The organism is Limimaricola hongkongensis DSM 17492, from assembly GCF_000600975.2.
In the GTDB taxonomy this organism is placed as follows: Bacteria; Pseudomonadota; Alphaproteobacteria; order Rhodobacterales; family Rhodobacteraceae; genus Limimaricola; species Limimaricola hongkongensis.
This window is the reverse complement of sequence record NZ_KK088652.1, coordinates 109,775-326,797: the sequence shown is the minus strand read 5'-3', so window position 1 is coordinate 326,797 and position 217,023 is coordinate 109,775. Positions and strand designations below refer to the sequence as shown.

The following is a 217,023-nucleotide window of genomic DNA, read 5'->3' as shown; positions in this document are numbered from 1 at the left end:
GGATCTCGGCCTCCGCGGCCAAAGCGCGGCGCTCCGTGTCAGAGTGCAGCGGCGGGGTCGCGGTCTGGATCAGCCCAAGCCAGCGTTCGCAGCGATCCCACGCGGACTCGGCGGCAAAGCTGTCGTGCGACTTGATCGCGGCGCGCAGGACATCGAAATCCGCGAGGGTGGTGGACAGCTTGGCGCGGCCATAGCGAAGGGGCTCGGTCATGCGGATTTGGCCCCCGTTTCGCCCCGGCTTCGCGGTTTCGAACCGGTGTGAGCCGTGCCGAAATGCTGAACGGACAGGGGATTTAGGGGGAACATACGCATTTGCGCTGCCCTCCGAAGGCAGAGGACGCGTTCTCGATTTGAGGAGCCAGACGTGGCTGGCCTCGCACCCTGTTCAGGACGCGCTCCACCCCCCAATTCGTGGGGTAGTCGGCACCGTAAGCGATTGATTCCTATATGGCGGTTTTTACCCCACGTTGATATAGGTTCGCCTTAAATGTCAGATATTTAGGCGTCGTTTTGGTAGGCCCGGAGGGATTCGAACCCCCAACCAAACCGTTATGAGCGGTCTGCTCTGACCGTTGAGCTACGGGCCCCTGTCACGTCTCCTAGCAGACCGGGGGGGCGGGTCAAGTTGACGCTGGCCCTTGGGCGGTGCCTGAGGTATCGCGGCGTCACTTCACAAACCGGCATTCGGGGGACGCGATGCAGAAGGACGGGCTCACTTACGCGCAGGCGGGGGTGGATATCGATGCGGGCAACGCGCTGGTGGAGCGGATCAAGCCCGCGGCCAAGCGCACCGACCGGCCCGGCACCATGTCGGGCCTCGGCGGCTTTGGCGCGCTGTTCGACCTCAAGGCCGCAGGATATTCCGACCCAGTGCTGGTCGCCGCGACCGACGGGGTGGGCACCAAGCTGCGCATCGCCATCGACACCGGCCACCTCGACGGCGTCGGCGTCGATCTCGTGGCGATGTGCGTCAACGACCTCGTCTGCCAGGGCGCCGAGCCGCTGTTCTTTCTCGACTACTTCGCCACCGGCAAGCTGTCGCTCGACCATGCGGCGCGGGTGATCGAGGGGATCGCGGCGGGCTGCGAGGCATCGGGCTGTGCGCTGATCGGCGGCGAGACGGCGGAGATGCCGGGCATGTACCCGGCGGGCGATTTCGACCTCGCGGGTTTTGCCGTGGGCGCGATGGAGCGCGGGACCGCGCTGCCCGACGGCGTGGCCGAGGGCGACGTGCTTCTGGGTCTTGCCTCCGACGGCGTGCATTCCAACGGCTACAGCCTCGTGCGCCGCGTCGTCGAGCGCGCGGGCCTTGGCTGGGATGACGCGTCGCCGTTTTCGGACGGCACGCTCGGCGCGGCGCTGCTGGCGCCGACGCGCCTTTACGTCAAGCCGGTCCTCGAGGCGATCCGCGCGGGTGGCGTGCACGGCCTTGCGCATATCACCGGCGGTGGTTTGACCGAGAACCTGCCGCGCGTGCTGCCCGAGGGGCTTGGTGCCGAGATCGATCTCGACGCGTGGTCGCTGCCGCCGGTGTTCGGCTGGCTGGGCCGCGAAGGCGGGATCGAGACGGCGGAGATGCTCAAGACCTTCAACGCCGGGATCGGCATGGTCGTCGTGGTCGACAAGGACCGCGCCGACGCGCTCGAGACGCTGCTCGGCGATGCGGGCGAACGGGTGCACAGGCTGGGTCACGTGGTGGCCGGGCAGGGGGTCGCCTACACGGGCAAGCTGGCGTGAGCGATCCCAAGCGCGTCGCGATCCTGATCTCGGGCGGCGGGTCGAACATGCTGGCGCTGGTGCGCGACATGGGGCCCGATCACCCGGCCCGCCCGGTGCTCGTGGCCGCGAACGATCCTGCAGCGGGCGGGCTCGCGCGCGCCGCCGGGCTGGGCATCGCCACGGCTGCGGTCGATCATCGCCCCTTCGGCAAGGACCGCGCGGCGTTCGAGGCGGCGCTGAGCGCGCGGCTGGAGGCGGCGCGCCCCGACATCATCTGCCTTGCCGGTTTCATGCGCATTCTGACGCCCGGCTTCATTTCCCGCTGGGAGGGGCGGATGCTCAACATCCATCCCTCCTTGCTGCCGAAATACCGCGGGCTGCACACCCATGCGCGGGCGATCGAGGCGGGCGATGCCGAGCATGGCTGCTCGGTGCACGAGGTGACGGCCGAGCTCGATGGCGGGCCGGTGCTGGGGCAGGCGCGGGTGCCGGTGCTGCCGGGCGATACGCCCGACGATCTCGCCGCGCGGGTTCTGGAAAAGGAGCACCTGTTGTACCCGGCGGTGCTGCGCCGTTTCGCCATGGGCGACCGAAGGCCCATCCAGCTCTGAGCCCGGCGCTTTCCATCCGCGCTCCCATCGCCTAAGAGAACGGGGACCGGCGCAGCCGCGCCGCCCCATTTTCGCAGGCCCGGGACGACATGCAGACCATCACCACCACCGAAGACCTCGCCGCCTTCTGCGAGAGGGCCGCGACGCATCCTTATGTCACGGTGGACACCGAGTTCCTGCGCGAACGGACCTATTACTCCAAGCTCTGCCTGATCCAGCTGGCGCATCCGGGCCCCGACGGCCCCGATGGCGGCGAGGGCAGCGCCGTGCTGGTCGATCCGCTGGTCGAGGGTCTCGACCTCGCGCCGCTCTACACGCTGTTCCGCGACCCCGGCGTCGTGAAGGTGTTCCACGCCGCACGGCAGGATCTGGAGATCTTCCAGGTCGAAGCCGGCCTCATCCCCGCGCCTCTGTTCGACACGCAGGTCGCGGCCATGGTCTGCGGTTTCGGCGAGCAGGCGGGCTACGAGACGCTGGTGCGCAAGATCGCAAGGTCCGAGATCGACAAGTCCTCGCGCTTCACCGACTGGTCGCGCCGCCCGCTGTCGGAGGCGCAAAAGACCTATGCGCTGGCCGACGTGACGCATCTGCGGGTGATCTACGAATGGCTTTCGGCGCAGCTCAGGAAATCGGGCCGGGCCCGCTGGGTCGCCGAGGAAATGGCCGTGCTCAACGATCCGGCCACCTACCGGGTCGATCCCGAACAGGCGTGGCAGCGGGTCAAGACCCGCTCCACCAGCCCCAAGTTCATCGCCGCGCTGCGCGAGCTTGCGCAGTTCCGCGAGGCCTATGCGCAAGAGCGCGACGTGCCGCGGTCGCGGGTGTTCAAGGATGACGCGCTGGTCGAGCTGGCCTCGACCCGCCCGGCGTCGGAAAAGGATCTCGGCCGCTCGCGGCTGCTGTTGCGCGACGCCCGCAAGGGCGACATCGCCGACGGCATCCTCGCCGCGATCGAGCGCGCCGCCAACCTGCCCGCCGACAGGATGCCCCGCGCCGAGAAACCGCGCGACCAGCTTCAGGTGAACCCCGCGCTGGCCGATCTTCTGCGCGTGCTGCTGAAGGCGCGCTCGGAGGCCGAGGGCGTGGCGCCCAAGCTGATCGCCTCCTCCGCCGATCTCGACGCGCTGGCGGCGGGCGAGCGCGAGGTGCATGCGCTTTATGGCTGGCGCCGCGAGGTGTTCGGCGAGCAGGCGCTGGCGCTGTGCGAGGGCCGTGTCGGTCTCGCGGCGCGGGGCGCGCAGGTGGTGACGGTCGATCTTTGATCCTTCACCATTCCGACAAATACGCCGGGGGGCCGCGATAGCGGCGGGGGCAGCGCCCCCTCCCACTGGCAAATCCGGGCAAAGCCCTTACCTGAGAGCCGTAGCCCAGAGCACAGGAGACGCAGATGGCCCGACCCGCCTTCGAGGAGATCGCCGAGACCTTCGAGTTTCTCGACGACTGGGAAGACCGCTACCGGCACGTGATCGAGCTGGGGAAGGCGATGGACCCGCTCGAGGAGGCGTTGAAGGTGCCGGCGACCAAGGTGCTCGGCTGTGCCAGCCAGGTCTGGCTCGTTCCCGCCCCCGAGGGCGGCACCTATCATTTTCGCGGCGACAGCGACGCGATGATCGTGCGCGGTCTGATCGCGGTGCTGCACGCGCTTTACGACGGCGTCCCGGTGGCCGAGGTGCCGAAGATCGACGCGGGCGGCGAGCTGGCCCGGCTCGGCCTCAACGATCATTTGTCGGCGCAGCGGTCGAATGGCCTGCGCGCCATGGTCGAGCGCATCCGCGAAACCGCCATGGCGGCGGCCGCCTAGGCGCGCGCCAGCGCGGTTTCGAGGTCGCCATAGCCGGTCTGCCGCCGCTCGAAGCCGAGCCCCAGCCGTCCGGCATGGCTGCGCGCCTTGTCGGTGAGCGCGGGATCGTCGGTCTGCGCCTGGTAGACCAGCGTGGTGTAATTGCCGAAATACATCTCGCGCAGTTCGGGATGCCGGTCGAGCCCGAGCGGCTCCCAGACGAAGGCGTCGAACTGGCGCACGAGAAAATCCGTGAGATAGAAACAGGTCACCTCACCAGCCGCGGCAAAGCTCTCGATGCCTTCGTAGAACGCGTAGCAATGCGGCCCCGCGACCATGCCGACGCCGAGCCGTTCGCAGGTCCGGGCGAGATCGCCCCCCGTGCCGCAATCGGCATAGACCACGAAGACACGGGCGTAATCCGCGCCGCGCGCCGCCACCGCCGCCTCGACCGCGGGGGCAATCTTTTCGGGCCGGTTGTGCAGGATCGCCGGCAGGCAGTGCAGGTCGAGATGATCCCAACCATTGCGCCCGATCAGCGCGAGGATTTCCCGCGCCAGCGCGCCACAGGCGATGAGCAGCACGCGGCCGCGCCCGGTGGGGCGCAGCCCGTCATGCGTCAGCGTGGCGTCGTCGGGGCGCATCGCCGGCCTCAGGCGCCCGCCTGCACCTGGTTGTGGCGGCGTGCCACCCAGTCCTTGGCGGTTTCGACCGCGACGGCGGCATCGCGGCAATAGGCGTCGGCGCCAATGGCGCGGCCAAACTCCTCGTTCAGCGGCGCGCCGCCCACCAGCACGATGTAATCGTCGCGGATGCCCTGCTCCTTCATCGTGTCGATGACGACCTTCATGTAAGGCATGGTGGTGGTCAGCAGCGCCGACATGCCCAGGATATCGGCCTTTTCGCGCGCCAGCGCCTCGAGGTAGTTCTCGACCGGGTTGTTGATGCCGAGATCGACGATCTCGAAGCCCGCGCCCTCCATCATCATCGCCACGAGGTTCTTGCCGATGTCGTGGATGTCGCCCTTGACGGTGCCGATCACCATCTTGCCCATGCGCGGCGCGTCGGTTTCGGCCAGAAGCGGCTTGAGAATCGACATGCCGCCCTTCATCGCGTTGGCCGCGAGCAGCACTTCGGGCACGAACAAAATGCCGTCCCGGAAATCATTGCCGACGATGGTCATGCCGCCGACCAGGGCGCGGGTCAGCACGTCATAGGGCGCCCAGCCGCGATCGAGCAGGATCTGTGTCGCTTCCATGATCTCGTCGCGCAGGCCGTCATAGAGATCGTCGAACATCTGGGCGACGAGTTCCTCGTCGTCGAGTTCCGACAGGATCAGGTCGTCGTCTTCATCAGCCATGTCGCGGGGCTCCTCGGAGGCGGGCAATGGGTCTTCGGACGGATCAACGCCCGGATCGCCGCGAAGGTCGCGGCCGTTTCCGACACTGCCTGCATCGCAACCGACGAGGATGCAAATGAAAAGCCTCCACGACGAATATGAGCTCCGCTCAACTGCCGGGTCTTGCGCCGGGGGCGGGCTTGCGGAACCGTGTCGGGCGGGAGGAAAAGCGGCATGAAGATGGACCGCGCGGCGCTGGCCGCGTTTCTGGAGCGCGACTTCGCGCAGGTGGCGGCACAATTCGCGGTGGAGAGCGTGGCGGACGGGCGGCTGGTGCTGCGGCTCAGGGTGGCACAGATGCATCTGCGGCCCGGCGGCACGGTGTCGGGGCCCGCGATGTTCGGGCTGGCCGACGTGGCGATCTATCTGGCGATCCTGTCGGAGATCGGCGCGGTGGCGCAGGCGGTGACGACCGGCGCCTCGATCGATTTTCTGCGCCGCCCCGAGGCCGGGGCGGATCTTCTGGCCGAGACCCGGCTTCTGAAGCTCGGTCGCCGTCTCGCGGTGGGCGAGGCGCTGTTGTTCAGCGAGGGGCAGGCGGCGCCGGTGGCGCGCGCCTCGATGACCTATTCGATCCCGCCGGGGGCGGCGCAGGGCGCGATGCCGGCGGAATGAAGCCAAGGCACGCCCGCGGCCAATGGCGCGCCATCATCGGGTGGCAAACCGGGCCCGCACGGTTTCGATGTCGAGCTTGTGCTCGGTCAGGTCATCGGGCTGCCATTCGCTGCGTTCGGCTTCGAAGAAATCCCCGCCATAGACATGCAGCGCGCCGGTGAGCTTCGGGATGGGGTTCGTCACGGAGTGGATGATGTCCGGGCCCATCGGGCAGACATCGCCGGTCGAAAGCGATCGCGCCCCGGCGGCCTCGATCAGCCCCTCGGGGTGATCGGCGATGCGGCGCCAGAAGATGTTGTCCTCGCGGCCACCGTAAATGCCGATCACCGCCCACATTTCATGGTTGTGGGGCGGGATGGTCATCGATGGTCGCCATGCGAGATCGATGATCGTCAGGGTGCTGGATTGGTAAAGCGGGCGTATCCCCGGTTCGGTCGGCTCGCCGAGCGCGGCGAGAACGCCTGCGGGGTCGGACATCGCGCGCCGCATGATTTCGGCCACCGACATGTGGGTCCTGTCGGTTTCGGTGGCCCGCACGCAATCTGCAATGAAATCGTCCACGGAAAACATCGCGTGATCCTCCTTGGGCCGCCGCGTCACGGGCCAAGGTTATCACGAATGGGCGACCGCGTCTGCCGGGGGTGAACCGGGCCCGCGCGGCCTGTCGTCATCCTCGACGAAAAAAGGGGCCGGATCGCTCCGGCCCCACAGGCATGGTCGGGCCGGGGATCAGCCCTTCCAGAACGGGCGCGCGGCTTCGGCCTGCGCGGCGGCGGCGTCGAGACCGAGATCGCGCAGCGCCGCGGCATCGAGATGCGACAGCGCGCGGCGGGTACGGGCGCGGCGCTCCCACAGCGCCACGCGGCGGGCCATGCCGATCAGCAGCGCGGACAGGGCGCCCTGATCGAGAGCGGCCTCGAAGGGGGTGGCGGTGCGGGCGAGCGTGGTCATGTCGGTCTCTCTTGTATTGATACAATGTACGTGTATTCTGTCCATAAATACGTACAATACCAAAAAACTGACGTCTACGGAAGTTTTGTCATGGATACAATCTGGTGGCCCAGCCTCGACAAGGGCGGGCCGGTCAAGCACCAGGCGCTGAAACGCTCGATCCAGGAGGCGATCGGGTCGGGCGCCATCGCGCCGGGCTACCGGTTGCCGCCGGTGCGCGAGGTGGCGTGGCGGCTCGGGGTGACGCCGGGCACGGTGGCGCGGGCCTACAAGGATCTCGTCGAGCAGGAGGTGCTGCGCGCCGTGGTCGGGCGCGGCACCTTCGTGGCCGAACCCGACCTGCCCGCACCGCTGCCGGCGCTGATCGATTCGAGCGGCACCGGGCAGGATGGGCGGATGCTGAACCTGCGCACCGCGCAGGTGGTCGATGTGGGGCAGGGGCAGATGCTGCACAATCTGCTGAAGACATTACCGGATCCGCCGCCGGGCGCCTATGTGAGCTATCCCGGCGCCGACCGCGATGCGGGGCTGCGTGCGCGGCTTGCCGACTGGTTCGCCGTGCCGGCGCATGGCCCGGTCGACCCAGGCGACATGGTGCTCACCTCCGGCGCGCAGCACGGCATGGTGGTGCTGTTGCAGGCGCTGCTGCACGGGCCGCGCCCGGTCGTTCTGACCGAAGAATTGGCCTATCCCGGCTTTCGCCACGCCGCGGCGCTGGTGCGCGCGGAAATCCGCGGCCTGCCCTTCGATGATGAGGGGCTGTTGCCGGAGACACTCGACCGGGCCTGCCGCGAAACCGGGGCGCAGCTGCTTTGTACCAGCGCAGAGGCACACAATCCGACGACCATCCGCACATCGCCGGAGCGCCGGGCGCAAATTGTATCGATAGCACGTCAGTACAATCTGCAGATCATCGATGATGACTGCTTTCGCTCCGACGCGGGCGAGGACGCCTCCTATCGCCGTCTCGCGCCGGAACGTTCCTGGGTCGTCACCACCCTGTCCAAGACGCTGAGCCCCGACCTGCGGCTTGGCGCGATCCTCGCGGCGCCGGGCCGGGCGGCACTGCCGCGCGTGGCCGCGCAGCAGCAGTTCTTCGGCCTGTCGCGACCGACCGTCTCCCTGGCCGAAGCCGCGCTGTCGAGCGGGCTCGCGGCACAGGTGCGCGACGCGGTGCTCGAGGTGCAGGGCCGACGGCTGGCCTATCTGCGCGACCGGCTGGCGCCATGGCAGCCGCGCAGCCGCGAGGGCGTGCCCTTCGCCTGGCTCGACCTGCCGCGCGGCTGGCGGCCGTCATCGCTGAGCCGCGCCGCCGAGGCCGAGGGCATCCGGATCAAGCCCGCCGACGAGTTCGCGCTGATCGACGGGCGGGCGCCATCGGCGGTGCGGCTCGCGCTCACCGGGCTGCGCGAGGACGCGGCCTTCGAGACGGCGATCGACCGGCTGGCGGCGCTGCTTGCGGCACCGCCGCATGTGATGGAGGCCTGAGCCGTCCGATTTTGTGGGGTATAATAATACCTTAATTTCAAGCTACTGTTTTTAAACGTTTAATTTGCCGTATGCGCGCTTGACTGTGCCACTGCTTCGTTTAGAACCCGCCCATCGAATTTGCGCGGGCGGCCCGTTCGGGGCGGTGCGCGTTGCAGATCAAGGGCAGAACCATGAAAACCTTCACCGCTACCCCGGCGGATATCGAGAAGAAATGGATCCTGATCGACGCCGAGGGTGTCGTTCTGGGCCGTCTCGCCTCGATCATCGCCATGCGCCTGCGCGGCAAGCACAAGGCCTCCTTCACCCCGCACATGGACATGGGTGACAACGTCATCGTGATCAACGCGGACAAGGTGCAGATGACCGGCAAGAAGCGCGACGAGCACTTCTACTGGCACACCGGCCACCCGGGCGGCATCAAGTCGCGCACCAAGCAGCAGATCCTCGATGGCGCCCACCCCGAGCGCGTCGTCATGCAGGCCGTCAAGCGCATGCTGCCGGGCAACCGCCTGTCGCGCACGCAGATGACCCATCTGCGCGTCTTCGCCGGTGCCGAGCACGGCATGGAGGCGCAGAAGCCCGAGGTTCTGGACGTCGCGTCCATGAACAAGAAGAACACGAGGACCGCATAATGGCCGATCAGATCAACTCGCTCGAAGAGCTGGGCGAAGCCGTCTCGACCGAAGGTCAGGTCAACACCGAGGCGCTCGCCCCCCGCGAGCCCGTCCGTGACGAGCTGGGCCGTTCCTACGCCACCGGCAAGCGCAAGGACGCGGTTGCACGCGTCTGGATCAAGCCGGGCTCCGGCAAGGTCACCGTCAACGGCAAGGAAATGAACACCTACTTCGCCCGTCCGGTGCTGCAGATGATCCTGCGCCAGCCGTTCCAGGTCGCCGGTGTCTCGGGCCAGTTCGACGTCTACGCCACCGTCGCCGGTGGCGGCCTGTCGGGCCAGGCCGGTGCCGTGAAGCACGGCATTTCCAAGGCGCTGCAGCTTTACGATCCCTCGCTGCGCGGTGCCCTGAAGGCCGCGGGCTTCCTGACCCGCGACAGCCGCGTCGTCGAGCGCAAGAAGTACGGCCGCCGCAAGGCCCGCCGCAGCTTCCAGTTCTCGAAGCGCTGATATCTTCCGCATCACGCGGCAGGAAAGGGCGGCCCCGCAGGGGCCGCCCTTTTCGCATGTGGCCAGCCGGGCATGCGTATTTGGGGAATGGTGAAACGGGGGCGCGATGCCCTCTTGCGCGGGCGCGCGATTGCGGCGAAAGCCGCATCCGAGGTTGATCTTTGACGCCGCTCGGTCAAGCATCCTCGCGGGGGATCACGGGGCGCCTATGCGGCTGGGGAATTTCACGAAATCCGAAGGTGGACGGGCGGCTTTGCTGCTGGCGCCGCCGTTTTTGTACGCGCTGGCGCTCTTGGCGCTGCCGATTCTCGCGGTCGTGCTGTTCAGCTTCTGGACGCAGGACTTCATGACCATCGACACCGGCTTCACGCTGGCCAATTACCGCGAGTTCTTCGACAAGCCGATCTATACCGTGCTCTTGGGCCGGTCGCTCATGGTGTCGGGGATCGTGACGCTGGTGACGGTGATCCTGGCCTACCCGGTGGCCTATTTCCTGTCGTTTCACGTCGCGCCCGCGCGCAAGTCGCTCTGGCTGTTTCTCATCACCATCCCGTTCTGGACCAGCTACCTGATCCGCGTGTTCCTGTGGAAGGTGATCCTAGGCTATAACGGCGTGATCAATTCCGGCCTCGTCGGCGCCGGGATCATCGACGAGCCGCTGAGCTTCATCCTCTACAACGTCAACGCGGTGATCATCACGCTGGCGCATGCCTTCGCGCCCTTCGCGATCCTGCCGATCTTCGTCGCGCTCGAAAAGATCGACCGCAGCCTGATCGAGGCCAGCCGCGATCTCGGCGAAACCCGGATCAGCACCTTCTTTCGTGTCACCTTGCCGTTGTCGATGCCAGGGCTCGTGGCCGCCGTTCTCATCGTCTTCATCCCGACCATCGGCGATTACGTCACGCCCGAGTTGATGGGCGGGGCGGGCGGCAAGCTCATCGCCAACATGATCCAGACCCAGTTCTTGCAGCTCAACAACGCGCCGATGGGCGCGGCCATCGCCATCGTCGCCATGACCTGCGTCACCGCCATCGCGCTGGTCTTCGTCGGTCTCAACCGCCGCTGGCTCAGGGGGCGGGGATGAAGGGCGCGCCGCTTCGGGTCTATGCGATCCTCTATTTGCTGTTTCTTTATGCGCCGATCGCGCTCCTGCCGCTTTTCGCCTTCAACGACGCGACGATCATCGCCTTTCCGCTCAAGGGGTTCACGACGCACTGGTTCACCGATCTGGCGGCCAACACGGCGCTGCGGCAGGCGGTGGGCAATTCGCTGTTCATCGCCGCCATGACGGCGGTCTTCGCGACTCTGCTGGGGCTGTGCGCGGCGCGCGCCGGGGCGATGGCGCGGTTTCCGGGCAAGGGCGGGATCATCGGCTTCGTCATGCTGCCGCTGGTGCTGCCCGAGATCATCGTCGCGGTGTCGCTCTTGATCGTGATGCGGCAGGTGCTGGGGCTCAACCTGTCGAACTGGACCGTGATCGCGGCGCATGTGCTGATCTGCGCGCCGTTCTCGATCGCGATCCTCAACGGCGCGTTCCAGAACCTCGACCCCTCGATCGAGGAGGCGGCGATGGATCTGGGCGAAAGCCGGTTTTCGGCGTTTCGCCTCGTGACGCTGCCGCTGGTCTGGCCGGGCATCGTGTCGTCGCTGCTGATCGCCTTCACGATCAGCCTCGACGAATTCATCATCGCCTTCTTCCTGACCGGCGCCAACCCGACCATGCCGGTCTATATCTGGGGGCTTTTGCGCTTTCCCGCGCAGCTGCCCGTGGTCATGGCGCTCGGCACGATTCTCGTGGCGTTGTCGGTCGTGCTTCTCGTCATCGCCGAACTGTTCCGCCGCCGCGGTCTCGCGCGCGCCGGGATCAAGGATACCGGAGGTTTCCTGTGACCGCTCTCATCGAACTCGAAGGCGTCAACAAGCATTACGGCGATTACCACGCGCTGCGCGATATCGATCTCGACATCCGCGCGGGCGAGTTCTTTTCGCTTCTGGGCCCGTCGGGCTGCGGCAAGACCACGCTGCTCCGCGCCATCGCCGGGCTCGAAGACGTCACCTCGGGCGCCTTGCGCATCGACGGGCGCGACATGAAGGGCGTGGCGCCGAACCACCGGCCCACCAACATGGTGTTTCAATCCTACGCCGTGTTTCCGCATCTGACCGTGGCCGAGAATGTGGGCTTCGGACTGCGCCGCGATCCGCGCTCCAGGACGGAAAAGGCCCGCGCGGTCGAAACGGCGCTCGAAATGGTCGGCCTCGGGGGGTACGGCAAGCGCCGGGCGCACGCTTTGTCGGGCGGGCAGAGGCAGCGCGTGGCATTGGCGCGCGCGCTCATTCTCGAGCCCAAGGTGCTTTTGCTCGACGAGCCGCTCTCCGCGCTCGACCGGCTGATGCGCGAACAGATGCAGCTCGAACTGATCCGGCTGCAGCGGCAGGTCGGCATCACCTTCATCCTCGTCACCCATGACCAGGAAGAGGCGCTGGTGATGTCGGACCGGATCGCGGTGATGTTCGAAGGCGAAATCGGGCAGGTGGCCGATCCCGAAACGCTCTATCGCAAGCCCGCGACCCGGCGCGTCGCGCAGTTCATCGGCAAGATGAACTTCCTCGACGGTCGTCTTTCGGCGGATGGGCGCGCGGTGGAGATCGCGGGGCTCGGACGGGCCGGGATCACGGAAGAGATCTCGCGCGGGGTCTCCTCCGGTCCGGTCGCCATCGGCATCCGCCCCGAAACACTCGCGATCCTGTTCGAAGGAGAGAGCGCGCCGCGCCGCGAGGCCGAAGGCGTGATCTCGGAGGTCGTCTATTACGGCGACATGACCTATTACGACGTCCGGGTCGACGGGATCGAAAAACCGCTCACCGTGTCGATGAAGAACTTGATCGGGCGGCCCGTGCTCGATGTCGGCGCGCCCGCGCGGCTGGGCTGGGACGAACGGGCGCTGGTGCTGCTGCCGAGGTGATCACAGCGGCATCGACACCCGCAGGCCAAAGGTTTCGAGACCGGGATTGGGGGCCGACAGCTCGGCGTTCGAGCGGTGGTCGAACTGCAGCGAGACCCGCGCCCCGTTGTCGAATTCATAGCCGACACCGGCAGAGGACCTGAACTCGATCATGTGGCCCAGATCCGGCCCGTCGGTCTGGGCGTAAAGGCCGGGCATCAGCGACAGCTGGACGAAGCTGTCATGCGGCAGCGCGCCGGTCCATTGCAGACCGGCCCCGACCCAAGCGTCGCCGCGTGCCGACACCGAAAGCCCGATCACCGGCTCCAGCCGGCCATGGCCCCCGCGCTCGTGCAGCAGGTAGAGCTCGCCGCCCATCCGCTCGCGCTGGAACAGCACCTCGCCATATTGCACGGCCGTGCGGGCATGCGGCGCGGCGGCGCGGCAGCCCGCATCGCCGCAACCGCCGAATGTCAGCTCGGCGGCGGTGACGAGACCGAAAAGAAGGGCGAGCGATCCATCCATGTCGGCTCCTTGGGGTTGCGCCTGTCAGGCAGAATGCGGATCGTGGCCCCGACCGCAAGCCGTGGGGGGGCCGCTTGCCCCGATGTCAGCGCGGTTTGCGCCCAGCCGTGTCGCCAACACCACCAGCTCGGCCTGCCGGCGGGTTCCCGTCTTGTCGAACAGGCTGCGCATCTGGTTGCGTACGGTGTTGATGCTCACCCCGCGCCGCGCCGCGATTTCGGGGATCGCGTGGCCTTCGCATAACAGGCGCAGCACCAGCGTTTCGGCCCGGGTGAGAGCATAGAGCCGGGTCAGCTCCGCGTCGAGCCTGTCGGACGCCCCCGCTTCGGGCACGATCAGCGCCGCGGCGGCGCGCCCACCGGCAAGCAGCGCCCTAAGCGGCGCGATCATCGTGTCATCGGGCAGGGCCATGAGGCGAACATGCCGGGGGCCGGGGCCAAGCGCAAAGCGCCCTGCGGGCCGGTCGCCCTGCGCAAGAGCGCGATCGAGCGCGGCATTCGCCTCCGGCTCCGAAAAGCGCAACCGCCCGCCGGGTGCAAGCCGCAGCAGCCCGCCTTGCTCCAAAAGCGCCGTCCCGCGGCTGTCGCTGACGATGAGATGGCCGCGCCGGTCGATCACGAAACAGGCCTGCCGCCCGTCAAGCCCGTCGAGCAGCCGCACGCCTTTGCGCAAGGCATCGTGCCGCGCGGCGCGCATCAGCCCGATGGCGCGGCGCAGATGCGGCGCGATCTGCAGCAGCAGCCGTGGCCCCGCGCGACCGACCGTTCCGGCCTGATCGGGCGCGTGGTTGCAGCTGAGCACGAGGCTGCCGGTATCGTCGCGCACAAGAAGCGTGCCGAAACAGCGATGGATGTCACCCTGCGGCTGCAGGAACCCGGTGTAGAACGCGCTCGCGAAGAATGCCTCGCCCCGTATCATCCGGTCGTCCTGCACGAGATGCAGCTCCGGCGCCCGCAGCAGCTGATCCAGCCACGGGTTCAGGGCCGCGAACCGGTCGGGGTAGAGCCTCGTCAAAGCCGGGTCGAAATTGCAGCCATGCAGCTCGGCCCGCCTCGGCAGGCCGGGACGCACCAGCTGCAGCGCCCAGGCGCCGCCACCGGCCATCGCGGCGATCCGTCCGGGCAGCGCGGCCCATGGGTCCGGCGTGAGCGCGCCTTGGTAGATATCGTCAAGCAACCCTGAAAAAGCGGGGTCGTGCGGCAATGAAAACATTCAGCCCCCCGAAACAATCATGACCTAGTTAGAACGGACCATGCGCGATCCGCTATCTCATGACATTGATTGCAACCGGTGGGTTCTGTCCAGTTTCGTCGTTCCCCTAGTTTCCCAAGTTGAGGTCAGGGCCCGCCACCCGTCCCGTCATCCGGCGCGACGAGCCCAAGACCGCGCAGATACACGCCGATTCCGCTTTCGAGCAGATCCTCGGGCGGAAACGGCGCACGCGTGCCGGGCGAGCCGCGCGCGAACAGCTCCACCACGCCATGGCTCATCGCCCAGACATGGGCTGCGAACATCTGCGGCGGCGGGCGGCGATGCGCGGGGATGCGTTCGGACAGCGCCTCGGCGGCGCGTTCGAGCACGCCGAGCGCACGGCGCGAGGCGGCCGCCAGCTCGGGGTTGCGCTGGACCCCGATGCCGCTTTCGAACATCGCGACGTAGTGGCCGGGATGCTTGCGCGCAAAGGCGAGATAGGCGCGGCCCGTCTTCTCGAAGGCGGCAAGCACGGAAGGCCTGCCTTCGTCATAGGCGTATTCGAGAAGATCGGCGAAGATCTCGTAACCCTGCCGCGCGGCCTCGGCGATCAAATCCTCGCGCCCGGCGAAATGGCGATAGACGGCGGCGGGGGTCACGCCCGCCTCGCGCGCGGCCTCCGACAGGGTAAAGCCGGTCGGGCCCTTGGCCTCGATCAGCTTCAGGCTGGCCTCGACCAGCGCCTGACGCAGGTTGCCGTGGTGATATCCCTGCTTGGCCACGTCAGTCGCGCGGCCAGATTTCGGACCCGCCCGCGATCTTCGGGTCGAGCGCGCCGATGGCCTGCGCGTCCTTGTCCGGGTAGTCGAGCCGCGACAGCACGCTGCGGATCGCGTTCACCCGCGCGCGGCGCTTGTCATCGCCACGGATCACCGTCCAGGGCGCGACGTCGAAATCGGTGCGCTCGAACATGGTGCCGATATGGCGGGTATAGGCGTCCCATTTGCGCAGCCCCTCGACATCGACCCATGACAGCTTCCATTGCTTGAGCGGATCGTTCTCGCGCTTGAGAAACCGCTCCAGCTGCGTCGCGCGGCCGACATTGATCCACAGCTTGAACAGCGCGATGCCGTCGTCGGTGAGCATCTTCTCGAACGGGGCGACCTGGTCGTAGAACCGCGCGACCTGATCGTCGCCGGCAAAACCGAAGACCGGCTCGACCACGGCGCGGTTGTACCACGAGCGGTCGAAGAAGACGATTTCGCCCTTGGTGGGCAGCTCGCGCACGTAGCGCTGGAAATACCACTGGCCCGCCTCGGCCTCGGTCGGTTTCGACAGTGCCACGACGCGGGCGCCGCGCGGGTTCAGGTTTTCGCGAAACCGCGCGATGGTGCCACCCTTGCCAGCGGCGTCGCGGCCCTCGAAGATCACCACGACGCGCTGTCCGGTCGCCTTGACCCAGGCCTGCATCTTGACCAGCTCGATCTGCAGATCCGCCATCGCGGCGGCGTATTCCTTGCGCTTCCACTTGGCCGGGTAGGGAAAGCGCGGGCTGGCGATGCCGTCCTTGCCCGCCTCGTGCAGCATGCGCCGGATCTCTTCCGGCGCCTCTTCGTCGCGAAAGCGGCTGATCGCCCCGTCGAACGGCTTGTCCATCTGCATCTCCTTGCCCCGGCCCATGTTGCGGATCGCGCGACGTCAGCGCAATCCTGCGCGCCGCGCGGCCCGGTCGACCGCCGCCACCACCTCGCGCGGGGTGGTGTGGTGGGGCATATGTCCAACGTTTTCCAGCACCGTCAGGTTCGCGCCGGGGATCAGCTCGGCCAGCCGGGCCGAATGCACCTCCAGCGGCACGATGGTGTCGGCGACGCCGTGCACGATCTCGACCGGCAGGTCGATCGACGCGTAGCGCGCGCGCATCTGCGTCACCTGCGGCAGCAGCCCGTTCACCTGCCGCGCGTTGATGCGCAGGCTGTCGCGCCGCACCGCGAGGGTCGCCCCGACGAAATCGGCATAGCCTTCGGGCACCGGGTTGGGCGCAAAGATCGCCTCGACCGTGTCCTCGACCTTTTCCTCGGGCGCGAAGGCGGTGATGAGCGGCACCACCGCCGCGCCGCCCAGGGCCGAGCCGTTGATCCTGTAAAGCGCGGCGAGCCCGCTGTCCCACGGCATCGTCGCCCCGGCGACGTCGACGAGGGCGGCGATGTTGTCGGGCCGCTCCAGCGCCCAGGCCATGGCGACCGCGCCGCCGAAGGAATGGCCCAGGACGATCGGGCGACCGGCCCCGAGCTCGGCGGCGGCGGCCTGCAACAGCCGCGCCTGCGCCGCGACGCTGTCGGCGCGGGTGGTGAAGGAATCATCGGCGCGCGGGTCGATCGGGTCCGAATACCCCAGCCCGGGCCGGTCGAAGGCGATGACGCGGTAATCGTCGTCGAGCCGGTCCATCAGCCCGAAGGCCATGTCGCGCAAATTGCCCGAGGCGCCGTGGATCAGCACCAGATCGGGGCCGCTGCCCGACACCATGGCGTGCACGCGCCGGCCTTCGACCTCGACGATCCGGCCCAGCGGCGGATGCGCGGCCTGCGCCCGTGCCTCGCGCCGGTCGGCGCGGAAATCCACGAAGGCGCAGCCCGCAAGCGCCGTGAGCGCGACCAGCGCGGCGAGCTTAACGGCCAATGTCGTTCAGGTCGTAAGGGGTGGTCTGGTAGATCTCGTTGATCCAGTTGCCGTAAAGAAGATGCGCATGGCTGCGCCAGCGGTTCGAGGGCGGCTTGGTCGGATCGTCGCCGGGGTAGTAGTTCACCGGCACCGCGATCTCGGCGCCGGAGGCGACATCGCGGTCGTATTCTTCCTTGAGCGTGTGGCTGTCATATTCGAAATGGTTGAACAGGTAGAGCGCGCGCCGCGCCGGATCCTCCACGAGGCAGGGCCCCACCTCGTCAGAGGCCAGCAGCGTCACCAGCTCGGGGCGCGCGTCGATCTCGTCCTGGCGGATCTCGGTCCAGCGGCTCACCGGCACAGTGCAATCGTCCGAAAAGCCGCGCAGATAGGGGCTGTCGGGCTTGAGATTGCGGTGCCGGAAACAGCCGAAGGCCTTGGCGTCGAGCATGTGCTTGGCGATGCCGTGCTGATGCGCGATCAGCGCCATGCCGCCCCAGCAGACGCCGAAGGTCGAATGCGCGTGGCTTCGGGTCCAGTCGAAGACGCGGCGCAGCTCGTCCCAGTAGGTCACTTCGTCGAAATCGAGATGCTCGACCGGCGCGCCGGTGACGAGAAAGCCGTCGAACTTCTGGCCCGAGGCCTCGATCTCGGAGAAGGGGTGATAGAACTCCTCCATGTGCTCGGGCGTGGTGTTGCGCGCCTCGTGATCCGACATGCGGATCAGCGTCAGCTCGATCTGCAGCGGCGTCGCCCCGATCAGCCGGGCGAACTGCGTCTCGGTCTGGATCTTCTTGGGCATCAGGTTCAAAAGCCCGATCTTCAGCGGGCGGATGTCCTGCCGCGCCGCCTGGTCCTCCGACATCACCATCACGCCCTCGCGCGTCAGCACGTCATAGGCGGGGAGAGCTTCGGGGATCTTGATGGGCATGGTCTGACCTTCTGGATGGAAGGGGTGATCTAGGCTTCGCGGCGGCTCTTGCCAAGCCGCGCGTCGAGCGCCTCGGCCACCACCGCGTCGAATTCATCGGCCGATGCGAGATCCGCGAGCGCCTCGGCGGGAATCGCGAGCCCCCAGCGTTCGGCCATCTTGGCATAGCGCGGCTGGCGATGCGCCAGCGCCCGGCCATAGGTCCAGCGGATGAAGGCGTCGGGATCGACGCGCGCCTCCCTGAGCCCGGTTTCGGAAAGATAGTCGCGCCATGCCCGCATCAGGAAGGCGGGGCTGTAGGCCATGGGCTTCGGCGCGCGGTCGAAGCGGCGGACCAGCTCGGCGGTGTGCGCGTCCGAGCCCTCGATCCAGATCATCAGCATCTGTTTCGACAGCAGCGCCATCAGCGGGTCGTCCGGGTCGTCGGGATCGACCCATTCGCAGATCGACCCACCGGTGTCACAGACGAAATGCGGATAGCCATACAGCGCCTCGGCCCGGTCGATGAACCACGGCGTGTCTTCGAGGGCGGCGATCTCGGCCCGGCGGAACTGCTCCTGCCGTTGGCGATAGGTGTCGAAGGGCAGGCCGCCCTTGTCGGGGTTGCCCGGCTTTCCGAGATAGGCCGAAACAGGGGCGAGATTGTCGAAGCTGATGTTCGAGCCGATATAGATGCTGTCCGACAGCAGAAGCTCGCGCAGGAACGGCACCTTCATCGCCTCGCGCTTGGCGTTGTCGGCGATCAGCTCGCCCATGTGGCGGGTGCCGATGCGGTAGTCGATCGAATAGTGGAACCAGTCGCCCGAGCGGCGCAGCAGGGTCGACACATGCGTCTTTCCCAGACCGGACATGCCGAAGAACAGGACGCGTTTGCGCGGGGCGGACAGCCAGTCGGAGGCGGAGAGATGGATCATGACCGCATGGGTAAAGCCGCAGCAGCGGGAGTTCCAGATCGAATTGCCGCCTCAGGGCCGGGGCGCGGGCACCGCGCGCGTGCCGCGCCGCAGCCGCCGCCAGATCCGCCCGTCGAGCACCGCAAGCCCGCAGGCCAGCAGCGCAAAGCCCGGATAGGCGCGCGCGGGCAGGGTTTCGTCCAGCACCACGACGCCCAGAAGGATCGCCACGGGCGCGACCATCAAAGTCACCAGAAGCACGTTGCCGCTGCCCGCCACGGCGATGACGCGGTAATAGAGGATATAGGCCAGCGCGGTGGAGCCGACCGACACATAGGCCAGCCCCGCGATCGTGGCCGGGGCGAGATCGAGACGCGGCGCGCCCTCGACGCTCCAGGCCAGCGGCACCATGATCAGCGCGGCACCGGTGACCATGCCCGCGCTGGCGGTGAGCGGCGGCAGCCCGCCCATCATCTTGCGCGCCCAGACGCCGGCCAGCGCGTAGGAGACCGTCGCGCCGATCGCCGCGACCTGACCCAGCGCGCCGGGATCGAAGCCCGACAGCGCCGAGGGGCCGATCACCCAGCACCACCCCGAAAACCCGAGCGCCACGCCCACCGCCTTGCGCGCGGTGAGCCGTTCATCGGCAAAGAAGATCGCCGCGAACAGCACGCCGAAGATCGCCGTGGCGGCGTTGAGAATCGCGATCAGCCCGGTTTCGACATGCTGCTGCCCCCAGGCCAGAAGCCCGAAGGGGATGGCGTTGTTGAGCGCGCCCATGACCGCCAGCACCGCCCAGAGCCGCCATGTGCGCGGCAAGGGCAGGCGGCGGATGAGCACGACCGGCCAGAGCACCGCGGCGGCCCAGACCGCGCGGTGGCTGACGATCCAAAGCGGCCCCACCTGGTCGAGCGCCACGCGCACCGACAAAAACGAGCCGCCCCAGATCAGGGCCAGAAGGCCGAGCTGCGCCCAGGCCGCGTTGGTCATGGTTTTCTGCGATGTCATGCCCGGCACTGTGCACGGCCCGGATGCCGGCGCAATCCGGAACATGCGCATTGCATGCAAACGCGAAAGGGGCCGGCGCGATGGCCGGCCCCTCTTTCAGGTTTTCGGTGCGGATCAGAAGCGGGTCGTGATGCTCATCCCGACCGCCAGCGCGTCGTTGTCCGTGAAGCGCGCCTGCGCCACATCCGGCGTGCCGGTTTCGGGCATCGAATCGCCCAGCAGGGTATAGCGCACGCCGCCCGACAGGGTGACCTGCTCGCTCGCCTTGTAGGCGCCGCCGAGGCTGATCCAGCGCTTGCCGTTGGTCGGGTCGAGCGGCGAGACGAGATCGTCCTTTTCCGGCTCGAAGCCGATCGCGGCCTGGGCCGAGAACATGTCGTTGAACCGGCGGCCGACGCCGATCTGCGCCGAGTAGTTGTCTTCGATGTTGGTCAGGCTGGCGCCGCCGGTCGCGAGGCTGAAGATCTGCGGCGAGACGATCGTATCGGCATACGCGGCATAGCGGATATTGGCGAAAACGAGCGTGTCCTGCGCCACGCCGGTCTGCAGGTCGAGATTCCAGCTTTCGGGCGTTTCCACGGTGGTCGTCCCGGCCGCCACGGCCGGAAAGCCGGGGCCAAGCGGCGGCGGCGTCTGCAGCAGCGCGGGGATGCTCTCCACCGCGTCGAAATCATGCTCGATCACCGAATTGTAGGTCAGCGCCACGCGCAGCGCGATCTCGGGACGCTCATAGGCGGCACCCAGCACGTAGCCATAGGCGGTGTTGTCCTCAAGCTCGACCTCGTAGCCGCTCAGTGCACGATAGGCGGCCCCGTTGAGACGGATCCGCCCTTCCAGTTTCTCGCCACGCAGGCCGCCATGGAAGCTGAAATTCTCGTTGACCTTGTAGCGACCCACCAGCGTCATCGCGAGGCTGTCGAGATCGGCGCTGGTGCCGCCGAGATTGCTGCCCGCGGTTTCGGGATACAGGATGTCCGCCCCGAACGGCTGGTCGACGATCAGCGCCATGGAGATGTCGGGGGTGATGTCGAATTTCAGGCTGCCGGAGACGTTGAGAAAATCCTCGCCGACCCCGTCATATTCCGCGACCGGGTCCAGAGTCGTCCGGTCTTCGAGGTCACGACCGCTGAGATCGGGAAACACCCGGCCATAGCTCAGTTCGAGGAGGTTGCCCTCCTCGAAGATCGCGGTGACGTCCTGGTTCGAACGGTCGAGCCCGACGGCGCCCGCCGTCGTGGCCATCAGCGCCGTCGCCAGCGCCAGCGCGCTCGTGGCGCCGTAATGCAGTTTCATGGTCTCTCCCTGTCGCAAGATGCGTCCTCTGCGACGAGCAGAGCGGGTTGACGTCTACGTCACAATCCATGACGCAACGGCAGGTTGACCGGCGCGCCGCAGCGTCACATGACTGCATCAGATCCCGGCATGAAAAAGGCCCCCGAAGGGGCCTTCGACATCCGTCATTCCCACTCGATGGTGCCCGGCGGCTTCGAGGTCACGTCATAGGTGACGCGGTTGATGCCGCGCACCTCGTTGATGATCCGCGTCGCCGTCTCGCCGAGGAAGTCGTGGCTGAACGGGTAGTAATCGGCGGTCATGCCGTCGACGCTCGTGACCGCGCGCATCGCGCAGGCGTAGTCATAGGTCCGCCCGTCGCCCATCACGCCGACCGTGCGCACCGGCAAGAGCGCCACGAAGGCCTGCCAGATCTCGTCGTAAAGGCCGTGCTTGCGGATCTGGTCGATATACACCGCGTCGGCGCGGCGCAGGATCGCCAGCTTTTCGCGGGTGATCTCGCCGGGGCAGCGAATCGCGAGACCCGGCCCGGGGAAGGGGTGGCGGCCGATGAAGCTGTCGGGCAGGCCGAGCTCGCGGCCCAGCGCGCGGACCTCGTCCTTGAACAGCTCGCGCAGCGGCTCCACGAGCTTCAGCCCCATCTTCTCGGGCAGGCCGCCGACATTGTGGTGGCTCTTGATCGTGACGCTCGGCCCGCCCGAGAAGCTGACGCTCTCGATCACGTCCGGGTAGAGCGTGCCCTGGGCGAGGAAGGTGGCGCCGCCGACCTCGGCCGCGTGCTTCTGGAACACGTCGATGAACAGCTTGCCGATGGTCTTGCGCTTGACCTCGGGGTCGGAAACCCCTTCGAGCGCGTCGAGGAACAGGTCCTCTTCCTGCGCGTGGATCAGCGGCATGTTGTAGTGGTCGCGGAACATGGTCACGACCTGCTCGGCCTCGCCCTCGCGCAGCAGGCCGTGATCGACGAAGACGCAGGTGAGCTGATCGCCGATCGCCTCGTGGATCAGCACCGCCGCGACCGAGCTGTCGACGCCGCCCGAGAGGCCGCAGATGACCTTCTGATCGCCGACCTGCTCGCGGATCAGGCGGATCGCCTCTTCGCGATAGGCGCCCATGGTCCAGTCGCCCGCGAAGCCCGCGATGTGCAGGAAGTTCTCGAGGAAGGTCTTGCCGTTCGGGGTGTGGTGCACCTCGGGGTGGAACTGCACGGCATAGAAGCGGCGGTCGAGATCGGCGGTGATCGCGTAGGGCGCACCGGGCGAGGTGCCGCAGACCGCAAAGCCCGGCGCCAGCTTGCTCACATGGTCGCCATGGCTCATCCAGACCTGCTCGCGCCCCTCGAGGAACCAGCCGCGCAAGAGATCGGTCGCTTCGCCTTCGGGTTCGACATAGGCGCGGCCGAACTCGGCGGTGCCGTCGCCGCGCAGCACTTCGCCGCCCAGCATCTGCATCATCACCTGCTGGCCGTAGCAGATCCCGAGGACCGGCACCTCCAGCTCGAAGATCCGCATCGGCGGGCGCGGGCTGCCTTCGTCCGGCACGCTGGCCGGGCCGCCCGACAGGATCACCGCCTGCGGCTCGAAGGCGTCGAGGAAGGCCTCGTCCACCGCGTTGAAGGGATGGATTTCGCAATAGACGTTCAATTCCCGCAGGCGACGCGCGATGAGCTGCGTCACCTGGGAGCCGAAATCCACGATGAGAAGGCGCTGGTGCTGTTGGCTGTGCTCGGTCATGGGCAAGCGAATAGGCCCGGCGGCAGCGTGGCGCAAGAGGGCGCAAGGGGCGGCGGGGCCGAAAAAGCGCGCGGCATCCGCGGCCCATGTCGCTTTCGCGCCTGAGGCGGCGCAATCCGGCCAAGCCCGGGTCGACAGGGCGGCTATCACGGAACGACAAGCGCATCACGGGAGCGGGCGATGACGGAAGCGGCACGGGCAGTGACCGGGGAACGGGCGGGACGACGGGGGCGGTCGGGCGGCGGCGCCGCGAGGCGGGCGGAACGCACCGCCGTCAGCGTCGAGACGGCGCGTTTCATCACCCGCAACATCCCCGATTTCGAGGTGCTCGACGAGGCCGCCATCGCGGTGATCGAGCACAATGCCGAAACCGTGCTCGAGGAAATCGGCGTGGTGTTCTCGGACAACCCCGAGGCGCTTGAACGCTGGCGGCAGGCCGGCGCCAACGTCACCGGCGACCGGGTGCGCATTCCCCGCGGCCTGGCGCGCCAGCTTTGCGCCACGGCGCCCGCAAGCTTCACCCAGCACGCGCGCAACCCCGAACGCTCGGTCGAGATCGGCGGGCGCAACCTCGTGCTGGCCCCGGTCTATGGCCCGCCCTTCGTGCGCGACGCCTCCGGCGGGCGGCGCTATGCCACGATCGAGGATTTCCGCAATTTCGTGAAGCTCGGCTACATGTCGAAATGGCTGCACCATTCGGGCGGCACCGTCTGCGAGCCGACGGACGTAGCGGTCAACAAGCGCCATCTCGACATGCTGCTGGCGCATATGACGCTGTCGGACAAGCCCTTCATGGGCTCGGTCACCGCGCCCGAGCGCGCGCAGGACAGCGTCGAGATGTGCGAGATCCTGTTCGGCCGCGATTTCGTCGCCGAGAACACGGTGATGACCTCGCTGATCAACATCAACTCGCCGCTGACCTTCGACGGCATCATGATGGGCGCGCTGGAGGTCTATGCCAAGGCCAACCAGGCCTGCATCATCTCGCCCTTCATCGTCGGCGGCGCGATGGCGCCGGTGTCGGTCGCAGGCACGCTGACGCAGGTGCTGGCCGAGGCGCTGGCCGGTGTCGCCTACAGCCAGATCATGCGCCCCGGCGCGCCGGTGATTGTCGGCACCTTCGTCACCTCGATCGACATGAATTCCGGAGCGCCGACCTTCGGCACGCCGGAGGCCTCTCTCATCACCTATGGCATGGGACAGCTGGCGCGCCGGCTCGGTCTGCCCTACCGCTCGGCGGGCGGGTTCTGCGGCTCCAAGCTGCCCGACGCGCAGGCCGGGTACGAAAGCGCCAACAGCCTGAACATGGGGCTGATGGCGGGCGTCAACTTCATGCTGCATGCCTGCGGCTGGCTCGAAGGCGGTCTCGTCGCCTCCTACGAGAAATTCGTGATGGATGCCGACCAGCTCGGCGCGTTGCACCAGGTGGCCAAGGGGGTCGATACCTCCGAGGACATGCAGGCGATGGACGCGATCCGCGAGGTCGGGCCGGGCGGGCATTACCTTGGCTGCGCGCATACGCAGGCCAATTTCAAGACCGCCTTCTGGCGCAGCGACCTGCTCGACTACAAGCCGTTCGAAACATGGGAGGAGGAAGGCGCGCGCGATACGCAGACGCTCGCCTCGGCGCGGGTGGCGCGGCTGCTCGACACCTATCGGCAACCGCCGCTCGACCCGGAGATCGCGCAGCGGCTGACGGCCTATGTCGAGGCCAAGAAGGCCGCGATCGCCGACAGCTTCAGCTGACGCCGCCCCGGCGCAGCAGCCGCGCCTCGCCCATCAGCGCGACCATGATCTCGACATGGCGGGCGGGGCGGTAATCGGCGGTCCCGGCGCGGCGGCGCGCCTCGATGTCGCCTTCGCGCTCCAGCAGCGCGACGGCGGCCTGCGCGGGACCGCGCGCGGCGGGGCCGATCAGACGCGGCAGCGCCGTGCTCCGGTCATAAAGATCGACCCCGAAGCGCGCGGCGTCGACCAGAAGCCGCGGCCGTCTCAGCGCCGCGATCCTGCTCAGCGGGTCCTGCATGGCCTGTTCTCCCTCATGTGGCGTGACGACATCCCGAACAGTCACACGCCCCGCGCCGCGTTGCGCGAAACCGCGCCGTAACGCGCGGTGGCTTCAGCCTTGTTTGGGAATTTTCAACCAAGCTGAACGGGTCCGGGGCGCATTAACGCTTCGGTAACCGTGGCAACTGAGAGTTGAGATCGTGATGCTTGGGGACGTCAGGGAGGACCGGGCGCGGACACCGGGTCCGGCAGCCGATACAGTGATGCGACGCCATGCGGGCGGGATGGAGGGTCTGCCCGACTGGGTGCCGCCACCGGTGCGGCACTATCTCGAACATGTCGAGGGCGGTGCCCCGATCCGGGTGCTTGCCCGCCGTTCCGAGGTGCATGCCTCGACGGTGCTGCGGCAGGTGCGCCAGATGGAAAGCCGGCGCGACGATCCGCTGGTCGACGCGGCCCTGCAACGGCTGTCGCGGCGCTATGGCCCCGCATCCCCCGAGGAGAGAGCGATGACCCATCACGATCCACAGGGGCCACGGCCCGACGGCGGCGACACCGGTGCCATGGCCGAAACGATGCGAGTGCTGCGCCGCATGGCCGAACCCGGCGCGGTGCTGGCGGTGGCATCCGGAATGCCCGTCGCCGCCGTGATGCGCGAAGGCCCGGCGGGCGAGACGCAGCGTTTGGCCCGACTCGATCGGTCGGTGGCCGAAACGCTGGCGCTGCGCGGCTGGATCGCGGCGCAGGAGGGGCCGGGAAAGGTGGCGCGCTACCGCATCACGTCGCGGGGGCGCGCGGCGCTGAAAGGCAATGACGCGCCGGGGCCGGACGGCTTCGCGGAGGCGGCCACCGGTTTCGCCGCCCCCGCGGCCACGGCGCGCATGGCGGCGCAGGACGGCCCGCTGATGCTTCTGGCGCGCAGGCGCGACCGCGACGGGCGACCGTTTCTCGGGCGCGATCTCGTCTCGGCCGGGGAGCGGCTGCGCGAGGATTTCGAACTGGCGCAGATAGGGCCGCGGGTGACGCAGGACTGGTCGCGTTTTCTCACCGCCGGATGCGCAAGCGGGCCGGGGCACAGGCCGTCGGGCGCGCGCGACCGGCTCGCCGCGGCGCTCGCCGATCTCGGGCCGGGCCTGGGCGACGTGGCGCTGCGCTGTTGCTGCTATCTCGAAGGGATGGAGAGCCTCGAGCGGCGCATGGGCTGGTCGGCGCGGTCGGGCAAGATCGTGCTGCGCATCGCGTTGCAGCGGCTCAGGCGGCATTACGACGCGGCGGGCGGCAGCGAGATGATCGGTTAGCGGATCCGGCACGAAAAAGGGCGGCGGCAGGTCGCCCCGCCGCCGCCCGAAAGGCCCTTCGTGACGGGCCGCCTACTCGGCCGCGTCGACCGCGGTGTCGTCGGTCACGGGCACGGCGTTCACATCCGATGCCATCCGCTCATTGGCCTCGCGCACGCCGCGGGCGTAATCGGGATGCACCCGCTCCAGCACCGCGTACCAGCGTTCCTTGACCGCGTCCGAGCACGGGCCCATCGCCGCGGCATAGTTGGCGAAGAGCCGCGCCTTCTGGTCGGCGTCGAACATCTCGAACAGCTTGCGCGGCTGCACGAAATCGACGTCGCTGACCTCCTGCGGATAGCGATACGCCTCCGGATCGATCCGAAGCGGCGGCTCCATCGCCGTCGGATCGGCCACCGGGCCGTCATACTGGTTCGGCTCGTAATAGGCGTCCGGGTTGTCGAAGTCGTTGGTGAAGAAGCGCATCGCGCCGTCTTTGTGGTAGTGGTTCACCTTCGCGGCATGCGGTGCGTTGGCGGGCAGCGCCTCGTAATGCGTGCCGAGCCGGTAGCGATGCGCGTCGGCATAGGACCAGACCCGCGCCTGCAGCATCCGGTCGGGCGAAAAGCCGATGCCGGGCACCACGTTCGACGGGCTGTAGGCCGCGTTCTCGACCATCTGGAAATAGTTCTCGACGTTGCGGTTCATCTCCAGCTCGCCGACCTCGATCAGCGGGTAGTCGCCATGCGGCCAGACCTTGGTGAGATCGAAGGGGTTGTAGTCCTGCTGGTCGGCCTCGGCCTCGGGCATGACCTGGATGTAGAGCGTCCATTTCGGGAAATCGCCCGCCTCGATCGCGTTGTAGAGATCCTCCTGGTAGGCCTCGCGCGTCTTGCCGATCAGCGCCTCGGCCTCGGCATTGGTGTAGTGCTCGTGGCCCTGCTGGGTCTTGAAGTGGAACTTCACCCAGTACCGCTCGCCGGCGTTGTTCCACAGCGAGAAGGTGTGGCTGCCATAGCCGTTCATGTGCATTGGGTTGGTCGGGATGCCGCGATCCGACATCAGGATCGTCACCTGGTGCACGCTTTCGGGCTGGGCGGCCCAGAAGTCGAACATCGCCTCGGGCGAGCGCAGGTTGGTCTTGGGGTGGCGTTTCTGGGTGCGGATGAAGTCGGGGAATTTATAGGCATCGCGCACGAAGAAGATGGGGGTGTTGTTGCCCACCATGTCCCAGTTGCCGTCCTCGGTATAGAATTTGAGGGAGAAGCCGCGCACGTCGCGCTCGGTGTCGGCGGCGCCGGATTCACCGGCCACGGTCGACCAGCGCGACAGCACCTGCGTCTGCTTGCCGATCTGCGAAAAGATCTTGGCGCAGGTATACTTGGTGATGTCGTGGGTCACGGTAAAGGTGCCCGCCGCGCCCCAGCCCTTGGCATGGACCACGCGCTCGGGGATGCGTTCGCGGTTCTGGTGGGCGAGCTTCTCGATCAGCTGGTAATCTTCGAGCAGGACGGGGCCGCGCGCCCCGGCGGTCTTGGTCGTGTCGTTCGACGCCACGGGCGCGCCGGCGCTCGTCGTCAGGCGGGGTTTGTCGGTCATGTCGTCCCTCCGGGTTGGTGCTTGGCATGAATATGGAGCGCGGGGGGCGAAAGGAAAAATCGGATCTTCTGGCCCCTGCCATCGGATTGGCTTATGGCAAATCCATGAACCTATCAGTCAAGCAGTTGCGCTACTTCGTGGCGCTGGCCGAAACGGGCGGCTTCGTGCGCGCCGCGGAACGGGTGAATGTAAGCCAGCCCGCGCTCAGCCAGCAGATCAAGGACATGGAGGCCGAGCTTGGCGTCCGGGTCGTCGACCGCCTGCCGCGCGGGGTGCGGCTGACCCGGTCGGGGCGCGAGGTGCTGGAGCGGGCGCGGCGGGTGCTGGCCGAGCTCGAGGATCTGGAGCGCGCGGCGCGGCTGGCGCGTGGATTGTCGGGGCGGCTCAGGCTCGGGGTGATCCCGACGGTCGCGCCCTATCTTCTGCCCGGCGCGCTGACGCGGCTTCGGGCGCGCGATCTCACGCTCGACATCCGGGTGCGCGAGGCCCAGACCGAGATCCTGCTCGACGATCTGGAAACGGGGCGGATCGACGCGGTGGTGGCGGCGTTGCCGCTGCCGGGTCCGGGGCTGGCGGCGGAGACGCTGATCGAGGATCGCTTCGTTCTGGCGGGCACGCAGGCGCGGCTGGCCCGCTGGGCCGAGGGGCGCGAAGCGCTGCGCCCGGCCATGGTGGCGCCCGATCAGCTGTTGCTGCTCGACGAGGGGCACTGCCTCGCCGATCAGGCGCTGGAGGTCTGCGGTCTCAGGGGGCGCGGGCGCGTCGATCTGGGCGCCTCGTCGCTGGCGACGCTGTCGGGGCTGGTGGCCGAAGGGTTCGGGCTGACGCTTTTGCCCGAGATCGCGCTCAGGGCGGAAACGGCTGCGGCACCGGGGCTGGCGCTGAGGCGCTTTGCCGCGCCCGAGCCCGCGCGCGCGCTGGCGCTGGTGCGGCGGGCGGGGGGTGATGACGGCTGGGCCCCGCCATTGGCCGCGCTGTTGCGCGATGCGGGGGCCGAGCTTCTGCGCTCGGCCCGCGCGGTCTGTCCTTAGGGGGGCGAGACCCGGATCAGGCGGCCTGTTCGCGCGCGTCCGCCTCGAGCCATTCGAGCACGGTCTCGGGCGAGGAGACGCCGTAGGGGTCCTCGGGGTGGTTGTCGCACAGGCCCGGCTCTTCGAACCATGCCTCGACGCGGCCGTCATTGATGACGGCGGCGTAACGCCAGCTGCGCAGGCCGAAACCGAGATTGTCCTTGCGCACCAGCATGCCGGCGCGGCGGGTGAATTCGCCGGAGCCGTCGGGGATCACCTCGACGTTCTCGAGGTTCTGCGCCTTGGCCCACTGGTTCATCACGAAGGCATCGTTGACCGACATGCAGTAGATCGCGTCGACGCCATGCGCCTTGAAGGTTTCGAAGTTCTTCTCGAAGCCGGGCAGCTGGTAGGTCGAGCAGGTCGGCGTGAACGCGCCGGGCAGCGAAAACAGCACCACGCGCTTGCCCGCGAAATAGGAGGCGGTGTCGCGCTCTTCCCAGCGGAAGGGGTTCGGGCCGTCGAGGCTTTCGTCGCGAACGCGGGTGCGGAAGGTCACGTCGGGGATACGGGCGCCGGGCTGCATGGGCATGCTCCTGTCTGTCTCGGATCTATGGGTTCGGGCGAGACTTAGGAAATCGAAGGCGACTTCGCAATGCTGCGTCGCGGCAAATTCCCGGACTGCGCCGGATGCATGGCGGGGTTGCGGCAGTCGCCCGGCGAGCGGTCCAAGCCGCGTTGCGCCCGTGCGTCGCGCGGCCTATGTATCGGCAAGGCCAAGAGGAAAGGCATGACCGTGCGCGACCTGAAGATCCCCGGCGACCGCCACCCCGAAAAGGCACGCCGCGCCGACAGTGCGCCGCAGCCCAAGAAACCCGACTGGATCCGCGTCAAGGCGCCGACCTCCGAGGGTTACAAGCAGACCCGCGACATCATGCGCGAGCACAAGCTCGTCACCGTCTGCGAGGAGGCGGGCTGCCCGAATGTGGGCGAATGCTGGAGCCAAGGCCACGCCACCATGATGATCATGGGCGAGATCTGCACCCGTGGCTGCACCTTCTGCAACGTGGCGACGGGGCGTCCCGACGCGCTCGACGTGTTCGAGCCGGGGCGGGTCGCCGACGCGGTGAAGAAGCTCGGCCTGAACCACGTGGTGATCACATCGGTCGACCGCGACGATGTCGATGATGGCGGCGCCGAGCATTTCGCCCAGACCATCCGCGCCGTGCGCCGCCAGTCGCCCGGCACCACGATCGAGATCCTGACACCGGATTTCCTGCGCTCCAAGCCCGGTTCGCTGGAGGTCGTGGTCGCGGCCAAGCCGGACGTGTTCAACCACAACCTCGAAACCGTCCCCGGCCTTTACCCCGAGGTGCGCCCCGGCGCGCGGTATTTCCATTCGCTGCGGCTGTTGCAGCGGGTGAAGGAGCTGGACCCGTCGATGTTCACCAAGTCGGGCATCATGGTGGGGCTCGGCGAGGACAAGCAGGCCGTGCACCAGGTGATGGACGACATGCGCGCCGCCGACATCGATTTCCTGACCATCGGCCAGTACCTGCAGCCGACCAACAAGCACCACGCCGTCGACCGCTTCGTGACGCCCGAGGAATTCGCAAGCTACGAAAAGGCCGCGCGGGGCAAGGGTTTCCTGATGGTGTCGGCGACGCCGCTGACGCGCTCGTCCTACCACGCGGGCGAGGATTTCGCGCAGCTGCGCGCGGCGCGGCTGGCCCGGCTGGGCGCCTGAGCCGACAGGGCGAGGCGTCTTTCACGAAGGCCCGGCGCCGCGCCCGTGGCAAGGCGGTCGCGGGCGTATTTGGAGAATGGTGAAAGCGGATCGCGCGCCTCCTTCGGCCGCGCGCAAACGGCGCAGGTCATCGCGCGGCAGATCGCCTTCACCATTCCCAAAATACGCAAATCCGCCGTCGGTCACTCGACCGGCGGCACGGATTTGAGATAGGCGGCGATCGCCGCGCGATCCTCGGCGGGCAGCTTGGCCAGTTCCGAGACCACCATGGCCATCTCGGCCCCGGCGGTGTCGAAATCGGGCGTGAAGCCGGTTTCGAGGTAATAGGCGATGTCGCTTTCCGACCAGTCGAGCCCGGCGGGCGTGATGTCGGGAATGCGCCCTTCGCCGGACGGGTTCGGTGCGCCGGACAGCCAGCGCGCGTGGTCGAGCCCGCCCAAGGCCCCGCGCGGCGTGTGGCATTCGCCGCAATGCGACAGCGCCTCGGCGATGTAGCGCCCGCGCGTCGCGGCCTTTGACAGATCGCCCGCGACCACCCAGCCCTCATCGAGATTGAGCCGTTTCCACAGCCCGATGCCGCGCCGGATCGAAAAGGGAAAGGGGACGTCATGCGGCAGGCTTCGGGCCGATGACGGCGGCAGGGTCCGCAGATGCGCCACGAGATCGCGCATGTCCTGCGGGTCGGCCTTGGCATAGGCGGCATAGGGCAGGGCGGGGTAGTAATGCGCGCCCGATGGCGACACGCCGCGCATCACCGCGCCCATGATCTCGGCATCCGACCAGTCGCCCACGCCCTGCGGCGAGGGCGAGATGTTGGGCGCAAGGAACGTGCCGAAGGGCGAGACGAAGGCGCGCCCGCCCGCCAGCACCGGTGCTTCGCCGATTTCGGCCTCCGGCGCGACATGGCACGACGCGCAGCCCGCGGCGGCAAAGACCAGCGCGCCGCGCCCGGGGTCGCCCGGCGGGCCCGCCGCCAACGCGTCGGGCAGCGGGTCGGGCGCGGTCAGTACCCAGCCCGCGCCCCCCGCCAGCAACAGCGCCGCCGCGGCGCCGAGCGCGCGGCCGATCATTCCTCGTCGGGTTTGCGGTAGGTTTCGTGGCAATCGCCGCAGCCCTTGCCCAATGCGCCCATCGCGCCCTGCAGTGCCGCGAGATCGGTGCCGGCGGCCTGCTTCATCGCCATGGCGGCTTTCGACAGCGCGTCTTCCTGGGCGTTGAAATCCTCCATCTTCTCCCAGATCACCGGAAGGGCGCGGCTGTCTTCCAGATCGGCGCTCGACGATCCTTCGACCCAGTAGAGATTGCCTGCCGTTGCGGCAAGAGCGGCCAGCGTGTCCGCGGCGGCGGCGGCGGTGTCGGCGTCATATTCCACCTCGCCCTTGGCCATGCCGCCGAGAATGCCGATATGCGCGCCCATGAGCTTCATGTGGCTGACGCGCACCTCGTGCGCCCTGGTCGGATCGAAGGCCTGCGCGGAGGCAAGACCGGCAATGGCCGCAAGGCCTGTCGCGGCGAGAGCGAGACGGATCGTTCGGGTCATGGCGGTATGTCCTGTCAAAAGGTCAATCGGCTCTACCCTAACGTCAATTCCGCATCGGTCCACCATGTTCGGTGCGCTATCGCAACAGCGCCCCGCGCCCGCCCGGCGTCACGCGGAGCGCGTCGGGCCAGCCCCAGAAATATTCGATCCCGACCAGCAGGAGACAGGCGATGATCACCCCGGCGATCATCGCCATGTGGCGCGGCGAGGGCGGGTGACGCGCCCAATGCGCAAGCCGCAACAACCAATGGATATTCATGGCGCTCTTTTCCTTCGGGCTTGTCGCTCCAGATCGGTGCGGTGATCGCATGTCGCAAGGCCGCCGGGGTTGAACTCTTCCCGCGCGGCGGCGAGATGAGAGCAGACACGAAGGAAACGCCGATGCCGACACATTCCGAGACCCGCACGCTGCCCTATACGGCCCAGCAGATGTACGACCTCGTGGCGGATGTCGGAAATTACCCGAAGTTCCTGCCATGGACCGCCGCGGCGCGGGTGCGCTCGGTCACGCCCGAGGGCGATCACGAGGTCATGCTCGCGGATATGGTGATCTCGTTCAAGGTGTTCCGCGAACGCTTCACCAGCCGCGTCACGCTCTGGCCCGAGCAAAAGAAGATCCACACCGAGTATATCGACGGCCCCTTCCACCACCTCGAAAGCAACTGGAGCTTTCGCGACGTGGAGGGCGGATCGGAGGTGCATTTCGACGTGGATTTCGAGTTTCGCAACCGGCTGTTGCAAGGCGCGGCGGGCCTGTTCTTCAACGAGGCGATGCAGCGCGTGGTGCGCGCCTTCGAGCGGCGCGCGCATGAGCTTTACGACGCGCCGGGACCAAAGGCGGGCTAACCCACGCCTTCGATCAGCAACGCGATCGCCCGGTCGCGCGCCAGCGCGCGCACCGTGTCGCGGCCCCGCGCGCCGAATTCGACCGTTTCCGTGGTGCAGCCAAGCGCCGTGGCGAGGCCAAAGCAGACGCGCCCTTCGGGCTTGTGCTCGGAGCCGCCGGGCCCGGCGATGCCGGTGATCGAAACGGCGATGTCGGCACCGGAGCGGGCGCGCGCGCCGCGGGCCATCTCGGCGGCCACTTCCTCGCTCACCGCGCCATGCGCGTCGAGCGTGGCGGCGGCGACGCCCAGAAGATCGCGCTTGGCAGCGTTGGCATAGGTCACGACGCCCCAGTCGAACACGTTCGACGCGCCCGGCGTTTCGGTGATTGCGGCGGCGACCATGCCGCCGGTGCAGCTTTCGGCGGTGGCGATGCGCAGGCCTGCCGCGCGCGCCGCGTTCACCAGCCTTGCCGTATCGCCCATCTCAGCCTCCGTAGATCATGACGCCATGCGCCAGCACCGCCAGCACAACGACGCCGATGGCGGCGAAGATCCCGGCCACCACGTCGTCGAGCATCAACCCGGTCACGTCGCCGCGCCGATCCATGCGGCCCACCAGGGACGGCTTCCAGATGTCGAACAGCCGGAACAGCACGAAGGCCGCGACCCAGCCGGGCCACAGATCGAGCACCGGCGCGCCGACATGGGCCGCGCCGAACAGCACCGGCCAGAGCGCGATCCACTGGCCCGCCACCTCGTCGATGACGACGTGGGAGGGGTCGTGATCACCCGCGCGCGCGGCCTCGGCCCTTGCTGCCGGAAAGCCCACAGCCAGCGCCAGCGCGATCATGGCGAGCATCAGCCACGGCCCGCCGATCCAATGGATCGGCAGCGCCGCCACGAGCGCGGCGAGAGAGCCCCAGGTGCCGGGGGCGGGGCGGATCAGCCCGGTGTAGAAGAAGGTGGCGATGAGCCGGCTCATGCCTTCACCAGAGTGGCCGTGGCCATCGCGGCGATGCCTTCCTCGCGACCCGCGAAGCCTAGCCGCTCGGAGGTGGTCGCCTTGACGCTGACCCGGCCCGGTTCGATCTGCATGATCCGCGCCAGCTCGGCGCGCATCGCCTCGGCATGCGGGCCGACCTTGGGGCGTTCACAGATCAGAGTGACATCGCAATGGGTTATGGCGAAACCTTCAACCCGCGCGAGATCGGCGGCATGGGCGAGGAAGATCTCGGAGCGCGCGCCTTTCCATTGCGGATCGGAGGGCGGGAAATGCTGGCCGATATCGCCATGCGCCATGGCGCCATAGATCGCGTCGGTGAGGGCGTGCATGCCGACATCGGCGTCCGAATGGCCCTTGAGCCCGCGCTCATGCGCGATCTCCACGCCGCAAAGCCAGAGGCTGTCGCCCGGCCCGAAGGCGTGCACGTCAAAGCCGTTGCCCGTTCTCACATCCATGTCGCACCCCAATATCCTCTCGGCGCGGATGAAATCCTGCGCGGCGGTGATCTTCAGATTGTCCTCGTGGCCCGGCACGACCGAGACCGCAAGCCCCGCCGCGCGCGCCACCGCGACGTCGTCGGCGGCGGGCGGGCCGTCATGCGCGCGATGCGCCGCGAGGATCGCGTCGAAGCGAAAGCCCTGCGGCGTCTGCGCCCGCACCAGCCCCGCGCGCGAGGGGGCCTCGGCGACCGTCTCATCCTCCACCCGCCACAGCGCGTCGGTGACCACGAGCCCGGGTGCTGCGGCAGGGCCGTGATCGAGCGCGTCGAGCACGGCCCGGATCGTCTCGTGCGGCACCAGCGGGCGCGCCGCGTCGTGGATCAACACCTTTTGCGGCGCCAGCGGCGCCAGCGCTTCGAGCCCCGCGCGCACCGAATGCGCCCGCTCGGCGCCGCCCGCCACCACCAGATCGGCCATCGCCTCGATGCCTGGGTAGCGGCCCATTGCCTCCGGGTGCAGCACAAGGCAGATCGGCCCGAGACCGGCAAAGGCCTCGATCGTGCGGGCCAGCACCATGCGGCCGCCAAGGTCGCGCCATTGCTTGGGCAGGCCGCCGCCCGCGCGCAGGCCCCGGCCCGCCGCGACGATCACGATGGCCGGTCCCGAAGCCGTGGAAATTTGATCAAGGGGGGGCACTCTGTCTCCTTCACGCGGCGATCGCGCTTGTGTAGGGGCTGGCACGGAACGGCGCAATTCCATCCTTTCCGGCACGTGGGTGCCCAATTTTTAGGCAAATGCGATAAGCTGCGGCAATCGCGTCCCGCGCAAAGATTGTGACCCGCCGCCACGCCGCTTAGATCAACCACAGACGCACAGGTTTCAGGCAGATGACACCCGCCACGCATTCTCCCATCGATCTCGGCTCGGGCGTGATCCTTTCGTCGCCGGTGGCGCTTGCGCCGCTCGCGGGGATCACCGACCTGCCGTTCCGCAGCCTCGTGGCCAGCTTCGGCGCGGGCTGGGTGGTGTCGGAGATGGTGGCGAGCCAGGAGATGGTGCAGGCCAAGCCCGGCGTGCGCGAGCGCGCCGAGCTGGGATATGAGCGCGCCGATACGGCGGTGCAGCTGGCGGGGCGCGATCCCTACTGGATCGCCGAGGCCGCGCGCATGGTCGAGGCCAACGGCGCGAAGATCATCGACATCAACATGGGCTGCCCGGCCAAGAAGGTGACAGGCGGGCTATCGGGATCGGCGCTGATGAAGACGCCCGATCACGCGCTGCGGCTGATCGAGGCGGTGGTCGGCGCGGTGTCGGTGCCGGTGACGCTCAAGACCCGGCTGGGCTGGGACGACGATCTTCTGAACGCGCCGGAGATCGCGCGGCGGGCCGAGGCGGCGGGCGTGCGGATGGTAACGATCCATGGCCGCACCCGCTGCCAGTTCTACAAGGGCGCCGCCGACTGGGCCGCGATCCGCGCGGTGCGCGACGCGGTGTCGATCCCGGTGATCGCCAATGGCGACATCACCGATGCAGACCGCGCGCGCACCGCGCTCGCGCGGTCGGGCGCGGCGGGGGTGATGATCGGGCGCGGCGCGCAGGGGCGCCCGTGGCAGCCCGCGCGCATTGCCGCGGCGCTCACCGGTGCGCGGGGCCCGGACATCCCGGTTGGAGGCGCATTTATCGACATGGTGTCAGCTCATTACGAGGCAATGCTCAGCTTTTATGGCGCCGCGCTCGGCGGCCGTGTCGCGCGCAAGCATCTGGGCTGGTACATGGATGAGGCGGGCACGCCGGAGGCGCTGCGCCGCGAGGTGCTGACCGCCGCGCCGCAGGATGTGCCCGGCTTGCTGCCTTTTGCGCTCGATGGCGAAAGATGCGCGGCATGATCCGCGATGCGGCCTTGTGGAATTCGCTGCCCGCGCCTGCGTTGCTGTTGGGGCCGGGCGATGTGATCATGGAGGCCAACGCCGCCGCCGAATTGTTCCTGAACCTGTCGCGGCGCAGCCTGATCGGCGCCCCGGTCTGGGACAAGGTGGCGATCGACGCGCCGCTCGAAGAGGCCTTTGCCCGCGCCCGCGCGCAGGACAGCTCGCTTTCGGTCAACGATGTCGATGTCGGGTCGGGCGAACGCCCGGCGATGCAATGCTCGATCCTGTTCTCGCCGCTGACCGGGGCGGAGGGGCAGATGCTGATGATGATCTCGCCGCGCGAGATGGCGCATCGGCTGACCCAGAGCCACGCCTCGGGCAAGGCCGCGAAATCGGCGATCGGCATGGCCGAAATGCTGGCCCACGAGATCAAGAACCCGCTGGCGGGCATCACTGGCGCCGCCCAGCTTTTGTCGATGGGGCTGTCCTCGGAGGACCGCGAGCTGACCGATCTCATCGTCGAGGAAAGCCGCCGCATCGTGAAGCTGCTGGAGCAGGTCGAGCAGTTCGGCAACCTGCGCCCGCCGGCGCGGCGCGCGGTGAATTTGCACGACACGCTGGACCGGGCGCGGCAATCGGCGGCGGTGGGGTTCGGCGCGCATATGCGGATCGTCGAGGATTACGACCCGTCGCTGCCGCGCGCGCTGGTCGATCCCGACCAATTGCTGCAGGTGCTTTTGAACCTGTTGAAAAACGCCAGCGAAGCGGGCCGCCCCGGCGGCACGATCCGGCTCAGGAGCTTTTACGAACCCTCGCTGCGCGTCCGCCAGCCCGATGGCGGGCAGGCGCGGCTGCCGCTGCAGATCGAGGTGCAGGATGACGGGCCCGGACTGCCGCCCGAGATCGCGGCGGAGGTGTTCGAACCCTTTGTCTCGGGCCGCGAGAACGGCACCGGGCTCGGGCTCGCGCTGGTGTCCAAGCTGGTGATCGAGAATGGCGGCTGGATCCATGTCGACAGCACGCCCGGGCGCACCGTGTTCCGGCTGTCGCTGCCGCGTGCGCCCAAGGATGACCCGAGCGGAGAAGACTGATGGACGGAACGATCCTGATCGCCGATGACGACCGCACCATCCGCACCGTGCTGACCCAGGCGCTGACGCGCGCGGGCTGCAAGGTGCATGCGACCTCGTCGCTGGTGACGCTGATGCGCTGGGTCGAGGAGGGCAAGGGCGACCTCGTGATCTCGGACGTGGTCATGCCCGACGGCAACGGCATCGAACAGCTGCCCCGCATCGCCGCGGCCCGGCCCGGCCTGCCGGTGATCGTGATCTCGGCGCAGAACACGATCATGACGGCGATCCAGGCCACCGAGGCCGAGGCCTATGACTACCTGCCCAAGCCGTTCGACCTGCCCGACCTGATGAAGCGCGCCGCCCGCGCGATCGAGACCCGCCACCGCGCGCCCGCGCCGCGCGACACCGCACCCGACACGGCGGCGGGCGGCGATCTGCCGCTGGTGGGCCGGACCCCGGCGATGCAGGCGCTCTACCGGCTGGTGGCGCGGGTGATGAACACCTCGCTCTCGGTGCTCGTCACCGGCGAAAGCGGCACGGGCAAGTCGTTGATCGCGCGGGCGATCCACGATTTCTCCGACCGCCGGGCGCGGCCCTTCGCCGTCGTGTCGGCCAATGACCTCGCCACGCCGGACGGGCCCAGCGCGGTGCTGGAGCGGGCGCGGGGCGGGTCGATCCTGTTCGACGAGGTGGGCGATCTGGACGATGCGGCTCAGGCGCGCATCGTGCGCATGCTCGACGCCATGGGCGAGGACGCGCCGCGGATCATCGCCACCTCTCAGGGCGACCCGGCGCAGCGGATCGGCGAGGGCGGGTTTCGCGAGGATCTCTATTACCGGCTGGCCGGGGTGACCATCGCGGTGCCGCCGCTGCGGACGCGGGTCGACGACATCCCGCACTTGGCCGAGCATTTCCTGCTGCGCGCGGAGCGCGACGGGCTCGGCCCGCGGGTGCTGTCGCCAAAGGCCACCGAGATGATCCGCGCCTATGCCTGGCCCGGCAATGTGCGTCAGCTCGAAAACGCGATGCGGCGGCTGGTGGTCACCGCCAGCGGCGAGGAAATCGGCCCCGCCGAGGTCGAGGCGGTGCTGGGCGGCCAGCCCGCCGCCGAGCCGCTGCGCGGCGGCGCCGAGGGCGAAAAGCTCTCGGCCAGCGTCGAGCGCCACCTGAAGCGGTATTTCGATCTGCATGGCGGCCAGCTTCCGCCAGCCGGGCTGTATCAGCGCATCCTGCGAGAGATCGAAACACCGCTGATCGAAATCGCTCTCGATGCGACGGGTGGCAACCAGGCGAAATGCGCCGACCTGCTGGGGATCAACCGGAATACGTTGCGAAAGAAGATCACCGATCTCGATATTCGCGTGACACGACGCCGCAAGTTGATGTAAAACCGCAACAGAACCGTGACCCTCCGGACGCAGCGCCGGGGCGAGATCGCGGCATTGAGGCGGCGGAACTTGTGTTCCAATCAACGAGGCAGGGCGTTTGAGGCGGCTATCCACCTCCCGATTCGCACGAGTGACGCGCTGGCGGCGCCAGCGGCGCGTTCAGAACGCCGCGACCCTGTCGCTGGTGATGCTTGGCCCGGTGCTGGCCTTTGCGACATTCTGGGTGCTGGGGCCGCTCGACCAGGGGGCGAGCTCGCCGCTGCTGCGGCTCGTGCTCTTGGGCGATCTCGTCTATGCGCTGGTCGTGGCGGCGCTGGTGTCGTTCCGCGTGGCGCGGATGATCTCGGCCCGGCGCGCGCGTTCGGCGGGGTCGCGGCTGCATTTGCGGCTGACCGGGGTGTTCGCGCTGATCGCGCTGATCCCGACCGTGCTGGTCGCCGTGTTCTCGGTGCTGACCATCAATGTCGGGCTGGAGGGGTGGTTTTCCGAACGCGTGCGCACGGTTCTGGGCGCCTCTCTTTCGGCCGCGCAGGCCTATGAGGAAGAACACCGGCAGGATCTGTCGCGCGACGGGCTGGAGCTGGCGGGGTTTCTCAACGCCGAGCGCAGCGCCCAGCCTTTTTTGTCGGATGGCGAGGTGCGCCAGGCGCTTGGCCGGGTGCAGGGGCAGATCGAGCGCGGCCTGACCGAGGCCTTCGTGATCGATGGCGCGGGCGAGATCCGCGCCCGCGGCGCGCGCAGCTACGAGTTCGATTACGAACGCCCCGAGACGAGCGCGTTCCGCCGGGCCGATGCGCAGGGCATCGCCATCTCCGAGGACTGGACCAATAACGAGTTTCGCGCGCTGATCCCGCTCGACGCCTTCACCGACCGCTATCTCTATGTCACCCGCGAGGTCGATGGCGGCATTCTCGCGCTTCTGGACGACACGCAGCAGACGGTGGAGCTGTATCAGCAGCTCGAGGCCGAGCGCGGACGGCTGCTGTTCGAGTTCGGCCTGCTCTATCTCGGCTTTGCGGTGATCCTGATCCTGGCCGCGATCTGGCTCGGGCTGTGGTTCGCCGAGCGTCTGTCGAAACCGGTCGGGCGTCTCGTCTCGGCCAGCCAGCGAGTCGGCGCGGGCGATCTCGACGTGCGGGTGATCGAGGAGGAGGGCGATGACGAGATCGCCCAGCTCGGCACCTATTTCAATCAGATGACCACCGAGCTGAAGGCGCAGCGCGACCGGCTGTTGGACAACACCCGCCAGATCGAGGCGCGGCGGCGGCTGTTCGACAGCGTGCTGGGGTCGGTCACCTCTGGCGTGATCGGGCTCGACGCCGAGGGCCATGTCGATTTCGCCAACCGCTCGGCGCTGCGGCTTCTGGGGATCGACGCGCAGCCTGATGCGACGACGCTGGCGATGCTGGTGCCCGAATTCGAGCCGCTCTTCGCCGCGCTGTGCCGCGAGGAGCGCGATACGGTGCAAGAACAGATCCGGCTGATCCGCGGCGGCAGCCAGGAGACGCTTCTGGTGCGCATGGCGCCGCGCCGCGCCGATGACGGCGCGCTCGAAGGCTATGTCGTGGCCTTCGACGATGTCAGCGATTTGGTGAGCGCGCAGCGCATGGCCGCATGGGGCGACGTGGCGCGGCGCATCGCGCATGAGATCAAGAACCCGCTGACGCCGATCCGGCTGTCGGCCGAGCGGATCCAGCGCAAGTTCGGGCGCAGGCTCGACGAAGAGGACGCAAGGACGCTGGGCCAGATGACCGAGGTGATCGTGCGCCAGACCGGCGATCTGCGGCGCATCGTCGACGAATTCTCGAAATTCGCGCGCATGCCCGAACCGGACCGCATCCGCAACGATCTCGTCGCGATCCTGCGCGATGCGGTGACGCTGCAGGAGGCGGGCCAGCCCGAGGTGCGCTTCGAGATCGATCTGCCGGGGCACCCCGTGCCTGCCGATCTTGACGCGACGATGATCACGCAGGCGTTCACCAACCTTATCAAGAACGCCGGGGAAGCCATTGAAAGCCATATTGAAAAAGGCGTTGAAGATGGGTTTTCACGGATCATCCGGCTGCGCATGGAGGCCCAGGGCCCCGAAGCCCGGATCACCATCGCCGACAATGGCATCGGCCTGCCCGAGGACCGGGCGCGGCTGTTCGAGCCATATGTGACGACACGCGACAAGGGCACCGGCCTTGGCCTGCCCATCGTCAAGAAGATCATCGAGGAACATGGCGGCAGCCTGTCCCTCGTCGACGCGCCGCCCTTCGAGGAGGGCGCCCATCCGGGCGCCATGGCGGTCATCACCCTTCCGGTGCTCCGGGCGGAGGATGACGAATCGGGGGACACCGAGAAGACCGGGCAACCGGCATTGCAGGCAACAGCATGAGGCACGAGATGGGCGACATCCTGATCACCGACGACGAACGCGACATCCGCGAACTGATCTCGGACATCCTGCGCGACGAGGGCTATTCCACCCGGCTCGCGGGCACCTCCGACGAATGCATGACCGCGATCGAGGACGAGGTCCCGGCGCTGATGATCCTCGACATCTGGCTCAAGGACAGCCGGATGGACGGGATCGACATCCTCAAGACCGTGAAGCGCGAGCATCCCGGCGTGCCGATCGTCATCATCTCGGGCCATGGCAACATCGAGATCGCGGTCGCCGCGATCAAGCAGGGCGCCTACGACTTCATCGAAAAGCCGTTCAACATCGATCAGCTTCTGGTGGTCATCAAGCGCGCGATGGAAACCTCGCGGCTGCGGCGCGAGAACAGCGAGCTCAAGCGCGGCGACGCGGCGCCCGCCGAGATGCTCGGCGACAGCGGCGCGTTCCGCAGCCTGCGCAGCCAGCTCGACAAGGTGACGCGCTCGAACGGGCGGGTGATGCTCACCGGGCATCCCGGATCGGGCAAGGAAGTGGCCGCGCGCTATATCCATGCCAATTCCAACCGCGCCGATGCGCCCTTCGTCACCGTCAACTCGATCACCATCGAACCAGAGCGCATGGAGGAGGTGCTGTTCGGCCGCGAGAGCCCGGAAAAGGGCATCGAGAAGGGCCTTCTGGAACAGGCCAATGGCGGCGTGATCTATTTCGACGAGGTGGCCGACATGCCGCTCGGCACGCAGTCGAAGATCCTGCGCGTGCTGGTCGACCAGTCGTTCCAGCGCGTCGGCGGCGCCGAGAAGGTGCAGGTCGACCTGCGCGTGATCTCCTCGACCAACCGCGACCTTCAGGCCGCGATCAAGGGCGGCTCGTTCCGCCAGGAGCTGTATCACCGGCTCAACGTCGTGCCGATCCACGTGCCGGGGCTGGAGGAGCGGCGCGAGGACATCCCGCTTCTGGCCGATCACTTCATCGGCGAGCTGAGCCGGACGCAGGGCCTGCCGCTGCGCCCGCTTGGCGAGGATGCGCGCGCGCTTTTGCAGACCATGCTTTGGCCCGGCAATATCCGCCAGCTGAAGAACGTGATCGAACGCGTTCTGATCCTTGGGGACTCTTCGGGGGAGATCACCGCGAAGGAGCTGCCGGGGCTGGATGATCCGGGCAGCGACGAGGGCCGCGTCGTGTTGTCGGGCGGGCTGGCCACGCTGCCGCTGCGCGAGGCGCGCGAATTGTTCGAGCGCGAATATCTTCTGACCCAGATCAACCGGTTCGGGGGCAACATCTCGCGCACCGCGGCCTTTGTCGGCATGGAACGCTCGGCGCTGCACCGCAAGCTCAAGAGCCTCGGCGTCGTCACCTCGTCGCGAACCGGTGCCCGGATCGCGCATGTCGAGGACTGAAGCGCCACAGTCGCGGGGCCGCGACCGGTCGGAACGCCGCTTCGGGCGGCGGATCGATTGACCGGCCTCGCGGCCTCTGGCACTCCGTGGCGGCATGAGCGCCGCCACGGGCGCGCCCCAAAGGACCGGGAACCGAGATGAAAGTCATCATCTGTGGCGCCGGGCAGGTCGGCTGGCAGATCGCCCGACACCTGTCGGGCGAACGCAACGACGTCACGGTCGTCGACAGCAACCCCGACCTGGTGCGCCGCGCCACCGACACGCTCGACGTTCAGGGCATCACCGGTTTCGCGAGCTACCCCGACGTGCTCGACCGCGCGGGCGCGCGCGACGCCGACATGATCATCGCCGCCACCCATAGCGACGAGGTCAACATGGTCACCTGCCAGGTGGCGCATTCGGTGTTCTCGATCCAGCGCAAGATCGCGCGGCTGCGCTCGCAAAGCTATCTCGACGCGATCTATTCCGACCTCTACCGACGCGATCACATGCCGATCGACGTGGTGATCAGCCCCGAAAAGGCGGTGGCCGAGGCGGCGTTGCAGCGGCTCGCCGCGCCGTCGGCCTTCGACGCGGAAAGCTTTCTCGACGGGCGCGCGCATCTGCTGGGCATTTCCATCGACGAGGATTGCCCGGTCATCAACACGCCCTTGCGCCAGCTCACCGACCTGTTCTCGACGCTGCGCGCCATCGTGGTCGGCATCCGCAGGCGGGGCCGCCTGTTCGCGCCGGCGCCCGAGGACCAGATCTTTCCCGGCGATTCCATCTATGTGTTCACCGACACCACCGACATGGTGCGGACGCTGGAAATCTTTGGCAAACGCCACGCCAAGCAGGAGCGGATCGTGGTGATCGGCGGCGGCAATGTCGGGCTTGGCGTCGCCCGCGCGCTCGAAGGGCGGCCCGAGCGGCTGCGGGTCAAGATGATCGAGCGCGACCGCGGCGCCGCCGAGCGCGCCGCCGATCAGCTCGACCGGACCATCGTGCTCAATGGCGACGGGCTCGATGCGGGCCTGCTCGAAGAGGCGCAGATCGGCACCGCCGACGCGGTGCTCGTCGTCACCGACGACGACAAGACCAACCTCCTGGCCTCGGTGCGGGCCAAGGCATTGGGCTGTCCGCTGGCGATCTGTCTCGTCAACGACCCGACGCTGGTGCCCTTGATGCAGGCGATGGACATCGACGCCTATATCAACCCGCGCTCGACCACGGTCAGCTCGATCCTGCGCCATATCCGGCATGGCCGGGTGCGCGGCGTCTATTCGATCGGCGACGCCGAGGCCGAGCTGATCGAGGCGCAGGTGCTGGGCACCTCGCCGATCGCGGGCCAGCGCATCCGCGACATCGCCTTTCCCGAAGGCGTGCTGGTCGGCGGCGTGGTCAAGGACGGGCGGATGACCAAGATCCACGGCGCGCTGAGGATCGAGGAGGGCGACATGGTCGCGCTGTTCGCCATGGCCTCGGACGTGCCGGAGGTCGAGCGGTTGCTGCAGGTCTCGATCGACTTCTTCTAGAGCCATGGCGCGCCGTCTCACCCGCATCCCGTTCTTCGTGCTGCTGATGGCGATCGGCTCGGCGGCGATGATGCTGCCGGCGGTCCACGCGCTGGTGCGCGAGGACTGGCTGACCTCGCGCACCTTCCTGTACGGCGCGATCCTCGGGCTGGTGCTGTCGCTGCTGGTCGGGCTGGCGACCGCGAACTACCGGCCCGCCAGCGTGCCGCGCAGCCAGCTGTCGGCGCTGGTCGCGGCCTTCACGGTGCTGCCGGTGATGTTCGCGATCCCGTTCCACGAGGTGATCGGCACGACCTCGTTTCTCAACGCGTGGTTCGAGATGGTGTCGAGCTTCACCACCACCGGCGCCACCGTCTATGACAACGTCTTCCGGCTCAACGAAAGCCTGCATCTGTGGCGCGCCACGGTGGGCTGGCTTGGCGGGTTGCTGATCTGGATCACCGCGGTGTCGATCCTCGCGCCGATGAATCTCGGCGGTTTCGAGGTGCGCAGCCCGTCGATCCTGGGCGAGGGCGGGGCACGGCTCAGCCAGATCACCCGCGTCGCCGACCCCTCCGAGCGGCTGGTGCGCTATGCCGCGCGGCTGCTGCCGATCTATACCGCGCTGACCGGGCTGCTGTGGCTCGGTCTCGTGGCGGCGGGCGACCGGCCCTTCGTTGCCTTCTGCCACGCGATGTCGACGCTCGCCACCAGCGGCATCAGCCCGGTGGGCGGGCTGCGCAACGACGAGTCCGGCCTGCTGGGCGAAATGCTGATCGTCATGTTTTCGGTCTTTGCGCTGTCACGGCTGACCTTCGGGCGCAACCTGTTCGGGGATCAGGGCGGCCGGCTGATGCGCGACCCCGAGCTGCGCATGGGTCTGGCACTGGTGCTGATCGTGCCGGGGCTGCTGTTCATGCGCCACTTCGTCGGCGCGGTCGAGGACCGGGCCGAGGCCGATCTGCCGGAGGCCTTCGCGGCGCTGTGGGGGGCGCTGTTCACCGTGTCGTCCTTTCTCACCACCACCGGCTTCGAGAGCCGCTACTGGCTCGGCGCGGCGGATTGGTCCGGTCTGGAGACGCCGGGGCTGATCCTCGTCGGGCTGGCGCTGATCGGCGGCGGCGTGGCGACGACGGCGGGGGGCGTGAAGCTGCTTCGCGTCTACGCGCTGTGGATGCATGGCAAGCGCGAGCTGGAGCGGCTTGTGCATCCGCATTCGGTCGGCGGCGACGGCATCGAGGCGCGGCGCATCCGGCGCGAGGGCGCGTTCATCTCGTGGATCTTCTTCATGCTGTTCGCGCTGTCGGTGACGGCGGTGATGCTGGCGCTGTCTCTCACCGGGGTGCAGTTCGAGGTGGCGATGACGCTCACGGTGGCGGCGCTGTCGACCACCGGGCCGCTGGCGGAAATCGGCGCACAATACCCGATTTCCTATGCCGGCATCCCCGATCCGGCCAAGGCGGTGCTCGCGGCGGCGATGGTGCTGGGCCGGTTGGAAACATTGGCAATCATCGCCTTGCTCAATCCGTCGAGCTGGCGCAGTTAGGCCACGCGTCCGGCCCGTGCGCGGATGCACCGATTTCCGGGCTGGAAACTCCACCGACGCCAAGACATACTTGTCCGCAACGAGGAATAAGGCCGGTTCGCGGCCGCAAGAACAAAGGGACCGTGATGGCCGGTGACAAGCAGAACCTTCAGGACGCCTTCCTGAACCACGTGCGCAAGATCAAGGTGCCGGTGACGATCTTCCTGATCAACGGCGTGAAGCTGCAGGGCGTGATCACCTGGTTCGACAATTTCTGCGTGCTGCTGCGTCGCGATGGCCAGAGCCAGCTCGTCTACAAGAGCGCGATCTCGACCATCATGCCGTCGCAGCCCGTGAACCTTTATGACGGTGAAGATTGACCGACTATTACATCCCCGAGGCCCCGGACACCCGCACCTGGGTGATCCACCCCGAGATCAAGAACGACCAGGACCGGCGTGAGCCCGTGGCCGCGCTGGCCGAGGCCGTGGCGCTGGCCGAGGCGCTGCCCGGGCTCGACATCGTCGGCTCCGAGGTCGTGCGCCTGCCCAAGCGTCATCCCGGCATGCTGTTCGGCACCGGCAAGATCGAGGAGCTCAAGCAGCGGCTCAAGTCCAACGAGACCGAGCTGGTGCTGATCGACGGCCATCTCAGCCCGGTGCAGCAGCGCAATCTCGAGAAGGAATGGAAGGTCAAGATCCTCGACCGGACCGGCCTGATCCTCGAGATCTTCGGCGACCGGGCCGCGACCCGCGAGGGCGTGCTGCAGGTCGAGATGGCGGCGCTGAACTACCAGCGCGGCCGGCTCGTGCGGGCCTGGACCCACCTCGAGCGCCAGCGCGGCGGGCTTGGCTTCGTCGGCGGCCCCGGCGAGACGCAGATCGAGGCGGACCGCCGGGCCATCGACGAACAGCTCGTGCGGCTCAGGCGCCAGCTCGACAAGGTGGTGAAGACCCGCGCGCTGCACCGCGCCAGCCGCGCCAAGGTGCCGTTCCCGATCGTGGCGCTGGTGGGCTACACCAATGCCGGGAAATCGACGCTGTTCAACCGGCTCACCGGGGCCGAGGTCATGGCCAAGGACATGCTCTTCGCCACGCTCGACCCGACCATGCGGCGGGTGGTGCTGCCGACCGGCGACGAGGTGATCCTCAGCGACACGGTGGGCTTCATCTCGGACCTTCCGACCGAGTTGGTCGCGGCGTTCCGCGCCACGCTCGAAGAGGTGCTCGACGCCGATCTGGTGCTGCATGTGCGCGACATCGGCCATCCGCAGACCGCCGAGCAGGCGCGCGAGGTCGAAAGCATCCTGTCGAGCCTCGGCCTGCCCGAGGACACGCCGCAGATCGAGGTCTGGAACAAGATCGACGCGCTGGAGCCGGAGGGGCGCGAGGCATCGCTCGAACGCGCCGCCCGGACCGAGAATGTCAGCGCCGTCTCGGCGATCACCGGCGAGGGGATGGACGCGCTGCTGACCGAGGTCAGCCGCGCGCTCGGCGGGGCCAAGCATGCCGAGGATCTGGTGGTGCCCTTCGCCGCCGGGCGCAAGCGGGCCTGGCTGTTCGAGCAGGGGCTCGTCGAGGCGGATGTGCCCACCGAGGACGGCCACCGGATGACGGTGCGTTGGTCGGCGACCCAGAAGGCGCGCTTCGACCGGCTCTGAGCGCCGATGGACAGCGTGGCCGCGCCCCGTCGGGGCGCGGCCACGGCGCCATGTTTGCCTATGTGTAAACCCGGTTTCCACCCGCGGGGCATGGCGGGCGGCGTGTCGTCGCGTCGCCATGCCCCGCGGGCGGATGACGACAGGACCCGATGACGCTATCCCTGTGTGGCACAAGACAGGGTGCCGCTCATGATCCTCCTCGAACTTCACCATATCCAGATCGCCATGCCCGAGGGGGGCGAGGATGCGGCGCGCGACTTTTATGGCCGCGTGCTCGGGTTGACCGAGGTGGCCAAGCCCGAGGCGCTCGCGGGGCGCGGCGGGGTCTGGTTCGAAGGCCGGAACCTGCGGCTGCATCTTGGCGTCGAGACGCCCTTCGCGCCCGCGCGCAAGGCGCATCCGGCGTTTCGCGTGGCCGATCTCGGGGCGGTCCGGTTTCATTTCGAGGGGGCGGGGATCGAGGCGCGCCCCGACATCGACCTGCCGGGGCTGCGCCGGCTTTACGTGTCGGACCCGTTCGGCAACCGCGTCGAGATCTGCGAAACGGTCTGACCGGTCATTTCAACGGATCGTGGCCCCAGTTCATCAGGCTATAGCGCCAGTCCGAATGCGCGACATCGTTATCGGGGCCGCCCTGCGCCTTGTGCCGCTTGATGTAGCCCACGACCTTGGCCATGTGGTCCCACTGGTCGTCGGTCAGGTCGTCCTTTTTGGTGCGCTTGATCTCGACGATCCGGCGGCCCGATTTGTGGCCGGTGCTTTCGCCGTTGCCACCGGTGTCGCCGACCGATTTGCTTTCCTCCGTGTCGAGGAAATCCTCGATCTCCTTGGGGGCCATGTTCACGAGGTCCCGGAACTCGTCCCAGACCTGTTCTCGCGATTTGCCGCTCATGCCGCTCTCCTTGCCGTGTGTCGCAGGGGCAACCGGCGCGGGACGCGCCGGTTCCGGCGTCAGGGCGCCGCAGGCAGAAGCTGGGTGATGCCCACCGCCGCGCCGCGCGCGAGCGACGGGTCGAGCGACATCGGGATGTATTCGCCGCGCCGCCACAGCTCGCCCAGATCGTCGTAATGGCGCGACAGCGGGTGGCCCGACTGGCCGGTCGAGATGATGAAGACCGAGCTGTCGGGATCGGCGAAATCATAGACGCCGCGATAGCCCGCCGCATGGACGTTGTGGAACGGGTTCGGCGCGCGCCCGTCGGTCAGCCCGCGCATCAGCGTGTTGTCGCCGCCCGAGGTGCTCTGGCGGATATTGACGAACCAGTTGAGCACCGGCGCCTGTCCCAGCACCGGATGATCCTGCCGCGCCTCGTGCGCATCGCCCCAGCGCAGCGCGTCGAGATCGCCGCCATGGGTCTCGGAAATCCAGATCAACGCGTCGTCGAGCGCCATCCGCGCGATGTCGGCGCAGCTCTCCTCGGCCGCCGACTGGCGGATGTCGCACCATGCGGCGGCGCCGTCGATGTCGCGGAACACCCGGTCGATGAACAGCGGCCTGACATGGGTATAGGCCCCGGCGAGCGGGCCCAGATCGTCGCGGATCAGCCGCTCCTGCAGCGCCCGCATCCAGGCCGCGTAGATCAGCGGCTCTGGCAGGTGTTCGTTCATTTCGCCGTTCCATTCGCCCAACAGCTCGAGCGCGCGCTGGCGGCGGCGCGCCGGGGTGCCTTCGGGGGCGGGCTCGCCGGTGAACCACAGATCGGCCCCGACGATCGGCAGCAGCGCGCGGGCGGTGGGGCTCACCGTGTCGAGCTGCGCCTCGATGAAGCTGTCGCGGGTGTGCACCTCGCGCGATTGCATCAGCCCGCGCCAGCGCGCGATGCGCTGCGTGTCGCCCCAGTGAAAGGAGACATGTTCGGGAAAGGGCCGGTCGACGGTCTTGTTGTTGGTGTTGCCCACGAGACCGCCCACGGGTTCGGTGGTCTGCGGCAGGTCGGCATAGGACAGCCGTCCCAGCCAGCGGTTCTCGGCCACGTGGCCGAGCGTCGGCAGGCGGCCCTGGCTTTGATGGGCCGCGTCGCGCAGCGGCACCGCGCCCACGGTCTTGAGCGCGATCCGGTTGCGGTCGGCGAGGATCAGGTTCTGGTTCGGTGCGACCTGCAGACGGCCCGCGCGGATGCCTTCCTCGATCGAGCGGGCCTGCATCAGCCGCAGCCCCGCCGTCATCGAGGTGTCGTCCTCCGACAGCCCCGACCAGGCGAGCGTCATGACATGGCCGCGCGGGCGGATCGTGTCGAGCGCGAATTGCTCGGGCGGCAGAACGGGGCCGTTGGCGGTGCGCTGCAGCCGCAGGGTGACGGCGGGCGCGTCCTTGATCTCGACGATGCTGTCGCGCGTCTCGAACCGGTCCCAACCCTCTGGCGTGCGGTACTCGGCGGCGTTGCGCGGGTTCACCTCCTCGGCATAGAGGTCGAGATCGTCGGCGAAGGCGGCGGTGATGCCCCAGCCGAGATCGGCACTGCGCCCGGCCAGCACCAGCGGGATGCCGGGAATGGTCGCGCCGATCACCCCGCCCGAACGCAGCTCCAGCCGCGCGAGATACCAGATCGACGGCGCGGTCAGCAGCCGGTGCGGGTCGTTGGCCAGCAACGTGGCGCCGGTGGCCGAGCGGGAGGGCCCGGCGGCCCAGGCGTTCGAGGCGCCCGACAGCGCAGCGGGCAGGCTGGCGGCCAGCGGGTCGAGCCGCGGCGCGGCGGCGGCGTGGCGGCGGGGGATGTCGGGCACCAGATCGGCGTATCGGGGCAGGGCGGTGAGACCGGGGCCGGGCACGTCGGGCAGGATGTCGCGCAGCCGGTCGTCATCGAGCAGCAAGGAGGTGCGGGCGCGCAGCACCTCGGCCTGAAGATGGTCCGATTGCTGCCATGCCACGAGCTTCAAAAGCGCGAGGCTGTCGGCGGGCTGCCACGGCGCGACCGGCTGGTTGAACAGCCACATCTCGGGCGCGCCGCGCCCGCGCGCCCCGGCATTGATCTCGCCGATCCAGGCGTTGACGCCGGCGGCATAGGCGTCGAGCGCGGCGCGCGTCTGGCCGTCCTGATCCTCGACCGAGCGGGTCGCGGCGCGGTAGAGATCGAGCCTGCGCATCAGCACGTCGCTTTCGGCGGTGCGGCGGCCGAACAGCTCGGACAGGCGGCCCTGCACGGTGCGGCGCAGCATCGTCATCTGCCACAGCCGGTCCTGCGCATGGGCGTAGCCGAGCGCGAAGAACGCGTCGCGGTCGGTGGAGCCGAAGACATGCGGCACGTTGGCGTGGTCGCGCACGATCTCGACCGGGGCGGTGATCCCGGCGACGCGGGTGCGTGCGTCGTAATCGGGCAGGGAGCGGGCGAAGAACCACCAGGTCAGCACGAAGGCCACGAGGCCGAGCAGGATCGCGCCGACGGTCAGGCGCAGAAGCCAGCGGAACAGTGTGGCCATCGATCCTCCGGGGGGCTTGGCGCCCGCGCTTGACGGGCCGGTTGGGCATGGTGAGTATCGCGCCTCGGGGGCGAGTGAAAGCCCCGAGGCAGGGAGGGCCACATGGCGAAGCTGACGTTTCTGGGACTGGGCGTGATGGGATACCCCATGGCGGGGCATCTGGCGCGGGCCGGGCACGAGGTCACGGTCTACAACCGCACCGCGGCCAAGGCGGAGAAATGGGCCGCCGCGCATGGCGGGCGGCATGCCGCGACCCCACGCGAGGCGGCCGAGGGCGCCGAGATCGTCTTTGCCTGCGTCGGCAATGACGACGATCTGCGCAGCGTGTGCCTGGGCGATGACGGCGCCTTCGCGGGCATGGAGGCGGGCGCGCTCTTCGTCGATCACACCACGGTCAGCGCCGCGGTGACGCGCGAACTGGCGGCGCAGGCGGATGCGCACGGCTTCGGCTTCGTCGACGCGCCGGTGTCGGGCGGGCAGGCGGGGGCCGAAAACGGCCAGCTGTCGGTGATGTGCGGCGGCGCGCAGGCGCATTACGACCGCGCCGAACCGGTGATCGACGCCTATGCCAAGATCTGCAAGCGGCTGGGAGAGAGCGGCGCGGGGCAGCTGGCGAAGATGGCCAACCAGATCGCGATCGCGGGTCTGGTGCAGGGGCTGTCGGAATCGCTGGCCTTCGCGGACAAGGCCGGGCTCGATGGCCGCGCGCTGGTGGAGGTGATCAGCCAGGGCGCCGCCGGAAGCTGGCAGATGGTCAACCGCCACTCCACGATGCTCGACGATCATTTCGAGCACGGCTTCGCCGTCGACTGGATGCGCAAGGATCTCGGCATCTGTCTCGATGCGGCGGACGAGCTGTCGGTCAGCCTGCCGGTGACGGCGCTTGTCGACCAGTTCTACAAGGAGGTGCAGCAGATGGGCGGCGGCCGATGGGACACCTCGTCATTGATCAAGCGGCTGCGCAAAAGCTGATCGCTCTTGCCTTTCCGGCGCGGTGGCGCTAAGGGCCAGCGCACGATCAATCCCGCAGGCGGGGGCGGGCTTTCGGGGGGAGACATCCCCCGGGGTCCACCGGTTGGGGCAGCCGCCCTGATCCCCCGCCGAGGCCAAACCGGAAAAAGGTTACAGACATGGCTCTTCCCGAGTTCTCCATGCGCCAGCTGCTCGAGGCCGGCGTTCACTTCGGCCACCAGACCGCCCGCTGGAACCCGCGGATGTCCGAGTACATCTACGGCGCCCGCAACGGCATCCACATCATGGACCTGACCCAGACCGTCCCGATGCTGGACAAGGCGCTGCAGGTCATCCGCGACACCGTCGCCAAGGGCGGCCGCGTGCTGTTCGTCGGCACCAAGCGCCAGGCCGCGCAGCCGATCGCCGACGCCGCCGAGAAGTCGGCCCAGTTCTACATGAACCACCGCTGGCTCGGTGGCACGCTGACCAACTGGCAGACTGTGTCGCAGTCGATCAACCGCCTGCGCGCCATCGACGAGGCGGCCGAGCAGGGCTTTGCCGGTCTCACCAAGAAAGAGCGTCTCGGCATGGAGCGCGAGCAGATCAAGCTTCAGGCTTCGCTCGGCGGCATCCGCGAGATGGGCGGCGTGCCGGACCTGCTGTTCGTGATCGACGTCAACAAGGAAGACCTGGCGATCTCCGAAGCCAAGAAGCTCGGCATCCCGGTCGTCGCCGTGGTCGACACCAACTGCTCGCCCGACGGCGTGGACTACGTGATCCCGGGCAACGACGACGCGGCCCGCGCGATCGCGCTCTACTGTGACCTCGCCGCCCGCGCGGCACTCGACGGCATGAGCGCGCAGCTCGGCGCCGCCGGTGTCGACATGGGTGCGATGGAGCAGTTCACCGAGGAGCAGCTCGCCGCCGACTCCGAGGCCGAGGCCGCCGCCCAGTAAGGCCGCCGGCCTTCCCAGACGATTGCCGGGCGCGGATCACCGCGCCCGGAGTCCATTCAAATTCTAGGAGAGACGCGATGGCGATCACCGCGAGCATGGTCAAGGAACTGCGCGAGAGCACCGGCGCAGGCATGATGGACGCCAAGAAGGCGCTGACCGAAACCGATGGCGACATGGAAGCGGCCACCGACTGGCTGCGCACCAAGGGCCTGGCCAAGGCCGCCAAGAAATCCGGCCGCACCGCCGCCGAGGGCCTCGTGGCCGTTGCGGTCGAGGGTGGCCGCGGCGTCGCGATCGAACTGAACTCGGAAACCGACTTCGTCGCCAAGAACGCCGACTTCCAGGCGCTGGTGGCCAAGATCGCCACGACCGGCCTCAAGACGTCGAGCCTCGAAGAGCTGAAGTCGACCGATCTCGACGGCAAGCCGGTCGAGACCCAGGTCACCGACGCAATCGCCAAGATCGGCGAGAACCTGACGCTGCGCCGCATGGCCGCGATCGAGGGCGAGAAGGTCGTGTCCTACGTCCACAACGCCGCCACCACCGACATGGGCACCATCGGCGTGCTCGTCGCCTTCTCGGGCGGTGACGAGGCCTTCGGCCGCCAGATCGCGATGCACATCGCCGCGGCCAACCCCGCAGCGCTCGGCGAGGCCGATCTCGACCCCGCGATCGTCGAGAAGGAAAAGCAGGTCCAGATGGACATCGCCCGCGAAAGCGGCAAGCCCGAAGCCGTGATCGAGAAGATGATCGTCGGCCGGATGAAGAAGTTCATGGCCGAGTCGACCCTTCTGGGCCAGGCCTTCGTCGTGAACCCCGACCTGACCGTCGAGCAGGCCGCCACCGAGGCCGGCGCGACGATCACCGGCTTCGTGCGCCTTGCCGTCGGCGAAGGCATCGAGAAGATCGAGGAAGACTTTGCCGCCGAGGTGGCCAAGGTCGCCAAGGGCTGATCGACGCCTTTCCGGTTCGATCTGGAACGCCGTCCGCGCAAGCGGGCGGCGTTTTTCGTGGGCGGGGGAAAAAGAGGCGCGAAAGACCGGATGCGGTCTTTGGGGCAGGGCGGTGATCTTCTGATGTCGTGGCGCATGAAAAGTGCCGCGCCCGGCGGCGGTGACGGGCGCGGCGATCTCATGCTGAATACCGACCTGCTGCTGTCGGTCGAACACATGCGTTCAAGCCAAGGCTCGTAACCGCCTGCATCCTTGGCCAAACTGGCCGTCACTCGTTAACACATTGACCATCTCACGCGGCGCGGTTTGTTGGAAGTCTGGTATTCCCGACCAAAGCAAGCTCAAAAGAGTCGCAATGCTCATATTTGGTTGTACAGGGACGCTTTAAGCACAGCTTGTGCGGTCGTTCGGACATCGAGCGTCTCGCGCGCGAGTCTGAGGTGCTTGTCGATGGTTGCCGGCGTCAAGCCGAGCCGCTCGGCCATGTCCTGAGTCGTGTGCCCGCGCGCGACTAGTTCCAGCACCTGACGCTGACGCTTCGTCAGCCGGTAGGGTCCGAAGGGCAGCGACAGGTACCGCAGGTGGAAATATTGCAGCTGCGCCTCGATCTCGTGGCCCATCTCGTGCCACAGGTCGTCGACCAGCCGCTGGTCCAGATCGGCCCGCGCGGTCAACGAGATCACGCCGCGCGTGCATGGCGATGTCGGCGGAAAGCTGACCACGGCACCGGCATGGATGTCATGGGCGCGGCGCAATTCCCTCAGGCGGAACTCGACGACCGGATCGCCGGGCGGGAGATCGTCGTAGCGGCTCCACAAAAAGGTGCCGCTATGGGCCAGGAGCCAGTCTGTGACACGAGCGCCGCGCAGCAGGCCGTCTTCGAACAGGCGTTGGAGATAGGTTGCGTCATGGGTGCCGGTCACCATCCAGCCATCGGGATCGAAGGGGCCGCATTCGCTCATCCGTGTGATGCCATAGAGCAGGCGATCGAAGCCATAGGCCGCCATCTGGCCGCACATCAGCTTCCACAGCATTTTCGTGTCACGGCTCTGGGCGGCGCGGGTGATGAAAGACGAACCTGAATCGGGTACGTGGCCGGTAAGGGGAAGCATATCCCAAGGTAACATCTGTTCGGATCGGTGCGAAGTCACCTTATATATTACATAATCTTCATTATGAGATATTCGTTATTTAAGCGTGGGGCAGCTTTTTTACTGCCCCGTCGCTTATCCCAACGCGTAGCCCGCGCCACGCACCGTGCGCAGCGGATCGGCGCCGCCATGGGCGCAGAGCGCCTTGCGCAGCCGGCCGATATGCACGTCGACGGTGCGGGTGTCGACATAGACGTCGCGGCCCCAGACCCGGTCGAGCAACTGCTCGCGGCTCCAGACCCGCCCCGGCTTTTCGAGAAAGGTCGCGAGCAGCCGGAACTCCGTCGGGCCGAGCTTGATGGGCGCCCCGGCCCTGTGCACCCGGTGCGTTTCGGCGTCGAGCGTGATGTCCTCGAAATCGAGTGTCTCGCCCATCCCCGCCGGCCGCGAGCGGCGCAGCCGCGCCTTTACCCGCGCCATCAGCTCGGTCACGGAATACGGCTTGACCACGTAATCATCGGCGCCGGTCTCCAGCCCGCGCACGCGGTCCACCTCCTCGGAGCGCGCCGACAGCATGATGATCGGCAGGTCGCGGGTTTCGGGCCGGGCCTTGATGCGGCGGCAGATCTCGATGCCCGACACGCCCGGCAGCATCCAGTCGAGCACCACCAGATCCGGCACCTCCTCGGCGATCATCAGCATCGCCGCGTCGCCGTCTTCGGCCTCGGAGATGCGGAAGCCTTCGGATTCCAGATTGTAGGACAGAACCGCGCGCTGCGACGGTTCGTCCTCGACCACGAGGACGTGGGGCTTTACCTGCCGCATCGTCTTTACTCCGGCTGGGCCACGTAGGAGGTGTTGTCGCCCTTGGGCCGGTCCTCGTCGGGCATGTGACCGGTGGTCAGGTAGATCACCTGCTCGGCCATGTTGGTGACCAGGTCGCCCATGCGCTCGATGTTCTTGGCGATGAAATGCAGGTGCATGCAGGCGGTGATCGCGCGCGGGTCTTCCATCATGTGGGTGAGGAATTCGCGGAACAGCGCGTTGTACATCTGGTCCACGTCCTGATCGCGCTGCAGCACCTCGCCGGCCAGCTCCGCGTCGCGGTTGACGAAGGCGTCGAGCGTGTCCTTGAGCATGTTCTGCACCTCGCGCGCCATGCGCTTGAGCGCGGCGTCCGAGCCTTCGATCGGGTTCAGCTCGGCGAGCACGGAGGTCCGCTTGGCCATGTTCTTGGCATAATCGCCGATCCGCTCGAGGCTGGCGGCCAGCCGCAGCACCGACAGGATCACCCGCAGGTCGCGGCTCACCGGGGCGCGGATGGCGATGACCCGCGCGGCTTCCTCGTTGAGCTGCTCTTCGAGCGCGTCGATGACCTTGTCGCCGCGGCGGACCTTTTCGGCGGCCTCGATGTCGCGGTCGGCAAGGCTTTGCGCGCCGTCGATGATCGCGGCCTCGACCAGGCCGCCCATCTTCAGGATCAGCCCCTGGATCGATTCGAGGTCGCGGTCGAAGGCCGAGGCGATGTGCTGCTTGTCCTGCATTGGTCCTTGCTCCCTTACCCGATCCGGCCCGAGATGTAGCTCTCGGTGCGGCTGTCTTCGGGGTTGGTGAAAATCTTGCCGGTTTCGCCGTATTCGACGAGGTTGCCCAAGTGGAAGAACGCCGTGCGCTGGCTGACGCGCGCGGCCTGCTGCATCGAGTGCGTCACGATCACCACCGAGAAGTTCTGTCGCAGCTCGTCGATCAGCTCCTCGACCTGCGCGGTGGCGATCGGGTCGAGCGCCGAGCACGGCTCGTCCATCAGCAGGATCTCGGGCTCGGTCGCCACGGCACGGGCGATGCAGAGCCGCTGCTGCTGGCCGCCCGAGAGGCCCGTGCCCGGCGCGTGCAGCCGGTCCTTGACCTCGTCCCAGATCGCGCCGCGGCGCAGCGCCTTCTCGACGATCTCGTCGAGCTCGGCCTTGTTCTTGGCCAGACCGTGGATTTTTGGCCCGTAGGCCACGTTGTCGTAGATCGATTTCGGGAACGGGTTGGGTTTCTGGAACACCATGCCGACCTTGGCGCGCAGCTGCACCGGGTCGACGCGCGGGTCGTAGATGTCGGCCTCGTCGATCTTGATCTCGCCGGTGACCAGCGCGCCGGGGATGGTGTCGTTCATCCGGTTGAGACAGCGCAGGAAGGTCGACTTGCCGCAGCCCGACGGCCCGATGAAGGCGGTGACGGTGCGGTCGGCGATGTCGACATCGACGCCCTTGATCGCGTGGGTCGTGCCGTAATGCACGTTCACGTCGCGGGCGGTGATCTTGGTCTCGTTGGTCACGGCGTTGTCCATGGTTCGCATGTCGTTCATGTCCGGGCCCCCTGCCCTTGCTCGGCTCACCAGCGCCGCTCGAAGCGGCGGCGCAGCAGCACCGCGATGAGGTTCATGGCCAAGAGGAACACCAGCAGCACGATGATGCCGCCCCAGGCGCGTTCGTAAAAGGCCGGATCGGCCCGCTTGGCCCATTCGTAGATCTGCGCCGGCATCGCCGAGTTCGGGCTGAGAAAGCCTTCGGCCACGCCGTCGGGATAGTTGGTCGCGATATAGCCCACCATGCCGATCAGCAGAAGCGGCGCGGTTTCGCCCAAGGCCTGCGCGAGGCCGAGGATGGTGCCCGTGAGGATGCCGGGCATCGCCAGCGGCAGCACGTGATGCGTCACCGCCTGCATCTTCGACGCGCCGACGCCGAGGGCGGCGTTGCGGATCGAGGGCGGCACGGATTTGAGCGCGGCGCGGGTCGAGATGATGATCGTCGGCAGCGTCATCAGCGTCAGCACCAGCCCGCCGACAAGCGGCGCGGATTGCGGCAGGTGCATGAACTGGATGAACACCGCGAGACCGAGGATGCCGAACACGATCGACGGCACCGCCGCGAGGTTGGAGATGTTCACCTCGATCAGGTCGGTCAGCCGGTTCTGCGGCGCGAATTCCTCAAGGTAGATCGAGGCCGCGACGCCGATCGGCAGCGACAGGATCAGCACCACCAGCATCATGAACAGCGAGCCGAGCATGGCGACGCCGATCCCGGCCTGTTCGGGCCGTGAATCCGACGCGTCGGCGCCGGTGATGAAGGCCCAGTTGAACCGCTTTTCGATTGCCCCGGCCTCGCGCAGCGCGTCGACCAGGTCGAGATGCGCGGCATCGAGGTTCTTGTCACGCGCGAGGCTTTCGCGGCTCACCCGGCCCTTGAGATAGCCGTCGACGCGGCTCGAGGCGAGCACTTCGAAGCTGACGGTCTGACCGATCAGATCGGGGGTCGCGAGCACGCGGTCGCGGATGTCGGCGGCGGCGGCATCCGACAGGATCTTGGTCAGCGCCTTGTCCTCGATGTCGGTGTCGAGCCCTTCGCGCGCCACCAGATCGACCAGCGCCGCCTCGATCAGCGGCTTGTAGCCGAAGGTGGAGACCTTGGCGATCTTGGCGGGGTCGCGGTCGCCGTCCTTGTCGAGCTTTTCCTCAAGCAGCGGCACGTCGAGCTGGACATAGGTCTGGGTGAAGGCCGTCAGGCCGTTCGACAGGATCGCCCAGAGCAGCGCCACGAGGAAGGCCACGCCGACGGCGAGCGCGGCGATGCCATAGGATTTGAAGCGCGTCTCGGCCCGGTTGCGCCGCTTGGTGCGGGCATCGGTGACGAGCAGCGAGCCGCCCTTGGGCGCGGGGCGCTCGGCGGGCGAGCCGGTGTCGGTGGGAATGTCGGTCATTCGTACTGCTCCCGGTAACGGCGCACGATCCACAGCGCCACGACGTTGAGCGCGAGGGTGATCACGAAAAGGGTCATGCCGAGGGCGAAGGCGACCAGCGCCTCGGGCGAGGAGAAATCGGCGTCACCGGTGAGCTGGCTCACGATCTTGGCGGTCACCGTGGTCATCGCGTCGAACGGGTTCATCGACAGCCGGGCCGCGGCCCCTGCCCCGAGCACCACGATCATCGTCTCGCCGATGGCGCGCGACGCCGCGAGCAATACCGCGCCGACGATGCCGGGCAGCGCCGCCGGAAGAACCACCTGCCGGATCGTTTCCGAACGGGTGGCGCCGAGACCGAGGCTGCCGTCGCGCAGCGCCTGCGGCACCGCGTTGATGATGTCGTCCGACAGCGAGGACACGAAGGGAATGAGCATGATGCCCATCACCAGACCGGCGGTCATCACCGCCGTGCCGCCCTGCATCCAGCCCAAGCCCAGAAACCCGCCACGCCCGAACGCCTCGACCAGAAGCGGGCCGACGGTCAGCAGCGCGAAGAGACCGTAGACGATGGTCGGAATGCCCGCGAGCATCTCCAGCATCGGCTTGGCCCAGGCGCGCACGTTGCGATGCGCGTATTCGGCAAGATAGATCGCGGCAAAGAGGCCGATCGGCACCGCGACCAGAAGCGCGATGATCGAGATGTAGAGCGTGCCCCACAAAAGCGGCAGGATGCCAAGCTCGGAGCCGCCGCCGAAGCTCGGGCTCCAGGTGGTGCCGAAGAAGAACTCGGCCGCCGGGTAGAGGCGGAAGAACTCGATGGTGTTGAAGATCAGCGCCAGCACGATGCCGAGGGTGGTCAGGATCGCGATCAGCGCGGCGCCGATCAGCACCCCGCGCATCGCCCGCTCGACCGCGTTGCGGGCCCGAAAGTCGGGCTTGGCGCGGGACACGCCCCAAACCGCCCCGGCAATGGCGAGCCCGATCACGGCGATGGCCCGCCCCAGATCGCCGATGCCCGACAGCCGCAGCCAGCGCAGCGCCGCGTCGCGGGTGGCCAATGTCACGTCGGAGCCGAGGGCCACGCCTCGCGCGGCCATGGTGTCGCGCAGTTCCTCGGGCGGCAGCGCTTGCGCGGCCTCGCGGGTCAGGCGGCCGGTGTCGATGGCGTCTTCGAGACCGGCGGCGAGACGCTGCACGTCGGCCATCATCAGCGACGGCACCGCGCCCTCGGCGGCACTGGACTCCAGCACCGGCCAGACGAGGCCGCGCGTGGCGACCGGCTGCGCCACCAGCCAGATCGCGAGCAACAGCAGCGCGGGACCGGCGGCATAGATCGCGGCGGTCCAGCCATAGTAATTCGGGAGGGAGTGAAGCCTGCGGGCCTCGCGGCGGGCGGCGCCCAGGGCACGCATGCGCGCCAGCACGAAACCGGCGGCGGCGATGGCCAGGACGATCAGGGCGATCCAGGACGGGGTCATGGCTGGGCCTTCAATTGTCGAGGCCCGAGGCGAAGGTCGCGTCGGGCCGGGGCGGTGTCAGGTCTGTCGCGCGGTCGGGGGCGGCAAGGCCGCCCCCGTTTCGATAACGCCTGGGTTACATCGCGTCCATGGTGGTGCCGTTGGCGATCGCCTCCTGGGTCGCGGCCAGCTCGGGATCGGCGACGAGGCCGTAGGCCGAAAGCGGGCCGTCGGGACCGGCGATCTCGTCGGCGACGAAGAACTCGGCGAACTCCTGAAGGCCGGGGATCACGCCCATATGCGCCTTCTTGATGTAGAAGTAGAGCGGGCGCGACACCGGGTAGTCGCCGCTGGCGATGGTCTCGGTCGAGGGCTCGACCCCGTTCATGGTCGCGACCTGCAGGCTGTCGGTGTTGTTCTCGTAGAAGGACAGGCCGAACACGCCGAGACCTTGCGGGTTGGCCTCGATCCGGGCCAGCGTTTCGGTGTAGTCGCCGTCGATGTCGACCGACACGCCATCGGTGCGGGTGTCCATGCAGGCCGCCTCGGCGGCATCCTCGTCGCCGCCATTGATCTCGAGGATCTGCTCATAGGCGCCGGTTTCCTCGCAGCCCGCGAGCAGCACCTTTTCCTCGAACACTTCGCGGGTGCCGTGCTTGGTGCCCGGGATGAAGGCGAGGATCTCCTGATCGGGCAGCTCGGCGTTCACGTCGGCCCAGGAGCTGTTCGGGTTCGACACCATCGCGCCGTCCTGCGGGATCTCGGCGGCCAGCGCCTGGTACCAGTCGGCGGGCGTGAAGGCGAAGGTCTCGCCATCGATGTCGGAGGCGAAGACGATGCCGTCATAACCGATGCGGACTTCGATGATCTCGCTCACGCCGTTGGCGGCGCAGGTCTCGACCTCGCCCTCGCGGATCGCGCGGGAGGCGTTGGCGATGTCGATGGTGTTTTCACCGACGCCTTCGCAAAAGCGCGCGAGACCGGCCGAGGAGCCGCCCGATTCCACCACCGGGGTCGGAAAATCGAAGTTCTCGCCAAAGGCTTCGGCAACGATCGAGGCATAGGGCAGCACGGTCGAGGAGCCCGCCACCTGCACGTTGTCGCGGCCCTGGGCCGTGGCGAAGCCGGCGGTGGCGGCGATGAGAGCCGCGCTCGAGGCGGTCAGCTTGACGAAGGACATGGATCGCTCCTGTTGTTCATTCCCCCGGAAGCGCCGTCCGGCGCCCCGTTGCCGTTCGATTAGGGGCTCGGGAACTCCGTTTTGTGACAGTCATGTAAAACTTTCATGACAGCCCGCGATCTAGCGCGGATGACCAAGCGGCAAGGGGCTAATCCGCGGGGAGGATCACGCTGAACCGGCTGCCCTGCCCCGGCACGCTTTCGATCCTGAGCCGTCCGCGGTGGCGGTTCACGATATGCTTGACGATGGCGAGCCCGAGCCCGGTCCCGCCCACGGCGCGCGAGCGATGCGCGTCGACGCGGTAGAACCGCTCGGTCAGCCGGGGAATGTGATGCGCGGCGATGCCGTCGCCCTGATCGGCCACGTCGAGCCGCACCCCGGGGCCGCGCAGCTCCCGGTGCCGGTCCGGGGCCCCGAGCGTCAGCGTCACCTCGCGGTCGGCCCCGCCATACTTGATGGCGTTGCCCAGAAGATTGGTCAGCACCTGCCGAAGCTGTTCTTCGTCGCCGGGCACCGTGACCGGATCATCGGGCAGATCCGCCCGGATCACCACGCGGTCCCGCGCCGCCACCGGTTCGAGCACCGCCGCCACTTGTGCCACCAGCGCCGAAAGGTCGACCGCCGCGGTCGGGCGCAGCCGCTCGGCCTGTTCGACCCGGCCCAGCGACAGAAGATCGGACACCAGCCGCGACAATCGTTCGGTTTCGCGCTGCATGATCGACAGGAACCGCTCGCGCGCCGCCGCGTCGTCGCGGGCGGGCCCGCGCAGCGTTTCGATGAAGCCCGACAGCGCGGTGATCGGCGTGCGCAGCTCGTGGCTGACATTGGCGACGAAATCGCGGCGCATCGCCTCCGCCTCCTCGACCGCCGTGATGTCCTCGAAGCTGAGCGCCACGCCGCGCCCTCGCGGCAGCGCCACGGCCCCCGCCGTCACCGTCCAGGCGGTGTCGCGGCTGCCCTCGCGGCCCAGATAGCGCGCCCGTCCCCCCGTCCCGTCGCGCAGGCAGGCCTCGACCGCGTCGAGCAGCGCGGGCTGGCGCAGCGCGGCGATGTAGTGCCGCCCGACCTGCGCGCCGCCCAACAGCCGCAGCGCGGGCGGATTGGCCGCCGCGATCCGTTCGGACGGGTCGATGAGCAGAACCGGGATCGGCAATGCGGCCGCGAATGAATCGAGCGAGCTGGGCGTCATGGTCTTTTCCTAGACGGGGCGCATCCTCGCGCCCAGACCTTACGGCACATCGCAGGTTTTTCATTTCCCGCAGGCCGTCATTCGCGTAGACAGGAGCGACAGCTTGCCGCATGGGCGGCGTGCAAACGACGCCTATGGAGTTTCCGGATGCTCGATCAGCCCGCCATGTTGCTTGACCAGGATCTCGTGATGCTGCTGGTCACCGGCGGACATGGCACGGCGGCGGTTTTGTCCCCCGGCCTGCCGGCGGTCCGCTGCGGGTTTCGCACCTTGACCGCCGATACGCTCAACGAGCTGTCGCCCGGCCTCGTGGTGTCGGGGCTGATGGGGCCGCACTTCGATGCGCTCGACGTGGCAGAGCGGCTTCAGGCGATCGGCTATCACGGAACCTACAGGATCGTGGCCGGCGCGCTGGCCGACCCCGACATGGTGCAGGCCGAAATCGCAGATGCGGCGCCGGGGCTCGATGTACGGATTTCCTGTCAGCGCGGATGAAATCGGTTACAGCGGCTTCAGCCCGTCGCGAAACCGCGCGGCGTTGTCGCGGTAGCTCAGCGCCGATTGCCGCAGCTTTTCGATCGCCGCGTCGTCGAGCTGGCGCACCACCTTGCCCGGCGCGCCCATCACGAGGCTGCCATCGGGGATTTCCTTGCCTTCGGTGACCAGCGCGCCCGCGCCGATCAGGCAGTCGCGCCCGATCTTCGCGCCGTTGAGCACCGTGGCGCCCATGCCGATCAGGCTGTTCTCGCCGATCGTGCAGCCATGCAGCATCGCCTTGTGGCCCACCGTGACGCCCGCGCCGATGTCGAGCGGATAGCCCATGTCGGTGTGCAGCACGCAGTTTTCCTGCACATTGGTGTTTTCGCCCAGGGTGATGCGTTCGTTGTCGCCGCGGATCGTGCTGCCGAACCAGACCGAGCTTCCGGGGGCCAGCGTCACGCGGCCGATCACATGGGCGCCGGGGGCGACCCAGGCGGTGTCGTCGATCTCGGGGGCTTCGCCGTCAAGCGCGTAGATGGTCATGATCTCTCCTCGAATTCCGATTGCAGCCCGCGCACGTGATCGACCAGCCAGGGCTGCTGGCTGCGGCGCAGGCGCTCCGCCTCGATGATGATCTTGAGCCGTGCCTCGGTGGCGTCAAGCTCGTCGTTGACGAGCACATAGTCATAGCCGTCCCAATGGCTGATCTCGTCCCAGCTTTTGCGCATGCGCCGGTCGATCACATTGGGCGCGTCCTGCGCGCGGCCCACGAGGCGGCGATGCAATTCGGCGATCGAGGGCGGCAGGATGAAGATCGACAGCACCTGGTCGGCCATGCGGCTGTTGGAGATCTGCTGCGCGCCCTGCCAGTCGACGTCGAACAACACGTCGCGCCCGGCCTCGGTCGCCTCGGCCACGGGGGCCGCGGGCGAGCCGTAATAGTTCTCGAAGACGCGGGCATGCTCCAGCATTTCGCCTTCGGCGACGAGATGCTTGAACCGGTCCTCGGTGACGAAGTGGTAATCGGCGCCATCGGTCTCGCCGGGGCGCGGCGCGCGGGTCGTGGCCGAGACCGAAAAGCCCAAGGTCGGATCCCAGTCGCGCAGGCGCCGCGCCAGCGTCGATTTCCCGGCACCGGAGGGCGAGGAGAGAATGATGAGTAGGCCGCGCCTGTGCATGATGTCCGCTGCTCCGTGAATTGGCCGATCTGGGTCCATCGGGACTAGGCGCAACATGCGCGCGGGGCAAGACCGGCCCCGGCCCGCGTTAATCAGTTTATGCGATATTAAGAGCCATCCCCGCCGCCGCATCGTAGGATCGTGGCAGAAACAGGGCAAAATCGTGGAGGGGTCCGATGACGATGCGTAACGAACAGAGCCGGACCGCAAGCGACGCCGCGTCACGGATCGCGCAGTTCGAAACCTATTGGCGCGGCCTCGTGCGGCATGGCCGCCCGCCCGCACGCGGCCGGATCGAACCGGGCCGGATCGGTGACGCGCTGCCTGGCGCCTTCGTGATCGACCGCGTCGCGCCGGGACAGGCAAGACTGCGCATCGCCGGCCAGTCGCTCTGCGATCTGGCCGGGGGCGAGGCCCGCGGGCTGCCGCTGTCGCGGCTGTTCACGGCCAGGGCGCAGGCGCGGCTCGCGGACCTGCTCGAACACGGCTTTGGCGCAAAGGTTCCGTTGCAGGCGCGCCTGCAGGTGCAAGGCCGCGCCGCGGGATGGCTGCTTTTGCTGCCGCTGCGGCCCGAACCGGGGGCCGCGCCGCAGATGATCGGGGCCTTGCTGCATGATTTGCTGCCGGGCCGCGCGCGGCGCTTCGGCTTTGCCGGGCCGGTGCGGATCGGCGCGCCGACCGCCCCCGCCCACGCCCCCACCCCGAGGCTGCGGCTGGTCGTGGACAATGACCCGCCGCAGCCGGTCGCCTGACGCCAGAAGGCGGGCCGAAGACCGCACGAAAAAGGGGGGCCCGAGGCCCCCCTGTCGCATGTTCGCCGGGTGATGCCCGCTCGGCTCAGACGGCGGCGGCGGTCTGGATCCCGGCCCGGCGCGCCGACAGCTCCTCGGCCACGAGGAAGGCCAGCTCCAGCGATTGCGACGCGTTGAGACGCGGGTCGCAGGCGGTGTGGTAACGATCCGACAGATCCTCGTCGGTCACCGCGCGCACGCCGCCGGTGCATTCGGTCACGTCGGCGCCGGTCATTTCGAAATGCACGCCGCCGGGGATCGTCCCTTCGGCGTTGTGCACGCCGAAGAATTCGCGCACCTCGCGCAGCACGCTGTCGAAGGGCCGGGTCTTGTAGCCGGAGGACGACTTGATCGTGTTGCCATGCATCGGGTCGCAGGACCAGGTGACATTGGCGCCCTCTTCCTGCACCGCCTTGATCAGCCGCGGCAAGTGTTCACCGACATTGCCCGCGCCGAACCGCGCGATCAGGGTCAGGCGGCCCTCCTCGTTCTGCGGGTTGAGCTTGGCCATCAGCGCCTTGAGGTGGCCGGTGGTCATCGAGGGGCCGCATTTCAGGCCGATCGGGTTCTGCACGCCGCTGGCGAATTCGACATGCGCGCCGTCGGGCTGCCGGGTGCGGTCGCCGATCCAGATCATGTGACCCGACCCCGCCAGCCACTTGCCGGAGGTGCTGTCCACGCGGGTCAGCGCCTCTTCGTATTCGAGCAGCAGCGCCTCGTGCGAGGTGAAGAATTCCACCGTCTGCAGCGCATGCGCGGCCTCGTCACGGATACCGGCGGCTTCCATGAAGTCGAGCGCATCGGTGATGCGGTTGGCCATGTCGCGGTATTTCTCGGCCTCGGGCGCGCCGATGAAGCCCAGCGTCCAGGCGTGGACCTTGTGCACGTCGGCATATCCGCCGGTGGAAAAGGCGCGCAGCAGATTCAGCGTGCCCGCCGCCTGCGTGTAGGCCTGCAGCATCCGCTCGGGGTCGGGAATGCGGGCCTCGGGGGTGAAGTCGAAGCCGTTGATGATATCTCCACGGTAGGAGGGCAACTCCTGCCCGTTGGCGGTCTCGGTCGGGGCCGAGCGCGGCTTGGCGAACTGGCCGGCCATGCGACCCACCTTCACCACCTCGACCTTGGCGCCGAAGGTCAGCACCACGGCCATCTGCAGCATCACCTTGAAGGTGTCGCGGATGTGGTCGGCGTTGAAGGCGGCAAAGCTTTCGGCGCAGTCGCCGCCCTGCAGCAGGAAGGCTTCGCCGCGCCCGGCGGCGGCGAGCTTGGCGCGCAGGCGGCGCGCCTCGCCCGCAAAGACCAGCGGCGGATACGAGCCAAGACGCGCCTCGACGGCGGCAAGGCGCTCCGCGTCGGTATAATCGGGCATCTGCACCCGCGGCTTGGCGCGCCAGTCGGCCTTTTTCCAATCGGTCATGGTCTTCGCTCCCATGGAGGCTTCGGGGATCTCGGCGGCCTCTATAGCGCGCATGGCGCGGAGGGCCAACGCGAAATGCCACCCTCGGGGCGGCTGCGGGCCGGGGCTCTTGAAGCGAGCGCGCAAACCTGTTTCGGTCGGTCTGATCGCGGCACGGCGCCGCGGATTTCGCGAGCGCGCCATGACCGACGACCTGAAGACCTCCCCCGCCGCGCCCGGCGACCCGGATCGCCCCCGGCGCTTCGTCTTCGTGCTGTTGCCGAATTTCACCATGCTGTGCTTTGCCTGCGCGGTCGAGGCGCTGCGCATCGCCAACCGCATGGCCGGGCGCGAAATCTACAGTTGGGTGCTGGCCGGGGATGGCGGCGAAACGGCGAGCTGCTCGAACGGCGCCGTCTTCAAGCTCGACAGGGACCTCGACGAGCTGTCGCGCGACGACATGGTGATGCTGTGCGGCGGCGTCGACGTGCAGGCCGCGAGCACCAGGCGGCTGCTCAACTGGCTGCGGCGCGAGGCGCGGCGCGGCGTGGTGACGGGGGGCTTGTGCACCGCCGGCTACACGCTGGCCAAGGCTGGGCTGCTCGATGGCAAGCGCGCCACGATCCACTGGGAAAACCAGGACAGCTTTGCCGAGGAATTCGAAGAGGTGACGCTGACCCGCTCGGTCTTCGTGATCGACGGCAAGCGGATCACCACCGCGGGCGGCACCGCCTCGATCGACCTGATGCTCAAGCTGATCGCCGACGATCACGGCGAGGATCTCGCCAACGCGGTGGCCGATCAGCTCATCTATACCGCGATCCGCACCGACCAGGACACGCAGCGGCTTTCGACCCCCACCCGGATCGGGGTGCGCCACCCCAAGCTCGCGCAGGTGATCCAGGCGATGGAAAAGGCGATCGAGGATCCGATCAGCCCCGCCATCCTCGCCGAGCGGGCGGGCATGTCGACGCGCCAGCTGGAGCGGCTGTTCCGGCGCTATCTCAACCGCAGCCCCAAGCGGTATTACATGGAGCTGCGGCTGAGCCGCGCGCGCAACCTGCTGATGCAGACCGACATGAGCGTGATCAACGTGGCGCTGGCCTGCGGCTTTGCCAGCCCGTCGCATTTCTCGAAATGCTACCGCGCGCATTACAAGACCACGCCCTACCGCGAGCGCGGCAGCCATGGCGCGCGTCCGGCGGCGACCTGAACGCCGAAAGGCCCGAAACCCGAGACCGAAAGACGCATGAAACGGCGCGCATTCTGCCATGACGCGAGCGTCTTCGTGGCAAGCATACCGCATCCCGGAGCGGTCCGCTCTTGGCGCAACGGCAAGCTCGCGCAACCACTTTCTTTTCGCATGAGCGGCGTCTAGCCTGCCTTCATAATAATCAATCGTCAGGGAGACGAACATGAAGAAACTGCTGCTGGCTTCCGCCGCGACCGCGCTCGTCGCGGGCACCGCCATGGCCGAGAGCCATTCCGGCCCGGTCAAGATCGGCATCATCCTGGGCTTCACCGGCCCGCTCGAATCGATCACCCCCGACATGGCGGGCGGCGCCGAGCTTGCCATCAACGAGGTCAACGAGACCGGCGCCTTCATGGGCGGCACCACGATCGAGGCCGTCCGCGCCGACAGCACCTGCATCGACAGCGCCGCCGCGACCGCCGCGGCCGAGCGTCTCGTCACCAATGACGGCGTCGCCGGCATCATGGGCGCCGACTGCTCGGGCGTCACCGGCGCGATCCTGCAGAACGTCGCGCGCGCCAACGGCGTGGTGATGATCTCGCCTTCGGCCACCTCGCCCGCGCTGTCCGAAGCCGAAGATGACGGCATGTTCTTCCGCACCGCGCCGTCGGATGCGCGCCAGGGCGAGATCATGAGCCAGGTCATCATGGATCGCGGCATCTCCGAGGTGGCGCTGACCTACACCAACAACGACTATGGCAAGGGTCTGGCCGACAGCTTCCAGAAGGCCTTCGAGGCCGATGGCGGAAGCGTCACCATCACGGCGGCGCATGAGGACGGCAAGGCCGACTACTCCGCCGAGGTCGCCTCGCTCGCCTCCGCGGGCGGCGAAGTGCTCGTCGTCGCGGGCTACACCGATCAGGGCGGCAAGGGCATCATCCAGGCCTCGCTCGACAGCGGCGCCTTCGACACCTTCGTGTTGCCCGACGGCATGATCGGCCAGCAGATCGTCGACGATCTCGGCTCGGGGCTCGACGGCTCCTTCGGCCAGCTGCCGGGGTCGGACAGCGAAGGCACCGCCATCTTCCAGGAAATGGCGACCGGGGCGGGCATCAACCCGACCGGCATCTATACCGGCGAAAGCTATGATGCCGCAGCCCTGATGATCCTCGCCATGGCCAAGGCGGGCTCGACCTCGGCCTCCGATTACGCGGGCGAGATCATGGACATCGCCAACGCGCCCGGCGAGCAGATCCTGCCGGGTGAGCTGGGCCGCGCGCTCGAGCTGATCGAGGCCGGCGAGGAGATCGACTATGTCGGCGCCACCGCCGTCGAGTTCATCGAGCCGGGCGAGAGCGCCGGCACCTTCAAGGAAATCGAGATCAAGGACGGCGCCATCGAAACCGTCGGCTTCCGCTGATCCAAGCCGCGCCGCGCCCCGTCCCGGGCGCGGCGCATCCCGTAACAATAACACGGCCCAGACCCCTGACATAAAAGGGAAACTTGGCCAATCGGGGACCAAATGATCACCGTCGAGAACCTTCACCGCCATTTTGGCGGCTTTCATGCTGTTGATGGCGCGAGCCTCAGGATCGAGACCGGCTCGATCACCGGGCTCATCGGCCCCAACGGCGCGGGAAAGACCACGCTGTTCAACGTCATAGCCGGCAGGCTTCCACCGACATCGGGCCGCGTCACCATGGATGGCGAGGACATCACCGGCCTGCCGCCGCACGAGCTGTTCCACAAGGGATTGCTGCGCACCTTCCAGATCGCGCACGAGTTTTCGTCGATGACGGTGCGCGAGAACCTGATGATGGTGCCCGAGGGCCAGCATGGCGAAACGCTGTGGAACGCGTGGTTCGGCCGCGGCAAGATCGCGGCGCAGGAACGCGAATTGGCGAAGAAGGCAGACGAAGTTCTTGAATTCCTGACGATTTCACATCTGGCGGACGAACGCGCGGGCAACCTTTCGGGCGGGCAGAAAAAGCTTCTGGAGCTGGGCCGCACGATGATGGTCGACGCCAAGATCGTGTTTCTCGACGAGGTCGGCGCGGGCGTGAACCGGACGCTTCTGAACACGATCGGCGACGCGATCATCCGGCTCAACAAGGAGCGGGGCTATACCTTCTGCGTGATCGAGCACGACATGGATTTCATCGGGCGGCTCTGCGATCCGGTGATCGTCATGGCCGAGGGCAAGGTGCTGGCCGAAGGCTCTGCCGACAACATCATGAAGAACGAGGCGGTGATCGAGGCCTATCTCGGCACCGGGCTCAAGAACAAGACCGTCGGTGAGACGGCATGAGGGGACGGAATTTGCGTATTTCGGGAATGGTGAACCGCAATGGCTGAGCCGCATCTGATCGGTGAGGCGATGACCGGCGGCTACGGGCGCGGCGCGGACATCCTGCATGGCTGCACGCTGTCGGTCGACAAGGGCGAGATCGCGGTGATCGTCGGGCCCAACGGCGCCGGGAAATCCACCGCGATGAAGGCGGTGTTCGGCATGCTGAACCTGCGGTCGGGCTCCGTGCGCATCGGCGGCGAGGACATCACGCACCTCTCCCCGCAGGACCGGGTCGCCAAGGGCATGGCCTTCGTGCCGCAGACCTCCAACATCTTTCCGTCGATGACGGTCGAGGAGAACCTCGAGATGGGCGCGTTCCTGCGCCGCGACGACATCCGCCCCACGATCGAGCAGGTCTATGACCTGTTCCCGATCCTGCGCGACAAACGCCGTCAGGCGGCGGGCGAATTGTCGGGCGGCCAGCGCCAGCAGGTCGCCGTGGGCCGGGCGCTGATGACCCAGCCCTCGGTGCTGATGCTCGACGAGCCGACGGCGGGCGTGAGTCCCATCGTCATGGACGAGCTGTTCGACCGGATCATCGAGGTCGCCCGCGCGGGCATCACCATCCTGATGGTCGAGCAGAACGCGCGCCAAGCGCTCGAGATCGCCGATACCGGCTATGTGCTGGTGCAGGGCGCCAACGCCTATACCGGCACCGGGGCCGAGCTGATGGCCGATGACGAGGTGCGCCGCACCTTCCTGGGGGGCTGAGACATGACCGATTTTCTCAACGCGATCGTCGCGCTGTCGAACTTCGTGCTGATCCCCGGCGCCGCCTATGGCGCGCAGCTGGCGCTCGGCGCGCTCGGCGTGACGCTGATCTACGGCATCCTGCGCTTTTCCAACTTCGCCCATGGCGACACCATGGCCTTCGGCACGATGGCCACGATCCTCGTCACATGGGGGCTGCAATCCATCGGCATCAGCTTTGGCTTCCTGCCGACCGCGCTGATCGCCCTGCCGATCGGCATCGCCATCACCGGCCTGCTTCTGCTGGGCACCGACCGCGCGATCTACCGCTTCTACCGCAAGCAGAAGGCCGCGCCGGTGGTGCTGGTCATCGTGTCGATCGGCGTGATGTTCGTGATGAACGGGCTGGTGCGCTTCATCATCGGCGTGGGTGACGTGAACTTCGCCGATGGCGCGCGCTTCGTCATCAATGCCCGCGAGTTCAAGGAAATGACCGGCCTCGACGAGGGCCTCGCGCTGCGCTCGACCACGCTGATCACGCTGGTGACGGCGGCGATCGCGGTGGCGCTGCTGTTCTGGTTCCTCAACAAGACCCGCACCGGCAAGTCGATGCGCGCCTTTTCCGACAACGAGGATCTCGCGCTCCTGTCGGGCATCAATCCCGAGCGGGTCGTCGCCGTGACATGGCTGATCGTGGCGGCGCTCGCCACCACGGCGGGCGTGCTCTACGGTCTCGACAAGTCGTTCAAGGCCTTCACCTACTTCCAGCTGCTGCTGCCGATCTTCGCCGCCGCCATCGTCGGCGGCCTGGGCAACCCGCTGGGCGCCATCGCGGGCGGCTTCGTCATCGCCTTTTCCGAGGTGCTGATCACCTATGCGTGGAAGAAGGTGCTGGTCTACCTGATGCCCGAGAACCTCGAACCCTCGGGGCTCGTGCAGCTTCTCTCCACCGATTACAAATTCGCCGTGAGCTTCGCGATCCTGATCATCGTGCTGCTGTTCAAGCCCACCGGCCTCTTCAAGGGACAGTCCGTATGACCGCGCGTGGCTTTCTTCTCTATGCCGGGATGGCGCTGCTGATCGTCCTCACCGGCGTCTTCCAAGGCTGGAACCTGGCGCTGACCATCCTCAACATGGGGCTGATCTCGGCCATCATGAGCCTCGGCGTGAACCTGCAATGGGGCTTTGCGGGGCTGTTCAACGTCGGTGTCATGGGCTTCGTGGCGCTCGGTGGCCTGGCCGCCGTGCTCGTGGCGCAGCCACCGGTGGTGGAGGGCTGGAACGCCGGTGGTCTTCGGCTTCTGGGCGCGCTGGCGCTGGGCGCCGCGGTGCTGATCGCCGCCGTGCAGGTCTGGAAGCGCAAGATCGGCGGGCAGATGCGCGCGATGGTGATGCTGGCGCTGCTGATCGGCGGCTTCTTCCTGTTCCGCGCGGCGCTCGATCCGGCAGTGAACGCGATCGAGGCGATCAACCCGTCGCTTTCGGGCTATCTCGGCGGTCTCGGCCTGCCGGTGATCGTCGCGTGGCCGGTGGGCGGTCTTCTCGCCGCCGGTGCGGCATGGATCATCGGCAAGGCGGCGCTCGGCCTGCGCTCGGACTACCTCGCCATCGCGACGCTCGGCATCGCCGAGATCGTGATCGCGGTGCTGAAGAACGAGGACTGGCTGTCGCGCGGCGTCAAAAACGTGGTCGGCCTGCCCCGGCCCGTGCCCTACGAGGTCGACCTGCAGCGCGACGCGGGCTTCGTCGAGGCCGCGGCGGGTTACGGGCTCGATCCCGTCACCGCCTCGACGCTGTGGGTCAAGATCCTCTATTCGGGCCTCTTCGCCGTGGTGCTGATCGCGATCCTGTTCCTCGCGCAGCGAGCGCTGGCCTCGCCCTGGGGCCGGATGATGCGCGCGATCCGTGACAACGAGATCGCGGCGAGCGCCATGGGCAAGAACGTCACCGCGCGGCATCTTCAGGTGTTCATCCTCGGCTCCGCCGTCTGTGGCATCGCCGGCGCGATGATGACGACGCTCGACGGCCAGCTGACGCCGGGCTCCTACCAGCCGCTGCGCTTTACCTTCCTCGTCTGGGTCATGGTGATCGTCGGCGGGTCGGGCAACAATTACGGTGCCGTGCTTGGCGGTTTCCTGATCTGGTGGCTGTGGGTGATGGTCGAGCCGCTGGGGCTCTGGGCGATGGAGCTGATCACCTCGGGCATGGCCGCCGACAGCTGGCTGCGCGGGCATCTCACGGATTCGGCGGCGCAGATGCGGCTGATGACCATGGGGATCATCCTGCTGGCGGTGCTGCGCTTCAGCCCCAAGGGGCTGATGCCCGAACGCTGACGACCCCGCATCGACGCAAGACAGGAACGGCGCCCGGGAGACCGGGCGCCGTTTTTTTCATGTCATGAAAGACATGGTCCGGTTAGGTTCGAACCCGAAGGAGATCCGATGATGCTGACCGGCGAATGCCATTGCGGCGCGCTGCGCTGGAGCTTTGACGGCGTGCCCGGATCGGGCACGGTCTGCAATTGCTCGGTCTGCCGCCGCTATGGTGCGATCTGGGCCTATGGGCACGAGGGCGAGGAGATCCGCCTGAGCGGGCCGGCCCGCGCCTATCTGTGGGGCGACCGGGGCCTTGGCTTTCACTTCTGCCCGGATTGCGGCTGCGTGGGGTATTGGCGCGCCGTGGAGGCGTCGCCCGACGGGCGCAGGCGGGTCGCGGTCAATCTGCGGCTCGGGGCCCCGGAGGCCGTCGACACCGTTCCCCTGCGCCGGTTCGACGGGCGCGGCGCGTTCGAGGGGATGCCCCCCGACGGCCGCTGCCTCGCCGATCTGTGGCTCTGATCCTTCAGAGCATCGTGCGTTCGACCACCCAGTAGGCACCGATCAGCGCGATCGCCGCCGAGGCCGGGACCGCCACGACCTGGCGATACCAGTCGCGCTTCCACGCCAGGCCGACCACGATGAAGGCGATGGCGATCACCGTGAGCTGGCCCAACTCCACACCGATGTTGAAGCCGATCAGCGCCGGAACGAAGGAGCCGTCGGGCAGGCCGAATTCGCCCAGAACGCTGGCAAAGCCGAGCCCGTGCAGCAGGCCGAAGCCGAACACCACCAGCGGGCGCCAGAGGCCGAGACGCGGGAAGAAGATGTTCTCCAGCGCCACGAAGGCGATCGAGGCCGCGATCAGCGGCTCGACGATATAGGCGGGCACCGAGACATAGCCCAAGGCCGCAAGCGCCAGCGTCACCGTATGCGCCAGCGTGAAGGCCGAGACCTGCCACAAGAGCGGGCGCAGCCTTGCGGCGAGAAAGAACAGGCCGAGCACGAACAGGATATGATCGAGCCCCTTGGGTAGGATGTGGTCGAAGCCGACGGGGATGTAGGCCACGAAGCTTTCCCACGCGCTGGCCTGATCGCCGCCCGCAAGCCGGATCGGGTCCGACAGCGCACCACCCTCCAGATAGCCGTCATAGGGTTTCTCGACCCCCTGCTGGCGCAGCACCAGCGTGCCGAAACCCGTATCCCAGCCGACCTGCACCGTTTCGGCGCCATCGGGCAGCGATGCGTGAAAACGCAGCGTCGCGGGACGCGGCAGCGTGATGTCGCCCGGCGCGGGCACCTCGACCGCATCGAGCACGGGGGGGATGCGCGCGCCGTCGACAATAATCTCGATGCGTCCGGCCATGTCGGGCCAGAAGGCGCGGAACCGCGCCTCCATCTCTTGCGCGCCGAGCGCGCGCAGCGTGTCATAATTTCCGGCTTCGGGGGCGGCGTCGGTATCGGCCACAGCACCGAGATCGATCCCCGCGACATAGCCTTCGAGCGGCGCCTCGACGGTGAACTCGAGCCGGTCGCCCTGCCGCTCCATGTCGGCGATGGCGGGCAGCACCTCGTGCGCGACGGCGGATCCGGCCATCAGGGTGATGAGACTTGACAGCAGCGCGGCGAGGGTCACCCTCGCCCGCAATTTCAGGAGCCTTCGAATGCGTGTCATAATCGCCTGCCTCGCCTTGTTGTCCACGCCCGCCGTGGCGCATGAGTTCTGGATCGAACCAATCGACTGGCAGATCGACGCGAACGATATGATCCGGGCCGATCTTGTCAACGGCGACCGGTTCGATGGCATCCGCTATGCCTTTCTTCCGCAACGCTTCGAAAGCTTCACGCTGCACCTGGACGGCGCGTCCCAGCCGGTCGAAGGCCGGCTCGGCGCCCGGCCCGCGCTTCGGATGGCCGCGCCCTCCGAGGGGCTGTTGATCGCGGCCTATGTCTCGAAGCCAAGCCTCGTCACCTATGACGACCGGGCGGTGTTCGACCGCTTCGTCGCGCACAAGGGTCTCGGCGCGGTGGCGGCGGATCATGCCGCGCGCGGCCTGCCCGAGACCGGGTTCAAGGAGACGTTCACCCGCTATTCCAAGGCGCTGATCGGCGTGGGTGAGGCGCAAGGCGCGGATGCGCGGCTCGGGCTCGCCACCGAGATCGTGGCGCTCGACAACCCCTATGCCGGGGATCTGGCCGAGGGGCTCCGCGTGCAGCTCTTTTACGACGAGGCCCCGCGCGCCGACGCGCAGGTCGAGCTGTTCGCGCGCGGCCCCGACGGCGCGGTCGAGCTGACGCTGCACCGCACCGACGCCGAGGGCGTGGCGGTGCTGCCGGTCGAGACCGGGCATGATTATCTCGCCAATGCCGTGGTGTTGCGCGAACCTGCCGAGGTGCTGGCCACCGAGACCGGTGCCGTATGGGAAAGCCTCTGGGCGGCGCTGAGCTTCGCCGTTCCCGATTGACCGGGGCGCGGGGCTGCGGCAGACCCGGTTCATGACCGAGAAAACACCCGACATCCTGTGCATCGGCTCCGTCCTGTGGGACGTGATCGGCCGCACCGCCAGCCATATGCGCGTGGGCTCCGACGTGCCCGGCCGCATCCACCGCCTGCCCGGCGGCGTCGCCATGAACATCGCCATGACGCTGGTGCGTTTCGGCCTGCGCCCGGCGCTTCTGAGCGCGCTGGGCCGCGATGCCGAAGGCGACGAGCTGGCCGCCGAGGCCGAACGCATGGGCATGACGGTGGATCACCTCTACCGCTCCGAGGATCTGCCGACCGACATCTACATGGCGATCGAGGGCGCGAACGGCCTGATCGCCGCCGTCGCCGACGCGCATTCGCTCGAACAGGCGGGCGACAAGATCCTGCGCCCGATGGGCGACGGGCGGCTCGGCAGCGCCGAGGCGCCCTGGACCGGGCTGGTGGCGCTCGACGGCAACCTGACCACCGAGCTTCTGGCGCAGATCGCGGGTTCGGACCTTTTCGCGCATGCCGACCTGCGCGTGGCGCCTGCCAGCCCCGGCAAGGCCGAGCGGCTGCTGGCGCTGATGGGCCACCCCACCGCGACGCTCTATGTCAATCTCGAAGAGGCGGGGCTCTTGTGCCATGCCACGTTCGAGACATCCGAGGCCGCGGCGCGCGCTCTGGTGGCGCGTGGCGCGCATCGCGCGCTCGTCACCGATGGCGGCCGCGCCGCGACGGTGGCGACCGCCGACACGGTTTTCACCCAGACCCCGCCGGAGGTGCTCGTCACCCGCGTCACAGGCGCGGGCGACACCTTCATGGCCGCCCATATCGCGTCCGAGGCCGAAGGCATGGGGGCCGAAGCCGCCCTGTCCCGCGCCCTGGCCGCCGCTGCCACCTACGTATCCGGAGACAACCCGCTGTGATCGACATCCATTACTCCCCCGAGGTCGCCGACGCCCGCGCCGAAGGCCGCCCCCTCGTCGCGCTCGAAAGCACGATCATCACCCATGGCATGCCGTTCCCGCAGAACGTCGAGACGGCGCGCCGGGTCGAGGCCGAGATCCGCGACCATGGCGCGGTGCCCGCGACCATCGCGATCCTCGATGGCCGTCTGCATGTCGGCCTGACCGAAGACCAGCTCGACCGGCTCGGCCAGGCCAAGGACGTGGCCAAGCTGTCGCGCGCCGATTTCGCCGCCTGCCTCGCGCGCGGCGGCAATGGCGCGACCACGGTGGCGGCGACGATGATCGCGGCACGGCTCGCGGGCATCGAGGTGTTCGCCACGGGCGGCATCGGCGGCGTGCATCGCGGCGCCGAGGAGAGCTTCGACATCTCCGCCGACCTGCACGAATTGTCGAAGACCGCCGTGACGGTCGTGGCGGCGGGGGCCAAGGCGATCCTCGACCTGCCGAAAACCTTCGAGGTGCTGGAGACGCTCGGCGTGCCGGTGATCGCCTACGGGCAGGACATGCTGCCCGCCTTCTGGTCGGCGACCTCCGACATGCCCGCGCCGCTGCGCATGGACAGCGCCGCCGAAATCGCGAGCGCGATGCGGATGCGCGCCGCCATGGGGCTCGATGGCGGCCAGCTCGTCGCCAACCCGATCCCGGCCGAGGCCGAGATCCCGGCCGATGAGCTGCGCCCGGTGATCGAACAGGCGCTCGCGGAGGCCGAGACGCAGGGCATCGCCGCCAAATCGGTGACGCCCTTCCTTCTGGGCCGCATCTTCGAGCTGACCGGGGGCCGCTCGCTCGAAAGCAACATCGCGCTCGTGCTCAACAATGCGCGGCTTGGTGCGGCGATCGCCGTGGAACTGGGCAAACGGCGCGGTTGAGCAGCCGCCCGCGCCTGCCCCATTGCCGGGACGGGCGCGGGCGCATAGATAGGCCCAAGCCCTTGCCGTGCGCTTGAAGGACGAGCCGCCCGTGACACGCCACCCGATCCTGCCGCCGACCCAGAGCGAGCCGCCCCGGCGGCGGCGGCTGATCGGCATGCTGCGCAACAACTTCATCGCCGGTGTCGTGGTGATCGCGCCGATTGCGCTGACCGTCTGGCTGATCTGGGCCGTGGTCGGCTGGATCGACGGCTGGGTGCTGCCCTTCGTGCCCGACCGCTTCAACCCCGAGCAATATATCGGGATCAACCTGCGTGGCGTCGGGGTGATCTTCTTCATCCTGTTCACCTTTCTCGTCGGCGCGCTGGCCAAGGGCTTCGTCGGACGCAGCCTGCTGCGGATCGGCGAAAGCCTCGTGGCGCGGATGCCCGTGGTGCGCTCGGTCTATTCGGGGCTCAAGCAGATCGCCGAGACGGTGTTCGCGCAGACCGAAACCAGCTTCGACCAGGCCTGCCTGATAGAATACCCGCGCAAGGGGCTCTGGGCGCTGGCCTTCATTTCGACGCAGGCCAAGGGCGAGGTGGCGCGCAAGCTGCCGCCAGAAGGCGACATCGTCACCGTGTTCCTGCCGACCACGCCGAACCCGACATCGGGATTCCTGCTGTTCCTGCCGCGCACAGACGTGATCGTGCTCGACATGGCGGTCGAGGACGCGGCCAAGCTGGTGATTTCGGCCGGGCTCGTCACGCCGCCCGACCGCATGGCCAAGGCCACGCCCGAAGCGCCGTCGCTGCGGACCGGCACGGACGGCTGATCTAGGCGAACATCGCCCGCAGATCGACCGTGTCCCTTTGGCCGAGATCGGGTTTGTGCGCGGCGAGAAAGCGGTCCATGGCCGCCTCTCCGGCCGCGCGCAGCCGCGCGAGGATCACCGGGGCCGGGATCGTCTTGGTCGCGCTGTTGAGATCGTTCATCAGCGCGTCGTCGCTCACCATGTGGACCAGCACCCGTTTCATCGCGCCCGCCGGCAGCCGGTCCGTCGCGATCAGGCGGCGCACGAAATCGATGGCGCGCAATTCGCGCAGCAGCGAGGAATTGAAGCTGATCTCGTTGATCCGGTTCTGGATCGCGAGACTGTCATCCGGCACGTCGTCCCGGTAGAGCGGGTTGATGTTCACGATCAGAACATCGTCCGGCAAACTCTTGTCATATAAAGGGAAAAGTGCGGGATTCCCGGTGTATCCACCATCCCAGTAAGCCTCGCGCCGCCCGGTCGCCGGATCGTCGATCTCGACCGCGCGGAACAGGGTCGGCAAGCAGGCCGAGGCCAGCACCGCCTCGACCGACAGCTCCTCACCCGAGAAGACACGGATCTTGCCCGAGCGGACATTGGTGGCGCCCACGAAAAGCTGCGGGTCTTCGGCCCCGCGCAGCTCGTCGAAGCGGATCTCGGCGAGAATGCGCGACAACGGATTGCGCAGCATCGGCCCGTAGGCATAGGGCGACATGAGCCGGGCGGTGGCCTCCATGGCGCGGAAGGCCGGCGACCATTCGATGGCGCGCGCCAGCGCCGGCGCGGTCGGCGCCAGCGCCGAGATCCAGTCCGACCAGCGCGCATCCGTGACCGCCCCGATCCGGCCCCAGAACCAGGCAAGGTTCGCGCGGGCGCCCTCGCGCCCGCCGCGCACCAGCCCGGCCTTGAGCGCGACCGCGTTCATCGCCCCCGCCGAGGTGCCCGAGATGGCGGCGATCTCGATATCCTCTTCGCAGAGCAGCCGGTCCAGCGCGCCCCATGTGAAGGCACCATGCGCGCCCCCGCCCTGCAGCGCGAGGCTGAGCCGGATCACAGCGCGGTCCAGCCGCCATCGACGCTGATCGTGGTGCCGGTGATCTGCGCCGCGGCGTCCGAACACAAAAAGGCGCAGGTGCCGCCGAGCTGCTCGGTGGTGGCGAATTCCTTCGACGGCTGACGCTCCAGCATCACCTCGCGGATCACCGTCTCGCGGTCCATGCCGTGGGTTTTCATCTGGTCGGGGATCTGCGCCTCCACGAGCGGCGTCAGCACGTAGCCCGGACAGATCGCGTTGGCGGTGATCGGCTCGCGCGCGGTTTCGAGCGCGGTGACCTTGGTAAAGCCGACGATGCCGTGCTTGGCCGCGACATAGGCGCCCTTGTAGGGCGACGCGGTAAGCCCGTGGGCGCTGGCGATGTTGATCACCCGGCCCCAGCCATTGGCGCGCATCATCGGCAATGCGGCGGCGGTGGTGTGAAAAGCCGAAGTGAGGTTGATCGCGATGATCGCGTCCCACTTGGCGGCCGGAAACGCCTCGATCGGGGCAACGTGCTGGATGCCGGCATTGTTGATGAGGATGTCGCAGCGCCCGGCCGTCTCGATCAGCCCGCGCGCCGCCTCGCCATCCGACAGATCGGCGGCGATGTAGCGGGCGCTCACCCCATGGGTGTCGGCAATTTCCCGCGCAAGGGCATGATCCTCGGCGCGGTCGGTGAAGGAATTGAGCACCACGTCGGCCCCGGCGCGGGCCAGCTCGCGGACGATTCCCAACCCGATTCCGGAATTCGATCCCGTGACGATCGCGGTCTTGCCTCGCAGTTGCATGATCGGTGTCCTCCCTGTCGGCACATGATGGAGATTGTGCAGTCTCGGCCCCGAAAAGCGAGGGGTAATCGACGATAAACCCTTGATAAAAGCGCACTGCAAATGCATCGCTCGAACAGCTGGCGACTCGGGAGCCTGGGGTCGCCGCTCTGCTTTGGAGCGAATCGCACCAAGCCTCAGGACAAAAAAAACGCCCGCACGAGGCGGGCGCTGAGTTATGAGGCAGGTTTCATACAGGCAAGAAACCTATCGAGCAGTGAGTCCCTTATAAGCCTTTCACCGCCGTCCTCCAAGCTAAAAGTTTGATAAAGATCAGGGGGGGCTATACGGTCTTCTTCAACTATAAGTCTGGTCAGAAAACCGAACCGACAGGGGGCCTCCGTCGAGATGACATCGTCTATTTTCAGAACCTTGCGCAACGGCACACTTGCAATGTTGCTGAGCAGTGGCGCAGCTCTCGCCGAACCGAGCCACGGCATCTCCATGTACGGGGAACCGGCGCTGCCCGAAGGCTTTACCGCCCTTCCCTATGCCAATGCCGACGCGCCCACCGGCGGACGCATGGCCACCGCCGAGGTCGGCAGCTTCGACAGCCTGAATCCCTATATCCTGAAGGGGTCTGTGCCCTGGCAGCTGAGCTACCTGATCGGCGAAAGCCTGATGGGCCGCACGCTCGACGAACCCTTCACCCTGTATGGCCTGCTCGCGGAATCGGTCGAAACCGCGTCCGATCGCAGCTGGGTCGAGTTCACGCTGCACCCGGAGGCTGCATTCTCGGATGGCAGCCCGGTCACGGTCGAAGACGTGATCTGGTCGTTCGAGACGCTCGGCACCGAAGGGCATCCGCGCTACCACGGCTTCTGGTCCAAGGTGGACAGCATCGAGGAGACCGGCGCGCGCAAGGTCCGGCTGACCTTCAACACGCCCGACCGCGAACTGGCGCTGCTCGCCGGGATGCGGCCGATCCTCAAGAAGGCGCAATGGCAGGACAAGGCGTTCGCCGAAAGCGGGCTCGACACCATCCCGATCACCTCGGCGCCCTACGTGATCGAGGATTTCGAGGCGGGCCGTTACATCTCGCTCAAGCGCAACCCCGACTACTGGGGCGCCGACATCCCGTTCCGCCGCGGCACCAACGTGCTCGACGAGATCCGGCTTGAATTCTTCGGAGACGAGACGGCGGCCTTCGAGGCGTTCAAGACCGGGGAGACGAATTTCACCCGCGAATTCAACGTCGCGCGCTGGGAAAGCCAGTATGATTTCCCGCGCGCGCGCTCGGGCGAGGTCGTGCTGGAGGAACTGCAGCACGGGCGGCCCTCGGGCATGACCGGCTTCGTGATGAATTCACGCCGCGACGTGTTCGAGGATTGGCGCGTGCGCCAGGCGATGATCGAGGCGTTCAATTTCGAGTTCATCAACGAGGCGATGACCGGCAGCGCGCAGCCGCGCATCACCTCCTATTTCTCGAACTCGCCGCTCGGGATGGAGCACGGCCCCGCCGAGGGCCGGGTGAAGGAATTCCTGATGCGCTTCGAGGAGCATCTCCTGCCCGGCGCGCTGGAGGGCTACGCCCTGCCCGTCAGCGACGGCTCCGAGCGCAACCGCAAGGGCACGGCGGCAGCGCTGGCGCTGTTGTCGAGCGCGGGCTGGGTGATCCAGGACGGCGCGCTGACCAACGAGGCGACCGGCGAGCCCTTCAGCTTCGACATCCTGCTCGAAACCGGCGGCTCGGAAAACGCGTCGATCATCGACATGTATGTGCAGGCGCTCGAACGCATCGGCATCACCCCCAGCGTCACAACGGTCGACAGCGCCCAGTTCAAGGAACGCACCGACGCCTATGATTTCGACATGACGTATTTCCGTCGCGGTCTGTCGCTGTCGCCGGGCAACGAACAATACGCCTATTGGGGCGAAGAGGCCGCCGACACGCCGGGCGGGCGCAACGCCATGGGTGTGAAGAACCCGGCGGTGGACGGGCTGATCGACCTGCTGCTCACCTCCGAGAGCCAGGATGATTTCGTCGCCGCGACCAAGGCGCTCGACCGGGTTCTGACCACCGGGCGCTACGCGATCCCGATCTACCAGTGGAACATCAGCCGCATCGCCTATGACGCCGACCTGCACCACCCCGAGACCATCCCGGTCTTCGGCGACTGGCCGGGCTGGCAGCCCGATGTCTGGTGGCACGAAGAGACGGGCGCGACGGCGGAGAGCGATCAATGAAGCGGGTCGTGGTGATGGCCGCGGCGCTCGCCCTGATGGCCGCCTGCACGCCGGTGCGCATGGCCGGCAACGCCGCGGTCGGCACCGCGCAGCTCGGTCTCGGCGTGGTCGACATGGCGCTCTGAACGGCGCCCGCGTCCTGCGGCCCGGCGGGGCGGACCGGAACCCGGCCCGCCCCGTTGCCGTTGCCGCAACAAGACATCGGGCAGCATGAGGAGACCCGCGATGAAATGGAGCCACGTGGCCAAGCACTGGCACGCCTTCGTGCCGAACATCTTGACGGAATGGCCGGATCTCGATTCCGACGAGGTCGAGGCGACCGAGGGCGAGCTGGGCCCGTTCCTCGACCATCTGTGCGACGTGACCGGCATGAGCCGCGAGGACGCGCGCGACGAGGTGTCGGAATGGCTCGAAGGCACCGACCCTGCCGACGCGATGATGGACGAGACCCGCGACAACGAACGCATCATCGCCTCGGCCAAGTCGATGCATCCCGGCGAGGACGCCTATAGCGACGATTCCGAGTTCGGCGACGACGACAGCAAGGACGGGCGCAACGACAACTGATCTTCAGTCGAGCGACGTGACCCACAGGATGGTCGCGTCCTCGGGGCTGGTCGAGATCACGTTGTGACCCATGGCGGCATCGTAATAGGCGCTGTCGCCGCGCTTCATCTCGACCGGCTCGTAGAATTCCGTGAGCAGCCGGATCGTGCCGGTGAGCACGTAGAGGAACTCCTCGCCGTCATGGCGGACCCAGCCGTCGAACTCCTCGAAGGCGCGCGCCCGCACACGCGCGCGATACGGCAGCATTTTCTTCACCTTGAGCGCTTCGGCGAGCAATTCGTGCTCGTAGGTCGCGGTGATCTGCGCCTTGCCCTCGCCCGAGCGGGTGGTGACCATGCGGCCCATGACCTGGTCGCGGCGCGGCGGCGTGAACAACTGCGGCACGGAAATGCCCAGACCCTGCGCCAGCTTCTTGAGCGCGTCATAGGTCGGCGACATCTGCCCGTTTTCGATCTTGGACAGCGTGGAGCGCGCGAGACCGGCCTGCCGGGCCGCCTGTTCCAGCGTCCAGCCCTGCGCGCGGCGCAGGTCGCGCACCCGCGCGCCGAGATCGAGCGGCGGCGCGGTTTCGGAGGTGCCGTTCTCGCGGGCGATGCGGATCAGCGATCCGGGGCGGGGCGTGGTGGTGGACATGGTGCCGGGCATACACGCGGGCGCGGCAAGCTTGCAACAGCGGTTGCGCGGGTCTAGCTGCAGGGCGACACAGGAATGAGGCCGCGCCATGGTGAAACTCGATATTCTCTCGGACCCGATCTGCCCGTGGTGCTGGATCGGCAAGGCCGGTCTCGACGCCGCGCTGATGGAAGAGCCCGACCACCCCTTCACCATCGAATGGCACCCGTTCCAGCTCAACCCCGACATGCCGGCGGGCGGCATCGACCGGCGCGCCTATCTCGAAGCCAAGTTCGGCGGACGCGAGGGCGCGGCGCAGGCCTATGCGCCGGTGGTGGAGCGCGCCGAGGCCGCGGGGCTCGACCTCAATCTCGACCGGATCGCGACCACGCCCAACACGCTCGACGCGCATCGGCTCATCCATTGGGCCGGGATCGAGGGGCGGCAGACGGCAGCGGTGAACGCGCTGTTCAAGGCCTATTTCACCGAAGGCCGCGATATCGGCGATCATGACGTGCTCGCCGATATCGCCGACGGCATCGAGATGGACGCCTCCGTGGTGCGCCGCCTTCTCGAAAGCGATGCCGATCTCGACGACATCCGCGCCCGCGACGCGCATAGCCGCGACATGGGCGTGACCAGCGTGCCGACCTTCATCGTGGCGCAACGTCACGCGGTACCGGGCGCGCAGACCAAGGAGATGTGGCTCGAGGTGATTGCGGATATCCGCGCCCAGATCGCGAAGTCCTGACCCCCTCAGCCCTCGGTGGCGAGCGCGAAGACCGCGCGTTCGCCGCCATGCTCCATCTCGTGGAGGTTCTGCGCCGCCGCCGCGCGCCCCTGCGCCGCCGCCAGCGCCACCGCGTCGCCCCGGCCCGAGATCCACAGCGCCGGGCCGGGCCCGGCATCGGCCACGAGATGCACGGGCCGATCCGGCAGCATCATCGACAGGTTCCCGGCGGCCCACATGCTGTCGGTGACGATCGGCAGGCCGGGATGCGCCGCGTCGATGTCTCGTGCCAGCTGCGGGAAGCCCGCGCCGCGATAGCCCGGATCGACCCAGCCCGAGACCGGCAATAGCGCGAAGGCGAGCGCCCAGAGACCGGCCAGCCCGATCGCCATGCGCCGTCGCCCGACCGCCCCGAGCCGGTCGAGCGCCCAAAGCGCCGCCACCGGCCCCGCAAACAGCGCCACCGGCAGCAGCCAGCGATCCTTGACCTCGGTGGCGCCCCCGGCGACGAGACCGGCCGCCAGCAGCGCCGCGCCCGCCAGCATCACCGCGATCATCAGCCGCGACTGCGCATCGGGTCGCCAGCGGGCCCGGCCGCGCGTCGCCAGCGCGATCGCGATCACCACCAGCAGCACGAGGCCGCAAAATGCCAGCCATGCCGACGCAAGGCTGCCCAGACCTTCGAGCGCGCGCGTAAGCGGCGCCGTCTCCTCGATGCCCAGCTTGTGCAACGATCCCCCCGCCGTCGCCGGATTTTGCAGCACCCACCACAACGGCGCGGCCACGACCGCCAGCGCCGCCCCAAGGGCGCAGAGCGCGCCCGAAGGCGAGACCCGCGCGCGCCATTCGGGCCGGAGCAAAACAGCCACCGCGATCGCCACCGGCAACAGCGCCACGTTCCACTTGGACATCACGCCAAGCCCCGCCGCCACGCCGAAGGCCAGCCACAGGCCGGACCCGGCCCGCCCCGGCCCGCGCAGCAGCCGGTCCGCAAGCGCGAGGATCACAAGCGACATGGCAATGGCCAGCACCGAATGGGTCAGCGCGCGCTGCGCCTCCCACAGCACCTGCGGCAAGAGCCCGAGCGCCATCACGCAAAGACCGGCCTCGAAGGGCGGGCGCAGCCGCCGCAGCATCGCGTAAAGCGCCAGCCCGCCCATGGCGAGAAGCGCGTTCTTCAGAAGCGCGAGCGCGAGGATGCCGTCGCCCGCCAGCTGGAAGGCGGCCCATTGCAGCCAGAAATACAAGGGCGGCTGCGCGTTGTAGCCAAGCGCGAGATGGCGCGCATGGTAGAACGCCTCGGCCTCGTCCAGCTCCAATGACGGGCCTTGGGCAAAGCGCCACGCGACCTGCGCCGCGGCCCACAGAAGGATCGCCGCGATCCAGTGGCGGTCAGCTTTCATGGCCCGGCTCGCCCGCGCGCCGTTCGCTCCAGATGAAATAGATGTTGCGCGCATAGACCATCAGGCCGAAGGCCTGGCCGAGGATGAAAACCGGATCCTGACGATAGATCGCATAGGCCAGAAGCATCGCGCCGCCACCGGCGGAGAAATACCAGAAGGCTTCGGGCACGATGGACTTGCGGACCTTTTCGCTGGCGATCCACTGCACGAGAAACCGCGCGGAGAACATCGCCTGCGCGAGAAAACCGATCGTCAGCCAGACGACCTCGATCCAGCCATGTTCGGCAAACCAGTCGGACAACATGTTCACTGCGCCTCCTCGATCCGGGCGACGCGCGCGCGCAACACCAGCCAGCGCACCCCCATCAGGTCGGGCACGCCCTGCAGGCCGCGCTTCCAGTTGGTGTATTTCGACGCGCCGTGGCGGCGGGCCCGGTCGCCGATCGGCACATAGGCCGTCGTCGCGCCGTAAGCCCGGAACAGCGCCGGGAGATAGCGGTGCTGGCCGTGAAAGAACGGCAACGCGAGGTGACGGTCGCGTTCGAACACCTTGAGCCCGCAGCCGGTGTCGGGGCAGTCATCGTTCAGGATGCGCCGGCGCAGGCCGTTGGCCAGCCGCGAGGCGGTGCGCTTGGACCAGGTGTCGCGGCGCTTTTCGCGCACGCCGCCGACCAGCTGCGGGCCTTCGGGGTCATAGGCCGCGACCAGCGCCGGGATGTCGCCCGGCGGGTTCTGCCCGTCGCCGTCCAGCGTCGCGATCAGCGGATAGCGGGCGGCGGCGACGCCGTTGCGCACGCTGGCGCTTTGGCCCGAATTGCTGGCATGGCGCAGCACCCGCAGCCGCGGCGCGCCGAGCGCCAGAAGCCGCGCCACGCTGTCATCGGTCGAACAATCATCGACCACGATCACCTCGCCGAGCAGGTCGGCGGGCATCAGGTCGAGCGCCTCCTGCACCAGCGCCTCGATGTTTCCGGCCTCGTTATAGGCCGGAATTACAAGGCTTATCATGCGATTGCGGGCCGAACTTGATGTCGCTTCCGTCATTGCGCCTCGGCCTTCGCCTTTTTCTTCTTCGCCTTGACCTTGTCGGCGAGATCGCGGGCGATGCCAAAGGCGCCGCGGATCTTGTCGGCCTCCTTCGACCAGTCGCGCATCACGACGATCTTGTTGTCCTTCACCTTGGCCTGACCCTTCTGGTCCTGGATGAATTCGACCAGCCCCTCGGGCGAGACGAATTTGTCATTGTGGAAACGGATGGTCGCGCCCTTGGGCCCGCCATCGAGCTGGCTGATCCCGGCGCGCAGGCACATCGCCTTGATCCGCACCACGAGCATCAGCGTGTTGACCTCTCGGGGCAGCGGCCCGAAGCGGTCGATGAGTTCGGCGGCAAAGCCTTCGAGCTCGACCTTGGTGGTCAGCTCCGACAGGCGCCGGTAAAGCCCGAGCCGCACGTCGAGATCGGGGACATATTCCTCGGGGATCAGCACCGGCACGCCGAGATTGATCTGCGGCGCCCATTGCCCGTCTTCCTCGGCGAGACCCTCGGCCTGCCCCGAACGGATCTTGGCGATCTGATCCTCGAGCATCTGCTGGTACAGCTCGAAGCCGACCTCGCGCATCTGGCCCGACTGCTCCTCGCCCAGAAGGTTGCCCGCGCCGCGAATGTCGAGATCCTGGCTGGCGAGCGTGAAGCCCGCGCCGAGGCTGTCGATGCTGCCCAGCACGCGCAACCGCTTTTCCGCGCCGGGGGTGAGCGGCGCGCGCGGGCGCGTGGTCAGATACGCATAGGCGCGGGTCTTCGAGCGACCGACCCGGCCCCGGATCTGGTAGAGCTGCGCAAGACCGAACATGTCGGCGCGGTGCACGATCATGGTATTGGCGGTCGGAATGTCGAGCCCGGATTCCACGATGGTCGTCGCCAGAAGCACGTCATAGCGCCCGTCGTAAAAGGCGTTCATCCGGTCGTCGAGCTCGCCCGCCGCCATCTGGCCATGTGCCACGACATAGGAAATCTCGGGCACCTCGGTCTTCAGGAACTCCTCGATCTCCGGCAGGTCGGCCACGCGCGGCACCACGAAAAAGCTCTGCCCGCCGCGGAAGCGTTCGCGCAAGAGAGCCTCGCGCACGGTGACGGTGTCGAACTCGCTGACATAGGTGCGGATCGCGAGACGGTCGACGGGCGGCGTGCCGATGATCGACAGGTCGCGCACGCCGGTGAGCGACATCTGCAGCGTGCGCGGGATCGGCGTCGCGGTGAGCGTGAGCACATGCACGTCGGTGCGCAGCGCCTTGAGCCGTTCCTTGTGGCTGACGCCGAAATGCTGCTCCTCATCGACGATCAGGAGACCCAGATCGCGGAACTTCACCGATTTCGCCAAGAGCGCGTGTGTGCCGACGACGATGTCGACCTTGCCGTCTGCAAGACCCGCGCGGGTGTCGGAGGCCTCCTTGGCCGAAACAAAGCGCGACAGCGGGCGGACGTTGATCGGAAAACCCCTGAAGCGTTCTTCGAAGTTCTTGTAATGCTGGCGCGCCAGAAGCGTCGTCGGCGCGATCACCGCGACCTGCACGCCCGAAAGGGCCGCGACGAAGGCCGCGCGGATCGCCACCTCGGTCTTGCCGAAGCCGACATCGCCGCAGATCAGCCGGTCCATCGGGTGGCCGCTCTCAAGATCATTGAGCACGTCCTCGATCGCCTGAAGCTGGTCCTCGGTCTCGTCATAGGGGAAGCGGGCGAGAAACTGCTCCCAGATGCTATCCTGTGGCTCCAGCCGCGGCGCGGTGCGCAGCGCCCGTTCGGCGGCGATGCGGATCAGCCGGTCGGCGGCCTGGCGGATGCGCTCCTTGAGCTTGGCCTTCTTGGCCTGCCAGGCGCCGCCGCCAAGCTTGTCGAGCATGCCCTCTTCATGGCCAAACCGGCTCAGAAGCTCGACGTTCTCGACCGGCAGGTAGAGTTTCGCGTTCTCGGCATATTCGATCAGCAGGCATTCATGCGCCGCCCCGAGCGCCGTCACCACCTCGAGCCCGTGATAGCGCCCGACGCCGTGATCGACATGCACGACGAGATCGCCCGCGCTGAGCGATTGCGCCTCGGTCAGGAAGTTGTCGGCGCGGCGCTTCTTGCGGGCGCGGCGGATCAACCGCTCGCCCAGCACGTCCTGCTCGGAGATGACGGTGACGTCTTCGGTCTGAAAGCCGTGTTCGAGCGGCCAGACCGCGAGATGCAGCCCCCGCTTGTTCACGCCGTTCCAGTCGCGGACATGGATCGTCTCGGTCAGGCCCTCATCTTCGATCAACCCCGACAGGCGCTCGCGCGCGCCTTCGGAATAAGAGGCGATGACCACCGGGCCTGATTTCAGCCGCTCCTTCACGTGGCTTGCCAGCGCGGCAAAGAGGCTGACGCTTTCCTGCTGGCGCTCGGGCGAGAAGTTGCGCCCGATGCGGCCGCCCGCGTCGATCACGCCGGGGCCGGTGGCCTGCTGGATCGGCGCGAAGCGCAGCACCCGGCGGCCTTCGGTCGCCGCGATCCACGCATCGTCGTCGAGATAGAGAAGATCCGGCGCGGCGGGCTTGTAGACCGAATCCATCCGCCCCTTTTGCGCCATCGCGTGGCGGCGGGTCTCGTAGGCGTCCGTCACCAGTGTCCAGCGCGCGTCGCGCTGCGGCGCGATCTGGTCGTCGAGCGTCACCGGCGCGCCGGGCAGATAGTCGAACAGCGTCTCCAGATCGTCCTGGAAGAAGCCGAGCCAATGCTCCATCCCCGCCTGCTTGCGCCCCGCCGTGACCGCTTCGTAGAGCGGATCGTCGGTGCCGGCGGCGCCGAACTCGATGCGGTAGGATTGGCGAAAGCGGGTGATCGCCGGCTCGTCGAGGATCACCTCGGAAACGGGGGCGAGCTCGACGCGGTCGAGCTTTTCGATGGTGCGCTGGGTCGCGGCGTCGAAGCGGCGCGCCCCGTCGAGCACGTCGCCGAACATGTCGAGCCGCACCGGCCCGCCCTGACCGGGGGCAAAGATGTCGATGATGCCGCCACGGATCGCGTAATCGCCGGGCTCGGTGACGGTCGGGCTCTGGGTAAAGCCCATCCGCACCAGAAAGGCGCGCAGGCCGGCCTCGTCGATCCGGTCGCCGACCCGCGCCGAAAAGGCGGCGTCGCGCAGGGTCGCGCGGGCGGGCATGCGCTGCGTCGCGGCGTTGAGCGTGGTGAGCAGCACGAACCGCTTGGGCCCGCCCTGCAACAGCCCCGCCAGCACCGCCATGCGCGCGGCCGAAATCTCGGCGGCGGGCGAGACGCGATCGTAAGGCAGGCAGTCCCAGGCCGGGAAGGTCACGACCGGCATGTCGGGGGCGTAGAATTCAAGCGCGGCGCGCATCGCCGCCATCCGCTTGTCGTCACGCGCGACATGGATCACCGGGCCGGCGGCCTTTTCGGCCTCCTTGAGCACGAGTGTCGCGTCGAAGCCTTCGGGCGCACCCGAGACCGTGATCCTGCTGCCGTTCGTCTTTGCCATTGCGCTGACCTACCTTTCGGGCGGGCACTGTCAAGCGCCCCGAAGGATCAGAACCCCGGCGCGACCGAAAGGTTCTGGTACATCCCGTACATCGCGGTCACGAAGATCGACGCCATGCCGATCACCTGCACCCAGAACCGGTGCCGCCCGAGCCTGCGGCACAGCGCTTCGGGCGCGGGCTGTTCGGCGGCGATGCGGCGCGCGGTGGCAAGGCTCATCAAGGTCACGATGGCCAGTGGCAGCGCGATCAGCACCACGGCCTGCGCGAATTCGACATCGTACCAGAAAGCCAGCAAAAGCAGCGATGACAGCACGAAGGCGCCCAAGCCGATCAGCCAGCTCCCCGAGACATGCGCGACATGCAGCATCCGGTTGACGTTGATGCGCACCATGTCGACGAGATCGCGCTCGGACTGTCCGCCGAAGCGGCGCGCGCGCACGACCATGTCGAAGGGCACGCCGATCACCCGGTGGCTCGCCCCCGACCAGATGAGCGCCAGCATGATCCAGAACCACAGGTTGGAGAAGGACCGCATGTCGATCACTTCGAAGAGAGTCTGGGTCAGGTCCACGTGCGCGGTCATCCAGGGTCGTTCGTCAGCCGCGAGCCTAGCCCTGCGCCGCGGTCTTGCCCAGACTTGTGGGCCGCGACAAACCGTGCCACCCCCGGATTGTGATATGAAAACCCCGCCCCGGAGACCGATCATGCCGCAGCCCTTCGCCGCCCCCTACCCGCTGTCGCGTCCGCGCCGCCTGCGCCGCAGCGCCGCCCTGCGCGCCATGACCCGCGAAACCGCGATGACGCCGGACAACCTGATCTGGCCGATCTTCCTGCAGGCGGGCCGCGACGAGGAAAGCGCCATCGCCTCGATGCCCGGGGTCAACCGGCTGACGGTCGACCGCGCCGTCGGCGCCGCGCGCGCGGCGCATTCCCTCGGCATCCCGGCGATGTGCCTGTTTCCCTATACCGGCCCCGAAAGCCGCACCGAGGATTGCGCCGAGGCGTGGTCGGACGACAATCTCACCAACACCGCGATCCGCGCGATCAAGGACGCGGTGCCAGAGATGGCGCTGATGACCGATATCGCGCTCGATCCCTACAACGCCAACGGCCATGACGGCTTCGTCGTGGATGGCGAGATCGTGAACGATCCGACCGTCGAGGCGCTGGTGAAGATGGCGCTGGCGCAGGCGCGGGCGGGCGCGGATATCCTCGGGCCGTCGGACATGATGGACGGGCGGATCGGCGCGATCCGCGCCGCGCTGGAGGCCGAAGGCCACGGCCATGTCGCGATCCTGAGCTATGCGGCGAAATTCGCGAGCGCCTTCTATGGTCCGTTCCGCGACGCGGTGGGCGCGTCGGGCGCGCTCAAGGGCGACAAGAAGACCTACCAGATCGACCCCGCCAATGCCGAGGAGGCGCTGCGCATGGTGGGCCGCGACCTCGCCGAGGGCGCCGACATGGTGATGGTCAAGCCGGGGCTGAGCTATCTCGACATCTGCCACCGGGTGAAGACGACCTACGCCGTGCCGACCTTCGCCTACCAGGTGTCGGGCGAATACGCGATGATCGAGGGTGCTGCGCGGCAAGGCTGGGTCGATGGCGACCGGGTGATGATGGAAAGCCTACTGGCGTTCCGCCGGGCCGGTTGCGACGGGGTTCTGAGCTATTTCGCGCCGCGCGCCGCGCAGATCATGGCCGGTTGAGGCGCCAAGGCGGCATGGGCGGATGACAGCCCGTCCTGGCTGGCCTATGCTCCGCCCCGACCGCCCGGACACAAGGGCGGCACGACATCGCATGAGGGGCAGCGACATGGACAAGACGACACGGCGCGGGCTGATGCTCGGCCTCGGCGCCACCGGCCTTCTGGCCGCCTGCGGCAACGGCGTGGGCAGCGATGGCGGATCGCGCATCGACGCAAGGGTGCAAAGCACGCTCGACCATATGTATGATCGTTACCCGGGCACGCGCGACCTGGCGTCGCGCTCCAAGGGGATGCTGGTGATGCCGCTGGTCACCGAGGTGGGCCTGGGCTTTGGCGGCGCATATGGGCGCGGCGCGCTGATGGTCGGGCAGAGCGTGGTCGATTACTATTCCGCCGCCTCGGCCAGCGCCGGGCTGCAGATCGGCGCGCAGCAGTTCAGCCACGTGCTGTTCTTCATGACCGAACAGGCGCTGTCGGATTTCCGCCGGGCGCCGGGCTGGGCCGCGGGCGCCGACGTCGAATACGCGATCAACGACCGCGGCGAGATGCTGCGCGCCGAAACCACCACGTCGCTGTCGCCGGTGATCGCGGTGGTCTTCGCGCAGACCGGCCTGCGCGTCGGCGCCACGCTCGAAGGCACGAAATACAGCCGGATCATTCCCTGATCTCAGCGCCGCGCCGCCGCTTCGGGGGCGGCGCGGGCCAGCCGGTCGCGGTCGGGGCCGAAATCTATCGCCGCGCGGCCCCGCGCCATCGCCTCGCCTGCCATGTCATGCGCCGCCGAAGCGATGGCGGCATCGGGATGGCGTTGCAGCGCGGCGAGCGCCTTGAGCATCGCGACCAGCACCTCGACCTGCGCCGCGCCGTCGCGGGCCATGGCGCCGAACCCGTCCTGCATCAGGTCGCGCGGCGCCAGTGGCACCACCCAGAGCCGGTCGTGGATCGCCTCCTCGCGGCCATGCCCGATCTCGTCGCGATACGACCCGATCACCCGGCCGATCCGACCGATCACGTCGATCGCGGTGCCCGGGTCGTTGATACCCGCCGACAGCGCCTTGGAGCCGATCTCCGACAGCATGATGAGCCCGAAGCGCGGATCCTGCTCGGCGGTGCGCAGCTCGCCCATATGGATGGCGGCACGCACCGCCTCTTCCAGCGCGTCGCCGCCCCCGAGGATATGCGCGATCGGTTCGCCCTCATGCACGAAGCGGCCGACCGGCGCGTCAACATAGACCTGCCCGCCCTGCTCTTCCGCCGCCTTTTGCAGGCTGTCCTCGTAGATCGCCTGCACATAGGCGGTGCGCCTGGCGCGGATGGGCCGCGCGGCCGCCGGAATGTCGCCGGGGTCGAGCGCATGACCGCCAAGGCAGGGCCGCTCCATTCGCGCGCGAAAGCTGCGCAGCGCCTCGCGTTCGATCCGGGCGGTGGTATCGACGAGACTGCCGAGCGCCTGCAGATGCAGGATCCAGCGCAGGATCACGAAGACGATCAGCACCAGCACCGCCAGCGTCGCGAGATAGAGCGTCACCACCTCCTTTTCGCCGTAATAGGGCGTCGACAGCAGGATGATCGCGGCCAGAGAGTAGATATAGGCGCCGATGAAGGTGGCGAGCACGGTCTGCGTCGTCGTGTCGGCGAGCAGCATCCGGTGCGCCCGCGGCGTCCATTTCGACGAGGCCGACTGGTGCACGCTCACCATCACCGACAGCGAGAAGGTCGTGACCGCCAGCATCGAGGTCGAAATGATGTCGAGCAGCCGGTTCAGCGCGTCCGCGCCGATCATCTCCGACAGCCCGTCCGGGATCATCGGCCCGAACAGCTTGGCCGCCCCCAGCGCCACGAAGGCCAGACCGGAGATCAGCGTCACGCGGACCCACAGGCGGCGTGACAGGCGGTGGATCTTGCGCAGTATGGTGACGAACATCGGCCTCTTTTTCCGTTCCGGAGCGGCCTGACCGATCCTTGGCACCCGACGCGTCAGCCCTTAGGGGGCAGGCACGTCCCCGATCAACGCCCGGCCCTGAAAGGAAGTTGCACGTGTTTCCTCTGTTGATCCTTGCCGCGGGCGCCTCGGCGCGGATGCGCGGCGCCGACAAGCTGGCGACCGAGATCGACGGCGTGCCGCTGTTGCGCCGCCAGACCATGGCGGCGATCGCGGCGGGGGCGCGGGTCTTCGTCGCGCTGCGGCCCGGTGATGCGCGCGCAAAGCTGATCGCGGGGCTCGACGCGGTGGCGCTGCCGGTCGCTTCGAGCGCCGAGGGCATGGGCGGCACGCTGCGCGGCGGCGTGGCGCGACTGCCGCTGGCGCGGCGCTTCGGGGTGATGCCCGCCGACCTGCCCGATCTCGACGCCGCGGCCATCGCGCGGGTGATCGACGCGGCGGCGCGCGACGATGGGCACCTCGTCTGGCGCGGCGCTTCGGCGCGGGGCCGCGTCGGCCACCCGCTGTTCTGCGACGCCGCGCTGCGACCGCGCTTTGCCGCGCTGTCCGGGGATCAGGGAGGGCGTGGCGCGCTTGCCCCCTATCGCGGGAAAACCCGTCTGGTGGCATTGCCGGGCAACGCCGCGACCCGCGACCTCGACACGCCGGAGGATTGGGCGGCATGGGGCGCCATGCAGGCCATGAAAAAGGGCGGAAGGATCTGATCCCCCGCCCGGCCAGCTGGTTAAACTCTCGGGCGCGGGGCGCCCGTGTGCTCAGACCACCATCAGACGCGCCTCGTGGCGCTTGAGCGATTTGCGGGCTGCGCGATAACCGTCGATGCCCTGCCGCTCGCGCAGCTCGGGGAACAGGCCGAAGATCTCGTCGCGCTGGGTCGCGCCGATCCCCTTGAGCGTATGGTCACCGGGCTGGAAGCTTTCGGTCCAGGCGCCGTTCGACAGCACCACCTCGTGACGGTCGAACATGAAGTGGATGTAGCTGGTGCGCATCACGTCGATCTCGTGGATGCCCTTCGATCCGACGAGATGCTTGGCCGCGGCCAGCACCTCGCTGTCTCCGAAGCAAAGCTGGGCACGCGCGCCCGACAGCAGCACCCGGTGGTTGGGCGAGACCATCATGTCGCGCTCGGGCAAGCCGCCCCCCAGCGCGCCCGCGCGGATCATCACCGGCTTGAGATGCGGGCTGGTCAGGAACTGCGCCGGGCCGACCTCCTTGTGACCGACCCAGCGGATTTCCTGGATGCCGTTGTCGCGGGTGATGATCCGGTCGCCCTCGCGCAGCTCCTCGACCAGCCGTTCGCCGCGCGGCGTGGCAACCACGGTGCCCGGCGTGAAGCAGGGCACGACGTTCTCGATTTCCTCGAAGCGCAGGGTCGAGCCGTCCTTGAAGTGGACGATGCCGTCTTCGCGGTCGTCGGAGGTGTATTCGATCCGGTCGACATCGGCGCCGTCGAGGTCGAGCGTGTCGTAATCGTCGCCGCCCTCGCCGCCGACCACCCGGTCGCCGCCATTGCCGCCCCGGAAGGTGTCGCGGTCGTCATCGCCGAACAGCTTGTCGACGCCCTGCCCGCCGATGATCGTGTCATTGCCCGCACCGCCATGTACGATGTCGTCGTCGATGCCGCCGTCGAGCGTGTCGTCGCCGGCGCCGCCGAAGAGGGTGTCGTCATCGTCCTGGCCGAGGATGGTGTCGTTGCCATCACCGCCGAACAGCGTGTCGCGGCCATTGTCGGTAACGAGATCGCCCGCGTCGTCGCGGATGTTGAGCCAGTCGGGCAGGCTCGGGTCCAATCCGCCGATGATCGTGTCATCGCCCGCGCCGCCATAGATGGTGTCGTTGCCCTCGCCACCGATCAGGTGGTCGTCGCCCGCGCCGCCATCGACGCGGTCGTCATCGATGCCCGCGTCGATCCGGTCGGCGCCGGTGCCGCCATAGACGGTGTCGCGATCGTCGCCGGTGTGGATCCGATCATCGCCCGCGCCGCCATAGACGGTGTCGCGATCGTCATGGATATCCTGGTCCCGGGCCAGCCCGGGATAGGGGTTGTCGAAACGGTCGAGGTCGGCCTCGCGGTCGCCGTCGCTCGCATCGATGACGTCGTCGCCATCGCCGCCATAGATCTCGTCACTGCCCGCGCCGCCCGAGATGTCGTCATCACCCTGCCCGCCATGGACGAGATCGTCGCCCAGCCCGGCGCGCACCGTGTCGTCGCCGCCATAAGCCTCGATCCGGTCGTCATCGGGGGCATCGTCGCCAAGGATCGCATCGCCATTGTCGACGCGGTCGCCATCGGGATCGCCCTCATAGGCGAGGTCGATCATGTCGGCGCCTGCCATGCCCTCGACGATGCCGTCGGGGCCCTTGGGGCAGCTTACGTTCAGGGCGACCTGCGCGCTGTCGGTGCCGCCCCGGTCGTCGCTGATGGCATAGTCGATGACGACATCGCCGGTGAAGCCCGGCTCGGGCGTGTAGCGCAGCGTGCCGTCGTCCTGGATCTCCACCGTGCCGCGGCTCACGCTGGCGGAGGTGACGCGCAGCGGATCGCCATCGGGGTCGTCGTCATTGTCGAGCACGTCGATCGTCACGGCCATGTTCTGCGCGGTGCTGGCGCTGTCGTCCTGCGCGACGGGGGCGTTGTTGCCCTGCGGATCCTTCAGGAACCGTTCGATGTCATGGAAATCGAGCCGCTCGCCGGTGGGCTGCATGTTCTCGTCGAGAAACTGGACCCAGCCGCTGGACCCGTTGCCGTCATCGTCGGAAACGATGTCCTTGTAATAGATATTGCCCATGCCGCGCAGATCGAGCGTGTCGAGATCGTCGCTGCCGCCATCCCCGCCGCCATAGACCGCGCCACCACGGCCGGGGGTGAAGGTGTCGGCGCCGTCGCCGCCATAGAGCGTGTCATGCGCATCGCCCGAAAGCCGGTCGTCGCCCGCACCGCCATAGACCGTGTCGGTCCCGCCGCCGCCATCGAGCGTGTCGTTGCCCGCGCCGCCGAACAGCGTCTCGTCCTCCGCCCCGCCGGTCCGGGTGTCGTCGCCGGGGGTTCCGTCGATCCGCTTGTTCGCCATCACTCGTCTCCTTCACAGCGGGCGCAGGGCCCGGCATTCGTTCGGTCCGGCCTTGCCCACCCCGCCGCAGGGCGGGTGGATGCCTTTGGCGTCGATTTGGGCAGCGCGCCTTGTCGATGTCCTGCTGTTTCCCCCCACGGGTCGCATGCAGATCCTTGGTACCCCGATCGTCTCGGGCTTGGCTCATAAATATCCCGCACCGCGCGGGCGACAAAGGGAAAAGTGTCCGAAACATGGTGCATGGCAGGCGCTTACCGGCAAAACCGGCACAGCCCGGCGACCCTGTCCCGGCAGATTATGCGAAAAATGGAAACACGAAATTTATGGATCGGCGGAAAACCCGTGAAAATCCACCAGAACGGGCCGGTCTCGCCCCTTCATTATCCCGCCCCGAGGAACAAACAGGCGCACGCCACTCCCACAAGAACGCCGCGCCCCCGCCCCAATTCCGACATGATCCACGTTGCGCCGACCTGACCAGTCGGCGCGAGGCCCCGAGATTGTGCGCAAACGGCGCATAGACCGCCGCCCTGCCTCAGCCGCCAAAGCCGCGCGAACCGGTCCCGGTGCGCGCGGCGCCGAAACCGCCGGTGCGGTTCACGGTGGCGCGGGTCATCGGCGCGGCGGAGCGGGTCACCGGCCCGGCCTTGAACGCATTCTGCGACAGCGTCGTGCTGCCGCGCGCGTTGTTGAGCACCGTCCCGCCGGGGGTGGCGAACCCGCCCGAGGAGCGGCCGTAAAAGGGCTGCGCCATGGCACCGCGCCCGCCGAGCATATTGCCCAGAAGATACCCCGCCATCAGCGGCAGGAACACCGACCCGCCGCCGCCGGGACGCTCTTCGACCATGCATTCGCCGCCATGCTCGGCTTCGCACAGCGCCTCCTCGTCATAGCGCGGCGCGGTCTCGACATGCGCCTCGAGCGCCTCGCCGAAGCCCTGCTCGCAGCTTTCCTCGGTCACCCATGTCCCCGGCCCGGCGGCGGCTTCGAGACAGGCGTCGAGCGTCGGAAAGGCGGCGGAGGGCACCTCCTCCTCGCGGCAGGCGGCGAGGCTGAAAGCGGCGGCACCGAGCAGCGCGATGCGAACGTGGCGCGACCGCTTGCGCGATGGGGTCGGGGTCGGGGCTGTGGTCATGCGGGTCTCCTCCTCGCGCCGGCTCAGGCGCGGATGAAATGCGGCTTGAAGCGGCTCAGGTCGCGGGTGATGCGGCCACGATCCTCGCGCAGGCCCATCGACACGCAAGCTTCGCCCACGATCCAGGCGCCCACAACCGGGTGCATGCCGTCGAAGACGGGCAGCGGGTGATAGGCCTGCAGGATCGTGGCGTGACCGTCATAGCTCCGGTCGGGCGCGCGCTCGCCCCCGTCGGGGGTCACGATGTCCACGCTCGCGCCTTCGCGCGAAAAGAGCGGCTTGCGGACATGGCCCTGCGCCAGCGCGGCGCGGGCGGCCGGGGTGTCGGCCTCGTCCTCGAAATAGGCGGGCAGCAGGTTCGGGTGTCCCTCGTTGAGCTGCCACAGCACCGGCAGGATGCCCTTGTTCGACAGGACCGCCTTCCATGGCGGTTCCAGAAAACGGCAGCGCGCGCCGGGCAGCGCCTCGGCGAAATCGTCGCGCAGCATGTCCTCCCACGGGTAGAGCTTGAACATCGCGCCGATCACCCGGCCCTCGCCATCGGCGAACTGTCCCGCATCGGTCAGCCCGATCTCGGGAATGGGCGCGAAATGGGCGCCAAGCCCCGCCTCGCGCGCCGCCCAGGCCATGTATTCGGTGGTGGCGTAATCTTCCGCGTCGTCGGGGAAGCAGGCGAAATGCAGGTCGGTGTCGGGCGCGAAGATCTCCGCCAGCCGCGCGACCAGCGCCTCGTGCAGCCCGTTGAACTGGTCCGATCCTTCTGGCAGCGCGCCCGACGCCACCATGTCCTCGAGCCATTGCCACTGGAACGCCGCGCTTTCATACAGCGCGGTCGGCGTGTCGGCGTTGTATTCGAGCATCTTGGCGGGGCCGTCGCCGTCATGTGCAAGGTCGAACCGGCCATAAAGCTCGGGCTCCCCCGCTTCCCAGCTTTCGATCACGAAGGGGCGCAGATCGCGCGGAATCGACAGCCGCTCCATCAACGCGTCCGAACGCAGCACGTGCCCCACCGCCTCGCGGCACATCCCGTGCAGCTCGGTGGCGGGATCCTCGATCATGGTCTCGACCTCGTCGAGATCGAAGGCATAGACGGTCTCTTCGTCCCAATAGGGCTCGCCATGCATGTGGTGAAAGGTAAAGCCCGCCTCGCGGGCCTTGTCCTCGAAATCGGGCCGGGTGCCCGTGGCGATACGTTGCATGATCTGTCCTCCGCGGCGCTTGGGCGCGCATGGCCGACCTAGCGCGCGCGGCGCGCATGGGCCAGCCCCGGGGGGCGGCATATGCCGCGAAGGGGTAAAAATGAGCTGGTGCCGGTGGGGGGACTCGAACCCCCACGCCTTGTGGGCGGCGGATTTTGAATCCGCTGCGTCTACCATTCCGCCACACCGGCACGCCAGATCCGCATAGACCGGGCGCGCGGGGCCGTCAACGCGGTCAGATGCGATCGGCCGCGAAGGTGTCGCAGGCAGAAAGGCTGGCCTGCTCGTAGCCGGTGGCGAACCAGCGCTGGCGCTGTTCGGAGGTGCCGTGGGTGAAACTGTCGGGCCGCACCACGCGCCCCGCCTCGCGCTGCAGCGTGTCATCGCCGATCCGAGCGGCGGCGTTCATCGCCTCCTCGATGTCGCCGGGCTCGATCGCGCCGAACATCGCCTCGGCCCGCCGCGCCCAGATCCCTGACAGGCAATCGGCCTGAAGCTCGATCCGCACCGACAGCGCGTTCGAGGTCGCCTCGTCGCTGCGCTGGCGGAGGGCGTTGACCTCGGACAGTATGCCAAGCTCCTGCTGCACGTGATGCGCCACCTCATGCGCCACGACATAGGCGGCGGCGAAATCGCCGCGCGCGCCGAGCTGCCGCTCCAGCGTCGTGAAGAAATCGGTGTCGAGGAAGATCCGTTCCTCGGGCGGGCAATAGAACGGCCCCGTCGCGGCGGAGGCGCCGCCACAGGCCGACTGCGTGGCCCCCTTGAACAGCACCAGCTCGGCCGGGTCATAGCTTTGGCCCAGCTCGCTGGCAAAGATGTCGGTCCAGATCTCCTCGGTATCGGCGAGGGTGACGGAGACGAACTGCGCCGCCTCTTCGTCGGCGGCGGTGATCTCGCCGCCGCCACCGCCCTGCATGCGCCCGTCATCCAGAAGCGGCGTCAGGTCGACCCCGAGGAAATAGCCGACCACGACCACGGCCAGCAGGCCGAACCCGCCTGCCCCGCCGATGGCGACGCCGCGCCCGCGTCCGCCCGCGCGGCGCCTGTCGATGATATTGCCGCTGCCACGGCGTCCGCGCCACTTCATGCCACCGATCCTTTCGACAGGCGATTGCCCGGTTGACCCCGCGGCGGGGCCGTGGTCCTGAAGAGTTGACGTTTCACAGGTGATCCGGGTTCCATGCTGCGCCGTATTTACGACATGACGATCTCTCTGGCGGCGCATCGCCACGCGCTGCCCGCGCTCGGCGCGGTGAGCTTTGCCGAATCATCGGTCTTTCCCATCCCGCCGGACGCGTTGATGATCCCGATGATCCTCGCGCGGCCGCGCCGGGCATGGCTGATCGCGCTGGTCTGCACGTTGGCCTCGGTCGCCGGCGCGCTCCTGGGCTACTGGATCGGCGCGGCGCTGTTCGAAACCGTGGGCCAATGGGTGCTCGACCTCTACGGCAAGGCCGAGAAGTTCGAGGAATTCCGCCTGCGCTACAACGACTGGGGCGCATGGGCGGTGCTGATCGCCGGCGTCACGCCCTTTCCCTTCAAGGTGATCACCATCGCCTCTGGCGTGACGGGGCTGTCGCTGCCGATCTTCATCCTGTCGTCGATCATCGCGCGGGCGGCGCGGTTCTTTCTCGTGGCGGCGATCCTGCGCCGCTTCGGCGATCCGGCGCGCGATTTCATCGAGCGGCGGCTGGGGCTGGTTTTCACGCTGTTCTGCGCCATGCTCTTCGCCGGGTTCTACGCGACGAGGTACCTGTGAGCCGCAAGCTGACCCTGCTTCTCGCCACGCTCGGCTCCGCCGCGCTTCTGGGCGGGGCCTTCGTCTTTCAGGCCCTTGGCTACCCGCCCTGCGCCATGTGCATCTGGCAGCGCTGGCCGCATGGCATCGCCATCGCGATCGGCCTGATCGCGCTGGTGCTGCCGGGCCGCGCCCTGCCGGCCCTGGGCGCGCTCGCGGCGGCCACGACGGCCGCGATCGGTGTGTTTCACAGCGGGGTCGAGCGCGGCTGGTGGGAAGGCCCTTCAAGCTGCACCGGCACGGGCCAGGGGCTCGGCGCGCTGTCAGGGAGCGACCTGCTGTCGACCGACGGGCCGGTGCTCGTGATGTGCGACGTGGTCAGCTGGGAGCTGGTCGGCCTGTCGATGGCGAGCTGGAACGCGCTGCTTTCGGCGGGGCTGGTGCTCTTGTGGGTCTCGGCACTGCGCCGCAGCTAGCCGGGCGACCCGAGGAAACCCCTTCCCCCCCGCTTCTCCCCGCGTCATGATCCGCGCATGACAGATTGCATCCTTATCGGCGCCCCGGTGGATTGCGGCAAGCGACGCCGCGGCTGCCTCATGGGCCCTGACGCCTACCGTACCGCCGGTCTTGCCGAGGCGCTCGCCTCGCTCGGCCACGGAGTGACCGACATCGGCAACGTCGCCCCCGACCGGGTCGAGGTGGCGCCGCCGCGCAACGCCGCCGTGCACGAGCTCGCGCTCAATGTCGGCTGGACCGCCGCCTTGATGCGGGCCGCGCGCGAACAGGCCCCGAACGGCTTTCCGATCTTCATGGGCGGCGACCATGCGCTGTCGCTCGGTTCGGTCGCCGGCATGGCCGCGCATGCCAAGGAGATCGACCGCCCGCTCTTCGTGCTCTGGCTCGACGCGCATAGCGATTTCCACACCCCTGACAGCACCTCCACCGGCAACCTGCACGGCACGCCGCTGGGCTACGTGACGGGCCGCGAAGGTTTTGACGCCTTCCCGCCCCTGCCCGCCACCGTTCCGGTCAGCCAGGTCGGCATGATCGGCCTGCGCAGCGTCGACCCCGAAGAGCGCGCAGCGCTCGAGGATGGCGAGGCGACGCTGGTGGACATGCGGATGATCGACGAGATCGGCATCGCCAAACCGCTGTCGGAGTTTCTCGCCAAGGTTGAGGCGGCAAACGGCATCCTGCACGTCTCGCTCGACGTCGATTTCCTCGACCCCGCCGCGGCGCCCGCCGTGGGCACCACCGTGCCGGGCGGCGCGACGGTGCGCGAGGCGCATCTGGCGATGGAAATGCTGTCGGATTCGGGTCTCGTCGGCTCGCTCGACCTGGTGGAGCTGAACCCGTCCCTCGACGAGCGGGGCCGCACCGCCGCGCTGATGGTCGAGCTGGCGGCCTCGCTGATGGGGCGCCGGGTGTTCGACCGCCCGACGCCGCGCGGCGCCTGAACGACCTTGTTCCGCAAATACGCCGGGGGTCCGGGGGCCGCGCCCCCGGACCCCCGGCGCATCGCTCAATGATAGTGAAACTCGCCGGTCACGTTGCGCCATTCGCCGGGCGCGATCAGCTTGCGGTGGCTGAAGCGCACCGAATGCAGCGGCCCTTCGATCTCGTCCTGCCAGAACGCGATGAATTCGAACAGCCTGGGGTGATCCGGGGCAAGGTCGTAGTCCTGCCAGACATAGCTGTTGAGCACGTGCCGATAGTCGGGCATCCGGTAGAAAAGCTCGGCCGTGGTGAGCCCGTATCCCCTGAGCATCAGCTCGGTTTCGGAGGGCTCTGGCGTCGGGGATCGCGGCATGGTCCGGCTCCTGCGTGACGCGCGGCCTTGACCGCGCCCTTCGATTCCATCAAAAACCCATGAAAAGTCAATTATCACAGCTTGTTAGCCACCATGCTCGGCGGCTGCCAGCCGCGGGCGGCATCGCGTGTTGCGCCCCATATGGCGCGGGTGCTATAGGTTTGGCTCACAATATATAGCAGTCACAAGACAGCAGGCTTCCCCTCGTGAGCGACATTCCCGACACACCCGAGACCGACGATTCCATGCCCGAGCGCCCCGTGCCTTCCGGCCCCACGGTCTCCATCGTCGAGGAGATGAAGACGTCTTATCTCGATTACGCGATGAGCGTGATCGTCAGCCGCGCGATCCCCGATCTGCGCGACGGGCTGAAGCCCGTGCACCGGCGCATTCTCTATGCCATGCACGAGACCGGCAATTCCCATGACAAGCCCTATCGCAAATCGGCCCGCCCCGTCGGCGACGTGATGGGCAAGTATCACCCGCATGGCGATAGCGCGATCTACGACGCGCTGGTGCGGATGGCGCAGGATTTCTCCATGTCGCTGCCGCTTCTCGACGGCCAGGGCAATTTCGGCTCCATGGACGGCGACAACGCCGCGGCCATGCGCTATACCGAGGTCCGCATGGACCGCCCCGCGGCGTTTCTCTTGTCGGATATCGACAAGGACACGATCGATTTTCAGGACAACTACGACGGCAAGGATCGCGAGCCGACGGTCCTGCCCGCGCGGTTTCCGAACATGCTGGTCAACGGCGCGGGCGGCATCGCCGTCGGCATGGCGACCAACATCCCGCCGCACAATCTGGGCGAAGTCATCGACGCCTGTCTCGCGCTGATCGACGATCCTGACCTGTCCTCCGAGGGGCTGATGGAGTTCGTGCCCGGCCCCGATTTTCCGACCGGCGGTCTGATGCTGGGCCGCTCGGGCGCGCGCAAGGCCTATCTCGAAGGGCGCGGCTCGGTGATCATCCGCGCCAAGACCCATGTCGAGGAGCTGCGCCGCGACCGCTATGCGATCGTCGTCGACGAGATCCCCTACCAGGTGAACAAGGCGTCGATGATCGACCGCATCGCCGAGGCCGCCCGCGACAAGCGGATCGAGGGCATCGCCCATGTGCAGGACGAAAGCGACCGCAACGGCGTGCGCGTGGTGGTCGAGCTCAAGCGCGACGCGACCCCGGACGTTGTGCTCAACCAGCTGTTCCGCTTCACGCCGATGCAGACCTCGTTCGGCTGCAACATGCTCGCGCTAAATGGCGGCCGCCCCGAGACGCTAACGCTGCGCGGCTTTCTCACCGCCTTCCTCGATTTCCGCGAGGATGCGATCGCCCGGCGCACGGCGTTCCTGCTCAGGAAGGCGCGCGAGCGCAGCCACATCCTGTGCGGTCTCGCCGTCGCCGTGTCCAATGTCGACGAGGTCGTCGCCACGATCCGCGCCTCGGCGGATGCCGCGGATGCGCGCGAAAAGCTGATGACGCGCAACTGGCCCGCGCATGAGATCATCGAATACATCAAGCTGATCGACGACCCGCTCCACCCGGTGAACGAGGACGGCACCTACAACCTGTCCGAGGCGCAGGCCCGCGCGATCCTCGAGCTGCGGCTGCAGCGCCTGACCCAGATCGGCGTGCAGGAAGTGACGGACGAGCTGCAGGAGCTGGCCGAGAAGATCCGCGATTACCTCGACATCCTGTCCTCGCGCGAGCGCATCCTGACGATCATCCGCGAGGAGCTGGCCGAGGTGCGCGATCTCTTCGCCGTGCCGCGCCGCACCGAGATCGTCGACTGGGCCGGCGACATGGAAGACGAGGACCTCATCGAGCGCGAGGATATGGTCGTCACCGTGACCCAGGGCGGCTACATCAAGCGCACGCCGCTGGCCGAGTTCCGCTCCCAGCGGCGCGGCGGCAAGGGCCTCGGCTCCATGCAGACCAAGGAGGACGACGTCGTCACCTCGCTCTTCGTGGCGAACACGCATGACCAGATGCTGTTCTTCACGACCGAGGGCATGGTCTACAAGCTGAAATGCTGGCGGCTTCCCTTGGGCAGCCGCACCGCGCGCGGCAAGGCGATCGTCAACATCCTGCCGATCCCCACGGGCGTCTCGATCGCGGCGATCATGCCGGTCGACCGCCCCGAGGAGGAATGGTCCGACCTGCAGATCGTGTTTGCCACGAGCGCGGGCGACGTGCGCCGCAACGCGCTGTCGGATTTCACCAACGTCATGCGCAACGGCAAGATCGCGATGAAGCTGCCCGAGGATGTGAGCCTCGTGAACGCGCGCATCGCGTCCGAGGATGACGACGTGATGCTGGTCACGGATTCGGGCCGCGCGATCCGTTTCCGCACCACCGATGTCCGGGTGTTCCAGGGCCGCAGCTCGACCGGCGTGCGCGGCATCCGGTTGGCGGCGGACGACCATGTCGTGTCGATGGCCGTGATCCCGCATTTCGAGGCCGAGGCCTCGGAGCGCGCGGCTTACCTCAAGATGCGCCGCGCGATGGCGGGGATCGCCGACGACGCCGAGACCGAAGAGGACGACGAGGGCGTCGCCGCCGGCGCGCTTAGCCCCGAACGCTATGCCGAGATGTCGGCCTCCGAGACTCTGATCCTCACCATCTCGGCGCGCGGCACCGGCAAGCTGTCGTCGAGCCACGACTATCCCGTGCGCGGGCGCGGCGGCATGGGCGTTGGCGCGACCGACAAGGCGATGCGCGCCGGCCCGATCGTCTCGGCCTTCCCGGTCGAGACCGGCGACCAGATCATGCTGGTGACCTCCGCCGGCCAATCGATCCGGGTGCCGGTGGACGGCATCTCCTTCCGCTCCCGCTCGGCGGGCGGGGTAAAGGTGTTCGACACCGGGCGCGGCGAAGAGGTCGTCTCGGTGGCGCGGATCGCCGATCAGGGCGACGCGGTGGAGGCGGTCGAGGCCGCAGCCCCCGAGCCCGGCCCGGAGGCCGACGACGCCGAATAAGATCCAAAAGCCCCGTCCGCTTCGCCGGACGGGGCTTTTCTTTGGCCCCGTCCCCGCCTATCTGGGCGCCATGACAGAACCTCTTCATATCGTCGGCGGCGGCATGGCCGGCTCCGAAGCCGCATGGCAGGCCGCGAATGCCGGCATTCCCGTGATCCTGCATGAAATGCGGCCCAAGGTGGAAACCTTCGCGCACCGGACCGGCGATCTCGCCGAGATGGTCTGTTCCAATTCGTTCCGGTCGGATGATGACGAGCAGAACGCGGTGGGGCTGCTGCATTGGGAAATGCGCGCGGCGAACGGACTCATCATGCAGACCGCCGACCGGCACCGCCTTCCCGCTGGCGGCGCGCTGGCGGTCGACCGCGATCCCTTTGCCGCCGACGTCACCGCGCGGCTCAAGGCGCATCCGAACATCACCGTCAGCTACGACGAAGTGACCGAGCTGCCCGAGACCGGGCGCTGGATCTTCGCCACCGGCCCGCTGACCTCGCCCGCGCTGGCCGAGGCGATTTCGGCCGTGACCGGCACCGGGGCGCTGGCCTTCTTCGACGCCATCGCGCCGATCGTCTATGCCGAGAGCATCGACATGTCTAAGGCGTGGCGCCAATCGCGCTATGACAAGGGCGAGACCGAAGAAGAGCGCACCGCCTACATCAACTGCCCGATGACCAAGGACCAGCACGAAGCCTTCATCGACGCGCTTCTGGCCTCGGACAAGGCCGAGTTCCACGAAGGCGAGACAGCGGGCTATTTCGACGGCTGCCTGCCGATCGAGGTGATGGCCGAGCGCGGGCGCGAAACGCTGCGCCACGGGCCGATGAAGCCGGTGGGCCTGACCAACCCGCATGACCCGGAAAACAAGCCCTACGCCGTGGTGCAGCTCAGGCGCGACAACAAGCTCGGGACGCTCTACAACATCGTCGGCTTCCAGACCAAGATGAAGTACGGCGCGCAAGCGGATGTTTTCCGTATGATTCCCGGCCTTGAAGACGCCCGCTTCGCGCGGCTCGGCGGCATCCACCGCAACACCTTCCTCAACAGCCCGACGCTGCTCGACGGGCAGATGCGGCTGCGCGCCCGGCCCAATATAAGGTTCGCGGGCCAGGTCACGGGCGTCGAAGGCTATGTCGAGAGTGCTGCGATGGGTCTGCTTGCAGGCCGTCTCGCCGCCGCCGAAATCCTTGGCGGCGCGGTGCCCGCCGTGCCGCAGACCACCGCGATGGGTGCGCTCGTGACCCACATCACTGGCGGCGCAGAGGCCAAGACCTTTCAGCCAATGAACGTCAATTTCGGCCTTTTCCCACCGCTCGAAGGCATGCGCGGCGGTCGGCGCGGGCGCAAGGACCGCTACAAGGGCTATACCGACCGGGCCAAGCAGGATTGGCGCGACTGGCTCGCGGCGCAGGAGACGACCGACGCCTGAGACGATGACGGCGGGTCTTGCCGCCTTGGCGGCGAGACCACATCTGTAAGGCGACCCAATCGGAACGGATTCTGAATGCTCTATATTCTCGCGCTTCTTCTGCCGCCCGTCGCCATCATGTTGACGGGCCGCGTGATCCTCGGTCTCGTGGTGCTGGTGATCTGGTTCCCGGCGATCCTGATTTCGGGCGGGCTCGGCCACCCGATCTTCATCCTGCTGGCCTGGCTGATCATCCACCAAAGCGCGGTCAAGCGCGGCTGAATGCGCATCACCCGCTTTGCGCCGTCGCCCACGGGGCCGCTGCATCTCGGCCACGCCTTTTCGGCGCTGACGGCTCATGCCCGGGCCGAGGGTGGGACCTTCCTGCTTCGGATCGAGGATATCGACCGGCAGCGGTCGAAGCCCGAATGGGAACGGCGCATCCATGACGACCTGCGTTGGCTCGGGCTCGACTGGCCCGAACCGGTGCTGCGTCAATCCGACCGGCTGCCCGCTTACCGGGCGGCGCTGACCCGTCTGTGGAGCGATGGGCTGCTCTACCCCTGCGGCTGCAACCGGCGCGACATACTCGAAGCGGCATCGGCACCGCAGGAAGGCGGCCCCCGCTTCGGGCCGGACGGGATGATCTATCCCGGCACCTGCCGGGGACGCGACCGGACGGGGCCGCTTCCCGAGGCTGTCCCGCTCAGGCTCGACCTTGCCCGCGCGGCCACCCGGATCGACGGGCCGCTGCGCTGGACAGAAACCGGCGAGGAGGCCGGCCCGCGCGAGATCGCGCCGGGCACGCTGATCGACGACATCGGCGACCCGGTGCTGTCGCGCCGCGACATGGGGACGTCCTATCACCTCGCCGTGGTGATCGACGATGCGCATCAGGGCGTGACCGAAGTGGTCCGGGGCCGCGATCTGGCCGAGGCGACGCCGCTGCATGTCCTCTTGCAGCGGCTGCTGGGGCTGAGCGTGCCCGCATTTCACCATCACCGGCTGATCCGGGACGACACGGGACGTCGATTGGCCAAGCGCGACGACGCGCGCGCCATTGGCCTGTATCGCGACGAAGGGGCGAGCCCGGCCGACATCCGCAGGATGGTCGGCCTCTAGGCCACTTTGTTCTTCAAATACGCAAATCCGGCGCCGCCGCCCTCACGTCATCGGCTTGGCGATCTCGACCTCGTCGCCCTGCCGCACCGCCGTGTAAAAGCAGTTGCGCCGCCCGGTATGGCAGGCCGGCCCGGACTGTTCGACCTGCAAGAGCAGGCAGTCGCGGTCGCAATCAAGACGCATCTCGACCAACACCTGCTGGTTGCCCGAAGTCGCCCCCTTTTCCCAGAACTCCTGCCGCGAGCGCGACCAGTAGGTCACGCGGCCCGAAGCAAGCGTCTTCTCGATCGAGGCCGCGTTCATCCAGGCCATCATCAGCACCTCCCCGGTGGCCGCCTCCTGGGCGATGGCGGGAATGAGGCCGTTGGCGTCATAGCGAAGCGTCTTGGGGTCGAACATCGGCACAAACCTTTTGCATCCCGTGGCATCGCGCCTATCTAGAGGGACGACATCGAAGAGGCAAACATGACCGATCGCGCCAGCGGCGAAACCGACCTGATCAAGCTGTATTCGAAGCGCATCCTCGCCCTGACGACGGAGATGCCGCTGACCGAACGGCTCGCGGCGCCCGACGCCACGGTGCGCCGCCGCGCGCCGCTTTGCGGCTCGACCGTGACGGTGGACATGACGGTCGAAGATGGCCGTGTCACCGGCTACGGGCAGGACGTGAAGGCCTGCGCGCTCGGACAGGCGGCGGCGGCGATCGTCGGCGGTGCGGTGATCGGGCGCGATCACGGCGAGCTTGCCCGCGGGCGCGACCAGCTGCGCGCAATGCTGGCCGAAGGCGGCCCGGTGCCGGAGGCGCCCTTCGACGGGTTCGAGGTGCTCGTGCCCGCGCGCGAATACCGCAACCGCCATGCGTCGATCCTGCTGGCGATCGAGGCCGCGACGCAGGCGCTCGAAGAAGCGCAGGCAGGCCAGCGCGCGGCGATCTGAACACCTGACGATCCGATGAAAAAACCGCCGCGCATCCCGCGAGGGATGGCGGCGGCACAGGCGGGATCCCCTGGGGGTCCGGTCATCCGCCGGAGCGTGGCTCCGGGCGGCGGACGGGCAATCCGCCGCGATGACCCGCGGGACTGGGCTGCGGCGACCGGCAAGGGATCCGGGCAGATCAGATCAGGCCGGGCAGCCACAATCCGACGATCAACAGGACCGCGAGAGACGCCGCGCCCAGCGCGTCGGCGACGAGGGTGTCGCGAGAGCGGTGCACAACCAGTTTGAGTTCCCGTGCCATCCGCGTCTCCTCTCTCCATGCTCCTGTTGCCGCTTTGTTCCCATATGGGGCGCGACCTGTAAAGAACTTTATGAGAACACTTGCCCCAATCAAGCCCAGCGCCCTATTCTGAAATGATAAATTTCTAGCCGACCGAGATCAGCCGGATCGCCCTGTCCTGTTCCATCAGCCAAAGGAGAACACGTGCGGAACGTCCGCGTGCCCCCTCCAGCGCGGGATCGATGGTCAGCAGCGTGCGCGCATCGCTTTGGGCCAGCGCCATGAGCCCGGCATGGCGTTCCAGATCGGCGATGCGGAATCGCGGCAGGCCGGATTGCGCGGTGCCGATCACATCGCCCGCACCGCGCATCGCGAGGTCTTCCTCGGAGATACGGAAGCCGTCTTCGGTCTCGCGCATGATCTCCAGCCTGCGCCGGGCGGTTTCGCCCAAGGGCGGCTGGTACATCAGCAGGCAGGTCGACTTGGCGCTGCCACGCCCGACGCGTCCCCGAAGCTGGTGCAGCTGCGCCAGTCCGAAATTCTCGGCCCGCTCGATCACCATGATCGAGGCGGCGGGCACGTTGACCCCCACTTCGATGACGGTGGTGGCGACAAGCACCTTGGTCTCGCCCGCGACGAAACGGGCCATCGCGGCGTCCTTGTCGGCGGGGGGCAGCTGCCCGTGCACGAGCCCGACGGCGTCTTCGCCCAAGCTCGCGCGGAGCCGCTTGAACCGCTCCTCGGCGGCGGTCATGTCGGAGACCTCGCTCTCCTCGACCAGAGGACAGACCCAGTAGGCCTGACGCCCCTCGGCGATGGCGGCGCGCAGCTTCTCGACCACCTCTCCCAGCCGTTCGGTGGAGACGAGCGCGGTGGTGATCGGCGAACGTCCGGGCGGCTTTTCGTCGAGCACGCTGACATCCATGTCGCCATACTGCGTGAGCGCGAGGCTGCGCGGGATCGGGGTGGCGGTCATCACCAGCACGTCGACGCCCCTTCCCTTGGCGCCAAGCTCCATCCGCTGTGCCACGCCAAAGCGGTGCTGCTCGTCGATGACGGCAAGGCGCAGGTCTTGAAAAACCACGTCCTTCTGGAACACGGCATGGGTGCCGACGAGGATCTGGATGCGCCCTTCTTCAAGCGCTTCGAGCTTGCGGCGTCTTTCGCTCCCCTTGTCGCGCCCGGTCAGAAGCTCGATCACCACGCCCGCGCTTTCGGCCAGAGGCTGCAACCCTTCGAGATGCTGCCGCGCGAGGATCTCGGTCGGGGCCATCATCACCCCCTGCCCGCCCGCCTCCACGGCCACCAGCAGCGCCATCAGCGCGACCAGCGTCTTGCCGGACCCCACATCCCCCTGCAGCAGCCGGTTCATGCGAGCCTCGCTCTCCATGTCCTTTGCGATCTCGTCCACGGCGCGGGCCTGCGCCCCGGTGGGCGCATAGGGCAGCGCGGCCAGCACACGCCCGCGATACCGCCTGTCCCCGATGCTCGACCGTCCGGGGGCGCGGCGCGCGGTGGTCCGGGCCAGCGCAAGCGTGATCTGGTGCGCGAGCAGCTCGTCATAAGCGAGCCGCAGGCGCGCGGGATGGGTGGGTGACAGATCGGCGAAGCCCTGCGGCGCGTGGGCCTGTTCCAGCGCCTCTCGCCATGACGGCCAGCCTTCGCGTTCGCGCAGACCGGGATCGATCCATTCCCCAAGCTCCGGCGCAAGGCCCAGCGCGGCGCGGGCGGCGCCGGTCATCTGCCTTTGGGTGATGCCATTCGACAGCGGGTAGACCGGTTCGAAGGCGAGGATCTCGGCCTCCTTCTCGATCGGCAGCACGTGGTCGGGGTGAACCATCTGCGCCAGCCCGTCGAACAGCTCCACCTTGCCCGACACGATCCGCCGCTCCCCGATGGGCAGCAGCCTTGGCACGTAATCCCCCCGCGCGTGAAAGAACACGATCTGGAACGCGGTTTCGGCATCCTCGACCGTGACGCGCCACGGCTTTCCCTTGGCGGGGGCCGGTTGATGGCGCACCACCTCCACCTCGACCGTCACCACGGCGGGCGGCACCACGTCGCGGATGCTCGGCTTGCGGGCCCGGTCGATCCCCGATTGCGGCAGGGTGAGCAGCACGTCGCGCGGCCGCGCCAGCCCCGCCGCCTCGAAGGCGGGGACGGTCTTGGGTCCGATCCCCTTCAGCTTCTGGATGTCCCCGAACAGCGGGAACAGGATCTCGGGGCGGCCTTTCACGCTCATGCGTCGCCGATCAGCGCAAGCCAGCCGTCCTCGTCCAGTACCTCGACGCCCAGAGCTTCGGCCTTGGCCGCCTTGGAGCCCGCGCCGGGACCGGCGACAAGAAGGTCGGTCTTGCCCGAGACCGAGCCCGCCACCTTGGCGCCGAGCTGTTCGGCGCGGGCCTTGGCCTCGGCGCGGGTCATTTTCTCCAGCGTGCCGGTAAACACGACGGTCTTGCCCGCCACGGGGCTGCCTTCGGTCTTGGGCTGCTCGGCGGGCTGGATGTCGAGCGCGGCCACGAGCCGATCGACGGAGCCACGCTCTCCCTCCTGGCTGAGCGAGGTCACGAGGCTGACCGCGACGGTGAAACCGATGCCGTCGATGCCGGTGATCTCGGCCCAGTTCGGGCTTTCGGGCAGCGCCTTCTTGCGGGCCTTGTCATCCTCGGCCTGCGCGGCGGGTTCGGTGGCCGCGGCATCCACGGCGGCGATCAGCGCATCCCAGGTGCCGAAATGCCGCGCCAGCACCTGTGCCGCCACCTCGCCCACATGGGCGATGCCGAGCCCGAAGACCATGCGCGCAAGCGGCACCCGGCGCGCCGTGTCGATCGCGTCGAACAGCGCATTGGCCGATTTCTCGCCCCAGCCGTCGCGGTTCTTGAGCTGCTGCATCCCTGTCCCGTAGCGTTCCCGCAGGGAGAAGATATCGGCAGGCTCGCGGATCCAGCCATCGCGGTGGAACTGTTCGACCTGCTTGGCGCCCATCCCGTCGATGTCAAAGGCGGCGCGGCTCACGAAATGGCGCAGCTTTTCGACCGCCTGCGCCGGGCAGACCAGCCCACCGGTGCAGCGGCGGATGGCGTCGCCCTCCTCGCGCGGGGCGGCGGAGCCGCATTCGGGGCAATGATCGGGGAACGTATAGGGAACACTGTCCTTGCCGCGCCGGGCCGGGTCGACATCGGCGATCTTGGGGATCACGTCGCCAGCGCGGTAGACCTGCACGCGGTCGCCTTCGCGGATATCGCGCCCCTCGCGGATCTCCATCCCCTTGGAATCGCGCCCGGCGATGTAATCCTCGTTGTGCAGCGTCGCGTTGGAGACCACCACGCCGCCCACCGTCACCGGCTTGAGCCGCGCCACAGGCGACAACGCACCGGTGCGGCCCACCTGGATCTCGATCTTCTCGAGCGTGGTCCAGGCCAGCTCGGCGGGAAACTTGTGCGCCAGCGCCCAGCGCGGCGTGGTCGAACGCATGCCCAGGCGCCGCTGGAACGACAGGTCGTCGACCTTGTAGACGACGCCGTCGATGTCATAGCCCAGATCGGCGCGCCGCGCCTCGATCTCGCGATAAGCCTCGACCATCTTTTCGGGCGTGTCGCAGCGCCGGGTCATCGGGTTGGTGCAAAAGCCCAAGCCCCGCAGCCGGGCGATCGCGTCGAACTGGTGCGTGGCCAGCGGCGCGGACAGCTCCCCCCAGGCATAGGCAAAGAACCTGAGAGGCCGCATCCGCGTGATCTCCGGGTCGAGTTGGCGCAGCGAACCCGCGGCGGCGTTGCGCGGGTTGGCGAATGTCTTGGAGCCGCGCTCGGCATGGCGGGCGTTGAGCGCGGCGAAATCGGCATGGCTCATATAGACCTCGCCGCGCACCTCCAACACCTCGGGCGCGTCGTCGAGCGTCTCGGGGATGTCGTCGATGGTGCGGGCATTGGCGGTGACATCCTCGCCCACCGCGCCGTCACCGCGCGTGGCCGCGCGCACCAAGCGACCGGCTTCGTAGCGCAACGACAGCGACAGCCCGTCGATCTTGGGCTCGGCGGTGAAATCGAGCGGTGCGCTTTCGACCAGGCCGAGAAACTTGCGCACCCGCATCGCGAACTCGGTCACCTCCTCGTCGGTGAAGGCATTTCCGAGCGACAGCATCCGCACCGCGTGCGGCACCTTGCCGAAACCTTCGGCAGGGGCAGCCCCCACCTGTTCGGTTGGGCTGTCCGCGCGCTTGAGCGCGGGAAAGCGCGCCTCGATCGCGGCGTTGCGCTGGCGCAGCGCGTCATAGGCCGCGTCGGTGATCTCGGGCGCGTCCTCGGCATGGTAGGCGATATTGGCCGCGCCGATCTCGGCGGCGAGCCGGTCAAGCTCCTTTCGGGCCTGAGCCTCGGTGAGTGCCGCGACCTCGATCGCCCGCAGGTGCTGTTCCGCCGTCAATGCCGTCTCCCGGTCCACGCCGCGGGCCGATCCGCCCGCGCGGCGAACTTAGAAGCCCGGCGCGATAGCGTCCAGATGCCGGGCGGGGTCAGGCGCCGATGGCGAAAGGCGGCGCCTGCAAGACCGGCTCGGGGTCGCGCAGCACGTAACCGCGCCCCCAGACGGTTTCGATCTGATGATCGCCGCCCGTCGCCTGCGCCAGCTTCTTGCGCAGCTTGCAGATGAAGACGTCGATGATCTTCAGCTCGGGTTCGTCCATGCCGCCATAGAGGTGGTTCAGGAACGTGTAAAAATGTTAGCCCCGCCAATGCTTTGCGATGAAACGGACCCCGTGAACGGGGCATGATCAAATCGTGAAAGTTGAAACGCTATGACCTACCTCAAGATCGTCGCCCTGATCCGCGAGTACGCCCGGACCAACATGGCTGAATGCACTTCGGGCGTGATCGGCGACCCCGTACTGCGCGGCCGCCATGACGCCGAAGCAATCGCCCTGTCCGAGCGGATGCAGCTGCACTCCACCATCCATTCGGCGAAGTACCACGCCGCAAAGGACATCCTCGAGCTGATGGGCGAGGAGGTAGATGACCTATGAGCTCTGGCCAGAAATCCCCCCGCGACGCAGTCGACCTCTACCTTCGGAGGGCAGCGCAAGGCCGGACGTTCGCGCTAAATCCCCTGTTCGTTCGGCTTTTTGGCACGGTTGAGGCGATCTCGAAACCGCAAAGCCGGGGCGAAACGGGGGCCAAATTGCTATGACCCCCGCCGAACTCCGCGCCACTGCAAGCGCCACCTCCCCGCTCGACGGTCGACCGATCGCCCACCTCTATCTGACGCTTCATCGCGCCACCCTGCCCCGCGGCCGAGACGTGCGGCTCGCCGGGCGCGCTGGTCCGCTTGGTCGGCTGTGCACCGTGAAGGAGGCCGAGGGCGGCGGGTTCGACTGCGTAGCATCATTCCGCGCGGCTGACGTGCTGGCCTTCTGCGACCGGCTGGAGGCGTGCGCATGACCCCCGAACCCCTCCGCTACGGCCGCGCCAAGCTGACCACCATCCTCGCGGACTTTGACAGCCTCCGCGCCGCCATCTTCCCCGCCCCTGTAGAGGGACTGCTTGCGGCGGCGCAGGACATCGTGAACGATCATGACGCAGGCAACTGGTCCGAATACAAGGTTGAGGCCCTGCGCGCCGCCCTATCTGCCTATGGGGAGCGGGGGTATGGGTGAGCGGATCGGAAGTGTCGCGCGAACCTAACACAAAGCCCGTTGTGGCACGAAAAAGCCCCGATATGTAACACAACCGCCCGCCGGATCACTCCAGCGGGCGGTGTTGCGTCAGGTCGGCAGCGGTTCAGCCGTGCTCCCGTCAAGCGTGGCCTGCACGTCCGTGGGCAGGAGCTCATCCAGCTCGCGGCGAGCCCCGGCTGAGGGGTATAGGCCGTATCCGTAGAGTCCAGCCTCATAGCAGAAATGTAACTGGGATCCCTTCGCCCCCCAGCTCTTCCACCAGATTTCGGACGTGGTCGGGTCGGCGCGGGATCGTCCTCCAATGCCGCACCTCGCCCTTGCCCTTCCGGCCAACTTCCTCGAAGTTGCGGCGAATCCATAGGAGGACCATTATGACGTATGCCTTTGGCGTTTATAGGGCCACGCCCGCAGGCATCATGGCTGCTATCACGGCTGCACGTCTGGGGATGAGATCCGTCATAATAGAGCCGAGTCCGTACATTGGCGGCATGATGACCTCTGGCTTGAATGCGACCGATACTGTCGACAAGCGCATCATAACTGGAGTTGCCAAAGAATTTTTCTTGCGCGCGCAGCAGCACTATGGCCTCAACTACATGCCAGTTCGCATTGAAAGCTGTATCGCGCAAAGAATTTTCAGTGCGATGCTTGATGAAGCTGGCGTCGAAATCCTACTCGAGCAGGATGTTGTCGCCGTGAAGCGGGACGACACAAAGGTCAGTCGGGCGCAGCTAACCGACGGGCGTGTGATCGAAGCGTCCTGGTGGGTGGATGCTTCGTATGAAGGTGATCTCATGGCCGAGGCTGGCATTAGCTACTCTTTAGGCCGCGAGGCGCAATCAGAGTATAACGAAGAATGGGCAGGTGTGCAGGCGGCCAAAAAGTTCTTGCCTTGGAAGGGCGGGGTGAAGATTCCTCCGAAGGTTGACGGGGTTCTGCGTCCGTATATTTCTCCTCCGACGCTATCTCCAATCGGTGCTGCCGATGGAAACGTACAAAGCTATTGCATCAGGGCTACACTAACACCAGACCTGACCAATCGCGTAGCGATCAAGGCCCCTGAAGATTTTGACTTCGGGCAGTTCGACCTCTTTAGGCAGCTCGCATCCAATCTGACCAAGGGATCGATAAGGTCAGCGTGGCATAAGGGTCTCGGGATGACGTTGAAATCAGGATATTTCAACCTTGCGGAGATACCGAATGGCAAGTTCGATATGAATTCTGGACCTTTGGCGCCGATTAATTCTCCCGCCCTCACGCGCGGGTGGGTCGAGGCTTCCAAGCAGAAGCGCGCAGAAATGACTTCCGAATTTATTCGGTACACGACTGCTGTATTGTATTTTATCCAGAATGATGCGGCTGTTCCGGGGGCAATCCGATCTTTCTTCTCAGATTTTGGCTTGCCGCGAGACGAATACGAAAACTCGGGGCACATGCCCCCACATGTTTACGTACGCGAAGGTCGCAGGTTGAGGGGTGATCAGGTATTTACACAGAACCACGTCGAAGGCGGTGGCGTTTCTAATGAAGAAGCGATTTGCCAAGCGAAGTACCATCTCGACTGCAAACCCGTTGCATGGAAAGCTAACCGGGACGGGAGCAACATCGTTCGGGAGGGAATGTTCTTCTCAACGATACCGTATCGGTACAATCTACCTGCTTGGATCATCTTGCCGAAGCGCACGGAAGCCAGCAACTTTTTCTCGGTATGTGGCGTATCCACTTCTCATGTCGCTTTTGGGTCCATTCGCATGGAGCCGACCTGGATGGAATTCGGCAGTAGCGCAGCGATGATGGCTTATCTAGCGGATCAGCAGCAGGTCAAAGTGCATGACATCCGCGCGGTCCAGATTACCGACCTTCGTAAAGAACGCTTCGACCCATAATTTACACTAGACCCCATGATCGGGCAGTGAGCTGACTGGGTCAGTGGCCTCTTCCACGGCAAGGCTTCGAAGGAGGCCACCGATTGGCTGCACGCACAACCGGCGGCTGAAATAGTTCCAGCCCAACTACTAGAACCGTCAACGTCCGCCGAATCTTCCCGGCGGGCGCGAACAGTCTTGACTAAGATTTATTACTCGCAGCAGCAGTTAAGAACAGGAACTATCACGGGCATCAGGAGGCACTCGCGGCAGCAAGCTCAGCACGCAGCCGCTCACGAACACCGAACCCGTCCGCCCCAAGGCCGCGTAGCGTGTCGGCCATTGTCTGCTCAAGGTATGCGACAGCGCTTGCGACAAGCTGCTCACCGCTCAGCCCGTTCGCCTCGGCGCGGGCGATCGCACGCTGGACGGCCGGATCGAGCGCTGCACGCAGCTGGGCTACCCGCTTGGCGCCGAGCAGCTGGCGGCACTTGTTAAGCGCAAGGCCGCCGAGGATCGAGAAGCACACAAGGGTGAACTCGACGATCAGCAGTGCGGCCTCTTGGCTGGCGATGTCGATGAGGATGTCTCGCATGGTTTTCTCCTATTCGAATTTAGTTGAATTCAGGCCGTCGGCCGCGCGAGGTGCGCGCTGGTTAGGGCGTGAATCTGAGCGATGAGGTCTTCAGATGTCTCGGCCCCCAGCCCCGACGTGTCCGGCGCCAGAGCCGGTCGCTGCATGCGCGCCAGCAGCTCAGTTCCGGTGATCGTCTTAAGAACCCCGTGCAGCCTGCCGCGCGTGTCGACGCGCCAGACTGCGATCTCGTCGCCGTTCCAGTCATAGTCGCCGGTGTCGAAGAGTCGCTTCTCGGCCGTGCGGCGCTTGCGGATCTCCGGCGGTCGGAGCCAACCAAAGAAGTGCTCGGAGGCCTTCGGGTCGCCAGCATTGATCTGCCGTGTCAGGATCGCGCGGTAGATCCCGCCGGTGTTTAAATCGAAGGAGCCGAGCGCGTCGAACTGGTGCTGCGGGAGCGGCACCTTGATCGCGGCGTTCACGCGCGCCTCATAGCGCGCGATGTCCGCTCGAAAGACCTCGATCGCCCGGTCAATCGCCGCGTCGAGATCGTTCGGCATGCCGCGCGGGAGATCCGCCGGATCGACTCCGCCCGCGTTCTTGGTATGCCCGATGCCGTAGGTCAGGACGCCCACGCTGTCGTAGTAGGGCGCGGGGACGATGCCCTCGTGCTCACATATTTCGAGCAGGCCGCGATCGCTGATCTGCATGATGATCTCCCATGCGAAGAGACCCCGCAGGCGGGGCCGGTTGGTCGAAACGGTCGAAGGGGTTAGCCCTTGCGGCGCTGCCGTCGTGCGGCGGCCCGCCTGCGCAGCCGGCACCACATGTGCCGGCGCCAGCTCACGGCGCAGAAGGTAAAGGTCAGGCCCACCTTCGACGCGATGATCCAGATGTCGCGCGCCTCATCCCCGAGGCGCAGGAAGGCGGTGACCAGCACCGTGAGGCTCACCCAGGCAAAACCGGCGGCGATAAACAGGCCGGGCGGCCGCGACACGAGCGCGTTCTGGTGGGCGAGCCACCAGCAGACGACAACAAGCGTGCCCGAGGAGAGCGTGTGCGCGATCAGCATGAGGTCAGCCATTGTCCTTGCCTTCTGGCGGCAGGAGACGACGTCGGAGCGCATGGACGGCGGCGATGCCCCCCTCGCCCATCAAAAACCCGGCAGCGAGGTAGGCAGAAATGCCCGCCCCGGTGAGCGAGTCGATCAGGTGCCCGACCACGCCGCCCAGGAAGATGGCCGAGAGCGCGCCGATGACGCCGTGCAGCGCCCGTCGGCCCCAGCTCTCCTCGGGCAGCGACAGCGCGCGCACAAGGGCCCCGCCGGCGCCGGAGACGATAAGGGCCGAGACGTGCTCAGGCGCGGCACCAAGCAGGCGCGAGATTTCGTCGAGAATCGTCATGCGCCGCCCCTTGGGTCATAGGTGCGCGCCTGCGGATCTTCGAGCGCGACGAGGCGGCCGAACAGCTGCAAGCGCACACGCCCGGTGCCGCCACCGCTGGCGGTGACATAGAGATGCGGCGCGGACAGGATGGCCCCCGCCGCGATCGCCGCCTCGGCCAGCCCCTTCGGGCCCGACAGCCCCGACAGGTCCAGCCCTGAGGCCAGCAGGCGGCCACCACCGCGCGCCGCGTCGAGCGTGCGGACCGCAAGGCTCGCAGCACCTGGCGCGCCATCGGCCCCCCAGACGATCACGCTGTCTGCAATGTAGCGGCCCTGCGCGATCACCTCGACCACCTGCTCGGCGGTGTCGGCCAGATCGATCCAGCCGGTGGCAATCGGCGCCCAAGGGGCCTCGACCACCAGATGCGGCGCGCCGTCGACGGCATCGGGCGAGATCACCCGCAGACCGCCGCCGCCGACCGTCAGAGCCGGGGCTGCGCTTGAGGCCGAGGCCGTGCCCGACGCCGATGCGCCGGGCTGATAGGATACGAAGCTCATGCGGCCTCCGTCAGAATCGAGTGATGGTCAGGCCCGCCGCATCGAGACGCGCGCGCACCGTGGAGTAGTCGAGCCGGGCAGGCGCGACGCCGGTGTTGATCGCGGCACAGGCCAGATGTCCCACCGCCTCGCCCACCGCCGACAGGAACGGCTCGAGCCGGATCGAGGAGAACGCCACCTCGGAGGCCGACACGCACCAGCAAAGCGCGAGGTTGTCGCAGACCCCGACGGGCGGCACGACGGCGCGCAGTGGGATGCCGACATAGTTGTACGTATCGGCCCGCACCGGGTTGCCATTCGCATCATCGAAGGGCTGCACGGCATAGTGCCCCTCGAAAGCATTGCCGCCGAAGGGCGTGGCCCATTGCGCTTTCGCCTTGCTGTCCATGAAATAGGCCCCGACCGCGATCTGATCGGGCCAGTTGACCTCGTAGGCCGCATGCCAGAAATCGACCGTCACCTGCCCCACCAGCCGCCGCCCGTGGCGCTCGTAGATCTCCGAGGGCCAGCCGGGCGTCAGGATGTAATCCTCCTGCCACTCGTCGGCGCACAGCCCCCACCCGGCGAAACGATCACGCACCACCTGCGGCACGTCTGCATGCGTCTGGAAGGTGTGCAGCCGACCCAGCTCGCGATAGGCCAGCTGCTCGCGGATCTCGTGGCGGCGCGTATCCGAGGCCGTCGCCATCTCGGCGGCCAGAACCCCGCGAATGTCGCTGCCGTTGGTCGCGAACTTGTCGGGGTAGGCAGCCATTTCCGCCACGCTGGAATAGCGCAGCCACGCCTCCTGGCGCTCCTTTTCGGTCATCCCGGCGTAGCCGTCGATTGCTGCCGAGGCCGACGCATCGTCGTAGCTGGTGCGATACACCGGATTGTAGGCGTGCTCGCGCGTGGTCAGGCCAATGCTGGTGTCTTTCTGCGCCAGTACGATCTCGGCGCGGAAATCCTCGGGATCGTAGCCGGGCGGGGCCGGAAAGCCGAGATTGTTCGCGCCCGCGATGTTGGTGATGCAGTTGCGATAGCCGAGCGCCATCATGCGCCGATCCGCCTGCCCGTCCGCTTCCAGAGGCTTCCAACCGCCGTATTTGGTCAGGTCGCCGTCGGCGTCGACCACGTCATAGGAGCGCGTCGTCACGTGCCCCGAATGCACCCCGGCATAGCTCTCCTCGAAGGCCGAGGCGGCATCGCGGCCAATGCGGAACGGCACCCCGGCGGCCGCCATCAGCCCGCCGTTGTAGCTGCCATCGACGAACACCGTGGCCGTGTAGGTGTCGCCCGCGCCTGGCGTGGCGAGCCAGGTGCAAGGCGCGGTCGTGACCGAGGCGATGCGGTCACCGCGCCCGTCGAGCGCGCCCACCGGCTGGCCGTTGATGTCGTCAACCTGGCTACGCGACACGGCGGTGATCGTCTCACCCAGCCGCAGCGTGATGTTCGGCTCGGCGGCGAGCAGCACGTTGAATGCCGCCAGCGCGTCAGAGGGCGCGAAATTCCAGTTGAGAAAGCTGGACCCGTCGAAGCCGGTGCGGGCGACAAGCGCCTCGGTGAACTCCTGCACCACGCCGCCATCCCAGTTGCGGAACGACAGCGGCGCATCGGAAATCCCGAGCCCGCCGGTGATCATGCCGCCGATGCCCGGCTCGGGCGCGCAGATCACGACGCTTTTGCCGTCCCGCGCCGCGACAATGGCCGCGAACAGAGAGGCAGGCGTCGCGCCGTAGACGAAAAGCTCGACATCCATCTATCAGACCTCCGCCGCCTGTGCGGTCGCGGCCCGGTCGAAGAACTCGGCGAAGGCCGTCTCCGCCGCCAGAACCTGCACCGCCGAGAGCGCCCGCCCGAACAGCGCCGCCTTGATCTTGCCCGCGTAGAAATCCGCCACGCCAGCCGAACTGTTGGTCGCGCCGATATAGACCGGGCGGATCGGATAGGTGACGAGGCTGGCGCGGCTGAATATCTGCCCGCCGCCGCCCGGCAGATGCACGGTGTAGCGGTCCGAGGCCTGCCGGGTCATGCCGAAGTACGCGCCAAGCGCCGGGATCGTGGCGACGTCGACGCCGGTCGACACCACCCCCTTGACCGCAACCTCGGTCGGGCTGCGGTTGGGCTCCAGTGCGAAGGCCCCGTCACCCATGCCGGCCTTGCCGGTCGCCTGATCGGTCGCATCGGGCCAGATCAGCGCCGTGACATCCGTGGTCGTCGTGAAGCCATTCATCTGACGCCCGGTGTCGAGATACTGGCTCGACCCGTCGAAGGCGTAGCCCTGCGCCGCCGTGAAGCTCGGGGAGGCCACCGCCGTTGCGGACCCGGTGCCCGCCCAGTTGACCAGCGCCGCTGCAGAGGTATGCGCCGCCATCGGGTAGACGCCGAGCGCCTTGGCATTTGGCCCGACAATTCCAGCGCGGCGCAGCGCCGAATACAGGCGACGATAGGCGTCCTGCCACAGGTAGGAGGGGGCCGACCCCATCCGGGTGAAGATCGCTTGGACGTCCGCTTCCCAGTTGGGGTTGGGCTCGCCCGCCTTCACGGCAAACGCCCCCGAGATCGCTGCCTGCTCGGAAGCGATTGCGTAGATCGGCGTCGCGGAAATCAAAGCGGTATCGAGCGCCGCGCCGGGCTTGAGGGTGATGACACCGGCATCGTTTAGGGCTGTGGGGGCGGTACCGAAGGCGATTCCGACCGTGGCGGTGTCAGACTTGTTCAACACCTGCAGCCGGGTCGGCTCGGAGGCTGCCACGATTTGCGCGGCGGTCGTGGTCACGGTCGCGGCGAGGGGATAGGTCGTCATGTTGGATTCCGCCATGTCGTTGAGGGTTTGGAGAGCAGCCTCGGCGGCGGCGAGCCGGCCGAGGATGAGGGCCGTCTGCTCAGCAGTCAGCCGCGCCGTTTCCTGAGTCGCCTGCGCGCGCTCATCGGCCAGCCGCGCCTCAGCGCGCGTGCGTAGATCGGCCAGGTCAATTTCGGTGCTGAGACGGCCGCCAAGCGCGAGCAGCAGCGCGGCCTTCGAACTGGCCGTGCGCAGGTCGTAGCGGAACGCTTCGTTAATCCGGTAATTGAAATGCTGGGTCGTCCGTTGCGGGGTCATGGCCCCCGAATTATTGACCCCTTCTTCTGCCGTGGCTTGATCCGCGATAATGTCTGCGTCTAGCCCTGACAGTCGGACACGCGCCGGCGCCCCAATCTCCAGCCAGACGCCGCCAGACAGGACGAGCATGAGCGCATCGCCAATTTCAAGGTATCGATCCGTGTCGCCAAAAAGGTTGATGGATGAGGGGTCATGCTTGATGACGACTAAGCTGGGGCCTCCGTTCTTCACCACCAACAGCGGCGCGCCATCGCCCCCCCCTTCAAAGCGTCGAACTACGATATCATCAGCGGCATCGATGCTGACATAGGACGAGCCGCCGATGTCGATGGTACCGCCTTCGGCCTCCGTGATGTTTCGTGCGCTCGTGAAGCCAATCGAGCCGAGATTAAGGATGCCCCTACCCCGGAAGTCGATAGGCCGTGCCGCTCCGCTGGGGAAGATCGCCAACAGGTTGCCGAATTCGTCAAATGCCATTTATTACACCTTAATCTTGCCGGTGAGGGTGGTCGTGTAGCCGCCGGCCTTGGAGAAGGCGTGAGTAGCGGTCTCGACGATGAAGTCGGTACCATCGAGGCCGGGGCGCACTCCGGCGAACGTTACGGGAGCGCCACCACGGATGGCGGGGTCGCCGATGATCTGGGCGCCGAAATTCAGCGCCCGCCGCTGCAGCTCGCGCGCCCGCGCGGTGGCGGCAGATCGGGCTTCAACCTCGGACGCATAGGGCTGGTCGATCGTGAAGGCGCCCTCGCCCTCGGGGTCGGCCTCGACTGTCACCTCGCGCCGCTCGCCACTGGCGCGGTCCATGTAGACCGCGATGACCTGTTCGTACTTCGAGCGCTCGCTCAGCGTGAAAGAGCAGCTGCCCGGCGCGATCATGGAAGGCGTCAGAACGGCGGATGTCAGGGCCGCGCCGGCGGGCGACACCGCCGCGCCGCGCTGCGCGAAGATGACGGTCTGCTTCTTGATCGCGAAGATCGCGCCGTGCCGGTCGGCCAGACGCTCGAGGAAGGCGATGTCGCTCTCGCCGATCTGCCCGATCCACGGGTAGGAGAAAGATGCGAGCGCCGGGTCGACTGACGACGCGAGGCCGTGATCCGCCGCGATCTCTTTGATCAGCGCGCCGAGGGTCACGTCGTCCCAATGGCGCTCCTTCTGGCCCTTCTCCTTGCCGCCCATATCGGCGGATTTGCCGGTGATCCGCAGGCTGTAAGGCAGCGCGCGGGCCTCGATCTCCTCGGCGAGAAATTCTCCCATGAACGCGATGTGGCCTGGATAGCCCATGCTGATCGACAACACGGCCCCGCGCCGCGGCAGCGCGGCCGGCGGATTGTCGTCGAGCTCGATCTCGACCATGTCCGCCGAAATGCCCTCGTTGTCGGTGACGGTGCAGCTGACCAGCCGCTCCATGAAGAGGCCGGATGCCGGGACGCCGTCGATCAGGATCTGGCAAATGGGGCGCATGGCGTCAGTCCCACAGCGTGACGACCGGTGTCGTCGTCTCGGTGGTTGCGATCTCGGGCATGTCGATGGCCGTGCCGACCGGCAGGATCTTCGTCTTGGCGGCAAGGCCGGGGTTCGCGGCGAGGACCGGCTCGACGTAATCGCTCTCGTCGCCATAGACGCGGCGGCAGACCTGATCGATGGTCTCGGGGATGATGAGCGTGACGATCATCCCAGCAGGCTCACGATAGAGAGCGGCGAGGCGCCCGTAAGCGAACCCTCGTAGCGGCGCAGCTTGATCGAATAGGCGTTCTTGAGCGGCGCGCCCGAGGCGTCGAACACGTCCTGATCCTCGGTGATCTCTTCGACCACGTGCATGCCGAACACGTTGAACAGCCCCGAGGACAGGTCGACGAACGGCAGCACCGTGCCCAGGCGCGCCGCCAGCTTCAGCCCCTCGATCGAGGTCTGACCTCCGAACTGCTGGAACACCGCGCCCCGGATGGTCTCGGTGCGGCTGTCGCCGCCGACCCATTGCACCCGGTCCATGCCGCCCGCGACGGGAATCGTGGCCCAGCCGGTTTTCTGGCTCTTGGATCGGGAGTCGTAGCCGAAGCCCAGTGCCTGGAACTGGAACGGGCCCAGCGTCATGAGGGAGAGACCTGCCATCAGAAATTGTCCGAGTAATGAGAGCGGAGGGCCGCGTTTGCGTGGCGCCCGAGGGCACGCCCGATGTCGTCGGCAGAGGCGTTGGCCCCGCCTTGGATCACGATGTCGCCGAAGTTGATCGAGGCCGGGCCGGTGGCGCCGGGTGTGCGCGTGGTGGATGCAGAGGCCGCAACGCTGCGCGCGGCGGGGGCGATCTGTGCGGACCGGGCCATGTCCATCAGGGCGCGGGTCTGCTGGTGGCTGGCGACATAGGCGGCGCGAGAGGGGAAAAGGAACTCCGGGTGCCGCTCCCCCATCAGGTACCCGCGGCCCGGTAGAATCGAACCACCATCGGCGCGAGCAACGTGCGGCGTCCCCATGCCCATGCGCTCTTGGAAGCCGGGTTCGGGGTTCGGATCTCGCATCACCGGCGCGGGCGGGCGGCTTCCGTCGCCCCAGAGGTCGATCTTCGGCATGGCATCAGCGATCTTCCCGGGGATGCCTTTGACCCATTCGAGCATCTCGCCGAACTTTTCTTTCATCCCGTCCCACAAGCCGGCGATGGCGGCGACGCCAGCCCTGCGGAGCTTACCCGGCAGTTCATCAATGGCTGCGAGGATGTTAGCAGTCAGAGCCTTGGCATTCGCCTCGATGTTGCTGCGCTCGCTTTCGGTCAGGATGTTCTTCTCGAACAGCCCGCCGGTGAAGAACGATCTCACCTTGCCCACGAAGTCGCCGATATCCGTCGCAACTGTCTTGAGGTCTTCGATGAAGCGGTTGAACTCGGTACTGAGGAAATCGAACACCGGGCCAAGGACTGGCCGGAGATCCTCGATCACCACCTTGAAGTGATCGCCGAAAGCGGAAGCGACGCCTCGCACAATCGACGCGAGCCCATCCCAGTTCTTCCAGATCATAGCGCCTGCGGTGCCGATGGCCGCCGCGGCCAGCGCAACAGTGCCCCAGACCGGCGCGCTGATCCCAGCCACCGCAAGCACCACCGCCTTGACCGCGCCCGCCGCCGCAGTCAGTCCAGTGAGCCCCGCGATACCGCGCAGTCCTGCCTTCACCTTGTCGAGACGGGTCACCTGAGCGCCGGACATGGCCGCGAGGGCCGCCTGCAACGCGATGGCTTGACCCACCGCACCACGTATGGCGGCCCCGGCCCGGCCGACGCTCGACAGGCCAGAGGAGAGCGCCCAGAGGTAGCCGCCTTTGCCGGTCAGTCCGATGAGCTTGATGCCCAAAAGACCCATGCGCAGGCCGATCAGCGAGGCGGTGACGCGGAGCACAGTTCGGATAAGATCGCCGTTCTGTTCGACCCATTCGGCCATGGCGGTGATCACCGGGAGCATTCGCTCCATGGTCTGCCGCAAGGCCGGAATGATTGCCTCACCCAGCGTGATCGACAGCTCGGACATCACGTTCCGGAAGAGCTGCATCTCGGCCTCGAAGGTCTTGATGCGCGCCTCAAATTCCTTGAAGGCTGAGCCTGCGTAGTCGTTTTCGTCTGCGACCATGCCGAGCGAGCTTCTCAGCAGGTCAAGGTTTGTCAGCAGCGGGCCAAGAGCGCGGGCCTCTCCACCAAACACGTCGTTCGAGATCGCCGCCTGCATCTCTTTCGGGAGCGCATTGATCCGCTCGAGAACGTCGATTGTGGTGCCAACAGCATCATCCTGCATGCGTTTGGCAACGGCGACAGCATCGAGGCCGAGTTCGTCGAGGCCCTCGGAAAGCCGCTTTGGCGCGCTGGCGCCCATTGTCAGGGCCTTGCCCATGTTGTTGAAGCTGGTCGCCGCGATCTCGGACTGCGAACCTGCTGCGATCATCGCCGAGGCGAAGGCCGAGACCTGCGTGGCGTTAAAACCGAACTGCTTGCCCTGCGCGCCGACGCGGCGCACTACGTCAAGGATCTCGGCAGCGCTCGATGCCTGGCTGTTCGACAAGTGGTTCATCGCATCGGCGAGGCTTGTGGCTTCGTCAATGTTCAGCCCAAGGCCGGTCATCAGCTTCGCCATTGCCGAACCGGCTTCATCGGCCGAGATATCGAACGCAGTCCCGATCTTCGCGGCTACGCCCGTGAATTTGACGAGATCATCACCGGCGATGCCCGCTTGTCCCGCTGCGGCTGCGATCTGCGTGAGGCCCTGAACGGACACCGGGATCTCGCGGGAAAGCGCAAACAGCTCGTCTCGAAATTGCCCATAGGAATCAGGCGTCGGAAAATCTACGACCTTGCGCACGTCGGCCATAGCGCTTTCGAACTCGGTCGCGGCCTGCACCGGCTTTGCCAGCGCGGCGGCGAAGGCGACAGCACCCCCGGCTGCCCCAAGCAGCTTGCCCTGCGTCTCGCGGATCGCGCGGTTGTTTCGCTCGATCTGATCCTGCGTCTTCGAGATGGCGTGCTGAACGTTGCGCGCCGGGCCGGTCACATGATCGACCAGCGACATGATCAGGCGTGAGGTCATCGTCGCCATGGCGATCTCCCATGAGAAAAGACCCGGCAGGCCGGGCGCATCGGTTGGTGCTGTCGGGGGTGGCCCTTACTCGGGCCGCTCATCCGCGAGGATGTCGCGGATCTGGTCGTGGTAGCGGAAGAACCTTTCGGCCTCCCATTCCTCGACCTCGTCTATGCTCTGGTGCAGGTAGCGGCCGATCTCGGCGATCATTCGGGAGAAGCTGACATCTCCGCCTCCTGTGCCAGCAGTTTCGCCAGCGTTGCGGAGTTTCCCATCAGGACGGCGACCTCCTTGCCGACCTTAACGAAGTCTTCGGTGTCGAGCTCTTCGATTACTGGCAGCGGGACGCCGGCCATTGAGGCAAACAGCGCCATGGACTTGCGCATCTCGCCTTTCACCGCATCCATCGCGACGAAATCCTTCGCCTTACCCCGGCGGAAGGTCAGGCTGGTATAGGTCTTGTCCTTGTGCTCGACGGGTTCTTCGAGCGTGACGGTCAGGGACTTGGGGCGATCGGTCATGGGGGCCTCTTGGCAAAGGGTATGCGGGCGGGCCACGATGCCCGCTCAGGTTGGAAGATTCTGATATGACGAGATTTGCGGTTGCACTGGTGATGTTGGCTGGCGCTACTCAGGCGGAAACGATCACCTTTGAGGCCGACAGCGAGGCCCGCTTCGTCCGATGTGTCGAGTTTTTCGGAGACGCATCTTGCGAACTAATCATGCCTCAAGGGCAGGAACTTTACACCTGTGTCGCTCTGGATGGCTCAAACGAGCCGCTCGGCGTTGCCCAGATTTTTTCGGGGCTTCCTGCCATCTACACGGACCTGGAAGCGGACTCGATAGATCGCGTGTCTTGCCAGAAAGCAATGTGAACCAAGGGGGGAGCGGCCTAGGTAGCCCCCCCATCCCTTAATCCAGACGCAGCGCGGCGCGGCGGCCCGGGAACTGCTCGACGCCGCCCACGCGCACCCCGAAATCGTCGAAGGCATAGACCTCGGCATCATCGATATAGAGGATGCCCTCGTGAACGCTCAGGCCATAGGAGACCTCGCCCTTCTGCGCGCTGGTCCAGTTGCCCATGTCCACGCTCTTGACGTCGCAGACCATCTCGAAGCGCGCCGCGTGCTCGGTGCCGTCTTCCGAGCGCATCGACCCGTAGGCGATGATGCTCTCGGCGTTGCCGAAGCCGTAGAGCTTCAGCATGTCGGGATCGAGCGCCGTTTCCTTGAACGACGCGGTGGTGATCTCGTAGCCCATCGCGACCTCGCGCGGCTTGATCATGCCACCGTTGCGGAAGCTTTCGATGGTCTTCTCCATCACCGGGATGGTGATCTCGGAGACTTGGCCGATCCGATTGCCGCCCGCGCCGGGAACGGCGAGGGTGCAATCGGTGAGAATAAAAGCTGGGAGTTTGTTGCCCATGGTCGTGCTCCTTACAGCAGATCGCCGGTGTCGATGGTGCCCGAGACGCTGTCGTAGAGCAGCTCATAGGCCACGGTGGGGTTGCGGTAGGCGGCGATCCGGATGTCGTAGATCGGCGCGGGGGGCTCGTAGCGCATCGCGAACTTGACGATGCCCTGGACGCCGTCAGCGGCGCTCTGCGTCGAGCTGAGCCCGAACTCGGATCCGGGAAGCAGCACGCCCTCGGCTTCGAGCGACTTCAGCGCTGCGCGGCCCGCCATCGCCATCTGGTCGAGCGCGAGGCGCGACTGCGGCCGATCGTTGAACTGGACGAAGGCCTTCTCGATGCTCTCGTTGACCAGATCAGCCACGCGCACCACGCTGACGAATTCCCAGATGGTGCCCACGGCACAGGTCATCGGGCCCCACGCGCGGAAGCCGTCGCCGCGGTTGATGATCGTGTTGACCCCGTTCTCGTTGAGGTTCGAGGCCTCGGAGCCGGGCAGCACGGGACGGTTCGTGCCTTGGATGCCGTTGATCAGCACGTTGGAACCCGGCCAGTGCGCGCCGCGCTCGCGGTCCATCTTGGATTGCAGTGCCGCGAAGATGGTCGAGGACGACTTCGGTGTCGGGACACCATCGATGGATTTCAGTACACGCGGGTCGCTGTAGCAGACGCGCTTGGAGCCGATCAGCGCGCGGGCTGCAACGGCCTGCTCCGAAGTGCCGTCCGGGCCGTCCGCGTAGAACTGCGCCCGAAGGTCTTCGGCGATCCCCTGCGCCTCGGCGATCACCGCGTTCAGCACTGCGCCTGCGGAGGCTGTCGCCGCGCCGCCGGTGCCCGGGCCGGAAATGGTGACGGTCAGAACGCCGGAGTAGCCATAGCCCGGCTTCTCGACGATGATCGAATCGATGGCGCCGCCGGGGCCGATCACTGGGGTCAGGACCGCGCCCTGCCCGCCAGTGGACCCGGAGACGGTGACGGTCGTGGTGTCATCGTAGCCGGTGCCGGGCGTGGTCACCGCGACCGAGGCGATTCCGTCCGGCACCCCGGCGGTGGTCAGCCCCGGCGCCGCCAGAAGCTTGGGTTTGGGCATGCCGAGGGCCGTGGCTTTCTTCAGCGCGTGGATGCCGGTCAGGGCCGTCGCATCGCCCACCGCGTTCGCGGTCAGTGCGGCGGCATCAGCGCCCTCGTCGATCATCACGACGATGATCGAGCCTGCCGTTTGGTCATAGACGCTGTCGATCTCCTCGCGCACCGCGGCGGGCAGCAGAGCGGCATCAGCGGCCTTTTCGATATGGATCGGCTCGTCGATCGAGACGCCTGCCGGAAGGTCGGCGGGATCAACCGCGACCAGCAGACCGACGGTCGCGGTGCTGACGAAAGACACGAAGACGGGGTCGTCGCCGGATTGGAAAACCCGCGCGCCGTGGAACGGCTCGGTAACCATGGGTAGTGCTCCATTTTCAGGGGGATGGGCGCGGGGCCCGGGTGATGGCCTCAGTAGCCGAGGGCTACGTAGGTGAGGCTTGTGTCGCTGTCGTTGCCCGATCGGTTGACCGCGATCGCGCGAAACCCGTCCTTCGTGTAGACGCCGCCCGAGACGTACTGTGCCTGGGTCTGCGTGGCCGCAGCACGGTAATCCACCGGGATCACGGCAAAGCATGCGGTCGGGAATGCTTTGGGGAAAGTCAAATAGGTACCGCCCGCCGGAGCGTCGGCGGCATAGATCGAGCCGCGCCCCCACTGAAAGATCAGGCCGCCCTCGCCAAGCTGCTGATGTCCGCTCGTTGCCAGCAGTCGAGGAGAATTTTCGGTCGTCAATGCCTTGTTGATGTCCTGACGATTCAGGAACGTGCGGATCGCAAGCTGCATCAGCGGGATGTTCGACTTGCCGGCGCCGGTGCCGACGTCCGGGGGGCCGCCGACGACGGGATCGGTCGTCTCAAGCTGGTAGATGCCTGCGGGCCATGCGCCCGTTTCGGGAAGGTTCGCCATCAAGCCGCTCCATAGGTGAATGTGCCGTCATGGGAGATCGCGGCGTTGTAGGTGTGCGCGACCTCGGTGAAGTAGAGGGCCTTGAGCTTGCAGCGCGCTGGCGCTGCGGCCCTGAGAAGGCGCCGGACCTCGGCGGCTTGGGCTGCGGTGATCGGGCGCGGCAGATAGACCCGGTATTCGGCCCAGCTATCGGAAACGACATGCGTCTGAGCGCCGTCGTAGGAGATCGATCCGTCGTGCTGATGCCCGCCGAAGCCTTCGGTGATCGTCGCCGCGCCGTAGCCCGCCGCCGCGAGGATGGCGCGGATCGATGACAGCGTGCCCTTGTGGCGGTGAACCTCCGGCGAGGACCGCACAACGTCGCGCTTGGTCTGCTCAGGCCAGTTCGAGTCCCAGGCATCGACGGAAAGCGAATGCGCGAGCCAAGGCAGCAGCGCCTCGGGGCACTCATCAGGCCGCCAGAGCGTCTGGTTGTAGATCGGCAGCGGCTTGGCGATCGTTTCCTCGATCGCTTCTTCAAGCGGCGTGGCGTTCGGCGGCAGCAGGCTGTCAGGCATCGACGCCACCGTTGGTCAGGGTGATCATCGTGGCGCGGGGCGCCTCGTTGGCCGCAATCACGATGTTCGCTGCGGGCGCCGTCAGAGTGACGTTCTGGACGCCCGGCTGATGCAGGGCGGCAAAAATGCCGGAGCGTGTCACGTCCTGCCCAAGGCGAAACCGGGCCGTGACATAGGTCTCGACCGCATCCTGCGCGGCGGCGAGCACCACCGCCTGATCAGGCCCCTTGTAGAAGGTCAGCGTGGCGTCGATCGCGTAGTCGACCAAAGAGGCCGCCGAGACGGTGACGGTGTCGCACAACGGGCGCACCTCCTCGTCGTTCAGCGCATCGCGGACCACGTCGAGAAGATCGGCGGGGGTGCTGCCGTCGCGGCCAAGAACGTAGACATCGACCTGCCCTGCCGGGGGCGGCGTGACAAAGCTGTCGCCCGGACCGATCACGGCGGCGTCGAGGACCCGGCTGTCCGCCGAGAGCGCGTGATAGAGGTAGGCACCGCGCGGCCCCGCCGTGCTCTGCGCTTCGAGCGCCAGCAAAATCCGGGCGCGGAAATCGTCGTCGGTCTCCATCACCGCCGCGACCGGCGGGGTGGCGGTGGTGTCCTCCGGGGTGATCGTGATCCGCTCGGCTCCGAAGAACGCCCCGAGGTTGTCGAGATCCGCACCAGAAGCATAGGCGATGAACACAGCCTTGGCGGCATCGTTGATGCGCGCGCGGTCGATCAGTCGGTAGTAGGCGACGACCTCGAGAAGCGCGACGATGGGGTCGCTTTCAAGATCGTGCAACGGGTAGCGCGCCTCGAGCTCGATCTTCAGCCCTGCGAGGATTTCCTCGTAGTCGAGGCTTTCGATGATGCCCGGGAAAGGAAGCTTGGAGATGTCGATGGAAAAGCGGGTCATGTCATCTCCACGTCCGTATCGACGATGTCGCCTTGATATTCACCGCGCACCCGGATCGTGATGGCGCCCGAGGCTGTCGGTTGAGCCATCTGGACTCCGACCAGGCGAAACCGCGGCTCCCAGCGCGCCAGCGCATCGGCCACAGCGGCATAGAGCGCCAGTACGACCTGCGAGGTCATGGGCCGGTCGATCAGCAGCGGCACTTCGGAGCCGAAGTCGCGCCGCATGACCCGTGACCCGATCGGGGTCATCAGGATCACGGCGATGCTCTGCTGAACGTGGGGCCAGCCCTTGAGGGGCTGACCGTCGTTGCGGTCCATCAGTCCTTGGCTTTCGCCTGCGGCTTCGGCGCGGCCTTGGGCACGATCCGGCCCTCGCGCAAAAAGGTGGTCGCCTGAGATGGCAGCAGGTCGATGGTCGTGCCCTTCTTGCGGAACTTGCCGAGGATGAAGCCCTCGATCTTCACGGTGTAGCTGGTGTCTTGCATGTCAGCCTCCTCAGCTGGGCGCGCTGGTCGTGCCAGCCGATCCGCCATGGGTGTGGGTGTGGGTCTTGCCTATGTTCACGCCGTCATGCGTCAGCGCGGGTCCGGTCGCGGCGATGCCGGCGGCGGAAATGGTGATCGACGATCCATTGCTCGCGAACTTCAGGTCGTCGGCGGTGCCGATGATCGTGGTCTTTCCGTCGATCGAGACCTTCAGCTCGCCCGCCTTGTCGTGTGGCCGCGTGTTCCCGGCGCCGAAGCTCGACAGCGCGATCACCGCGTCCGTCATGTCGCCGCTCTCGCTCGTCACCTTGACCAGCTGGCCCATGACCGGCTCAGCCTGGATGCTCAGCGTGCCGCTCGACAGCGCTTCGACCGGCATCCACGGCGAAATCAACCCGGACCCCTCGCGCCCGATCTGGACGCGATAGAGGCCCTTGGCTTCGTCAACGGCAACGACCTTGCCCTCGCGGGACCGGCCCCGCGCGCGGCGGTTCTGATCCTCGATCTGCCGTGCCAGCCGGGTGATGACGCTCGACAGATCAGACATCGGTTTCGATCCGGGGATCGGTGATCAGGTATTCGGGGTGGCCGGGGTGGAACGGGCCGTATCCCAGCGCGCGCCCCTCGGCCTCGGTATGCCCGCGCCCGGCGCGCAGCATGTCATATGTCAGTGCGGTATCCTGGCCCCCGAGGAAGCTCGCGGCGACATCGCCAAGCACCGCGTCCTCAGCAGTGATGGCCGCCACGAAATCTGCCCAGACGGCGCCGGGCGCCATTGGCTGGCCCGCGACCGGGTCCGGCAGCAGGTCCAGCCGCACTCGCATCTGGCGCGCGGCGAGCCGCATGCCCTCGTCGGAGGCCGCGGCGCGGCGGCGCTCGATCTTGGTCACCGACAGGCTCAGGCGGCGCCAGATCTCGGCCCATACGCCCTGCCCGGTCAGCGCCGCGACAATTTGCCGGTCGATCATGTCGAGCGTCAGCTCGAAGTTCGCATCGGTCGGCGGCATGCTGATGCCCGCGATGTGGCTCGCGCCGGTCTCCTCGTCGAGCACTGTCATCGCAGCGGCGATGCCGAACTCGCACACGAAATCGACGGCGCCGTTCTGACGCAGACTGCGAAGGTCGGTCTCGGTCGCCTCGCCGTCGTCGGTATAGACGAGCACAAAGGGCCGGTCTTGATCGGTGCGAAGGCTGCCATCGCCCGCGATGTCGATCGCGCCGAAATCGCTGTCGCGAACGTTATCGCCGACCAGCGTGGCGCCGCGCAGCGCGCGAACGGCGCTGGCGCGCAGGGCGAAGCGGGCGAAGCTCATATTTCCCCCAGTTCCAGAACGAGGCGCCCATGAGCGCGGTCATCGGCGCGCAGAACCTCGAAGAACGGCTGACCCACGCGCTCGATGGCGCGGATACGGTCGCCCTTGCGAACGGTCAGGCGCGGATTGGTGGCGCGATCGACGTGCAGCTGCGCCTTCCCGGCGGCGATCCGTTGCGCCCAGTTGCGGCTGCGGGTGTCGATGGCGTTGTCGCCGGTGCCGACGCGCAGATCGGCGCGGATGGTCACGTTGTCGCGGTCGGGATCGGTGACCCCGCCACGCATGAAGTAGAAGGCGATGCCCTCCGCCATCACGCGATCGACGGTGGCGACGGCGCGGTCTCGATACTCGTGGAATGCGGCGGGCATGGCGCTCTCCTTCTTGGAGATGGGCCGGGCGAACCCGGCCCGGTCTGGTCAGTCCGCGGCTTCCATCGCCGCCCAGACGCTATCGCGTTCGGCGGCGGTCACGGGGTCCGCGTCTTCGGGCAGAGCCTTGTTGATCGCTTCGACGTCAGGTTTCCCGCCCTTGGTGAACTCGTCGTCGCCGAGCATCTCGATGATCTCGCCAATCATGTCGGCGCGGTCGCGATCGGCCTGATTGGTAACCGCATCGTCGTCGCGGCGCGCGAGCTTCTCGGCGACGAGGTGATCCCCGTAGGACTCCGGCAGGGTGACGGCGCTTCCCTTCGCAACCGTCTGCCCGCCCTCCAGCTCGGCCACCGTCTTCGGGACGATGACCGTGCTGCGCATCACATAGCCGGCCATCAGGTCAGCGTAAGGCGGCGAAGGGTTTCGGGGCGGGTGCAGATGGAGATCGCGTTCATCTGCGCCTCGAGGTGGCGGCCTTTGCCGTTCTGCATGGCATACTGCCGGGCGTAGAGCGGGAGCCCTTCGGTGTTCACCGTGTCCTCGTAGTCCGCCGGGGCGAACCGGGTGATGAACAGGTCGGGCACGCCCACCGGAACGACGCGCGCTTCGTTCGGCGCGATGTAGGCGCCGCCAGCGTCGGTCGAAGCGGAGGCGCCGGTGCGGTAGCGCTCCCAGGTGATGCCGCCGAACTCGAAAACATCCGGCACGGCCATGCGAAGCTGAACCGCACCGGCATGGCTCAGAAGCGTCTCCTTCACGCTCTTATGGCGCCAGAGCGCGGAATGGAGATCGCGACCGGCGAAGGCGTGCATGCCATCATAGGCCGCGTCGAGCGAGTCCTCGATCGAGTGGCGCACCCCATCCACGACGCTGCCGACGTCGGTGGTCTCGACGTCCAGCTCCAGCGAAACGGCCGCGGGGGTCGCGATGCCGAAGCGGGTGTAGAGGTTTTCGAGGATGACGCCGCCCTTCGAGGTCACGATGCCCTTGATCGCGCCGACGCGCTGATGCTCGAGGGTCATCTGCAGATCCTGACCGTGGCGAGCCAGTTTGCGATTCACGCGCCCTGCCACCGTTTCCAGTTCCTGCTCCGAACCGAAGGCGCGCACGTTCTGCACCTCGTCGGCGAGCACCGCGTCGTCGCGCTGGTAGTGCGGGACACGGAACGGCACGGCCTCGCGGCCATCGTCGCCGGTGGTTTCACCGGGGCCGCCGCGCTCGGTGGGTTCGACGAGGCCGAGGACGCCGTCGCGGCGCTCGACGAAGACGGTGGTGGTGGTGACGCCATCTTCGTTGAAGATGCCGGTCGCGCCGATCTGGCCGGGGCGATACTTTTCCGCGTTGATCGCGGCGGTCAGGCTGACGAGCGAAAACGCATCGTCATTGAACACGTCCATACCGGGCATGTCAGGTACTCCTTTTCAGATGCGTCAGCGCACGATCACGCCGACAGCGGCGAGCTGATCGGCTTTCGTGGCGGTCTTGGTGGCGTCGTTCACGCTGGCCTCGTAGGCCAGTTCCGGACCCTTCACCTGCGCGGCGCGCGAGATGACCACGGCCTGAGCGTCGGCGCTGGCGGCGTCGACCCGGTATGCCAGCACGGCGACCGCCGTTTCGGCGCCTTCCTTGCCAACCACCGACCCATTGGGCGAAGCGACGAACTTTCCCGAGGCCGTCACCTTGCCCAGCACGGTGCCGGGCTGAAGGACGCCTTCGCCGGAGGCGATGGTCACCTCGTCGCGCGAGCGGCCGAATTCAGCTTCGGACAGGACGCAGCCGAGGTTGCGGGCGGTGTCGATCTTGTTTTCCACGGGGATGTCTCCTTACCCGGCACGACGCGAGGCGTAGATGCCGCGCGCGTCGATCTTCGGTTGCTCTTTGCTGGCCGTCGGCGCGCCGCCGAGGCCCCGGCCATCCAGACGGGTCTGCTCGTAGGCATCCTCGGCCGGGACTTCGGTCTTGGCCTCGGGCGCGGCGGAAAGGGTCGCCTTGATCTCGTCGACGCCCATCTCGGTCGAGGCGTAGAGATGCTCGGCAAGGCCTTCGCGGCCCTTGGCTTCGGGCAGCGCCATGATTGCGGCGCGGCGCTCGCGGTCGGCCTTGACGGCGGATGCCGCGGCGTCCTTGCGGGCGGCTTCGATCGCCGCGCCGTTGTCGACGGGCGGGGTGGCGGGGTTGCGATCCGCCGTGGGTGCTTCGCTCATGGGGAGACCTCCGTTCTGAGCTGTGGATGCCCCGGCGGATGCCTTGGGCTTGATCTGCGCCGATGCGCGCGGATTCTTCGGGGCGCGCGGGAAGGTCTCGTCCTTCGCCAGGCGCGCGAGCGTGTCTTCGAACGTGCCGATGCTGTCGGCCATGCCAGCCGCAACGGCGTCGGCCCCGATCAGCACGCCGCCGCGTCCGTAGCCCTCGGCCACGGCTTCGGCGGTGGTGTTGCGGTGCCGGGCCACAGCCTCGATGAAGACCGCCGCCGTCTGGTCAGCGATGCGCTGGTATTCGGAGGCCCCGTCTTCCGTGGCCGGGTCGGCGTTCTTCAGGGGCGACTGGCTCGACACGAAGTCGAACCGCCGGATGCCCTTCGCCTTTTCAGCTTCTGAGCTGTCCGATAGGCCGATGATCGCGCCGATCGACCCCAAGACTGCCGCGTCATCGACGATGATCTGCCGCGCGGCGCTGGCGAGCCAGTAGGCGGCGGAGGCAGCGGTGCTACCGACATAGGCCACCACCGGCTTCGGGCTGTCGGAGATCGCCTTGGCCAGTTCGCCTACGCCGTTCGCATGGCCACCGGGGCTGTCGATGTTGAGCAGGATGGACTTGATGTCCCGATCCTCGATCGCGACCTGAAGATCGCGGCGCATCACGTCGTAGCTCGACGCGCCCGAGAAGGCGGTGAACATGTTGGCGCGGCGAAACAGCGGTCCGGTCACATTCAGGATCGCCACGTTGCCGCGGCGCTCCATCGTCTCCGCCCGATCCATCGCTTCGGCGCGGTATTTCTCCAGCGCCTCCGGCGTCACCTCGTGCTGGCGCGCTGCGATGGTCAGCAGCTGCTCAAGCGCATGGCTCTGGATCGCCCAGGGCGTACCCAGGGCGGCATCGAGTGCTCGCATGTCGATTTCCTCAGTAGGGCCGGAACCGCGCACCCATCGCGTAACGGCGGCGCTTCGGCTTGCCACCGCTCTGGATGGTGCATTGGGTGTCGGCTTCAGCGATGAGCTGGTCGAGGCGGTTCATGTCCGCGCGCGTGAACTTCACCATGTCCTCGCCAAAGCGGGTTTCGCTTACGGCCTGCCCGGTAATCAGCTCACGGCGGACACGCTTCAGGTCGGCCAATTCGGCGCAATAGTCAGTCGCCATTGCTCGGCTCCCTCCGGCCTTCCGCTGCCGCGCCCTGCGGCCCGGCACCCTCGCCGCCCGACATGCGCCCGAACGGCGGTGTAATGCCCGCGGCGCGCATGCGGGCGGCCTCGATCGCGATCTGGTCGACCGTCTCTTCCCAGTCGTCGCCCTGCTCGGCGCAGATCTGTTGCAGCGTGGTCGATCCCTGCTCCAGCCGGAGCTTGTTGGCGAGCGCGTCCTTGTAGGGGTCGGCGCTGGGGCGCGGCGGGCCACGCCATTCGCTGTCGACGACCTTGTCGCGGTTTGCCGCGAAGGCCGCGTAGCCGCCCTTGATCGGAATGCGCCCGGTGCCGATGGCCTCGTCGAGCCATGCCTCGTAGATGCCCTGCGCCAGCGGCGCGATGATGCGCTCGCGGCGCCGAACGGTGATCGGCCAGATCGAGGCCGTCGCCATGCGGGTGCTCGAATAGCTGGCGTTGGAGTGATCCATCGTCAGGTTCTCGAACGTCACGCCCAGGCAGCGCGCCATCTCGCGCAACAGGTTCTGCTGGAAGGGCAGATACTGCGGGCCCGGCGTCACCGCGCCATGCAGCTGCAGATTTTCGCCCGGTCCGAGGTGGTTCACCTGACTGGCATCGCCACCGATCGAGAGCGCCTTCGACTTCAACGCATCGAGGCGCTGTTCCCAGACGGTGAACAGGTCGCCGGCCAGGTCGGATGCACCCTCGAACTGCTCGGGATCGTTCTCTTCGAGGTCATGCAACTGTTGCAGCGCCTGAAAGGCAACCTCGCTCGGCTCGGGGCTTTGGATCGTCGCCGCGAACGCGGTCTGTAGCAGAGCCGTGGTCAGGGTCGCGTCGGCCAGTTGATCCGACTGCGCGATGGTCCGGAACGCCGGCGCCATGGGTGAAATGCCGCGAGGGCTGTTCGGGGTCGCGCCGCGATCCATGACGTGCAGGACACGCATCAGCACGCCGTCGCGAGCCGGAATGTCGGCATCGACGTCGAGGCCTGAAGACGCGCGGCGAAATCGGTAATGCGTCGGGCGACCCGTCGCGTCGTGATAGATGCCCTGGTCCCAGCCCTCCATGGGGCTGGTGTGCTGCGTCAGCCGATGCGGCGAGACGAGGCGCACCTTCGTGCCGGTCTGGATGCCATAGCGGCGGCGGTCGGCACGGCCCATGAAATCGAGCACGGCCAGCGCTTCGCCGCCGGCGAGGTAGTAGCGCGCCGCGCCATCGAGCATCTCGCCAACCGTCGCTTTGCCTTCGAGGTCGCATTCCCACGGGGTCCACGACCAGCGGCGCCATTCCTTCTCGACGAGGCGGCACCAGTCGGCGCGTTCCTTCTCTTCATAGCCCAGACCCTTGAGGTCCGGCTTGGCGTTGAGCTTCAGTTCGGCGCCGATCATGTCGGCGATGATCTGGTCGGCCGCGCCGCTGATCCAGCCACTGTTCTGCAGGAAGTCGAAGGCCAAGCCGAACGACCGGTTCGCGGCCTCGCGCACGTCGAGCTTCACATCGCGAGTCACGGCGCGGCGCATCGACAGAACGCCCGTGCGGTCATGGCCCATGTAGCGGGCCTGCGGCGTCACCGCGCGCGGCGCGCTGGTCTTGGGCGCGGCGGGCGCAGTCGAGCGGCGAAACATGTCAAGAATCGCCATCAGGACTCGCCCTTCAGACGCCACACGCCGTCGTCAAATGTATAGACGTGGCGGGTGGCCCACTTCCGGCGCAGCTTCTGCCAAAGGGTCAGCGGAGCGGACCAGACATAGGCCGGGCTCATGGAAATCAGGCGATCCCCCACCGCCGGTCCATCGATCGCCGGACCGTCGAAGGGCCATGAATGCTGATGCGTCATGAGTACCCCTTCCATTTTGCGCGCCGGCGGCGGAGTTTCGGTTGCGCGACCGGGGTCGCCTGTTCTTCGGCGGCCTCTACGGCCACCTCTTCGTGTTCTGCTGTCGCGTCTTCGACCGGAACACCCGTGCGCCGCGGCGCCTTCACCAGCCGTACGGGAAGCGAGAGCATCGCCGCGTGGCTCAGGATGAAGCAGTCGAGCGCTTCGTTGCGCTCCTGCCCCTGCTTCAACTTCCAGCGCCGCACTTTGCGACCGTCCTGGTTCACCTGCATCACCGCCTGCTCGGCGGTCAGCTGCTCGAAGTAATCCGCCGAAAGCCCCGTTGCCGGGAAGTGGACCGCCTTCGGGGTCGGTCCCTCGCCGGGCACGATCCGCAGCCGCGCCGCGAGATCGTCCTTGCCGGTATCGACGCCCACGGCCCAGAGCCGGTCGCCCGCGTTCTTCGTCTTGAGCAGCGCCTTTCCCCAGATGGGTTTGGAGCCGCGGTGATCGTTACCCACGCCCTTCGTGGCGTAGATCTTCCGGCTGGCCCGCGCCCGCGCGAAGCTCAGCACCATGGCGCCACGGTGGCCGCCGCTATCGATGCAGGCCGCTCTGACCTTCAGCTTGCGCCCGCCCTCAATCGTGAAGACGCTGTCGCGCAGTGCCCGGTCGAGATCGTCCCAGACCGCCAGCTCCGCCGTGTTGCCCGGCAGCACATCGTGTCGGATCACCCAGGCCTCTTCGCCGTCGCCCCACGCGGTGTAGGTCACCTCAAGGCGGTCGTCCTGCGTGTCGGCGCCGGCGGTGACCAGGCGCACCCAATCTGGCAGCGTGTCGCCGTCATAGGCTTCGAGACGGGATGCCAGAGCGTCGGCATCTGCCGCCTCGCCGCGCTCCTCCCATGCCTCGCCCTTCACCTCGTTGACCCACTGCCGCAGCGCGTGCGGGAAATCCTTCGCCGCAAGGAACTTTGAGACGATCCCCTCGAGCGTCAGCCATGGGCTCATAAAGCCCGAGACCGCAAAGCTCGCAGTGCCCTTGAACGGCTTCGTCGCGATCCATTCGCCCTTCGCGATCGCGCGCCACCGTTCGGCGTCGGACCACAGCGTGCCGCAGTCCGGTGCCTCGCAGGCATAGTGCGCCGTTTCCGGCTTGTGCCCCGTCTCGTCCTTATCCCAGACGACCTGCTCCCAGCGCAGCACCTGCCGATGCCCGCAATGCGGGCATGGCACATGGTAATGCCGCTGGTCGCCCTCCTGAAACTTGCGCTCCACCGTCGAGAGCCGCATGTCGCCCGGCGTCGAGCCGACCAGCGTCTTACGGTTCCAGAAGGTCGCCTGCCGCGAAGATGCGAGCGCGAGGGGGTCGCCGAAGTCACCGGCGCTGGCCGGGTACTTGTCGACCTCGTCGGCCAGCACCACCCGGATCGGGCGCGAGGCCAGATCGTTCGGCGTGTTGGCTCCCACGATGGCCATATAGCCGCCGGGGAAGCCCTTCTCGAGGATCGTGTTGTCGCTGTCGCGCGACTTGGCGTCCTTGATCTTGCCCCGCAGGCAGGGCGTGTCCCGCAGCATCGGCGTGAGCCGCTTCTTCGACCACGTCTCCGCCATTTTCACGGTCGGCTGCATGATCAGAATCGAGGCCGGGTCGCGGTCAACGAAGTAGCCGACCACATTATTGATGATTTCAGTCCAGCCTACCTGGGCGGGCTTGCGCACCACCACCGTGTGCGCCTTCGGATCGGTGATCGCGTCCATGATGCCGCGCTGGAACTCGGCGCGGCTGGTTCGCCACCGGCCCCGCTCGGCGGAGCTTTCAGCAGAGAGGACTCGGTTCTCGTCAGCCCATTCGCTGAGCGTCAGCTTCGGCGGCGGCGTCATCGTCGCCGTCAGAAGGTCCCGCAGCATCCTGCGGATCGCCTTCTTCTGGGTCGGCACCGAATTCAAATGTGACGCCGCTGATCTCATCGAGAGCCTCATAGATCGCGTCGTCGATCATCTCCTTGACCGCGGCGGTGTCGGGCGCGAGATCAACCTTCGGCGCGACCGAAGCGCCGATCGACATCAACCGGGCCCGGCACGCGGCGAGAGCGGCTCCGACCTCGCGGCCGACCAGGTCGATCGCGACGACCTCGCCTTTCGCTTTTGCGAGGTTCAGCTCAGCGGTCGCGGCTTCGGCGGCCACCTTGCGGCGCTGCGCCTCCTTCATGTCCATCGCCGCGAGGTTGCCAGACGCCGCAAGCGCGGCCTGCTCTTCGCGCCAGCGGATCACATCGGCTGGCCGGTATTTGGCAGCAACGCCCTTGCGGCCCTTGCGCTCGACCGGGCAGCCCTTGCGTTCCCAAGCGCGGATCGTGTCGGTCGTGACGCCACAAATTCCGGCGATCAGGGTCTGGCTGACGAGCGGGTGATCGACGGCTGATGGCATCGGCTTCGCGCCCCTTCTCACCGGCCCCTTGTTTTACTGGGGGTTACCGAAGTTGACCCGGATTTGAGATTTCAAAAACTAGCCATATCTCGGGCTGCTGCGCCACCGCCTGTTTTTTTAGCCGGGGCACGGTCCCTTTCCTGGGGGGGCGGTGTTGCCTCCCAGCCACACCGCCCCTAACCGTGTCCGATCTGCCACACCTGCCGTTACCCTACGACCCCATCCGTCAGCCTCAACACCTCGTGCTCGATGCGCGGCCCGAGCTCGAGCGCGACGTCGGCAAAGGCTTGGCGGCTCTGGTCCTTGACCATCTCCTGACGGGCTGCCGGGCCGTAGCCCATCTTCGGCAAGTTTTCCCGCCCGGACCTCTGGCTGAATGCCCCGCTGTTGCGGAAGACATGCCCGCCCCCGACGAACTTGCCGCTCTTATATGTGCCCGCGTTGATGAAAAGCCCGGGATATAGGCGGCGATTACCCCATGGGCTGGCCTTCACGCCGCCCTTGAACTGCTTCGCCTTGAAATACTTCAGCGGGATGGCCCGCCCCGTTGATGTGATCCGGTATTCGAGTCCGGACTGATCCGGCTCGGATTTGCTTTGGCCGTAGTTGGCGCGGTATCGACGCAGCTTTCCGTGGCGGTCCAGATCCCGAAGGCTCAAACCCATTTGCTTTGCGAGCGACCTGCGGACCTTCGTCCATGCCTTGTCGCCCGTGTGGTTGATCCCGCGCCGGAATGCGTCATGCGCCTTCTTCCGATCGCCCAGCTTCTCGACCGCCTGCTCGAAGCGGATGTGGTTGCCGGTCTCGTCGTAGGTGAGCTTGATGTCCATCGCGCACCCCTTGATGTCTTGTGCCCGCCCCTGCCCATCGGTCGTTCACGCCACCTTCGCAAGTGGGCCCGGCGACCGTTGACGCCCCGCGGCGCTGGTGCAGTTGGTCAGAGGGTGACGGGCGGCTCCTCGGGAAAGGCCCGGGCCTTGCGAAACGTAAAACGCCCGGCGGCTTCTATGCCCCGGGCGCAATTCGGTTAACCGCAAACTGTCAAGGAAATCGTATTCTGTCAAACATTTTGTTCCCCGGCCTTACCATCGCGCCGCACTCTCGCCTTTCAGGGCGTATACGATACGGCTGTGCTTTACTGCCCCTGCCCGATCGCAAGCAGCGCAGCGGGCACGGGCGACTACCTCGGCAACTGTTACCTCGGGGTCGGGCACATCGGCGACCGTTAGAATCGCGTGATGCCCGCAGCGGCATTCCATCGCGGCCAGCTGGGTCATGGCCGCGCTCAGCCCGAGATCTTTTCGGCAATAGCGGCCGCCGTCTGACAGGCCACGGCCAAGGCCGTTACGGCCGATGCCCATCGGGACAGCCGCGCGACCCTTTCAGTCGCCACTACCCACGGGTGATCGTCCCGGAATATACCGCCATAGGGGACCGACAGCCGCGGCACCCGGTTGAAGGCCGCCCAGGCCCAGAGGGCGGCTGAGATGGCCCCAAACCCGATCGACGCCCATTCGAGAGAATCATGCACCCTTGGCGCTCCTATTTAGGCCGCCAGCGATCAACTTGTCTTGCAAGGTCAGGGCCAGCGCTAAATCCCCAGATCGCCCCGATAAACATGAAGACGGACGCACCCGCAATACCGCCGAAGACGCCCCCGACAATACCGGTTCCATCACCAAGAATCAGTCCAAGCAGACCACCACCAACCGTTCCTGCTATCCGCCACTTCATGTCATCATTCCTCATTTTGGCTTGAGGAGTTCTGGTTCAAAGTAATCCCGACTTCCATTCCATCGATGCAATTGCTTCCCGCAGGACAAGCAGGCGTTCGCCCCCTTATCGCGCATAGGGAAATCTTTGTATGGCACTCGATGCTCCACGCCGCAGTGCTCGCAGGTGAAATTCTGATGCCCGTCATAGATCATGAGGTTCTCCGTTCTTCAGATCCCGAATATGCACCAAGACAGCCACGCCCAGAACCTTTTCGGCGTGCTCAGCTCTGCTAGGCGCCCTAGGCGCTCAGCATCAGTGATGGCGCCCTATCACTCTGCATCTCCCCACGGCTGCATACTCGGCATCGCATCCGTGATCGACACCTCGCGCAGCATACCGCACGCCTTGAGCGAACGGCGGATGTGGCTCAACGAGAACCACCAGTCCTGGTAGTTGGCCCGGGCCCGCGCAATCGCGCCGGGCGTCGGGTGCAGATGGCAGGGCACCCACCGCAGCTCATGGCGGCGCGAACGGCGGATCGCCTTGGCCGGGTTCTTCGGATGCGCCACCTCGAAATGCTCAACCCAGTGGCCGCAGACCTCCGCCTTACCCTCTTCGAAACCGGGCGCTCTGTCGCGGCGCCACTCCATCGGCTGCCAGCGCGGCACCGCGCCCGGCATCCAGTTCGGCTCTAGCCCGGCGCGGGCCAGCTCGGAGACGCGGATTGCCTGCCGCAGCCCTCCGAGGTCGCCCGGAAGGTTCGACACGATGGCGGCGATGGTCTCTGCGTCATCGTGCGGTTCGCTGCTGCCGATCGAGGTATCGATCTGCACGCCGCCCAGGCGCGCGCGCTCCATCAGAACATACTCCATCCCGAAGCCAGAACCGCGCTCCTCGATCGACCGGCGCTCCGGCAGCTCCAGCTGCGCCGCCTCGCGACGAAACGCCCATTCCAGCGCCGCCTGCACGGGCATCGGTCCGAGCTTGGTCCGCCGGGCATCGGGCCGAAGCTTCGGGGTAGGCCCGCGCCAGATACGATCCGGATAGACGGCCCGGGGGCGTGTCGGAGTCGGCTTTACCTCGCGCTGCGGCCTATGCTCGAGCCAATCGTCGATCAAGCGCCGCTCGGTTGCCGTGATCCTGTCAGCCATTCTGCTCTTTCCCTCGTCGTGACCGGCCTGCGCCGGCATGTCGTTGCTGCTCGGGTATTTTCACCGGCGCGGCCTCGACCCGCGTCGGTGCTTCGTCACATTCCTAGGCGTCGATCTCCCAGCCTCGCGGACCGGCGTCACCATCGGGCACCTCTTCGACCGCCATGCTCATGAACCGGCGGCCTTCGGGTGCGTCCAGAGCCGAAGCCTGATCCCCGAAGTAGCTTGACGCGCCAACCTCAGCGCGAAGGCTGCTCAGCACGTCGCGGGTGGCGCGGAGCCGCTTCGGGGCGACCTGATGGCAACAGAACGCGCCCCAGACCGCATCGGCGGTGGGCGTGTCTTGATCGTGCCCGGTCATGGGCGGCCACCTCCCATTCGGCGCCGCTGCGCGGTTGCCTTGCTCTTGGCCTGCTGCTTCTCGCGCTGGCGCTCCCAAAGTTCGGCTTGCGCTTTCGCTGAGAGCGGGGCGTCGAGCTGAAGGGCCTTGTATTCGGCCCGGAGGCGCGCCTCCCTCTCGCGCCTTGCCGCGGACGCTGCCTCGCGAGCCTCAATCGCCTCGATCTCTTCTGGCGTCAGGCTATCGGGATCGATGGCTTCCTTGCGAGCGATTGCCTGCATGCCAACCATCATCGCAGCCATTATGCCCATTCCATTGTGCCCGTTCATTCCCGCTCCCTCCCAGTCGCTTCATCAGCCCGCGAATGGCGGCCGTCCTTGAACGCCCACATCCCGCAGCTCGGGCAGATGCCGCGCTCCGGATCCGGCGGCGTAATCGGCGCCGCGTCACCCCGATCCCAGTCGTCATGCTCTTCGCGATAGGTCACGCTGCCATCTCCTGCTGAACCGCTTCATGCCCGCCCGCTTCAGCCCGAGCGATGACGCGGCGGTTGCGAAGCCAGGCGAGGTCGTTGTCGACAGTGTCGGGCGAGCAGCCCAGCGCGACGGCGATTTCACGCGACAGGATGCCCGGCTGGTCGATCACCATGCGATGCACCGCGCTCCGGCGCTTTGCCCGCGGCCCGTCCTGATCCCGCAGGTCAGGCGGCAGCTTCGGCTTGTGGATGCCCTCTGCCTTCAGGAAGGCCCGCATCTGTGCGCCCAGCGCGGTTTCGACCTGGATGCGCTGGGCGCGGGTCCGAGGCACGGGGCGCAGGATGTCCAAGCGGCCGATCATGCGGAGAGCCTCGGCACGGGAGACCCGCTTGATACGGGTCAGGTAGCGGTACTCAGCCAGCTCACCGGGAGACAGGCGATCGAAGCCCCAGCGGCGCACGTTGCCCGCAGCGATCTTGTCGCGACTGGCGCGCAGCGCATCGAGAACCTTCTTCCGCAACTCCGGGTTCTTCATCCGTTCTGCGGTGATGGCCGGGGTCGGGTCGTGCCATTTGCGGCCAAGGCGCTTGGCGTTGCGCTGGCAGGTGTTGCGGTTACGCCCGAGGTTCTCGGCGGCTTCGAGCGAGGTCCACCCCTTGTCGAGCGCGGCAAGCCATTCGGCGTCGGTCAGCTGGCGGCTCATTGGCCGTCCCCTTGTGCCGGCGTCCCCTCGCGCTGGGCGGCGGCCATGCGGTTCGCTTCGCCCAGCGCGGCGATCTGCGAGCGGTCCATGGTCTCGGCCTGCATGCGGCTGGTACTGATCACGGGATCAAGGCGTTCGCGCACCCGGGCAATGGCTGCGCGTGTTTCAGGATCGGCCTGATCGACGCGACCCAGCGCATGCAAGATGCTGGTGTGATCCCGCACGAACGCCTCTCCCAGTTCGGTGGTCGAGCGGCCCGTGATCTGCTTGGCGATCCAGATCGCGGCGTGGCGCGGGCGGACCGCGCTGGGCTTGCGGCTGTTGCCTCGGATGGCGGCGTCGGAAACGCCCCATTCTGCAGCACAGGCGGCGATGATGCTTGCGATCGGGTCCCGGCGCTGGGCGGCCAAGGGATCGACGCGCTGGGCGGTGACGGGCGTGTGGTAGGTCAAGCCGAGCCCTCCCCCTGCCCCATGCCTGCCCGCATCAGCGGGTTCGCCTTCCGGGCGGCGCGCAACGCCTCCATCTCTGGGCTGTCATAGGCCACGGTCTGCGACCAGTGCGGCTGCGGCGCGGCGCCGGCATCGATATCGAGTTCCTCGACGCTGGCTGCCATGGGGCGCGTGGCGACCTGACCGAAGCGCTTGGGCGTGAAGCCTTTCGATGCGAGGATTCGGGCGGCTTCCTCGGCGCTGCAACGCCCCTCTCGCTGAGCGCGCTGTTCTGCCTCCCGCTCCTCCTGCGCCTTGCGGCGCCGGGCCAGCTCGTCGGTGATCGGCTGAAGGCGGCGCTGCGCCAGCATGCGCACCTCGGCAGGAGACGGGCGGCGGGCGATGGTGCGGTCAGCGTCATCGAAGCCCCCCTGCACCGCCCAGCCCGGGAGGTCGCTCAGGGCGCGGGCGAAGCCTTCGAGCGTCCGGGCAAACTCAGCGTCGGAACGCTCGGGCTTGTAGTGGAAGCCTAGCGTGACGCGAGCGCGGCGCTGGATCTCGGCGGCCTCAGCGCGCCCACGGGTCGCTCGGATCAGGTCCTCGGTCGATTTCGCCCGCGGCAAGGCGACGGAGGTATTCGTCATGGCGTTGGTCGAAAGTTCCGTTCCGGTCATGGCTGTGGCCTTTCGTGCGCTTGGGGGTGTCGGTGGGGTTGAGGGGTTCGGCGGCGAGGCGGCGGAGTTCTCCGGCGAAGCGCGCCATCGGCTTGTCGAAGAACTTGAAGCTGTTCGGGGGGCCGTCCGGCTTGCGGGCCATCGTCTCGGCGATGACGGTCAGCATTTGGTCGAGCGTCAGGCCCAGATCGGTCGACCAGCGCCTGGCGATGGCCATGTCGATCTCGGTGCCGATCTGGCAGCCGCTCGGGCCGATGATGCCCGAGACGGGATCCACGCCGATGGCCTCGAGGAACTGCTCCCGGATGGTGGTGACCTCGGACGGCTCGCTCGCCTGATCGCCCGCGCTACTACCACCACCATCTACTGTTGGGTTATTGGGTTGTTGGGTAGGTTGATCCCCGGATGTATCCACGGTGATATCCGTGGATTGATTCGGTTCTTTTCTTTTCAATGACTTATCTGATTTCTCGCCGTTTTCCTCGGGCGCAAGTTGCGTTCCCTCAGGTTTCGCGTAAGTGCTGCTTTTTGGTGAAGCGCCAGATTTTCGGTCACTCTGCTTGCGCGATCCCTCCTCTACGAATGCCGCCTCTTGGCGCAACCGCTTGGAGATCAGGGTGCCGTCGCTGACGGTGAAGAACTCGCGGAGGGTCGGACCGATCCGGCTGCCCCAGAGCCGGGGCGAAACGCGCGAGACGCGGGCCAGACGTTTGTCGTCGTCGGGAAAGTCACAGCTCTCCCGCGTCCACATGGCCATCAAGATCAACATGTAGGCCCCGACCTCGTCGGCGGCGAGATGCTGGGTGTCTCGCTGGAAGGCATCGACCCAAAGGGGGCACGGACGCTTGGCGCGGGCACGCTGGGCGTTGAAGTCGGTCATTCCTGCTCCTTCCAGCTGCGGACCAGAGCCGCTGCTTCATCTACAGAGCGCGCGACCCCCCAACGGCCGCCCATGGCTTCGATGTCAGCGCCTACGGCGCGCTGCTCAGCTGTGGGGTGGTTTCCCGGCGCCTTGACCTCGATCGCCCACACAGAGCCGCACCAGATGACGAGCAGGTCGGGAAAACCCGCGAGGGTGCCCATCCGCTTGGCCTTCTGCACGGTCTGCATGGCACGCTGGGAGCGCCACTTCGTCTCGTTCGGGCTGTGGTGGATCACCGCGCCCGGCAGTGCCGCGCGCAGGTAGGCGAGGATCGCGCAATGCACGGGTCCCTCACGATCAACCGGCTTGGCTTTGATCTTGGGTGCGGCGCTCATTGCTCAGCTCATGCCCAGCGCGGCTTTGTACATATCGAGCACCGCCTCTCCCTCGGCGATGTCGTCTGCGTCGCGTTTCCTGAGCGCGATGACCTTGCGCAGGATCTTGGTGTCGTAGCCGCGCCCCTTGGCCTCAGCCATGACCTCCTTGATCTGCTCGGCGATGTCCTTCTTCTCGGCCTCGAGATGCTCGACGCGCTCGATGAACTGGCGCAACTCCTCGCCCGCCGCATTCTCGGCGTTCGTCCGCACGGCCACGTCTTCGGGGGTTTCCTTCATCCGGGCCTTGGCCGCCTTGGGATCGAGGGCGGGCGGCAGCGCGTCGAGCAGCACGAGTCGCTTCTCCGTACGATCGGCAGGCCCGACCACGCCCAGCGCCTCCAGCGACGCGATGATCTCGCCTGCGCGGTACGGCCCGACCATACAGGCCTCGCGGATGCCCTTCACGGACACCTTGCCGGTCCGGATGACATAGGCGGCTGCGCTCCGGATCATCGGGTCGACGACCGCGGCGGCGATGACGTCAGCCTCGGAGGGGATGGGAATGGCGGTCTGCTCGTTCATGGTCGTAATCCCTTTGTGAATGCGGGGGCACGAGACCCCCGCCTGCCATCTCAGGCGGCGCGATAGGCCGCCCGCGCCTTGCCGTGACCGGCACTGTCGTCCTTCACGGCATGTCCGAGATCGACGAGCTTGCCGCCGGTCCTGACGGGAAGGACGACCGGCGCTCCGCTCGCAGCGCGGATCTGGTCGAGGGCAGCTTTCTGCGTGGTGGTGAGGTCGGACACGGTGGTTCTCCTGTTTCGGTTCTGCCGCTGATCCCCGCGGCCGGGATCGGGTCAGGCGGCGAACCGCGCGGTGTCGTTTCCCCAGGCGGTCCAACCGGGCCGTTCCTGGCGGGCGAAGAGCTCGAGCTTGCGGGCTTCGGGCCACGCGGCATCGATCTGGGCATGCAGGGCATCCGGCTTGCGGCTGTGCTCGCGCTGCTGCCCGGAAATGACGGAGTCGGCGAAGGGCGCCGGGCGCGGGCAGTCGAAGCGGCCGCGCTTGCAGATCAGCACGAGCTCGTGCCGGTTGCGCGCCCAGTACCCGGTGCCGATGCGGTCCTTGGTCCAGACCAGCGACGACACGTAGCGAAAGCCCCATGCCCGCGGGATGGCCATGGAGCGATCCAGCATGGGCGAGGTCGTCCACATCAGCAGCAGCGCGGCGGGGGCCGCCCAGCGCGCCACGGGCAAGGCGCAGATCTCTTCGTCCCGCATGCAGGGATAGTGGCGGCGAGGGTTGCGTCCAGGCTTGGCCTCGCTGTTGGAGGCGAAGCGCCAGGGCGGATCCGCGAGGATGATGTCGAAGGGCCCCATGCTCAGCCCTCCCCGTCGGTCAGGTCGGCGCGCTGGGCATGCAGGCGGCGCGGCAGGCGGCCCGACAGGTCGCGGCGCAGGTACTCGGCGCCCTCGTCGGTCTCCATCTTGGCACGGACGCGGTCCTCGATGGCGGTGGCGTCGAAGCCGGCCATCTCGCAGATCATCTGGAAGCTCGCGCTGCCGATCCAGCTTTCGGGCACGTCGGCGCGGCGCTTGCGGTCGAGGCGGTCGGTCAGCGCGCCGATCAGGCAGCTGGTGAGCACCGAGGCCCAGAGGTTGCGGCAGCGGGCGCCATCTGCCGGGTCGTTGGTCGAGAACCAGCTATTGGGCCACGGCATGCGCTCGGCTTCGGGAGAGGCAGAACCGGCGGCGATGGGTGCGGAGGCCTCGGGCGGACTGGATGCGGCGAGCCTGCGGGGCGCGTCGGGTGCTTCGGCGGCGGAGGCATCCTCTTCGGCGGCCAGACGGCGCAGCGTGGCCAGCAGGTCCTTGTGCTCCACCGGGGTGTCGGCGACCGCGCCCAGCGCGTCGAGGATCGATGAATGGGTCATGCGGGTGTGCCCCCTTCCTTGAGCCAGAGTTCCAGCTTGGCAGTGAGGATTTCGGTGAGCAGCGACATGACGCTGCGGCCCGTGTAGCCGGGCGAATGGCGCAGCCGCTCCGCGCTCTCGCGCAGCTTCTGCAGGTTCACGCCGGGCAACCACCGGCCCAGAGCCGCGCCGTCGATGCCCGGAACGGCGCTGGTTGCGTCGACGAGGGCCTGCAGGATCTGCGCGTCCCAGACATAGGCGCGCTGGCCCTGCATGCTCGCGCCCAGCGCGCGGAGCGCTTGGTGCAGATCCCCGGCCCGCCCGGTCTCCACGAGACGGCGGATCAGGCCGATGGCGTAGATCTGACCGGAGCGGCGCTGGGCGGCCGGTAGGGCCACCGTCATCAGCTCGCACCCGGCATTGCGCACGACGCGGTCGCAGTCGACGGCCCACGCTTCACCGGCGGCAAGCGCGGCGCGGTAGATCTGTGTCGGGCTGACGCGGGTGGCGTCGCCGTTGATCCCGGCGAAGGCGGCGGCCTGCGCCGCGGCATCAAGGTTCACGAGCCATGCGGGCACATTGGTCTTCCCGGCGAGCGCGGCGGCGTGGGTGCGGTGCTGACCGTCGATCAGCGCGTACTTGCCCGGCGCGCCGGCGGCGGCAGGCGCGACCACCACGGGCGAGAAGCGGTCCCACGTGAAAGCGGCCGCGATGCGCAGGATGATCGCGTGGTTCTCGGCGAGTAGCGGGCGCTGGTAGCGGTCGTCGATGACGAGATCCTCGATCGCCACCCACAGGAGGCTCGGGACCCGGTCTGCCGCGGCGGTGGGCACGGGCGCGAGGCCGGTGATGTCGATCGTGCGCCACTGCGCTGCGTGTTGGGTGCCGCCGCCGGCCCGGGAGGAGCCAGCGGCGGCGGCATCCGGCACCGCCAGGGAGGAGGAGAGCGAGCCGGAATGGGTCATTGCATCATCTCCCCACGCACGACGCGGTCGCCTACCTCGGGCATCAGCTCGTCGGCATGGTACGGGCGATGGGCTCGCACGTCGGTGTTGCTGGGGTTCACGCGAAAGCGGTCGGACCAGCCCTTGGCACGGCAGATCATGCCGATGCGCTGCGGGGTCTCGTCGAGCGCCTCGGCGAGGTCGGTCACGCTGCAATCCCAGCCAATGGGCTTGGCTTCGGCCCAGATGCGATAGGCAAGAGCTTCGGAGCGCGGGGTCATGCCGCACCCCGCATCGCCCGAACCGCCGCCAGCGCGCGGGCCGCGGCCTCTGCGATGTCCACCAGCTGCGCCTCGGCCTCGTCGAGGCACCCACCCTGCCCGGCGTCGATCAGCGCGGCGGCGCCCTCGCCGCCCTCCTTTATGAGGCTGGTCGCATGGGCCAGCAGCGCCGCCGGGTCGGTCGGCAGATCGTCGGAGCCCTCTGACTGGATAGCGTCGAGGATGCGGCGCGAACCGGTCAGGTGGTAGATCGCCACCGCGTCGGACAGCGACCATTCCCGGGTACCGTTCATCTTGCGAGAAAAAGCGGCGTAATCGGCTGATGCGCCGGCGCCGCCCCAGTACTCGGCGATCTCCAGAGCGGCACAGGCCTGCTTGGGAAAGTGCTTACGTACCGCGCCGCGCATCAGCGTGTGCAGGTAGGACCGGCTGTCAGGCATGAGGGGCAACCTTATTGCTTTGCACCGCGCCCTGGCTCGCACCACCTTTACGGTATGGATCAGACGCAATGCATTGATAGGAAACGGCCTCGCGGACCTGTGCGGCCATGCAAGAATCCCGCTGGTTGTGGGCGCAGGGTGCAGTTTGGCGAGGACCGGGCGTACGGGGCATGTGCGGGGCTCAGGGCTGGGAGGGGAGGAGCATCAGGCGGCGGTGTTCTCGGGTGCGATGTGCCCGTTGCCGTTCGGGGCGGTGTAGGCCCAGATCCGCTCGGCCACATCGATGGTGCACCCCCCACCGGCTTTCAGCCGATGGTACAGGCGGCTGTTTCCGACCGCCCGGCTGGTCACGGTGGCGGGCGCGATGCCATGCCGCTTGGCGTAGCTTTCAATGCGGGAGATGAGCTTGTCTCTGGTCATACCGCACAATAGGGACTTTTGTCCCCTCATGGCAAGGGACAATCGTCGCCTTTCGGGCCGGGCATACGCAACGGTACATTTGGGCATGGCCAAGACGTTTCGCGATGCATTTCTCGCCCACCTCGAACGAACCGGCACGCCCGTGAAGCGCGTTGCCGAAGAAGCGGGTGTTTCCTACGAGCAGCTGAAGAAGCTGAAGGGCCGGGAGGGCAGCTCGACCAATGTCGAGGACGCCGTGAAGATCGCCCGGTATTTCGGTTACAGCCTGGACGAGTTCATCGAGGACCGGACGGTGCAAGACCGAGCTGAGATAGTCTCACTCTACAATCAGCTGACACCTCGTGAGCGCGCAATTCTTCGAGCTGCTGGATCAGCCGATCGCGATCCTGCCCTTGAGGGATAATCACGGCTTGCCGCAGCGCATCCAGAACCTCTTGTTCCCGCGGGCTCACACGATGTTCCTCCCTCCGAGCAAAACCAGAACTTAACGTGAACACTAACTGCTCCGACGCCGGTGTCCAGACGTAGCGTCATATAAACCTATGGGCGATCTGCCGGGTGGGTTAGGGTTCGATTCTATGCTGTCAGCTGAGGGACATGATATGCGAGTGCTGCGCTTTCTGATGCGTCTGGTGGTTGGGGCCGTATTCGCCCTGATCTGTACGATCACCCTTTCGCCGGCCTTCGCCGCAATGATGCCGGGCGAAGAAGGCGGTGAGGCGACGGCGGGTATCATGGCCATCGTTTTCATTGCCATCACAGCCCTATGCGCCTTCGCGCCATCAATGCGGCGGGCTTTCGGTCGAGGCTGCCTTATCACGGGCGCAGCGATGTTCCTTCTGCCTCTCTCCACCATGTTGCTGTCCGGCGTGACGGCCAATGAGGTCGTCGAAGCTGCCGCCGAGGCTGATCGCGGCGCGGCCGTCATCGGTACTGGTTTGGCTACCGGGGCCTTCACTCTTGCCGCCGGTTTCATCGGCTTCATTCTCGGCTCCATTTTCTTAATAGCCGGACTGATCCTCTCCCTCGGGGGGCGGCGGGAGGTGGTGGTCTACGAGGACAGATCTAGAGCCAAGCCGCAAACTACAGTCGATGCACGGCCCTCCATGCGCGCAGATCCGACAGCACTCAACGCTCGCGTCAGGTGAGCCAGCGGGCGAGTGGGAGAAGGCCGATCGGGGCGGCCTGTACAATAACCGGTTATCAACAAGGAGTGTGAGAGCTTGGCGAAGAAGCGGAAGCTCCTAGATCAGATGAGAGACAATCCACGCGGCGACTGGTCGCTTGGGGACGTAAAAACGCTGGCAAAACAGGAAGGGCTTGAGCTACGATCCCCCTCCAGAGGGAGCCACTACGTCATATCAAGTCCGCATCTGCGAGACAGCGTGACGGTGCCGCACAACCGGCCAATAAAAACCATATATATCAAGTTTCTAACTGACTACACGCTAGCGCATCGCGACGCGCTCAAGGGAAAGGGTAAGGCCACATGATCCAGTACCCCATGACGATCATGCCTCTCGCAGACGAGGACGGAGGCGGCTACATCGCGTTTTTCCCTGACCTTCCAGGCTGCATTTCCGACGGCGAGACGCCTGAAGAGGCCGCGAAGAACGGAACGGATGCATTTGCCTGCTGGATGGAAGCCCAAAAGGAGCGCGAGGCTGATATCCCTGCTCCGAACAGTCACCAAGCGGAGCGGGATGCCGAGTTCGAAGCCATGGCAAAATCCGTTGCCAAGCTGACGGCTGAGCTCGAGCGAGCGAACGAGAGGGCTCGACGGCTCGAAAGATCCGGAAAGTGGGCCGGCAAAAGCCAAAGATCTGCTGAGGGTGGCATGACGTACAAAGCCCTGTGGCCGGAAGCTTCGGCGGTCGCCTGAATTCGGCATCCGGACCCATTAACCAGCCCCGCCTTCAAGCGGGGCTTTTTCGTTGCCGCCGGAGGTTGTGTGACCCCCGGCGGCGGTTCACCATCAGGTCACCACAACCAACGATGGAGAATCGGGAATGCCCATTTATTCAGTCTCGTACGACTTGCGTCAGCCCGGACAGAGCTATGATCGACTTACGGAGGCGCGTCGAAGCTTCTCACACTGCCATGCTCAGGGCTCGCTATGGTTTGTCGAGGCTGCAGGTCCCGCTGCGGCGCTCAGGGACGCCCTTATGCCACTGGTAGACCGCAATGACGTCTTATTCATTGATGAGGTCGGTTCCGCTTGGGCCGGATGCAACATGGGACATTGCGCTCAATGGCTGAACGACCGCGGGCGCTGACGGGTCGGCGGGGGCTGGGCAGCCGGTTCCTTGCTGGCAATTGATCATCTTGGATGGAGGCAGGAACGCCTCTGGGTCGCTGGCCCAAGCTAGCGCCTGCTGCGCGGCATAGAGCCGATCGTAGTTAGGCGCCTCCGGATCGGCTCGCAGTGCCTCGCCGATCCGATCCAATTCGCGCTGAACGAAGCCTGTCACTTCTCCTCGCCCGGCCCCGTGCCGGGCTTTTTCATGCGACGCCGTCCGGCGCTGACAGGGGTGATATAGCACGTGGCTCGAATCAAAAAAGGGGACAAAAGTCCTTTTATGTGTTGACGGGGACAAATGTCCCCAATAGTTTCCTTTCCATACCGCAATCCTGCGGCAAAGGGAGACGCCCATGACGACCACCCTTCCCGACATCCCCATCCGCTGCGTGCAGACCGGAGGCCTGAGCGGGCCGATCAGACAGGGCCGTTTCACAACGAAGGTAGCGGTCTTTCCGGGCGGGCACCTCGCCTTCGTCATCGAAGGCCGCCCGGTCGTCGGGGCGATGCTTCCGGGCTATCCGCGCAAGGCGGGACCGCACCCGGACCCCGCCGCCGCGGCCAAGGTGCGGACATGAGCGCGCCACACAGGCCCACCGAGGCGCAGATCTCCGACCTGATCGAACGCTTTTCGCCGCGCCAGCTCGCCATCGGCTACCTGCGCGCGCAGCACCGGGCGCGGCTCGCGGCAGCAGAGGCCGAGACCATGCTCGACATCGAGGGATGGCTGCGCGGTGCATCCAGCGCCCAGCGCGCCGCGGTGCATGAGGGAGGGCGGAAATGGACATCGGCTTCATCCGCATCGGCAACCGGGTCGCCTATGGCCCCATCCGCGCCCGGCGCCGCAACCGCATCACCATCATTTGCGATGGCCGCCCCCTGACTGGCTTGGCCGCCCCGAAGAAGAAGAGATCGAAGTGATCCAGCTTGCCCCTACCCCCCGCGCGGCGCGCAAGCGGCCACTTCTGAACCGCATTCGCGCCGACTGGCGCCTCCGTTTCAACACGACTGCCAACACGAATGGCGCGCCCCGTGCGTCGCGACTGCTCAGCGACGAAGAGATGGCCGAGATCGAGCTGTTGGAGCGCGAGATGGACGCCCAGCGCGAACGCGAGACCCTGTCGCCTTGGGCCGAGAAGCGCGCCGCGTTTAACGATCGGATCGAAGCTCACGAGACTCGGGCCGAGCGCCTCGAACGCGTGGTCACCACCGTGCTGGCTTTGATCCTAGCGTCGGCAGGGCTGCTCTGGGCGGTCGACGCGATCTGGATGGCGGTGACCGCCGATCCGTACCTGATGGAGTTCTAAGATGCTCGACATCCACGACGATTTCGCCCGTTTCATGGACCGCATCAGTCCGATGCCCCGCAAGCGCTGCCACGAGGCGATCCTCGCCGAGATCCGCGAACAGGCCAACGCGGCCAGCATCGAGCGCGCCGGCGGCGATGTGGTGATCCGCCTGCACGGGCTGATCGGGCGTGGCCGCGACGAGGCGGCGGCGGTGGGCGACTGGTTCTGCAGCGCGAAGGTGGCGCGGCGGAAGCAGGCGGAACGGAGGGCGGCTTGATGGACGGCGGCCTGTTCACGGGCTTCCCGACCGCCGCGCCCGGCGCCGATCTGCCGCCGCTGATCGCTGACAGCTTCGCCGGCGGTGGTGGGGCCTCGACCGGGATCGAGATGGCCCTCGGGCGCAGCCCTGGCGTAGCGATCAACCATGACGAGATGGCGCTGGCCATGCATGGAGCGAACCACCCCGAGACGCGGCACCTGACCTCGAGCGTCTACGCGATCGATCCGCGCGACCTGGTGCGTCCGGGCCAGCGCGTCGGGCTGGCGTGGTTCTCGCCCGACTGTAAGCACCACAGCAAGGCGAAGGGCGGCAAGCCGCTCGAGAAGAACATCCGCGACCTCGCATGGGTCGTGGTCCACTGGGCCGAGCTGGTCCGCCCCGAGGTGATCTGCCTCGAGAACGTCGAGGAGTTTCAGGACTGGTGCCCGCTCGGGCCCGACCACCGGCCTGTCGCCGCCCAGCGCGGCGCGACGTTCCGGCTGTGGGTCGGGCGGCTTCGCAAGCTCGGCTACAAGGTCGAGTGGCGCGAGCTGCGAGCCTGCGATTTCGGCGCACCGACGATCCGCAAGCGCCTGTTCCTCGTCGCACGCTGCGACGGGCGCCCGATCATCTGGCCGACGCCAACGCATGGCGCGCCAGACAGCGCCGAGGTACTGGCCGGGAAGCGCAAGCCGTGGCGCACGGCGGCCGAGATCATCGACTGGTCGATCCCTTGCCCATCGATTTTCGACACCAGCGAGGAGATCATGCGCAAGCACGGCGTTCGGGCGATCCGGCCGCTGGCCGAGAACACGCTCAAGCGGGTGGCGCGCGGGATCCAGCGGTTCGTGATCGAAGCGCGGCAACCGTTTCTCGTGACCTATGCCCAGCACGGCGGCGCAATGCGCTCGGGCTTCGACCCCGTGCACACGATCACCGCGAGCCTGAAGGATCAGAACGCCTTGATCATCCCTACGCTGGTGCAGACCGGCTATGGCGAGCGCGAGGGCCAGCAACCTCGCAGCCTCGACCTGCACAAGCCCATCGGCACGATGGTCGCGGGCGGGGCCAAGCATGCGCTGGTCGCGGCCTTTCTCGCCCAGCATAACGCTGGGGCGAAGATGGAGCGCCACGCCGGCCGCCCGGCCACCGCGCCGATCAGCACCCTCACAACGCGGGGCACGCAGCAGAACGTGGTGGCCGCGACCATGATGAACCTGCGCGGAACGGCCGAAGCGCAACTCGCGGGCCGGTCGATCGAGGTGCCCGCGCCGACCGTGACATCGGGCGGCAACCACGCCGGTCTCGTCGCGGCCTTCATGACCAAGTACTACGGCCAGGGCGAGGGTCAGGATATTGGCGAGCCGTGCCACACCCTGACGACCCGCGACCGCTTCGGCGTCGTCACCGTCGAGATCGGCGGCGAGCCCTACGCGATCACCGACATCGGAATGCGGATGCTCACCCCGCGCGAGCAGTTCCGCGCGCAGGGCTTCCCCGACAGCTACATCATCGATCGCGGCGCCGACGGGCGCCCGATGCCCAAGACCCACCAGACCCAGAAATGCGGCAACAGCGTGTGCCCGCCCGTGGCGGCCGCGCTGATCCGGGCCAACTGCGCCCACCTCGCCGCCGACCGCGTGAAGGAGACCGCAGCATGAACGCCCTCACCCCCACCACCATCCACGCGACCTGCAAATGGTTCGACCTCGCCCGCGGCTACGGCTTCGTCACCACGCCCGGCATCCTGCTGCACTCCAACACGCTCCTCGCCGCCGGACGCAGCACCATCGCGGAAGGGACCGGCCTAGAGGTCGAGATCCGCACCACCCCGCGCGGCGTGCAGGTTGACCGGGTCGTCGGCTTCGATGCGCTGGCGCCGGTCTTGGCCGGCCCCACGGTTGCCGCGCGCGTCCGCTGGTTCGACGCGGCGAAGGGCTACGGCTTCGTGCAGCTGCTCGGCGAGGAGCGCGACGTGTGTCTCGGACGCGACGTGCTGCGCGCAGGTGGCCGGGACGACGCCGCGCCGGGTGAAGCGCTGGCGGTGAGCGTCGTGCAGGGTGATCGCGGACCGGTAGTTGCGGCAGTTGGGGAGTGGGTGTGATGGGGGATTCGTACTCGGACCGTCACATCACCCAGCGGTATATGCGGCGCTACGGCAACACGGCCCGCGTCCGCTCTTGGACCGGAAAGATGGTGCACATCAGGACCGAGAATGGCGTCTGGCGCACCGGCGGCCGCGGCTACACTTGGGCTGGAAAGCCTGACGCCTGGGTGCTGCCCTTTGAGGAGGCGGTCAAAAGGATCAGCCACTGTGGCCCGGAGAAGCACGGCGCGTTCATCCTTGCAGAGCCCGACACCCCGCGCCGCCCCGAAGATGACACCATCAAGGCGCTGGAAGCAGACGCGGCTCTACACAAGCGAGCCGCCGAAGAGTGCCTCTAGGCCGCCACGCTAATGCGCGATCGACAGCGGCTTGGCGACGTGCGCCGGGCGTTGCGCCCCGCTCCCAACCCCGCACCGGAGGAGTGATCCATGGCTGCTGCCACCGATAGTCGCCTCGAGCGGCTGATCCGCGCCAGCGAGGCCGCCGGGAAGGTGGTGCGCGGCGCGAAAGTCGACGGCAAGGTGATCGAGCTCACCTTCGGAGATGAGCCGCCCGTGAAGTCGGTCGCCACCGACGCCGATCTCGTGAACTGGAAGCGCAAGTGACGAAGAAGGATCTGCCGAAGTTCTGCTACCGGAAAGGCGCGAAGGGATACGTCTACTTCCAGCGCCGTGGCGGCAAAACGCAGCGCATCCATAGCGAACCCGGCACTGCCGACTTCGCGGCCGAGTATGCGATGCTTCTGCGCGGCCGACAACCGACGCCTGCGAAGACGATGAAGGGCCTCATAGCCTCGTACATGGAGAGTAGCCGCTGGACCGACCTCAAGCCGGTGACGCAAAAGGGCTACCGGCGGCATCTGCGCTACTTTGAGGACGTGATCGCCGCTGTCGATCCGCGCACCATGAAGCGGGTGCATGTGATCGAGATGCGCAACGCACTGGCTGACACACCGACCGACGCGAACCGGAAGGTCGGCGTCCTCTCGGTCTTGTTCGAGCATGCGATCGACATTGGTTGGATCAACCAGGGCGCAAACCCTGCGAAGGATGTGGCGAAGCTCAAAAGTACGAAACCTAAGCGCGAGGCGTGGCCGAGCGAGATGATCGCAGCCTTCCGCCGCGAGGCCGGGCCCCGACCCCTTCGGGCTTTCGAGCTGCTGCTGGGGACCGGCCAGCGCGTCGAGGACGTGCGTACGATGCGATGGGATCAGATCGAGGATGACGGCATCCGTGTGCGGCAATCGAAGACGAGCAATGGCATATGGGTGCCTTTTACGGACAGCTTGCGAGCGGCGATCGCCTCAATGCCGCGGCATGGCGAAACCATCTTGGCGCAAGAGAACGGCAAGGCCTTCGCTTACCAGACGCTCTGGGCCGACATCATGGCGGTACGGAAAAAGATCGGCGCTGAGCGGTGGGACATTCACGCGCTGCGGCACGCGGCGGCCAGCGAGATCGCGGCATTGCCCGGCATGACCGACGAGCACATCATGGCGATAACGGGCCACAGCAGCAAGGAGATGGCCCAGCTCTATGCGGGTGCGGCGCGGCAGAAGGCGCGGGCGATGGAGGCGCAGAAGGGCCGAAAGTGACCCACGGAACAAAGGCAGGCATCTTCGTGAACGTTGAAACTGGCGTTGAAACGGAATTTTTCTACACAGAGAAAACAGCAGGTTACGGCATTCTGGATACGTTTCAGGAACATCTCCTTGGTGAGCGTCGTGCCCTTGCGCAGGCTCAGAAGCTCCAGCATCTGGTATTCCTTGCCGGTCAGATGCACGGTCTGCCCGCTGGCCTCGACCGTCTTGGCGTCGAGATTGACCGAGACCGTACCGGTTTCGATCACCGATTGGGCATGTCCCTTGGAGCGGCGGATGATCGCATGGATGCGCGCCACCAGCTCGTCGCGGTGGAATGGCTTGGTGAGGTAGTCGTCGGCGCCGAAGCCAAAGCCCTTGAGCTTGCTTTCCGTGTCGTCGTCGCCCGACAGGATGAGGATCGGCGTTTCGACCCGGTTGAGCCGGAGCTGGCGCAGCACCTCGTGGCCATCCATGTCCGGCAAATGCAGGTCCAGAAGGATCAGGTCGTAGTCATACAGCTTCGCAAGGTCGATCCCCTCTTCCCCCATGTCGGTCGCATAGACGTTCAGGTTCGCATGGGTGAGCATCAGCTCAATGCTTTTCGACGTGGTCGGGTCATCCTCAACCAGTAAAACGCGCATTCCTTACCCTCCGTGATCCGGCTTCACCGCCGGTGGCAAGTAAGCCACCTGACGGTTAACACCTCGTTACCCTAGGGAAACAATGGCACTGCACCTTAAGGTTGTCTATACTTTTGAATAGATGTGGCGCGCAGCCCTTCCGCGCCATGCCGGGACGCCAGCCTTTCCCAGCTTTGAAGCTCCTCTTCCGACAGGCCATAGGTCTCGATCGCATAGTCGCGTGTCACAAGACCCACGGCGAGCGCCAGCAGAAGTCGCGCCTTGCGCGAAGCGACCCAGCGCGCGGTGTCCGGCGGCGGCAGATCCGCGCGCGTGATGATACGCCCGTCGGGCAGCGTCACCGCCCGCGGTCCCTCGATCTTCTTGAGATACATTCTCACCCTCCTTTCACCCCGGCGTGAGCCTGCCGCGGCGCGGCTAAGGAGGCGTGAAGCCGGGGGGTTGAGAATGAGGTCGATTTTCATATATTGCAGCGCGATCACCCGCCCGGCGCGCCTCTCCCCTTTGCGCGCCAGGGCCCGCGCCAAGGATCGTCCCATGCCGCTCGACACCGCTCTCAATTCGCTCGGCTTCGCCAAGCCCGCCTCGGAAACCCGCGTCGTCGTCGCGATGTCCGGCGGCGTCGACAGCTCCGTCGTGGCCGCCCAGCTCAAGGAAGAGGGCTATGACGTGGTCGGCGTGACGCTGCAGCTTTACGATCACGGCGCGGCGCTGGCCAAGAAGGGCGCCTGCTGCGCGGGCCGCGACATCCATGACGCGCGCCGCGTGGCCGAAAGCATGGGCTTTCCGCATTACGTGCTGGATTACGAGAACACCTTCCGCGAGGCGGTGATCGACGAGTTCGCCGACAGCTATCTCGCCGGCGCCACGCCCGTGCCCTGCATCCGCTGCAACGAGCGGGTGAAGTTCAAGGACCTGCTGGCCACCGCCAAGGATCTCGACGCCGACTGCATGGCGACCGGGCATTACATCCGCCGCGAAATGGGCGCGGCGCGCGCCGAGCTGCATTCGGCGGCCGATGCCAACCGCGACCAGAGCTATTTCCTGTTCTCGACCACGCAGGAACAGCTCGACTACCTGCGCTTTCCGCTGGGCGGGCTGGCGTCGAAGGATGAAACGCGGGCGCTGGCCGCGCGCTACGGGCTGTCGGTCGCGGACAAGCCCGACAGCCAGGACATCTGCTTCGTGCCGAACGGCAACTACGCCGCCGTGATCGAAAAGCTGCGCCCCGGCGCCGCCGAGCCGGGCGAGATCGTGCATGCCGATGGCCGGGTTCTTGGCGAACACCGGGGCCTGATCCACTACACGGTGGGCCAGCGGCGTGGCCTTGGCATCGGCGGGCTCGACGAGCCGCTCTACGTGGTCAAACTCGATGTCGACACGCGCCGCGTCGTGGTCGGCCCAAAGGAGATGCTGGCCACGCGCCGCGTGCCGCTCCGCGAGATCAACTGGCTCGGCGATGGCGGGTTCACCGACCGGGCCGAGCGCGAAGTGCTGGTGCGCGTGCGCTCCACCCGTCCGCCCGCCCCGGCGGTGATCCGGCCGATCAACGACACCGAGGCCGAAGTCGAACTGCTGTCGCCCGAGCAGGGCGTTTCGCCGGGTCAGGCCTGCGTGTTCTACGAGGCCGAGGGCACCCGCGTCCTTGGCGGCGGCTGGATCTGGAAGGGCCGCTAAGCGCAGAACGCTTCGAGAATTCTTTCGGTTTTCTCGAAGAAACTGCTTCAGCCCGCGCGGCTCAGAATCGCGCGGGCGGCACGCAACCCCGGCGCTTCGCCATCCGCCCCGAGCCGCCGCATCGTGTCGCACAACGCCGCGCGCTGGGCCTCGGGGCGCTCCAGCACCCGCAACAGCGCCCGACCGATCGCTTCGGGCTGGCAGTCGCGGCCGATATATTCCGGCACCGTCCGGGTCTCGCTCACGAGATTCACCAGCGTCACCGTGTCGGTCAGCAGCATCCGCCCGATGATGACCCGCGAAATCCAGCCCATGTCATAGGCGATCACCATCGGCGTGTCGGCAGCCGCCAGTTCGAGCGACACCGTCCCCGAAGCGGCGAGCGCCACGTCCGCGGCGCGGAAAGCGGCGCGCTTTTCCGCGCCATCGGCATCGCGCGCGGGATCGATCAGCAGCGGCGCGACCGTCCAGTGGCGCGTCTCGGCGCGCACCAGATCGGCCACGGGCGCGGCGCAGGGCAGCACCACGCGCGCCTGCGGCAGCGCCGCCTGCACCCGCGCCAGCGCCGCACCGAAGGTCTCGGACAGACGCTGCACTTCGCCCCGGCGTGATCCGGGCAGCGCCAGCACCAAGGGCGCGTCGCCGATCCCGTGGCGGTCGCGAAAGGCGCGGGCCTCCGCATCGCTCGCCTGCGGATCGGTGACGACGGGATGGCCGACGAAATCGCACGCCATCCCGGCGGCTTCCATGTAGGGCGGCTCGAACGGCAGGAGTGCGAGCACATGATCGATGCTGCGCGCCATCTTGTCGGCCCGGCCCGACCGCCAGGCCCAGACGCTGGGCGCGACATAGTGGACGCAGCGCACCGGCGCGCCCGCCTCTTTCACGCGCCGCGCCACGCGCAGGCAGAAATCGGGGCTGTCGATGGTCAGAAGGATGTCGGGCTTCGTCTCGATCACCGCGCGCGCGGTCTGGTCGAGACGCCGCATGAGATGGCGGTAGCGCGGCAGCACTTCGGCGATGCCCATCACCGACAGCTCCTCCATCGGGAATCGGCTTGACAGCCCCTCGGCCTTCATGCCCGGCCCGCCGATACCGTCGAAGCGCACGTCCGGCACGAGACTCCTGAGCCCGGCCATCACGGCCCGGCCAAGCCGGTCGCCGGACGGCTCACCGGCGATGACAAAGACCCTCACGAGCGGACCACGATGGCGATGCCGTGGCGGTCGGCGGTGGCGGTGGTGGCCGCGCGGCCAAGCACCATGACCCCGCCCGCCTCGATCACGATGGCCGCAAGGCCCGCGCGCGCGGCGCGCGCGACGGTGTCCGGCCCGATGACCGGCAGGTCGGCGCGGCGGTCCTGTCCGGGCTTGGGCGCCTTGTAGAGCAAACCGCCCGCCGCCTCGCCACCGGACAGGCTGTCGAGCATCCAGTCGGTGCCCGGCAGCGCCTCCACCGCGATACAGAGCCCGCCGCGTACCACGCAGGCCTGCCCCACATCGGCGGCGGCCATGGCGCGATGCACCGCTTCGGCGCGGGCCGCGTCACCCTCCTGCCCGGCGGGAAAGGGCACCGCGCCGAGTTGACCCGGAGCGGGCAGCAATTCGGGCGCGATCTCGTGGGCGGCGCGCAGCACGAAGCCCTGTTCTTCGAGCAGGGCCATCACCGCGCGCAGCGTGGCATCGTCGCCCTGCCCCATGGCCGCGGCGAGGCGCGGCACCAGCGGCGCGGTGGCCGCATCGATCGCGCTCATGTCGATGGCGGGGCGGGTCATCGCCCCGGCAAGGCAGATCTCGTCGACGCCGCGCGCGCGCAGATCGGCCAGAAGCGTGCCCAGCGTTTCGATCCGGTAGCCGATCCGCGCCACCTCTTCGGGCGCCTCGACCGGCACGCCCGCCATTTCGCAGACCAGCGCCTCGGGCCGGTGCGACAGAATCGCGCCCGGCAGCGCCCCGGTCCCGGCGAAAAGCGCCAGCATCGCCTCAGCCCTGCGGCGTCAGGAACTGGCGGTCGCTCTGCGCCGAGACGAAGGCCGACAATTCGCGTACGAGGTCGCTTTGGGTGTCGTGCAGCCCGTTGGCGCGTTCGAGAAACGTGCCTTCGCCGTCCCGGAGCGCCCGGAAGGCGGCCCGCAGCGCGCCGATCTCCTCGCGCGAGGTGCCGCGCCGCTTCAGCCCCACGAGGTTGAGCCCATCGAGCCGTCCGCGCGGGCCCTGCACGAGGCCGAAGGGGATGACGTCATTGGTCACCATGGTCACCGCGCCGATGATCGCGCCGCGGCCGATGCGCACCCATTGGTGAATCCCGCACAGCCCGCCGATGATCACGTCGTCGCCGATCTCGCAATGGCCCGCGACGCTGGCGTGATTGACGAGGATCACCCGGTCGCCGACCGTGACGTCATGCGCGACGTGGCAGCCCGCCATCAGCAGGCAGTCGTCGCCGACGCGGGTTTCGCCGCCGCCGCCCTGCGTGCCGGTGTTGATGGTGACATGCTCGCGGATGCGGTTGCGCGCGCCGATGCGCAGGCTGCTGTGCTCGCCGCCGAATTTCAGATCCTGCGGGATCTCTCCGATCACTGAAAACGGGAACACGATCGTCTCGGCCCCGATCTCCGTGTCGCCGGTGACGACCACGTGGCTCTTGAGCTCGACGCCCGCGCCCAGCACCACTTGCGGGCCGACATGGCAAAACGGACCGATGCGGCAGCCCTCGCCGATCCGCGCGCCGTCCTCGATCACCGCCGATGGGTGGATGGAACTCATCAGCCCTGAAGGTCCATCATCGCGGTGAACTCGGCCTCGGCGGCCATTTCGCCGTCGACCGTCGCCACGCCCTTGAAGCGCCAGACCTTGCCGCCGGGCTTGCCGCGCGTGGTCTCGACCTTCATCAAGAGCTGGTCGCCGGGCACCACCTTGCGGCGGAACTTGGTCGCGTCGATGCCCATGAAATAGATCAGCATGTTGCCGTCCACGAGGTTCATCGTGGTGCCGACCATGACGGCGGCGGTCTGGGCCATCGCCTCGATGATGGTGACGCCGGGCATGATCGGGTTGCCGGGGAAATGGCCCTGGAAATGCGGCTCGTTCATCGTCACGTTCTTGATGCCCGTGGCGCTCGACGTGCCGTCGATGTCGACCACGCGGTCCACCAGCAGAAACGGGTAGCGATGCGGCAGGATGCGCTGGATCAGCTGGATGTCGGCGGTGGTCGGCGTGCCCGTCTCGGGGGTGTCGGTCATGTCTGTGCGGTCCTTCCCTCACGGCGCGTTGTCGCGGCCTGAGTAGCAACTCGGACCCCGGGCGGCAAGGCAGGCGCGGTCAGCGCGCCGCCTCGGGGTCGGCCACAGGCGCCTCGTCATCCCCGGTTCCGGATCCGGCCTGCGATCCGTCGCCGATCGCGGCGTCGACCGCCGCGAGAGCGGCATCGGTGATGTCGACCGCGCCGGTCGACAGGAACACCGCCCGCCGGTCGAGGATCACGGCGGCGCCGCGCGCCAGCATCACCTGCCCCAGCGCCGGACCGGCGGCGGCGAGAAAGGTTTCGCGCCCCGCCGCGGCCTCCTGTTGCAGAGCGCGTTCCTTGGCATCGCGCTCGCGCCGGATCTGCTGGACCTTGGCGTCGAAGACGTCGGCCTCGGCGCTGAAGGCGGCCGGGTCCATCGTGGCGCGGCGTTCCGTCAGCGCCTGCTCCTCGGCCTTCAGCTCGTCCTCGATGCGGCGGTTTTCCTCGATCAGCGCCTCGGTCTGCGCCTGCAGGTCGGCGGCAAAACGCTGACCGAACGCGCTTTCGGAGAACAGCCGCTCGGTGTCGAGCACGACGATGCCGCCCGCGCCCTGCGGCGCGGGGGCCGGCACCGGGGCATCGCTCGCGCGCTGCGCGAAGGCCGGCGCGCCGAGCGCCGCCACGAGCCCGAGTGCCGCCGCCAGCCGCCGCATCAAAAGCGCGAGGAAATGGTCAGGTCGAAGCCGCGGGTCTCGTCCCTGGCCTCGGATTGCAGCGCCTCGGTGAAGTTGAAGCGCAAGGGCCCGAGCGGCGTGTCCCAGAACACCGAGGCACCGACCACCGCGCGCGGCGTGAAATCGTCGTAAAGCACCAGATCGGGATCGCGGCCGCGCAGGTCGCCCACCTCCCAGACCGAGCCGTAATCGACGAAGGCGCCGCCGGAAATGCCGTAATCCTCGGGCAGGCCCAGCGGGAATTCCGCCTCGAGCCGGGTGACGGCGAACTTGTTGCCGCCGAGCGCGTCGTCGGTCTCGGCATCGCGCGGGCCGATGCCGCCGGGCTCGAATCCGCGCATCACGCGACCGCCCATGAAAAAGCGGTCGGTCACGCGGGTCGAACTGTCGGAATGGTTGATCATCCCGCCTTCGAGAGTCGCGCGCAAAAGCACGTCTTCGCCCAGAACGCGCGTCTCTGCCGTCGCCCGCGCCGTGGTCTTCACGAAGGCTTCGTCGCCGATGCCGAATTCCTGGCCGAAGCGCAAAAGCACGCCGGTATTGGGATCGAGCCCGGAGCGGCGGGTGTCGTAGCTGTAGGCATAGCCCAGCGAATTGGTCCAGACGCCCGCCTCGGCCTGCTCGGCGATGATGATCGGGCTGGCATCCTCCATGTCGACATCGGTGATGTCGGTGTATTCGGCGGCGTAATAGGTCTGCAGCCGGCCATTCTCGCTCACCGGGAAGGTGAAGGAGGGCGAGATGCGGAAGGTGTCGGTGTCGTAGAGCGCCGCGTCATTGTCGGTCGAGCGGTAATCGACGCCGAAGCCGAATCGCAGGTCGCGGCCCAGAAAGGCGGGCTCGGCGAAATCGAAGGAGACGACGCGGTTGTTCTGGCTGGTCGACAAATCGACGCTGAACAGCTGGCCGCGGCCAAGGAAATTGCGCTCCTTGAAGCCCGCGACGAGGCCAAAGCCGTTGTCGGTGGAATAGTTGGCGCCGAAAGAGAGCGAGCCGGTGGGCTGTTCCTCGACATCGACGTCGATCACCACGCTGTCGGGGCGGGTGCCGGGACGGGCATTGACCTGCGCGTCGGCAAAGTAGCCGAGCGCACGGACCCGCTCGGCGCTTTCGCGGATGGCGCGCGGGTTGAACGGGTCGCCCTCGACGGTGTTGAACTGCTGGCGTACGACACGGTCGAGCGTGGTGGAGTTGCCCTCGATGTCGATCCGCTCGACGAAGATCCGCTCGCCGCGGGTCAGCACGTAGGTGACGTCGAGCGACAGGTCGCGCGGGTTGCGCTCGATGCGCGGCTCGACTCGCAGGAAATCGACGCCGTCGCGGATCGCGATGCGCTCCATGCGGGCGATGTCGTCCTCGACCGCGCTGGGCGAGAAATACGCGCCCGGATCGAGCCGCACCGCCTCGTTGAAGCGATCCGGCGACAGGCCCGAGATCTGGCTTTCGATGTCGATGGCGTTGACGGTGAAGCGCTGCCCTTCGCGGATATTGAAGGTCAGAAGATAGGCGTCGCGGGCGCGGGTCAGCTCGGCATCGACGTCGAGCACCTCGAAATCGACATAGCCGCGCGAGCGGTAGAAATCGGTGAGCATCTGCCGGTCGAAGGCGATGCGGTCGGCGACGAAGGTGTCGCTCTTGATGAACTGGCGCAGCAGCCCGGCCTGGCGGGTCGCGAGCACGCCGCGCAGGCGGCGGTCGGAAAAGGCGCGGTTGCCGGCGAAGGAGATCCGCTCGATCTCGGTCACGCCGCCCTCGGTGATCTGGTAGACGAGATCGACGCGGTTGTCGGACCGTTCGATCAGCGCCGGGCGCACGGTGGCGTCGATGCGGCCCCGCTCGGCATAGGCGGCGGCGATGGCGTTGGCGTCGGCCTGCGCCTGAACCGGGTTGTAGACGCGCCGCTCGGTGGCGGAGACGAGACCGGCGAGCTCCTCGTCATTGATCTTGGCGTTGCCCTCGAACCCGATGCGGTTGATCGTCGGAAATTCGGTCACGGCAATCACGAGGCGGCCGCCTTCGGGCCGGATCTCGACCGAGCGGAACAAGCCGCTTTCACGGATCCGCTGGCCCGCGTCGTTGAGCGCGGCGGCGCTCACCGTTTCGCCGCGCGCGATGCCGGCATAGGTCAGGATGGTGCCGGTTTCGATCCGGCGGTTGCCTTCGACCGAAACCTCCTCGAAGCGGAAATCCTGCGCCAGCGCCGGTGCCACCGCGCTGATCGCGGCGATCAGGGCGGCCACGCTGGCGGCCCCTGTCAACTTGCGCGCCAAGGCGCCCCTGCTCCGAGCCGTCATCGTCACCATCCCTGCCACACGTCGTTTCTTGGCCTAGGGAAGTACCGGCCCGGCGGGGCGTTGTCAAAAGCTTGGATGCCCCTTGCGCGACAATCAGGGCGCCGCGATGCGCACCGCGATGATCAGCGCGAGCAGGAGCGCGGCCGCGAACAGCAACCGGTCGCGTTGCATCGCGACCAGAAGGCCGAGACCGGCATCGGTTCTCAGAATCGTCGGCATGGGCGTTCTCCCGAAAATGCGCACCCAGCATGGGCGCGCAATCGGGCGAAATTTCGACCGGGGCATGGCCCCGCCGCGGCCTCAGGGGCAGAGGAACAGGTCGTTGAGCACCGCAAAGACGGTCAGCGTCAGGATCAGCGACAGACCCAGCGCCATCAGCACGCGCAACACCTTGTCGCCGGGCTGGCGGCCGGTGATCGCCTCGTAGCCGAAGAACACCAGATGCCCGCCATCGAGCACAGGGATCGGAAAGAGGTTCAAGAGCCCCACCGCCGTCGAGAGCACCGCGACGAACCAGATGAAGCTCGTGGCGCCCTGCTCGGCCATCGCGCCGGAGGTCTGGGCAATGCCCACCGGCCCCGACAGGTTGCACGAGGAGATCGCGCCGGTGATCATGTGGCCAAGCCCCGAGATCGACGATCCGATGATCCGCCAGACCTGCGCCACCGCATCGCCAAGTGCGGTCCAAAGGCCCGGCGTTTCGGTCGCCGCCTCGAAGAACAGCCCCGAGGAAATGCCCAGGAGCCAGCGCGTCTCGAATCCGCCCTCGTCGCGCGGCAGGTCGACCCGGCGCGGCGTCAGCGACAGCTCGCGCGTGGTGCCGTCGCGCCAGATCGTCATGTCGAGCGGGCGGCCATCCGACGCGGTGACGGTCTCGATCAGCTGCGCGAAGGCGAAGACCTCCCGCCCGTCGAGCGACACGATCACGTCGCCTGCGCGCAGCCCCGCCGCATCGGCGGCCGAGCGCGGCGACACGCCGCCCACCAGCGGCGGCTGCGGATAGGGGCCGCGCACCAGCATTTCGCGCCCGTCGCGCAGCACCCGGTAATCGAGCACCGGCTCCGCCGGATAGCCCTCGGCCAGCCGCGACAGGCCGCCCTCCTCGGGCAGCTCGGCCCCGCCGATGGCGAGGATCTCGTCGCCCGCGCGCAGCTCGTTGACGTAAGCAGGCGGCAGCGGCAGCATCCGCTCCACGGTGAGCGGATCGGCGGCGCGGCCCTGGGTCAGGATCACCCCCGCGAAGATCAGGATCGACAGTGCGAAATTGAACAGCGGGCCCGCCGCCACCGTAGCCGCGCGCGCCCAGAGCGGCGCGCCCAGCATGGTGTGGCGCAGCCGCGCGGGATCGGTGCCCGCCGCCTGCCCGACCGAGGCGGCGTTGGCATCGCCGAGAAACTTGACGTAGCCGCCGAAGGGCAGCGCCGCGATCTGCCACAGCGTGCCGTGCCGGTCGCGCCGCGAGATGAGCACCGGGCCGAAGCCGAGGCTGAACACCTCCGCATGGATACCCGACCAGCGGCCGACAATGTAATGGCCGTATTCGTGGATCGCCACGATCACCGAGAGCGCCACGACGAAGGCCGCGAGAGTGAAGGCGGCATTGCCGAATTGCGGCAGGATCTGGGTCGGGTCCAAGGGGTCGTCCTATGCGGTCAGAAGGTCGGTCCGTGCGGCGCGGGCGCGCGCCTCGGCATCGGCCCCAAGGACCGCGTCGAGACCGGGGCTGTCAACCCGAAGCGCGCCCGCGCGCGACATCGTGTCCAGCACCTGCTCGACCACCTGCGCCATCTGCATGAAGCCGATGCGGCGGTCGAGAAAGGCGTCGAGCGCGGCCTCCTTGGCGGCGTTGAACGCCGCCCCGGCAAGACCGCCCTCCTCCATCACCCGTCGCGCCAGCCGCAGCGCCGGGTAGCGTGCCTCGTCGGGGGCGCGGAAGGACATCGATCCCACGGCGGCGAGGTCGAGCCGCGCCACCGGCAGGTCGCGCCGCTCGGGCCAGTTCAGCGCATAGCCGATGGCATGGCGCATGTCGGGCGCGCCCATATGCGCCATCAGCGCCCCGTCATTGAAGCCGACCAGCGCGTGGATCAGGCTTTCGGGATGCACGACGACCTCGACCTGGTCGGACCTCAGATCGAAAAGCTCCTTGGCTTCAATGACTTCGAGCGCCTTATTGAACATGGATGCGCTATCGATCGTGATCCGCTGCCCCATCGCCCAGTTGGGGTGGGTCGCGGCCTGTTCGGGCGTGGCCGTCGCCAGCTGCTCCAGCGGCCAGTCGCGGAACGCGCCGCCCGAGGCGGTGAGGATGACGCGTTCGACCGCGCCGCGATCCTCGCCCACCAGCGCCTGGAACACCGCCGAATGCTCGCTGTCGACCGGCAGCAGCGTCGCGCCATGCGCGCGCGCCTCGGCCAGCACCAGCGGCCCGGCGGCGACCATGGTTTCCTTGTTGGCGAGCGCCAGCGTCGCGCCCTGCCGGATCGCGGCGAAGCCGGGCAAAAGCCCCGCGGCACCGACGATGGCCGACATCACCAGATCGGCGGGCCGCGCCGCGGCCTCGGCGATCGCGGCATCGCCGGAGGCCACCTCGATGCCGCTGCCCGCCAGCCGCTGTTCCAGATCGGCCCGGCAGTCGTCATGGCAGGTGACGGCGATCTTCGCGCCCAGCCGCCGCGCCTGATCGGCCAAGAGCGCCACGTTGCGCCCGCCGGTGAGCGCCACCGTCTCGAACCGCTCCGGCGCGGCCTCGATCAATTCGACCGTCTGGCAGCCGATCGAGCCGGTCGCCCCGAGAATGGTGACGCGTTTCAAAAATGCACTCCGGGAATGAAGCCCGCCGCCGAGGCCAGCAGCATGAACAGCGAGGCGCCGAGCATCGCGTCGAAGCGGTCGAACAACCCGCCATGGCCGGGGATCAGCGTCGAGCTGTCCTTGACCTTCATGCGCCGCTTGAGCGCGCTTTCGGCGATGTCGCCCATCTGGCTGGCAAAGCTGACCAGCATCGAGATCCAGACCAGATGCCACGGGCTGGAGGTCATCCAGGTGAAGACGAGCCCGACGAGACCGGCGGCGATCCAGCCCGCGGAGGTGCCGGACCACGTCTTCTTGGGGCTGACCTTGGGCCAGAACTTGGGCCCGCCCAGGGCGCGGCCCGCGACATAGCCGAACACGTCGGTGCAGATCACCACGAGGATCAGCCACAGCAGCCACTGGAACCCGTATTCGGCCCGGAAGGTGACAAGCCCCCAGCCCGCGACTTCGATGCCCAGCGCAAAGGCAAAGAAGGTGCCGCGCTCGCGCCGCAGCATCGCCGCGCCGACCACCGGCGCCACCAAGAACAGCACGATAACCCAGTCGCCTTCGCCCGAAAGCTGCCCCGACAGCACGCTCGCGCAGAGCGCGGCCAGAAGCATGCCCGGCGTCGGCTTGCCGGGCTCGATCATCATCCACAGCTCCCAGACCATCACCGCGGTCACGAAGACCGTCAGCATCTGGAACCACACGCCGCCCATCATCACCGCCAGCGCGCCCAGCGCGGCCATCGCCGCGCCGGAGGCCATGCGCACGCCCAGATCGCTCCAGCGGCCCGGATCGGCAATCACCGCCGCACTCGCGGCAACGCCCGGCGCGGCTTCGCCGTCCTTGGTCTTTTCGTGCTCCGCCATGTCAGGCCTTGACGGCGCCGAAACGGCGATCGCGCTCGGCATAGCTGGCGCAGACCCGCGCGAATTCCTCGGGCGTGAAATCGGGCCAGAGCGTGTCGACGAATTCGTATTCGGCATAGGCCGACTGCCACAGCAGGAAATTCGAGATCCGCGCCTCGCCGGAGGTGCGGATCACGAGGTCGGGATCGGGCAGCACATGGGTGTCGAGAAAGCGCGACAGCGTCTCGGCATCCACGTCCTTGTGCGACAGGCGCCCCTGTTCGATCTCGTAGGCGAGCCGCTTGGCCGCACGGGTGACTTCGTCGCGGCCACCGTAATTGAGCGCGATGGTCAGGTGCACCCGGTCATTGCCCGCGGTGAGCAGCTCCAGCTCGTCCATCATCGTCACCAGCTTTTCGTCGAGCCGGATCCGGTCGCCGATGAAGCGCACGCGCACGCCTTCGGCATGCAGCGCTCGCGCCTCGCGGACGATATAGAGGCGGAACAGCGCCATCAGCCCCGACACCTCGGCCTGGGTGCGTTTCCAGTTCTCGGTCGAGAAGGCGAAGATGGTCAGGTATTTGACCCCGAGATCCGGGCAGGCATTGACGATGTCGCGCACGCGCTGCGCCCCCGCCTGATGGCCGAACAGCCGCGGCCGGCCACGGCTCTGGGCCCAGCGGCCATTGCCGTCCATGATGATCGCGACGTGCTTGGGGCCGCCACTGGATGTCGTCTCTTGCGCGTCGGCAGCCATGACGGCCTCCTTGGCATTCTCCGAGGCCTTGGCCTCAGACCTGCATGATTTCGGCCTGCTTCGTCTCGAGCTGCTGGTCGATCTGCTTGATGTAGCGATCGGTCAGCTCCTGGACCTCCTGTTCCCAGAATTTCTGATCGTCCTCGGACAGGCCGTCGGCCTTGGCCTTCTTGATCTGGTCCATGCCGTCGCGGCGCAGGTTGCGGATCGCGACGCGGGCGTGCTCGGCATATTGCCCGGCCACCTTGGTCAGCTGGGTGCGGCGCTCCTCGTTCAGCTCGGGGATCGGCAGCATGATGATGGTGCCGTTGAGCTGCGGGTTGATGCCGAGACCGCTTTCACGGATCGCCTTCTCGACCTTGCCGACCATCGACTTGTCCCAGACATTGATGGTCACCATGCGCGGCTCGGGCACGTTGACGGTGCCGACCTGGTTGATCGGGGTCATGCTGCCATAGGCCTCGACCTGCACCGGCTCGAGCATCGAGGCCGAGGCGCGGCCCGTCCTGAGCGAGGCGAATTCGGTGCGCAGGGATGAGATCGCGCCGTCCATGCGCCGCTGAAGGTCGTCGGTATCGAGTTCGAAATCGTCTGCCATCGGTCTCTTCTTGTCTTTGAGGGCGGGCTGTTGACGCCGGTGATAGCGTCAACAGCCCCCGCATTCCAGAACACTTTGCCCCGCATTGCCCGCGCCATGCCTGAACCACGTCGCGCGAAGCCAAATGGTTTCGTTCAGCCGTGCACCCGCGTCGAGGTGCCTTCGCCCGCGAGAATGCCGCGGAACCCGCCCGGCTCGTCCAGCGAGAAGACGATGATCGGCAGGCTGTTGTCACGCGCCAGCGCGATCGCCGAGGCATCCATCACGCCCAAGTGCTTTTGCAGCACCTCGTCATAGGTGATGGTGGAGTACCGCTTGGCGTCGTCGAACTTCTTGGGATCCTTGTCATAGACCCCGTCGACCTTGGTCCCCTTGAAGATCGCCTCGCAGCTCATCTCGTTGGCGCGCAGCGTCGCCGCCGTGTCGGTGGTGAAATACGGGTTGCCGGTGCCGGCGGCAAAGATGCAGACGCGCTTTTTCTCGAGATGGCGCACGGCCCGCCTGCGGATATAGGGCTCGCAGACCTGGTCCATCGGGATGGCCGAGATCACGCGGGTGAACACGCCCAGCTCCTCGAGCGCCGACTGCATGGCGAGTGCGTTCATCACGGTGGCGAGCATGCCCATGTAATCGGCGGTGGTCCGCTCCATCCCCTGCGCCGAGCCCGACAGCCCGCGAAAGATGTTGCCGCCACCGATCACCATGCAGATCTCGACGCCCAGATCGTGCACCGACTTGACCTCGCGGGCGATGCGTTCGACGGTCGGCGGATGCAGACCGAATGCCGTATCCCCCATCAGCGCCTCGCCGGAAATCTTCAGCATCACCCTGCGGAAGGCGGGCTTTTGGGTATCGGTCATGGGCACTCCGTGCGTGTCTCGGGGGGTTTCGGGTCGCGGCGCAAAATGGACGAAAGCCGCCGGGTGTTCAATGGCGCTCGGACCGCTTCGGCGAAGGCCGGCCGCGCATGAGCGGCTGGGGCGCGATCGCGCGCGGGCTCGACCCCGCGCGCCCGGTGCTGATCGCCGGGCCCACCGCCTCGGGCAAATCCGCGCTGGCGCTCGCCGTGGCCGAAACCGGCGGCGGGGTGGTGGTCAATGCCGATGCGCTGCAGGTCTATGCCGATTGGCGGGTGCTGACGGCGCGGCCCTCTGCCGAGGAGGAAGCGCGCGCGCCGCATGCGCTTTATGGCCACGTGGCGCGCCACGAGGACTGGTCCGTGGGCCACTGGCTGCGCGCGGTGGCGCCGTTTCTGGAGGGCGCGCGCCCGATCATCGTCGGCGGCACCGGGCTTTATTTCTCGGCCCTGACCGAAGGGCTGGCCGAAATCCCCGCGACTCCGCCCGCGATCCGTGCCGAGGCCGACGCGATCCCTCTGCCCGACCTCGTGTCTGGGCTCGACGCGCAAAGCCGCGCGCGGATCGATCTCAACAACCGCGCGCGGGTGCAGCGTGCCTGGGAGGTGCTGCGCGCCACCGGGCGCGGCATCGCCGACTGGCAGGCCGACACGCCCGCCCCGCTGTTGCCGCTGGCGCGGGCCCAGCCGCTGGTGCTGCGCCCCGATCCGGGCTGGCTCAACGCGCGCATCGCCCGGCGCTTCGATGCCATGCTCGAGATGGGCGCGCTGGAGGAGGCGCGCGCGGCCCTGCCGCATTGGGCGCCCAGCGCGCCATGGGCGCGGGCGATCGGCGCGCCCGAGCTGATCGCCCACCTGCGTGGAGACTGCGATCTCGACGCCGCGCGGCACGCCGCGGTCATCGCCTCGCGGCAATACGCCAAGCGTCAGCGCAGCTGGTTTCGCAGCCGCATGCAGGGCTGGCGCGACATCGACCCCGAAACGCAAGCCGGATAACGCCGTCGGCGCCTCGATGCCCGCTTGCGCGACGCTCTCGGGCGCGCTGGCGGGGGTGGTTTCGTCCCCTGATGTCCCGGTCCCGATCACGATGCCGGATTTTGCGCGAATGTCGCATTGACGCGGCAGCTTGCCCGCCCAGTTCCCCCCCATCGGTTCCGCCGCGCGGGCGGCGCGAAAACCGGGTCCGAGAAGGATCCGCGACGGCGGCCGGTGAAGGCCGCTCACAAGGAGACGCAGATGACGATCCATGACACCTTTGGCGCCAAGCTGCACCCCGCCGCAAGGATGTACGCCACCGAGCATCGCGCCGGGCAGCTGTCGCGCCGCGAGTTCCTGACCCGCGCCACGGCGCTGGGCGTGGGGGCGTCGGCCGCTTACGGGCTGATCGGTCTGCCGACCCCGGCCCGTGCCGACGCCCATGCCGAGATGGGCGGCACGCTGCGCATGGAGATGGAAACCAAGGCGATGAAGGATCCGCGCCTTGCCGATTGGGGGGAGATCCACAATTTCTACCGCGGCTGGCTCGACTACCTCGTGCAGTACGAGGCGGATGGCGCGATCACGCCGATGCTGCTCGAAAGCTGGGAGGCGAATGACGACGCAACCCAGTTCACGCTCAAGGTCCGCGAGGGCGTGACGTGGAACAACGGCGATCCGTTCACCGCCGATGACGTGGCGCGCAACATCGCCCTGTGGTGCGACGGCACGGTCGAGGGCAACACCATGGCCAGCCGCATGGTCCAGCTCGTCGATCCCGAGACCGACATGGCCCGAGACGGCGCGATCGAGGTGGTCAACGACCTGACCGTCCGGCTCAACCTCGCAGCCCCCGACATCACCGTGATCGTTTCCATGGCCGATTACCCGGCGGCCATCGTGCATTCGAGCTTCGATGGCGGCGACCCGTCCGTGAACCCGATCGGCACCGGCGCCTACCTGCCCGAGGTCAACGAAGTCGGGGTGCGGCAGGTGCTCGCGCGGAACACCGATCACACATGGTGGGGCACGAAGGTGTTCGGCGGCCCCTATCTCGACCGGATCGAATACATCGATTACGGCACCGACCCCGCGGCCAAGCTGGCGGCGGCCGAATCGGGCGAGATCGACATCACCTACGAGACCACCGGCGATTTCATCGACATCTTCGACGCCATCGGCTGGCAGAAATCCGAAGTGGTGACCGCATCGACGATCGTGGTGCGCTTCAACCAGGACAGCCCGCCCTTCGACAATCGCGACGTGCGCCGGGCGCTGCAGATGGCGGTCGACAACAAGGTGGTTCTGGAGCTGGGGTACAACGGGCGCGGCGAGGTGGCCGACAACCACCATGTCTGCCCGATCCACCCCGAATACGCGCCGGTGGATCCGCCGGTGCACGACCCCGCCGCCGCCAAGGCGATGCTCGACGCGGCGGGCTTCGGCGAGGAGACCTTCGAGCTGATCTCGCTCGACGACGCGTGGCAGGCGGCGACCTCGGATGCCGTGGCCGCGCAGCTGCGCGACGCGGGCATCGACGTGCAGCGCAGGGTGATGCCCGGATCGACCTTCTGGAACGGCTGGCTCGAATACCCCTTCTCGGCGACCGACTGGGCGATGCGGCCCCTGGGCGTGCAGGTGCTGGCGCTCGCCTACAAGTCGGGCGTGCCGTGGAACGAGACCGCCTATGCCAGCGAGGAGTTCGACGCGCTGCTGGCCGAGGCGATGTCGCTCGCCGATGTCGAGGAGCGCCGCGCCGTGATGGCGAAGATCGAGACCCTGCTGCAGGAGGATGGCGTGGTGATCCAGCCCTACTGGCGCTCGATCTTCCGCCATTTTACCGACAAGGTGCAGGGCGCGGACATGCATCCTTCCTTCGAGCACCATCACTACAAGTGGTGGGTCAAGACCTGATCCCTTGCCCGGCGGGGGCGGCCCGGCGCCGCCCCCCGCACGCCGCGCCGCCAAGACCGGATGGCCGGGTTGTCATCCCGGGCGCGGGACGGGCCCGGCAGCGATCCGCGACGCATGAAAATGACGCTACGGCGATTTCGCGTTTTGAATCCTCGCGTTGACAGGATGGGGCCTTTGCGACACCTAATGTCGCATTCAGGCCTCAAAACAGCGGTTATGCACGATTGTTGCATTGACGCCGCGACGTTGCCGCACAGATGCTCATACGAGTTTTGTCGCGCAAACGGCGAGGCAGGGCCCGCAAGAGGCCCGCGAAGGCGGCCATGACGCGCCGCCCAACAGGGAGAAGACCATGACGATCCACGACACCCCTCGGGCCGGACTCCATCCTGCCGCGGAAATGTATGCCGCCGAGCACCGCGCCGGAAAACTGTCGCGCCGCGAGTTCCTGACCCGCGCCACGGCGCTGGGCGTCGGTTCGTCGGCCGCCTTCGGCCTGATCGGCCTGCCGGTCCCCGCCCGCGCCGAGGCGCATGGCGAGGTGGGCGGCACGCTGCGCATGGAGATGGAAACCAAGGCGATCAAGGATCCGCGCATCGCCGATTGGAGCCAGATCTCGAATTTCTATCGCGGCTGGCTCGAATATCTCGTGCAGTACGAGGCGGATGGTTCGATCACCCCGATGCTGCTCGACAGCTGGGAGGCCAATGAGGACGCGACGCAGTTCACGCTGAAGGTCCGCGAGGGCGTGACATGGAACAATGGCGATCCGTTCACCGCCGCCGACGTGGTGCGCAACATCACCCGCTGGTGCGACGGCACGGTCGAGGGCAACTCCATGGCCGGGCGGATGAGCCAGCTGGTCGATCCCGAAACCAATCAGGCGCGCGACGGCGCGATCGAACAGGTCGACGACATGACCGTGCGCCTCAACCTCTCCACGCCCGACATCACGGTGATCGTCTCGATGGCCGATTACCCGGCGGCGCTGGTGCATGAAAGCTTCGCGGACAACAGCGACCCCACCGAGAACCCGATCGGCACCGGCCCTTATCTGCCCGAACTCAACGAGGTCGGCGTCAAGCAGGTGCTCGTGAAGAACCCCGACCATGCATGGTGGGGCACGGAGGTGTTCGGCGGGCCGTTCCTCGACCGGATCGAGTACATCGATTACGGCACCGACCCCGCGGCCAAGATGGCAGCGGCGGAATCGGGCGAGATCGACATCACCTACCAGACCACCGGCGATTTCATCGACATCTTCGACGCCATCGGCTGGCAGAAATCCGAAGTCGTCACGGCGGCGACGCTGGCGGTGCGGTTCAACCAGGACAACCCGCCCTACGACAACAAACAGGTGCGCAACGCGCTGCAGATGGCGGTCGACAACGCGATCGTGCTGGAGCTGGGCTATAACGGTCGCGGCACCATCGCCGAGAACCACCATGTCTGCCCGATCCACCCCGAATACGCGCAGATCGACCCGCCCGTGCACGACCCCGCCGCCGCCAAGGCGATGCTTGACGAGGCGGGGTTCGGCAACGAGACCTTCGAGCTGATCTCGATCGACGACGCGTGGCAGGCGGCAAGCTGCGACGCGGTGGCCGCGCAGCTGCGCGATGCGGGCATTCAGGTGGAGCGGCAGGTGCTGCCCGGTTCGACCTTCTGGAACGACTGGCTCGAATACCCCTTCTCGGCGACCGAGTGGAACATGCGGCCCCTTGGCGTGCAGATCCTGGGGCTGGCCTACAAGTCGGGCGTGCCGTGGAACGAGGCGGCCTATGCAAGCGAGGAGTTCGACGCGCTTCTGGCCGAGGCGATGTCGCTCGCCGATGTCGAGGCACGGCGCGAGGTCATGGCCAGGATCGAGAAGCTCCTGCAGGATGACGGCGTACTGATCCAGCCCTATTGGCGCTCGCTCTATCGCCATCACACCGACCGGGTGAAGGGTGCCGAGATGCACCCGACCTTCGAGCACCACCATTACAAATGGTCGATCTCGGCCTGATCCGAACGGGGCGGCCCGGCGCCGCCCCGCTTTCTCCAAGACCACTTCTCAGCGCATCGGACCCGTGCCCGAATGATCCGTTTTCTCCTGTCGCGTTTCGTGACGATGCTGGCCACGGCCCTCGCCCTGACCTTCGTGGTCTTTTTCCTGACCAATCTCGCCCCCAGCCTTGAAAAGGTGGCGAAATCCGAAATCGGAGCGCGCGTTTCGGATGCCGAGGTCGAAAGCTGGCTGAACCGAAACGGCTATGGTGAACCGATGCTGGTGCGCTATGGCGAATGGCTCGGCGTGGTGCCCGGCTGGACCCACTCGGTCGATGGCGAGGTGGTGGCGGGCCGCTGCGCCGGCGCCGATGGCGGCGTCGATGCGGGCGCGCGCTGCGGCATCCTGCAGGGCGACTGGGGCTATTCGACCGTGTTCCGCCGCGACGTGATCGAAATCGTCGGGCGCAGCCTCGCGCTCACCGGAAAGCTGATGTTCTGGGTGATGATGGTGATGGTGCCCGGCGCGCTGATCCTGGGCGTGCTGGCGGGCATGCGCGAGGGATCGAAGCTCGACCGTTCGCTCTCCACCGTGTCGATCCTCACCACCGCGACCCCTGAATACGTCTCCGGCGTGGTGTTCATCGCCGTTTTCGCCTCCACCGCCGTGGGGCTCAAATGGTTCAACGGCTCGGCGACATCGGCGATGGAGAACGCCACGATCGAGAATTTCACCCTGCCGGTGCTGACCATCGCGCTTTACGGCATGGGGTATATCGCCCGGATGACGCGGGCGAGCATGACCGAGGTGATGACCGCGCAATATATCCGCACCGCCCGGCTCAAGGGCGTGTCGTTTCCCAAGATCGTGCTGCGCCACGCGCTCCGCAACGCGCTGATCGCGCCCTTCACGGTGATCATGTTGCAGTTCCCGTGGCTTCTGAACGGCGTGGTGATCGTCGAGACGCTGTTCAACTACAAGGGCTTCGGCTGGACGCTGGTGCAGGCCGCGGGCAACAACGACATCGAGCTCTTGCTCGGGGTGTCGGTCGTGTCGGTGGTGGTGGTGCTGCTGACGCAGCTCATTTCCGACATCGGCTATGTCTATCTCAACCCGCGCATCCGCGTCTCGTAAGGAGGGCCGTCCATGGAACCGCTGAGCTGGACGGGCGCCTGGGGCGTCTGGCTGAACCCGCTTCTGGGCCTTGCCGTGGCGGGGCTCGTCGCCGCCTCCCTTTTGTCGGTGGCGCTGTCGCTGCTGAGCGCGCCGGTGCGCCGCCAGAGCCTGCCCGACGGCACGCTCGCCGCGCGGGATGGGCTGCATGGCATGGCCGACATGGCCGGTCGCGCCTTCCTGTGGCTGACGGCGCTGGTGCTGGCGCTTTACCTGCTGTTGCCCTTCGCCCTGCCCTATGGCGCGCTCGGCATCGTGGGCGAGCTGTCACGACGTCTCCTTCCGGTCTGGATCGCGCTGGGCGCGACCTTCGGCCTGTCGATCGTCTTCAAGCGCCGGCTCGGGCTTTATGGCAAGCTGTTCGACAGCACGATCGGCATGGCGGGTTTCGCGCTGGTGGTGTTCTGGGTGTTCACGGCGATCTTTGCCGGACTGTTCGACATGATCGCCACGCATGACCCGCTGACCGCGCTGTCGGGCATGAAGAACAAGGTGCCGGGCACGCCGCTGGCGATGGGGGATGACGGCGTCTATCCGCATTACCTCCTGGGCGGCGATAATCTCGCGCGGGACGTGTTCAGCCGCATGGTGCATGGTTCGTGGATCGTGGTGCAGATCGCGCCATTGGCGACGATCTTCGCCTTTCTCGTCGGCATCACGCTCGGCCTTCCGGCGGGCTTCTATGCGGGCCGTCTCGACACGGTGCTGTCGTTCCTCGCGAACCTGATCCTCGCCTTTCCGGTGATCTTGCTGTTCTACCTGCTGGTGACGCCCGAAATGGTGCAGACCGGCGTGCCCGCCTACATGGCGATGGTGCTGTTTTTGTTTCCCATCGCCTTCTTCGCCGTGCTCTTGAACGCCCGCCTGTCGCCGCGCCCGGTTCTGCGGCTCGTGGTGCTGGCCGCGCTCTTCATCCTTGGCGGCTGGCTTTATCTGTCGATGGTGAGTCAGGATGGCACGCCGGTGGATTTCTGGCCCGACGCGCTCGATCTGTTCGACGTGCCCGGCGGCATTCTGGTGGTGTTCGTCAGCGTGGTCTTCGTCAATGCCCCCACGGTGTTCCGCATCGTTCGCGGCCTGACCATGGACATCAAGACGCGCGATTACGTCGCCGCCGCGCAGACGCGGGGCGAAAGCCCGTGGTACATCATGCTGTGGGAGATCCTGCCCAATGCGCGCGGACCGCTGATCGTCGATTTCTGCCTGCGCATCGGCTACACGACGATCCTTCTCGGCACGCTCGGCTTTTTCGGCCTCGGCCTGCCGCCGGACAGCCCCGACTGGGGCTCGACCATCAATCTCGGGCGCCGCCTGCTGTCGATCTACCCGCATGCCGCGATGGTGCCGGCGCTGGCGCTGCTGAGCCTCGTTCTCGGCCTGAACCTGCTGGCCGACGGTCTGCGCGAAGAGAGCCTGAAAGACTGATGCCCGATTTTGTTCCGAAAATACGCCACGGGGGTCCGGGGGTGTGAAACCCCCGGTCCCGCAGTTTCCGTCCGCGCGCCGCATCAGGAGTGCCCGATGACCGACACCGCCACAGATCCCGCCCTCGAGGTCGCTCCCGGCGAGCCGATCCTCGAAATCCGCAATCTCTCCATTTCCTTCTTCACCCGCACCCGCGAGATCCCGGCGGTCATGGACTTTTCCGCCACGGTCCGCGCCGGAGAGGCGCTCGGCCTCGTCGGTGAATCGGGCTGCGGCAAATCCACGGTCGCGCTGGGCGTGATGCAGGATCTCGGCGTCAACGGCCGGATCACGGGCGGTTCGATCAAGTTCCGCGGCGAGGAGCTGACCACCATGTCGCCCGCGCGGCTGCGCGAGATCCGCGGCCGCGACATCGCGATGATCTACCAAGAGCCGATGGCCTCCCTGAACCCCGCCCTGAAGGTGGATCGGCAGCTGATGGAGGTGCCGATGATCCACGAGGGCATTTCCGCCGACGAGGCCCGCGCCCGCGCGCTCGAGGTGGTGCGCGACGTGCGCCTGCCCGACCCCGAGCGCATCCTCGACGCCTATCCGCACCAGCTTTCGGGCGGCCAGCAGCAGCGCATCGTCATCGCCATGGCGCTGATGTCGAAGCCCGCGCTGCTGATCCTCGACGAGCCGACCACCGCGCTCGACGTGACGGTCGAGGCGGCGGTGATCGACCTGGTGCGCGAGCTGGGCGAGAAATACGGCACCTCGATGCTGTTCATCAGCCACAATCTGGGGCTGGTGCTGGAGACCTGCGACCGGATCGCGGTGATGTATTCGGGCGAAGCGGTGGAGCGTGGCCGCATCGGCGAGGTGTTCGACGAGATGCGCCACCCCTATACGCAGGCGCTGTTCCGGGCGATCCCGCTGCCCGGCGCCGACAAGGCCACACGGCCCTTGATTGCGATCCCCGGCAATTTCCCCCTGCCCGACGAACGCCCGCCGGGCTGCAATTTCGGGCCGCGTTGCGACTATTTCCAAAAGGGCCGCTGCGATGCACAGTCGATCCCGATGATCGAGGTGCCCGGCGACGCCCACGAGGCACGCTGCATCCGCACCGATGAAATCGACTGGGACGCGCCGCCGGACATCTCCGACCACCGCGAAAGCCCCGAGATCGGCGAGGTGGTGCTCAAGGTCGACGGGTTGCAGAAGTACTACGAGGTATCGCGCCCCGGCCTGTTGGGCGGCGGCGAGGCGCAGGTCGTGAAAGCCAATGAGACGCTGAGCTTCGAGGCGCATGAGAGCGAAACGCTCGCCATCGTGGGCGAGAGCGGCTGCGGCAAGTCCACGCTGGCCAAGGTGCTGATGGGGCTGGAGACGGCGACGGCGGGCGGTGTCGAACTCGACGGGCGCGCCGTCGGCGACGTGCCGATCGAAAAGCGCGACACCCGCACCGTGGCCGATGTGCAGATGGTGTTCCAGAACCCGTTCGACACGCTGAATCCGTCGATGACGGTGGGCCGGCAGATCATCCGCGCGCTGGAGATCTTCGGCGTGGGCGCAGGTCCGCGCGATCGCAAGAAGCGGATGCTGGAGCTTCTCGATCTCGTGAAGCTGCCGCGCGAATTCGCGACCCGGATGCCGCGCCAGTTGTCGGGTGGGCAGAAACAGCGCGTCGGCATCGCGCGGGCCTTTGCGGGCGGCGCGCGGATCGTGGTCGCCGACGAGCCGGTGAGCGCGCTCGACGTGAGCGTGCAGGCCGCCGTGACGGATCTTCTGATGGAGATCCAGCGCGAGCAGAAGACGACATTGCTGTTCATCAGCCACGATTTGTCGATCGTGCGGTATCTCGCCGACCGGGTGATGGTCATGTATCTCGGCCACGTGGTCGAGATCGGCGCCGCGCGGGACGTCTTTGCCCCGCCCTATCACCCCTATACCGAAGCGCTGCTCTCGGCGGTGCCGGTCGCCGACACCCATGTCGAAAAGAAGCATATCGTGCTCGAAGGCGACGTGCCGTCGGCGATGAACCCGCCATCGGGCTGCCCCTTCCAGACGCGCTGCCGCTGGAAAAGCCGCGTGCCCGGCGATCTGTGCGAGCGCGAGGTGCCGCCGATGGTGAGCTTCGCGCCGGGCCACCAGGTCAAATGCCACCTGAGCCCGGAGGAATTCGCCTCGATGGAGCCGGTGATCACGCTCGCCGAAAACTAGCGGACGGCGATGGAACAAGCGGGCCCCGCGCCCGCTTGTGCCCGCATGACACAGCAGAATCTTCAATGGGCAGTGCCCGTCATGCGCGCCGGCTATGCCGGACGTGGTCTCATCTATCTCGTGGTGGCGGTGCTGTCGCTTCTGGCGATCTGGCGCGGTTCGACCCCCGGCGGCACGGGCGAGGCAATGGCCTCGCTCGAGCGGGCCTGGTGGGGCATTGCGCTTCTGGCGCTGATCGCCATCGGCCTCGCCGCATACGGCATCTGGCGGCTTGTCGCGGCCTTTTGGGATCTCGAAGCCCATGGCGACGGTGCGAAGGGCGCGGTGGCGCGGATCGGACAGGTCGTGACCGGCCTCATCCATCTTGGTCTCGCCGCGACGGCGGCGGCGATCCTGATGCCTTCGTCGAGCGGTTCGGGCGGCGGGTCCAGCCTCGACAGCTGGACGGCCAAGATCATGCAGATGCCGTTCGGCCAATGGATCGTCGGCATCGCGGGGGCGATCGGTCTTGGTGCCGGGGCCTATTACGTCTGGAAGGGGCTGTCGCACAAATACATGGAGAACCTGCGCGCCAAGCCCCTGACGCTGAAGCTGCAACCGGCGCTGACCGCCGGTCTCGCCGCCAATGGCGCGGTGATCGCCATCGTGGGCTTTCTCCTCGTCTATGCCGCGTGGACGCTGAACCCCAGCGAGGCGGGCGGCCTGGCCGAGGCATTCGACTGGCTGCGCGACAAACCCTATGGCACGGTGCTGGTCACCGCTCTGGCGGTGGGCCTGCTCGGGTTTTCGCTGTTCTGTTTCGTCAACGCCGCTTACCGGCTGATCCCCAAGCTCAAGACCGATGACGTGGAAACGCTGGCGCGCAAGGCGGCGTCCTGAACCGGACCCGTCAGCGCCCGAAGATGACCTTCACGTAGTTGCGGGTCTCGGCATAGGGCGGAATACCCTTGTATTTCGTCACCGCGCCGGGACCCGCATTATAGGCCGCAAGCGCGAGCCGCCAATCGCCGAAGGCGTCGTATTGCATTCGAAGATAGCGCGCCCCGCCATCGAGGTTCTGGCGCGGATCGCGCGGATCGACTCGCAGCAGCCGCGCCGTGCCGGGCATCAGCTGCGCCAACCCGAGCGCGCCCGCCCGGCTGACGGCGCGGGCGTTCCAGCCGCTTTCCTGCTGCACGAGCCGCAAAAACAGATCCTCGGGAATGCGGTGCCTGCGCGCCGCATCGCGCGCGAGAGTCAGGTAGGGACCGGCATAGCGTCCCGTGAAGGCCGGGGTGGCCGCCGTCTGAAGCTCCTGCGGCACTTGCGCACGCGGCGGCTGGTAACGTTTGGAACCCGCATATTGCGAGGCCGCGCGGCCATCGAGCACGCCGAGCTGCGAGGCGAAGAGCCGTGGTGCGGAGCTGCTCGACACCCGGTCGGCCCATGCCGGTGCCGCGCAGGCCAGTCCCAGCGCCGCCCACACGGCGCCTGCCATCATGTTGTGCATCGCGTCCCTCCGTTCCACCGGCTTGACCCGGCGTTGCTTCGTTCGCTTCCCCGACGCTAACCGCGAACGTGGCGAAAAGGAAAGCGGGAACGGGCAATTCCGCTGTCATCGCGCGGCCACGCGGCATAGGGTCGGCGCGACAAGACGCGAGATTCGACAAGGCAGGAGGACCCCATGGCAGGTTCCGTCAACAAGGTGATCATCATCGGCAATCTGGGCCGCGACCCCGAGGTCCGGACGTTCCAGAACGGCGGCAAGGTGGTGAACCTGCGCATCGCCACCTCCGAGAACTGGAAGGACCGCAACACCGGCGAGCGCCGCGAAAAGACCGAGTGGCACTCGGTCGCCATCTTCAACGAGAACATCGGCCGGATCGCCGAGCAGTATCTCAAGAAGGGCTCGACCGTCTACATCGAGGGCCAGCTCGAAACCCGCAAGTGGCAGGACCAGAACGGCAATGACCGCTATTCGACCGAGATCGTCGTGCGCCCCTACAAGGGCGAGATGACGCTTCTGGGCGGTCGCGGCGACGGTGGCGGTTCGGGTGGCGGCTATGGCGGCGGCTCGGGCGGCGGCTACGACGATCGTGGCGGCTCGGGCGGCTATGACGACCGCGGCGGTTACGGCGGCGGCAACCAGGGCGGCGGCGGCAGCCGCGACATCGACGACGAGATCCCGTTCTGAGGATCAGCGCCGCCCCCCCCGGGGCGGCGCATTTCGTTTCAGCCCAGCGCCACGGCCAGTTCGCCCGGACGGCTGAGCGTGCCGCCGCCCACCGCCGCGCGCACGCCGGTGCTGCCCGGCGCCGAGGTCGGCATCCCCCGCGCCACCCGCACCGCGAGATAGGCAAAGGCCTGCGCCTCCATCATGTCGCCATCGAGCCCGGCATCCTCGACCGGCGCGACCGGGCAGTCGCAGCCCGCCGCGATCATCGCCATCATGACCGGGTTGTGCCGCCCGCCCCCGGTGACGAGAAGCCGCGCGGGCGGCGTCGGGCACAGCTCCATCCCCGCCGCGACCGAGGCGGCGGCACAGGCGGTGAGCGTGGCGGCGGCATCTGCGTCCGACAGCTCCGACACCGCCCGACCGAGATCGGCGAAGGCGTCACGGTCGAGCGATTTCGGCGCCATGCGGAAGAAATGCGGGTGTTGCAGGAAATGCGCGACGACCGCCTCCGCGACCTCTCCCGTCGCGGCGAGCGCGCCGCCTTCGTCCTGCGCCAGCCCCAGCCGGGCCTGCATCAGATCGTTGATCGGCGCGTTGGCCGGACCGGTGTCGAAGGCCAGAAGCGCGCCCTCGGCCTCGGGCCGCGCGAAACCGGGATCGACGAAGGTGAGGTTGCCGACGCCGCCGAGATTCAGAAAGGCCAGAGGCGCGTTGGCCCCGATGAACTTCGCCAGCGCGAAGTGGTAGAACGGCGCGAGCGGCGCGCCTTCTCCGCCGAAGCGCACGTCGGAGCTTCGGAAATCCCACACCACCGGCAGGCCCAGCGCCTCGGCGAGGATCGCGCCGGAGCCCGCCTGATGCGTGCCGCGCCCCTTGGGGTCATGCGCGAAGGTCTGGCCATGAAAGCCGATCAGCTCGATGTCCTCGAAGCGCGACAGAATCTCGGCATGGGCGGTCTCGACCACCTCCGCCGCGGCCTCGACCTCCTCGCCCTCCCACCGGCCCAGCGCGGCGCGCAGCATGTCGCGCTCACCTTCCGAATACGGCCTGTAGGCGCTCTCGCCAAAGCCGAACACCGTCTCTCCGTCGGTCTCGATCACCGCCGCGTCGACGCCGTCGAGCGAGGTGCCCGACATCGCGCCCAAGGCCCTGATCCTGTCGCCCGTCCCGATCCGCCGCATCGCGCTTTCCCTCGCCTCGCTAGATGCCTATAGAGTGGCGCGACCAAGAGAGGGGCACAAGACATGACCTACCACCCCAAGAGCGACTTCATGTCCGTGATGATCGAGCGCGGCTATCTCGCCGACTGCACCGATTACCAGGGCCTGGACGAGGCGCTGTCGAGGGGGGTCGTGCCCGCCTATATCGGCTATGACGCCACGGCGGCGTCGCTGCATGTGGGCCACCTGCTCAACGTGATGATGCTGCGCTGGCTGCAAAAGACCGGGCACAAGCCGATCACCCTGATGGGCGGCGGCACCACCAAGGTGGGCGACCCGTCCTTCCGCTCCGACGAGCGGCCGCTGCTCGGCCCCGACCAGATCGCCTCGAACATCAGTGGCATGAAGCAGGTCTTCGCGCGCTATCTCTCCTATGACGAGAGCGCGACCGGCGCCTTGATGCTCGACAACGCCGAGTGGCTCGACAACCTGAACTACCTCGAATTCCTGCGCGATATCGGGCGGCATTTCTCGGTCAACCGGATGCTGTCGTTTGAGAGCGTGAAATCGAGGATCGACCGCGAGCAGTCGCTCTCGTTCCTCGAATTCAACTACATGATCCTGCAGGCCTACGACTTTCTCGAGCTGAACCGCCGCTATGGCTGCGTGCTGCAGATGGGCGGCTCGGACCAGTGGGGCAACATCGTCAACGGCATCGATCTCACGCGCCGCGTGCTCGACCACGAGATCTTTGGTCTGACCTCGCCGCTGCTGACCACCTCGGATGGCCGCAAGATGGGCAAGAGCGCCGGTGGCGCGGTCTGGCTCAACGAGGAGATGCTGAGCCCTTACGAGTTCTGGCAGTTCTGGCGCAACACCACCGACGCCGATGTGGGCCGTTTCCTCAAGCTCTATACCGAGCTTCCCGTGGACGAGTGCGAGCGCTTGGGCGCGCTGTCGGGCTCGGAGATCAACGAGGGCAAGATCGTTCTGGCCGACGAGGTCACGGCGCTTTTGCATGGCCGCGACGCCGCCGAAGCCGCCAAGGCCACGGCGCGCGAGGTGTTCGAGAAGGGCGGCGTGGGCGATGACCTGCCGACGCTCACGCTCAGCGAGGCGGAGATCGGCGACGGCATTTCCGTGGTGCAGCTGATCGTGCGCGCGGGGCTCGCGGGGTCGGGCAAGGAAGCCAAGCGGCTTATCTCGGACAATGGCGCGAAGCTCGACGACGCGCCGCTGACGGATGCGGGTCTCGTGATCGACCGCGCCGCTCTGGCCGCGCCGATCAAGCTGTCGGCGGGCAAGAAGCGCCACGCGCTGGTGCGGCTCGGCTGAATCATCCGCGGGGGCGGTGCGCCGCCCCCGCTTCGGAACCGCGCGGCGCCGCTGCCGTTGCCTTCTCATCGACGAGGAGGACCGACATGAAGGATGCCGCCGGGCAGCCGATCGATGCCGAACGCCCCTATCTTCTGCTGCTGGCCGCCGGAATCGGATTTCTCGGCTGCCTGTCGCTGATCGGCGGCACCATCGCCGCGCAGATCGTCGTGCCGGGCCATGACTGGATCGCCGACACGATCAGCGATCTGGGCGCGGGCGAATGGGAAATCATCATGGATGTCGCGCTTTACGGTTTCGCCGCGGGGCTCTTTGCCATGGCGCTGGCGGCGGCGCATGCGCATCTGGGTGGTATCGGCTGGTCGGCGGGCGTCTTCAGCCTCGCGATCCTCGCGGCGCTCGTGGTGATCGTCGGCGCGCGCAACGAATACGGCGATGGCGACAACGAGGGCGTCGTGATCCATATCTATCTCGTCTACGGGCTCGGGGCGCTGTTTCTCGCGGCACCGCTGAGCATGGCGGCGGGGTTCGGGCGGCACCACCCGCGGGCCCGGCTGCTGCTGATCGGTCTCGCGGTCGCATGGGGCGTGATGGCGCCGCTTTTCCTCATGGCGCCCACCACGATCGACGGTCTGGCCGAACGCGGTCTCGGTCTCGTCGCCTGCGGCATCATCGCGGTGATGTCATGGGTGTTCTGGATGCGGGGCCGGGACGCGGGCGCCGCGAGGTAGCCATCTTGCGGACATGCGGATGCGTCGCCCGGCGCCCACGCCACGCGACGGAACACCCCCGATCCGCGCGCACAACGCTTGAAGCGCGGGCCCTCCCCGGTTTAGACGACCGGGCTTGAACAATTCGGATGTATCGCCGTGCTCGCCAAATTCTGGAACAACTTCGTCGCACCGCTTGTCAGACGCCCCCCGCGGTTTCAGGTCGCGGCGCTGTGCTACCGCGAAACCGGCCCGGGTCTCGAAGTGCTGCTGATCACCTCGCTCGAAACCAAGCGCTGGATCCTGCCCAAGGGCTGGCCCAAGAGCGGGCTGGACGCCGAGGGCACCGCGCTGGACGAGGCGTGGGAAGAGGCGGGCATCCGGCCCGCTGATGGCACAGAGGGGCTGATCGGGCGCTACCGCTATGCCAAGCGCCTGCGCGGCAGCGTGCCGGTGCAGACCGATGTGGATGTCTATGCCTTCGAAGGCGCGGCGCTGCAGGACGACTATCCCGAGGCGGGGCGGCGCGAACGCCGCTGGATGTCCCCCGACGAGGCCGCCGATCTGGTCGAGGAAGACCAGCTCAAGACCCTGCTGCGCGACTTTCCCGTCACCCTTCGCGCGATGCAGCGGGGCTGAGCCCGTGCCGCTCCGCCCCATCCGATCCGTCCCACAAGGAACCTTTCGTTGACCCAGCAAGATCCCTCCTACCAGTGGAAGACGCTCGACCGGGACCTGAACCGGCTGTCGCGCTTCGAGGCGGCCTCGATGTACACCGCGCGCCCGCTCGTGGGCGTCGGCGCGTCGCTCGTCTTCGTCACGCTCGCGGCGCTCGCCGCCGCGGTGCTGACCGGCGGTGAACCGCAAAGCCTCGTCGTCGTGGTCGCCGCCGCCTTCGGCGCCTACATGGCGATCAACATCGGCGCCAACGACGTCGCCAACAACATGGGCCCCGCCGTCGGCGCCAAGGCGCTGTCGATGGCCGGCGCGATCGTCATCGCCGCCGTGTGCGAAAGCGCGGGCGCGCTTCTGGCGGGCGGCGACGTGGTGTCGACCATTTCCAAAGGCATCATCGACCCCGCTGGCCTCGCCAATGCGCAGACCTTCATCTGGGCGATGATGGCGGCGCTGCTGTCGGCGGCGATCTGGGTCAACATCGCCACCTGGGTCGGCGCGCCGGTTTCGACCACCCATTCGGTGGTGGGCGGCGTGATGGGCGCTGGCATCGCGGCGGCGGGTCTGGCCACCGTCAGCTGGCCGACCATGGGCGCGATCGCCGCCAGCTGGGTGATCTCCCCGGTGCTGGGCGGCGTGATCGCCGCGGCCATGCTCGCCTTCATCAAGTGGCGCATCATCTATGTCGAGGACAAGATCGCTGCCGCCCGCACATGGGTGCCGGTGCTGATCGGCCTGATGGCCGCCGCCTTCGCGGCCTATCTCGCGCTCAAGGGGCTCAAGCGGTTGGTGAAGATCGACATCGTCACCGCGCTGGCGATCGGCGCCATGGCCGGGCTCGTCTTCACCGCCCTGTCGCGTCCGCTGATCCGGCGCCAGTCCATCGGGCTCGAAAACCGCAACAAGTCGCTCAAGGTGCTGTTCCGCGTGCCGCTAGTGGTGTCGGCGGCGCTCTTGTCCTTTGCGCATGGCGCCAATGACGTGGCCAACGCGGTCGGCCCCTTGGCCGCCGTGGTCTATGCCCAACAGGCTTCGGGCGTCGCGGGCGAGGTCGCGATTCCGCTCTGGGTCATGGTGATCGGCGCGGTCGGCATCTCGGTCGGGCTGGTGCTGTTCGGGCCCAAGCTGATCGGCATGGTCGGCAGCCAGATCACCAAGCTCAACCCGATGCGCGCCTATTGCGTGGCGCTGTCGGCCGCCGTCACGGTGATCGCCGCCTCGTGGCTGGGCCTGCCGGTCAGCTCGACCCATATCGCGGTGGGCGGCGTGTTCGGCGTCGGCTTCTTCCGCGAATGGCACGCCGAACGGCGCGCCCGCACGGTCAACAAGGACCGCGCCCCGGCCGCCCGGATGCCCAAGCAGGAACGCGCCCGGCGCAAGCTGGTGCGGCGGTCGCATTTCATGACCATCATCGCGGCTTGGGTCATCACCGTGCCCGCCGCGGCGCTGCTGTCGGCGCTGTGCTTCGTGCTGCTGCGCCAGATCGGCTTTTGAGCCCCTCGCCCCCCGCCCACGTGGCGGGGGGCGCCACCACCTAGCCGCCGAGCATCCAGTCGCCATCGGGCCAGAAGGCGTGAAAGGCGAAGGCGAAGAGCACGTCATGCGGCACGTCGCGCCCCTGGGCATCGCGCACCCGCACATTGCCGACGTCGCGCCCCTGCGCCACCCTGCCCGCATCGAGCGCGCTGGCCTGACCGGCCTCCCACGAGATCGTCACCCCCGCCTCGGACACCGACCCCGCCTCGCGCAGCCGCGAGAACGGCCAGGCCCGGTCGCCCACGCGCACCACCCGCATCAGGGGCGCGATGCCGTGCGGCGGCATTTCGCCCGAATAGAGAAAGGGCCGCGAGGCGCTGTCATAGCTGACATAGGGGTTGCGGCCATAGGCGCGGCGCCAGTTCGGCTCGTCCATGACGACCCCGTCGGGATAGGCCGCGCGGAACCGTTTCCAGCTGTCCATCCATGCGGGCAGAAGCTCCAGCTCCGCGCCGGTCATCTCGCCCACGATGCCGGTGCCGATGGCCTGCTGCCACCAGCTTTCGGTCTGGCGGTCATACATCACCATGTCCGAGGCGCGCAGCATGCCCGAGACGCCGAAGGAGAGCGTCTCGCCGCCGACCCGCCGGTCGAACACCATGCCCGAATTGCACAACGGACAATAGGTCACCGCCACGGGCACGCCGCCCGCCGCGTCGTTGACGATCTCGTGCCAGAGCAGGTAGCGGATCGGATAGGCCCGCGCGGGGCCGTCCGGGGCGGGCCAGACCATCACCGGCTCGGCGCCCTCCAGCCGCGTTTCGGAGGCCGCCGGGATCATCGCCGGATCGTCGATCGCCGGGATGCCGTCCTTGGGCGGGCCGCCCGACATGATCTCGGACCAGTCGGTGATGCTGGTCTCGGTGAAATCGGTGTTCGGCCACTGGCCCTGCCAGCGCGCGGGCTGGGCGCTCGCCGCCCCTGCCAGCGCCAGTGCCGCGATGATCGTCCAGATGCGCATGTCGCGTCCTCCCCGGCCCAGCCTGCCCGGCGGCAATGCTCTCTGTCACCCCGTCTCACCGCAAGGTGACGGCGCGCGAGACCTGCGTGTCCCCGCAGGGTGGCGCCGCCCGGTCGAACCGGCTAGACGGACGGCGAGACATTCGACGGACTTCGCCATGCCCCAAACCATCCTGTCGCGCTGCGAACAGAACGGCCTGCGCCTGACCGAGCAGCGCCGCGTGATCGCGCAGGTGCTCGAAGCGGCGGACGATCACCCCGACGTGGAGGAGCTGCACGCCCGCGCCGCCGCCGAGGATGCCCGCATCTCGCTTGCCACGGTCTACCGCACGGTCAAGCTGTTCGAAGAGGCCGGCATTCTCGAAAAGCACGAATTCGGCGACGGGCGCGCGCGCTACGAGACCACCGACCGCGAACATCACGACCACCTGATCGACATGCATTCGGGTGAGGTGATCGAATTCGTCGATGACGAGATCGAGGCCCTGCAGGAAAAGATCGCCGAGCGGCTCGGCTACCGGCTGATCGGACACCGGCTGGAGCTTTACGCCGTGCCGGCGGATCCCGCTGCGAAGGACGGCTGAAGCATGGAAAACATTCGCGGCAGCATCCTGATGGTGCTGGGCATGATGGGCTTCGCGCTCGAGGACATGTTCATCAAGATGATGGCCGGCGCGCTGCCGGTGGGCCAGATCCTGATGCTGCTCGGGCTGGGCGGCGGGCTGGTCTTTGCCGCGATGTCCGAGATGCGCGGCGGCCGGATCTGGTCGTCCGATTTCCGGCACCCGGCGGTGATGGCGCGCAATATCGGCGAGGTCGTCGGCACGGCGGGCTTCATCACCGCGGTGGCGCTGTCGCCTCTGGCCACGGCTTCGGCGATCTTGCAGACCAACCCGCTGCTGGTGACGCTCGGCGCGGCGCTGTTCTTTGCCGAGCCGGTCGGCTGGCGCCGCTGGACCGCGATCTGCGTCGGGTTGTCGGGCGTTCTGCTGGTGATCCGGCCCGGGGCCGAGGGCTTTACCGCGATGTCGCTTTTCGCGGTGGTCGGCGCGGTCGGGCTGGCCTGGCGCGACCTGATCTCGCGCCGGGTGCCGCGCGCCATCTCGTCACTCAAGCTGTCGGCCTATGCCTTCCTGATCCTGGTGCCGGTCGGCTATCTGATGGTGCTGGCCGCGGGCGACACGCTGGTCTGGCCCTCGCCGCTCAACGCCCTGCGGCTCGTGGCCGCCATCGGCGTCGGCGTCGCGGGCTACTGGGCGCTGACGGCGGCAACACGCATGGGCGAGATCTCGGTGATCGCGCCCTATCGTTACACCCGCCTCGTCTTTGCGCTGTTCGTGGCCTATTTCGCCTTCGGCGAGCGGCCCGACATGCTGACCTATCTCGGCGCCGCGATCATCGTCGGATCGGGCATCTACACGCTTCTTCGCGAAGCACGGCTCAGGCGCGCTTCACGACGGGTCACGGCCGCGTTATAGAACCTCCAAACCTTCCCATCAGGAGATCTCCATGAGCACGATCATCGACATTCACGCCCGCGAAATCCTCGACAGCCGGGGCAACCCGACGGTCGAGGTGGACGTGATCCTCGAAGACGGCACGATGGGCCGCGCCGCCGTTCCCTCGGGGGCCTCGACCGGCGCCTACGAGGCGGTCGAGAAGCGCGACGGCGACAAGGCGCGCTACATGGGCAAGGGCGTGCTCGAGGCCGTGGCCGCGGTGAACGGCGAGATCGCCGAGGCGATCCTCGGCATGGACGCGACCGAGCAGGTCGAGATCGACCAGACCATGATCGAGCTCGACGGCACCGACAACAAGGGCCGGCTCGGCGCCAACGCGATCCTCGGCGTGTCGATGGCGGTGGCCAAGGCCGCGGCCGACGCCACCACGCAGCCGCTGTTCCGCTATGTCGGCGGCATGTCGGCCCGCGTGCTGCCGGTGCCGATGATGAACATCATCAATGGCGGCGAGCATGCCGACAACCCGATCGACATCCAGGAATTCATGATCATGCCGGTCTCCGCGACCAGCATCCGCGAAGCGGTGCGCATGGGCTCCGAGGTGTTCCACACGCTGAAGAAAGAGCTGTCGGCGGCGGGCATGTCCACGGGCCTTGGCGACGAGGGCGGCTTTGCGCCCGAGTTGGGCGGCACGCGCGAGGCGCTCGATTTCATCCTGAAATCCATCGAGAAGGCCGGCTACAAGCCGGGCGAGGACATCTATCTCGCGCTCGATTGCGCGGCGACCGAGTACTACAAAAACGGCAAGTACGAGATGAAGGGCGAGGGCAAATCGCTCACCTCGGCCGAGAACGTGGCCTACCTGCAGGCGCTGGTGAACGACTACCCGATCATCTCGATCGAGGACGGCATGTCCGAGGACGACTGGGACGGCTGGAAGATGCTGACCGACGCCATCGGCGACAAGGTGCAGCTGGTGGGCGACGATCTCTTCGTCACCAACCCCACCCGGCTCAAGGACGGCATCGAAAAGGGGTCGGCCAACTCGCTGCTGGTGAAGGTCAACCAGATCGGCACGCTGACCGAGACGATGCAGGCGGTGGAAATGGCGCAGCGCGCGCGTTTCACCTGCGTGATGTCGCACCGCTCGGGCGAGACCGAGGACGCGACCATCGCCGATCTCGCCGTCGCCACCAATTGCGGCCAGATCAAGACCGGCAGCCTCGCCCGCTCCGACCGGCTCGCCAAGTACAACCAGCTGATCCGCATCGAGGAAATGCTGGGCGAGACCTCGATCTATGCGGGCCGCTCGATCCTGCGCGGCTGATCTCGCGCGACCGATCCGGCAGGGGGGCCGCGGCGCAAGCCGCGGCCCCTTTCGCATGTCGGGGCCGCCGCATTGCCATTGCCGCCCCGGCGCGGCATCTTGCGGTCTTCGCTTGCATCGAAGGCCGACATGACCCCCGATCCGACACCGACCGACCCCGACGCCACGCCGCATCGCTATGACGCGCGCGGGTTGATCTGCCCGCTGCCCGTGCTCAGGGCGCGCAAGCTTTTGGCCGCGATGGCGCCGGGCGAGGTGCTGGAAATCATCTCCGACGATCCGGTCGCCCGGATCGACCTGCCGCATTTCTGCGCCGAGGCCGGGCACGACCATCTCGGCCTGACCGATGCGGATGGCGCGCAGACCCACCGCATCCGCCGGGGCTGACGGAACGAAACCGGCTGTTTCGTTCCGCAGCTACGCGGCCTCATCGGGACGAAAAAGGCCGGGCAGGTTGCCCTGCCCGGCCTGATCTCGTCGAACCGATCCGGTTCAGCGGCCGATCGACCACCAGCCACGGCGACGCGGCTTCTTGTCTTCGTCGGAGGACCCGGCATCCACGGTCTCGCGCGGCGCCTCTTCGCGGGCCGGCTCGGGCGCCTTGCGCGTGTCTTCGACCGTCTTTGTCACCTGCTCGGCCACTTCCGGCATCACCTCGGGGGTGTCGGAGGCGGGCGCCTCCTCGGGCTTGTCGCCGGCCTTGGTGGCGGCACCCGCTGCGGCGGGCTCGGCGGCAGCCGGAACCGGGGCGGTCTCGGCGACCTCCTCGGGCTTGGGCTCGGCCTTCTTGCGACGGGTGCGCTTGGGCTTGGGCGCGGGCGCCGCCTCGGCATCGGTCCCGGCAGCCTCTTCGGGCTTGGGCTCGGCCTTCTTGCGGCGGGTGCGCTTGGGCTTGGGCGCCTCCTCTGCGGCGGCTTCGGGCGCGGCTTCGGCCTCTGCGGGCTTGGCTTCGACGGGCTTGGCCTCCTCGGCCACGTCCTTCTTGCGGCTCCGGGCGCGGGTGCGCTTGGGCTTGGGCGCCTCTTCGGCGGCGGCCTCGGGCGCAGGCGCGGCTTCGGCTGTCTCGACGGGCGCCGGGGCCGGCTCCGGCGTGGCGACCGACGCCTCGGTCACCTCGGGGGCCTGCTCGGCGTCGGCGGCGGGCTCGGCCACGGTTTCGGCGGCCGCGGCGGGACGCGCGGGCTCCGAGGCATCGTCATCCTGACGCTCGGCCTGATCCTCGTCCTGCCCTTCGGCGCCATCGCCATTGCCACCCCGGCGGCGACGACGACGGCGGCGCTTCTTGCGCGGCTTGTCGTCCTCTTCCGTCGCCGTCTCGCCCGCCTCCTGCGGCGCGGCGCTGTCGGTCGCGGCGGCTTCTTCCTCGTCCTCTTCCTCATCGACCTCGAGATCGATCTCGGCGTCGAGCTCCTCCATCAGCGCGGCGGAGGAGACGACCGGCGCGGCCTCGGGGACGGTGCGGGTCGCGGTCTTGAACTTCTCGACCACGAAATCGGGCGAGACCAGCGACGCGTCGCCCTCGACCCGCACGGCCATGCCGTAGCGCTGTTCGATGGCGGCGACGTGCTCGCGCTTGTGGTTCATCAGGAAGTTCATGATCGCGTAAGGCACGCGGACCAGCACCTCCTTGGTGCGGCCGCGCACGCCCTCTTCCTCGAGCTGGCGCAGGATCGCCAGCGCCACGTTGTCGTCCGAGCGCAAGAGGCCGGTGCCGTGGCAATGCGGGCAAGGCTGGGTCGTCGCCTCGAGCATGCCGGGGCGCAGGCGCTGGCGGCTCATCTCCATCAGGCCGAAGCCCGAGATGCGGCCGACCTGGATGCGGGCGCGGTCGGTCTTGAGCTTTTCCTTGAAACGCTTTTCGACGGCGGTGTTGTTGCGCCGCTCATCCATGTCGATGAAGTCGATCACGATCAGACCCGCGAGATCGCGCAGACGCAGCTGGCGCGCCACCTCGTCGGCGGCCTCCAGGTTGGTCTTGAGCGCGGTCTGCTCGATCGAGCCTTCCTTGGTGGCGCGGCCCGAGTTCACGTCGATGGCGACCAGCGCCTCGGTGACGCCGATCACGATGTAGCCGCCCGAGGGCAACTGCACGGTCGGGTTGAACATCCCCGAAAGATAGCTTTCGACCTGGTAGCGGGCAAACAGCGGCAGGCTGTCGGCGTAGGGCTTCACGTTCTTGGCGTGCGACGGCATGATCATCTTCATGAAGTCGCGCGCCGTGCGGAAACCGTCGACGCCCTCGACGATCACCTCGTCGATATCCTTGGAATAGAGGTCGCGGATCGACCGCTTGATGAGGTCGCCCTCCTCGTAAATCTTGGCCGGCGCGATGGATTTCAGCGTCAGCTCGCGGATCTGCTCCCACAAACGCTGCAGGTATTCGTAGTCGCGCTTGATCTCGGACTTGGTGCGCTGGGAGCCCGCGGTGCGGATGATCAGGCCCGCGCCCTCCGGCACATCCATCGCACCGGCGATCTCCTTGAGCTTCTTGCGGTCGGCGGCGTTCGTGATCTTGCGCGAGATGCCGCCGCCACGCGCGGTGTTGGGCATCAGCACGCAGTAGCGGCCCGCCAGCGACAGGTAGGTGGTGAGTGCCGCGCCCTTGTTGCCGCGCTCTTCCTTGACGACCTGCACCAGCATGATCTGCCGGACCTTGATCACTTCCTGGATCTTGTAGCGCTTGGGCCGCGGCTTGCGCGCGGGGCGCACGTCGTCGGTGTCGTCCTCGTCGGCGACGCTCTCGATGCTTTCGTCCTTGGCGCTGGCGTCGTCGTCCTCGTCATCCTCGCCTTCGGGATCGATCGTCTCCATGCCGGAAACGTCGTCGCTGTCGCCGGTGGCGACGGCGTCGGTGTTGGCGTCCGAAGCGCGGCGGCGCGAGCGGGTGCGGCGGCGGCGCGGGCGGTCGCCCTCCTCGCCGTCGGTCTCGTCCTCGTCGTCATCGCTCTTGGCCGACGCCGCCTCGGCCTCGGCTTTCAGGCTTTCGGCATAGGCCTTTTCCTCGGCCAGAAGCGCCTCGCGGTCGGCGACCGGGATCTGGTAGTAATCCGGGTGGATCTCGGAGAAGGCGAGAAAGCCGTGCCGGTTGCCGCCGTAATCGACGAAGGCCGCCTGCAGCGACGGCTCTACGCGCGTGACCTTGGCGAGGTAGATGTTTCCGGCGAGCTGACGGCGGCTCTGGCTTTCGAAGTCGAATTCCTCGACCTTGTTTCCGTCACAGACCACGACGCGGGTTTCCTCCGCATGCGTGGCGTCGATGAGCATTTTCTTTGCCATGTTATCCATTCGCATGGCGCGCCGGGCAGCGCCCCCGAGGGGGCGTGGCCTGGGCGCTCATGTCCGATTGTGGCGATGACGCGGGCATCGGCCTGCCTGCGGCCCCTCGGGGCCGTCACTGGCTCGCCTGCATGCTGCGCGCGTTGCATCGCGGTTCTTCCTTGGCCCGCTCGGGGGCCCGTTCATGCCCGCCAGCCGCCCTTGGGGCGGCGGGCCGGGGTCAGGTCAACGGTCTCTGTCGAAACCGGTCTCGTCCGCCGCCGGTGCCGGGGAACCCCGTCGCAAAGGTGGCGGAAAATCCGTCCGGGCGGTCGCGCCAAGCGCAGGCCCGTTCCGACCTACATAGCGGCACTTGTCCACATGACACAATGACGAATGTGAAAGGCCGCCCCGTGGGGCGGCCGAAACACGTTGGATTACGGTGATTTTCAGAGATAGTCCGAGCGTTGCAGCCCGTATTTCGCCATCTTCTCGTTGAGCGTCCGGCGCGGCAGGCACAGCTCGTCCATCACCGCGACGATCGATCCCTTGTGGCGGCGCATCGTGTTGTCGATCAGCATCCGCTCGAAGGCCTCGACGAACTCCTTGAGCGGCTTGCCTTCGGTGGTCATCGCCTGGTCGTTCTGCTCGTCGCCATCGGTCATCAGAAGCGAGGCGATCGAGCCCGAGCCGCGCCGGTTCTGCAGCACCGCCCGCTCGGCCACGTTGATCAGCTGGCGCACATTGCCCGGCCACGGCGCCTGCAAAAGCTGCGCCGCCTCCTGCGCGCTGACCTCGGGCGCGTCGCAGCCATATTCATCGGCGAACTGTTCCGACAGCCGGGTGAACAGCGACAGGATATCCTCGCCGCGCTGGCGCAGCGGCGGCACCACGATCTTGAGCGCGGCGAGCCGGTAGAACAGGTCCGGGCGCAGCACCGTCTCGCAGGTCTTGCCCTCGTCCTGAAGGTTGCAGATCGCGACGATGCGGGTCTCGGACGGCATGCCCTGATCGTTGATCGCGGTCAGCAGACGCGCCTGCATCGCGCTCGACAGCGCCTCGATGTCCTCGAGCACCAGCGTGCCGCCGCGCGCCTCCTCGAGCGCCGGGAGCGGGTCGTCCTCGGCCGCCGGGCCGAACAGCCGAGCGTTCAGCCGTTCCTCGTCATAGGCCGAACAGGAAACGAGCACGAACTTCTTCGACGCCCGCGCGCCCACCGCGTGCAGCGCATGCGCCACCAGCGTCTTGCCGGTGCCGGTTTCGCCCTCGATCAGCACGTGGCCATCGGCCTGCCCGAGATCGAGAATGTCCTCCTTGAGCCGCTCCATGACCGGCGAGGAGCCGATCAGCTTGTTCATCAGCGCGGTGCCGTCGGACAGCTCGCGGCGCAGCGCGCGGTTGTCGAGCACGAGACGACGCGCGTTGCTGGCCTTCTTGGCCAGCTCGGTCATCCGGTCGGGGTTGAACGGCTTTTCGAGGAAATCGAACGCGCCGATCCGCATCGCCTCGACCGCCATCGGCACATCGCCATGGCCGGTGATCATGATCACCGGCAGCGTGCTGTCGACGCTCTTGAGCTTGCGCAGGAACTGCATCCCGTCCATGCCGGGCATGCGGATGTCGCTCACCACGATGCCGGGATAATCGGCCGTCAGCCCCTTGAGCGCCTCTTCGGCGCTGGCGAAGCTTTCGGTGTCGAACCCCGACAGCGCCAGCCACTGGCTGATCGACTGGCGCATGTCTTTTTCGTCGTCGACGATGGCGACCTTCATGGTCTTGCTCATCAGAGCCCCCTATTCCGCCGCAGCCATACCTTCTTCCAAGATAGGCAGTTGCACTTCGAAAACAGCCCCGCCGCCGGACGCGTTCCGCGCCGTCATCCGGCCGCCGAGGTCGTTCACGATCCCCGAGGAGATCGCCAGACCGAGGCCGACGCCGTCGCCGGGCTGCTTGGTGGTGTAGAACGGCTCGAACAGCGCATCGAGATCCTCGATGCCCGGGCCGTTGTCATGCACGGTCAGGACCACCGCGTCCTCGATCGTGAGCGTGATGTCAATGCGCGGGTCGCGCACGCCCTTGGTCGCGTCGAGCGCATTGCGCAGCAGGTTGATGATCACCTGTTCGAACCGCAACCGGTCGCCGAGGATCATCGCCGGGCCCGAGGGCAGCGTGCGGTTGATCGACACCGAGCGGGTCTTGAGCTGCGGCTCCATCATGGCGAGCGCCGAGGAAAGCGCGGCCCGCGCATCCACTGGCTCGAACGCCTGATTTCCCTTGCGGGCATAGGATTTGAGCTGGCGCGTGATCGCGCCCATCCGGTCGATCAGGTCATCGATCCGCTGGAACGAGGAGAGCGCTTCTTCCGGGCGACGCCGTTGCAGGAGCAGCCGCGCGCCCGCCAGATAGGTCTTCATCGCCGCCAGAGGCTGGTTCAGCTCGTGGCTGACGGAGGCCGACATCTCGCCCAGCACGGCGAGCTTGGAGGATTGCGCGATGGTCTGCTCGGCGCTCTCGAGATTGCGTTCGACCTGCTGGCGCTGCGCGATCTCGCGCTGCAGCCGCATGTTGAGCCGCCGGAGCTGGTCGCTTTCGCGCCGCACCAGCACCAGCCGCGAGGCGGATTTGCGCGAGCTGAGCCAGAAGGCGAAGGCCAGCAGCATCGCAAAGCCCATGATTTCGAGCGCCAGAACACCGTTCACCTTTTCGCGCACGGAGGTGTAGGCGGTGAAGGTGACCATTTTCCAGCCCTGAAACGGCACCCGCATCTCGCGCCGCATCACCGCTTCGCCGCGCAGATAGGCGTCGATCGGCAGCGCGGTCCAGTCGGTGGCGAGAAAGGCCCGCTCGATCGCCGAGGGCGCGCTCTGCCGCTCCAGCGCCTCGGTCTCGGGCAGGCCGCGCCAGCGCGGCTCGGTCGACAGGATGATCTCGCCCGCGCTGTCGGTGACCAGAACCGCGTCCGAGGTGCCCGCCCAGCTGCGCTCCAGCTTGGCAAGGTCGACCTCGACCGAGATCACGCCCAGCGTCGCGCCATTGGCGTCGACCTTGCGCGAATAGAGAAAGGCATAACCGCCGGTCTCGCGCCGGAAGATCGTGAAGACGGTGGAGTTGGCCCGCACCGCATCGACGAAATAGGGCGCGGCGCGGTGCGTCTCGCCAAGCCGGTTGCGGTCGGTCGCGGCGACGATGCGCCCGTCGCGGTCATAAAGCACGAGGCTCGCCGCGCCGATCTCGTCGACGAAGGACAAAAGCCGCTGGGTCGAGCGCGAGAAATCCGACGAGGACAGCGCCCCGATTAGCTCCGGGTCGCGCGCCAGAAGCTGCGGCACGATGGAATTGCGTTGCAGCTCGGAGATCAGGTTGCCGACGTAGAGCGTCAGCCGGACCTCGGCGCGGTTGCGCGTGGCCTCGGTGAAGCGTTCGGTCAGCAGAACGTTGGTGACCCAGATCACCGCCATCGCGGCAAGGCAGAACAGGGCCAGCGCGATGCGCGGGCCCCAGCTGCGCCGCGGGCGGGGCGGTCTGGGCGTGTCGGTCGACATGGAACGGGTTTACGCCCCGGCGACGGGCGCGGCAAGCCGGCGGCGGCTCACGCCACCGGCTTGCGCGCCCGTCTTGCCGGATCAGGCGGAAACCAGCGCGCCCACCAGCCCGTCGAACAGCCCACGCCCGTCGGTGCCGCCATGGCCCGCATCGATTGCCCGTTCCGGGTGGGGCATCATGCCGAGCACGCGGCGGTTTTCGGACAGAACGCCCGCGATGTCGCCGGTGGAGCCGTTGGGGTTGTCTCCATAGGTGAAGGCGATCCGATCCTCGGCCCGCAGCCGCTCATGCGTCGCGGCGTCGACGAAATAGTTGCCGTCGTGATGCGCGACCGGGATCTGCAGCGCCTCTCCCTTGGCGTAGCCGCGGGTGAAATCGCTCTCGGCCGTGGCGACGGTGAGCGGCACGGTCTTGCACACGAAGCGGATGCCGGCATTGCGCATCAGCGCGCCCGGCAGCAGCCCGGTTTCGGTCAGCACCTGAAAGCCGTTGCACACGCCAAGCGCGTAGCCGCCCTTGTGCACGTGATCGATCACGGCGCGGCAGACCGGCGATTGCGCGGCGATGGCGCCACAGCGCAGGTAGTCGCCAAAGGAAAAGCCGCCCGGCACGGCCACGAGATCGACGCCGCGCGGCAGGCCGGCATCCTTGTGCCAGACCATTTCGACATCCGCGCCGGCCGCGCGCAGCGCGACGGCCATGTCGCGGTCGCAGTTCGATCCGGGAAAGACGATGACGGCAGCCTTCATGGGATTTGTCCTTCGAACTCTGGGGGGCGGCGGCGCCGCGGCAGGTATGTGGGGGGCCACGGGACGTCGGGCGCCCCGTGGCGGGAATTGGATCGGCGGTGGCGCCCTCCCCTGCAACCACCGCCGCATCGCTCCCGGTGCTCAGGCCCCCGAACAGGTCGGAGAGGCCGAGCGGTGCCCGAAAGCGAAACCCGTGCCCATGGACGCGAACGCCGCCCCGAAGGGCGGCGTGCGACCTCAGCTCAGGTCGATCTTGTAGCTCTCGATCACCGTGTTGGCGAGAAGTTTCTCACACATCTCGGAGAGTTGGGCCTCGGCGGCCTCGGGATCGGTCTCGGCGAGATCGATCTCGATCACCTTGCCCTGCCGGACCCCTTCGACGCCGTCGAACCCCAACGCGCCCAGCGCATGGCGGATCGCCTCGCCCTGCGGGTCGAGAACGCCTGTCTTCAGCATCACCTGCACGCGTGCCTTCATGCGCGCCGCTCCTTCTTGTCGATGGTGTCTGTCCCGTGCGTCAGTTGATCAGCGTCGGGCGGGGACGATGGGTCACGTTCGAGGGCAGAACCCCCAGCCTCCGCGCCACCTCGGTATAGGCGTCGGTGAGCGAGCCCAGATCCTTGCGGAACACGTCCTTGTCGAGCTTCTGGCCGCTTTCGATGTCCCACAGCCGGCAGCTGTCGGGCGAAATCTCGTCGGCCACGACGAGGCGGTGGAAGTCGTTGTCCCAGATCCGGCCGATCTCGATCTTGAAATCCACCAGCTTGATGCCGACGCCGTGCATCACGCCCGACATGAAGTCGTTCACCCTGAGGGCGAGCGCCACGATGTCGTCGAGATCCTGCTGGCTGGCCCAGCCAAAGGCGATGATGTATTCCTCGGGCACCAGCGGATCGCCGAGCTTGTCGTCCTTGTAGGAGAACTCGATGATCGGGCGCGGCAGCGGCGCGCCCTCTTCCATGCCGAGCCGCTTGGCCATGGAGCCGGCGGCAAAGTTGCGCACGATCACCTCGAGCGGGATGATTTCCACCTGCCGGACCAGCTGCTCGCGCATGTTGAGCCGCTTGATGAAATGGGTCGGCACGCCGATCGACTGCAGCCCGGTCATGAAGAACTCGGACAGGCGGTTGTTGAGCACGCCCTTGCCCTCGATCACCGCCTTCTTCTCGGCGTTGAAGGCGGTCGCGTCATCCTTGAAATACTGGACCAGCGTTCCGGGCTCGGGGCCCTCGTAGAGGATCTTCGCCTTGCCTTCGTAAATCTTCTTGCGACGTGCCATGCGCTCTCCACGGAGTTTCGCGCCCCACGCCCGTCACTCGGGCGACGCAACGTTTCCGTGACCGGAAAGCTGCGCGGCGCGGCCTTGGCTGCCTCTTAGTGCAAGGGCCCCTTGCGGGCAAGGTGTCGTAGACCGTATCCTTGTCGCATAGGACGAGAGCGTGGAAAGGCAAGTCACATGACACTTTTCGAAGAACGCGAGCACGCTTTCGAGGCGAAGTTCGCCCATGACGCGGAAACCAAGTTCCGCGCCGAGGCCCGGCGCAACCGGATGCTCGGCTTCTGGGCCGCCGGCCTTCTGGACAAGGAGGGCGACGAGGCCGCCGCCTATACCCGCGAGGTGATCAAGGCCGATCTCGCCGACCCTGCCCAGGACGATGTGGCGCGCAAGCTGCGCCGCGACATCGGCCACCTGATGAGCGATGCCGAGATCGACGCGAAGATGGCCGAGTTCGCCGCCCTCGCGAAAGCCGAGCTTCTCGAGGAACGCTGAACCGCCGACAGGCCTGCCCAAGTTACCGGCCGGATGAGCCGGCGGCGGCAGGCCGTTCAGATTAACCCCCCCTTCATGACACGACAGGTACTGTCCGGCCACCCGCCGCGGCAGGATCCCGGCCTTCGACGTTCAGGAGCTGCCATGACCGTATCCCCGGGCCCGAGGGGCCTTGCCCGTTTGGGCCGACTTGCCCTGCGGCTCTTGCCGATCGCCGCGCTGGGGCTGGGCGGGCTGCTGCTTGCCCGGCGGCTCGACGCGGTCGATGTCGGCGCGATCTGGCCCGCCCTCGCGGCGCTGCCGCCGGCGCAGTGGATCGGCGCGCTGCTGTGCACCGGGCTGAGCCTCTGGGCGCTCGGACAATACGACGTGGTGCTGCACCGCGCCATGGGCACCGGCGTGGCCCCGGCCCGCGCGCGCGCGGCGGGGATGCGCGCCATGGCGATCGCGCAGACCGTGGGCTTTGGCAGCCTGACCGGCGCGCTGGTGCGCTGGCGCAGCCTGCCCGAATGCGACCTGTGGATGGTCACCCGGCTGTCGGTCTGGGTCTCGGTCTCCTTCATGGCCGCGCTGGCGGCGCTCAGCGGGCTGGCGCTGCTGCTGCTCGACGGGCGGGCCGTGCTGGCGGCGGTGCTGGCGCTGGCTCTGATCGCGCTGGCGCCGCGCCTGCCTCGGCTTCCGGGGTTGCCGCAGATGCGCGCGGGCACCCTGCCCCGGCTGATCGGCTGGACCGCGATCGACACCTGTGCGGCGGGCGCGGTGATCTGGCTGCTGCTGCCGCAGGGCGTCGAGGTGCCGGTCGCGGCGGTGGTGTTTGCCTATCTCGTCGCGCTGGGGGCGGGTCTCGCCAGCCAGAGCCCCGGCGGCGTCGGCGCCTTCGAGTTGTGCCTGCTGGCGCTGCTGCCGCAGGTGCCAGAGGCCGATCTCGTGGCCGCGATGCTCGGCTACAGGCTGGTCTACCACGCGATTCCGGCGCTCGTGGCCTTGTTGACGCTGGTGCGGCCGGTGGCGCCTGCGGGGCGGCCGGATCTCCTGCTGGCCAGCGGGGCCGCCCGGCACCAGGCGCTGGCGCGCGCGCCACAGGCCGAATGGGGTCTCGCGCATCAGGGCGCCTCGATCCTGACGTCGCGCGACCAGGCCAGCGGCTGGCTGGTGCGCCGCGCGGGCGGGACGCTGGCCGCGATCGGACGCCCCCTGGGCCGCCCCGAGCTCGAGACGCTCAGGCGTCATACCCGGCGCATCGGGCTGAACGTGGCGCTGTACAAATGCGGCCCCCGCCTCGCCGCCCGCGCCCGGCGCGACGGCTGGGCCGTCGAACGCATCGCCACCGAGGCGGTGATCGCCCCCGCGACATGGAGCCTCGCGCGTCCCGCCTGCCGCAACCTGCGCCGCAAGCTGAAATCGGCCGCCAAATCCGGCGTGCGGACCGAGATCGCCGCCGGGCCGCTGCCGCTGTCCGAAATGGCACGGGTGCATGAATGCTGGGCCGCGCGCTGCTGCGGCGAACGCGGCTTTTCCATGGGCCGGTTCTGCCCCGAGCTTTTGCGCCAGCAGGCGGTGATCCTCGCCTGGAACGGGGATCGGCTGATCGGTTTCGCGAGCTTTCATCGCGGGCAGGAGGAATGGACGCTCGATCTCATGCGCCAGTCACATGATGCACCCGACGGCATGATGATGGCCGCGATCGTCACCGCCATCGATGCCGCCAGAGCCGCGGGCGCGGCACGGCTGTCGCTCGCCGCGCTGCCCGAGATCCCGGGCTGGGTGCCGGGCCTCGTGCGCAGATGGATCGCCGCGCGCCCCGGCGGCGCCGGGCTGGAGCAGTTCAAGCGCGCCTTCGGCCCGGATTGGGAGCCGCTCTATGCCGCCGCACCGCGCCGCGCCGGCCTCGCCCGCGCCCTGCTGGAGATCGCGCGCGCCGTGCACGCGCCCGCCCCGCTCGCCGCCGAACCGCCGATCGCCGACATTGAACTTGGGCGCCGTCCGGTGCAGAAGGATCGCGACACCGCCCGGTGGCCGATCCGGCTTCCGGTCCTTCGTGGCCCCTTGCCGCGCTTCACCGACCAGACAGGCCCTGCTCATGACCGACGCGCTTTCCCGACTTCTCGAAACCCGTGACTGGCTGCTGGCCGACGGCGCGACGGGCACGAACCTGTTCAACATGGGGCTGAGCTCGGGCGATGCGCCCGAGCTTTGGAACGTCACCGAGCAGGACAAGATCCGCAGGCTCTATGCCGGTGCGGTCGATGCGGGGTCGGACCTGTTCCTGACCAACAGCTTCGGCGGCAATGCCTCGCGGCTCAAGCTGCATGACGCCCAGGATCGGGTGTTCGAGCTGAACAAGGCCGCCGCCGAGCTGGGCCGGGACGTCGCCGACAAGGCGAACCGCCCCGTGATCGTCGCAGGCTCGGTGGGGCCGACCGGCGACATCATGGCGCCGATGGGCGAGCTGACGCACGAGATCGCGGTCGAGATGTTCCACGAGCAGGCCGAGGGGCTCAAGGCGGGCGGCGCCGATGTGCTCTGGGTCGAGACGATCTCCGCCGCAGAGGAATTCCGCGCCGCAGCCGAAGCATTTGCCAAGGCAGGCATGCCGTGGTGCGGCACGATGAGCTTCGACACGGCGGGCCGCACCATGATGGGGCTGACCAGCGCCGACATGGTCAAGATGGTCGGCAAGATCGACCACGCGCCGCTGGCCTTCGGCGCCAATTGCGGCACCGGCGCGTCGGACCTGATGCGCACGGTGCTCGGCTTTACCGCCGCGGGCGCCGAAACCCCGATCATCGCCAAGGGCAATGCGGGCATCCCGAAATACCAGGACGGCCACATCCATTACGACGGCACGCCCGAGCTGATGGCCGATTACGCCTGCCTTGCGCGCGAAGCGGGCGCGACGATCATCGGCGGCTGCTGCGGCACCATGCCCGAACATCTGCGCGCCATGCGCGAGGCGCTCGAAACCCGGCCTCTCGGAGAACGTCCGACGCTGGAGCAGATCGTCGAGAAGCTCGGCGGTTTCTCCTCGGCCTCCGACGGCACCGATGGCGCGGGGCCCGAGCGCGCCGCACGGCGCGGTCGTCGTCGGGGCTAAGGCCAAGCCACGAAAAAGCCCCGCAACCAAACGGTTGCGGGGCTTTCTTACAGTCGTTGCGTGGATCAAAGATCGTAGAGCGCGCCGAACTTGGTTTCGAGATAGTCGAGCAGCGGCGCCTCGGACGGGGCAAAGCCGCAGGCGGCCTCGATTGTTGCGCGCGGGGCGTGCAGCGCGCCATGCCGCTGCACCGTCTCGCGCAGCCAACCGGTCGCGCCCGAAAGATCGCCGCGCGCCAATTCGTCGTCGAGCCCGGGCCGCGCCGCGCGCAACGCCTGATGCAGGCAGCCCGCATAGACATTGCCGAGGCTGTAGGTCGGGAAATAGCCCATGAGCCCCACCGACCAATGCACGTCCTGCAGGCAGCCATTCGAGGGCCGGTCGACGGCAAAGCCGAAATCGGCGGCAAAGCGGTCGTTCCACGCCGCCTCGAGATCCGTGACGGCCAGATCGCCCGAAATCAGCGCCCGCTCGAGATCGAAGCGCATCAGAACGTGCAGGTTGTACTGCACCTCGTCGGCCTCGGTCCGGATATAGCCGTTCGAGACACGGTTGACGGCGCGGGCGAACTCCATCGGGTCGTCGATGCCGATATCGCCGAACGCATCGCGCATCCGGCCCAGCAGCCAGCCCGCGAAGGCGGGGGAACGGGCCAGCTGGTTTTCATAGATCCGGCTCTGGCTTTCATGCACGCCCATCGACACGCCGCGCCCGATCGGCGTCAGCAGATAGTCGGGTTCGACATTCTGTTCGTAGCTCGCATGACCGACCTCATGGATCGTCGAATAGAGGCAATTGAACGGGTCCGCCGGGTCGGTGCGGGTGGTGACACGCACGTCGTTGCCCGACCCCGAACAGAACGGGTGCACCGCCTTGTCGATGCGCCCGCGCGTCATGTCATAGCCGAACACCCCGGCCAGCTCGCGGCTCAGCGCCAGCTGCGCGGTCTCGTCGAATTCGCCCGCGAGCGCCGCAGGCTGCGGGCGAGCGAGGATCGCCTCGCGCAGCGCCACGAGGCGCGGACGCAATGCCGCGAACATCGCATCAAGCTCGGCGGCCTTCGCGCCGGGCTCGTAATCGTCGAGCAGCGCGTCATAGATATCGCCGCCCTGCGCCAGCGCCTGCCCCTCTTCCTGCCTGAGCGCGACGACGCGCGCCAAAGTCGGCACGAAGGCCGCGACATCCTCGTCCGCGCGGGCCTCGGCCCAGGCGCCCTGCGCCACCGAGGTCACGCGCGCGATCTCGGCGGCCAGCCGGGCCGGCACCTTGTTGGCACGCTCGAAGCTGCGGCGGATCTCGCGCAGGTTGGCCTCGGCCACGGCATCGGGTGCCTCGGCGCGGGCGAGCCAATCGCCGATGCGCGGATCGGTGCGGCGGGCGTGCAGCACGCCCTCCATCGCCGCCGATTCCTCGCCGCGCTGCACCGCCGCGCCGCGCGGCATCATCGTTTCCTGGTCCCAGCCGAGCCGGCCCGCCACCTGTGCCAGCGCCTCGGTTTCGCGCGCATGCGCCATCAGATCATCATAAGCGGTCATCGACGGATCTTTCTGAGCGATTGGACATGAGGATAGCGGGCGAGGAAGCGGGCGCGCAGGATCAGCACCCACAAGAGCACCGCACCCAGCTGGTGGGTGATGGCGGCATGCCACGGGGCGGCATAGATCACGGTGACGATGCCGAGCCCCATCTGCACCAGCAGCATCACCAGAACGGCGCTGACCGCGAAACGCGTGGCGGCATGCGGCGAGCGGCGGCCGCGCAGCCAGACGCCGATTCCGAGGATCAACAGCAGGTAGCCCGCCATGCGGTGAATGAACTGCACCAGCCCTGCATCCTCGAAGAAGTTGCGCCAGATCGGTTCGAGCTGGAACGGATCGGGCGGCAGGAAGCTGTCGCCCATCAGCGGCCATGTCGGAAAGGCGCGGCCCGCATCGATGCCCGCGACCAGCGCGCCGAGGATGATCTGCAAAAAGCCCAGATGCATCAGGCCGGTCATGCCGCCCCACAGCTTGCGCTCGGCCGCGCGACGGGCCTGCAACAGGTCCACCTCACGCCGTCCGAGCCGCAGGAAATACCAGGTGATCAGCCCGAGGATCGCGAAGGCCATGCCCAGATGCGTGGCGAGCCGGTAGGAGGCGACGGTGATCATGCCATCCTGCAGCCCGCTATGGACCATCCACCAGCCGATCGCACCCTGCACCCCGATCAGCGCGCCGAGCCCCAGGAAACGGCCCGTCCAGCCCGGCGGCACGCGCCGCGCCAGCAGGAAGCCCGCGAAGCCCAGCGCCCAGACGAGACCGATGGTGCGGCCAAGCTGCCGGTGCCCCCATTCCCACCAGAAGATCGGCTTGAACTCGGCCAGCGTCATGCCCTTGTTCATCAGCTCGTATTGCGGGCTGGCCTTGTAATTGGCGAACTCGACCTCCCAATCCTCGGCCGAGAGCGGCGGCACGGCCCCCGAGACCGGGGCCCATTCGGTGATCGACAACCCGCTGTCGGTCAGCCGGGTCATGCCGCCGACGAAGACGATGCAGACCACCAATGCAAACAGCAGGCCAAGCCAGATCCGCAGGCCCCGCCGCGCATCGGCGCGGCCGCGGTCGATGCCGCCGGGCGTGGCCGCGAGCTTGCGGGTGGAGCCCACCTCCTCGAAGATGGAGCGCGCGGGTTTCTCCGCTTTTTTCGCCATGTCGGGCCTCCGATCTGTTCGGTGCGCAGGTTAGGGGCGCGCCGTGCGGGCGACAACACCCGCCATTGCAACGACTTGGAACGGATGCGGGGCTACGCCCTCAGCCGCGCTCCTTCCAGCGGACCATCTGTCGCATCACGCCGTGCAGCGTCTGCACGTCCGACCGGGTGAGCGGCATCCGGCTCCACAGGTTGCGCATCGTCTGCTTCATATGGGCGGCCTTGTGCGCGGGGAAATAGAACCCCGCCTCGTCGAGCCGCTCCTCGTAATGCTCGGCGAGCTTTTCGACCTCGTGCGCCTGCGCCCATTCGGCGCCCGCCATCTCGATCCGGCGATCGGGGATTTCGGCGCTGGCACGGCGCCATTCATAGGCCATGAGCAGCACGCATTGCCCGAGGTTGAGAGAGGCGAATTCCGGGTTCACCGGCACCGAGACGATGACATTGGCGCGCGCGATGTCGTCGTTTTCCATGCCCGCGCGCTCGGGGCCAAACATCACCGCGACCTTCTGGCCCTGCCCGATCCGCTCGGCGGCGTCGCGCATGGCGGCTTCGGGTGTCATCACCTCCTTGGTGAGACCGCGCGGCCGGGCGGTGGTGGCATAGACGAAGGTGCAGTCGGAGACCGCCTCGGCCGTGTCCCCAGCCAGCATCGCGTCGTCCAGAAGCCGCCCCGCGCCCGACGCCAGCGCCACGGCGCGCTCCTGCGGCCAGCCGTCGCGCGGGGCGACGACGCGCATCTTGTCGAGCCCGAAATTCCACATCGCGCGCGCGGCCGCGCCGATGTTCTCGCCCATTTGCGGGCGGATCAGGACGAAGGCGGGTTGCGGCGTGTGCTCGGTCATGGCGATCCGGGTGTTGCGAGGAATGCGGCGCGGTGTAGCCTCGGGGGGAGCACAAGACAAGGAGCGGCGCACATGGCGTATGACGAGGGGCTGGCCGAGCTGATGCGCGGCGATCTCGGGGAGCGGGCCGGCATCTCGGAACGCAGGATGTTCGGCGGGCTTGCCTTCATGCTTTACGGCAACATGGTCTGCGGCGTCACCTCGCACGGCGCCATGTACCGCGTCGGCAAGGATCGCGAGGCCGAGGCGATGCGGGTCCCCGGCACCGGGCCGATGGAATTCACCGGAAAACCCATGGGCGGCATGGTCGCCGCCGACGAGGAGGTCATGGCCGATGACGACAGGCGGGCGTCGCTGATGCGTCTCGCGCTCGACCACGCGGAATCCCTGCCTGCGAAGTAGCCAAGCGCTTCGAAGCCCGATATAGGGCGGCCTCGAAGTGCAGGAGGCCCTCATGAGCGACCAAGACGACGCGCCGCAGATCTATCTCGTCACCCCGCCCGAATTCGAACTGTCGGCATTTCCCGACCGGCTCGCCGCCTGCCTCGACGCGACCGAGGTGGCCTGCGTGCGCCTCGGTCTCGCCACCCGCGACGAGGACCGGATTTCCCGCGCCGCCGACGCGCTGCGCGAGGTCACGATCGCCCGCGACGTGGCGCTGGTGATCGACAGCCATGCCCGGCTCGTCACCCGGCTCGGGCTCGACGGCGTGCATTTGACCGACGGGGCGCGTTCGGTCCGCGCCACGCGCAAGGATCTGGGCGACGACGCGATCGTCGGGGCGTTTTGCGGCAATTCGCGCCATGACGGCATGACCGCGGGCGAGCTCGGCGCCGATTACGTCTCCTTCGGCCCCGCCGGGGCCACCGATCTGGGCACCACGCCGCAGGCCGAGGCCGAGCTGTTCGAATGGTGGTCGATGATGATCGAGGTGCCGGTGGTGGCCGAAGGGGCGCTCGACCTCGATCTCGTGCGCCGTCTCGCGCCACATGCCGATTTCTTCGGGCTGGGCGACGAGATCTGGCGCGAAGACGACGCGGCGGAGACGCTGCGCCGCTATGCTTCGGCCATGGCCGGCTGATCGTCGAGCGCGTCGGAGCGGTCCAGCCCGGCGCGCACCTGCGCCTCGAGCGCGCGCGCCAGCGCCTTGCGGTCGGGGTGGTCGGCCACGCGCAGCGGCGCGTGATAGATCAGCCCGATCTCCCCGTGCCGCCGCGTCGACAACATCCGCAGCATGTGCGGCCCGAACGCCATGTCGCCCCACCAGCCATAAAATCGCGGCTCCGCGCCGTCGGGCGCGCGGTAGACGACGCTGACCGGCTGGATCTCCAGATCAGGCTGATCGGGCGACAGGAAGGCCGCGAAGAGCGTCGCCTTGAACGGCAGCACGCGCCGCCCGTCGGTCGAGGTGCCCTCGGGAAAGAACACCAGCCTGTGGCCACGCGCCAGCCGTTCACGCAACAGCCGCACCTGCGCCGTGGCCTCGCGCCGGTCGCGGCGGATGAACACGGTGCCGGTGGCGCGGGCGAGCCAGCCGATGCCGGGCCATGACGCGACCTCGGCCTTGGAGACGAAATAGACCGAGGCGCGGGCGTTGAGCGCGAAAATATCGAGCCACGAGGAATGGTTGGCGACCATCGCGCCGTGCCCCTGCATCGGCTGACCTGTCACGCGCAGCCGCAGCCGCAGCACGAAAAGCCCGGCGCGGCAGGCGGCTTGGGTGATGCGCGAGGTGACGGGCCGGCTCAGCCCCCAGATCCGCCGCTCCAGCGGACGCAGCGCCAGCGACACCAAGAGCGCCCCCAGCATCACCACGATCAGCAGCGGCCCGCGCCATGCCACGCGCAGCCAGCCCGCGAGGCCCGGCCCATCCCAGGCGGCGGGATCGGCGCCGTGCCAGGTCATCCGTTCGGGCGCGCTCATCCGCGCGCGCCATAGCGGGCGCGCGGGCCCGCGGGGGCCGTGGCCGTGTCGAGGATCATGCAGACATCCGTGGTGTTGAAGGCGGTATCGGCAAAGACGCCCTGCCCGACCCGACCGCCAAGCCGCAGATACGCCTTGATCAGCGGCGGCATCGCCCGCATGGCGCCGACCCGGTCGATGCCGGAGCTGCCCGGCATCGACACATGATCTGGCTGGCGGCTCGTCACGCGCAGCTCGGGCGGCGCGAGGTGGTCGCGCGCCAGCAGCGCGAGCGGCCCGGCATGCGCCGCCGGGTCGGCGCCCTGGAACGAGGCTGTGCCGAACAGGATCTCGATGCCGCGAGCCTCGACCAGCGCGGCCAACCCCTGCCAGAGCCGAAACATCGCCGTGCCGCCACGATAGTCGCGATGCAGGCAGGAACGGCCCAGTTCGAGCAGCCCCCGCCCGGTCGACCTGAGCGGGTCGAGATCGAATTCGTCCTCGGTATAGAACTGCCCCATCCGCGCCGCGCCCGCCGTATCGAGCAGTCGGTAGAGCCCGACCACCCGCGCGCCTTCGGGGCGCGCCTCGTCGATCAGCAGAAGCTGGTCGGCCACCGCGTCGAACCGGTCGCGCTCACGGCCCGCCGCATGGTCGACCAGCGCGCCGTCGCCGCCCAGCTCGCGCACGAAAACGTCGTAGCGCAGCCGTTCGGCTTCGGCCCGGTCGGACGCATCGCGGGCCAGCCGCACGGACAATGTCGGGGTGACGGAGATCATCGGCGGCGGGTCGGGCTCGGCACGGGCGCCATCGGGCGGTCTCCGGATCGGAAGGGTCAGGCGGGTTCTAGGCGGGGTGGCCCGGCTTGGCAACAGAACCCTGAACGGGACTTCTTGACGTTGACGGAACTTTAACCTTAGCTACCCCAAGTTGCATTCACCCTGCTGCTGACACGAGGATGAGCGCGACCTTGGAACCATCGAGAACGACCTTGCCCTCTTCCCGGAAATTCACCGTGATGCGGCCGTCGATATTGGACTGGACCTGCCCGTCGCCCCAGCCGGGGCGATCGGGATGCCGCACGATCATGCCGGGGGTGAGGATGGAGTTCAAATCGGCCATTCCGGCCTCCTGCTGTCTGGGGAGCACGCCATGAACGACCAACCCGATCTTGGCGCGCTGATCGTATCGCGCATCTGCCATGACCTTATCAGCCCGCTGAGCGCGATCGGCAATGGGGTGGAGCTTCTGGAGATGACCACGCCGCCGGGGCCGGAGCTGTCGCTGATCTCGGAGAGCGTCGAGAACGCCGTCGCCCGGATACGCTTCTTTCGTTTCGCCTTTGGCGCGGCCTCGGCGGACCAGCTGGTCGGGCGGTCCGAAATCGTCTCGATGCTCGACGCGCTGTCGCGCAGCGGCCGGCTGCGCTATGACTGGGAAGTGGCGGAAGATGTGCCACGCGACCGGTTGAAGCTGGCCATGCTGCTTGCCGCCTGCACCGAGCAGGCGCTGCCGCAAGGCGGGCGGATCGTGTTTGCGGGACAGGCCGATGCGCTCCGGCTGAGCGCGCATGGCCCGAAGGTCAGACCCGATCCGGACGCCTGGGAACGGCTGCGCCACGGCACCGTGTCGCCGCAGGCAAAGGCCGGAGAGGCGCAGTTCGCGATCGCCGCCGCGATGCTGCGGCTCAGCGCCCGCCCGCTCTGGATCGAGACGGGCGAGCACGGGGTCGAGATCGGCTTCTGATCAGCTGCGGATCGCGCCGTCACCGACGACGAGATACTTGAAGCTGGTCAACTGCTCGGCGCCGACGGGGCCGCGGGCGTGCATCTTGCCGGTGGCGATGCCGATCTCGGCGCCCATGCCGAACTCACCGCCATCGGCGAACTGGGTCGAGGCGTTGTGCACGAGGATCGCGCTGTCGACCCGCTCGAAGAACCGCGCGGCGGTGGCCTTGTCCTCGGTCAGGATGCCGTCGGTGTGGTTCGAGCTGTAGGCGCGGATATGTTCGATCGCGCCATCGACGTCGCGCACGGTCTTCGCGGCGATGTCCATGTCGAGATATTCGCGGCCCCAATCCTCGTCGGTGGCGGGCGTGATGCCATCGACATCGGCGAATTCGGGCGCCGCGTGGACGTTGACGCCCGCCTTGACCAATGCGGCGACGATCTCGCGGCCAAGGCCGTCTTTCAGATCCTCGTGCACCAGCAGGCATTCGGCGGCGCCGCAGATGCCGGTGCGGCGGGTCTTGGCGTTGAGCACGACCTCCATCGCCTTCTTCGGATCGGCATCCTTGTCGACATAGATGTGCACGATGCCCTCGAGATGGGCGAAGACCGGCACGCGCGCTTCGCGCTGCACCAGCCCGACGAGCCCCTTGCCGCCGCGCGGCACGATGACGTCGATGTAATCGGTCGCCTTGAGCATTTCGGACACGGCGGCGCGGTCGCGGGTCGGCACCAGCTGGATCGCGTCGACCGGCAGGCCGGCCTTTTCAAGCCCCGCCTTCAGGCATTCGGTCAGGATGGTCGAGGAGTTCAGCCCCTCGGAGCCGCCGCGCAGGATCACGGCGTTGCCCGATTTCAGGCACAACGCGCCCGCGTCGGCGGTCACGTTGGGACGGCTTTCATAGATCACGCCGACCACGCCGAGCGGCGTGCGCACGCGGCGGATGTTGAGCCCCGAGGGCATGTCCCATTCGGTCAGGGTCGCGCCCACGGGATCATCCTGCGCCGCGATGGCACGCAGCCCGTCGACGATCGAACGGATCCGGTCGTCGTCGAGCTTGAGCCGGTCCATCATCGCCGGGCTGATGCCCTTGTCGGTGGCGAATTCCTGGTCCTTGGCGTTGGCGGCCTTGATCTCCTCGGCGCGGGCGAGGACGGTCTCTGCGGCGGCCTCGAGTGCTGCTTTCTTGGCCTCGGGCTTGGCAAAGGCCAGCTCGGCGGCGGCGGCGCGGGCGCGCTCGCCGATATCTTTCATCAGGGCGGGAATGTCGTTGCTGTCGGTCATGCGGGGCTCCTTATGGAAGCGTGGTCTCTTCAGGATCGCGGGATCGGTCGCGGGGCGTCAGACGACCATGTCGTCGCGATGCACCAGCGAGGCGCGGCCCTTGTAGCCGAGCACCTTCTCGATCTCGTCGCTCTGGTGGCCGCGCAGCTTGCGCGTCTCTTCGGCAGTGTAGCGCGTCAGGCCAAAGCCCACGCGGGTGCCGTCGGGCCCGGAGATCGCAACCGGATCGCCGCGGCCGAAACGCCCCGAGACGCCGGTGACACCGGCCGGCAGAAGCGAATTGCCATCGGCCAGCGCGCGGGCCGCGCCTTCATCGATGCGGATTTCGCCCTTGGGCTTCATCGCCGAAATCCAGTTCTTGCGCGCCGAATGCGGATCGGTCTGCGCCCGGAACCACGTGGCGTTGCAGCCGTCGATCAACTGCTGCAGCGGGTTGAGCGGCGAGCCGAGCGTGATCGCCATGTGGCAGCCCGCCTCGGAGGCCACCTTGGCGGCCAGAAGCTTGGTGATCATGCCGCCCTTGGACAGGCCGGACACGCCCAAGCCGGCCATCGCCTGGATCTCGGGCGTGATCTCGTCGACTTCCTCGAAGCGCTTGGCCGAAGGGTCGACATGCGGGTTGCCGTTGTAGAAACCGTCGACATCCGACAGCAGGATCAGCTGGTCTGCACCCACGGTCACCGCCACCTGCGCGGCGAGACGGTCGTTGTCGCCATAGCGGATTTCGTCGGTGGCGATGGTGTCGTTCTCGTTCACGATCGGGATCGCGCCGAGCGACAGCAAGGTGTCCAGCGTCGCGCGGCTATTGAGATAACGGCGGCGATTGGTGGAATCATCAAGAGTTACAAGAACTTGCGACGTGATCTTGCCATGCGGCGTGAAGACGTCCTCGTAAGCTCTTGCCAGACGGATCGCGCCAACGGCGGCGGCGGCCTGGCTCTGTTCGACCGGCAACTCGCCTTGGGGCAGATGCAGCACACGGCGGCCAAGCGCGATCGAGCCGGAGGAGACGAGAGTGACCTCGACCCCCTTGTCGCGCAGCATGGCGACATCCTCGGCGAGGCTGCGCAGCCAGTCGGATTTGAGCTGTCCGGTCTCCCGGTCCACCAGCAGGGCCGAGCCGATCTTCACGACCAGCCGCTTGGCTTCCGTCAGGGTTGCCATGTCTTGTCTTCCTCCTCGGGTATTTCCTTTTGGCGCAGGCGGTTCTCGTCGATCCCGGCGCGCAGCGCGCGCAGCACCTCGGTCACGCCCTCGCCCGTGGCACCGGACATGAGCATCACCTCGCCGCCCGCCTCGGCGACCAATTCATCGGCCAAGAAACTGCGCTCTTCCGCGTCCAGCGCGTCGATCTTGTTCAAGACGGTAATCCTCGGCTTTTGAGCCAAACCCCCGCCATAGGCTTCGAGTTCACCGATAATGGTACGATAATCGACCATCGGGTC

At 67.5% G+C, this 217,023-nt stretch carries 236 protein-coding genes, 2 tRNA genes and 2 pseudogenes (2 of these 240 only partly in view); 97 read left to right on the top strand and 143 right to left on the bottom strand.

Translation table 11 applies throughout. The features are described from left to right. Both LOKHON_RS09895 and LOKHON_RS09890 read right to left on the bottom strand, forming a co-directional pair. Window positions 1-211, bottom strand: the 5' portion of a protein-coding gene (locus tag LOKHON_RS09895; protein WP_017928497.1) for a hypothetical protein. 131 nt of this gene lie to the left of the window's left edge; the window shows 211 of its 342 coding nt (coding positions 1-211); its start codon is at window positions 209-211; its stop codon lies off the left edge, out of view. A 300-nt stretch (window positions 212-511) separates the two neighbouring features. Next, a tRNA-Ile gene (locus tag LOKHON_RS09890) sits at window positions 512-587 on the bottom strand. A gap of 109 nt (window positions 588-696) precedes the next feature. Here LOKHON_RS09890 and purM point away from each other — a divergent pair. From purM to LOKHON_RS09870, 4 genes are all read left to right on the top strand, one after another. Next, window positions 697-1,737 (top strand): phosphoribosylformylglycinamidine cyclo-ligase, encoded by a 1,041-nt coding sequence (purM, locus tag LOKHON_RS09885; RefSeq protein WP_017928498.1) that lies wholly within the window; start codon window positions 697-699, stop codon window positions 1,735-1,737. Then, window positions 1,734-2,330 carry a phosphoribosylglycinamide formyltransferase gene (gene purN / locus LOKHON_RS09880; RefSeq protein WP_017928499.1) on the top strand — a complete coding sequence of 199 codons (597 nt, stop codon included), beginning with the start codon at window positions 1,734-1,736 and terminating at the stop codon, window positions 2,328-2,330. Before purM ends, purN begins: the two co-directional genes overlap by 4 nt. A gap of 89 nt (window positions 2,331-2,419) precedes the next feature. Beyond that, the gene (rnd, locus tag LOKHON_RS09875; protein WP_017928500.1) at window positions 2,420-3,592 is read left to right on the top strand and encodes a ribonuclease D; all 1,173 of its coding nucleotides are present in this window, start codon (window positions 2,420-2,422) and stop codon (window positions 3,590-3,592) included. 125 nt (window positions 3,593-3,717) lie between these two features. Further along, window positions 3,718-4,131, top strand: a complete 414-nt coding sequence (locus LOKHON_RS09870; protein WP_017928501.1) for a SufE family protein — start codon at window positions 3,718-3,720, stop codon at window positions 4,129-4,131. Here the strand turns inward: LOKHON_RS09870 and LOKHON_RS09865 are convergent. Together LOKHON_RS09865 and LOKHON_RS09860 are read right to left on the bottom strand one after the other, a co-directional pair. Continuing rightward, window positions 4,128-4,754, bottom strand: a complete 627-nt coding sequence (locus tag LOKHON_RS09865; RefSeq protein WP_017928502.1) for a DUF1638 domain-containing protein — start codon at window positions 4,752-4,754, stop codon at window positions 4,128-4,130. The two genes, LOKHON_RS09870 and LOKHON_RS09865, sit on opposite strands and share 4 nt — an antisense overlap. Before the next feature lie 8 nt (window positions 4,755-4,762). Beyond that, window positions 4,763-5,470 carry a corrinoid protein gene (locus LOKHON_RS09860; RefSeq protein WP_017928503.1) on the bottom strand — a complete coding sequence of 236 codons (708 nt, stop codon included), beginning with the start codon at window positions 5,468-5,470 and terminating at the stop codon, window positions 4,763-4,765. A 213-nt stretch (window positions 5,471-5,683) separates the two neighbouring features. Here LOKHON_RS09860 and LOKHON_RS09855 point away from each other — a divergent pair, with 213 nt between their 5' ends. Next, complete coding sequence (locus LOKHON_RS09855) at window positions 5,684-6,124, top strand: PaaI family thioesterase (protein ID WP_017928504.1); 441 nt, start codon at window positions 5,684-5,686, stop codon at window positions 6,122-6,124. 33 nt (window positions 6,125-6,157) lie between these two features. Here the strand turns inward: LOKHON_RS09855 and LOKHON_RS09850 are convergent, their stop codons facing one another. Together LOKHON_RS09850 and LOKHON_RS16340 are read right to left on the bottom strand one after the other, a co-directional pair. After that, on the bottom strand, window positions 6,158-6,694 hold the full coding sequence (locus LOKHON_RS09850) for a hypothetical protein (protein WP_017928505.1): 537 nt from the start codon (window positions 6,692-6,694) through the stop codon (window positions 6,158-6,160). A gap of 159 nt (window positions 6,695-6,853) precedes the next feature. After that, complete coding sequence (locus LOKHON_RS16340; RefSeq protein ID WP_017928506.1) at window positions 6,854-7,075, bottom strand: DUF1127 domain-containing protein; 222 nt, start codon at window positions 7,073-7,075, stop codon at window positions 6,854-6,856. Between the two features lie 90 nt (window positions 7,076-7,165). Here LOKHON_RS16340 and LOKHON_RS09840 point away from each other — a divergent pair, with 90 nt between their 5' ends. The 6 genes from LOKHON_RS09840 to LOKHON_RS09815 all read left to right on the top strand — a co-directional run bounded on the left by LOKHON_RS09840 (window position 7,166) and on the right by LOKHON_RS09815 (window position 12,652). Continuing rightward, complete coding sequence (locus tag LOKHON_RS09840; protein WP_017928507.1) at window positions 7,166-8,563, top strand: aminotransferase-like domain-containing protein; 1,398 nt, start codon at window positions 7,166-7,168, stop codon at window positions 8,561-8,563. Between the two features lie 173 nt (window positions 8,564-8,736). Further along, a complete protein-coding gene (gene rplM, locus LOKHON_RS09835) occupies window positions 8,737-9,198 on the top strand; it encodes a 50S ribosomal protein L13 (RefSeq protein ID WP_017928508.1) in 462 nt (153 codons plus the stop codon). Beyond that, the gene (rpsI, locus tag LOKHON_RS09830; protein WP_017928509.1) at window positions 9,198-9,689 is read left to right on the top strand and encodes a 30S ribosomal protein S9; all 492 of its coding nucleotides are present in this window, start codon (window positions 9,198-9,200) and stop codon (window positions 9,687-9,689) included. Before rplM ends, rpsI begins: the two co-directional genes overlap by 1 nt. Window positions 9,690-9,897: 208 nt before the next feature. Next, entirely contained in the window at window positions 9,898-10,773 is an 876-nt protein-coding gene (locus LOKHON_RS09825) for an ABC transporter permease (RefSeq protein ID WP_017928510.1), read from the top strand. After that, window positions 10,770-11,579 (top strand): ABC transporter permease, encoded by an 810-nt coding sequence (locus tag LOKHON_RS09820; protein WP_017928511.1) that lies wholly within the window; start codon window positions 10,770-10,772, stop codon window positions 11,577-11,579. Before LOKHON_RS09825 ends, LOKHON_RS09820 begins: the two co-directional genes overlap by 4 nt. After that, a complete protein-coding gene (locus LOKHON_RS09815) occupies window positions 11,576-12,652 on the top strand; it encodes an ABC transporter ATP-binding protein (RefSeq protein WP_017928512.1) in 1,077 nt (358 codons plus the stop codon). Before LOKHON_RS09820 ends, LOKHON_RS09815 begins: the two co-directional genes overlap by 4 nt. Here the strand turns inward: LOKHON_RS09815 and LOKHON_RS09810 are convergent, their stop codons facing one another. The 10 genes from LOKHON_RS09810 to guaA all read right to left on the bottom strand — a co-directional run bounded on the left by LOKHON_RS09810 (window position 12,653) and on the right by guaA (window position 22,863). After that, window positions 12,653-13,156 (bottom strand): acyloxyacyl hydrolase, encoded by a 504-nt coding sequence (locus tag LOKHON_RS09810; RefSeq protein ID WP_017928513.1) that lies wholly within the window; start codon window positions 13,154-13,156, stop codon window positions 12,653-12,655. 24 nt (window positions 13,157-13,180) lie between these two features. Next, window positions 13,181-14,332 (bottom strand): helix-turn-helix transcriptional regulator, encoded by a 1,152-nt coding sequence (locus tag LOKHON_RS09805; RefSeq protein WP_017928514.1) that lies wholly within the window; start codon window positions 14,330-14,332, stop codon window positions 13,181-13,183. Window positions 14,333-14,493: 161 nt separating this feature from the next. After that, window positions 14,494-15,129 (bottom strand): TetR/AcrR family transcriptional regulator, encoded by a 636-nt coding sequence (locus LOKHON_RS09800; protein ID WP_017928515.1) that lies wholly within the window; start codon window positions 15,127-15,129, stop codon window positions 14,494-14,496. A gap of 1 nt (window position 15,130) precedes the next feature. Then, complete coding sequence (gene ppk2 / locus LOKHON_RS09795) at window positions 15,131-16,003, bottom strand: polyphosphate kinase 2 (RefSeq protein ID WP_026147478.1); 873 nt, start codon at window positions 16,001-16,003, stop codon at window positions 15,131-15,133. Between the two features lie 42 nt (window positions 16,004-16,045). After that, the gene (locus tag LOKHON_RS09790; RefSeq protein ID WP_017928517.1) at window positions 16,046-17,023 is read right to left on the bottom strand and encodes an alpha/beta fold hydrolase; all 978 of its coding nucleotides are present in this window, start codon (window positions 17,021-17,023) and stop codon (window positions 16,046-16,048) included. Beyond that, window positions 17,013-17,936, bottom strand: a complete 924-nt coding sequence (locus tag LOKHON_RS09785) for a homoserine O-succinyltransferase (RefSeq protein WP_017928518.1) — start codon at window positions 17,934-17,936, stop codon at window positions 17,013-17,015. Before LOKHON_RS09785 ends, LOKHON_RS09790 begins: the two co-directional genes overlap by 11 nt. A gap of 29 nt (window positions 17,937-17,965) precedes the next feature. Next, window positions 17,966-18,850: a hypothetical protein gene (locus tag LOKHON_RS09780; protein WP_017928519.1), complete on the bottom strand. Its 885-nt coding sequence runs from the start codon at window positions 18,848-18,850 to the stop codon at window positions 17,966-17,968. Between the two features lie 51 nt (window positions 18,851-18,901). Beyond that, window positions 18,902-19,837 carry a DMT family transporter gene (locus LOKHON_RS09775; protein ID WP_036082529.1) on the bottom strand — a complete coding sequence of 312 codons (936 nt, stop codon included), beginning with the start codon at window positions 19,835-19,837 and terminating at the stop codon, window positions 18,902-18,904. 114 nt (window positions 19,838-19,951) lie between these two features. After that, window positions 19,952-21,130 carry an OmpP1/FadL family transporter gene (locus LOKHON_RS09770; RefSeq protein ID WP_017928521.1) on the bottom strand — a complete coding sequence of 393 codons (1,179 nt, stop codon included), beginning with the start codon at window positions 21,128-21,130 and terminating at the stop codon, window positions 19,952-19,954. Window positions 21,131-21,294: 164 nt separating this feature from the next. Next, window positions 21,295-22,863 (bottom strand): glutamine-hydrolyzing GMP synthase, encoded by a 1,569-nt coding sequence (guaA, locus tag LOKHON_RS09765; protein WP_017928522.1) that lies wholly within the window; start codon window positions 22,861-22,863, stop codon window positions 21,295-21,297. Between the two features lie 180 nt (window positions 22,864-23,043). Here guaA and LOKHON_RS09760 point away from each other — a divergent pair, with 180 nt between their 5' ends. Next, on the top strand, window positions 23,044-24,609 hold the full coding sequence (locus LOKHON_RS09760; RefSeq protein WP_017928523.1) for a trimethylamine methyltransferase family protein: 1,566 nt from the start codon (window positions 23,044-23,046) through the stop codon (window positions 24,607-24,609). Here LOKHON_RS09760 and LOKHON_RS09755 read toward each other — a convergent pair. Beyond that, a complete protein-coding gene (locus LOKHON_RS09755) occupies window positions 24,602-24,889 on the bottom strand; it encodes a DUF6477 family protein (protein ID WP_017928524.1) in 288 nt (95 codons plus the stop codon). The two genes, LOKHON_RS09760 and LOKHON_RS09755, sit on opposite strands and share 8 nt — an antisense overlap. A 244-nt stretch (window positions 24,890-25,133) precedes the next feature. On the opposite strand from LOKHON_RS09755, the gene LOKHON_RS09750 reads away from it, so the two are divergent. Beyond that, window positions 25,134-26,168, top strand: a complete 1,035-nt coding sequence (locus tag LOKHON_RS09750; protein WP_245631453.1) for a DUF6456 domain-containing protein — start codon at window positions 25,134-25,136, stop codon at window positions 26,166-26,168. A gap of 72 nt (window positions 26,169-26,240) precedes the next feature. Here LOKHON_RS09750 and LOKHON_RS09745 read toward each other — a convergent pair whose 3' ends face one another. After that, entirely contained in the window at window positions 26,241-27,746 is a 1,506-nt protein-coding gene (locus LOKHON_RS09745; RefSeq protein WP_017928526.1) for a catalase, read from the bottom strand. A 104-nt stretch (window positions 27,747-27,850) separates the two neighbouring features. On the opposite strand from LOKHON_RS09745, the gene LOKHON_RS09740 reads away from it, so the two are divergent. Continuing rightward, complete coding sequence (locus LOKHON_RS09740) at window positions 27,851-28,777, top strand: hydrogen peroxide-inducible genes activator (RefSeq protein WP_026147480.1); 927 nt, start codon at window positions 27,851-27,853, stop codon at window positions 28,775-28,777. A gap of 16 nt (window positions 28,778-28,793) precedes the next feature. Here LOKHON_RS09740 and LOKHON_RS09735 read toward each other — a convergent pair whose 3' ends face one another. Then, window positions 28,794-29,342, bottom strand: a complete 549-nt coding sequence (locus LOKHON_RS09735; protein ID WP_017928528.1) for a peroxiredoxin — start codon at window positions 29,340-29,342, stop codon at window positions 28,794-28,796. Window positions 29,343-29,546: 204 nt separating this feature from the next. Between LOKHON_RS09735 and lipA the strand changes: the two genes are divergently transcribed. Beyond that, a complete protein-coding gene (lipA, locus tag LOKHON_RS09730) occupies window positions 29,547-30,503 on the top strand; it encodes a lipoyl synthase (protein WP_017928529.1) in 957 nt (318 codons plus the stop codon). A gap of 182 nt (window positions 30,504-30,685) precedes the next feature. Here the strand turns inward: lipA and LOKHON_RS09725 are convergent, their stop codons facing one another. From LOKHON_RS09725 to LOKHON_RS09715, 3 genes are all read right to left on the bottom strand, one after another. Further along, a complete protein-coding gene (locus tag LOKHON_RS09725) occupies window positions 30,686-31,573 on the bottom strand; it encodes a cytochrome c (RefSeq protein ID WP_017928530.1) in 888 nt (295 codons plus the stop codon). After that, window positions 31,570-32,043 (bottom strand): c-type cytochrome, encoded by a 474-nt coding sequence (locus LOKHON_RS09720; RefSeq protein WP_017928531.1) that lies wholly within the window; start codon window positions 32,041-32,043, stop codon window positions 31,570-31,572. The genes LOKHON_RS09725 and LOKHON_RS09720 overlap by 4 nt, the downstream gene beginning before the upstream one ends. 76 nt (window positions 32,044-32,119) lie before the next feature. Continuing rightward, complete coding sequence (locus LOKHON_RS09715; RefSeq protein ID WP_017928532.1) at window positions 32,120-32,302, bottom strand: hypothetical protein; 183 nt, start codon at window positions 32,300-32,302, stop codon at window positions 32,120-32,122. Between the two features lie 122 nt (window positions 32,303-32,424). Between LOKHON_RS09715 and LOKHON_RS09710 the strand changes: the two genes are divergently transcribed. After that, window positions 32,425-32,889 (top strand): type II toxin-antitoxin system RatA family toxin, encoded by a 465-nt coding sequence (locus LOKHON_RS09710; RefSeq protein WP_017928533.1) that lies wholly within the window; start codon window positions 32,425-32,427, stop codon window positions 32,887-32,889. Here the strand turns inward: LOKHON_RS09710 and LOKHON_RS09705 are convergent. Genes LOKHON_RS09705 through LOKHON_RS09695 form a run of 3 tightly spaced genes read right to left on the bottom strand, consistent with a single transcriptional unit; the run spans window position 32,886 to window position 35,009 of the window. Then, window positions 32,886-33,353, bottom strand: coding sequence for a CinA family protein (locus LOKHON_RS09705; protein ID WP_017928534.1), 468 nt, complete (start codon window positions 33,351-33,353; stop codon window positions 32,886-32,888). The genes LOKHON_RS09710 and LOKHON_RS09705 overlap by 4 nt on opposite strands. Before the next feature lies 1 nt (window position 33,354). Next, window positions 33,355-33,852 carry a phosphatidylglycerophosphatase A family protein gene (locus tag LOKHON_RS09700; RefSeq protein ID WP_017928535.1) on the bottom strand — a complete coding sequence of 166 codons (498 nt, stop codon included), beginning with the start codon at window positions 33,850-33,852 and terminating at the stop codon, window positions 33,355-33,357. Continuing rightward, window positions 33,849-35,009 carry a bifunctional 2-C-methyl-D-erythritol 4-phosphate cytidylyltransferase/2-C-methyl-D-erythritol 2,4-cyclodiphosphate synthase gene (locus LOKHON_RS09695; RefSeq protein ID WP_245631452.1) on the bottom strand — a complete coding sequence of 387 codons (1,161 nt, stop codon included), beginning with the start codon at window positions 35,007-35,009 and terminating at the stop codon, window positions 33,849-33,851. Before LOKHON_RS09695 ends, LOKHON_RS09700 begins: the two co-directional genes overlap by 4 nt. A gap of 191 nt (window positions 35,010-35,200) precedes the next feature. On the opposite strand from LOKHON_RS09695, the gene dusB reads away from it, so the two are divergent. The 10 genes from dusB to LOKHON_RS09645 all read left to right on the top strand — a co-directional run bounded on the left by dusB (window position 35,201) and on the right by LOKHON_RS09645 (window position 47,655). Continuing rightward, window positions 35,201-36,199, top strand: a complete 999-nt coding sequence (gene dusB / locus LOKHON_RS09690) for a tRNA dihydrouridine synthase DusB (RefSeq protein WP_017928537.1) — start codon at window positions 35,201-35,203, stop codon at window positions 36,197-36,199. Next, on the top strand, window positions 36,196-37,272 hold the full coding sequence (locus LOKHON_RS09685; protein ID WP_017928538.1) for a two-component system sensor histidine kinase NtrB: 1,077 nt from the start codon (window positions 36,196-36,198) through the stop codon (window positions 37,270-37,272). The genes dusB and LOKHON_RS09685 overlap by 4 nt, the downstream gene beginning before the upstream one ends. Further along, window positions 37,272-38,642, top strand: coding sequence for a response regulator (locus LOKHON_RS09680; protein ID WP_017928539.1), 1,371 nt, complete (start codon window positions 37,272-37,274; stop codon window positions 38,640-38,642). Before LOKHON_RS09685 ends, LOKHON_RS09680 begins: the two co-directional genes overlap by 1 nt. 187 nt (window positions 38,643-38,829) lie before the next feature. Beyond that, a complete protein-coding gene (locus LOKHON_RS09675; protein ID WP_081610596.1) occupies window positions 38,830-41,022 on the top strand; it encodes a sensor histidine kinase NtrY-like in 2,193 nt (730 codons plus the stop codon). Window positions 41,023-41,030: 8 nt separating this feature from the next. Further along, window positions 41,031-42,425: a nitrogen assimilation response regulator NtrX gene (gene ntrX, locus LOKHON_RS09670; RefSeq protein ID WP_017928541.1), complete on the top strand. Its 1,395-nt coding sequence runs from the start codon at window positions 41,031-41,033 to the stop codon at window positions 42,423-42,425. A gap of 137 nt (window positions 42,426-42,562) precedes the next feature. Further along, window positions 42,563-43,939, top strand: a complete 1,377-nt coding sequence (gene trkA, locus LOKHON_RS09665) for a Trk system potassium transporter TrkA (RefSeq protein WP_017928542.1) — start codon at window positions 42,563-42,565, stop codon at window positions 43,937-43,939. A gap of 4 nt (window positions 43,940-43,943) precedes the next feature. Then, window positions 43,944-45,464 carry a TrkH family potassium uptake protein gene (locus tag LOKHON_RS09660; RefSeq protein ID WP_017928543.1) on the top strand — a complete coding sequence of 507 codons (1,521 nt, stop codon included), beginning with the start codon at window positions 43,944-43,946 and terminating at the stop codon, window positions 45,462-45,464. Between the two features lie 125 nt (window positions 45,465-45,589). Continuing rightward, a complete protein-coding gene (hfq, locus tag LOKHON_RS09655) occupies window positions 45,590-45,823 on the top strand; it encodes an RNA chaperone Hfq (RefSeq protein ID WP_017928544.1) in 234 nt (77 codons plus the stop codon). Continuing rightward, window positions 45,820-47,103 carry a GTPase HflX gene (hflX, locus tag LOKHON_RS09650; protein WP_017928545.1) on the top strand — a complete coding sequence of 428 codons (1,284 nt, stop codon included), beginning with the start codon at window positions 45,820-45,822 and terminating at the stop codon, window positions 47,101-47,103. The genes hfq and hflX overlap by 4 nt, the downstream gene beginning before the upstream one ends. Window positions 47,104-47,292: 189 nt before the next feature. Further along, on the top strand, window positions 47,293-47,655 hold the full coding sequence (locus LOKHON_RS09645; RefSeq protein ID WP_017928546.1) for a VOC family protein: 363 nt from the start codon (window positions 47,293-47,295) through the stop codon (window positions 47,653-47,655). Window positions 47,656-47,659: 4 nt separating this feature from the next. On the opposite strand, the gene LOKHON_RS09640 is transcribed toward LOKHON_RS09645, so the two are convergent. Both LOKHON_RS09640 and LOKHON_RS09635 read right to left on the bottom strand, forming a co-directional pair. Beyond that, the gene (locus LOKHON_RS09640) at window positions 47,660-47,995 is read right to left on the bottom strand and encodes a DUF3140 domain-containing protein (RefSeq protein ID WP_017928547.1); all 336 of its coding nucleotides are present in this window, start codon (window positions 47,993-47,995) and stop codon (window positions 47,660-47,662) included. Between the two features lie 59 nt (window positions 47,996-48,054). Next, complete coding sequence (locus LOKHON_RS09635; protein WP_017928548.1) at window positions 48,055-50,520, bottom strand: penicillin acylase family protein; 2,466 nt, start codon at window positions 50,518-50,520, stop codon at window positions 48,055-48,057. Between the two features lie 102 nt (window positions 50,521-50,622). Here LOKHON_RS09635 and LOKHON_RS09630 point away from each other — a divergent pair, with 102 nt between their 5' ends. The 3 genes from LOKHON_RS09630 (at window position 50,623) to tsf (ending at window position 53,383) form a co-directional block, all read left to right on the top strand. Continuing rightward, the gene (locus LOKHON_RS09630) at window positions 50,623-51,492 is read left to right on the top strand and encodes an NAD(P)-dependent oxidoreductase (RefSeq protein ID WP_017928549.1); all 870 of its coding nucleotides are present in this window, start codon (window positions 50,623-50,625) and stop codon (window positions 51,490-51,492) included. 158 nt (window positions 51,493-51,650) lie between these two features. After that, the gene (rpsB, locus tag LOKHON_RS09625; protein ID WP_017928550.1) at window positions 51,651-52,430 is read left to right on the top strand and encodes a 30S ribosomal protein S2; all 780 of its coding nucleotides are present in this window, start codon (window positions 51,651-51,653) and stop codon (window positions 52,428-52,430) included. Window positions 52,431-52,507: 77 nt separating this feature from the next. Continuing rightward, window positions 52,508-53,383: a translation elongation factor Ts gene (gene tsf / locus LOKHON_RS09620; protein ID WP_017928551.1), complete on the top strand. Its 876-nt coding sequence runs from the start codon at window positions 52,508-52,510 to the stop codon at window positions 53,381-53,383. A gap of 359 nt (window positions 53,384-53,742) precedes the next feature. Here the strand turns inward: tsf and LOKHON_RS09615 are convergent, their stop codons facing one another. The 8 genes from LOKHON_RS09615 to LOKHON_RS09580 all read right to left on the bottom strand — a co-directional run bounded on the left by LOKHON_RS09615 (window position 53,743) and on the right by LOKHON_RS09580 (window position 62,026). Further along, complete coding sequence (locus LOKHON_RS09615) at window positions 53,743-54,417, bottom strand: helix-turn-helix transcriptional regulator (RefSeq protein ID WP_017928553.1); 675 nt, start codon at window positions 54,415-54,417, stop codon at window positions 53,743-53,745. A 192-nt stretch (window positions 54,418-54,609) separates the two neighbouring features. Continuing rightward, window positions 54,610-55,299: a phosphate regulon transcriptional regulator PhoB gene (phoB, locus tag LOKHON_RS09610; RefSeq protein ID WP_017928554.1), complete on the bottom strand. Its 690-nt coding sequence runs from the start codon at window positions 55,297-55,299 to the stop codon at window positions 54,610-54,612. Window positions 55,300-55,304: 5 nt separating this feature from the next. Beyond that, window positions 55,305-56,018, bottom strand: coding sequence for a phosphate signaling complex protein PhoU (gene phoU, locus LOKHON_RS09605; RefSeq protein ID WP_017928555.1), 714 nt, complete (start codon window positions 56,016-56,018; stop codon window positions 55,305-55,307). Between the two features lie 14 nt (window positions 56,019-56,032). Next, a complete protein-coding gene (gene pstB, locus LOKHON_RS09600) occupies window positions 56,033-56,827 on the bottom strand; it encodes a phosphate ABC transporter ATP-binding protein PstB (RefSeq protein WP_026147483.1) in 795 nt (264 codons plus the stop codon). Between the two features lie 26 nt (window positions 56,828-56,853). Further along, complete coding sequence (gene pstA, locus LOKHON_RS09595) at window positions 56,854-58,218, bottom strand: phosphate ABC transporter permease PstA (protein WP_017928557.1); 1,365 nt, start codon at window positions 58,216-58,218, stop codon at window positions 56,854-56,856. Beyond that, window positions 58,215-59,678, bottom strand: a complete 1,464-nt coding sequence (gene pstC / locus LOKHON_RS09590) for a phosphate ABC transporter permease subunit PstC (RefSeq protein ID WP_036082522.1) — start codon at window positions 59,676-59,678, stop codon at window positions 58,215-58,217. The genes pstA and pstC overlap by 4 nt, the downstream gene beginning before the upstream one ends. 115 nt (window positions 59,679-59,793) lie before the next feature. After that, window positions 59,794-60,837: a substrate-binding domain-containing protein gene (locus tag LOKHON_RS09585; protein ID WP_017928559.1), complete on the bottom strand. Its 1,044-nt coding sequence runs from the start codon at window positions 60,835-60,837 to the stop codon at window positions 59,794-59,796. A 148-nt stretch (window positions 60,838-60,985) separates the two neighbouring features. After that, complete coding sequence (locus LOKHON_RS09580; RefSeq protein ID WP_017928560.1) at window positions 60,986-62,026, bottom strand: sensor histidine kinase; 1,041 nt, start codon at window positions 62,024-62,026, stop codon at window positions 60,986-60,988. Between the two features lie 147 nt (window positions 62,027-62,173). Here LOKHON_RS09580 and LOKHON_RS09575 point away from each other — a divergent pair, with 147 nt between their 5' ends. Then, window positions 62,174-62,521 carry a hypothetical protein gene (locus LOKHON_RS09575; RefSeq protein ID WP_017928561.1) on the top strand — a complete coding sequence of 116 codons (348 nt, stop codon included), beginning with the start codon at window positions 62,174-62,176 and terminating at the stop codon, window positions 62,519-62,521. Between the two features lie 6 nt (window positions 62,522-62,527). Here the strand turns inward: LOKHON_RS09575 and LOKHON_RS09570 are convergent, their stop codons facing one another. After that, window positions 62,528-63,049: a gamma carbonic anhydrase family protein gene (locus tag LOKHON_RS09570; RefSeq protein ID WP_017928562.1), complete on the bottom strand. Its 522-nt coding sequence runs from the start codon at window positions 63,047-63,049 to the stop codon at window positions 62,528-62,530. Then, a complete protein-coding gene (gene gmk, locus LOKHON_RS09565) occupies window positions 63,046-63,684 on the bottom strand; it encodes a guanylate kinase (protein WP_017928563.1) in 639 nt (212 codons plus the stop codon). Before gmk ends, LOKHON_RS09570 begins: the two co-directional genes overlap by 4 nt. Before the next feature lie 176 nt (window positions 63,685-63,860). On the opposite strand from gmk, the gene LOKHON_RS09560 reads away from it, so the two are divergent. Then, complete coding sequence (locus tag LOKHON_RS09560; RefSeq protein ID WP_017928564.1) at window positions 63,861-64,436, top strand: PAS domain-containing protein; 576 nt, start codon at window positions 63,861-63,863, stop codon at window positions 64,434-64,436. Window positions 64,437-64,521: 85 nt separating this feature from the next. Here LOKHON_RS09560 and LOKHON_RS09555 read toward each other — a convergent pair whose 3' ends face one another. Further along, window positions 64,522-65,892 carry a class II 3-deoxy-7-phosphoheptulonate synthase gene (locus LOKHON_RS09555; protein ID WP_017928565.1) on the bottom strand — a complete coding sequence of 457 codons (1,371 nt, stop codon included), beginning with the start codon at window positions 65,890-65,892 and terminating at the stop codon, window positions 64,522-64,524. 181 nt (window positions 65,893-66,073) lie between these two features. Between LOKHON_RS09555 and LOKHON_RS09550 the strand changes: the two genes are divergently transcribed. The 7 genes from LOKHON_RS09550 to LOKHON_RS09520 all read left to right on the top strand — a co-directional run bounded on the left by LOKHON_RS09550 (window position 66,074) and on the right by LOKHON_RS09520 (window position 72,940). Then, the gene (locus LOKHON_RS09550) at window positions 66,074-67,084 is read left to right on the top strand and encodes a GlxA family transcriptional regulator (RefSeq protein WP_017928566.1); all 1,011 of its coding nucleotides are present in this window, start codon (window positions 66,074-66,076) and stop codon (window positions 67,082-67,084) included. A 202-nt stretch (window positions 67,085-67,286) separates the two neighbouring features. After that, complete coding sequence (locus LOKHON_RS09545; RefSeq protein WP_017928567.1) at window positions 67,287-68,483, top strand: ABC transporter substrate-binding protein; 1,197 nt, start codon at window positions 67,287-67,289, stop codon at window positions 68,481-68,483. Between the two features lie 102 nt (window positions 68,484-68,585). Then, entirely contained in the window at window positions 68,586-69,371 is a 786-nt protein-coding gene (locus LOKHON_RS09540; protein WP_017928568.1) for an ABC transporter ATP-binding protein, read from the top strand. A 39-nt stretch (window positions 69,372-69,410) separates the two neighbouring features. Next, window positions 69,411-70,124: an ABC transporter ATP-binding protein gene (locus LOKHON_RS09535; protein WP_017928569.1), complete on the top strand. Its 714-nt coding sequence runs from the start codon at window positions 69,411-69,413 to the stop codon at window positions 70,122-70,124. A 3-nt stretch (window positions 70,125-70,127) separates the two neighbouring features. Then, window positions 70,128-71,141 carry a branched-chain amino acid ABC transporter permease gene (locus LOKHON_RS09530; protein WP_017928570.1) on the top strand — a complete coding sequence of 338 codons (1,014 nt, stop codon included), beginning with the start codon at window positions 70,128-70,130 and terminating at the stop codon, window positions 71,139-71,141. Next, a complete protein-coding gene (locus LOKHON_RS09525) occupies window positions 71,138-72,436 on the top strand; it encodes a branched-chain amino acid ABC transporter permease (RefSeq protein ID WP_017928571.1) in 1,299 nt (432 codons plus the stop codon). Before LOKHON_RS09530 ends, LOKHON_RS09525 begins: the two co-directional genes overlap by 4 nt. A gap of 108 nt (window positions 72,437-72,544) precedes the next feature. After that, complete coding sequence (locus tag LOKHON_RS09520; RefSeq protein WP_017928572.1) at window positions 72,545-72,940, top strand: GFA family protein; 396 nt, start codon at window positions 72,545-72,547, stop codon at window positions 72,938-72,940. A gap of 4 nt (window positions 72,941-72,944) precedes the next feature. Here LOKHON_RS09520 and LOKHON_RS09515 read toward each other — a convergent pair whose 3' ends face one another. After that, on the bottom strand, window positions 72,945-74,054 hold the full coding sequence (locus LOKHON_RS09515) for a HupE/UreJ family protein (protein WP_017928573.1): 1,110 nt from the start codon (window positions 74,052-74,054) through the stop codon (window positions 72,945-72,947). A gap of 28 nt (window positions 74,055-74,082) precedes the next feature. On the opposite strand from LOKHON_RS09515, the gene LOKHON_RS09510 reads away from it, so the two are divergent. The 4 genes from LOKHON_RS09510 (at window position 74,083) to LOKHON_RS09495 (ending at window position 77,536) form a co-directional block, all read left to right on the top strand. Next, a complete protein-coding gene (locus LOKHON_RS09510) occupies window positions 74,083-74,883 on the top strand; it encodes a DUF4198 domain-containing protein (RefSeq protein WP_017928574.1) in 801 nt (266 codons plus the stop codon). 31 nt (window positions 74,884-74,914) lie between these two features. Then, the gene (locus LOKHON_RS09505; protein ID WP_017928575.1) at window positions 74,915-75,811 is read left to right on the top strand and encodes a PfkB family carbohydrate kinase; all 897 of its coding nucleotides are present in this window, start codon (window positions 74,915-74,917) and stop codon (window positions 75,809-75,811) included. Beyond that, the gene (locus LOKHON_RS09500; RefSeq protein ID WP_017928576.1) at window positions 75,808-76,722 is read left to right on the top strand and encodes a pseudouridine-5'-phosphate glycosidase; all 915 of its coding nucleotides are present in this window, start codon (window positions 75,808-75,810) and stop codon (window positions 76,720-76,722) included. The genes LOKHON_RS09505 and LOKHON_RS09500 overlap by 4 nt, the downstream gene beginning before the upstream one ends. A 106-nt stretch (window positions 76,723-76,828) precedes the next feature. Continuing rightward, window positions 76,829-77,536 carry a DUF502 domain-containing protein gene (locus LOKHON_RS09495; protein WP_425412391.1) on the top strand — a complete coding sequence of 236 codons (708 nt, stop codon included), beginning with the start codon at window positions 76,829-76,831 and terminating at the stop codon, window positions 77,534-77,536. A gap of 1 nt (window position 77,537) precedes the next feature. Here LOKHON_RS09495 and LOKHON_RS09490 read toward each other — a convergent pair whose 3' ends face one another. Together LOKHON_RS09490 and LOKHON_RS09485 are read right to left on the bottom strand one after the other, a co-directional pair. After that, window positions 77,538-78,569 (bottom strand): patatin-like phospholipase family protein, encoded by a 1,032-nt coding sequence (locus tag LOKHON_RS09490; protein ID WP_017928578.1) that lies wholly within the window; start codon window positions 78,567-78,569, stop codon window positions 77,538-77,540. Next, window positions 78,566-79,339, bottom strand: a complete 774-nt coding sequence (locus tag LOKHON_RS09485) for a 3-hydroxybutyrate dehydrogenase (protein ID WP_017928579.1) — start codon at window positions 79,337-79,339, stop codon at window positions 78,566-78,568. The genes LOKHON_RS09490 and LOKHON_RS09485 overlap by 4 nt, the downstream gene beginning before the upstream one ends. Window positions 79,340-79,771: 432 nt before the next feature. Between LOKHON_RS09485 and LOKHON_RS09480 the strand changes: the two genes are divergently transcribed. The 3 genes from LOKHON_RS09480 to LOKHON_RS09475 all read left to right on the top strand — a co-directional run bounded on the left by LOKHON_RS09480 (window position 79,772) and on the right by LOKHON_RS09475 (window position 82,132). Next, window positions 79,772-81,565, top strand: a complete 1,794-nt coding sequence (locus tag LOKHON_RS09480) for an extracellular solute-binding protein (RefSeq protein ID WP_245631451.1) — start codon at window positions 79,772-79,774, stop codon at window positions 81,563-81,565. Next, on the top strand, window positions 81,562-81,690 hold the full coding sequence (locus tag LOKHON_RS16575) for a hypothetical protein (RefSeq protein WP_017928581.1): 129 nt from the start codon (window positions 81,562-81,564) through the stop codon (window positions 81,688-81,690). The genes LOKHON_RS09480 and LOKHON_RS16575 overlap by 4 nt, the downstream gene beginning before the upstream one ends. Window positions 81,691-81,790: 100 nt before the next feature. After that, on the top strand, window positions 81,791-82,132 hold the full coding sequence (locus LOKHON_RS09475; RefSeq protein WP_017928582.1) for a hypothetical protein: 342 nt from the start codon (window positions 81,791-81,793) through the stop codon (window positions 82,130-82,132). Between the two features lie 3 nt (window positions 82,133-82,135). Here the strand turns inward: LOKHON_RS09475 and LOKHON_RS09470 are convergent, their stop codons facing one another. After that, window positions 82,136-82,765 (bottom strand): helix-turn-helix domain-containing protein, encoded by a 630-nt coding sequence (locus tag LOKHON_RS09470; protein ID WP_026147487.1) that lies wholly within the window; start codon window positions 82,763-82,765, stop codon window positions 82,136-82,138. A gap of 88 nt (window positions 82,766-82,853) precedes the next feature. Here LOKHON_RS09470 and LOKHON_RS09465 point away from each other — a divergent pair, with 88 nt between their 5' ends. Next, a complete protein-coding gene (locus tag LOKHON_RS09465) occupies window positions 82,854-83,495 on the top strand; it encodes a DsbA family oxidoreductase (RefSeq protein ID WP_017928584.1) in 642 nt (213 codons plus the stop codon). A 5-nt stretch (window positions 83,496-83,500) separates the two neighbouring features. On the opposite strand, the gene LOKHON_RS09460 is transcribed toward LOKHON_RS09465, so the two are convergent. Genes LOKHON_RS09460 through LOKHON_RS09440 form a run of 5 tightly spaced genes read right to left on the bottom strand, consistent with a single transcriptional unit; the run spans window position 83,501 to window position 89,972 of the window. Then, a complete protein-coding gene (locus LOKHON_RS09460; RefSeq protein ID WP_051585591.1) occupies window positions 83,501-84,877 on the bottom strand; it encodes an ArnT family glycosyltransferase in 1,377 nt (458 codons plus the stop codon). Then, the gene (locus LOKHON_RS09455; protein WP_033315542.1) at window positions 84,867-85,181 is read right to left on the bottom strand and encodes a lipid-A-disaccharide synthase N-terminal domain-containing protein; all 315 of its coding nucleotides are present in this window, start codon (window positions 85,179-85,181) and stop codon (window positions 84,867-84,869) included. Before LOKHON_RS09455 ends, LOKHON_RS09460 begins: the two co-directional genes overlap by 11 nt. A 2-nt stretch (window positions 85,182-85,183) precedes the next feature. Further along, window positions 85,184-85,885, bottom strand: a complete 702-nt coding sequence (locus LOKHON_RS09450; protein WP_017928587.1) for a glycosyltransferase family 2 protein — start codon at window positions 85,883-85,885, stop codon at window positions 85,184-85,186. 32 nt (window positions 85,886-85,917) lie between these two features. Beyond that, entirely contained in the window at window positions 85,918-89,388 is a 3,471-nt protein-coding gene (mfd, locus tag LOKHON_RS09445) for a transcription-repair coupling factor (protein WP_017928588.1), read from the bottom strand. Between the two features lie 47 nt (window positions 89,389-89,435). After that, window positions 89,436-89,972: a hypothetical protein gene (locus tag LOKHON_RS09440; RefSeq protein ID WP_017928589.1), complete on the bottom strand. Its 537-nt coding sequence runs from the start codon at window positions 89,970-89,972 to the stop codon at window positions 89,436-89,438. 121 nt (window positions 89,973-90,093) lie between these two features. On the opposite strand from LOKHON_RS09440, the gene hemB reads away from it, so the two are divergent. After that, on the top strand, window positions 90,094-91,095 hold the full coding sequence (hemB, locus tag LOKHON_RS09435) for a porphobilinogen synthase (protein WP_017928590.1): 1,002 nt from the start codon (window positions 90,094-90,096) through the stop codon (window positions 91,093-91,095). 106 nt (window positions 91,096-91,201) lie between these two features. Continuing rightward, window positions 91,202-91,759, top strand: coding sequence for a lipid-binding SYLF domain-containing protein (locus tag LOKHON_RS09430; RefSeq protein ID WP_017928591.1), 558 nt, complete (start codon window positions 91,202-91,204; stop codon window positions 91,757-91,759). A 2-nt stretch (window positions 91,760-91,761) separates the two neighbouring features. Here LOKHON_RS09430 and LOKHON_RS09425 read toward each other — a convergent pair whose 3' ends face one another. Further along, a complete protein-coding gene (locus LOKHON_RS09425) occupies window positions 91,762-93,018 on the bottom strand; it encodes a DUF2254 domain-containing protein (protein WP_017928592.1) in 1,257 nt (418 codons plus the stop codon). Between the two features lie 113 nt (window positions 93,019-93,131). Between LOKHON_RS09425 and LOKHON_RS09420 the strand changes: the two genes are divergently transcribed. After that, the gene (locus LOKHON_RS09420) at window positions 93,132-93,740 is read left to right on the top strand and encodes a nucleotidyltransferase family protein (protein ID WP_017928593.1); all 609 of its coding nucleotides are present in this window, start codon (window positions 93,132-93,134) and stop codon (window positions 93,738-93,740) included. A 51-nt stretch (window positions 93,741-93,791) separates the two neighbouring features. Here the strand turns inward: LOKHON_RS09420 and LOKHON_RS09415 are convergent, their stop codons facing one another. From LOKHON_RS09415 to ypfJ, 5 genes are all read right to left on the bottom strand, one after another. After that, the gene (locus LOKHON_RS09415; protein WP_017928594.1) at window positions 93,792-96,107 is read right to left on the bottom strand and encodes a Hint domain-containing protein; all 2,316 of its coding nucleotides are present in this window, start codon (window positions 96,105-96,107) and stop codon (window positions 93,792-93,794) included. A 535-nt stretch (window positions 96,108-96,642) separates the two neighbouring features. Continuing rightward, complete coding sequence (locus LOKHON_RS09410) at window positions 96,643-97,242, bottom strand: DUF1190 domain-containing protein (RefSeq protein WP_017928595.1); 600 nt, start codon at window positions 97,240-97,242, stop codon at window positions 96,643-96,645. Window positions 97,243-97,265: 23 nt separating this feature from the next. Continuing rightward, the gene (locus LOKHON_RS09405; RefSeq protein ID WP_017928596.1) at window positions 97,266-98,441 is read right to left on the bottom strand and encodes a glutathionylspermidine synthase family protein; all 1,176 of its coding nucleotides are present in this window, start codon (window positions 98,439-98,441) and stop codon (window positions 97,266-97,268) included. 106 nt (window positions 98,442-98,547) lie between these two features. Next, window positions 98,548-98,632, bottom strand: a tRNA-Leu gene (locus LOKHON_RS09400). Between the two features lie 44 nt (window positions 98,633-98,676). Next, window positions 98,677-99,531 (bottom strand): KPN_02809 family neutral zinc metallopeptidase, encoded by an 855-nt coding sequence (gene ypfJ / locus LOKHON_RS09395; protein WP_017928597.1) that lies wholly within the window; start codon window positions 99,529-99,531, stop codon window positions 98,677-98,679. Window positions 99,532-99,624: 93 nt separating this feature from the next. On the opposite strand from ypfJ, the gene LOKHON_RS09390 reads away from it, so the two are divergent. From LOKHON_RS09390 to rocF, 3 genes are read left to right on the top strand one after another with little or no spacing between them, the layout of a single operon-like run. Continuing rightward, window positions 99,625-100,203: a YqaA family protein gene (locus tag LOKHON_RS09390; protein ID WP_017928598.1), complete on the top strand. Its 579-nt coding sequence runs from the start codon at window positions 99,625-99,627 to the stop codon at window positions 100,201-100,203. Then, window positions 100,200-100,658, top strand: a complete 459-nt coding sequence (locus LOKHON_RS09385) for a disulfide bond formation protein B (protein ID WP_017928599.1) — start codon at window positions 100,200-100,202, stop codon at window positions 100,656-100,658. The genes LOKHON_RS09390 and LOKHON_RS09385 overlap by 4 nt, the downstream gene beginning before the upstream one ends. Before the next feature lie 57 nt (window positions 100,659-100,715). After that, the gene (gene rocF, locus LOKHON_RS09380; RefSeq protein WP_017928600.1) at window positions 100,716-101,639 is read left to right on the top strand and encodes an arginase; all 924 of its coding nucleotides are present in this window, start codon (window positions 100,716-100,718) and stop codon (window positions 101,637-101,639) included. Between the two features lie 65 nt (window positions 101,640-101,704). Here rocF and LOKHON_RS09375 read toward each other — a convergent pair whose 3' ends face one another. Next, on the bottom strand, window positions 101,705-101,992 hold the full coding sequence (locus tag LOKHON_RS09375) for an usg protein (protein ID WP_017928601.1): 288 nt from the start codon (window positions 101,990-101,992) through the stop codon (window positions 101,705-101,707). 206 nt (window positions 101,993-102,198) lie between these two features. Here LOKHON_RS09375 and gyrA point away from each other — a divergent pair, with 206 nt between their 5' ends. From gyrA to gluQRS, 4 genes are all read left to right on the top strand, one after another. Further along, a complete protein-coding gene (gyrA, locus tag LOKHON_RS09370; RefSeq protein ID WP_017928602.1) occupies window positions 102,199-104,970 on the top strand; it encodes a DNA gyrase subunit A in 2,772 nt (923 codons plus the stop codon). A 70-nt stretch (window positions 104,971-105,040) separates the two neighbouring features. After that, a complete protein-coding gene (trmFO, locus tag LOKHON_RS09365; protein ID WP_026147489.1) occupies window positions 105,041-106,396 on the top strand; it encodes a methylenetetrahydrofolate--tRNA-(uracil(54)-C(5))-methyltransferase (FADH(2)-oxidizing) TrmFO in 1,356 nt (451 codons plus the stop codon). Between the two features lie 75 nt (window positions 106,397-106,471). After that, on the top strand, window positions 106,472-106,657 hold the full coding sequence (locus tag LOKHON_RS09360) for a hypothetical protein (RefSeq protein ID WP_017928604.1): 186 nt from the start codon (window positions 106,472-106,474) through the stop codon (window positions 106,655-106,657). Next, window positions 106,658-107,497 carry a tRNA glutamyl-Q(34) synthetase GluQRS gene (gene gluQRS / locus LOKHON_RS09355; RefSeq protein WP_017928605.1) on the top strand — a complete coding sequence of 280 codons (840 nt, stop codon included), beginning with the start codon at window positions 106,658-106,660 and terminating at the stop codon, window positions 107,495-107,497. Window positions 107,498-107,539: 42 nt separating this feature from the next. Here gluQRS and hisI read toward each other — a convergent pair whose 3' ends face one another. After that, window positions 107,540-107,896: a phosphoribosyl-AMP cyclohydrolase gene (gene hisI, locus LOKHON_RS09350; RefSeq protein ID WP_017928606.1), complete on the bottom strand. Its 357-nt coding sequence runs from the start codon at window positions 107,894-107,896 to the stop codon at window positions 107,540-107,542. Window positions 107,897-107,962: 66 nt separating this feature from the next. Here hisI and LOKHON_RS09345 point away from each other — a divergent pair, with 66 nt between their 5' ends. Further along, complete coding sequence (locus tag LOKHON_RS09345; protein WP_017928607.1) at window positions 107,963-108,433, top strand: iron-sulfur cluster assembly scaffold protein; 471 nt, start codon at window positions 107,963-107,965, stop codon at window positions 108,431-108,433. A 178-nt stretch (window positions 108,434-108,611) separates the two neighbouring features. On the opposite strand, the gene LOKHON_RS16570 is transcribed toward LOKHON_RS09345, so the two are convergent. The 4 genes and pseudogenes from LOKHON_RS16570 to LOKHON_RS09330 all read right to left on the bottom strand — a co-directional run. Further along, a complete protein-coding gene (locus tag LOKHON_RS16570; protein WP_017928608.1) occupies window positions 108,612-108,734 on the bottom strand; it encodes a hypothetical protein in 123 nt (40 codons plus the stop codon). Window positions 108,735-108,858: 124 nt separating this feature from the next. Continuing rightward, a complete protein-coding gene (recG, locus tag LOKHON_RS09340) occupies window positions 108,859-110,955 on the bottom strand; it encodes an ATP-dependent DNA helicase RecG (RefSeq protein ID WP_017928609.1) in 2,097 nt (698 codons plus the stop codon). Continuing rightward, window positions 110,952-113,135: an NAD-dependent DNA ligase LigA gene (gene ligA / locus LOKHON_RS09335; RefSeq protein WP_017928610.1), complete on the bottom strand. Its 2,184-nt coding sequence runs from the start codon at window positions 113,133-113,135 to the stop codon at window positions 110,952-110,954. The genes recG and ligA overlap by 4 nt, the downstream gene beginning before the upstream one ends. 88 nt (window positions 113,136-113,223) lie before the next feature. Next, window positions 113,224-113,418 (bottom strand): annotated as a pseudogene (locus LOKHON_RS09330) (winged helix-turn-helix domain-containing protein); the annotation flags it as partial. An 87-nt stretch (window positions 113,419-113,505) separates the two neighbouring features. On the opposite strand from LOKHON_RS09330, the gene LOKHON_RS09325 reads away from it, so the two are divergent. From LOKHON_RS09325 to LOKHON_RS15675, 4 genes are all read left to right on the top strand, one after another. Continuing rightward, complete coding sequence (locus LOKHON_RS09325) at window positions 113,506-113,730, top strand: hypothetical protein (protein ID WP_017928612.1); 225 nt, start codon at window positions 113,506-113,508, stop codon at window positions 113,728-113,730. A gap of 160 nt (window positions 113,731-113,890) precedes the next feature. Then, a complete protein-coding gene (locus LOKHON_RS09320) occupies window positions 113,891-114,145 on the top strand; it encodes a hypothetical protein (RefSeq protein ID WP_017928613.1) in 255 nt (84 codons plus the stop codon). Next, window positions 114,142-114,360: a hypothetical protein gene (locus LOKHON_RS09315; protein WP_017928614.1), complete on the top strand. Its 219-nt coding sequence runs from the start codon at window positions 114,142-114,144 to the stop codon at window positions 114,358-114,360. Before LOKHON_RS09320 ends, LOKHON_RS09315 begins: the two co-directional genes overlap by 4 nt. 392 nt (window positions 114,361-114,752) lie before the next feature. Then, window positions 114,753-116,267: an FAD-dependent oxidoreductase gene (locus tag LOKHON_RS15675; RefSeq protein WP_081610590.1), complete on the top strand. Its 1,515-nt coding sequence runs from the start codon at window positions 114,753-114,755 to the stop codon at window positions 116,265-116,267. Between the two features lie 232 nt (window positions 116,268-116,499). Here the strand turns inward: LOKHON_RS15675 and LOKHON_RS09310 are convergent, their stop codons facing one another. The 13 genes from LOKHON_RS09310 to LOKHON_RS09255 all read right to left on the bottom strand — a co-directional run bounded on the left by LOKHON_RS09310 (window position 116,500) and on the right by LOKHON_RS09255 (window position 126,915). After that, window positions 116,500-116,841 carry a hypothetical protein gene (locus LOKHON_RS09310; protein WP_017928617.1) on the bottom strand — a complete coding sequence of 114 codons (342 nt, stop codon included), beginning with the start codon at window positions 116,839-116,841 and terminating at the stop codon, window positions 116,500-116,502. Window positions 116,842-116,870: 29 nt separating this feature from the next. Continuing rightward, on the bottom strand, window positions 116,871-117,530 hold the full coding sequence (locus LOKHON_RS09305) for a lysozyme (protein WP_017928618.1): 660 nt from the start codon (window positions 117,528-117,530) through the stop codon (window positions 116,871-116,873). Between the two features lie 62 nt (window positions 117,531-117,592). Continuing rightward, complete coding sequence (locus LOKHON_RS09300) at window positions 117,593-117,904, bottom strand: hypothetical protein (RefSeq protein WP_026147492.1); 312 nt, start codon at window positions 117,902-117,904, stop codon at window positions 117,593-117,595. Then, window positions 117,897-118,223, bottom strand: a complete 327-nt coding sequence (locus LOKHON_RS09295) for a hypothetical protein (RefSeq protein ID WP_017928620.1) — start codon at window positions 118,221-118,223, stop codon at window positions 117,897-117,899. Before LOKHON_RS09295 ends, LOKHON_RS09300 begins: the two co-directional genes overlap by 8 nt. Next, complete coding sequence (locus LOKHON_RS09290) at window positions 118,220-118,762, bottom strand: hypothetical protein (protein ID WP_017928621.1); 543 nt, start codon at window positions 118,760-118,762, stop codon at window positions 118,220-118,222. The genes LOKHON_RS09295 and LOKHON_RS09290 overlap by 4 nt, the downstream gene beginning before the upstream one ends. Window positions 118,763-118,772: 10 nt before the next feature. Next, window positions 118,773-120,500, bottom strand: coding sequence for an FAD-dependent oxidoreductase (locus LOKHON_RS09285; RefSeq protein WP_017928622.1), 1,728 nt, complete (start codon window positions 120,498-120,500; stop codon window positions 118,773-118,775). Between the two features lie 3 nt (window positions 120,501-120,503). Continuing rightward, entirely contained in the window at window positions 120,504-122,321 is a 1,818-nt protein-coding gene (locus LOKHON_RS09280; RefSeq protein ID WP_017928623.1) for a hypothetical protein, read from the bottom strand. A gap of 3 nt (window positions 122,322-122,324) precedes the next feature. Beyond that, window positions 122,325-123,308, bottom strand: a complete 984-nt coding sequence (locus LOKHON_RS09275; RefSeq protein WP_017928624.1) for a phage late control D family protein — start codon at window positions 123,306-123,308, stop codon at window positions 122,325-122,327. A gap of 4 nt (window positions 123,309-123,312) precedes the next feature. After that, window positions 123,313-123,519 (bottom strand): tail protein X, encoded by a 207-nt coding sequence (locus tag LOKHON_RS09270; RefSeq protein WP_017928625.1) that lies wholly within the window; start codon window positions 123,517-123,519, stop codon window positions 123,313-123,315. After that, window positions 123,516-123,956, bottom strand: coding sequence for a phage tail protein (locus LOKHON_RS09265; RefSeq protein WP_026147493.1), 441 nt, complete (start codon window positions 123,954-123,956; stop codon window positions 123,516-123,518). Before LOKHON_RS09265 ends, LOKHON_RS09270 begins: the two co-directional genes overlap by 4 nt. After that, window positions 123,956-126,412: a phage tail tape measure protein gene (locus LOKHON_RS09260; RefSeq protein ID WP_017928627.1), complete on the bottom strand. Its 2,457-nt coding sequence runs from the start codon at window positions 126,410-126,412 to the stop codon at window positions 123,956-123,958. Before LOKHON_RS09260 ends, LOKHON_RS09265 begins: the two co-directional genes overlap by 1 nt. A gap of 66 nt (window positions 126,413-126,478) precedes the next feature. Beyond that, window positions 126,479-126,604 carry a hypothetical protein gene (locus LOKHON_RS16565; RefSeq protein WP_017928628.1) on the bottom strand — a complete coding sequence of 42 codons (126 nt, stop codon included), beginning with the start codon at window positions 126,602-126,604 and terminating at the stop codon, window positions 126,479-126,481. After that, window positions 126,601-126,915, bottom strand: coding sequence for a phage tail assembly protein (locus tag LOKHON_RS09255; protein WP_017928629.1), 315 nt, complete (start codon window positions 126,913-126,915; stop codon window positions 126,601-126,603). Before LOKHON_RS09255 ends, LOKHON_RS16565 begins: the two co-directional genes overlap by 4 nt. Before the next feature lie 65 nt (window positions 126,916-126,980). Between LOKHON_RS09255 and LOKHON_RS09250 the strand changes: the two genes are divergently transcribed. Beyond that, entirely contained in the window at window positions 126,981-127,268 is a 288-nt protein-coding gene (locus tag LOKHON_RS09250) for a hypothetical protein (protein ID WP_017928630.1), read from the top strand. A 37-nt stretch (window positions 127,269-127,305) separates the two neighbouring features. Here the strand turns inward: LOKHON_RS09250 and LOKHON_RS09245 are convergent, their stop codons facing one another. The 38 genes and pseudogenes from LOKHON_RS09245 to LOKHON_RS09080 all read right to left on the bottom strand — a co-directional run bounded on the left by LOKHON_RS09245 (window position 127,306) and on the right by LOKHON_RS09080 (window position 151,757). After that, window positions 127,306-127,818 carry a phage major tail tube protein gene (locus tag LOKHON_RS09245; protein WP_017928631.1) on the bottom strand — a complete coding sequence of 171 codons (513 nt, stop codon included), beginning with the start codon at window positions 127,816-127,818 and terminating at the stop codon, window positions 127,306-127,308. A gap of 11 nt (window positions 127,819-127,829) precedes the next feature. Next, entirely contained in the window at window positions 127,830-129,248 is a 1,419-nt protein-coding gene (locus LOKHON_RS09240; RefSeq protein ID WP_017928632.1) for a phage tail sheath subtilisin-like domain-containing protein, read from the bottom strand. A gap of 50 nt (window positions 129,249-129,298) precedes the next feature. Next, complete coding sequence (locus tag LOKHON_RS09235) at window positions 129,299-129,796, bottom strand: gp53-like domain-containing protein (RefSeq protein WP_017928633.1); 498 nt, start codon at window positions 129,794-129,796, stop codon at window positions 129,299-129,301. After that, complete coding sequence (locus LOKHON_RS09230) at window positions 129,796-130,353, bottom strand: phage tail protein I (RefSeq protein ID WP_017928634.1); 558 nt, start codon at window positions 130,351-130,353, stop codon at window positions 129,796-129,798. Before LOKHON_RS09230 ends, LOKHON_RS09235 begins: the two co-directional genes overlap by 1 nt. Next, entirely contained in the window at window positions 130,346-131,251 is a 906-nt protein-coding gene (locus tag LOKHON_RS09225) for a baseplate assembly protein (RefSeq protein ID WP_017928635.1), read from the bottom strand. Before LOKHON_RS09225 ends, LOKHON_RS09230 begins: the two co-directional genes overlap by 8 nt. Beyond that, window positions 131,248-131,571, bottom strand: coding sequence for a GPW/gp25 family protein (locus LOKHON_RS09220; RefSeq protein WP_017928636.1), 324 nt, complete (start codon window positions 131,569-131,571; stop codon window positions 131,248-131,250). Before LOKHON_RS09220 ends, LOKHON_RS09225 begins: the two co-directional genes overlap by 4 nt. Beyond that, complete coding sequence (locus LOKHON_RS16160; RefSeq protein WP_017928637.1) at window positions 131,571-131,738, bottom strand: hypothetical protein; 168 nt, start codon at window positions 131,736-131,738, stop codon at window positions 131,571-131,573. The genes LOKHON_RS09220 and LOKHON_RS16160 overlap by 1 nt, the downstream gene beginning before the upstream one ends. 10 nt (window positions 131,739-131,748) lie before the next feature. After that, a complete protein-coding gene (locus LOKHON_RS09215; RefSeq protein ID WP_017928638.1) occupies window positions 131,749-132,285 on the bottom strand; it encodes a phage baseplate assembly protein V in 537 nt (178 codons plus the stop codon). After that, window positions 132,278-133,051, bottom strand: a complete 774-nt coding sequence (locus LOKHON_RS09210) for a hypothetical protein (RefSeq protein ID WP_017928639.1) — start codon at window positions 133,049-133,051, stop codon at window positions 132,278-132,280. The genes LOKHON_RS09215 and LOKHON_RS09210 overlap by 8 nt, the downstream gene beginning before the upstream one ends. Beyond that, entirely contained in the window at window positions 133,048-133,419 is a 372-nt protein-coding gene (locus tag LOKHON_RS09205) for a hypothetical protein (protein WP_017928640.1), read from the bottom strand. The genes LOKHON_RS09210 and LOKHON_RS09205 overlap by 4 nt, the downstream gene beginning before the upstream one ends. A 48-nt stretch (window positions 133,420-133,467) precedes the next feature. Then, the gene (locus LOKHON_RS09200; RefSeq protein ID WP_017928641.1) at window positions 133,468-133,818 is read right to left on the bottom strand and encodes a hypothetical protein; all 351 of its coding nucleotides are present in this window, start codon (window positions 133,816-133,818) and stop codon (window positions 133,468-133,470) included. Continuing rightward, complete coding sequence (locus LOKHON_RS09195) at window positions 133,818-134,828, bottom strand: major capsid protein (RefSeq protein ID WP_026147494.1); 1,011 nt, start codon at window positions 134,826-134,828, stop codon at window positions 133,818-133,820. Before LOKHON_RS09195 ends, LOKHON_RS09200 begins: the two co-directional genes overlap by 1 nt. A gap of 24 nt (window positions 134,829-134,852) precedes the next feature. Further along, complete coding sequence (locus LOKHON_RS09190) at window positions 134,853-135,233, bottom strand: head decoration protein (protein WP_017928643.1); 381 nt, start codon at window positions 135,231-135,233, stop codon at window positions 134,853-134,855. 12 nt (window positions 135,234-135,245) lie between these two features. Then, window positions 135,246-136,532 carry a S49 family peptidase gene (locus tag LOKHON_RS09185; protein WP_017928644.1) on the bottom strand — a complete coding sequence of 429 codons (1,287 nt, stop codon included), beginning with the start codon at window positions 136,530-136,532 and terminating at the stop codon, window positions 135,246-135,248. A 10-nt stretch (window positions 136,533-136,542) separates the two neighbouring features. Then, the gene (gene gpW, locus LOKHON_RS09180; RefSeq protein WP_017928645.1) at window positions 136,543-136,779 is read right to left on the bottom strand and encodes a gpW family head-tail joining protein; all 237 of its coding nucleotides are present in this window, start codon (window positions 136,777-136,779) and stop codon (window positions 136,543-136,545) included. Further along, complete coding sequence (locus LOKHON_RS09175) at window positions 136,769-138,424, bottom strand: phage portal protein (protein ID WP_017928646.1); 1,656 nt, start codon at window positions 138,422-138,424, stop codon at window positions 136,769-136,771. The genes gpW and LOKHON_RS09175 overlap by 11 nt, the downstream gene beginning before the upstream one ends. After that, window positions 138,424-138,621, bottom strand: coding sequence for a hypothetical protein (locus LOKHON_RS09170; RefSeq protein WP_017928647.1), 198 nt, complete (start codon window positions 138,619-138,621; stop codon window positions 138,424-138,426). Before LOKHON_RS09170 ends, LOKHON_RS09175 begins: the two co-directional genes overlap by 1 nt. After that, the gene (locus tag LOKHON_RS09165; protein ID WP_064483976.1) at window positions 138,618-140,540 is read right to left on the bottom strand and encodes a phage terminase large subunit family protein; all 1,923 of its coding nucleotides are present in this window, start codon (window positions 140,538-140,540) and stop codon (window positions 138,618-138,620) included. Before LOKHON_RS09165 ends, LOKHON_RS09170 begins: the two co-directional genes overlap by 4 nt. Further along, on the bottom strand, window positions 140,443-141,030 hold the full coding sequence (locus LOKHON_RS09160; RefSeq protein ID WP_017928649.1) for a MerR family transcriptional regulator: 588 nt from the start codon (window positions 141,028-141,030) through the stop codon (window positions 140,443-140,445). The genes LOKHON_RS09165 and LOKHON_RS09160 overlap by 98 nt, the downstream gene beginning before the upstream one ends. A gap of 206 nt (window positions 141,031-141,236) precedes the next feature. Beyond that, window positions 141,237-141,860, bottom strand: a complete 624-nt coding sequence (locus LOKHON_RS09155) for a hypothetical protein (protein ID WP_017928650.1) — start codon at window positions 141,858-141,860, stop codon at window positions 141,237-141,239. Between the two features lie 1,215 nt (window positions 141,861-143,075). Next, window positions 143,076-143,897, bottom strand: a complete 822-nt coding sequence (locus tag LOKHON_RS09150) for a hypothetical protein (protein WP_245631450.1) — start codon at window positions 143,895-143,897, stop codon at window positions 143,076-143,078. Window positions 143,898-144,000: 103 nt separating this feature from the next. Next, window positions 144,001-144,258, bottom strand: coding sequence for a hypothetical protein (locus LOKHON_RS09145; RefSeq protein WP_017928652.1), 258 nt, complete (start codon window positions 144,256-144,258; stop codon window positions 144,001-144,003). Next, window positions 144,255-144,566 (bottom strand): hypothetical protein, encoded by a 312-nt coding sequence (locus LOKHON_RS09140; RefSeq protein WP_162561782.1) that lies wholly within the window; start codon window positions 144,564-144,566, stop codon window positions 144,255-144,257. Before LOKHON_RS09140 ends, LOKHON_RS09145 begins: the two co-directional genes overlap by 4 nt. Beyond that, on the bottom strand, window positions 144,563-144,724 hold the full coding sequence (locus LOKHON_RS16155; protein ID WP_162561781.1) for a hypothetical protein: 162 nt from the start codon (window positions 144,722-144,724) through the stop codon (window positions 144,563-144,565). The genes LOKHON_RS09140 and LOKHON_RS16155 overlap by 4 nt, the downstream gene beginning before the upstream one ends. Further along, window positions 144,721-145,416 (bottom strand): hypothetical protein, encoded by a 696-nt coding sequence (locus LOKHON_RS09135; RefSeq protein WP_017928654.1) that lies wholly within the window; start codon window positions 145,414-145,416, stop codon window positions 144,721-144,723. Before LOKHON_RS09135 ends, LOKHON_RS16155 begins: the two co-directional genes overlap by 4 nt. Further along, the gene (locus LOKHON_RS09130; RefSeq protein ID WP_017928655.1) at window positions 145,413-145,868 is read right to left on the bottom strand and encodes a helix-turn-helix domain-containing protein; all 456 of its coding nucleotides are present in this window, start codon (window positions 145,866-145,868) and stop codon (window positions 145,413-145,415) included. The genes LOKHON_RS09135 and LOKHON_RS09130 overlap by 4 nt, the downstream gene beginning before the upstream one ends. Beyond that, window positions 145,865-146,491 carry a hypothetical protein gene (locus LOKHON_RS09125; protein ID WP_026147497.1) on the bottom strand — a complete coding sequence of 209 codons (627 nt, stop codon included), beginning with the start codon at window positions 146,489-146,491 and terminating at the stop codon, window positions 145,865-145,867. The genes LOKHON_RS09130 and LOKHON_RS09125 overlap by 4 nt, the downstream gene beginning before the upstream one ends. Beyond that, on the bottom strand, window positions 146,415-147,401 hold the full coding sequence (locus LOKHON_RS09120; protein ID WP_017928657.1) for a DUF1376 domain-containing protein: 987 nt from the start codon (window positions 147,399-147,401) through the stop codon (window positions 146,415-146,417). The genes LOKHON_RS09125 and LOKHON_RS09120 overlap by 77 nt, the downstream gene beginning before the upstream one ends. Continuing rightward, entirely contained in the window at window positions 147,398-147,778 is a 381-nt protein-coding gene (locus LOKHON_RS09115; protein WP_017928658.1) for a VRR-NUC domain-containing protein, read from the bottom strand. Before LOKHON_RS09115 ends, LOKHON_RS09120 begins: the two co-directional genes overlap by 4 nt. Before the next feature lie 3 nt (window positions 147,779-147,781). After that, window positions 147,782-148,057: a DUF2312 domain-containing protein gene (locus tag LOKHON_RS16470; RefSeq protein WP_026147498.1), complete on the bottom strand. Its 276-nt coding sequence runs from the start codon at window positions 148,055-148,057 to the stop codon at window positions 147,782-147,784. A gap of 57 nt (window positions 148,058-148,114) precedes the next feature. Then, window positions 148,115-148,273, bottom strand: a pseudogene (locus tag LOKHON_RS16465) (DNA translocase FtsK); the annotation flags it as partial. Between the two features lie 119 nt (window positions 148,274-148,392). Then, on the bottom strand, window positions 148,393-148,566 hold the full coding sequence (locus LOKHON_RS16150) for a hypothetical protein (RefSeq protein ID WP_017928660.1): 174 nt from the start codon (window positions 148,564-148,566) through the stop codon (window positions 148,393-148,395). Window positions 148,567-148,617: 51 nt separating this feature from the next. Beyond that, a complete protein-coding gene (locus LOKHON_RS09105) occupies window positions 148,618-149,139 on the bottom strand; it encodes an MT-A70 family methyltransferase (RefSeq protein WP_017928661.1) in 522 nt (173 codons plus the stop codon). Window positions 149,140-149,141: 2 nt separating this feature from the next. Continuing rightward, the gene (locus LOKHON_RS09100; protein ID WP_017928662.1) at window positions 149,142-149,693 is read right to left on the bottom strand and encodes a hypothetical protein; all 552 of its coding nucleotides are present in this window, start codon (window positions 149,691-149,693) and stop codon (window positions 149,142-149,144) included. Beyond that, the gene (locus LOKHON_RS09095) at window positions 149,690-150,637 is read right to left on the bottom strand and encodes a ParB N-terminal domain-containing protein (protein ID WP_017928663.1); all 948 of its coding nucleotides are present in this window, start codon (window positions 150,635-150,637) and stop codon (window positions 149,690-149,692) included. The genes LOKHON_RS09100 and LOKHON_RS09095 overlap by 4 nt, the downstream gene beginning before the upstream one ends. Continuing rightward, window positions 150,634-150,897 (bottom strand): hypothetical protein, encoded by a 264-nt coding sequence (locus tag LOKHON_RS09090; protein WP_017928664.1) that lies wholly within the window; start codon window positions 150,895-150,897, stop codon window positions 150,634-150,636. Before LOKHON_RS09090 ends, LOKHON_RS09095 begins: the two co-directional genes overlap by 4 nt. After that, window positions 150,894-151,337 (bottom strand): hypothetical protein, encoded by a 444-nt coding sequence (locus tag LOKHON_RS09085; RefSeq protein WP_017928665.1) that lies wholly within the window; start codon window positions 151,335-151,337, stop codon window positions 150,894-150,896. The genes LOKHON_RS09090 and LOKHON_RS09085 overlap by 4 nt, the downstream gene beginning before the upstream one ends. A 204-nt stretch (window positions 151,338-151,541) precedes the next feature. Continuing rightward, window positions 151,542-151,757, bottom strand: coding sequence for a hypothetical protein (locus tag LOKHON_RS09080; RefSeq protein ID WP_017928666.1), 216 nt, complete (start codon window positions 151,755-151,757; stop codon window positions 151,542-151,544). A gap of 85 nt (window positions 151,758-151,842) precedes the next feature. Here LOKHON_RS09080 and LOKHON_RS09075 point away from each other — a divergent pair, with 85 nt between their 5' ends. The 12 genes from LOKHON_RS09075 to LOKHON_RS09030 all read left to right on the top strand — a co-directional run bounded on the left by LOKHON_RS09075 (window position 151,843) and on the right by LOKHON_RS09030 (window position 159,305). Further along, entirely contained in the window at window positions 151,843-152,160 is a 318-nt protein-coding gene (locus tag LOKHON_RS09075) for a helix-turn-helix domain-containing protein (RefSeq protein WP_017928667.1), read from the top strand. 205 nt (window positions 152,161-152,365) lie between these two features. Continuing rightward, window positions 152,366-152,905: a hypothetical protein gene (locus LOKHON_RS09070; RefSeq protein WP_162561780.1), complete on the top strand. Its 540-nt coding sequence runs from the start codon at window positions 152,366-152,368 to the stop codon at window positions 152,903-152,905. A gap of 341 nt (window positions 152,906-153,246) precedes the next feature. Further along, complete coding sequence (locus LOKHON_RS09065; protein ID WP_017928669.1) at window positions 153,247-153,639, top strand: type II toxin-antitoxin system HicB family antitoxin; 393 nt, start codon at window positions 153,247-153,249, stop codon at window positions 153,637-153,639. 770 nt (window positions 153,640-154,409) lie between these two features. Beyond that, window positions 154,410-154,634, top strand: a complete 225-nt coding sequence (locus tag LOKHON_RS09060; protein ID WP_017928670.1) for a hypothetical protein — start codon at window positions 154,410-154,412, stop codon at window positions 154,632-154,634. Then, complete coding sequence (locus tag LOKHON_RS16145) at window positions 154,631-154,939, top strand: hypothetical protein (protein WP_162561779.1); 309 nt, start codon at window positions 154,631-154,633, stop codon at window positions 154,937-154,939. Before LOKHON_RS09060 ends, LOKHON_RS16145 begins: the two co-directional genes overlap by 4 nt. 34 nt (window positions 154,940-154,973) lie before the next feature. Further along, the gene (locus LOKHON_RS09055) at window positions 154,974-155,363 is read left to right on the top strand and encodes a hypothetical protein (RefSeq protein ID WP_017928673.1); all 390 of its coding nucleotides are present in this window, start codon (window positions 154,974-154,976) and stop codon (window positions 155,361-155,363) included. A gap of 1 nt (window position 155,364) precedes the next feature. Then, on the top strand, window positions 155,365-155,622 hold the full coding sequence (locus LOKHON_RS09050) for a hypothetical protein (protein ID WP_017928674.1): 258 nt from the start codon (window positions 155,365-155,367) through the stop codon (window positions 155,620-155,622). After that, window positions 155,622-157,265 carry a DNA cytosine methyltransferase gene (locus LOKHON_RS09045; protein WP_017928675.1) on the top strand — a complete coding sequence of 548 codons (1,644 nt, stop codon included), beginning with the start codon at window positions 155,622-155,624 and terminating at the stop codon, window positions 157,263-157,265. The genes LOKHON_RS09050 and LOKHON_RS09045 overlap by 1 nt, the downstream gene beginning before the upstream one ends. After that, complete coding sequence (locus tag LOKHON_RS09040) at window positions 157,262-157,708, top strand: cold-shock protein (protein WP_017928676.1); 447 nt, start codon at window positions 157,262-157,264, stop codon at window positions 157,706-157,708. Before LOKHON_RS09045 ends, LOKHON_RS09040 begins: the two co-directional genes overlap by 4 nt. Next, window positions 157,708-158,049 carry a hypothetical protein gene (locus LOKHON_RS09035; protein ID WP_017928677.1) on the top strand — a complete coding sequence of 114 codons (342 nt, stop codon included), beginning with the start codon at window positions 157,708-157,710 and terminating at the stop codon, window positions 158,047-158,049. Before LOKHON_RS09040 ends, LOKHON_RS09035 begins: the two co-directional genes overlap by 1 nt. A 90-nt stretch (window positions 158,050-158,139) precedes the next feature. Continuing rightward, entirely contained in the window at window positions 158,140-158,316 is a 177-nt protein-coding gene (locus LOKHON_RS16140; protein WP_017928678.1) for a hypothetical protein, read from the top strand. After that, entirely contained in the window at window positions 158,313-159,305 is a 993-nt protein-coding gene (locus tag LOKHON_RS09030) for a tyrosine-type recombinase/integrase (protein WP_017928679.1), read from the top strand. Before LOKHON_RS16140 ends, LOKHON_RS09030 begins: the two co-directional genes overlap by 4 nt. Here the strand turns inward: LOKHON_RS09030 and LOKHON_RS09025 are convergent. Both LOKHON_RS09025 and sciP read right to left on the bottom strand, forming a co-directional pair. Further along, complete coding sequence (locus tag LOKHON_RS09025; protein WP_281177650.1) at window positions 159,245-159,934, bottom strand: response regulator transcription factor; 690 nt, start codon at window positions 159,932-159,934, stop codon at window positions 159,245-159,247. The two genes, LOKHON_RS09030 and LOKHON_RS09025, sit on opposite strands and share 61 nt — an antisense overlap. A 95-nt stretch (window positions 159,935-160,029) precedes the next feature. Next, window positions 160,030-160,308, bottom strand: coding sequence for a CtrA inhibitor SciP (gene sciP / locus LOKHON_RS09020; protein ID WP_017928681.1), 279 nt, complete (start codon window positions 160,306-160,308; stop codon window positions 160,030-160,032). 163 nt (window positions 160,309-160,471) lie between these two features. On the opposite strand from sciP, the gene mnmA reads away from it, so the two are divergent. Beyond that, on the top strand, window positions 160,472-161,611 hold the full coding sequence (gene mnmA / locus LOKHON_RS09015; RefSeq protein ID WP_017928682.1) for a tRNA 2-thiouridine(34) synthase MnmA: 1,140 nt from the start codon (window positions 160,472-160,474) through the stop codon (window positions 161,609-161,611). Between the two features lie 47 nt (window positions 161,612-161,658). Here mnmA and lpxB read toward each other — a convergent pair whose 3' ends face one another. From lpxB to pyrH, 13 genes are all read right to left on the bottom strand, one after another. Next, window positions 161,659-162,807, bottom strand: a complete 1,149-nt coding sequence (gene lpxB, locus LOKHON_RS09010) for a lipid-A-disaccharide synthase (RefSeq protein WP_026147501.1) — start codon at window positions 162,805-162,807, stop codon at window positions 161,659-161,661. After that, window positions 162,804-163,589, bottom strand: coding sequence for an LpxI family protein (locus tag LOKHON_RS09005; RefSeq protein ID WP_017928684.1), 786 nt, complete (start codon window positions 163,587-163,589; stop codon window positions 162,804-162,806). The genes lpxB and LOKHON_RS09005 overlap by 4 nt, the downstream gene beginning before the upstream one ends. A 4-nt stretch (window positions 163,590-163,593) precedes the next feature. After that, window positions 163,594-164,376 carry an acyl-ACP--UDP-N-acetylglucosamine O-acyltransferase gene (gene lpxA / locus LOKHON_RS09000; RefSeq protein ID WP_017928685.1) on the bottom strand — a complete coding sequence of 261 codons (783 nt, stop codon included), beginning with the start codon at window positions 164,374-164,376 and terminating at the stop codon, window positions 163,594-163,596. Continuing rightward, on the bottom strand, window positions 164,376-164,852 hold the full coding sequence (gene fabZ, locus LOKHON_RS08995; protein WP_017928686.1) for a 3-hydroxyacyl-ACP dehydratase FabZ: 477 nt from the start codon (window positions 164,850-164,852) through the stop codon (window positions 164,376-164,378). The genes lpxA and fabZ overlap by 1 nt, the downstream gene beginning before the upstream one ends. Before the next feature lie 79 nt (window positions 164,853-164,931). Continuing rightward, complete coding sequence (locus LOKHON_RS08990) at window positions 164,932-165,549, bottom strand: OmpH/Skp family outer membrane protein (protein ID WP_017928687.1); 618 nt, start codon at window positions 165,547-165,549, stop codon at window positions 164,932-164,934. Beyond that, entirely contained in the window at window positions 165,549-167,810 is a 2,262-nt protein-coding gene (gene bamA, locus LOKHON_RS08985) for an outer membrane protein assembly factor BamA (RefSeq protein ID WP_017928688.1), read from the bottom strand. Before bamA ends, LOKHON_RS08990 begins: the two co-directional genes overlap by 1 nt. Before the next feature lie 147 nt (window positions 167,811-167,957). Beyond that, on the bottom strand, window positions 167,958-168,083 hold the full coding sequence (locus LOKHON_RS16560) for a hypothetical protein (protein WP_017928689.1): 126 nt from the start codon (window positions 168,081-168,083) through the stop codon (window positions 167,958-167,960). 81 nt (window positions 168,084-168,164) lie between these two features. Continuing rightward, complete coding sequence (rseP, locus tag LOKHON_RS08980; RefSeq protein WP_017928690.1) at window positions 168,165-169,499, bottom strand: RIP metalloprotease RseP; 1,335 nt, start codon at window positions 169,497-169,499, stop codon at window positions 168,165-168,167. A gap of 9 nt (window positions 169,500-169,508) precedes the next feature. Next, a complete protein-coding gene (gene dxr / locus LOKHON_RS08975) occupies window positions 169,509-170,678 on the bottom strand; it encodes a 1-deoxy-D-xylulose-5-phosphate reductoisomerase (RefSeq protein ID WP_017928691.1) in 1,170 nt (389 codons plus the stop codon). After that, entirely contained in the window at window positions 170,675-171,532 is an 858-nt protein-coding gene (locus LOKHON_RS08970; RefSeq protein ID WP_017928692.1) for a phosphatidate cytidylyltransferase, read from the bottom strand. Before LOKHON_RS08970 ends, dxr begins: the two co-directional genes overlap by 4 nt. Window position 171,533: 1 nt before the next feature. Further along, entirely contained in the window at window positions 171,534-172,268 is a 735-nt protein-coding gene (uppS, locus tag LOKHON_RS08965) for a polyprenyl diphosphate synthase (protein WP_017928693.1), read from the bottom strand. 34 nt (window positions 172,269-172,302) lie between these two features. Further along, window positions 172,303-172,866: a ribosome recycling factor gene (gene frr, locus LOKHON_RS08960; RefSeq protein WP_017928694.1), complete on the bottom strand. Its 564-nt coding sequence runs from the start codon at window positions 172,864-172,866 to the stop codon at window positions 172,303-172,305. Between the two features lie 134 nt (window positions 172,867-173,000). Further along, complete coding sequence (gene pyrH, locus LOKHON_RS08955) at window positions 173,001-173,726, bottom strand: UMP kinase (protein ID WP_017928695.1); 726 nt, start codon at window positions 173,724-173,726, stop codon at window positions 173,001-173,003. A 107-nt stretch (window positions 173,727-173,833) separates the two neighbouring features. On the opposite strand from pyrH, the gene miaA reads away from it, so the two are divergent. The 7 genes from miaA (at window position 173,834) to LOKHON_RS08920 (ending at window position 184,280) form a co-directional block, all read left to right on the top strand. Further along, window positions 173,834-174,718, top strand: a complete 885-nt coding sequence (gene miaA / locus LOKHON_RS08950) for a tRNA (adenosine(37)-N6)-dimethylallyltransferase MiaA (protein WP_017928696.1) — start codon at window positions 173,834-173,836, stop codon at window positions 174,716-174,718. Window positions 174,719-174,958: 240 nt separating this feature from the next. Beyond that, the gene (locus LOKHON_RS08945; RefSeq protein ID WP_017928697.1) at window positions 174,959-176,611 is read left to right on the top strand and encodes an ABC transporter substrate-binding protein; all 1,653 of its coding nucleotides are present in this window, start codon (window positions 174,959-174,961) and stop codon (window positions 176,609-176,611) included. 352 nt (window positions 176,612-176,963) lie between these two features. Further along, the gene (locus LOKHON_RS08940; protein ID WP_026147504.1) at window positions 176,964-178,619 is read left to right on the top strand and encodes an ABC transporter substrate-binding protein; all 1,656 of its coding nucleotides are present in this window, start codon (window positions 176,964-176,966) and stop codon (window positions 178,617-178,619) included. Between the two features lie 72 nt (window positions 178,620-178,691). Continuing rightward, a complete protein-coding gene (locus LOKHON_RS08935; RefSeq protein WP_017928699.1) occupies window positions 178,692-179,735 on the top strand; it encodes an ABC transporter permease in 1,044 nt (347 codons plus the stop codon). Between the two features lie 12 nt (window positions 179,736-179,747). Then, window positions 179,748-181,199, top strand: coding sequence for an ABC transporter permease (locus tag LOKHON_RS08930; RefSeq protein ID WP_017928700.1), 1,452 nt, complete (start codon window positions 179,748-179,750; stop codon window positions 181,197-181,199). 96 nt (window positions 181,200-181,295) lie between these two features. Beyond that, a complete protein-coding gene (locus LOKHON_RS08925; protein WP_017928701.1) occupies window positions 181,296-183,401 on the top strand; it encodes a dipeptide ABC transporter ATP-binding protein in 2,106 nt (701 codons plus the stop codon). Between the two features lie 45 nt (window positions 183,402-183,446). Further along, the gene (locus tag LOKHON_RS08920; protein WP_033315545.1) at window positions 183,447-184,280 is read left to right on the top strand and encodes a DUF1206 domain-containing protein; all 834 of its coding nucleotides are present in this window, start codon (window positions 183,447-183,449) and stop codon (window positions 184,278-184,280) included. 10 nt (window positions 184,281-184,290) lie between these two features. On the opposite strand, the gene LOKHON_RS08915 is transcribed toward LOKHON_RS08920, so the two are convergent. After that, on the bottom strand, window positions 184,291-184,890 hold the full coding sequence (locus LOKHON_RS08915; protein WP_017928703.1) for a lytic transglycosylase domain-containing protein: 600 nt from the start codon (window positions 184,888-184,890) through the stop codon (window positions 184,291-184,293). A 174-nt stretch (window positions 184,891-185,064) separates the two neighbouring features. Here LOKHON_RS08915 and ssb point away from each other — a divergent pair, with 174 nt between their 5' ends. Further along, the gene (gene ssb / locus LOKHON_RS08910; protein ID WP_017928704.1) at window positions 185,065-185,574 is read left to right on the top strand and encodes a single-stranded DNA-binding protein; all 510 of its coding nucleotides are present in this window, start codon (window positions 185,065-185,067) and stop codon (window positions 185,572-185,574) included. A 38-nt stretch (window positions 185,575-185,612) separates the two neighbouring features. On the opposite strand, the gene LOKHON_RS08905 is transcribed toward ssb, so the two are convergent. After that, window positions 185,613-186,737 (bottom strand): anhydro-N-acetylmuramic acid kinase, encoded by a 1,125-nt coding sequence (locus tag LOKHON_RS08905; RefSeq protein ID WP_017928705.1) that lies wholly within the window; start codon window positions 186,735-186,737, stop codon window positions 185,613-185,615. Window positions 186,738-186,800: 63 nt separating this feature from the next. Here LOKHON_RS08905 and tyrS point away from each other — a divergent pair, with 63 nt between their 5' ends. The 4 genes from tyrS to LOKHON_RS08885 all read left to right on the top strand — a co-directional run bounded on the left by tyrS (window position 186,801) and on the right by LOKHON_RS08885 (window position 190,930). Continuing rightward, window positions 186,801-188,051, top strand: a complete 1,251-nt coding sequence (tyrS, locus tag LOKHON_RS08900; protein ID WP_017928706.1) for a tyrosine--tRNA ligase — start codon at window positions 186,801-186,803, stop codon at window positions 188,049-188,051. 86 nt (window positions 188,052-188,137) lie between these two features. After that, window positions 188,138-188,782: a DUF998 domain-containing protein gene (locus LOKHON_RS08895; RefSeq protein WP_017928707.1), complete on the top strand. Its 645-nt coding sequence runs from the start codon at window positions 188,138-188,140 to the stop codon at window positions 188,780-188,782. 138 nt (window positions 188,783-188,920) lie between these two features. After that, complete coding sequence (locus LOKHON_RS08890; RefSeq protein ID WP_017928708.1) at window positions 188,921-189,400, top strand: NUDIX hydrolase; 480 nt, start codon at window positions 188,921-188,923, stop codon at window positions 189,398-189,400. Window positions 189,401-189,448: 48 nt separating this feature from the next. After that, window positions 189,449-190,930 carry an inorganic phosphate transporter gene (locus tag LOKHON_RS08885; RefSeq protein WP_017928709.1) on the top strand — a complete coding sequence of 494 codons (1,482 nt, stop codon included), beginning with the start codon at window positions 189,449-189,451 and terminating at the stop codon, window positions 190,928-190,930. A 40-nt stretch (window positions 190,931-190,970) separates the two neighbouring features. Here LOKHON_RS08885 and LOKHON_RS08880 read toward each other — a convergent pair whose 3' ends face one another. Next, window positions 190,971-191,933 carry a DUF3179 domain-containing protein gene (locus LOKHON_RS08880; RefSeq protein WP_017928710.1) on the bottom strand — a complete coding sequence of 321 codons (963 nt, stop codon included), beginning with the start codon at window positions 191,931-191,933 and terminating at the stop codon, window positions 190,971-190,973. A gap of 157 nt (window positions 191,934-192,090) precedes the next feature. Here LOKHON_RS08880 and LOKHON_RS08875 point away from each other — a divergent pair, with 157 nt between their 5' ends. The 4 genes from LOKHON_RS08875 (at window position 192,091) to LOKHON_RS08860 (ending at window position 195,106) form a co-directional block, all read left to right on the top strand. After that, a complete protein-coding gene (locus LOKHON_RS08875; protein WP_017928711.1) occupies window positions 192,091-192,516 on the top strand; it encodes a Fur family transcriptional regulator in 426 nt (141 codons plus the stop codon). Window positions 192,517-192,519: 3 nt separating this feature from the next. Continuing rightward, entirely contained in the window at window positions 192,520-193,410 is an 891-nt protein-coding gene (locus tag LOKHON_RS08870) for a DMT family transporter (RefSeq protein ID WP_017928712.1), read from the top strand. Between the two features lie 31 nt (window positions 193,411-193,441). Further along, the gene (eno, locus tag LOKHON_RS08865; protein ID WP_017928713.1) at window positions 193,442-194,719 is read left to right on the top strand and encodes a phosphopyruvate hydratase; all 1,278 of its coding nucleotides are present in this window, start codon (window positions 193,442-193,444) and stop codon (window positions 194,717-194,719) included. A 129-nt stretch (window positions 194,720-194,848) separates the two neighbouring features. Then, window positions 194,849-195,106 (top strand): sulfurtransferase TusA family protein, encoded by a 258-nt coding sequence (locus tag LOKHON_RS08860; protein ID WP_017928714.1) that lies wholly within the window; start codon window positions 194,849-194,851, stop codon window positions 195,104-195,106. Window positions 195,107-195,211: 105 nt separating this feature from the next. Here LOKHON_RS08860 and LOKHON_RS08855 read toward each other — a convergent pair whose 3' ends face one another. The 6 genes from LOKHON_RS08855 to purC form a co-directional block, all read right to left on the bottom strand. After that, complete coding sequence (locus LOKHON_RS08855) at window positions 195,212-197,995, bottom strand: Rne/Rng family ribonuclease (protein ID WP_017928715.1); 2,784 nt, start codon at window positions 197,993-197,995, stop codon at window positions 195,212-195,214. Window positions 197,996-198,423: 428 nt separating this feature from the next. Then, window positions 198,424-199,758 carry a sigma-54-dependent transcriptional regulator gene (locus LOKHON_RS08850; protein ID WP_017928716.1) on the bottom strand — a complete coding sequence of 445 codons (1,335 nt, stop codon included), beginning with the start codon at window positions 199,756-199,758 and terminating at the stop codon, window positions 198,424-198,426. 9 nt (window positions 199,759-199,767) lie between these two features. Then, complete coding sequence (locus LOKHON_RS08845; protein ID WP_017928717.1) at window positions 199,768-201,516, bottom strand: sensor histidine kinase; 1,749 nt, start codon at window positions 201,514-201,516, stop codon at window positions 199,768-199,770. Window positions 201,517-201,597: 81 nt separating this feature from the next. After that, window positions 201,598-202,266 (bottom strand): phosphoribosylformylglycinamidine synthase subunit PurQ, encoded by a 669-nt coding sequence (purQ, locus tag LOKHON_RS08840; protein WP_017928718.1) that lies wholly within the window; start codon window positions 202,264-202,266, stop codon window positions 201,598-201,600. A 237-nt stretch (window positions 202,267-202,503) separates the two neighbouring features. Next, window positions 202,504-202,743: a phosphoribosylformylglycinamidine synthase subunit PurS gene (purS, locus tag LOKHON_RS08835; protein WP_017928719.1), complete on the bottom strand. Its 240-nt coding sequence runs from the start codon at window positions 202,741-202,743 to the stop codon at window positions 202,504-202,506. A gap of 40 nt (window positions 202,744-202,783) precedes the next feature. Then, window positions 202,784-203,545, bottom strand: coding sequence for a phosphoribosylaminoimidazolesuccinocarboxamide synthase (gene purC / locus LOKHON_RS08830; RefSeq protein ID WP_017928720.1), 762 nt, complete (start codon window positions 203,543-203,545; stop codon window positions 202,784-202,786). A 177-nt stretch (window positions 203,546-203,722) separates the two neighbouring features. Between purC and LOKHON_RS08825 the strand changes: the two genes are divergently transcribed. The 3 genes from LOKHON_RS08825 (at window position 203,723) to bmt (ending at window position 207,131) form a co-directional block, all read left to right on the top strand. After that, window positions 203,723-204,037, top strand: coding sequence for a DUF1476 domain-containing protein (locus LOKHON_RS08825; RefSeq protein WP_017928721.1), 315 nt, complete (start codon window positions 203,723-203,725; stop codon window positions 204,035-204,037). 144 nt (window positions 204,038-204,181) lie between these two features. Then, window positions 204,182-206,155, top strand: a complete 1,974-nt coding sequence (locus LOKHON_RS08820; protein WP_162561778.1) for a phosphatidylglycerol lysyltransferase domain-containing protein — start codon at window positions 204,182-204,184, stop codon at window positions 206,153-206,155. After that, window positions 206,118-207,131 carry a betaine--homocysteine S-methyltransferase gene (bmt, locus tag LOKHON_RS08815; protein ID WP_017928723.1) on the top strand — a complete coding sequence of 338 codons (1,014 nt, stop codon included), beginning with the start codon at window positions 206,118-206,120 and terminating at the stop codon, window positions 207,129-207,131. The genes LOKHON_RS08820 and bmt overlap by 38 nt, the downstream gene beginning before the upstream one ends. Before the next feature lie 65 nt (window positions 207,132-207,196). Here the strand turns inward: bmt and LOKHON_RS08810 are convergent, their stop codons facing one another. From LOKHON_RS08810 to LOKHON_RS08800, 3 genes are all read right to left on the bottom strand, one after another. Then, the gene (locus LOKHON_RS08810) at window positions 207,197-208,666 is read right to left on the bottom strand and encodes a carboxypeptidase M32 (protein ID WP_017928724.1); all 1,470 of its coding nucleotides are present in this window, start codon (window positions 208,664-208,666) and stop codon (window positions 207,197-207,199) included. Further along, on the bottom strand, window positions 208,663-209,820 hold the full coding sequence (ctaA, locus tag LOKHON_RS08805; protein ID WP_017928725.1) for a heme A synthase: 1,158 nt from the start codon (window positions 209,818-209,820) through the stop codon (window positions 208,663-208,665). Before ctaA ends, LOKHON_RS08810 begins: the two co-directional genes overlap by 4 nt. Before the next feature lie 100 nt (window positions 209,821-209,920). After that, on the bottom strand, window positions 209,921-210,664 hold the full coding sequence (locus LOKHON_RS08800) for an RNA methyltransferase (protein ID WP_017928726.1): 744 nt from the start codon (window positions 210,662-210,664) through the stop codon (window positions 209,921-209,923). A 72-nt stretch (window positions 210,665-210,736) separates the two neighbouring features. Between LOKHON_RS08800 and LOKHON_RS08795 the strand changes: the two genes are divergently transcribed. Next, on the top strand, window positions 210,737-211,066 hold the full coding sequence (locus LOKHON_RS08795; RefSeq protein ID WP_017928727.1) for a TfoX/Sxy family protein: 330 nt from the start codon (window positions 210,737-210,739) through the stop codon (window positions 211,064-211,066). Window positions 211,067-211,118: 52 nt separating this feature from the next. After that, window positions 211,119-211,745 (top strand): thiamine phosphate synthase, encoded by a 627-nt coding sequence (locus LOKHON_RS08790; protein ID WP_017928728.1) that lies wholly within the window; start codon window positions 211,119-211,121, stop codon window positions 211,743-211,745. Here LOKHON_RS08790 and olsA read toward each other — a convergent pair. From olsA to LOKHON_RS08775, 3 genes are all read right to left on the bottom strand, one after another. Further along, complete coding sequence (olsA, locus tag LOKHON_RS08785; protein ID WP_425412383.1) at window positions 211,721-212,587, bottom strand: lyso-ornithine lipid O-acyltransferase; 867 nt, start codon at window positions 212,585-212,587, stop codon at window positions 211,721-211,723. The two genes, LOKHON_RS08790 and olsA, sit on opposite strands and share 25 nt — an antisense overlap. After that, window positions 212,584-213,345 carry a GNAT family N-acetyltransferase gene (locus LOKHON_RS08780; protein WP_017928730.1) on the bottom strand — a complete coding sequence of 254 codons (762 nt, stop codon included), beginning with the start codon at window positions 213,343-213,345 and terminating at the stop codon, window positions 212,584-212,586. The genes olsA and LOKHON_RS08780 overlap by 4 nt, the downstream gene beginning before the upstream one ends. A gap of 157 nt (window positions 213,346-213,502) precedes the next feature. Next, window positions 213,503-213,688: a DUF3553 domain-containing protein gene (locus LOKHON_RS08775; RefSeq protein ID WP_017928731.1), complete on the bottom strand. Its 186-nt coding sequence runs from the start codon at window positions 213,686-213,688 to the stop codon at window positions 213,503-213,505. 30 nt (window positions 213,689-213,718) lie between these two features. On the opposite strand from LOKHON_RS08775, the gene LOKHON_RS08770 reads away from it, so the two are divergent. Continuing rightward, entirely contained in the window at window positions 213,719-214,312 is a 594-nt protein-coding gene (locus LOKHON_RS08770) for a histidine phosphotransferase family protein (RefSeq protein WP_017928732.1), read from the top strand. On the opposite strand, the gene LOKHON_RS08765 is transcribed toward LOKHON_RS08770, so the two are convergent. The 3 genes in view from LOKHON_RS08765 to obgE are tightly spaced (at most 57 nt apart) and all read right to left on the bottom strand, a layout consistent with a single transcriptional unit that may run on beyond the window. Continuing rightward, window positions 214,313-215,578 carry a glutamate-5-semialdehyde dehydrogenase gene (locus LOKHON_RS08765; protein WP_017928733.1) on the bottom strand — a complete coding sequence of 422 codons (1,266 nt, stop codon included), beginning with the start codon at window positions 215,576-215,578 and terminating at the stop codon, window positions 214,313-214,315. 57 nt (window positions 215,579-215,635) lie between these two features. Continuing rightward, window positions 215,636-216,742: a glutamate 5-kinase gene (gene proB, locus LOKHON_RS08760; RefSeq protein WP_017928734.1), complete on the bottom strand. Its 1,107-nt coding sequence runs from the start codon at window positions 216,740-216,742 to the stop codon at window positions 215,636-215,638. Further along, on the bottom strand, window positions 216,730-217,023 hold the 3' end of the coding sequence (gene obgE / locus LOKHON_RS08755) for a GTPase ObgE (RefSeq protein WP_017928735.1). 747 nt of this gene lie beyond the right edge of the window; 294 of the gene's 1,041 nt are visible here — the last part of the coding sequence; its start codon lies off the right edge, out of view; it ends in the stop codon at window positions 216,730-216,732. The genes proB and obgE overlap by 13 nt, the downstream gene beginning before the upstream one ends.

Excerpts from the sequence above, each read along its gene's own strand:
- phoB (WP_017928554.1), bottom strand. The coding sequence starts at position 55,299 with ATGCGGCAGGTAAAGCCCCACGTCCTCGTGGTCGAGGACGAACCGTCG.
- LOKHON_RS09075 (WP_017928667.1), top strand. The coding sequence starts at position 151,843 with ATGGCCAAGACGTTTCGCGATGCATTTCTCGCCCACCTCGAACGAACC.
- LOKHON_RS09320 (WP_017928613.1), top strand. The coding sequence starts at position 113,891 with ATGACCCCCGCCGAACTCCGCGCCACTGCAAGCGCCACCTCCCCGCTC.
- LOKHON_RS09405 (WP_017928596.1), bottom strand. The coding sequence starts at position 98,441 with ATGCAACGTATCGCCACGGGCACCCGGCCCGATTTCGAGGACAAGGCC.
- LOKHON_RS09720 (WP_017928531.1), bottom strand. The coding sequence starts at position 32,043 with ATGACCCGAACGATCCGTCTCGCTCTCGCCGCGACAGGCCTTGCGGCC.
- LOKHON_RS09455 (WP_033315542.1), bottom strand. The coding sequence starts at position 85,181 with ATGTTGTCCGACTGGTTTGCCGAACATGGCTGGATCGAGGTCGTCTGG.
- LOKHON_RS09345 (WP_017928607.1), top strand. The coding sequence starts at position 107,963 with ATGACCGATCGCGCCAGCGGCGAAACCGACCTGATCAAGCTGTATTCG.
- LOKHON_RS09230 (WP_017928634.1), bottom strand. The coding sequence starts at position 130,353 with ATGCCTGACAGCCTGCTGCCGCCGAACGCCACGCCGCTTGAAGAAGCG.
- LOKHON_RS09745 (WP_017928526.1), bottom strand. The coding sequence starts at position 27,746 with ATGACCGACAAACCCCGCCTGACGACGAGCGCCGGCGCGCCCGTGGCG.
- LOKHON_RS09410 (WP_017928595.1), bottom strand. The coding sequence starts at position 97,242 with ATGACCACAGCCCCGACCCCGACCCCATCGCGCAAGCGGTCGCGCCAC.
- uppS (WP_017928693.1), bottom strand. The coding sequence starts at position 172,268 with ATGGCTGCCGACGCGCAAGAGACGACATCCAGTGGCGGCCCCAAGCAC.
- LOKHON_RS16575 (WP_017928581.1), top strand. The coding sequence starts at position 81,562 with ATGAAGCGGGTCGTGGTGATGGCCGCGGCGCTCGCCCTGATGGCCGCC.
- LOKHON_RS09540 (WP_017928568.1), top strand. The coding sequence starts at position 68,586 with ATGATCACCGTCGAGAACCTTCACCGCCATTTTGGCGGCTTTCATGCT.
- purS (WP_017928719.1), bottom strand. The coding sequence starts at position 202,743 with ATGAAGGCACGCGTGCAGGTGATGCTGAAGACAGGCGTTCTCGACCCG.
- LOKHON_RS16565 (WP_017928628.1), bottom strand. The coding sequence starts at position 126,604 with ATGATCGCCGAGATCGGCCGCTACCTGCACCAGAGCATAGACGAGGTC.
- LOKHON_RS09220 (WP_017928636.1), bottom strand. The coding sequence starts at position 131,571 with ATGGACCGCAACGACGGTCAGCCCCTCAAGGGCTGGCCCCACGTTCAG.
- LOKHON_RS09440 (WP_017928589.1), bottom strand. The coding sequence starts at position 89,972 with ATGACCGCGCACGTGGACCTGACCCAGACTCTCTTCGAAGTGATCGAC.
- LOKHON_RS09660 (WP_017928543.1), top strand. The coding sequence starts at position 43,944 with ATGGCGCGCCGTCTCACCCGCATCCCGTTCTTCGTGCTGCTGATGGCG.
- LOKHON_RS08920 (WP_033315545.1), top strand. The coding sequence starts at position 183,447 with ATGACACAGCAGAATCTTCAATGGGCAGTGCCCGTCATGCGCGCCGGC.
- LOKHON_RS09430 (WP_017928591.1), top strand. The coding sequence starts at position 91,202 with ATGGACAAGACGACACGGCGCGGGCTGATGCTCGGCCTCGGCGCCACC.
- hisI (WP_017928606.1), bottom strand. The coding sequence starts at position 107,896 with ATGTTCGACCCCAAGACGCTTCGCTATGACGCCAACGGCCTCATTCCC.
- pstA (WP_017928557.1), bottom strand. The coding sequence starts at position 58,218 with ATGACCGACATTCCCACCGACACCGGCTCGCCCGCCGAGCGCCCCGCG.
- LOKHON_RS16560 (WP_017928689.1), bottom strand. The coding sequence starts at position 168,083 with ATGCCGACGATTCTGAGAACCGATGCCGGTCTCGGCCTTCTGGTCGCG.
- LOKHON_RS08860 (WP_017928714.1), top strand. The coding sequence starts at position 194,849 with ATGACCCCCGATCCGACACCGACCGACCCCGACGCCACGCCGCATCGC.
- LOKHON_RS08845 (WP_017928717.1), bottom strand. The coding sequence starts at position 201,516 with ATGTCGACCGACACGCCCAGACCGCCCCGCCCGCGGCGCAGCTGGGGC.
- LOKHON_RS08795 (WP_017928727.1), top strand. The coding sequence starts at position 210,737 with ATGGCGTATGACGAGGGGCTGGCCGAGCTGATGCGCGGCGATCTCGGG.
- gmk (WP_017928563.1), bottom strand. The coding sequence starts at position 63,684 with ATGCACAGGCGCGGCCTACTCATCATTCTCTCCTCGCCCTCCGGTGCC.
- guaA (WP_017928522.1), bottom strand. The coding sequence starts at position 22,863 with ATGACCGAGCACAGCCAACAGCACCAGCGCCTTCTCATCGTGGATTTC.
- mnmA (WP_017928682.1), top strand. The coding sequence starts at position 160,472 with ATGCCGCTCGACACCGCTCTCAATTCGCTCGGCTTCGCCAAGCCCGCC.
- LOKHON_RS08940 (WP_026147504.1), top strand. The coding sequence starts at position 176,964 with ATGACGATCCACGACACCCCTCGGGCCGGACTCCATCCTGCCGCGGAA.
- LOKHON_RS09095 (WP_017928663.1), bottom strand. The coding sequence starts at position 150,637 with ATGACCCATTCCGGCTCGCTCTCCTCCTCCCTGGCGGTGCCGGATGCC.
- LOKHON_RS16340 (WP_017928506.1), bottom strand. The coding sequence starts at position 7,075 with ATGACCACGCTCGCCCGCACCGCCACCCCCTTCGAGGCCGCTCTCGAT.
- LOKHON_RS09555 (WP_017928565.1), bottom strand. The coding sequence starts at position 65,892 with ATGACCGATTGGAAAAAGGCCGACTGGCGCGCCAAGCCGCGGGTGCAG.
- LOKHON_RS09505 (WP_017928575.1), top strand. The coding sequence starts at position 74,915 with ATGACCGAGAAAACACCCGACATCCTGTGCATCGGCTCCGTCCTGTGG.
- eno (WP_017928713.1), top strand. The coding sequence starts at position 193,442 with ATGAGCACGATCATCGACATTCACGCCCGCGAAATCCTCGACAGCCGG.
- ctaA (WP_017928725.1), bottom strand. The coding sequence starts at position 209,820 with ATGGCGAAAAAAGCGGAGAAACCCGCGCGCTCCATCTTCGAGGAGGTG.
- LOKHON_RS09300 (WP_026147492.1), bottom strand. The coding sequence starts at position 117,904 with ATGGCTGACCTCATGCTGATCGCGCACACGCTCTCCTCGGGCACGCTT.
- LOKHON_RS09755 (WP_017928524.1), bottom strand. The coding sequence starts at position 24,889 with ATGCAGGACCCGCTGAGCAGGATCGCGGCGCTGAGACGGCCGCGGCTT.
- LOKHON_RS09725 (WP_017928530.1), bottom strand. The coding sequence starts at position 31,573 with ATGATCGGCCGCGCGCTCGGCGCCGCGGCGGCGCTGTTGCTGGCGGGG.
- LOKHON_RS09005 (WP_017928684.1), bottom strand. The coding sequence starts at position 163,589 with ATGCTGGCGCTTTTCGCCGGGACCGGGGCGCTGCCGGGCGCGATTCTG.
- rocF (WP_017928600.1), top strand. The coding sequence starts at position 100,716 with ATGACAGATTGCATCCTTATCGGCGCCCCGGTGGATTGCGGCAAGCGA.
- LOKHON_RS09775 (WP_036082529.1), bottom strand. The coding sequence starts at position 19,837 with ATGACATCGCAGAAAACCATGACCAACGCGGCCTGGGCGCAGCTCGGC.
- LOKHON_RS09045 (WP_017928675.1), top strand. The coding sequence starts at position 155,622 with ATGGACGGCGGCCTGTTCACGGGCTTCCCGACCGCCGCGCCCGGCGCC.
- LOKHON_RS09520 (WP_017928572.1), top strand. The coding sequence starts at position 72,545 with ATGATGCTGACCGGCGAATGCCATTGCGGCGCGCTGCGCTGGAGCTTT.
- LOKHON_RS09525 (WP_017928571.1), top strand. The coding sequence starts at position 71,138 with ATGACCGCGCGTGGCTTTCTTCTCTATGCCGGGATGGCGCTGCTGATC.
- LOKHON_RS09035 (WP_017928677.1), top strand. The coding sequence starts at position 157,708 with ATGGGGGATTCGTACTCGGACCGTCACATCACCCAGCGGTATATGCGG.
- LOKHON_RS09675 (WP_081610596.1), top strand. The coding sequence starts at position 38,830 with ATGCTTGGCCCGGTGCTGGCCTTTGCGACATTCTGGGTGCTGGGGCCG.
- bmt (WP_017928723.1), top strand. The coding sequence starts at position 206,118 with ATGACCGACGCGCTTTCCCGACTTCTCGAAACCCGTGACTGGCTGCTG.
- LOKHON_RS09255 (WP_017928629.1), bottom strand. The coding sequence starts at position 126,915 with ATGACCGATCGCCCCAAGTCCCTGACCGTCACGCTCGAAGAACCCGTC.
- LOKHON_RS09265 (WP_026147493.1), bottom strand. The coding sequence starts at position 123,956 with ATGGCAGGTCTCTCCCTCATGACGCTGGGCCCGTTCCAGTTCCAGGCA.
- LOKHON_RS09535 (WP_017928569.1), top strand. The coding sequence starts at position 69,411 with ATGGCTGAGCCGCATCTGATCGGTGAGGCGATGACCGGCGGCTACGGG.
- LOKHON_RS09140 (WP_162561782.1), bottom strand. The coding sequence starts at position 144,566 with ATGAACGGGCACAATGGAATGGGCATAATGGCTGCGATGATGGTTGGC.
- LOKHON_RS09080 (WP_017928666.1), bottom strand. The coding sequence starts at position 151,757 with ATGACCAGAGACAAGCTCATCTCCCGCATTGAAAGCTACGCCAAGCGG.
- LOKHON_RS09780 (WP_017928519.1), bottom strand. The coding sequence starts at position 18,850 with ATGATCCATCTCTCCGCCTCCGACTGGCTGTCCGCCCCGCGCAAACGC.
- LOKHON_RS09145 (WP_017928652.1), bottom strand. The coding sequence starts at position 144,258 with ATGACCGGGCACGATCAAGACACGCCCACCGCCGATGCGGTCTGGGGC.
- LOKHON_RS08770 (WP_017928732.1), top strand. The coding sequence starts at position 213,719 with ATGAACGACCAACCCGATCTTGGCGCGCTGATCGTATCGCGCATCTGC.
- LOKHON_RS09530 (WP_017928570.1), top strand. The coding sequence starts at position 70,128 with ATGACCGATTTTCTCAACGCGATCGTCGCGCTGTCGAACTTCGTGCTG.
- ypfJ (WP_017928597.1), bottom strand. The coding sequence starts at position 99,531 with ATGAAGTGGCGCGGACGCCGTGGCAGCGGCAATATCATCGACAGGCGC.
- pstB (WP_026147483.1), bottom strand. The coding sequence starts at position 56,827 with ATGAACGACATGCGAACCATGGACAACGCCGTGACCAACGAGACCAAG.
- pyrH (WP_017928695.1), bottom strand. The coding sequence starts at position 173,726 with ATGACCGATACCCAAAAGCCCGCCTTCCGCAGGGTGATGCTGAAGATT.
- lipA (WP_017928529.1), top strand. The coding sequence starts at position 29,547 with ATGACCGTGCGCGACCTGAAGATCCCCGGCGACCGCCACCCCGAAAAG.
- LOKHON_RS09710 (WP_017928533.1), top strand. The coding sequence starts at position 32,425 with ATGCCGACACATTCCGAGACCCGCACGCTGCCCTATACGGCCCAGCAG.
- LOKHON_RS09685 (WP_017928538.1), top strand. The coding sequence starts at position 36,196 with ATGATCCGCGATGCGGCCTTGTGGAATTCGCTGCCCGCGCCTGCGTTG.
- LOKHON_RS09820 (WP_017928511.1), top strand. The coding sequence starts at position 10,770 with ATGAAGGGCGCGCCGCTTCGGGTCTATGCGATCCTCTATTTGCTGTTT.
- recG (WP_017928609.1), bottom strand. The coding sequence starts at position 110,955 with ATGAGCGTGAAAGGCCGCCCCGAGATCCTGTTCCCGCTGTTCGGGGAC.
- rplM (WP_017928508.1), top strand. The coding sequence starts at position 8,737 with ATGAAAACCTTCACCGCTACCCCGGCGGATATCGAGAAGAAATGGATC.
- LOKHON_RS09645 (WP_017928546.1), top strand. The coding sequence starts at position 47,293 with ATGATCCTCCTCGAACTTCACCATATCCAGATCGCCATGCCCGAGGGG.
- LOKHON_RS09050 (WP_017928674.1), top strand. The coding sequence starts at position 155,365 with ATGCTCGACATCCACGACGATTTCGCCCGTTTCATGGACCGCATCAGT.
- ssb (WP_017928704.1), top strand. The coding sequence starts at position 185,065 with ATGGCAGGTTCCGTCAACAAGGTGATCATCATCGGCAATCTGGGCCGC.
- LOKHON_RS09630 (WP_017928549.1), top strand. The coding sequence starts at position 50,623 with ATGGCGAAGCTGACGTTTCTGGGACTGGGCGTGATGGGATACCCCATG.
- trmFO (WP_026147489.1), top strand. The coding sequence starts at position 105,041 with ATGACAGAACCTCTTCATATCGTCGGCGGCGGCATGGCCGGCTCCGAA.
- gluQRS (WP_017928605.1), top strand. The coding sequence starts at position 106,658 with ATGCGCATCACCCGCTTTGCGCCGTCGCCCACGGGGCCGCTGCATCTC.
- LOKHON_RS16140 (WP_017928678.1), top strand. The coding sequence starts at position 158,140 with ATGGCTGCTGCCACCGATAGTCGCCTCGAGCGGCTGATCCGCGCCAGC.
- LOKHON_RS09635 (WP_017928548.1), bottom strand. The coding sequence starts at position 50,520 with ATGGCCACACTGTTCCGCTGGCTTCTGCGCCTGACCGTCGGCGCGATC.
- LOKHON_RS09135 (WP_017928654.1), bottom strand. The coding sequence starts at position 145,416 with ATGAGCCGCCAGCTGACCGACGCCGAATGGCTTGCCGCGCTCGACAAG.
- rpsB (WP_017928550.1), top strand. The coding sequence starts at position 51,651 with ATGGCTCTTCCCGAGTTCTCCATGCGCCAGCTGCTCGAGGCCGGCGTT.
- LOKHON_RS08970 (WP_017928692.1), bottom strand. The coding sequence starts at position 171,532 with ATGGCGGAGCACGAAAAGACCAAGGACGGCGAAGCCGCGCCGGGCGTT.
- LOKHON_RS08880 (WP_017928710.1), bottom strand. The coding sequence starts at position 191,933 with ATGCGCATCTGGACGATCATCGCGGCACTGGCGCTGGCAGGGGCGGCG.
- LOKHON_RS09245 (WP_017928631.1), bottom strand. The coding sequence starts at position 127,818 with ATGGGCAACAAACTCCCAGCTTTTATTCTCACCGATTGCACCCTCGCC.
- ppk2 (WP_026147478.1), bottom strand. The coding sequence starts at position 16,003 with ATGGACAAGCCGTTCGACGGGGCGATCAGCCGCTTTCGCGACGAAGAG.
- LOKHON_RS09235 (WP_017928633.1), bottom strand. The coding sequence starts at position 129,796 with ATGGCGAACCTTCCCGAAACGGGCGCATGGCCCGCAGGCATCTACCAG.
- frr (WP_017928694.1), bottom strand. The coding sequence starts at position 172,866 with ATGGCAGACGATTTCGAACTCGATACCGACGACCTTCAGCGGCGCATG.
- LOKHON_RS09270 (WP_017928625.1), bottom strand. The coding sequence starts at position 123,519 with ATGATCGTCACGCTCATCATCCCCGAGACCATCGATCAGGTCTGCCGC.
- LOKHON_RS09750 (WP_245631453.1), top strand. The coding sequence starts at position 25,134 with ATGCGACGCCATGCGGGCGGGATGGAGGGTCTGCCCGACTGGGTGCCG.
- LOKHON_RS09185 (WP_017928644.1), bottom strand. The coding sequence starts at position 136,532 with ATGCGAGCACTCGATGCCGCCCTGGGTACGCCCTGGGCGATCCAGAGC.
- dusB (WP_017928537.1), top strand. The coding sequence starts at position 35,201 with ATGACACCCGCCACGCATTCTCCCATCGATCTCGGCTCGGGCGTGATC.
- LOKHON_RS09120 (WP_017928657.1), bottom strand. The coding sequence starts at position 147,401 with ATGACCGACTTCAACGCCCAGCGTGCCCGCGCCAAGCGTCCGTGCCCC.
- LOKHON_RS09870 (WP_017928501.1), top strand. The coding sequence starts at position 3,718 with ATGGCCCGACCCGCCTTCGAGGAGATCGCCGAGACCTTCGAGTTTCTC.
- phoU (WP_017928555.1), bottom strand. The coding sequence starts at position 56,018 with ATGCAGGACAAGCAGCACATCGCCTCGGCCTTCGACCGCGACCTCGAA.
- LOKHON_RS09280 (WP_017928623.1), bottom strand. The coding sequence starts at position 122,321 with ATGGCATTTGACGAATTCGGCAACCTGTTGGCGATCTTCCCCAGCGGA.
- LOKHON_RS08820 (WP_162561778.1), top strand. The coding sequence starts at position 204,182 with ATGACCGTATCCCCGGGCCCGAGGGGCCTTGCCCGTTTGGGCCGACTT.
- LOKHON_RS09085 (WP_017928665.1), bottom strand. The coding sequence starts at position 151,337 with ATGCCTGACAGCCGGTCCTACCTGCACACGCTGATGCGCGGCGCGGTA.
- LOKHON_RS09570 (WP_017928562.1), bottom strand. The coding sequence starts at position 63,049 with ATGACCATCTACGCGCTTGACGGCGAAGCCCCCGAGATCGACGACACC.
- LOKHON_RS08775 (WP_017928731.1), bottom strand. The coding sequence starts at position 213,688 with ATGGCCGATTTGAACTCCATCCTCACCCCCGGCATGATCGTGCGGCAT.
- LOKHON_RS09480 (WP_245631451.1), top strand. The coding sequence starts at position 79,772 with ATGTTGCTGAGCAGTGGCGCAGCTCTCGCCGAACCGAGCCACGGCATC.
- LOKHON_RS09100 (WP_017928662.1), bottom strand. The coding sequence starts at position 149,693 with ATGACCCATTCATCGATCCTCGACGCGCTGGGCGCGGTCGCCGACACC.
- LOKHON_RS09125 (WP_026147497.1), bottom strand. The coding sequence starts at position 146,491 with ATGACGAATACCTCCGTCGCCTTGCCGCGGGCGAAATCGACCGAGGAC.
- LOKHON_RS09250 (WP_017928630.1), top strand. The coding sequence starts at position 126,981 with ATGACGAGATTTGCGGTTGCACTGGTGATGTTGGCTGGCGCTACTCAG.
- LOKHON_RS09545 (WP_017928567.1), top strand. The coding sequence starts at position 67,287 with ATGAAGAAACTGCTGCTGGCTTCCGCCGCGACCGCGCTCGTCGCGGGC.
- LOKHON_RS09735 (WP_017928528.1), bottom strand. The coding sequence starts at position 29,342 with ATGCAGCCCGGCGCCCGTATCCCCGACGTGACCTTCCGCACCCGCGTT.
- LOKHON_RS08895 (WP_017928707.1), top strand. The coding sequence starts at position 188,138 with ATGAAGGATGCCGCCGGGCAGCCGATCGATGCCGAACGCCCCTATCTT.
- LOKHON_RS09195 (WP_026147494.1), bottom strand. The coding sequence starts at position 134,828 with ATGCCCGGTATGGACGTGTTCAATGACGATGCGTTTTCGCTCGTCAGC.
- miaA (WP_017928696.1), top strand. The coding sequence starts at position 173,834 with ATGAGCGGCTGGGGCGCGATCGCGCGCGGGCTCGACCCCGCGCGCCCG.
- LOKHON_RS09260 (WP_017928627.1), bottom strand. The coding sequence starts at position 126,412 with ATGGCGACGATGACCTCACGCCTGATCATGTCGCTGGTCGATCATGTG.
- LOKHON_RS08790 (WP_017928728.1), top strand. The coding sequence starts at position 211,119 with ATGAGCGACCAAGACGACGCGCCGCAGATCTATCTCGTCACCCCGCCC.
- ntrX (WP_017928541.1), top strand. The coding sequence starts at position 41,031 with ATGGGCGACATCCTGATCACCGACGACGAACGCGACATCCGCGAACTG.
- LOKHON_RS09560 (WP_017928564.1), top strand. The coding sequence starts at position 63,861 with ATGACGATGCGTAACGAACAGAGCCGGACCGCAAGCGACGCCGCGTCA.
- LOKHON_RS09290 (WP_017928621.1), bottom strand. The coding sequence starts at position 118,762 with ATGAGCTTCGTATCCTATCAGCCCGGCGCATCGGCGTCGGGCACGGCC.
- proB (WP_017928734.1), bottom strand. The coding sequence starts at position 216,742 with ATGGCAACCCTGACGGAAGCCAAGCGGCTGGTCGTGAAGATCGGCTCG.
- LOKHON_RS08825 (WP_017928721.1), top strand. The coding sequence starts at position 203,723 with ATGACACTTTTCGAAGAACGCGAGCACGCTTTCGAGGCGAAGTTCGCC.
- LOKHON_RS16145 (WP_162561779.1), top strand. The coding sequence starts at position 154,631 with ATGAGCGCGCCACACAGGCCCACCGAGGCGCAGATCTCCGACCTGATC.
- LOKHON_RS08905 (WP_017928705.1), bottom strand. The coding sequence starts at position 186,737 with ATGCGGCGGATCGGGACGGGCGACAGGATCAGGGCCTTGGGCGCGATG.
- olsA (WP_425412383.1), bottom strand. The coding sequence starts at position 212,587 with ATGAGCGCGCCCGAACGGATGACCTGGCACGGCGCCGATCCCGCCGCC.
- LOKHON_RS09150 (WP_245631450.1), bottom strand. The coding sequence starts at position 143,897 with ATGGCTGACAGGATCACGGCAACCGAGCGGCGCTTGATCGACGATTGG.
- LOKHON_RS09860 (WP_017928503.1), bottom strand. The coding sequence starts at position 5,470 with ATGGCTGATGAAGACGACGACCTGATCCTGTCGGAACTCGACGACGAG.
- purM (WP_017928498.1), top strand. The coding sequence starts at position 697 with ATGCAGAAGGACGGGCTCACTTACGCGCAGGCGGGGGTGGATATCGAT.
- LOKHON_RS08870 (WP_017928712.1), top strand. The coding sequence starts at position 192,520 with ATGGAAAACATTCGCGGCAGCATCCTGATGGTGCTGGGCATGATGGGC.
- LOKHON_RS16470 (WP_026147498.1), bottom strand. The coding sequence starts at position 148,057 with ATGAAGGAAACCCCCGAAGACGTGGCCGTGCGGACGAACGCCGAGAAT.
- LOKHON_RS09840 (WP_017928507.1), top strand. The coding sequence starts at position 7,166 with ATGGATACAATCTGGTGGCCCAGCCTCGACAAGGGCGGGCCGGTCAAG.
- LOKHON_RS09310 (WP_017928617.1), bottom strand. The coding sequence starts at position 116,841 with ATGCGAGACATCCTCATCGACATCGCCAGCCAAGAGGCCGCACTGCTG.
- LOKHON_RS09155 (WP_017928650.1), bottom strand. The coding sequence starts at position 141,860 with ATGGACATCAAGCTCACCTACGACGAGACCGGCAACCACATCCGCTTC.
- LOKHON_RS09465 (WP_017928584.1), top strand. The coding sequence starts at position 82,854 with ATGGTGAAACTCGATATTCTCTCGGACCCGATCTGCCCGTGGTGCTGG.
- LOKHON_RS09715 (WP_017928532.1), bottom strand. The coding sequence starts at position 32,302 with ATGAATATCCATTGGTTGTTGCGGCTTGCGCATTGGGCGCGTCACCCG.
- LOKHON_RS09640 (WP_017928547.1), bottom strand. The coding sequence starts at position 47,995 with ATGAGCGGCAAATCGCGAGAACAGGTCTGGGACGAGTTCCGGGACCTC.
- LOKHON_RS09865 (WP_017928502.1), bottom strand. The coding sequence starts at position 4,754 with ATGCGCCCCGACGACGCCACGCTGACGCATGACGGGCTGCGCCCCACC.
- LOKHON_RS09225 (WP_017928635.1), bottom strand. The coding sequence starts at position 131,251 with ATGACCCGCTTTTCCATCGACATCTCCAAGCTTCCTTTCCCGGGCATC.
- LOKHON_RS09115 (WP_017928658.1), bottom strand. The coding sequence starts at position 147,778 with ATGAGCGCCGCACCCAAGATCAAAGCCAAGCCGGTTGATCGTGAGGGA.
- LOKHON_RS09170 (WP_017928647.1), bottom strand. The coding sequence starts at position 138,621 with ATGACGCATCAGCATTCATGGCCCTTCGACGGTCCGGCGATCGATGGA.
- LOKHON_RS09295 (WP_017928620.1), bottom strand. The coding sequence starts at position 118,223 with ATGACGATTCTCGACGAAATCTCGCGCCTGCTTGGTGCCGCGCCTGAG.
- LOKHON_RS09855 (WP_017928504.1), top strand. The coding sequence starts at position 5,684 with ATGAAGATGGACCGCGCGGCGCTGGCCGCGTTTCTGGAGCGCGACTTC.
- LOKHON_RS08765 (WP_017928733.1), bottom strand. The coding sequence starts at position 215,578 with ATGACCGACAGCAACGACATTCCCGCCCTGATGAAAGATATCGGCGAG.
- LOKHON_RS09105 (WP_017928661.1), bottom strand. The coding sequence starts at position 149,139 with ATGGGGCCCTTCGACATCATCCTCGCGGATCCGCCCTGGCGCTTCGCC.
- LOKHON_RS08925 (WP_017928701.1), top strand. The coding sequence starts at position 181,296 with ATGACCGACACCGCCACAGATCCCGCCCTCGAGGTCGCTCCCGGCGAG.
- LOKHON_RS09160 (WP_017928649.1), bottom strand. The coding sequence starts at position 141,030 with ATGCCATCAGCCGTCGATCACCCGCTCGTCAGCCAGACCCTGATCGCC.
- LOKHON_RS09615 (WP_017928553.1), bottom strand. The coding sequence starts at position 54,417 with ATGCTGTGGAAGCTGATGTGCGGCCAGATGGCGGCCTATGGCTTCGAT.
- LOKHON_RS08800 (WP_017928726.1), bottom strand. The coding sequence starts at position 210,664 with ATGACCGAGCACACGCCGCAACCCGCCTTCGTCCTGATCCGCCCGCAA.
- tyrS (WP_017928706.1), top strand. The coding sequence starts at position 186,801 with ATGACCTACCACCCCAAGAGCGACTTCATGTCCGTGATGATCGAGCGC.
- LOKHON_RS09390 (WP_017928598.1), top strand. The coding sequence starts at position 99,625 with ATGCTGCGCCGTATTTACGACATGACGATCTCTCTGGCGGCGCATCGC.
- mfd (WP_017928588.1), bottom strand. The coding sequence starts at position 89,388 with ATGGCAAAGACGAACGGCAGCAGGATCACGGTCTCGGGTGCGCCCGAA.
- LOKHON_RS08855 (WP_017928715.1), bottom strand. The coding sequence starts at position 197,995 with ATGGCAAAGAAAATGCTCATCGACGCCACGCATGCGGAGGAAACCCGC.
- LOKHON_RS09705 (WP_017928534.1), bottom strand. The coding sequence starts at position 33,353 with ATGGGCGATACGGCAAGGCTGGTGAACGCGGCGCGCGCGGCAGGCCTG.
- LOKHON_RS08990 (WP_017928687.1), bottom strand. The coding sequence starts at position 165,549 with ATGCGGCGGCTGGCGGCGGCACTCGGGCTCGTGGCGGCGCTCGGCGCG.
- LOKHON_RS09325 (WP_017928612.1), top strand. The coding sequence starts at position 113,506 with ATGACCTACCTCAAGATCGTCGCCCTGATCCGCGAGTACGCCCGGACC.
- LOKHON_RS09060 (WP_017928670.1), top strand. The coding sequence starts at position 154,410 with ATGACGACCACCCTTCCCGACATCCCCATCCGCTGCGTGCAGACCGGA.
- LOKHON_RS09475 (WP_017928582.1), top strand. The coding sequence starts at position 81,791 with ATGAAATGGAGCCACGTGGCCAAGCACTGGCACGCCTTCGTGCCGAAC.
- trkA (WP_017928542.1), top strand. The coding sequence starts at position 42,563 with ATGAAAGTCATCATCTGTGGCGCCGGGCAGGTCGGCTGGCAGATCGCC.
- LOKHON_RS08930 (WP_017928700.1), top strand. The coding sequence starts at position 179,748 with ATGGAACCGCTGAGCTGGACGGGCGCCTGGGGCGTCTGGCTGAACCCG.
- LOKHON_RS09680 (WP_017928539.1), top strand. The coding sequence starts at position 37,272 with ATGGACGGAACGATCCTGATCGCCGATGACGACCGCACCATCCGCACC.
- purQ (WP_017928718.1), bottom strand. The coding sequence starts at position 202,266 with ATGAAGGCTGCCGTCATCGTCTTTCCCGGATCGAACTGCGACCGCGAC.
- LOKHON_RS08875 (WP_017928711.1), top strand. The coding sequence starts at position 192,091 with ATGCCCCAAACCATCCTGTCGCGCTGCGAACAGAACGGCCTGCGCCTG.
- LOKHON_RS09460 (WP_051585591.1), bottom strand. The coding sequence starts at position 84,877 with ATGAAAGCTGACCGCCACTGGATCGCGGCGATCCTTCTGTGGGCCGCG.
- tsf (WP_017928551.1), top strand. The coding sequence starts at position 52,508 with ATGGCGATCACCGCGAGCATGGTCAAGGAACTGCGCGAGAGCACCGGC.
- LOKHON_RS09575 (WP_017928561.1), top strand. The coding sequence starts at position 62,174 with ATGCTCGATCAGCCCGCCATGTTGCTTGACCAGGATCTCGTGATGCTG.
- LOKHON_RS09360 (WP_017928604.1), top strand. The coding sequence starts at position 106,472 with ATGCTCTATATTCTCGCGCTTCTTCTGCCGCCCGTCGCCATCATGTTG.
- LOKHON_RS09770 (WP_017928521.1), bottom strand. The coding sequence starts at position 21,130 with ATGAAACTGCATTACGGCGCCACGAGCGCGCTGGCGCTGGCGACGGCG.
- LOKHON_RS09200 (WP_017928641.1), bottom strand. The coding sequence starts at position 133,818 with ATGGCCGGCTATGTGATGCGCAGCACGGTCATCGTCCCGAAGACGGTG.
- lpxA (WP_017928685.1), bottom strand. The coding sequence starts at position 164,376 with ATGAGTTCCATCCACCCATCGGCGGTGATCGAGGACGGCGCGCGGATC.
- LOKHON_RS09760 (WP_017928523.1), top strand. The coding sequence starts at position 23,044 with ATGACGGAAGCGGCACGGGCAGTGACCGGGGAACGGGCGGGACGACGG.
- LOKHON_RS09240 (WP_017928632.1), bottom strand. The coding sequence starts at position 129,248 with ATGGTTACCGAGCCGTTCCACGGCGCGCGGGTTTTCCAATCCGGCGAC.
- fabZ (WP_017928686.1), bottom strand. The coding sequence starts at position 164,852 with ATGACCGACACCCCCGAGACGGGCACGCCGACCACCGCCGACATCCAG.
- rpsI (WP_017928509.1), top strand. The coding sequence starts at position 9,198 with ATGGCCGATCAGATCAACTCGCTCGAAGAGCTGGGCGAAGCCGTCTCG.
- LOKHON_RS08945 (WP_017928697.1), top strand. The coding sequence starts at position 174,959 with ATGACGATCCATGACACCTTTGGCGCCAAGCTGCACCCCGCCGCAAGG.
- LOKHON_RS09470 (WP_026147487.1), bottom strand. The coding sequence starts at position 82,765 with ATGTCCACCACCACGCCCCGCCCCGGATCGCTGATCCGCATCGCCCGC.
- LOKHON_RS08810 (WP_017928724.1), bottom strand. The coding sequence starts at position 208,666 with ATGACCGCTTATGATGATCTGATGGCGCATGCGCGCGAAACCGAGGCG.
- LOKHON_RS09785 (WP_017928518.1), bottom strand. The coding sequence starts at position 17,936 with ATGCCCATCAAGATCCCCGAAGCTCTCCCCGCCTATGACGTGCTGACG.
- LOKHON_RS09315 (WP_017928614.1), top strand. The coding sequence starts at position 114,142 with ATGACCCCCGAACCCCTCCGCTACGGCCGCGCCAAGCTGACCACCATC.
- LOKHON_RS09375 (WP_017928601.1), bottom strand. The coding sequence starts at position 101,992 with ATGCCGCGATCCCCGACGCCAGAGCCCTCCGAAACCGAGCTGATGCTC.
- LOKHON_RS09415 (WP_017928594.1), bottom strand. The coding sequence starts at position 96,107 with ATGGCGAACAAGCGGATCGACGGAACCCCCGGCGACGACACCCGGACC.
- LOKHON_RS09065 (WP_017928669.1), top strand. The coding sequence starts at position 153,247 with ATGATCCAGTACCCCATGACGATCATGCCTCTCGCAGACGAGGACGGA.
- LOKHON_RS09510 (WP_017928574.1), top strand. The coding sequence starts at position 74,083 with ATGCGTGTCATAATCGCCTGCCTCGCCTTGTTGTCCACGCCCGCCGTG.
- LOKHON_RS16160 (WP_017928637.1), bottom strand. The coding sequence starts at position 131,738 with ATGCAAGACACCAGCTACACCGTGAAGATCGAGGGCTTCATCCTCGGC.
- LOKHON_RS09215 (WP_017928638.1), bottom strand. The coding sequence starts at position 132,285 with ATGTCTGATCTGTCGAGCGTCATCACCCGGCTGGCACGGCAGATCGAG.
- gpW (WP_017928645.1), bottom strand. The coding sequence starts at position 136,779 with ATGGCGACTGACTATTGCGCCGAATTGGCCGACCTGAAGCGTGTCCGC.
- hemB (WP_017928590.1), top strand. The coding sequence starts at position 90,094 with ATGCCGCAGCCCTTCGCCGCCCCCTACCCGCTGTCGCGTCCGCGCCGC.
- LOKHON_RS09810 (WP_017928513.1), bottom strand. The coding sequence starts at position 13,156 with ATGGATGGATCGCTCGCCCTTCTTTTCGGTCTCGTCACCGCCGCCGAG.
- LOKHON_RS09175 (WP_017928646.1), bottom strand. The coding sequence starts at position 138,424 with ATGGCGATTCTTGACATGTTTCGCCGCTCGACTGCGCCCGCCGCGCCC.
- LOKHON_RS09485 (WP_017928579.1), bottom strand. The coding sequence starts at position 79,339 with ATGCAACTGCGAGGCAAGACCGCGATCGTCACGGGATCGAATTCCGGA.
- LOKHON_RS09425 (WP_017928592.1), bottom strand. The coding sequence starts at position 93,018 with ATGTTCGTCACCATACTGCGCAAGATCCACCGCCTGTCACGCCGCCTG.
- rnd (WP_017928500.1), top strand. The coding sequence starts at position 2,420 with ATGCAGACCATCACCACCACCGAAGACCTCGCCGCCTTCTGCGAGAGG.
- purC (WP_017928720.1), bottom strand. The coding sequence starts at position 203,545 with ATGGCACGTCGCAAGAAGATTTACGAAGGCAAGGCGAAGATCCTCTAC.
- LOKHON_RS08850 (WP_017928716.1), bottom strand. The coding sequence starts at position 199,758 with ATGAGCAAGACCATGAAGGTCGCCATCGTCGACGACGAAAAAGACATG.
- LOKHON_RS09040 (WP_017928676.1), top strand. The coding sequence starts at position 157,262 with ATGAACGCCCTCACCCCCACCACCATCCACGCGACCTGCAAATGGTTC.
- LOKHON_RS09275 (WP_017928624.1), bottom strand. The coding sequence starts at position 123,308 with ATGCGCCCCATTTGCCAGATCCTGATCGACGGCGTCCCGGCATCCGGC.
- pstC (WP_036082522.1), bottom strand. The coding sequence starts at position 59,678 with ATGACCCCGTCCTGGATCGCCCTGATCGTCCTGGCCATCGCCGCCGCC.
- sciP (WP_017928681.1), bottom strand. The coding sequence starts at position 160,308 with ATGTATCTCAAGAAGATCGAGGGACCGCGGGCGGTGACGCTGCCCGAC.
- LOKHON_RS09025 (WP_281177650.1), bottom strand. The coding sequence starts at position 159,934 with ATGCGCGTTTTACTGGTTGAGGATGACCCGACCACGTCGAAAAGCATT.
- hfq (WP_017928544.1), top strand. The coding sequence starts at position 45,590 with ATGGCCGGTGACAAGCAGAACCTTCAGGACGCCTTCCTGAACCACGTG.
- LOKHON_RS09580 (WP_017928560.1), bottom strand. The coding sequence starts at position 62,026 with ATGACGCCCAGCTCGCTCGATTCATTCGCGGCCGCATTGCCGATCCCG.
- LOKHON_RS09850 (WP_017928505.1), bottom strand. The coding sequence starts at position 6,694 with ATGTTTTCCGTGGACGATTTCATTGCAGATTGCGTGCGGGCCACCGAA.
- LOKHON_RS09825 (WP_017928510.1), top strand. The coding sequence starts at position 9,898 with ATGCGGCTGGGGAATTTCACGAAATCCGAAGGTGGACGGGCGGCTTTG.
- LOKHON_RS09205 (WP_017928640.1), bottom strand. The coding sequence starts at position 133,419 with ATGCCCGCCGCATTCCACGAGTATCGAGACCGCGCCGTCGCCACCGTC.
- LOKHON_RS15675 (WP_081610590.1), top strand. The coding sequence starts at position 114,753 with ATGACGTATGCCTTTGGCGTTTATAGGGCCACGCCCGCAGGCATCATG.
- LOKHON_RS09585 (WP_017928559.1), bottom strand. The coding sequence starts at position 60,837 with ATGTCCTTCGTCAAGCTGACCGCCTCGAGCGCGGCTCTCATCGCCGCC.
- LOKHON_RS09550 (WP_017928566.1), top strand. The coding sequence starts at position 66,074 with ATGACCGACGACCTGAAGACCTCCCCCGCCGCGCCCGGCGACCCGGAT.
- LOKHON_RS09450 (WP_017928587.1), bottom strand. The coding sequence starts at position 85,885 with ATGATAAGCCTTGTAATTCCGGCCTATAACGAGGCCGGAAACATCGAG.
- LOKHON_RS16570 (WP_017928608.1), bottom strand. The coding sequence starts at position 108,734 with ATGGCACGGGAACTCAAACTGGTTGTGCACCGCTCTCGCGACACCCTC.
- LOKHON_RS09210 (WP_017928639.1), bottom strand. The coding sequence starts at position 133,051 with ATGAGCTTCGCCCGCTTCGCCCTGCGCGCCAGCGCCGTTCGCGCGCTG.
- LOKHON_RS09700 (WP_017928535.1), bottom strand. The coding sequence starts at position 33,852 with ATGAGCCGGCTCATCGCCACCTTCTTCTACACCGGGCTGATCCGCCCC.
- LOKHON_RS09305 (WP_017928618.1), bottom strand. The coding sequence starts at position 117,530 with ATGCAGATCAGCGATCGCGGCCTGCTCGAAATATGTGAGCACGAGGGC.
- LOKHON_RS08780 (WP_017928730.1), bottom strand. The coding sequence starts at position 213,345 with ATGATCTCCGTCACCCCGACATTGTCCGTGCGGCTGGCCCGCGATGCG.
- LOKHON_RS08915 (WP_017928703.1), bottom strand. The coding sequence starts at position 184,890 with ATGCACAACATGATGGCAGGCGCCGTGTGGGCGGCGCTGGGACTGGCC.
- LOKHON_RS08935 (WP_017928699.1), top strand. The coding sequence starts at position 178,692 with ATGATCCGTTTTCTCCTGTCGCGTTTCGTGACGATGCTGGCCACGGCC.
- LOKHON_RS09090 (WP_017928664.1), bottom strand. The coding sequence starts at position 150,897 with ATGACCCCGCGCTCCGAAGCTCTTGCCTATCGCATCTGGGCCGAAGCC.
- LOKHON_RS09285 (WP_017928622.1), bottom strand. The coding sequence starts at position 120,500 with ATGGATGTCGAGCTTTTCGTCTACGGCGCGACGCCTGCCTCTCTGTTC.
- LOKHON_RS09740 (WP_026147480.1), top strand. The coding sequence starts at position 27,851 with ATGAACCTATCAGTCAAGCAGTTGCGCTACTTCGTGGCGCTGGCCGAA.